Genomic DNA, 230,686 nt, shown 5'->3' on the forward strand with positions numbered 1-230,686 from the left:
AAATGAAAATTAAAGTTCATAATTTGACAAAAAGTAAGTTATAATTAACAATAGGATGAAAGTAAAAGAGTTATTTAAAATAAATCTTAAGAAGAGAAAATAAGTTATAATGAATAAGAGGACGTGATAAGATGGCAAATATATTAGCAATTGATGATGAAGAAGGAATTCTGGAACTGATAAAAACAGCATTGTCAAGAGAAGGACATCAAATCACCACGGTAAGTAACTGCTCTACATTTCCTGTGGAGCAGTGTTCACATTATGATTTAATCCTATTGGATGTTATGATGCCTGATATAGATGGATTTACCCTATGCCGAAATATACGTGGCCTAGTAGATTGCCCTATTCTGTTTTTAACGGCCAAAACCATGGAAGAGGACATTATTAAGGGCCTTGGTATGGGTGGTGATGATTATATTACAAAACCCTTTGGACTGGGGGAGTTACGTTCAAGGGTGGCAGCCCATTTAAGAAGGGAGCAGAGAGAAAAACATCACAATTTCATTATATCTGGACTTAAGTTCAAGCTATCAGCAAAAGAGGTCTTCGCAGGAGAGGAGCTGATTCCTTTTACAAAGAGTGAATATGAAATTAGTGAATTTCTTGCTCTACATCATGGACAGGTATTTTCAAAAGAAAAAATATATGAGGCAGTGTTTGGTTTTGATAGAGAAAGTGACAGCTCAGCTATTGTGGAACATATAAAAAACATCAGGGCAAAGCTCGCAAAAGTAAATTGCTCGGCCATTGAAACGGTTTGGGGGATTGGGTATAAATGGATTTAAAAGGTAAAAGAAGTCTTAGCAGCATATTTATCAGGTATATACTATATTTCATATTGGGAACAGTTCTGCTGCTATTTTTGGATATAATGATATTTTCACTTATGCTCAATAGCAAGATAGTGCTGCCTGCCAATTATTTTGAACAGAAGATTGAAAACAGTCGTGATACTATCTTGAAAGCAGACATGGTAACAAAGGATATGATACCAGGGGGATGCAGCTATGGAGTCTATAATGAATCAGGTAAGATGCTTTATGGCAATTTCGATAGTAAAGCATCACAAAATGCCTGGACTGCCATGGAGGGCAACCAAAAGAGCGCAGGGGGAAAAAACTATTATAAGGTATTTCATAGAGAGAATCAGATTTGCATTGTTGAATATTCTTTGATGGCACAGTTTAATCATCCATTATTAAGAAAATATTTTGTAAATCCAGAATTATTCATGGGCATTTTATTGATTTGCCTTTTTATAGGAGAAGTATTATTGTTGTCCGCTAGATTTGGCAGATATTTTTATAAAGAAATGAAGATTCTAATGAAGGCAACAGAGCAGATAAAAAATCAGAATCTAGACTTTCAACCTGAGCATTCCAACATTCGTGAAATTGAAGAAGTTATTGATTCTTTAAACCAAATGAAAAGCGCATTGAAGGATTCTTTAGAAAAACAATGGGGAATGGAAAAATCAAGGAAGAATCAAATCTCTGCACTAGCACATGATATTAAAACCCCTTTGACCATTATTAAAGGAAATGCAGAGTTAATTAAGGAAACCTGTAAGGATGCAGATCAGGTAAAATACAATGATTATATTCTAAAAAGCGCAGATGAAATTCAACACTATTTAAAAATGCTTATGGATATGATAAAGTCAGAAGATACATTGATCCTAAAGCAAGTTAGGATAGAAACTAAAGCATTTTTTCAAAAGCTTGTAGAGCAGGAAAAAGCTTTAGCCTCTGAAAAAAATCTTGAGCTTATAAATGAACAGGATAAAATACCGGAATTTTTCTATGGAGATGAGGAGCTTTTATATCGAGCTATCATGAATGTAATTGTAAATGCAGTTGAGTATTCTCCTAAAAATGGAAGGTTGCTTTTTAAAGTTGAAGGAACTGAAAAAAGTCTGCAGTTTTTGATTGCAGACAGTGGAAATGGATTTTCAAAAGAAGAATTAGAATCTGCAACAGAACAGTTTTATCGAGGAGATAAGAGTAGAAATTCTAGAAATCACTATGGAATAGGACTATCTATTACAAAATCATTTATAAAATTGCACCAGGGAGAAATAGAATTATCTAATTCTACAAAAATGGGAGGTGCGCAGGTGGTATTAAAAATCCCATTAGACGCAAGAATATAATAGATAGAATTCGAAGGCGGAATATGGAACTAATATAATAATCTAAGAGGGGAAATTATGATAAATATAGATAATGAAAAAATATTAGATGTTCTTAAAAGACAAAAAGAATACTTCTATGAAGGGGAAACAAAAGATATTGATTTCAGGATAAGACAGCTTCAAAAACTTAAGGGAGCAGTTAAAGACAATGAAAAGCTTATAATGGAGGCATTATACAAAGATCTTCATAAGCCAGAGTTTGAAGCTTATGCCACTGAAATAGGATATATATATGATAGTATAGGCTACTTTATAAAAAACTTAAAAAAATGGGCAAAGGTAAGAAGAGTAAAAACTCCAACGGTACACTTTGGTTCAAGAAGTTATATATATGCGGAACCCTATGGATCGGTTTTGATAGTGGGGCCTTTTAATTATCCATTTCAATTAATATTAGAACCTTTAATTGGAGCTATTTCTGCAGGGAACTGTGTAGTGATAAAACCATCTGAATATACAACAAATGTTTCGAAGATAGTATGCAAAATAATAAAGGAAAACTTTAATGAAAAATATATAGAAGTTATAGAAGGGGGAAAAGAAGAAACTTCGATCTTAATTAATTCTCCCTTTGACTATATATTTTTTACAGGAAGTGTTGCCGTGGGAAAAGTAGTTATGGAAGCAGCAGCTAAAAATCTGGTGCCTGTTACTCTTGAACTAGGCGGTAAAAGTCCCACTATTGTCCATAAGGATGCAAATATAGAAAGTGCTTCAGAAAGAATAATTTGGGGAAAGTTTATGAATGTGGGGCAGACTTGTGTTGCTCCAGACTATCTGCTTGTTCATAAAGAAATTAAAGATCAATTAGCCTCTAAACTTGTAGAAAAAATAAAAATATTCTATGGAAATAATCCTAAGACAAGTAAGGATTACGGGAGAATAGTCAATGAAAAGCAGCTCTCTAGAATTAAAGGATTAATTAATGAAGATAAGGTTATATTTGGTGGAGATTATGATGTAGAAGGATTATATATAGCTCCTACAATTATGAATAACGTAGCCTGGGAAGATAAAGTTATGGAAGAGGAAATCTTTGGACCAGTGCTGCCTATTTTAGAGTATGAAGATTTAAATGAAATTATAAATAAAATAAATAGCAGACCAAAGCCATTAGCCCTATATCTATTTACTGAAAGTAGAGAAGTTGAGAGAAAGGTTGTAGAAAACATTTCTTATGGCGGTGGATGTATTAATGATACAATGACACATTTAGCAAGTCCATTTTTACCCTTTGGAGGAGTTGGAACTGCAGGGGTAGGTTCCTACCATGGACAAAGAAGCTTTAAAACTTTTTCTCATATGAAGAGTGTATTAAAGAAGAGTACCAGATTTAATTTGAAGTTTATTTTCCCTCCCTATACTAAGAAGAAGATGGCTATGCTTAGAAGAGTTATGAAATAGCAGAAAAGAAACAAGCACTATCACTACATTTGTATTGGTAGTGTTTTATTTTTGATAAAGGTAAAAATAAGCTATAATATATATATACAGCATGAGTATTCTGGAGGGAAAAATAAATGAGCATAGACAATTTAATTAAAAGGTTACAAAACATTATGAGACAAGATGCAGGAGTAGATGGAGATGCACAAAGAATAGGGCAGATAGTGTGGATACTTTTTCTGAAAGTATATGATACTAAAGAAAAACTTTGGGAACTGCATGATGATTATGTTTCTATAATTCCAGAAGAGCTTAGATGGAGGAACTGGGCAGCCTGCAATAAAGATGGTGAAGCTATGACAGGAGATACGCTATTAGATTTTGTAAATGAACAGCTATTTCCTGTATTGAAGTCTTTAGAGGTAAATGAAACAACGGAAAAGAGAAGTGCAATAGTAAAGAATGTATTTGAAGGCGCTTATAATTATATGAAAAATGGAGTTCTTTTAAGACAGATTATAAATGCAGTAGATAAAATTGATTTTACAGAATATGAAGAAAGACATGCTTTTAATGATATTTATGAAACAATACTTAAAGACTTACAATCTGCAGGAAAATCAGGAGAATTTTATACACCACGTGCTGTTACCGACTTTATAGCAGAAGTTCTTAAACCACAAATTGGAGAAAAGATAGCTGACTTTGCCTGTGGTACCGGTGGATTTTTGACTTCTGCATTACGTATACTAGAGAAACAAATAAAGACACCGCAAGATAGAGAACTAGTACAAAAAATATATATGGAATAGAAAAAAAGTCTCTTCCACATTTACTTTGTATGACAAATCTTCTGCTGCATGATATAGATGAGCCCAACATTGAACACAAGAACTCTTTGGAAAAAAACGTGAGAGATTATAAAGAAGAAGATAAAGCAGATGTGATTATAATGAATCCTCCCTATGGAGGAACAGAAGAGGATGCAATAAAAATCAATTTTCCAGTGGAAATGCAGTCCTCTGAGACAGCAGATTTATTCATAGCATTAATACTATATAGGCTTAAAGAAAGTGGCAGAGCTGGAGTTGTATTGCCAGATAGTTTCTTATTTAGTGATGATAGCACATCGATAAATATTAAAAGAAAGTTACTAGAGGAGTGTAATCTTCATACCATAGTAAGACTTCCAAAAGGAGTTTTTGCTCCTTATACAGATATAGCAACGAATTTATTATTTTTTAATAAGACTGGTTCAACTAATGAAGTTTGGTACTATGAACATAAGCTGCCTGAAGGGTATAAAAATTATAGCAAAACTAAGCCAATAAACAATGAAGAATTTGAAGCGGAATTAAAATGGTGGAATGAAAGAGCAGAAAATAAATATGCATGGAAAGTACCTTTAAGTCAGATTATAGAAAATAATTATAATTTAGACATAAAAAATCCTAAGAGCAACGTAAATTCCTATTTACAAATGAGTAATGATATGATATGTGAACACTTTGATAAATCCAGTACCTCTATTATAAATTATTTGGGAGAGGTAAGAAATCAACTGACAGAGCTAACTAGGAATAAAAATGAGATTGACTGTAATACTTACAAAATTGCTGATTTGTTAACAAGAGTTAAAGAAGCAGTTAATATAGAGGATGAGCCTTACTACAACAGAGTAACAATAAAAATAAATAATCAAGGAATAATATTAAGAGATACTAAGCAGGGTAAGGAAATAGGAACCAAGAGACAGTTTAGAGTTAGAAAAGGTCAATTTTTATTATCTAAAATAGATGCAAGGAATGGAGCATTTGGAATAATATCAGAGGAAATTGATAGAGCAATAATTACAGGGAACTTCTGGACCTATGAAGTAAACCATAAACTTTTAAATATTGAATGGTTTAATTTATATGTATCCCTTCCTGAATTTATGGAAATTTGTGAAAAAACCAGTTCCGGTTCAACAAATAGAAAATACTTAAAGGAAGAAAAGTTTTTAGATTTTGAGATCGCTCTGCCGTCCATAGAAGAACAGAATGAAATGATATGCAAGTATAATAGAATAAAAGAGAGTATGGAATGGATTATATCAGAATTACAGGATAGTAAGGAATTAATACTAGCTAACTTGCTTAGTTCTTTTAAATAATTAGATTAATAATATAATAAAGGCTTATGAAATAGCATTAAAGTCGCCAGTAGCATGTTTTGCGAGGAATGCTGCTGGTAATTTTTGATGAAGTAGAGTTGAACAATAGTATAAAATATTATGGAATTAATTCAATATAAAACCATATGACGTATATATTGACAAAGCAATTTTAAGTATATATAATTGTTTTGTTAATAGAAAGTTAATAAAATTAGCTTCACTGGCACTATATGCACACCTTCATTAAATGAATATTACGCTCAGGTGTTGCATCAGAAGGCATTAACACAGATGGACAAGTATATCTTTATCATATATTTTCATCATTAGTGACTCAGAAACCTCAAGTATTAGAAGTAAAATACATAAACAATAAATTACAATGTGAGGTGAGTAAAATTATGCCTATTGATCCACGCGAACTTGCTAAACATAATTTAGAAGTAATAACAGAGGAAAAGCAGCGTACTGATAAGAAGGCATATAAGATACTATGGACTGCTGTAAGCGTTAATTCATGTCTGGGTTTTGTTCCTGTGGGAATAAATATCTGGCTATTTGCTGGAGCTTCTATTGTTATGATAGTGTTTTTAGGAAAAAACTATGGTCTGGATTTAAATAGTAAGAGTGATGAAAGAATAATTAAACAAACCTTTTCTAAAATTGGTGGAATCCTATTTATGGGAATATTAGGTGTGAAATTTTTTATTGAAGCTTTAAAAAATGCAGGCATAATGAAGATGGGACATACCACCTTGGTTGGTGGAACATTAAATGCAGTTTTATGTGGAGTTGTTACATATGCCTTAGGTTCTACTGCAAAAGTAATGTTTAAGCGTGAGCGTGAAATAAGCAATTTTGAGGCAAAAAAAGACTTAAAGGAAACCACTACCAAGGCAAAGGAAGAGTGGAAAAGAATAAGAATAAATTTAAATAAAATTGCGTATAAAGAATAATCCTGCAAATTGTTATGGAACAAAGTGTGAAAAGCTTATGATATATCAGGTAAAGCCCTAAGAGATTGCTTCTCTTAGGGCTACTTTTAAAAGTAGGCATATAAAGTGAAACTTGAATCAGATGGGGTTTTAACCCCATCTGATTCTTAGCTGAACGAATCCAGGGATGTAGCCGCTCTTTACTCCCTCTTTTAGAAAAGCAGATATCCCAAATCTGTGATTTGGTGATAGTCGCTTTCACAGAGTGCGAGGGAGTATTAGAGCGGGTAGTCATCGGATAAATTATAGTAGAAGTAGGTGTTTTTATTGATAATTGACTCGCATATACATATTGCTCAAAGTGCTTTATTTAATAAAAAAGACTGGAGCAATTCTACAATTGATTTAAAAGTAAATTGGATTACTGAGATTATAAAGAGATATAAAAGTAATAATATAATTGCTTTAAGGGATGGCGGTGATGGCATATTCGCTTCCTGCCTTGCACGAGAAATAGCAGAGAAGGAAGGTATAATATATAGAACTCCTATATTTGCAATATGTAAAAAGGGTCACTATGGATCATTTTTAGGAAGATCAATTTATGATATAGAAGACTTTAAAAGAGAGTTTGTTGTTTTACAAGATAACAAATTAGATCACCTTAAAATTATATTAACTGGAATGGTGAACTTTGATAAATTCGGTGATGTTGGAGAAGTTGCATTCACAGATGAGGAACTACAGCATATGGTGAAAAGTGCAAAGGAATACGGTGTTCCAGTAATGGTACATGCTAATGGGCGAGAGGGGGTATCTGCTGCAATAAAAGCAGGAGTGGATACTATAGAACATGGTTTTCTTATTTCTGATAAAGAACTGTATGGCATGGCGGAAAAAGGGATAGCATGGGTTCCTACTCTTGCTCCACTTGGTAATATTCTTGATGCAGAGGACCCAAAGTTCAAAAATCAAATGGATATAATAAGAGAGGTATACACTTTACAGGTTAACAACATAACAAAGGCTTATAAAATAGGAGTGGAAATTGCTCTTGGAAGTGATGCAGGGGCATATAGAGTGGGACATGTCACTGGAATTTTTGATGAAATAAAGCATTTTACTAATATTGGATTTAGTAAAAACACAGTTTTAAAAATGTGTCTCGAAAATGGGGCTAAAATATTAAAAATATAATTTTGTTATATAAAGTGGTAATAATAGAATATAATAAAGAAAATTACCATTAAATTATAGATTATTGAGGAATAAAATGAAAAAGAAGTTTAAGCTATCCTTTTTTCTATCATTAGTTATCTCACTGCTTTTAAGTTTTACTACTGGTTGTAGTAAAACAAATGAACCTTCCACTCATTGGAATGGTGCATGGAATGGGAGTGCAACAGATTTTACTTTTTTTCAGTTGAATTATAAAAACCAAACTTTACGTACAGTAGTAACTTCAACCTTTGGGGGGCAAAAGAGAAAATAAAGATTTCAAACGAATTTGGAAAGGAGCCAATTAAAATTGGTGCAGTTAGTTTTGCTATAGTTAACTCCGATGGCACTATTAATAATGATTTACAAAAGGCACTTACATTCAATGGTGAATCGACTGTAACTATTGAAAAAGGGACTTTTGTATGGAGTGATCCTTTTGAAGTTAATATAAAAGCATTAGACAAGGTAGCTGTAAGTATTTATCTTCCAAATGAGGTGAAAAATATAACTGGTACTTGTGGAGGTGCAGAATCCTATTACTCACAAGTAGGGAATTTTACGAATTCAGTTGATACACAAAAAGATTTTAAACCCATTGGTATAAATGGAGTTCCAAAAGTATCTCCGTTTTTTACATCAATAGAAGTGATGACATCTGAAAAGAATGGGTCGATTATTGCTTTTGGAGATTCAATAACTACACTTTCCTGGCCAGACTACCTTGCAAAGGAATTGAATGATGCAAATATAAAAAACTTATCTGTAATTAGAGAGGCAATCGGCGGCAACAGAATATTGCATAATAGTGAAAGTAAACTTCATGGTTTGTTTGGACCCTCAGGAATTTCAAGATTTGAAAAAGCTATTATAGATCATCAAGGGGCAAAGTATATAATTGTTTTAGAGGGAGTCAATGATATAATGCATACAGGGCCGGGAGGGCTAGCTCCCGCTTCCGAAACTGTAAGTAAAGATGAAATAATTACTGGACTTGAAAAATATATTGAATTGGCACATAAACACAACTTAAAGATATACGGAGCAACAATCATGCCCTTTAAAGGATATGAAGTATATACTGATGAGCTTGATATTAAGCGTAAAGAGATTAATGAATGGATCAGAACTAGCGGGAAATTTGATGGAGTAATTGATTTTGATAAGGCAACCCTTGATCCTGACAATCCTTCAAAGTTGTTACCAAGATATGATAGCGGAGATCATCTTCATCCAAGTGACGCTGGTGGTGAGGCTATGGCAAAAGCCATTGATTTAAAATTCTTCTCTGGAAATTGAAATTATTGATTTTAAATACTTTTTAGAGCTGATGACCTTTAATTACGAAAAAACGCTGCTCAGGGTATAAAGAATGTTGAAAGTGAAAATATTATTAGAATCAATGATTAAAAATATTAAATTTTTTCAAGTATGTAGTTAGCCTGATAAGGAGTGAAACTAATGCTGCATATCTTTTTTAAAGGAATAATTATTGGATTAATAACGGGTATGCCTTTAGGGCCTATTGGTGCAATATGTTTACGAACCACACTTACCAATGGAGCTTTATTTGGGTTTGTAGCAGGATTAGGTTCCTGTATAGCAGATTCTATTTATGCAAGTATTGCTGCACTTGGTTTAACCTTCATTGCTAGGTTTCTTGCTAGATATCAGCATTATCTTCGCTTATTTGGCGGTATAATACTATTAATATTTGGTATTCATGTTATTTTATCAAAAAAGAAAATAAGCAGGAGATTTCAAATAGTAAAACTCTCGCAAAGGCTTTCCTAACAACCTTTATGTTTGCGCTGGCAAATCCCGCAACGATTTTTTCATTCCTATTTGTATTTGCTAGCTATGGCTCGAAAAATATTGGCCATGGTGTAATTGCAAGAGCTATTTTGATAGCCGGTGTATTTTGTGGAAGTTTTTGTTGGTGGCTTATCCTTGTTTTGGTTGCTGATAGATTTCATAACCACTTAAATCCTAAAAAAATCTCTATTATAAATAAGGTCATAGGCTCTATAATAGTTTTTTCTGGTATAGTTTTTATAGTCAGCATAGGAAACTATAAAAGATACATCAGCCCATCTTATTTGCATTCAAAACTTTTTGAAATAATACTACATTTAAAGCCTCACCATCTCCATAAATTTTAAAAGGAACTTGATAGCAAATAGGAATATATCCAATGGTAAAAGTTATTCTGATAATATCATTGGATAAGCAATTAATCAGAGCTTTTGCTTTGTTTAAAAAAGCACTATATAATATGTATAGGATAATAGGAAGAGAACAGGAAGTGAAAGCTATGGATAATGAAAAGCAGCAATTAAGTGTGGAAGTGGCAAGACTATATTATCAATCAGATTATAGCCAACAGCAGATTGCAACACAACTTGGTATATCAAGACCAACTATATCAAGACTTCTTCAGTATGCCAAAGAAAAGGGTTATGTCAAAATTAGTATTATTGATCCTTTTGCTGATTTAGATAATTTAGCTAGCCAATTAAAAGAAAAATATAGATTGGATGATGTTCGTGTTGTTTTCTCACCAAAGGATGATTATGTTTCTATTAGAGAATATATAAGTAAGGAAGCGGCAGAATACTTACAGGAAACCATAAAGAATGGAGATATTCTTGGAGTAAGTTGGGGAACAACCATGTATGAAATTGCTAAAAGGCTTGTTCCCAAGAGTGTTAAAGGTGTGGAGGTAGTTCAACTAAAAGGGGGAATAAGTCACTCAGAAGTAAATACATATTCTTCAGAAACAATTGCCCTTTTTGCTGAGGCTTTTCAGACAGTGCCAAGATACTTGCCCCTGCCTGTAATTTTTGATAATGCTGTTGTAAAACAAATGGTAGAAGAAGATCGTCATATTAAGAACACTATTGAAATGGGCATTCAAGCTAATGTAGCTATTTTTACAGTTGGTACTGTTCGAGATGGAGCATTACTTTTCCGTTTAGGTTACTTAAGCGAAGATGAGAAAGAGCTTTTAAAGAAGAAAAGCGTAGGAGATATCTGCTCACGTTTTTTTGATGAAAATGGCGAGATTTATGATGAACAAATTAATAATCGCACTATAGGTATATCTTTAGATGCTCTTAAGCAAAAAGAAAAATCTATTCTAGTTGCAGGTGGTAAGTATAAGATAAAGGCAATTAAAGGGGCCTTAAATGGAAAATGTGCTAATATTTTAATTACCGATCAATATACCGCAAAAAAACTTTTAGAATAACACTTGAACAAAATTTCATAATAAACTTTACAAATGTTCGAAAAGGTTTTATTATAAATATATAATAAATGATTAAGGGGAGATTTATAATGAATATCGCTAAAATGATTGATCATACAGCATTAAAACCAGATACAAAAAGAGAACAAATTCTACAATTAATAGAAGAAGCAAAAAAATATCAATTTGCATCAGTTTGCGTAAACCCATACTGGGTTAAAACAGCAAGTGATGGACTAAAGGATAGTGGAGTAGATGTATGTACTGTTATAGGATTTCCACTTGGAGCTAATACAACTGAAACAAAAGTATTTGAAACAAAGGATGCCATTAAAAATGGAGCAACTGAAGTAGACATGGTTATTAATGTTGGCGAGCTAAAAGACAAAAATGATGTTTACGTAGAACAAGACATTAAAGCTGTTGTAGAAGCAGCAAAAGGAAAAGCATTAGTAAAAGTTATTATTGAAACTTGTCTTTTAACAGATGAAGAAAAAATAAGAGCTTGTAAGTTAGCTAAAAAAGCAGGCACGGATTTTGTAAAAACATCAACAGGATTTTCAAAAGGTGGAGCTACAGTAGAAGATATTGAATTAATGCGTAAAACAGTAGGAAAAGAGATGGGCGTTAAGGCTTCCGGTGGCATCCATAACAAAGAACAAGCGATGAATATGATAGAAGCAGGTGCAAGTCGTATAGGTGCAAGTGCAGGTATCGCAATTATTTCTGAAAAATAAAGAATAGCAATTACTTATTTAGAAGTACTAACACATCAATCTGAAATTTTAAATTATGTATAAAGCACTGCCACTACAGTTGTAATGGCAGTGCTTTAATAATTACACTTTAAACAATTCTTTTATAGATTCAAAGTCCCCCATACCATTTATTAATATTTTCCCTTGAGAATCCATTCTTACTTCAATCTGATTTTTTATTTCATATAGGTTATTTTTTATGTGATTATATCTATCTGTTAAAAAATGATATCTTTGATTAGAAGAGCCCACCCAAGGTCTGCTTAAGTCTTTTTTTTCTTTAATATAGGGTCCGTCTATTAAAATATCTGTTATACCTAGCAAATTCTTAATATCATCATTTGAAGACTCTTGTAATTCCTCTAATAAATAGCCTGTAAAGGTAACAATAGATAAGTTTTCTTTTTTTAATATTGCTCCAAGTTTACTTAGGGCTTGAGCTTGTTCAAAGGGTTCTCCGCCAACAAAGGTAACACCCTCTATTTCAGGACCATTCAATATTTTTTGTGCCAATTCTTCTACAGTTACTTCATAACCTTTATCCTTATCCCATGTAGATGGTGCCGCACAGCCAGGGCAGTGCCTAGAGCAGCCCTGTACCCAGATGCAAGCTCTTTTTCCTGGTCCCTCTACATTGGTTACAGATAAAAATCTGTGAATTCTAAGCTTCATTTAAATATATATCCTTTCTCAATTAACCACTTTAATAATCAACAATTCTTCCCTTAAGCGGGTTATTTATATTGTCATTAATAATTTCTTCACTCTTTTTAATAACTTCATGTTTAGCAGAATTTTTCTTAAGGCCGCTAGTTTCGAAGGATAAATATTCTTTTAAATTCTCTGCTTCATGAGGTTTCAAGTTAAGTACATCTATAATATCATCTAAGGATGTAAATATTACATTATTTTTTCTTTCTGATAATATCCTTTCTGATCTTTCTAAAGTAAAGTAGGGAAGAGTTAGTAATTGATCTAAAGGTACATTATTGATATTAATTAATTTATTTTTAGGTTGATTATTCTCTAGTATGCCTATGCTAGCTTTACTGCTCGTGGATTTTGGTGTATTCTTATCCGATTTATTCTTTATCTGTTTTGTCTTATTTGGCTCCAAAATTCTTTTTTTAGAAGTTTTTTGTGAGATGATTTTTGAGATATAAGTTTGATTTAAATAATCATTAATTTCTAAAAATAAATTTGATAATACTTTAAAATCGTTTCTAGAACAATATATATTATAATATTTATTCAAAACTATAGCAGTACTATCATAATCAATATCCATTGTAAGGATATCTTCCCAGCTAATTAAGATCGTATTTCTTGAATTCTTTAAATATATACCATCATGGCAAATTGCAAATCCTTCTTTAAAATCTGCTGTGCTCATATTATATAAAGCAATTAATTTTTTATAGTTGGTTATGCCCAGAGATGCCCTTAATTTATTTAATGTCGTAAGTGGTATGTCATTGGTAAGGTATGTATCCATAGCCATGTATTTTTCGCATATTTCTTTTAGGATGTTGACGGATATTTCCACATTTTCCACGCTTTTTAGAACAATTTCTTTTGGAGCAGAATCCTTATATATATGATCTTTAATATCTAAAAGAAATTCAGCTAACATTTTACTACGATAGTCACCATAAATATCAATATTATAAAAGTTATTTAGTATTAAATAATGATCTTTTGTGTTAAAACAAACAGAATCAAGATCATCCCACAAAATTACATTGCTACAATTTGAAGCATGTCTCCAATATAAGCCATCACTACAAATTGCTAAACCATCTTTACAGCTTCCAAATATAGTGTTATCGTAAAGCGCAATGATTGCCGAAGTTTTAGGTATTTTAAAGCTTTCTCTGGCATTTCTTAATTTTTTAGGTGGTATATTTTCGTAAAAATATAAATCGTCGCATTCATGTCGTTTATATATTTCTTTTATAGTTTCAAATGAAATTATCATAGCGTTAACCTTCCTGTTAGATATTAATGGTTATAACAATAGAGTTATCTTCCATAATCTCTTCGCTTTCGATTTTATATCCTTTTTCTTCAACCTTAGTCTTTAGATTTTCATAGGTTTTGTTTTGAACATTACGTCTATAATCCTCATCTAAATTATTTAAGTTCATGATTATATCTTTTAAGTCTTTTTCATTTTCTATCTCTATCATATAAGATGAGTTTTCATTAAGTTTAAATTTAAAAGTATGATTATCAATCCTACAATTTATAATTCCATTGATTTGTGTTGAATAATTAACTCCATAATCATCTAAAGTTTTCATTAGTATACTTTTGTCTTTAAAGTTTGTTGGATATGATTTAGGTATAACTGTATTTGTATTCTCATTTAAATTTGTAACGAATACTTTTCTGCCTGAGGTCTTTTCTATTTTCTGCATAAACATAGCTATGCTTTCTTTTAGATCATATTTTGAAAATACTGCTGTCCACTTTCCGTCTATAAACTCCCAAAAGAAAAATTCTTTTCACCATTAATATGAGTTTTTATACTATCTCCCCACTGCACAGCATCAAATCCAGCTTTTCTTACAGTACTAACCAATTCCTTCTCATCTTTAAAATTTGTTTTAACTTTAACCTGTAAGGATTCAACCATTTCCTCAAATCTCTTTTTTCCCATAACACCGCGCACAACTAATGCTAATGGTATTAGTGCTAATGATATTGACATTTAAAAATCCTCCTACATACTATTATTTTAATAAAGTTTTTAAAAATCTATTGCTCTTCCACCTCTACTGGATTTAATATCTTCAGAATTGTTAGAATTTCCTTCAGATCTATTTTCTTCTCTAATTTCTATTGCTTCATAATTGGTACGATCTTCTCTAGGGGTTGCTGCTACTGCACGTACATTAGCCCATTCACGTATAGCTCTGATTTGTTCTGCCTGAGTCACAACAAGAGGCACTGTATTCTTTATGGTTTTTTCAAAGTCTTCAAAAGTAATGCTTCTATCTTCAGAATAAGCTTCAAATAAAGCTGATATTACTGATTGTTCTATTTCTGATCCAACAAAACCTTCGGTTATTTGGGAAAGCTTATTTAAAACCTCATCAGTTAGAGTAAAATCTCCCTTTACAAAGTCATCTTTGATTCTTTTATTTATATGAACATTAAATATATCTTTTCTTTCAGTAAAAGTAGGTAAATCTACAAAAAATATCTCATCGAAACGTCCTTTACGCAATAATTCAGCAGGGAGCTGACTTATATTGTTTGCAGTTGCTACTACAAATACTGGCTCTGTTTTTTCCTGCATCCAGGTTAAAAAGGTTCCAAATATTCTTGTGGTTGTTCCACTATCTCCAGAGCCTTGACCACTTAGCCCTTTTTCAATTTCATCTATCCAAAGTATTGATGGTGAAACTGCTTCTGCAGTCTTTATAGCTTTTCTCATATTTTCTTCACTACTTCCAACAATGCCGCTAAAGATTCTACCCATATCGAGACGTAAAAGTGGAAGCTGCCACATAGCACTTATAGATTTTGCAATTAAACTTTTACCACAACCAGGCACACCAGTTATCAAAACTCCCTTAGGAGCAGGTAATCCATATTTTTTCGCAGAATCAAGCCAGGACTTATTACGTTTCATAAGCCATCTCTTTAGATTTTGTAATCCTCCAACATCATCGATATTTAGATCACTTTTTATAAATTCCAAAATACCAGTTTTTTTAATAACTTGGCACTTTTCATCTAAAATTAATTCTATATCGTTACCATCCAAGCTTCCATCTTGAGCCATTGCACGAGCAAAGGAGTTTTCAGCTTCCTGAAAGGTCAAACCTAATGCAGCTTTTGATAATCTTTCTTTCTCATCCTCATTAAGATTTATATTAATTCTTCCAGTAGCTCCGTTTACATTAATCATTTCGTTCAGTAAGGATTTTATCTCCTCAGCAGTAGGTAGATTGAAGTCCAATATACTTATATCCTTTTGTAAATCCATAGGTAGTACTAAACTTGGAGAAACAAATATTACATTTTTAGGTCTAGGGCTTTGTTTTATATTTGATGCAATATCTCTTATCTTTCTTACTATTTCATTATCTTGATTTCTTCCGTTAACTCCAAAGAATACATGAAAATCCTTCAGTATAAATACTGCTGCCTCCGAATATTTTTCTATAAACTCTAAGGCTTTAATAGGTGATTTTGTTTCCTGTGAGCCTTTTTCTGATTGTCCGATTATTCCAGAGGTTAAACTCCAGGTAAATATCTGCCTAGGAGTCCTTATAGTATCTTTATTGCTAGCTACATCTTTTATTACCGATAAAACCCTGTCTTCTTCCCATGTAGGAATATATATGTATGGGAATCTAGCTTTTAATAAACTGCATAAATCCCTTTTAAATTTGTGTGTAGTGTTTTTCTCCATTTGTATCTCTCCTTGTATGCCAAATTATTAAAATCATACTTATATTAAATTTATAAATAAGGTATAGATAACATAAAAACTATCTATACCTGCATTTATTAAAAGTCGACTATTCTTCCAATTTTACTAGAAAACTCATTAGTTTTAGACTCAGTTTCAATTTTATTCACTATAATTAAAGGCTTAATTCTCTCCAATACATGAGGTTTTAAGGATAATATTTCTGCAAATTCAGCTATTGAATTGAAAGATCCTTTAGTTTCCCTATGATTTATTGCTTTTTTAGCAAGTATTAAACCTATACCAGGTAGGGAAGCTAGTTCGCCTTCAGAGGCTGTATTAATATTTATTGCTTCTTTTTTACCTTTAATTAATATATTGTCTGTTTTATCCCTAGAATTATTAACTTGATTTATTTTAATTTCTTTTGTACTTTGTAGGTTATCTTTAGTCTTTGGAATTTTTTTATCTTTAGTTAACAAACTTTCTGATTCCCTTGTAGTAGCAGTAAACTCATTTACTATAGATTCTTTTATATTTTCTTGTGAATCTTTAACCTCTGAAACTTTTTTATCTGAATTTATTAATTTATTTTTTTCTATAATTGCTTTTACTTCATCTTTGGTTAATATTTTTCCTTCTCGAATTGCTTCTAGCCTAATTAAGTATTCCTTTCTTATCCAAAATGCTTGGATTATTGCCATAATTTGGAGTAAGTTGCAATATTTTTCTAAAGCTTCATAATCTCCTGGGTGACCGCCTGAAAAATAAAGCAAACAAATAGATATAATCAGAGGAGTAGCATAAAATATACCCCAATAAATCCATCGTTTAACATTTGTTGTTAAGCCAACATACAAAATAGCCATCCAATTCATCATAGGAATAAATGCAACTATTATATAACAAGATTCACTTATTTCCCATTTAGAACCTTTAGATGTAACCGCCATATTAATCATCAACCTTTACAATAATTTAAATAGAATAGCTAAAAATCCACTATTCGTCCATTTTTATTAGAAATATTGCTATTTTTATGTTCATGTTCTAAGCACTTAACTGTTATTAAAGGTTTAATTCTTTCCAACACATGAGGTTTCAAAGATAGTACTTCTGCCAATTCATCTACTGAATTAAAATATCCTTTAGTTTCTCTATGATTTATTGCCTTTTTAGCAAGTATTGAACCTATACCTGGTAGGGAAGCTAGTTCACTTTCAGAAGCTATATTAATATCTATGAATTTATTTTTATAATCTTCTTTATCAGATTCTTCTGATTCTATAGGTGATTCTTTAACTTCAATCTTTGCACTTTTTTCAACGCTGAAGTTAGGTTCTACAACGCCATTTCCGCTAACAGATTGTGGATATCCAATGTCTTCTAAATTCATTTTTGAAAGTTTTATTGTGGTTATAATTTTTTTTACCTCAGAATCAGATAAAACTTTACCTCTTTTAATGGCATCCAATCTAATAAGATATTCTGTTCTTATCATAAAGGCATGAACTATTCCAATTATGCCCAAAATAATAGTTAAACCAGCCGTAAAACTATTATTGATTCCTGCTGCTATAGCTAATATGAAAGGTATTGAATATATTAGTCCGCTAAATATCCATTTTTTACATTTTGTCTTATATCCAATATAAAAAAAACCTATCCAATTAAAAAAAGCTAAAGTAAAAGTAAAAAGAATCCATAAAGAATTTAATATTTCCCACTTTTTCCCTCGTGATGTAATATTCATTATCATACCAACTTTCATAAAATATTAGAAATCTACTATTCTTCCTCTATCTTTTGTTTCATTATCTTTAATACTACTTTCTTTATTTTCTGAGATATCTTCATTTGAAATTATATTTTTAGATTCTTGTGTCAATGTTATATTTCTATTATCTGCATAAAAAGACTCCTTTTCAGCATAGGTACTTTGAGAATTTATTCTAGTTTCATTAATAAACCCGTCTATATCAACGTCATCTAAATACTTACTTTTTATAAATCTACCACCACTCTTTAGCATTCTATCATATCTAATAAGGTATTCTTCTCTTATCTTAAAGACATGGACTATACTTATTATTCCCGAGATTATTACTCCATAGAAGGTTAAGTCTGTAAATTTTCCCATTATTATAGTTAAAATTAAGGGCAATGCATAAAGCATACCATAATACATCCACTTTTTACACTTTACTAACCAACCGCAATATAAAAAAGTAAACCAGTTGAAGAAGCCTAAAAAGAAAGTAGGTAATACAATAATAGAATTAATAATTTCCCACCTCTTACCTCTATCTGTAACCGCCAATTTATTCACCAGCCTTTAATTCTTGATGTTCAACCTCATCTAACATTACTTTTTCTGTTTCATAATATTCTTTTGTATAATCAGAATCCACCGTCTCAGCTTGTAAAATATCTTCTAATATTTTAATGTAATCAGTGCATTTTTTACCTTTTACTCCTTGAACTTCAGCTTGTACAGTTCCATCTTCAAAAATCTGGACTTTAATTCGTTTTGTCAATTTTACTCCCCCTCAGTAAGTGTAATTTTTGTAGAGTTGTACCATTATATGAATTTAATAGTATACAGATTAATTATATATTTTTAGAGGGTTTTTTTCAACATTTGCCAATATGTTAATATAATTCCAAGTGTAATTTGTGCAGAACTATAAAATAAAATTTTAAAACTATTTTTAAACTTATTACGAATATATAAATAGATGGAAAAAACTACATAAGAATGTGAGAAAAATATGGACAAGAAACTTATAAAACAGATAAGAAAAGGAAATAGATCAGCTGCAAATGACCTTATTTCTAGATACTATAAAGAAATATATACATATGTATACAAGCAAACTATTGATAAAGAGCTGTCTATGGATTTAACTCAAGATATATTCATAAGCATGTTAAAGTCCATAGATAACTTTGATGACAAGAAAGCCTCCTTTAGAACATGGTTATATAAGATAACAACTTATAGAATTGTAGATTACTATCGATCCAGATACTATAAATACACTAAGATTTCTGTACCTATTGAAGATACAAAAATCTATGATGACAAGGACATTATAACTGCAATAGAGTACAAGCAAGATGCAGAAGGAATAATAGCAATAGTAAATACCTTTGATTCCATATGTCAGCAGATAGTTAGATTAAAGTTATTTGGTGAATATACTTTTAAAGAAATATCTACTATCCTTCAGATATCAGAATCTACAGTAAAAACCAAATATTATTCTACAATAAATAAAATAAGAAGTTTGTGCAAGGAGTAATAAGATGAAAAAGGACAAGTTGTATATAGATATGCCAGATGAAATTACTATACAAAATGAGATAAATTCCATATTAGAAAAAGGTATTAAAAAAGAAGAGCCTTTCTATTTGTATATGAAAAACATGTACAGAAAGATAGGAGTTAAATATCTATTTCATGATGTAGGAGAAATCATATTTACTGTAACTTTGATTTTAACTTTATTAATTCTAGTTGCTGCAAATATAACTTCCGTGATAAATATAAAATCTGAAAGATTATATGTTTTTATAATGATAGTGTCGCCAATCCTATATTTAGTTATGTCCTTGCTAGCTTTTGTAATTGCAAAGGATAGAGGAACCTATGAAATAATGATGACTTGCAAGCACAATTTATACGAGTTGGCAGCCTTTAGAATGTTTGTATTTAGTATTATATGCATTTTATCTAATGTAGTACTTATATGTATAATCACAGCTAGGTATGATGAAATAAACTTTTGGAGAGCTTTTGTAATTTCTGTTACTTCTCTATTTTTATTCTCTACCACTTTTTTATATACCATGTTTATTACAGGTTGGAAATTTGTAAAGTACATTGTAATAATAGGGTGGATATTTATTAATCTTGCTTTAAGTATATTAAATAGGAATATTTACATTGAGTTTCTTACATCAATGCCTATTTTTGTATATTTAATTGTAACAGCATTCTGCATATATACTTACTTAAAAAATCTAAAAAAACTTATTAATTTTTCAAGTATGAAAGGGGCTATTTAAAATGTTATCAGTTAACAATGTCAGTAAAAGTTATGGTGATTTTTTAGTGCTTAAAGATATTAATCTAGAATTATCAAAGGGAGTATATGGCTTACTTGCACCAAATGGAGCAGGCAAAACTACTCTTATAAAAATGCTAACTACATTACTTTATCCAGCAGAAGGAGAAATTTTATATGATGGCAAGGATATAGTTAAAATGGATGAAGATTACCGTGATATATTGGGATATTTACCTCAAAACTTTGGATATTACAAAAACTATAGTCCTACAAAATATCTCCTCTATTTAGCTGTGCTAAAAGGCATAGAGAAAAAAACAGCAAAAAACAAAGTTGAAGAGGTTTTAAAATCAGTAGGACTTGAAGAGGTAAAAGATAAGAAAATGAAGAAATTTTCTGGTGGAATGATTCAAAGGGTAGGTATAGCTCAGGCAATACTAAATGATCCTAAAGTTCTTATTTTAGATGAGCCAACTGCAGGACTAGATCCTAAAGAAAGAGTACGTTTTAGAAATTTAATCAGTGAATTATCAATGAATAGAATAGTTATTCTTTCCACACATATAGTATCTGATTTAGAATCAATAGCTAATGAAATAATTATGATAAAGGATGGAGCAATTGCTTATAAAGATAATATTGAAGGTATATGTAAAATGCTTCAAGGCAAAATCTATGAAATAGAGGTGAACTTTAAAGATATAGAAGGGTTTAGAGAGCAGTATTTTTCATTATCTGAAAGGCAGGAAAATGAGAAAATTAGAGTAAGATTTATATGTGATGGAAAGGTAGAGGGTCAATGGGAAGCTGTTTATCCAAATTTAGAAGATGTATTTTTATATGTTTATAAAGATGAGCAGATATAAGAGGGGAAACGTATGAATGTTAAGTTAAATGAGTTTAAAAAGATTATAACCTCTCCTGTAATATTAAGTCTTTTAATTATATTCATATTTTTTAACTTCTTTATAATATTTGAAAATTCATTTTGTAGAGCCGAGCTTAAGGTTTTAAATAATATTGTAAGTAAATTTGGATACAAAATAGATAAGGAAACTTTGGAAAATTTTAAGAATTATTATGATGAAAGATTGAAAGAGATGAATGAGATTACCTATAAGAAGACTTCAAGAACCTATGAAAGTGCTTCTGAATTTTTTCAATATAAAAATCATGAAAGTAATGTATACAGTAAAGATGATATGGAGTTTTTTAAGAATTTATCTATTGAAGAAGGTTATTATTTTACGGCCAGAAATATTGATTCTATTTATAATAAAATTGACATCATACAAATAGCTGAAGGCGAAATAAAGAAGTATAATTTTAGCGGAAAGGCTGCCGAAATTGTAAGAAGTGAGTATAAAAGCTTTAATAAGAGATTTAATGAATTAATAAAAAATGAAGAACATAAAAATCTATTTTTCATGGGAAATACATATAGAATGCATTCTTTGCTGTTTAAGGACTTATTTAGGAGTTTTATATTTGAAATAATTATATTATCTGTACTTGTTACAGGGTATTCGGTAAATTATGAATTTGATAATAGTACTCAGCTTTTAGCATACTCTACTAAAAGAGGGAGGAACTTAATTAAAGATAAACTTTTATCTTCTATATTTGCAAATTTAATAACTGCTACATTAATTATAAGTACAGGAATTATGGCATACTTTACTACATTTAATTATTCAGGATTATGGAATATACCTATAAGCAGCTATTTTAATGCTGAATATAATCATCCGTATATGAGTAAGTGGAATATGACCTTCATTCAATACCTTATTTGTGGAATAGTTATTATCTATATCTTAACTTTTCTTTTTACAGGTATTACTTTTGTAATTAGCAGATATATGAAAAATAGTTATATTGTATTTTTTATTTTTGCCACAGTATTTTCTGGAGCTTTAGTACTTTCTAGTTTTTTACCTACAAATAGCAGTGCGGTTTTTATAGGAGGATTTACGCCTTTTATGTTAAGTATGAATTCTTCTTTCTGGTTTATGGAATCTGGGGCCTTTGCTACTTTTAAATACTATGAATTAATTATAGTGTTAATGTGGACAACCATTATGATTATTTCAAATATTTTGTCCATAAAAAGCTTTAAAAAAATCGATATATCTTAAGGAGGATTTAAATGGGTATAGTCATTAATGAAATCAAGAAAATATTTAATACTAAAATGGTGATTTTACTTATAATAATTAATATAATTATGTATTTTTTGCTTATTGAATTTGACATTAAGCATTTTCCTAATGGCAGACCAGCAGGAGATAACTATAGAATAGCGGTTCAAATGCAAAAGGACTATGGAACAAATATGGATGAGGAAGAGTTCGAAAACTTTAAAAGTATATATAATGAAAAACTGAAAGAGGCAGATAAGTATATTCAAGGAGATAAAGAGTTTAGGGAACTGGGTATAAAAAATTATAAGGAATTCATTGAAAAAAAAGAAGAAAATTTGTATAAAGATAAAGAAAGTGAAAGTAAACTTGACAAACTGTACAGTAGGATAATGTTTAAAGAGATGGTAGATTTATTTTGGGAAATACCACAAAGAGAAGATATAATTAAACGATATGAAAACAAAGATAAATTTATGTTTATGAACTATAGGAATCTTACAAAACAGCAGGAGACAAGGATTAAAGAAATTTTGAATAATAAAAGTGATACATCCGTATTTCATGAGGTTATTATCGAAAATTATAATTTTCTTATCTTTCATGTTTCTTTAGCTATACTTATTAGCACAATATTTATGATTTCTCCAGTATATTTAAGGGATAACAAAAATAATATAAATTTTTTGCAGTATACATCTAAAAAGGGAAGAAAAATATTTAAAAGTAAGGCTATAGCTGCAATTATATCCTCTTTTATAATAACAACAATTCAATTTATATGCTTCTTTGCGCTGTATTCTCAGAATAAGGTAGGTATGTTTTTTCACTCTAATATAAACTCTCTTTTAAATTTTAGACATTCATGGTACGACATTACTTTTATTCAGTACATAGCAATTACAGTAGCAGCTGTATATATACTGGTATTGGCATTTACAATGATGTCTATACTTGTTTCTAGTACTGCACATAATTATATAGCTTTGGTAGGTGTACAGCTTCCTATTGCTCTTTTAATCTTTAAAGTGTTTTTAAGAACTGCTGTAACAGATTTAGTAGATATTAGATTTAAGGAGGGGATTGTCCCTTTATGTTATGCTGTTGTTGTTATATTGCTTATAGCATTAATTATTAAAAGATGGAGAAGGGAAAGAGTAGCAGATATTTAAAGACACGCACAGGTTATTTACTTTAGAGATAAATTTATTTGACTATATTTTAAGTCAATGTTGAAAATCAAAAACTTTATGACTTAATGTGATATAATCCATGCTTATATAAAAATAACTGATTTAAAAAAAGAAGCGATATTTGTTTGGAAAATTTATTTACAATTAATATATAACTAAAAGTTAAAATATTTTCAAAAATTATTCTTATCATAATAATTATATTTTATCTTAGAAACCTTTAACTTGCAAGAAAATATAAGTATATTTAAGTGTAGGTGTACATATTTATCAACAGTTTATAAGTTTATACCAAGACAACATTTATCATCATTTATGACATTTAGAGTTGCTGAAAAATAATGCTATAATATTTTCAATATAAGAACGTTTTTATATTATTTTATAATATATTTTTGGAGGAATTTTTATGCAACAAGTTTATGAAACAAAACGCCTTGTATTGAAAATATTAGATAAAACTTATGTGGAATTAGTTTTAGATTATTACTTAAGAAATAAGTTGTTTTTAGAAGAATGGGAGCCTAAAAGGAGTGAAGAATTTTATACAAAGTGGTATCGAGAAGAACAATTGGATAAAGAGTTAGTTAATATTGAAAATGGTAATTCCTTTAGAGTATGGCTTTTTATCTATGGTTATGATATCATGAACCCGTTAATTCATATAATCAATAATTTCTACAATAGGAGATGGACAATATGGATATGAGACAATTAAAAACATTTATAACCATTGCAAGACTGAATAGTTTTACTCAAGCAGCAAATCAGTTGGGATATGCACAGTCATCCATTACTTCTCAGATTCAGTTATTAGAAAAGGAATTAGGCACTCGGCTATTTGAAAGGTTTGGTAAAAATATATCCCTTACTTCAGAAGGAAAAGAATTCCTTTTATATGCCAAACAATTACTTGATCTTTGGGAAAAGGCTAAAGGCGTAGTAGCTTTTTCGGAAATTCCTAAAGGCACTCTTACTATAGGTGTGGTGGAATCTATCTGCGCTGTCAAACTACCTAAATTTTTAAAAGAGTATAATAAATGTTATCCTGATGTAGAAATTGTCTTGAAAATTGGTACTTCATGTGAACTTCAGTCATTACTTAGGGAAAACCAAATTGATGTAGCGATTTTACTTGATCAAAAATTTCTTCTCCTGAATTTATTATAGAATTTCAGCAACAAGAACCAGTAATGTTACTAGCTGCTCCTGACCATACTTTAGCAGGAGAAGAGAGCCTTTATCCTGAAGACGTATCCAAATATTCATTGATACTTACAGGACAGGACTGTATTTGTCGAAATCTCTTCGAAAAATTTTTAAAAGATGCAAATGTAACTCCAAAATTAACTATTGATACAAGCAATGTTCAAACGATTAAAGAGCTTGTTATTTCAGGCTTCGGTATAACACTTCTACCTCGATTTGCAGCTATTGATGAAGTGGAAAGTAACCAGTTAACAGAGCTTTGCTGGCGTGGTACAGCTCTTGATATCATGACACAAGTTATTCGTCATAAGGATAAATGGATTTCTTCCGCCTTAAGAGAATTTATAAGAATGATACAAAAACTGAATTTTAATCGATTCAGTTTTTTGTGGCAGTGGAATTTTTAAGTTAGATCAATCGATTTTTTCGAATTATGCGATTAAAACTATCAATTTTACTAATAACAAAGTGCATGATATTATAATAAGCATAGGAGGAATTAATTATATTAGGTGATATTTATAAACAAATATAATTAACCTTAAGAGATATTGTAGTGTATAGGATTATGATTATATGGAGGGGTTATATGGACAAGCAGGACATAATAAAAATAGCGACACATTTTGTAGAAAACTCAGAAGAAAACATTATAACAAAGCAAATTGCGCTTTCAGAAAATGTTGTAGGAATGAAGATTTTTGATGCTCCCATTTTTGCCTTTGGTGATGCAAATGATGAGTATTTCAAATTATTGAAAGAACCATCTGCAGTAGGTAATCATTTTTGGCTTCCACAAGAGTGGTTACCGCAGTCCAAAACAGTTATATCATTCTTTTTGCCATATACAGAAGCAGTAAAGCGCGGCAATAGAAAAGATATGTCATGGCCATCTGAAGAATGGTTACATGGACGTATTGAAGGTGAAGTTTTGTCAAATAAGCTATGTGAGTATTTGAACTCTAAATTGATAGATAATGGATATAAAAGTATTATACCGTCTTTGGATGAAAGGTTCTGGTATAAAGCAGGATATAATAACGCTACGCCTCATCCTGATGTATCATTTACAAGTAATTGGTCTGAAAGACATGTAGCTTTTGTTTGCGGACTTGGAACATTTGGCCTTTCTAAAGGACTTATAACTAAAAAAGGTATTGCAGGCAGCTTTGGCAGCATTATAACTGAATTATATTTACCTCCAGATAAAAGAGAATATGAAAGCACTTATGAATATTGTTCTATGTGTGGTGCATGTATAAGAAATTGCCCTGCAAATGCCATATCCATAGATAAAGGGAAGAACCACATTCTATGTTCTAATTTCTTAGACAAAACAGAAGAAAAACACAAACCAAGATATGGTTGCGGAAAATGCCAAGTAGGGGTGCCCTGCCAGAGTTGCATCCCTAAATAGAAAAACTGTAAGCAGATTTTTTAATTAATTAATCTGCTTACAGTCTTTTTATTTGCTTTGTAAATGATCGAAATGAAGTGAATTATAATAATATAATTCTATGTAAATACTACAATTTGTACAAGTATCTACTTTTTAGTATAATACTATACAAAAGCTAAATATAAAGAAGGGACGGTACAAATGACTAGATATAAATGGTGTGTATGCGACATGGATGGGACATTACTAAATTCTCAAAGTGCCATATCAGAGGAAAATGAAGCAGCATTAAAAAGACTACAGGAAAAAGGAATAGAAGTTATTATTGCCTCTGGAAGAACAGATCTTATGGTTAAATCCTATATAAAGCAGTTAGGATTGACAGGTCCTGTTATATCCAGTAATGGAGGATTAATTAGAAACATAAAAACGGGAGAAATACTTTATTTAAAGCTAATTGAAAAGTCAGTAGTAAAAGAAGTCTTAGATTTTTGCAGTGAAAATAATATAGACTTTTTAATATATACTATTGATAGGGTGTATGGAAATAAAGGAAATCCTCTTATGCTTAAGTATGGAAAACTCAATAAAAATCTTCCAGAAAGTATAAATGTGCCTTTAGAATATTTACACAATGTAAATGAAACCATTGATAACATAGATGTACTTAAGATTTTACTTGTTTGTGGTGACCATGAAAGAATTATAGAGCTGGAAGAGTACTTTTCCAAGAATGAGAAGATTACTGCTGTAAGCTCAGCAAAGGGACTTTTAGACATAATGGCACCGAACATATCCAAGGGTAATGCACTGAAAATTTTAGCAGAAAAGATGGATGTAGATTTAAATGATGTAATTGCTTTTGGAGATAACTACAATGACGCAGAAATGTTAAAATCTGTTGGGATGCCTATAGCGGTAGAAAATGCTGTAGAAGATATCAAACTCCAGGCAAAATATATAACTAAATCTAATAATGAATCCGGAATAGCTCATGCAATCAATAACTTCATTTTAGCAAAGAATTAGGACCTTTTTAAAAATAAGTATTAGCAATAGCGCTGATGCTTATTTTTTCTGTTTATCCGATGACTTACCCGCTCTAATACTCCCAGAGTAAAGAGCGGCTATGCCCCTGGATAACGACTTCTAAGCTTCAGATGGAGGATAAATGCCTGAATGGTATTTAATTAGCAAAATTGCTCGGTGGTTGTAGACAAACTCCACCTGAAGCTAAAAATTCTGTTTATAGCTTGAAAGGTTGTCACTAAAAAGTGTAAAATTTAGAAGAAGTTAATTATATAAAAAATGTAATATCTTATTAGTGATAAGGAGTTGATGGTAATGAGTACAACTATTTACTATTTCACTGGTACAGGAAATTCCCTTAAAATAGCTAAGGATTTAAAAGATGAGTTAGAAAATGCTAATACTATACAGATATGCAAGAATAATATGAATATAAAGGCTGATATACAGTCAGAAAGGATAGGTTTTGTTTTTCCAGTTTATCTTAGAGGGTTGCCTCACATGGTAAAAAGCTTTGTAGAAAACCTTACTATTAATACTAATGCGTACTTTTTTGCAGTTGCAAGTTATGGAAGCTATGCAGCTTTATCCTTTGAACAGTTACATGGTTTACTTCAAGATAAAGGAGCTGTGTTATCTGGAGCATTTGGAATGCCTATGCCTGGAACTATGTGGTCGATGTATTACCCACATCCAAAGGAAGATTATATTAGTAGAATTGAAGCTCAAAAAGAAAAAACTATAAATATTGCTAAAGAAATCAATAATAAAACTGTAGTTAAACTTCAAAATATATCTATGAGAGCTTCTGAAGAAAAAATGTACAAAGCTTTTCAGCCTGCTGGTGAAGATAAAGACTTTTGGACAGATGAAAAATGCGATGGATGTGGAATTTGTTCTAAAATATGTGCTGCTAATAATATAAAGATAATTGATAAAAAGCCTACTTGGCAGCATCAATGTGAGCAGTGCTTAGCTTGTCTTCATTGGTGTCCGAAAGAAGCTATTCAGTATAAGAAGGATTCTTTAAACAAAGAACGATATCATAATCCATATATTAAAGTACAGGAGCTATTTCAGAAAATCTAAATACATGAAAATATATAAATTTCAATGACTTTTCCACAATATTATATTTTCTTACAGAGTATTTCAATAGATTATTACATATGGAGGTAATGAGTTATGACAGAAAAAGAAAAAATGTTAAATGGGAAACCATATAAATCCTTTGGAAAAGAATTATTTGATGAACGCCAATATGCAAAAGAACTGTTATTTGAATATAATAACTTACGTCCAAATGAAATTGATAAGAGAAATGAAATCATAAAAAAATTATTTGGCAAGGCTGATGATAATTTCTTTATAGAACCACCATTCAGATGTGATTATGGATATAATATTTCTATTGGGAAAAACTTTTATTCTAATTACAATTGCATTATTTTAGATTGTGCCAAGGTTACTATTGGGGATAATGTTATGTTTGCTCCAAATGTCAGTCTTTTTACAGCAGGCCATCCAGTTCATTTTGCGCCACGTAACGAAGGGCTTGAGTATGCATTTCCAATTACTATAGGTGATAATGTTTGGATAGGAGGCGGCGTTATTATAAATCCAGATATCACTATTGGCGACAATGTAGTAATTGGTTCTGGAAGCGTGGTAACAAAGGATATTCCATCTAATTCTATAGCAGCAGGCAACCCATGTAGGGTAATACGAGAAATTACCGATATAGATAAACAGTACTACTTTAAAAATCTTAAAATTGAATGATTTTATATATTAATTCACAATTAAAGTTTTGCTAATTAAAAGTAGCTTCATGGAGTTTGACAACCATGAAGCTACTTCAATTTAAGGAAAACAATAATTTAAGTTCTGCTATATATAAGAAGATCTTTTATTTATCCAGGAGAGACCAATGCTTCTAGTTCCTGTATGCACGCTTATTACAGGAGATAGTTCTTCAATCGTAATTTCAAGTTCAGGGTAGATATTCAGCAGCCTTTCCTTTAAATCCGATGCATAATCATATCCATTTGCATGTGCTAGAATAATTTTTGAATCTCCAGAAAGCTTTGCATTTTCAATTTGCTCAACTAAATTATCGTATACTTTTCTCATTGTTCTTACTTTCTGATTTACTAATATTTTACCTTCTTCAAAAGATAAGATTGGTTTTATGTTAAACATTTTACCAAAGGAGGCCGCGGACAATGATATTCTTCCAGTACGATGTAAATGGCCTAAATCATCTACTACCAATAATATTCTTGAATTTGCTCTAATATATTCAAGATTTTTAATGATATCTTCAATGCCAGCTCCATTTTTTATCAATTCCAAGGTTTCAATCGCCATTTGTTTTTGAATAGTAGATGTAAATAAGGAATCAAAAACAGTTATTTTATCTTCCGAAATTTGAGCTCTAGCTAACATTCCTGTTTGAAATGTACCGCTTAGCTTAGAACTAATGGTAATATATATTATGTGATCGTATTTTTCTACTAATTCTTCTAGAAGTTTAAAAACATCTCCAGCAGCTGGCTGTGAAGTAGTTGGCAGATCTAAAGATTCGTCCATCTTTTCACAGAATTCACTTGGAGTTATATCTAAACCATCCCTGAAATCTTTACCATCAATCATTAGATGTAATGGTATTGAGTATAAGTTGCTATTATTTTCAATTATTTCTTTATCAATTACAGCAGTGCTATCAACAACTACAGCTATTTTATGCATATAATCCACCTCAAAAAAATGTTATAAATGTTACAAGTTATACACTTGTAACACTTGTATACTTATAATATAATACTATAAAGTGTGAAGTCAATTAAATACAATAAGTTATACAAATAAGGAGAAAAGTTACACATGAATCAAATTAAAGAAAAAGTTAATCCTATAACTTTAAGGTCTAAAAGTTTGATTGTAAAATCACTAATTGAATTAATGGATAAAAAACCTTATAGTGAAATAACTTTAAAAGAAATTGCTGAAAATGCAGATTTAACCAGGCAAACAGTTTATAGAAACTTTGCTAAAAAAGAAGCCATATTAGAGTACTATGTAGATGGATTTTATAATGATTTTATAAGTGCAATTTCAGCTAAAAGTGATATAACGTTATATGACCTTCTCATTACATACTTTGAATATTGGTATAAAAATAGAGAATTTCTTAAAAAACTTGTAGACAACAATGTATATCAAATATTACTGGATTTACATTTAAAATACTTAAGTTCCATGGCAACAGATGAAAATTTTAAAGATTTAACTTTTGTATCAGATAATAGTTATTTTAATCATTTTTCAGCAGGCGGATTATGGTTTGCGCTTAAAAAGTGGGTTGAAGATGGTACAGAAAAGACTCCAAAGGAAATGACAAATATTATTTTAAACTTTTATCAAGTGAAGGGCCTAAATGTGAAAGATATGAAGAGAGAATAAAGTTGGAAACCTTATTTTTATGTACATAATATTATCTAGATTCGTAGAAATTAAAGTATAGATAATATTATTGTAATGAGAGGAGCAGAGCTTAAAAGCTCTGAAGTATAGATATGTTTATTCCTAAGAGAGTAATATTTGAAAAAGGTTCTTTAGATTATGAAATAGGTAAAAATATATACAATAAATTCAAGGATAACTCTGATGTGGAAACAATAAAGCTAACTTCTAATAAAGTTAAAGAAAATATTCCTGGTGAAGGGCTATTTAATTTTTATAGAGAAGGTAAAAAGACATTGGTGGTTGGAGTGAAGAAGGGGTTTAAGTTTCAGTCCTGTAAGCCTTCAGCTCATTATCAATTACCAATAGTGTCGGGTTGCATAGGACAATGCCAGTATTGTTACTTAAATACTAATTTAGGTGATAGGCCTTATATAAAAATTAATGCTAATTTAGATGATATTCTAGAACAAGCACAAAAATATATAGATGAAAGATTGCCCGAAGAAACAATATTCGAGGGTTCTGCAACATCGGATCCAGTACCAATAGAACCATATACTAATGCTTTAAAGAGGACTATTGAATACTTCGGTAAAAGTGAAAAAGGAAGATTTAGATTTGTTACTAAGTATAGTGATATAGACACATTACTTGATGCTAAACATAATGGACGTACAGAGATAAGATTTACACTGAATACAGATAAGGTAATTAAGGAATATGAAAATAGAACTGCATCAGCTGCCAAAAGGATAGAGGCCTGTGTAAAGGTAGCAAAAGTAGGATATCCTATTGGATTTATAATAGCTCCGGTATTCTTGTATGATAACTGGAAAGAGGACTATAGAGAGCTGTTATTAGAGTTACATAAGCAGTTGCCAAATGATTTAGACTATCCTTTGATGTTTGAGGTTATATCTCATAGATATACAACGAGAGCTAAAAATATAATATTAGAGGTATTCCCCGATACTACACTACCTATGAATGATGAAGACAGAAAATATAAGTATGGGCAGTTTGGATATGGCAAGTTTGTTTACACAAAAGAGCAGCTGGAGGAAATGAAAGAGTTCTTTAAAAATGAGATAGAATCGATATTTGAGAATAATATTATAAAATATATAATATGAAGTAACCTCGTTATCCAGGGACATAAAAATCATAGTTACTATGCCAGTAACTATGATTTTTTTACTGCAGTTTTTATTCCAAAAGCAATTAATACTAGTCCCACAATTATATTCAATGAATTAAGAACAGATGATTCTAAAAAATTATTTATAAAACTACCTGAAATTGAAATAGCTGTTAGAAAAAATAGAGTTGATAACACTGCACCAAGCCCAAAGGAATACATATTCTTTTGCTGCATGTTTTCTTCAGAAATTTTTGTGGAGAAAACGCCTGCCCAAAACAGTATCGTTAGTGGATTAGATAGAGTTAATATAAGAGTTTTTAGAAAAACACCTTCCATACTTTGTTTTGACAGAAAGTTTAAGCTCGGTATTAGAGAAATCCCCCAAACTCCAACTACATTACTTGTACCAAAAATAATAAGTATAAAAGCTCCAAAGTATTTTATCATTTCCTTTGCTTTTTCATGTTTATTAAGTATGGTTCCAATACCAAAGATTGCTGCCAGTATATATAAACCATCAATAATTGTTACACCTAATACCCCTGTCTCTGCGGTTAAAAAGCCTGAAGAAGCTGCAGTTTGAAAAATAAATAAGCAAATCGGTCCTACTGCAATCTGTAATAACATTCCAAATCGAAAGCCTTTAAAAATCATATAGAAACCTCCTGTTAAGTACTAGTTCTCTTAGTGCGGATAAAAAAATTAAGACATTTAATTTTATATGAAACTCCTCTTCCTTACGTTGGAGGAGTAAGCGATTCACACAAAATCACAGATTTTGGTTCTCTGCTTAAAACTAAGGTTAGAGCAGTACCAATTCCTAATGTGCTCTCTATAGAAATAGAAGCTTCATGAATATCTATTATCTGTTTTGCTATAGCCATACCCAAGCCAGAGCCTTCTGTCGAAGATGAGGTATTTGTTCCTCTATAATACCTTTCGAATATGTGATTTAAATCTTCAGAAGATATACCAGTTCCGTTATCTTTTATTTCTATATAAATATCCTCTTTTTTATAAATATAAATATCAATTTTAACATTTTCATCATTATGGATTATTGAGTTAAAAATCAAGTTAACTAAACATCTTTTAAATAAAGCTTCATCTACATAGGCAGATATGTTTTCTTCTGAAGCATTAAAATTTATCTTCCTATTTGAGTATAAGGGGTGATTTAATATTTCTATAATTATATTTTGAAGTAGAATAACTAAATTTACTTCTTTTTTATTTAAAGGAAAGGCTTTACTTTTTATCTTATAAGTTAAGTTTAAATCACCGATCAAGCTCTCAATATATAAAGCTTTATCATATATTATATTTGAATAATCTAAAATCTCTTCTTGAGAAAAGCTGTATTCACTATCTTTCATAAGCTCTGAATATCCTTTAATAGAAGATAAAGGAGTTTTTATATCATGAGATATAGAAGAAATCCAGGTATCCCTCATCTTATCTAGTTGATCACGCTTATTTTTATTTTCTCTAAGAGTTATTCCTAAATTATTTAGATTACTAAGCACATTTTTATATATGCCTTTCTCTTTAAAGTTAATATCGTAGATTCCTTTAGAAAGCTGGTTTATGCCATTTATAATATTTTCTAGAGGCTTACCCATTCTCATACCAAATAAAAAATAGGATAAGATTATCGCCACAAAGATATTTATACACATTAAAATAATAAGCCCATTCCAAGCAAAGCTTTTTACTGCAGAAGGATTAAAGATAAGAGTATACTTTGCAATAGTACTAGTTGGAAAACCTATAATATAAGTAAAACTCTTATTATTAAGAACTTTTTCACTTACAAATACAGAGGAATTTGCAATATCATATTTATAAATATGTGCAAAATTTATTGGAGTATATTTTATAGGAACTTCCTTTGGTTTATCAAAGGAATAGACTTCCTTAAAGTCATTATCTATTATTTGAAGCCATGCAGAATTTTTTTTAAGCTGTTCTTTACCATCAGTAGTTAAATAAGGTGTATTGTCATTTATACCTATGTGATCAGAAAAATTTAAAGTGAATCTTTGAGGGCTAAAATAGGACAGATCTTTAGTATACACAATTACCTCAAAATAGATAACTAAATTTAATATAAACTCTACAATAACTATAATTATAAGTGTAACTAAAAATTTTCTTGTTATTGATAGATTGGTTTTCAGCTTATTTATAATCTTCATTTTATACTTCCTTTATCAATTTGTATCCTAATCCTTTAATAGTTATTATATGTTTAGGGTTAGAAGGATCAGCTTCTATCTTTTCTCTTAGCTTTCTTATATGCACCATTATGGTGTTGTCATATCCTTCAAAATCGTCTCCCCATACTGCATCGCACAACATTTGTTTACTCAATATCTGATTTGAGTTTTTAGCCATATAAGATAATAGCGTGTATTCTCTTGGAGTAAGGGAAAGCAGTTCAGTATCTTTTACAACCTCTCCTTTATGTAAATCAATAATTACATTTCCAAAGCTTATTTTTTCTTCTTTTAAAGATAACTCATTTTTTATGTATATGTTTCTTCTTAAATGAGCCTTAATTCTAAAAGCCACTTCCTTTGGACTGAAAGGTTTGGTAACATAATCGTCAGCACCTAGTCCTAGAGCTAAAATTTTATCTACATCTTCAGATTTGGCCGATAAGAAAACAATTGGAACAAAGGAGAATTCCCGTATTTGTTTGCATACCTCAAAACCATCTATGTGAGGCATCATTATATCTAAAACAATTAAATCTGGTTTTTCGATTTTGCATAAGCTAATGCCTTCTAGGCCATTAGTAGCTTTAATTATTCTTCTAAAGCCTTCCTTTTTTAGAACAGTTTCTATAAGTTTTAAAAGTTCAATTTCATCATCAATTAAAAGGATTTTTCTATCTAAAATTTCATCATACACGATTATAGACCTCCTGGATATATATAAATAACATTAAAACATGCTTAACTTCAGTATTAAAATAGATAGATATTCTAAACTGTTAACAATTTCTGATTATCTATAAGTTTAACATATTGAATTTAAAAAGCATTTGGCATTTTTAATTATAGCATCTAATCTTATATATTTAGCAAGATATTGAAATTTTAAGGTTCTCTTAAGGTTCTAATAAAGATCTGTTAAGCTTGGCAGCTTAGTATTTTATTGTGTGTAGATGCTTGAAATTCAATAGAACAGAATTTTGAAAGATGTCAAAAATTTAAAAATTAGGGAGGACTAAAAATGTCACAACTTATTATCCAAACAAAAAATTTAAATAAAAGCTTTGAAGGTTTTAAGGCAGTAAATGAATTAAATTTACAGGTGAAAAAGGGAAGAATATATGGATTTCTAGGCCCTAATGGCGCTGGGAAATCTACAACTATCCGTATGCTTTTAGGACTTATGAAACCAACAAGCGGAGAAATAAAAATCTTTCAGAAGAATTTAAGTGAAAATAAAATGGAGATTTTAAGGAAAATAGGATCTATTGTAGAAGCACCCTCATATTACGGAAATCTAACTGCATATGAAAATTTACAGGTAACAGCAAAGCTTTTAGATATAAGCTACAAAACTATTGATGAAGTGCTTGAAATAGTAAGACTTACTGAGTGGAAAAATAAGCAAGTTAAAAAATTTTCTCTTGGAATGAAGCAGAGACTAGGTATTGCCCAGGCATTAATTTCAAAACCAGAACTGTTGATACTAGACGAGCCAACAAACGGTCTTGATCCTGCAGGAATACATGAGATAAGAGAACTTATAAAAAGCCTTCCTAAAATATCAAATATTACAGTAATAATATCCAGCCATATTTTAAGTGAGATAGAACTTATGGTAGATGATATTGGAATCATAAATAAAGGTAAGCTTTTATTTCAAGGAACCCTTGAAGAACTGCACAGTAGAAGTAAAGGGGAAATATGTATAGCTTCCCGTAACTTAGATGAAACAGTGAAAACTTTAAATGATTATGGGTATAGAACAACAGTAAAAAATAACAGCATATTTATAAAACCTACAGAAATTAGTGCGGATGAATTACTTAAAGAATTGATACTAAAAGGCAATAAAATATTTAAATTTGTAGAAGTTGAAAAAAGTCTTGAACAAATATTCATGGATGTTACTGAAGGGGGAAAGGCTATATGAGCTTAGCATCAATTTTAAGATCTGAATTTATGAAGTATAAAAGAAGCGCTTTATATAAAGTAGCATTTGCCATTCCTATACTTTCTGTTGTTCTATTTTTTATAAACTTACATTTAAGATTTGATTGGTTAACTTCTGGTAAAAAACTTGAACAAGCAATAAAAATGGGGATAGGCGATAAATTAGGTATATTAATTTATACAAATCATCTAGGGACATTATGGTTTTTCTTTTTACTCACACTAATCGTTCTGCTGTCTGTTATAGTAAATTATGCTGAATACAGTGAAAATACTTGGAAGCAGATACTATCAAGGCCAGTAGATAGGTGGAAGATATATTTTTCAAAATGGGTAGTGATTTTTACATTTACCACTATAGCTATAATCATAAATACTTTGGGATTAATAGCTATGAAAAACATCTTTAAGGTAGATGGAAGTTATATATTAATAGTAAAATATTTTGTATTTCAATTTGCTACTGCTTCAGGAGTTATAAGTATTCAACAGTTTATTAGCTGTTATATTAAAAATTCTTTGATGGCAGCAGGAGTAGGATTTGCAGGTGTAATGAGTGCCTACATGATGGCTCAAAGCAAAACTTTTGGAAATATTTTTCCTTATTCATGTTTTTTAAGAGCAATGCCTTTCGAAGGTGGAAGTGATTCACAAATAGCAGCGATTTTTGGAGTTGTTTCTTGTGTTATATGGTTATCTATAGGGATTTTAGAGTTTAAAAATAGAGAGGTTTAGGAGGTTATTATGAAGAAGTTATTAGAAGCAGAGTTATTAAAGCTAAAACATTCTAACATTCTTGCTTTGATAATGTTTTTGCCACTGTTTTTTGTAGCATTAGGATTTACGAACTTTATAAGGTATAAGGAGTTATTTACCTCAAAAGGACAAAATATATGGCAGCAGGTCTATACTCAAAGTGCAATGTTTTATGGATTATTCATACTTTCTTTATTCGTTACTATAGTAATGGCTATAATAGTTAGAATAGAAAATAGCGAAAATAATTTTAGAAGAATTTTAACTCTTTCGGTAAAAAGAAAAGAAATTTATTTAGCAAAGTTTTTGGTGGGAGCTGGTATTGTATTTCTAAATTTACTTGGGTTTATGCTTATGGTTATAGCAGCAGGAAGTATTTTAGCAGGAACTAGTAAAATGCCTTTGGGTATAGTGTATGGTCCGTTATTAGCCTTTGTTGCACTTATTCCAGTTATGGCAATACAATATTATTTTAGCATGAGGTTTTCTAATATAGGAGTCGCATTAGGTATAGGAGCGGTATTTTCTATTCCTTCAGTATTAATATCTAATACTAGATTTTGGATTTTTTTCCCTTGGACATATTCAGGAAGAGCTATTTTGAGTGGAGCAAATACGCAGCCTTTTGAAACGGGATGGTATATGTATGCTATTGGTATAGTTATAGCTTTATTGTTTACTCTTAGAGGTATGTATGAATTTAGTGAAAAGGATATTGTGTAACAATGATGGAGCATAGTTTTATGCTTCATTTTTTTATAATGCAAATAATAATATGATATATAGATAAGTTAATAGGTCATTCGCAGCAATTTAGATTGAGGAATTATAAAAATTTTATTTACAACGTAACAATGTTATGTTACACTTAATTCATAGAAAGTAAGTCAATACTTTAGCATAATAAGTAGCATATTTTAACCAAAGCTATAAAGCATTAGAGAGGTGTTTATTATATGGAGCAGGATTTAATATCTAAAAAGGATCTACTTGAGCTTACGGGTATCTCATATGGTCAACTATATAGGTGGAAAAGGAAAAATTTAATCCCTGAAGATTGGTTTATTAGGAAATCTACCTTTACGGGGCAAGAGACATTTTTCCCAAAAGATAAGATTCTAACAAGGATTGATAAAATAATAAATATGAAGGATGATCTATCATTAGATGATTTGGCAGATATGTTTTCTCCGAATCCTACTGAAACTATGTTGAATAAAGATGAAGTAGTGAAACGTAACATTGTTTCGAAGGTGACGCTTAACTTTTTTATAGAACAGCAGGGATATTCCGAGGAGTTTTCTTTTGAAAAGATACTCTATGCTTATATACTGGAAAAGCTGCTTCAAACAGGTGAAATCAGTCTGGATGAAGGGAAAACCCTTCTTCAAGTGTTATCAGATAGCTATAAAAAATTTGAAGGCAAAAACTGTGAATTAATTTTTATTCGTAAATTTGGAATTTCTACATGCTTCTTAGTTTCAATTCCTAGTGAAATCTACTTCGAAAGCGGTGTGAAGGTTGTTGCTAGATTTAACTTAGCAAATTGTATTGAAGAATTAAAAATTAAAATGAATGATTAATGGAGGTATATATTATGGAGAATATAGTAAGACATAACCTTAAAATCGCTGGAGAAGGTACTGCATCTGGAGGATTTTATGATAAGATAGCAGTTAGTGGAAAAGCTGATATAAATGGTGATTTTGATTGCATTGATTTCAAGATAAGTGGAGCCTGTGATGTTAACGGGAATTTAAAATCAAAAACTGGAAAAATCAGTGGAGAAGTTAAGATAAAAGGAAATCTGGAATCAGAAGAATTCAAAATAAGTGGCAATTCCAATATACAAGGAGATGTTGCAGTAAAAAGAATTAAAGTTCAAGGTGGAACTAACATTGGAGGCAATATATCATCAGAAGAAGTTAACCTTTTTGGTGAAATGAAGGTTGAGGGTGATTGCAATGCGGAAGTTTTTCTTTCAAGGGGTGCCTTTACTATAGGCGGCCTATTAAATGCTGGTGAGCTTAACATTGTATTGTACTCAAAATCTAAGGTAACTGAGATAGGCGGAGAAAAAATTACTATTAAAAAGGGTATAACTTCTAAAATAAAGAAAATCATTAAATCTATTTTTCCACCATCAGACTTATTTGATGTAAAATTATATGCCGAGTCTATAGAAGGCGATGATATATATTTAGAAGATACTAAAGCTAAAGTTGTACGAGGAAATAATGTTACTATAGGAGAAGGCTGTGAGATCGAGCTTGTAGAGTATAGAAACAACTTCGAACAGCTTGGTAATTGCAAAGTTTTAGAAAATAGGAAGGTATAAGGCATTAGTAATTTGTAGTCTTATATGACACTCAAATTATATGAGTGTATGAATTATTGGAGGTTAAAGTCCTAAATTGACTTTAACAGGTAATTTTACTATTGGAAACAAGCAAAATTACCCAGTGTGACCACTGAAAGGAGGAATTAAAATGGAAAATAGACATGATTTAAAGATATCTGGTATGACAACTTCATCTGGAGGATTTTATAAGGATGTAGTGGTTAGTGGAACTGCACGAATAAATGGCGATTTGGATTGTATGAATATTAATATTGATGGGCTTTGCAAAATAATCGGTAATGTAAAAGCAAAAGATATAGATATAAATGGGGAAAGTAGACTTGATGGAAACTTAGAATGTGAAAAAATTAAAGTTAATGGTCATTCAAAGATTAGCGGCAATGCAGTAGTTAAGGATATGGACATTTCTGGCGCTGTTAATATTGATGGAAGCATTTCAGCGGAGAATATGTCTATTCAAGGCGTTGTAAAAGTTAATGGTAATTGTGATTCTGAAAACTTTGTCTCAAAGGGAGGATTTAATATATCCGGGCTTTTAAATTCAGGAAATGTTGAAGTAGAGTTATACACTAAGTGCAAAGTAAAAGAAATTGGTGGAGAAAAAATTAATGTAAGAAAGGGTACAGCTTCAATATTCAATAAGCTTATGAAACCTCTTTTTACTATGATGGACATTTATGATGGTCTTACTGTTGAAACCATTGAAGGTGATGATATCTATTTAGAGAATACTAAAGCTAAAGTAGTAAGAGGAAATAATATAAGAATAGGATCTAACTGCGAAATTGACCTTATAGAGTATAAGAATAGCTTTGAGAAATCTCAAGATACTAATGTTAAAGAAAGTAGAAAAATGTAAAAATATAAAAATATTTTCATCAAATTGAACTCAATAGATTTTAATGTTATGATATAAGATATTGCAAATTACTGTGCAATATCTTAATTGTTTTATTTTAACTTAGGAGGAAAACAAATGGAGAAAATTACAAGCTTCACTATAAACCATTTAGAACTATACCCTGGTGTTTACGTTTCAAGAAAAGATAATGTTGGACAGTCAGTTGTTACAACTTTCGATATTAGAATGACTAGACCAAATGCAGAGCCTGTTATGAACACTGCAGAGATGCATGCTATAGAACATTTAGCTGCAACTTTTTTAAGAAATCATAGTGAGTATGGTTCAAAAATAGTTTACTTTGGACCTATGGGATGTAGAACAGGCTTTTATTTACTTTTAAGTGGAGATTATGAGTCAAAGGATATAATTGATCTATTATCAGAAATGTTTCGTTTTATTGCAAACTTTGAAGGAGAAGTACCTGGTGCTTCTGCAAGAGATTGCGGTAATTACTTAGATATGAATCTGCCTATGGCAAAATACTTAGCTAATAAATTTTTAAACGAAGTTTTATTAAATATAACTGATAAAAACTTATATTATCCAGATTAATAAGCAGATATCTCAAATCTTAAGTAGATATCCAAAATCTCTGATTTTGAGATGATCACTTACACAGAGTGCAGATTTTGATATGGTCGCTTACAAAGATAATAATTAACCCCATGTTGTAGAGAAACAACATGGGGTTTTGTTTTATTGAGGGAGCTTTTAAAAGTAAGTTGCGGAAGAAGAAGGCGTTGTGTGCGGCGGAATTATAATGAAATAAAGATAAAAATATAATTAGAATAAAGTAGACTTAATTTAACAAAGTAAGAAGGAAATTCACAATTAATATCGAATAATACAATATATAGAAAAAAAGTTAAAGTATATGATGAAAGTTATATATTTGTAAAAATAATTATTTATTTCCTGTGAAAAATCATAAAATTATGAAGAAAGGTTATGAAAAATATGATGAAGCTCAATTATATAGAATTTTTTTTAAGATGTATTCCTGAAGCTTTATTGATAATTTGGGGAATATGCATAGTAGCTAGAAAGTCAATTAATATAAAAATTTATATATTTTCCAGTACAATAATGGGGTTAGTGGTTTTTTTTGTAAGAATGCTTCCTATTTATTTTGGAGTACATACGTTCATTGGTGTTGTTTTGATTATATGCACCATGGCTATTATTGGTATGCCGATAGTAAAGTCAATATATGGTACTCTACTTATGTTTTTAATACTCAGCTTAAGTGAATATTTAAATATGACAATATTAAATTTACTAAATGTCAATACAAATATTGAATTTACAAACCCCGTTATGAAATCTGTATTTGGTATTCCATCATTAATTATTACAGGTTTATTTATTATAGTAATTCAACATTTTACAAATAAGGGAAAAAAGTTAAAAAATGTAATCGACTAAAAGAATCACAGTTACCATAAGAAGAAAGGATAGATTAGTTTTAGCTACTTATAAACATAAAAAACAAATTATTTTATTATTTAATCATATCAACTGTAGTATTAATAATGATGCTGTTTATATTACATAAAATATATATTAGTTTCTATTATATTAAAGCTATATTGTTGAAAGGAGGAAGCATCGTGAAAAATAAGGCTATAAAGTTGTTTGCTAGTTTTGCTACGCTAATATGTACATTAGCGGCTTTATCAACTTCAGCTTCAGCTTGTACATGGGCTCTGTATCAGCCAAAAGAGCCTAAGTGTCTTAGGGAATAAAGCATGAAAAATTATAATAAACATTTTTAAGGTAAAGATTACTGATTTTTTAATTGGTGATTTTTACTTTTTATAGATATTTATAGATATGGAAGGGAGACTTATTTATGAAACAGGATATAAATGAAAATGAAAATAATATATTTATGATATTATCTATTATGAAGCTTGCGATAATAGTATTCATTAGTATAATTATATATATTAACATACCAAATAATTGGACATTTTTTAAGATAAAAAATAAAAGTTATTTTAATTCATATAGCACAGAACTACTTCTTTGTTTTTCAGTATTGACTTTTGCAACTTGGGTAATAATTAATTCAAAATTAAAATTAGTAACTAAGGGCTCATGGTTGATTGAAAATATTTTTTTTATATTAATTATATCTTTACCCATATATTTATTTAATGTATATGATAATGAATATAAATATTTATTTTTATTATTAATAATATGTTCAGTTATTAAATATGGATTACGATATGGAATTCTCACCTCACTTTTTTCCTCTATATTTATTCTTGGAGCAGATTTATTATATGCTTCAACAGTTAATGGTATTAATATGAGTTTTCAAAAAGATTTAATAATGGTGGGCATTTTTATTTTTGTTGCATGGATTCTTGGATATTATGTGGAACTAGAAAATGAAAATAAAAGGAAAAAGGACAATCAGCTTAAATTATTAAGTACTAAACTGGAGAAACAGAATACAGAGAGGCGTATTATTGAAGAGTTATTATTGAAAAATAAAATATGCTACGATATATTGTTCGAAAATTCACAAAACGCTATCGTTGTTCATGCTGATGGCAAAATTTTGTATGCAAATAAGAGTGCAGCTAGATTGCTGGGATATGAAGATCCTCTACAATTAAATGATGAATTAGTCTATAAGTATTATTCACAAAATAATATAATGTCTACAAAAGAAAAGTATTTAAATATAGTTAGCGATAAGCTTTCTAAAGTTACATATGAAGAAAACATACTAAACTGCAAAGGTAAATCAATTGCAGTGCGTAATACATCTTCTTTTTTTATATATGAAGGCAAGGCTTCAGTATTGACTTTTTTACTTGATATAACATCAGAAAAAGAAATAGAAACATTAAAGCATGATGTAGAAAAAAAATTAAAACTATTGAATAAATCTAGAGAATTTAATACCCTTATAACAGAGTTTTTTACTAATATCTCTCATGAATTTAAAACGCCAGTTAATGTCATTTCTATTGCTATTCAAACAATGAATGTGTATTTTGAAAATTTTAATATTGATAATATAGATAAATGCAAATCATATTTAAAAATAATGAAACAAAACTGTTTTAGAATGACTAGATTAATAAATAATCTTATGGATATCACTAAAGTTGATTCTGGATTTGTTAAGATGAACAAAAGAAACGATAACATAGTGAGCGTTATTGAAGATATTACTCAGTCCGTAGCAGCTTATGTAAAAAGCAAGGATATAGAACTTATATTTGACACTAATGTTGAAGAAAAAATTATGGCTTTTGACCATGATAAAATAGAGCGGGTAATATTGAATTTACTATCTAACGCTTTTAAATATACTAGTTCTAATGGACATATATATGTAAGTTTAGAAGATAGAGGAGAAAGTGTTATTATTAAAGTTAAAGATGATGGACAAGGTATTCCTCAGGACATGGCTAATGTCATATTTGAACGTTTTGGGCAAGCAAATCGGTCACTTTCAAGACAATGTGAAGGAACTGGAATAGGATTGTATCTTGTTAAATCCTTTGTTGAAATACATGGTGGCAAAATAAGTGTCACTAGCGAAGAAGGAGAAGGCTGTGAATTTACAATAGTATTGCCTGTAGAATTCGTTACTAATGAAAATTATGAAGATAAGGCTTTTTGCGAAAGTAAGGTAGAGAGGATAAATATAGAATTTTCCGATGTATATTCAATATCAACTTAATAGCAGGTATTTGATTACGGTTTGTCTTCATTATTAAAACCTAGGAATACACATGACTGTATTAGGGAAATCTGATACGGTTTTTATATGTTCAGCATGAATTAAGAATACTTTTAGAGTTTTGTAACAAATCTAATAGTTTATGCATACTCTGCTAGTAGATAGAAAGTTAGTAGGAGAGTTATATGGGTAAGCCAAAATTGAAGACAAAACGCTTTACTGTTAATTTAGATGATTATGTTATAGATGCAGCCAAACAAAAAGCGGAAACTATGTTCAGAGGGAATTTGAATAATTATATCAATTGGCTTATATGCAGCAACAATAAGCAGGTAATTAAGAAAAGGATAAAGGAATTAGACCAGGAAGCAGAGAAGAAAAAGCCTAAAGCTATTTCAGATACAGATAAAACAGCGATGTACAATAATATCTGTGATTACTGCAGTGAGCCTATTTATCAGGGAGACGATATCTGCAAAGCTGAGGGTTATGAAAACTATATCCATAAAAAATGCTGTAGGAAAGAGGAATAATTTTTATAGAAGTTAAATAAAAGAACTGTAGGTAGATTTTTAATTAATCTGCTGCAGTTTTTTTGTTTATATACATTTGAATGTGGGTAGTTGGTTAGGAATAAATTTAAGAAATTATAAAAAATATCGAAAATAGTAAATATATAACTAAATATAAAATGAGTAATTAAATTAACTATATATTACATTTGGGGGATTGAAATGAAAAATTTAAATGCTTTAAAACCACCAGTAGAAATTTTTTATGAGGAAGAGCTTAGAGCTTTAGAAGAAAATGATAATGAGCCTAAACCTAAAAATTGGAGGTTGTCTCCAAAGGCTGTAAAGACTTTTATATTAGGAAGCAGCAGAGCTATTGAATATAATGACAAAAAGATTAAGATAAAGAAAAAGTTTTATGGAGATGATAGTCTTATAGAAAGATGCATAATAACTTTAGCAGGAAATAGAGGACTTATGCTGGTAGGAGAGCCTGGAACTGCAAAGACTATGCTTAGCGAGCTTTTAAGTGCAGCTATTAGTGGTACAAGCACTAATACAGTACAGGGAACAGCAGGAACTACAGAGGACATGATTAAGTATAGTTGGAATTATGCCATGCTTTTAGGTAAAGGACCTACCGAGGAGGCATTAGTACCTTCACCTCTTTATGTAGGTATGAGCAAAGGTATAATAACTAGATTTGAGGAAATAACCAGATGCCCTTCAGAGGTACAAGATAGTCTAATAAGTATAGTTAGTGATAAGGTTTTAAATATACCAGAATTAGGTGATGAAGGATTACTATTTGCACAACCAGGTTTTAATATTATTGCTACAGCTAATATAAGAGATAAGGGCGTAAATGAAATGAGTAGTGCCCTTAAAAGAAGATTTAACTTTGAAACTATATTTCCTATAAATGATGTCTCTTTAGAAGCTAAAATTATTGAACAAGAAGTGCAAAAGTTAGTAGAAGAGTCAGATGTTAAGGTGAAAATAGATAGGGATGTGGTCAATCTATTAGCAACTACTTTCCACGAGTTAAGAGAAGGAGTTACAGCAGAAGGAAGTAGAATAGATAAACCAGCTGCAGTTATGAGTACTGCTGAAGCTGTATCTGTGTGCTATCAAACAGCAATGAGTGCTTATTACTATGACAAGTCAAAAATGAAGGTAGATTCAATGGTACAAAATATATTAGGAACTGTAGTTAAAGAAAGCAGAGAAGATATAGACAAACTAAAAAATTACTTCAATATAATTGTAAAATCTAAAAGCTTAAAAGAAGGTGGATTATGGAAGGAATTTTACGAGGCAAGGAAATGGATAAAATAGATGAGATATACAAAAGAGCTTATGATTTATCAAGTAATGTAGTATATTTTCCTGTTAGACACCACAGTCCTGCTTGTTCTTTTCATTTAAAAAAAGTAATAGATGTTTATAAGCCACAGGTTATCTTGATAGAAGGACCTTCAGATGCTAATTCTGTAATACCTTATATTGGTGATGAGGACACAGAGGCACCTGTATGTATTTACTATAGTTATACAGATGAAAAGAAAATGGTGACAGAAGGAGGAGAAAAGTATAAATGCTATTATCCTTTTTTAGACTATTCTCCAGAGCTTTTGGCTATAAGAGAGAGTAAAAAAAGAAATATTTTAGCTGAATTCATAGACTTACCTTATGCAGAAATATTAATAAATAGTGAGGAAGGAAAAGGTCTTAGAAAAACTGAAGAAAAGAATTCTTATAATGATGATTATTTATTTCAAAAAGTAAGTTCATAAATTCTCTTTGTGAAAAACAAGGCTGTAGAAGCTTTAATGAACTATGGGAAATGTTATTTGAAATAGATGGACTAAAAATAGAAACAGAGAGTTTTATGAAAAATATGATTGCCTTTTGTTATCTTTCTAGATGCTTTGAAAGTGAAGAAATGCTTAAGGAAGATGGATGTATTGCTAGAGAAAAATACATGGCTTCAAAAGTAAAAGAATTTACTTCAAAGTATAATAAAATTTTAGTAGTAACAGGAGGATTCCATACCTCAGGACTTATACAGCTCTCAAGTGAAAATATAGAGATTAAGTTACATAACATTAGTGAAAAAAATGTAGGAGCTTATGCTATGATATATTCCTTTGAGGAAAGTGATCAGTTAAATGGTTATGCTAGTGGAATGCCTTATCCAGCTTTTTATCAAAGAATATGGAATAACTTATGTGAGGAGATTGAAAATCCATATGAAAAGGCTGTATTGCATTTTATAGTAAGGTGTGGAAGAAACATAAGAAACTCAGTAGGTGGTTTGTCTACTGCAGATGAAATTGAAGCACTAAGTATGGCAAAAGGGCTTCAAAAGCTTAGAAGTAAATCAGAATGTGGAGTTTATGAACTGCAAGACGCAATAAGAGCTACTTATATAAAAGGTGAGCTGAACATGGCATCGGATGCTCCACTATTAGATTTGCTTAAGCTCTTAAGAGGTAGAGGTATGGGACGTCTTTGCAACAATGCAAAAGTACCTCCTATTGTTTTAGATTTTAGAGAGCTTTGCAGCAGATATAAGATAAAAGTTAACAGTACTTTGAAGCAGGAACTAGTGCTAGATCTTTATAAAAGCAATAAGCATAAAGAAATAAGTGAATTTCTTCATAGAATGAAATTTTTAAATGCAGGTTTTTGTTTAAATGTTAAAGGACCAGATTTTATAAATAAAAAAGATGTAAATCTTATAAGAGAAACTTGGAATTACAAATGGAGCGTTAACTTAGAAAGTAGCCTCATTGAAAATTCAGTCTATGGTGGAACAGTAAAAGAAGCAGTAGAATCCTTACTCTTGAAGAAGCTGTCTAGTAATTCAAGTGATAGTGGCGCTATGTCTGAGGGGCTTATAGAAGCTTTTATGATGGGATACAAAGATATTATTTTAAATGCTTTATCCACTATAAAAGATATAGTTATAAATGACAACAATTTCTATTCTGTAGCTGAATGTACGTATAATATATATTTTTTACACAGCGGTAATATATTATTTTCAGCTTCACAGGATGAAAATATAAGTAAGCTTTTAGTTCAATGTTATAACAAAGCTGTGACTTTAGTTCCAGAGCTTTATGCAGTACCAGAAGAAGAGGAAAATAAGATTATAGATAAGCTTAAAAATTTATATCATATATGTTTAGAACCAGAATTTGAAGCTCATATAGATATCTTTAAAGAGGCTCTATGGACTATTATAAATAAAAGTTCTCCCAATGCAGCATTAGAGGGGGCAGCTTTAGGCTTACTGCTTGGATTTAATGAAGTGGACACTTCCTACATATTAAAAAAGGCAGAAGGATATCTCTATGGTACTGGAGAGAAATTTTTAAATTCTGCTGCTTTCTTAAAAGGATTATTTTCTACTGCAAGAGATGTAGTTTTAAGTGAAGAAAAAATGATTATAGGAATAGACAATGTCTTAAGGAATCTTAATGAAGAGGATTTTTTAAGACTTTTACCTGAACTTAGACTTTCTTTTAGTTTCTTTGCACCTAATGAAATAAATCAAATAGGTAAGAGCATAAGCGAACATTATGATATAAGTGAAAGAAAGCTATTTAATGTAGAGGCAGTAGATCCTGAAGAATTAAATTTAGCTTTAGAACTTGATAAGTTTGGCAAAGAAGCTTTAAGGGAGTTGGGATTATTAAATGAGTAAGGATATAAGCACTATTAACAGGTGGAGACTGGTTTTGGGCAAGTATTCTAGCAATCACTTAACTTTTTCTGAAGATAATATAAACTATGCGGATATGGATACTTTACTGGAATTTTTATATGAAAGAGAGTATGGAGAAGAAAGAGGAGTAAGAAGTGATAAAAGAGCTGGTTCTTTGGATCCATCTAACCTTACGGTGCCTCAGTGGATCACAAAGATAAAAGAATTATTCCCAAAAGAAACGGTAGAAATATTAGAAAAACATGCTTTAGATAAATATAACTTAAAGGAATTGCTTACAGATAAAACTGTCCTTGAAAAGTTAGAACCAAATCCAGAGCTTTTAAAAAGTATTCTTCAAATGAAACATCTTATGAAGGGCGAAGTTTTAGAAACAGCAAAGAAAATAGTAAAAGCTACAGCAGAAGAAATAGCTAAAAAGCTAGAACAAGATGTAAAAACAGCTATTAATGGTAGACTAGATAGAAATAAATATGGTGGGATAAAGTCTTCTCGAAACATAGACTTCAAAAGAACCATAAAACACAATTTGAAAAATTTTGATAGAGAGTTAAACACTCTTGTGGTGGATAGAGTTTATTTTAATAAGAGAGTAAAACCTTCTAATCCATGGAATGTAATAATTGCAGTAGATGAAAGCGGCAGTATGTTAGATTCAGTTATTCATAGTGCCATTATGGCTGGAATATTTTCTAAATTGCCTATGTTAAAAACAAATCTAGTTATATTTGATACAGAAATAGTTGATCTTACAGAGTATGTAGAGGATGTTGTACAAACTCTAATGAGTATTCAATTAGGAGGAGGAACTAATATATCTAGAGCACTTCAATATTGTAATGGATTGATGGAAAATCCTCATAAAACTATAGTGATATTGGTGACAGACCTTTATGAAGGCGGAAGTTATGGAACTATGTATGCTAGAGCAAAGGATATAGTTGAGTCTGGAGCAAGACTTATAATACTTCCTGCTTTAGGTATAGATGCAGAGCCTATATATGATAGAGGTGCTGCAGAAAAAATGGCAGCTCTAGGTGCTAAGGTGGCTGCGGTAACTCCAGGAGGGCTTGCAAAATGGATAGCACAGATAATTTCTTGAAGAAAATAGGAGAGTTTTTATTAGCTATAGATGATGAATTCTTAATAGGAATAAGTAATAAAGGTATATTTAATAGAGCTAAAAAGGATTTGGAAAAATCAGGAGAAATAAAAGTAGTAGTAGAAGGCACAACATTAAAATGTATTTTAGAAGATGGAACAGAGTGTATCATAAATGAGGACATTAAAGCTTATAAATGTTCCTGTCCTTCAAGGACTATATGTAAGCACGTAATTATGTGCTATTTGTATATAAGCAGAGAGCCAAAATCTATGATTTTGTGCGAGTCGCTTACTCATTCGACGGAGGAGAAGGAGTTTCATTTATTAAATAAGAAGGAAGAGGGCACAAAGTTTAATTTTGGTAAACTTTTAAATATAGATATCGAAAGTCTATCAAAACTGCTAGGAGAAAAGGATTTCGATGAAATAGTAAAAAGAATAAATTTTGGTGTACAGGTAGAAATAGAAGAAACTTCTCTGCTTACTATAAGGTTCAAAGATGAAGAGTATAAGGTTAAGTTAATTCCAAATACTAAAGAAACAATCTCGCCTAAAGAAATTTTAGAAGAAGCTATATGTTCCTGCAAAAGTAAAGATATATGTAGGCATAAGGTAGAAGCTGTAATTCATTATGAAATTTTTAGAGGTTTTATAAAAAAAGAAGATTTAGCTATTTTAAATAAAAAATCTAAAGTTGAAAAAACACTTTTGATTGAAGGTGTACTTCTGGTTAAAAAACTTATGGAAGAGATTTTATTTATAGGAGTATCTAGGCTTCCAGAAAATATTATAGATAAAGTAGAGAGTACGGCGGTATTATGCCACAATTACAATATACCTAATTTAGAAAAAATGCTTAGAAGCGTTAAAAGCGAAATAGAACTTTATATGAATAAAAACGCCTCCTTTTCAATAGCTTCCTTAAGAAAAAGGATAGGTTATATATACACTACTGCTTTAGCTATAGAAAATTGTAAGGACGAAAATAAGCTTTATAAATTATGTGGAGAACATAAATCCGCTTATTATGATATACCACCAATTATCTTATATGGTATAGGAGCAGAAGCTTGGAGTTCTAAATCAGGATACGAGGGAGTTACATATTACTATTTTGAAGAAACTAGAGGAAAACTACTTACTTATACGAACTCAAGACCAACCTATTATGATACAAAAAAGAAGCTATGGAATTGCTTACAGTGAAGTCCCAAGCTGGGGTATAGAAGGTAGTTTAGAGGAAATATCTCAATATGCAATAAAGCTTACTAAGGGCAAAATTAATGATGAGGGAAGAATCTCCTCCAGTGAACAAAGTAAAGGGGAGCTTTTAGAAAAAAATGACATATATAAGTTGAATTTTAAAGAGTTATTTATAGATAACTGGCAGAAGCTTTTAAAAGTTTACTCTAAAGAAAATAGAAATATGTATATTATTAAGATTGCAAGCTATGAAAAAAGTTATTTTGACAACATAAATCAAAGATTTATATTGCCTATTTATGATGAAGAAAAAAATATGCTTTATATAGAGATAGATTATTCTAAAGAGAAAAAAAGAATGATACAAAAGTTTGAAAGAATGGAAAGACTGAAAAAATATTCTGATAGAATTCTTGTACATGCTTACTTAAAGGAAGGTCAGATTAGAGTGACACCTATTGTAGCCTATTATGAAGATGGAAATATGGTGAACTTAACCATGAATTAAAGGCTAGTTATCATGCACTATACGCTAACCAAGGATGTTTTTTTATACTTAAAGACATTCTATCTAACTAATAAATGTTGTAAGGAGAGCTTTTATGGGAAAATACGATAATTTATACTTGCTTATTCAAGATGTTGAAGGACTAATGGATAGTATGCTCATAAGTGGTTTTAATGTAGTAAATACAGGATTATTAGATACTATGACTGAGATTTATGAAAACTGTGAAAGAGTTGGATTAAGTTTTGCAGCTGAAACCCTTAAAGAAATTATACAAGCTCAAGAGAAAAAAAGACATGATATGAACTATAACTATAAAGAAATTATAAGTAATTACTTTTTGTTAAGTAATTATATAGAGATTATTAAAAGCAAACTAGAGTTAGAAAAAGCAAAAAGAGATATGGAGTTAAGTAAATAAGGCAACTGCCTCAAGAACAGAAATGAATGAAAATTGGGGAGGGTAGCATGGATAACAATAGAGAAATATTAAAAAATTTGATGTCAATTGATAACATAGAGAAAATGTCAGCAGCAGATATAATAGATGATATTGCATCTAATTTATATAATGAGGAAAATTTTCATATTAAAAAACCAGATGTGTTTAATAGAATTCCTTTAATTATAAAAGATATTATTTTATTAATAGATTTTGATATTGAAGTAAATATGAATGGCATATTAGGGTTTTTAGAAAATTCTACAGGGTTATTTTTAAATGAAACTATAGATGCATTGGAGCGAATTGATGCATATGAGGATATGAAAATATTGAAAAATATAGCAGCTATAATGAAAAGATATAATACTAGCACCTATGATTTAAGAGAGAATGTTAATAATGGAAGTTTATATGAAATAACAAGCTTTATTGAAACCCATGGTGATGACTATGATGAAATGGCAGATGAAATAATAATGGAAGCAGATAAACTGTATATTGGAAATCCCGATAGAAATATATTTGATAATTTAGAAATTTACATAGAAAAGTATAAGAAGGAATTGGTTGCAGAAATTCTAAGGTAAATTTATGATTTGAAAGGATTTAATTAAATCATAAAATAATGATAAAAATTAATTTTATTGGAAGGTAAATGATATATTATGGACAAGCATAAAATAATTATAAATAAAATACAAAATTATTTAATTAAAAATGGATTTGATGAGGATAAAATAAACAATGCATTCTCACCTTGTTTAGATAAGGAAAAACTAAAGCCTCTAACAGATTTACATAATTTTTTTAGTTACTGGTCATCTATATTTTATGAAGAAGATGGTGAGCTTTTAGCATTGAAGAATTATAATATGCCTAATAATGTGATTAGTTTTTATGAAAGCTTTGAACCAGGAGAAATTCCTCAATTAGGTGGTGGGGTAGACTTACTAGATCTTAATGGTATTAAGGAAGAGAATTGCAATCTTTCACCAGGAGCCTATCTTATTCAATATGGGCTTATTACGTTTGCTACTACAGTTGGTGGGAATGTAATTTGTATGGACTTAAATACAATAAATAATGGTGAACCAAGAATAATCTATGCAGATAAGTCATGGTTTTTATTTAATGAACAAGAACGTAAGTTAGAGTTTAGTTTTTATCCTTTTGAAATACAAGAGGAAGATGAATTTTTAACACAAAGCATTATAAAAAAGTATATGCCGGAAATTAGTAGTACATTTACTGAATTTCTTGAAATGTTGTGTTCAGAAGATGAGTGGGATGCTGAAGATTATTATGAAAAGGTTGGAAATAAGGTTGAAAAATAGAGAGTGGTTACAAATGAACAATTGGATTTCAATTAATTTAGTTTAATACACTTGAGAAATAACATTAATAAAAGGAAAAGGTGATTATTGTTGAGATACAAAGAAGAAATTAGTTTTTTAGAAAAGGTTGAAGATAAAAAGAAAGCTGAAATGAATGAGCGTAAAAAGTGGACAGATGAAGAAACAACGGAATTAAGCCTGCAGTATCCAGGTATTCCAGAAGATTATTTAGACTATCTTAAGGAAATAGGAACAGGATCATTTAGGGAATGTCAATTTATAGTTCATGGAGCTTTAGAAACTATAGAGGATCTTACAGGGTATGATTTGTATGATTTGTATGATTTGGAAGATAAGAAATTTTTAGTTTTTGGAGATAACTATAGTGGTGATTTTTCAGGATTTCTTATTGAAGATGAATGGAAGGTTGCTGAATTTTGGCATGAAAGTGAAGAGCTGCATATTACTGGACAAACCTTTCAACAATACATAAGAAATCAGATGTTGATGGACGAAAGTGGTGGAGATAGAAGAATAAAAGTCACTAGTATATAGGAATTAAACCTAGATAAAGAGGAGAGGAATAAATGAACAATGAATTAAAAGTAATATTAGATGACTTTTCTAGTTTTATGAAAACACCTTTTAAAAATATTAGTGATGTAAAGGATAAAAATAAGTTTTTTTATAAAGATGAGATTATAAATTTAGTTAAGTATTGTAATGAAAACAAACATAAAATAGATGAAGTGTTAACAAAAGTATCAGATGAATTTAATGAATATGATAGTTTAAAAGCAAATCTTCTTTGTCATGTATGTGGTGCTTTGGTAGAGTTTGGTGGTAATCAGGATATAGTAATTTCACATGTAATTCAAAAGCTTAAAGAAGCGTTAATGTGGATAGTATCAGCTCAAATTAATCATGAAATTGATAATAGAAAAAAGGTATACATATATGTAAGTTTTGCATCTATAGATTATTTAATAATGACAGCTATGACAATGCTCTCAAGAAACTCTTTAGAAAGAGAAAAATTTAAGAATGATAAAGATATTCAGATTTTAATAGATACGATTAGTTCAGAGATTGGAGAAAACATATACTATCTTAAGAAGATAATGGAACTTACAGATAACCTAGAAATTATTGTAATACATCCGAATAAAAAGAAAGGATATAAAGTTAAAGTAGACGGGGTACAAAACTATTTTCACTTCTTTACTTTACTTCAAGGTGAACTCATAGAAAAAGTTAGTTATGAGTTAGGAGTGGATAAAGCTTTATTAAATAAAAATGCAGTAGATGTGGCAAGAGCAGCAAAAGTTCCTGATAGCTCTGAAAAAGCAGAAGACAAGGCCATATTTAGCTATTATATATGGACTGCTCTTAGCTCTGACAAAACACTAAGTCAAAATGTGCCACCTGAACAGTGGATTTATGGGGAATTATTTCCTAAACATACACCAACAATTCTTGGTGAAAAGGTAGTATTAATTGGAGATAATGTATTAGCAGAGCGTAGCTGGGATAGATCATTTTTTTCTCCACTGCATGATGCACTAAAATCACAGGTTTCAATCTTATCACATTTAACTGAGCCTGAAGTTGAAGAGTGGCTGCATAAGATAGTTTTGGAAAAAGGTAAAATAAAACAAACTAGTACAAGTAATGAAAGTGCTAAAGAAATAAAAGACGATGAAGAAGTAGAAATAGAAACTAAGGTTGAAAATAATGAAAAAGGTTTTAAGAAATTTTTTAAAAAGTTATTTAATAAATAGTTGTTAAAAGTACGAGTTATGTTAAAAAGAAAGGAAGTGTCTTAAATGGGACTATTTTTAGCAATGTCAGGAGTAATTGGTAAGGATACAAGAGAAGTAACGAAAGCCTTAAAGGAATATACCAATCTGAAAAAAGGCACTATAGAAGAAGTATCGCCAGAGAATGAAGCTTTTAATTTGTGTGTTATTGGTGGAAATGGTAAAAATACTACTATAGTTTATCCAGATGACTTTATTGAGTGGGATGAGGCATCAGAATATTTATCCAGAGTATTGAATACAAGTGTATTTTCATTTCATATTCATGATGGCGATCTTTGGATGTATGTTTTTTATAACTGTGGTAATGTTGAGGATCGGTTTAACCCTGTTCCAGACTATTGGCAGGAGTTATCCTCAGAGGAAATAGAGGAATGGAGGGGTGATCCAGAAATTATTTGCAATTTTGTAAAGGGCACTTCAGTACAGAATATTAAAAATTATTATAAGTTTTGGGATGAGTATGATGAAAGTGAGGAAAAAGCTTACGAAGAAGATGAGTTTTGCTTTGGAGAAGACTGGCAAATTATAGACTTTATGAATAAGGTTAATATTATATATCCCTTTGAGAATGATACTGGATTTCCAATAGGAAAAACTTATAAATTTGTGATTCCAGATGAATTATAAAGGAGATATAAAAATGAAATATGAAGAACTTAACAGCATATATAAAACTCATATACCTTTAGAGATTTTAGAAGTGCTAGAGAATCATAGTCACAAACAAGAGCAAAGTGAATTTTTTATCAGATTAATGGAAATAGACGAAATATTAGAAATGAAAGATTTTTTAGATAAGCTTAAGGTATTTAGAAACTTAATACCAATATGGGCAGATGATAACTCTAACTATATTTGTATGTATTATTCGGGACCATTAAAGTATAGAATTTGTTATTTAAATCATGAAGAAACTGATATTTCACCTCAATATAGAACTATACAAGCATTTGTTACTGAACTTGAAAAAGATGAGGAGTGTGACTGGGAAGAATTAATAAAAGATTATCCTGATAGAGATAAAATGAATAGAAATGACGTAGAGGCAGATTTAAGTTCAATTAAGGAGTTAAATTCAGTGCTGGATAATAATGATTTGGATGAGGATTTGAGAACTCAAATAATATATTCTATATTAGCGTTAACTCCGTATGATCATTTAAATAGTATAGTTAAATACTTAGATGATGAAGATGACTATGTACAAGAAAGAGCATGTGACATAGTTGGATTCCACAGGTATAGTCCAGCTATCAATAAGCTAAGAGAACTTTGTATAAGTGGAATGGTTAATGTGCCAGGAGCAGCGGAAAGGGCATTGAGAAAAATGGGAAATAGTAAAGAGGAACTGTAGTATAAGTTAGACAACTGGTATAGCTCTCTATTAGATAGATTTGATAAAAAAGTAATAAATGAAGTAATAAATATTAAAGGTGATAATGTATGTAAAAAATCATTTTTGGATTTTTCAAGAAAAAAATAAGCAGCCAGTACAGAAAGGTCTTAGTGATAAGAAGGGGAGAAGTAGAGTGTTATCTAATAATTTAAAATTAAAATTAAAAGATGTTATAGAAAAAAATAATTTAAATGACATTGAATCTTTAATGTTTAAAGATTCGGAGACGTGTTTTAGTATATGTATTGAAGAAAAAGAAGATTACATAGCAACCGGAAATAGTAGAATTGCTGGTTATCCAGATTTGCCTCCATCTATACAATGGCCAGTTGAAGATGACAACTATTATACATTTATCGCTCAAATAAATTTATCGGAACTTCCAGAAAACAATATCACTTTTTTACCTAATAAAGGTATAATATATTTTTTTCTTGGATTTGATGATATGGCATCAGATGTAGAGCATAAAGTGCTTTATTATAATGGAGATTTATCCATGCTAAAAAAGACTATGCCACCTGAAGGCAAAGAGGAAGTAGACTTTGAAAACCGTGATTTTACAGCATATAAAATTTCATTTGAAGAAGATATATCAATATCCACTGATAGTGAAACTGCTGATTTATTATTTGAAAATAATGAAGATATTTATGATATGTTTTGTGCCGGACGGGATATGCTGTGGGGACATCCTGAAACTATTTATGGCGGTAATCCTTGTGAAGAACTTGATGAAAATGGAGATAAAAGATGGCACTTACTTCTTAAGCTTACATCCATAGATGAAGTAGGAATGTGTTGGTGGGATGCAGGTTATTTAGAGTTTTTAATTGATACTAAGTATTTGAGCAAATTAGATTTTTCTGAAACCCAAGCTTGCATAGAAACTAGTTAGGATGAATTAATATGAAATAATAGAAAGAGGAAGAATTAATGGGAAATAAGCAATATAACTTAAGTCCATATACATTATTAAGTAAATTATATAATAACAATATTGAAGGCTTTTCAGAAGAAGAAATATCCAAAGCTGAAAAACGTTTAAACATAAAATTGCCGAAGCTATTAAGAGATTATTATTTATATTATGGAAAACTAAATATTAATAGTAGTCTACATAGAATTTTTTCGCCAGATGAGCTTGATTTTTCGTATAGTTACTTAATGAAAGAAGTAGAAGATAATGAGATAGAAACTACTATGGAAGACTTAGAACAAACAAAAAATTATTTATTGTTCTGGGTAGAGAATCAGGGTTGTTGGTATCAAGGAATAGATATTGAAGATATAGAAGATGATAATCCAAAGGTTTATATAACAACTAATGATGATTTATTTAAATGGGCTCTTTGCTCAAATTCTTTCTATTCTCACATATTAAGTATGATAGATGAACAACTGCAGGATAGTGATTTAGAATATAAAGATGTATCTAAAGAAGATATTCCACTAATTTTAAAACAAAATGAAATTGATACAAAAAAATTAATATCTACTATAAATCATCATAATAGTGTACATGTTGTTACGTGTTGGGATGCAGAGAAGAAAAGACTATTTTATTTTATAAGGGAAAAAGAAGAATTAGAAAGTTTAAGGATTATATCAGCTCAAAATTAATTACTAATAATGTTGGATATAGATTAATATAACTGTATATTTATTTCGCTATATTCTTAGTATGTTTATTAACTTTAAAATAGCGATAATTAGACAATAGTAAATGAACAAGACATATGAAAGATATAAAACAACTCAATAAATAGTAATTTATCGAGTATATTGTAGAACTACACATTGAAATTTGGAGGTAAATAATGAATGAAATAATTAGCATAGATAAAATTCTATATAGTAAGGTTTCTTTAGAAAAGGATTATCGGGAAGAAACAAATAAATTAGGGTGGGGGGATTATACTGATGTTTTATATTCTTTTCTTGGAGTTTTTGTTGTGGGTCTAAAGGTATATTGTGGTTCAAATGAATATGCTAATTTAAAAAAAATATTGGATAAAGAAATACAAATTAATGGGCATCAAAGAGAATATAGTTGGAATTTTATTAGGACCTTTGTTAAGCATTATTCTGAACAAGATAAGGATAATAAAATTAAGATTGCTGTCGATGAATTAAAAAATCTTAAAGAAATGAAAGAATTTATTAATGTCTATAATTCAATAGGAAATGTTTTTCCTATATGGCCAGGAGGTAATATACATAGAGGTACAAATGGATGTTATGATATTCCCGATATCTATTTTAACAAAGGAGATATCCGTAACTATTCCGAGCACTTTTTTAATACATTTTGTACAAGTAATTTTATGGAAAAAATTATAGATGGAGATTATTGTACTTTTACTCCTAACTCAATACTGAATTTTGACAGAGAAGAGTATAGGAAATTCTTAATTCATATTCATGATACGATATGCGAAAGAGAAGAAAAAATAAATATCACATTAAAATTATTGGAATAATTCTTTATACTCATAAATTTCAATTTGTCTGATTTAAAAAAATTAGTGGTTTACTTAATGCATATCTTTTTCATTATACGACTTAACTATTGAAAAAAGATAAGAATAATCTTTATTGAATAAGGAGCAATTAAAAAATGAGACTAAGTAAAGAAGAAATAGAAAAGTGTAATGACCCTAGTGAACTTGGAAATATGTTAAGACAAGCAGCAAAGGAAGGGGAGCTAGATTTAGTTAAACTGATTATAAGTAAAGGCTCAGCAGATATAAATTACAATGGCAAGGATAAGGCATTTGTATGTAATTCTACCCCACTGCAGTGGGCTGTAATTAGTGGAAATTTAAATGTTGTTAAACTTTTATTAGAAAATGGTGCAAATGTATCAATAACTGATAAATGGGGATATAGACCTTTTAATGAAGCAGTAGAGGCAGCTAATGATAGATGGGGGTATAGAGCTCTTGATGAATCCATAGGAAAATATGATAAGGAAATACTGGAGATTATTAAAATTCACGAGCCCAAAGAATGGCATCAGCGTGAATGGTGTATACAAAGCTTGAAAAGCTTTGAGTTACCTGATGAGGTTATTGAATTTTTAGGCTCTGAAAATAGGAAAATAGATTTAAAAGAATCTGAGTGGACAAATTATGTTGAATTTTATGCTCTTGATGAGGTAAGAGTATTTAAATGGAATGACATGACATTTGTTGATTTGGTATACGATGTAGATGATTATGACAATATAGGAGTAATGTCCTGGATACCAGAACATAAAAGTTTTGCATGTCTAGATATGGAACATGCAAAGTTTGGTTTTATTCCAGGGCTGACATGGAGCGAATTTATGGCAAGTCCTGCTAGGTATATCGATGGATCATTATCATGGGAATTTTGTGAAGATGATGATGAGTAGCTTTATATAATGGGAGGGAGTGGAGCTATGAAAATCAGAAAAGCAGAACTTGGAGATTTAAAAGAAATTATGGACATCTTTAGTAATGCAATTAGTACAATGAATAATAACAATATACACCAATGGGACGGAATATATCCTACCGAGGATATTATTAAGCAAGATATATTAAAAAGGCAAATGCATGTTGGAATTAAAGATAATACTATTGCTTCTGTTGTAGTTGTTAATGATGAATTTGACGAACAGTACAAAAATGGTAATTGGAAATATAGCAATGAAAGATTTGCTGTAATACATCGATTATGTGTTAATCCAATTTATCAAAATCAAAAAATAGGAAAAAATACAATGCTTATGATTGAAGATTTATTAAAGAAAGAAGGAATAGACTGTATTAGATTAGATGCTTTTTCTCTAAATCCATATGCATTAAAAATGTATGAAAAGCTTGGATATGAAAAGGTTGGAGAAACAAACTGGAGAAAAGGATTGTTTTATTTGTTTGAGAAGAAACTATAGTATGTTTTTTAAAATCTAGGGAGGTTATTTATGAGTATAAACGAAAATATTTGCCAACAAAAATTATTAGTCTCAAAGTTATCTATTGCTTCATTCATTTTAGCAGTGTTGGCATATGCTATATTAATTTTTATATTAATATTTAAGATATCTCTTAAAGCACTTTTGGCATTTGCACCTTTAATAATGCTTTTTTCATTAACAACTAGTTTAATATTATCAATCATAGATTTAAGAAGAAAAAATAGAAAGAAAATCCTTTCTATTATAGCAACCGTTCTTTCAGGTTTATATTTTTTATTTATAATTGGTGGAATAGCTGTTACTTTATTAATGCATAAATGATGTAGAAGTATTTATTACAGAGGAGTCAAAAGGAGCCACAACTTGTTTTAATCATGATGAAGCTATTGGAGATCATTGGATTGAAATGGTTATTGATGAAAAAGAAATTGAAAGCTTTGTAGTGAATGGATAATAATACAGGAAGTGATAAGTATTATGAGATATGAAAAAGAAATTGAATTTTTAAAATCTATAGAGCGATTAGACACGCCTCTAACTTTAGATCAAAACAAAAGAGAACTGTATTCTAAAAAGCAGATAGAAGAATTGAGAAAAGAACATCCTCAAATACCTGAAGATTATCTTGAGTATCTTTCAGAAATAGGTGCAGGCAGTTTTAGAGAAGAGTTTTGTACTATTTTTGGAGAACTATGTGAAATTGAGGATTTTTATGATGAGAGCCTTTTAGAATTTTTGGATTTCGAGGAGAGGGTAGTACAATTTGGGTGCGATCCTTCTGGTAAAGCTTTAGTTTTTTTAATTGATGAGAATTGGGAAGTAGGAGAAATTTGGGATGATGATTTGGGTAGTGTAGATCGAACTGGAAAAGCATTTTATGATTATATTTGTGAAGTAATAAATACACTCTGATAGTCAAAATTAATTGGTATGATGTAGAAGAATATGGACATGAACCAGCTTCAAGAGAGATTGCAGAAAAAGTATTTAAAATGAGAAAAGTAAATGATTTATAGGAGAAGAATACATGATAAAAAAATACTCAATAGATTTTATTGAAGAAAAGAAAAAAGTAGAAATGCCAGTAACTAAATTTGGGGGACAACCAATTTGGATAGATAAAGCTCAATGGCCTATTGATGAGGAAAATGGCAAACCAATGAGATTCATATGTCAAATAGAACTTTATCCTGAAATTTTTGGTGAGAGTAAATTTAAAATGGCTTATTTATTTGTTTCAAAAGAATGGAATAATTATGTTGTTATATGTCAGCCATCAAATACAAAAATAGTGACAAATGATATAGTTAAAGGTCCAACAATTTATAAAATGGTAGAAAAGAAGAATAGCTCATTTTTAGTTCCACAAGGTTGTGAGTTTACAGTTAACCTTATTTTAGGAGAAGATTATAATTTTGTTCATCAAAGTCCTTATTTTAAAGGTGATGAACTTGTTTTTGAAGAGAGTCCAGAAGATTACAATGAAATATTGGATGGAAATAAAATAGGTGGAACACCTCTTTTTCTAAACTGTGATGAGCTTCCGGAAGGAGATATGTGGAAGTTGTTATTACAATTAGATGCTACTAAACTACCATTTGAACTTAACTTTGGTGATGCTGGAATGGGATTTTTCCTTATAAATATGAAAGACAATAATTTGAAGTTTATTATAGAAAGTTGCTAATAAAAAATTAAAGAAATATAGAAAGGAAATAAATTATGAAAGATATTATTATGAATTTAAACTTTTCACAAGAAACAAAGGATTTTTTATGTAAAACAAAAATTGAAGTGGATGAATTTGAAGATATAAATATTAAATTTTTTAATAAGGAACGTGGATTTTTATGTGATGTGGTAGAGTGGACAAAGATAAATGATCATACACTAAATAATTTTAATAAGAAATTTGTATCAGAGTTCTTAGGAGAACTTGAAAAATTCAGAGCATATTATGTTATTGCTGACAACTTAGATAGTGGTAATTTGATAGCTATACAGGAATCCACAGGAGAAATTTATGAACTTGAACATGAAGTTATTGAAGAAGTTGTAGCATCTTTTGTGAATTCTTCTTTTGTCAAAATGTATGAAAGTATGAAATATTTTAAGGAAATGAAAAGTAAAATTATTGAATTTAGAGAACAGGAAAATATTGAGGAGATTGAGATGTTGCTTGAAAAAGCCAAAAAAGATCTTGTTTTAATAGATAATAAAGTAGTTATTAATGATGATGAGTATAATTGTCAGTTTTGGAATGGAATGATAGAAAGTTATAGAGAATGGTGTTTAGATTAAAAAAGATAGAATATAAAAATAAAGAGAGGGGTTAAGAATCATGGGGTTACAGCAACACTTAATAGAAAAAATAAGTAATGTGCTATTAGAACTCGGATTATCCAATGAAGTTATTGATAGTTTTGAAGCGTACATAGAAGGAACCTTAGAAGAACAGGGGTTTTTCAAAAGTCTTCCTAATATAGATATGGATAATTTAAATGCCGATGTAGCAGAACAAATGGTCAGTACCTATAAATCCTTAGATAAACATAAAGCTTATGATTATCTTTCAAAGTATATAAAAATATTATTTCAAATGGGAAAAGTATCTGTATTTTCAATTATAGATAAGACAACCTATTATTATGGAGATGAATATTGCAAAAGGTTTTTAAAATATAATATAAGTCCCTCATTTGTCATAGCATATTATGCTAAGTGCATTACTAGACAAGAACGTACCTTAGAACGAGGATTTATTAAGTTTTACGATAGTCTTTATGAGGAATACAAAAATGCATTTAAAGAAGCCTTTGCTATTAGTAAGATAAATGAACAAGCAATTATAGCAACTTATTTAATTCAGAAAGAAAAGGATAAAGAACTTTGCAGGTGGCTAGAAGAAGATATGGTTAATTCCATAGGAGCTCTATTCAATGATAAAATACCTTCTCAGGAAACAGACATTTTAGCGAAATACTTAAAAGTTGAGACTTCAGATTTAGAAGAAACAATAGAACTATTAAAAAGTAATAATAGCTTAGCTTCAAATATTAATACATATACTTTAAAATTCCTTATAGGAATCAGCTCTACTATATCTAATGAATCAGATATAGCAAATAGATTTATTAAATTTGCTATATTATTCGATTATGAGAAATCCTTTGATGGCTTATATAACTATCTTAAATATAATAGATATAACAAAATTACAAAATTTATGGACAAACTTCAAATTAAAAAAGAATTATATATTGCATGGATGGGAAATGCCAATTCTCTTAGATACCATGATTATACCTTTGAAAAGGAGTTAAAAGAAGAATTAGATAAAAATAAAGAAGAGTTCATAAAGGCTATTACAATGTGTAGTGGTATTAATAAAGCTTATATGGCTTCACTTCTTTGGCAAAAGGGAGAAGGGTTAGAATTCGTAGGTGAAGGAGAAGATGTTTTTATTCATGAATTTTCTGCGCTTATGGATAAAGTAAATATTGAAATAGATATTTATGAAAACTTTATTGAATATTTAAGAGGTAATATTTCTTTTGACAATATAAGCAAAGCATTACAAGGACTATTAGGAAAAAAAGATATGTATATATATAATTCTAATTTTTGTAAGGTCCTGTTTTGGTTAAAAGATGTATCTCCTATGTTTGAAAAAGCTATGAAGATATTCATTACTATAGGAAATCCGGACATATTAAGACACATATATGATGACTATAAAAAATTTAAAGGTATGAAAATTGGAGATGAAGATTTAAATTCTTTTATAGAATTATTGGATAGTTATGGAGCTTCAATAATGAATTATACCTCTTTCTTAGGAAACTATGCCTTTGGTAATTATGTTAAAGAAGTATTACGTAATCAATCAACAAGTATTATTGCGAAACTAATTGAAAAGGATGAAGAGCAGTTTATAGAAAATATACCTTATTGTCAGGCTGAAACAAGAGCAGGCTTTTTAGAAATATTATTTCAATATTGTGATGGGTCCAAAGGTGCAAAAGTTCTTATAGAGTATTTAGGAGATTCTTCAAAGATTGTAAGGGAGAAAGTCATAGAACTTTTAACTTTAAGTGAAAAAAGCCATGAGATGGTAATACCTAGTTTAAGTGCAAAAAAACAAGCAGTTAGGGAAGCAGCGGTAAGGATACTTTCCAAAAGCAGTAATGAAAAAGTAATTGAAGCATTAAATAAAGCCTTAGAAGTAGAAAAAAGTGAAAAAATAAAGGCACTTTTAAGAGAAGCTTTAAATGTAGAAAGTGATTTAGAAGAAAATAATGATGAACTAGGTATTTTAGAATACTGTAAAAAAGCTTTAAAGGGTAATAAAGCAGCAGGTTTGAAGTGGTTAGATTGCGATACCTTATCAAAAGTAAGATTTAAGGATAGTGAAAAGTTTGCAGAGGATGAAATTATAAAATATATGCTTATATGTTATTCTTCCTGCATTGAAATAGGTTTAAGTAGTGAAGCGAAAATGGTAAGTGAACTTTTAGATGCAAAAGATTTAGCAAAATTAGCTTTAGAAGTTTTTGAAAGATGGCTTAATAGCGGAGCAGAAAGCAAGAAAAAATGGGTGCTCCCTTTTGCAGCGGTTTATGGAGATTATGATGTGATTAGCGCATTGAAAAAGAATATAGAAGAGTGGGCAAAGAATTCAAGAGGGGCTATTGCTAGTGAGGCTGTAAAGGCTCTTGCGCTTAATGGAAGTAATGAAGCTCTTATAATAGTGGACAATATAGCAAGAAAGTTTAAATTTAAGCAGGTTAAAAATGCTGCAGCTACTGCACTTCAATTTGCATCCGAACAAATGGATATAGATATGGAAGAACTTTCAGATAGAATAGTTCCAGACTTAGGTTTTGACATAAAAGGAGAAAGAGTTTTTGACTACGGAGATAGAAAGTTTATTGTAACCCTTACTCCTGAGCTTACTTTAGATGTACAAGATGAAAGTGGCAAAAACTTTAAAAACCTTCCAGCACCAAATAAAAAAGATGATGAAACTAAAGCAGCAGAAGCTTCATTAGAATTTAAGAACTTAAAGAAACAGTTAAAAACAGTAGCAAATATACAAGCTATTCGTTTAGAGTTGGCGCTATCTAGCAATAGAAAGTGGACAAAAGAAGCATGGGTAAAGCTCTTTGTTGAAAATCCTATTATGCATCAATTTTCCATAGGTCTCGTATGGGGTATTTATGAAGACAATATTTTAACTGATAGTTTCAGATATATGGAGGATGGCAGCTTTAATACTAAAGATGAAGATGAATATGAATTAAAGAATGGAGTAGTAATAGGAATTGTTCATCCAATAGAATTAAGTAAAGAAGATATGGAATTGTGGAAAGAACAGTTTGAAAACTATGAAATTAAACAGCCCCTTGAACAGTTAAATAGAGAGATATTTACGGTTACTGAAGAAGAAAAAACTAATAAGAAGGTAGAACGCTTTGGAGGAATCATGTTAAATGGTTTATCTCTATTAGGTAAGTTAACTAGCTTTGGATGGAGTAGAGGGCCAATTGGAGATGGCGGCGGTTACTATACTTTTTACAAGGAAGATAGTACTTTTAAAATAGATGTTGAATTAAGTTTTAGTGGTGTAAGTGTAGGCTATGAAAATGAAGAAGTAACAGTATATGACTTAAGTTTTTATAAAGAAGGAACAGCATCAAAATATAGTTATATAAATGACAAAATGTATGAGCATAATGTTGTATCACCAGAGACACTGCCTAAAAGATTTCTTAGTGAGATTCTATATCAAATAAATAAGGCAACGGCTTCAAAAACAGGAACTAATGAGAATTGGAAGGAAGAGAAGTAGAGATTTTTAATGTGGAGGAATAAATGTCAAAGGATATTATCGAATGTAAGATTGACGAATTTTTAAAAGAGTTTGAAGGGATTAATTGGTTAAAATGTGCTGGTGATGAAAGTGATAGATATAGAGTTGTACGTTCTTTTACCGAAGCATGGGATGGTTGGAATGATAAAATGCTTAAAGTATGGCTCAAGGAAAGTGAAAATATAGAAAAAGTTGCAATGGACTCTATTGGGGATGAAGCTATTGATTTAATATTTGGCAGAATCGCTGAGGCAATGGGACCCAAAATTGCCGAGGGATTAGTAAAATTTAAAGATAGAATTGAAAACGCTGTGTTGGATAACGATACATGTGGATTAGATTATGAAATAATCGATTTTATAAAGCGAGATATGGCTTGGGCTTGTGTTGAGAGGATTACTGATAATATAGGATTTTTCAACAAAGTATTAGGAGTTTTGGTCGAAGGTCGCTGGGCATGTGCCTGGGAAGGAAACTATCCATCAGGGCGATTTGTAATAATGTGATAAGGAAGTCTTTTAATCCTAAAATGCTTAAAATCAATCCGTGTAGTATATGCTGCAGGATATATTTAAAGGAGAAACTTATATGGGAAGTATTGCTATAAAATTAGATCCATCAAAAATGGACAATCCAGATTTAGATTTAAGATATATAATACCAGATAAAAGTGAAGAGTTGACAAAAGGAGCAGTTAAAGATGATGGATATGACTATTCGTCTGATGGAACAAATTCTATTATTATTTTTCTAAGTAGTGAAGATCCTAAAAAATATGTAAATGAAGTTTTAGATATTTTAAGAAATGAAGATTTTTGGACAATAATATTTATGAAGTTGGTGTAATAGCTATTGATGATGGAGATGGATTTAAAGTAATTCATCCTAGTAATTATGAGGGTAATTTTGATTTATAGAAGAATAAGAGTAAGTAAAGATTATTTAAGAAGGAGTAGAGAAAATGGGAAAATATATAGATAAAATGGGCATCTTTGAAGATTTCAATTTTAAATTGGTAGTGCTTGATGCTTTGTTAGATAAAAGCCCATCTTTTCAAAAAGAGTTAGGATCACTGATTGAAAAGTATACGCAAAATTATGAGTGGTATACAGGAGCAGGACCTATTAAAGAGATGCTGGAATTTTTTTCTGAGTTATATATTGAGCAAAAGGATTTAGATAAGATTACAGAATTGTGCTTTGATGGTGGTAATGAAATCTACAGTTATATACAACCTGATTGGGATGGGGAAGATTTTTTCTTTGATATTCAATCCATAAAGGGATTTGAACATATTAAAAATTTAAAATCTGTAGAGTATATCAGTATGGTGGATGAAGAAGTTTTAGAACCAATGAAAGAACGAGGGATTTCTATAAAATAATGAATGTAGAGATAGTTATTAGAAAGTTATAAAGAGTGGTGTTAAGAGTGAAAAAAGATCTTTTAGAAAAGATTGAAAAGCAAGGAGGATTTAGGCCTCCATATAATAGAGATATTTTAGTTTCTGTAGAAGATTTTTTTGAAGATAATAATGTAATAGTTGGTTTAATTGAAAATTCAAGATAAGAGCATAATACACACTAGATACTAGAAGGATGTGGAAACTATATGATAAGTAAACGAGATATGAAATTTAGTAAATTTATAAGCTTAGTATTAAGACATAAACCTGAAATAATAGATTTACATATGGATGAAGAAGGATATGTAAGAGTAAATAAACTTATTGAAGGCATGAATAAAAATGGTATGGATATTACAAAACGGGACTTAGATAGAATAGTTGCTGAAGACAATAAGCAAAGATATTCTTATAATTTATCTAATGATGAACCCAGAATTAGGGCTAATCAAGGTCATTCTATTCAAGTAAATCTTAATTTGAAGCCAGTGGTTCCTCCTGCAGAATTATACCATGGAACAGCTAAGAGATTTCTTAATAGTATTCTTAAAGATGGCATAAAAAAGGGCAGTAGACAATATGTGCATTTATCAAAAGATATTAAAACAGCTACAAAAGTTGGTGCTAGGCATGGTGAAGTAGCAGTATTAAGAATAGATTCTTATAACATGATTAAGGATGGTTATGGGTTTTATTGTTCAGAAAATGGTGTTTATTTAACAGACAATGTACCAACCCAATATATAATAAACAATGAAAATTAATAATTTAAATTAAGTAAAAGAAGAAACTTAGTGAATATAGTAAATGATTTGATGTTTTCAAAAATTAATGAAAAATGTGTAGCTAGATCTAGGGGGAGGTCAAGAGATGAATTTAAAAGTAAGTAATTTAATGCTGGATTTAGAAAAATTAGATAATAGATATAAGTGTTATACAACTTTTTATATTAAAATTATAGGACAAACTATATATTAAGCGAGGTAGAAATATATGAATACAAGACAACTTATCAATATAATGTCTGTTGCAGAAAAATTAAAAAATAATACTCGTCATTCATGGACATCATCTCATCGTCACGAAAGTGTTGCAGAACATAGTTGGCGTTTGTCTTTGATGGCGTACTTGATAAAAGATGAGTTTCCAAACGTTGATATAAACAAAGTTATTCTAATGTGCATATTTCATGACTTAGGTGAAGCTATTACAGGGGATATTCCCGCTTTTAACAAATCGAAATGTGATGAAATTGTTGAGAGCGATGCAGTTTCTCAACTACTGTGTAGTTTACCGCAGCCATATAAGGCAGAATTATCTGATCTGTTCGTAGAAATGAACGAACAACAAACGATAGAAGCTAAAATTTATAAGGCACTTGATAAGATGGAGACACTAATTCAACATAATGAAGCGGAGATATCAACATGGATTCCGCTTGAATATGAGATGAATCTGTCATACGGAACAAAGGAAGTTGATTTTTCAGATTATATGAAAGAATTAAAGCAAACCATATATAAGGATTCCATACAAAAAATAAAGACTGCAAAAGAATCCAAAGATTTTTAAAGGAACAAAAACTAATTTAATAAGTAATTATTATGGCACATTTTTCTTAAGTCGTGTATACATAACACATGAAGGAAGAGCGTTGCAATTTGGATGCGATCCTTCTGGTAAAGCTTTAGTTTTTTTAATTGATGAAAACTGGGAAGTAGGAGAAATTTGGGATGATGATTTGAGCACCATAGAGAGAACCGGAAAAACATTCTACGATTATATTTGCGAAGTAATAAATGCGTTTTGAGAGCTAAATATATGAGGAGGTAGCAACAGTTATGTTAAGAAAAGAATTACAACCACCCTCAATTAATAATGAGTTATATGAACCCATGGACTTTCATGATTATATGGCAGCCGTATCACTTGAGGATTTGGCCAAAGAGGTATCCTTACCTAACCCTCTAATAGTTAGAGATATAACTGTTGAAGAGGCAGCTAAAATAATAGATATGATTGCTGAACTTAAATCACCAGAAGGAATGGAAGAAGTTGAAGAAGTATACCCATATATAAATTATTACATAGAGCTATTGGAGAAAAGTATACCACACAATAATATTTCAGATTTAATTTATTGGTATGATGTTGAGGAATATGGACATGAACCAACAGCAAGAGAAATCGCAGAAAAGGCATTTAAGGATAAAAACGAAATCATAATGTAGACAAGTATAATTGAAAGTATTCAGTAGTAAAAATAATACGGGTAAAGTAAAATACGAAACCTTAATAAATATTTACAACGGTAATCCTGTGTATAAAGAAGAGGTGAATTATAAAAACATGCAAAAGCTATTGGAAATTTTAGATAAACATTTGAAGCTATCAAGACCGGATTTTTATTCAAAGCTTAATGTGCCATTGAAAGAAAATGAAATACAGGCTTTAGAAGAACAATTTAGTATTACATTACCTGCTGACCTAAAAGCTTTATATCAATGGAAAAATGGACAAAATGCTCAGTGTTATGATTCTTTTGTAAATAATTCAATGTTTATGACCTTAGAAGAGGCATTGGATGATGCTAAAGAGATGACTGAAATGATTGGTTTTGATTTTGAAATTGATAATTGGTGGAATGAAAACTGGATACCTTTATTCCATAATGGCGGTGGAGATCATATTTGTTATGACATGGGTGGTACTTTTACTGGTCAGAAGGGACAATTAATTGAGTTCTGGCATGCAGACAATGATAGAAATGTTATTGCACCAGATTTGAAATCTTTCATTGAAGCTATAAATCAGTTTTATGGAACAAAACCAGTAATGGAGTTTGATGAATATTTTGAAGTAGATAATATAAAAGATTTTCCTAAAAGATTTTATCTTGAATAGGAAGTACTATATTTAATTGTAGGAAGTTTTTAAAATATAATTTAAGCCCAGCTTTTGTTGATGATGGACAGAAAGAATTATAAACAAATTTGTATTATATGAGAAAAAGTAAACTGGTTGGAGGAAGAAGAATAATTGGATTGAAGGGAGATAAACTTAATGCAATCAGAATTTAATTTCCAAAAATTCAAAGAGGAAGTCATTTTAGCTACAAAGAAAGCTTTTTTAGAAATTATGGATGAATACAAAGATTCTATAGTATATGCATTCTCACTAACTTGTGATTCATCTGTTAGATCTATAGGGGTTGTAGCAAATACAAAAGAAGCATTAGAGGAACAAATAGAAGATGAAGAAGATAGGTATTATTATAAATTTTGTGAGCAAGAATGGGAAATATGGGATGCTGCAGATAATGAATTTCAAGAGATTAGAAATACTTTAGTAGAATTCCAAGAAAATAATAAAGATAAAATAAGTGACTCAGAAACATGCATATATACAGAATTTTTTGATGAATTTAGAGAAAAGATTTTTGATATATGTGTACAAGCTTTAATAGAAATAAAAGAAGAGAAATTCTTTGAAGATAAGTGTAAGAAAAGTATTGCCATTAATTTTATGGTACCAGAGTATTTAGATGAAGACTATTCTATAGAAGTTTTCAGTAAACTGAATAATGGGATAGTAGTGGAAGAATATAAAGAGCATATTGAAGATTTTATGTAGTATATAAGAAGAATGAAAAGATTAAAAGTTAGGTAAATTAACACTTATAAAATTATTTAAGTGGGTATTATACTAAGTTTAGGAGATGATTTTTTATGCTTAAAATTAGTAAGGATGGAGAAGAGGTTTATTGGGATAAGGTTGTTAACTTAGGTGTTATGGGTAGGTTTGATAGTATCTGTATAGATTTATATGGATGTGAAATTGCGGGAGTGCAAGATGATATGTCAGAAGAAGAGAAATTCTCGAGAATTTCAAAATACTATGGAGATAGATTTAAAGAATTAGAAGCAGATGTAAACTACATAAATGAGCAATTTTTAATGTGGATTATAACTCATCTATGTGATATAGAATATCCTTTTTGGGAGTTTGGATTTAAAGATAAAGATAGTAAAAAGTATCCAGATTACATAGTTGAAGAAGAAATGGAAAAGTTTGAAGATGAAAATGGACAAGTAATGCACGATTTGCAGAATCCAAGTTCCATTTATAAAAAAATACAGGAATATAATGTGTATACCAATAAAGATAATTTAACCAGCTATGAAATAGTAGCTAAATATTTGCCAATGCTTGATTTTAAAAAACTTGTAGATACAATTGAAGCTGACAGTCTTGATACATACGAAGAGGAAATACATTTTCAAGTTAGCAGTGAGGTCTGCGGTGGTCTGCTGCTTTGTGCTACCTATGGAACTATATATGAAAACAATAAGTTAGAAGTTACACATAATTGTTAAGTGAAGGTAAGAATGAATATGGAAATAGGAAGCGTGAAATATAGAAAAGTATTTACTAGCTTGGAAAGTTTATATATAATTATGTGCTTTTTATACTAATTAACATTAATTTCTATTAAGGAGATACTTATTATGAACATATTTGAAACAATAAAAAATAAATCTATAAAACAATTAAGAGAAGTAATTGCAAGTGATAATATAAATAGTAAAGATCAATATGGGCGTACACCGTTACATTATGCTATAGTACAAAAAGTCCCTATCGAGTTGTTTCAAGAATTAATAGATTTTGGTGCAGATATTAGTATTGAAGATAAATTACATGAAACAGTAATTCATAAGGCAATTAAGTTTAAAAATAAACAAGCTATACAAATATTAATAGATAGTGGAGTGAAGTTAAATCATCCTTTAGGTATAAAATATACTCCTTGGTTTAGTGCTAGACATTTGCCAGAAATAGCAGATTTAATGTTAAAAACTGAAGAGGCTATTCGTTTGACACTAACGAAGGAAGAAGAAAATATTATTGAGGAGTTATTAGATTTAGACGCTTCAGAGTTAGAGTGGAATTTCCAAAGATTAAATACTCCAGAATTGCTTCATGGGTTTGTATTAAACTTTAATTGGGATGATGATATCGAACCAATTGAAAAAATATTACACAACCCACTTTGTAAGGAAATTACTGCAATTGAAATGTTTGAATTAGCAGATGGACGTTATTGGTTAGAACATAAAATTGTTAAAAATAAATATGACAAACAATTTATTAAATTTATAGATGATATTTTGAAAAAATTTCCACAAATAAAATAATTTTGAGACGGGTTTAGGAAAGAGGTAATATAAAATGATCTTAATTGATGAGATAAAAGAAAAGCTAGAAATACTTAAAAAGGAAACCGAAAAGATTGAAGAATTTATTAATTTTAGGATTTTTAGTTTACATGAATTAAAAGAAGGTCAAGTAGGATATAGTATTGATTCAAGTGGTAATTCTTTAGTTTCAAATGAAGAGGGTTCATGGAAGGGTGAATGGATTGTAATAGGTTATGAAGTATTGTGCGGAGACCCTATTATTATTGATACTAAGGAAGTTGGATTCCCAATATTTACATTAATGCATGGAATGGGTGAGTGGAATCCAGGAAGTTATTTGTCTGAGTCAATAGATAAATTTATAGATGAAATTAATAAAATAAATAAATTTATTTCTGAAAGGACTATGTTAAATACTACTCCAAGAGTTACATGTAAGAGTTTAGATAATTTAATAGATGAAATAATTGAAGAAGATGAAGATGGTGATGTTGACAACTGGAAATCTATGCTTTATCCGATTTACAAGTCTACCAAAGAGTATGAAGATGCTATTACTAAAAAAGTAAAAATGATGTATGAAAATAATATGAAAATTAAAGATATATCAGCTGCATTAAATATGTCGATACAAGATACTTATATATATTTAAAAAGAAAAATAGAAGAATAAAAAATACAAGAGGAGAAAATATATGGACGAACTATTAAACTTACTAAAAGTTAACCTTTGCAATTGTTCTTTAAAGGATGGAGAAGTTCAGAAAATTAAAGAATATATTGAAAACGGAGGGGCATTGGAGTATAGCAATAACTACCAATACAATATAAGCCCTCGTGGAGGTCAGTATAAGATACAAGAGAAGTTATGGGAACTAATGGATAGTTTTATGAGTGATAAAGATATTTTTAAAAGGCTTTTAAATGTATTTTTTATTATAGGTGAAGATAGCCTTTTTAAAATGTTATATAGCAGATTTTATTCTATCAGTAAAATTTTAAATTACTTAAAATCCATGGATAACAAAGAAAGATTTTTATTATGGATTATAAAAGATAATTCAAATTACTCCATTTATTCAGATTATGTGAGAGAAATAATTGCAGTTTCTGAAGAATTAATAAAGGAAGATAGGTCGATACTTTCAAAAGCTTTTTTGCTATCAGAAGATGATTTTATAAAAGTGGTATTCGCTATTATAGCGGTTAAAAATTCTTGTGATTTACCTGAGGATGGAGAAAGTTTTGTAAAAGCCTATCTTGGTGATATTAATAATATAAATAAATACTTAAAAGATAAGCAAATAGCTTTAGTTAAGTTCTTGTACTATGCTCACAGTGAAAGTGAAGAATTTGTACATATTGTCACTAATATAGTTAACAACAGTCATAACAAGAGAAATATATTTGATGAATGGATAAGATTCATTAATGCATATGATTCTAAAGCTAATGCTTATGATATTGCAAAAGCTTTTGATATTGACAAGAGATTATATGTGATTAGATTAATAAATCTATATATTAAAGATGAAAATAAGAAGGTACTTAAAGAGATAAATGAAAGAATAAAAGAAATACCATTAGTTTTCAGAGAAAGTTTAGAGTTTATTAATAAGAGCAATCTTGAAGATGTGGAAAGACTTACACTTGCTTCTTTTATTTACAATCATTCAAAAGAAGATAAGGATTTAAAAAAGCTTAATCAATATATTGGACAAGTTTTAAGTGGATACATATATTTCTGTAGAGATTCTGCTGAAGTATCTCTATTAGAAAAAACTAAGGCTTTACAATATGTATTAGAAGGAAAAAATAAAGATTGTATAAATGAATATACTGCTAAAGCTGAAAATGTAGAAGGTGCAGGGCGTTTATGGAGTTTTCATGCTCTTTGCTTTAAATTAATTTATTCTATAAATGAAACTAGAGAAATTATGTATAGGTTTTTAGAGTTTACTCTTAAAGCTGGAAGATATTCTTTATCAGCATCTATTATAGATAAATTAATAGAAAGTCAATCTATAAGTTATATAAGTTTTGCTAAAGAACTTACAACTAAAGATATAAGTGAAAAACATTTGATTTTAGCAGCGGATAGAGCTCTAAATGAATATAATTTTAGAAGTCAATCAAAGGTTATAGAATATTTAAGTAAGTTGTGTTCAGAGGAAAATACAGAGCTTATAAATAATATTGATACATTAAATATCAATGTGAAAGAAATAGTACTTGAAAAACTATTTAATGTAAATAATGAAAAGTATGCTCCTATTCTTATTAAATATCTATCTGATAATTCTAAAATTATAAGAGATAAGATGGTAACCCTTCTCAGCTCTTATGAAGGCTGTAAAAAAGAAGTATTAAATGAGTTAAAGAGTAAAAAGTTAGCAGTGAGAGAAGCAGTTACTAGGATTCTCACAAACTTTGACATGAGAGATTCAGTTAAAGAGCTTCAAAAGTTTGCAGACTCAGAAAAGAATGAAAAGGTTAAAGTATTATTATTAAATATTATAAATGCGGATTATTTAGATAATGAAATACTTGAAACAGCTGAAAGTATAAGTAGGTATTGTACTGAAAGGCTGAAGAAGACCGCCTATACTGCGCCAGAATGGATTCCTGTAAGTGTACTTCAAGATATAAGATATGAGGATGGAAAAGTAGTATCAAAAGATGTAATAACTTATTTAATAAGCAAATACTCTTTAGAAAATATTGTGGAAAGAAATCTAACAGCAGAAAAGGTAATTAAAAAATGTAATAAGCATGATTTAGATCAGCTTGGAAATGAGATTTTAAACCTTTGGATTAATAATGGTGCAGATACAAAGCAAAAATGGATTTTAGGATTAGTTTCAGCAGTAGGCGGCTTCAATGTTATTAATGAATTGAAAGCTCAAATAGATATATGGTCTAAAAATTCAAGAGGAGCTATTGCTTGTGATGCTATAAAAGCTTTGGCGCTAAATGGAAGTGATCATTGTTTAATAGTAATAGATACAATAGCAAGGAAATTTAAGCACAAACAGATTAAAAAAGCGGCGGAAGAGGCTTTTGTCTTTGCAGCCCAAATGTTTAATTTAACAGAGGAAGAACTGGAGGATAAAATAGTACCGGGTTTAGACTTTAATAAAAGAGGAGAAAGGGTATTTGATTTTGGCAGCAGAAGCTTTACAGTAACTTTAAATTTGGATTTTTCTTTAAAAATTGTAGATAGTAGTGGCAAGACAATTAAAACCTTACCAAAACCAAACAAATCTGATGATGAGTTAAAAGCTAAAGAAGCATCAGATGAATTTAAAGATCTTAAAAAGCAAATTAAAACTGTAGTTTCTACTCAAACTTTAAGACTGGAAATGGCTCTTTCAGCAAATAGAATCTGGAAGAAAAAAGATTGGGAAAATTTATTTGTAGAAAATCCTATTATGCATAATTTCTCTCTTGGATTAGTGTGGGGAGTGTACGTTGAAGGAGAATTAAAGAATACTTTTAGATACATGGAAGATGGTACTTTTAATACAAAGGATGAAGACGAATATGAACTTACAGAAGATTCTCTTATAGGACTTGTACATCCTTTGGAGATGAATCAAGAGACATTAAACACTTGGATACAGCAATTTGAGGATTATGAAATAGAACAACCTTTCCTTCAGCTTCACAGAAAGGTTTATAAGGTAAATGAAAAAGAGAAGGAAATGAAGTCAGTAGAACGTTTTGGAGGCACAAAAATTAATGGACTTTCATTAGTGGGTAAACTTACTAAAATGGGTTGGTATAGAGGCTCTGTGCAAGATGGTGGGGGATACTATCAGTTCTATAAAGAAGATGAAAAAATAGGCATTGGTGCAGAACTTTCTTTTGAGTGGCTTTCTGTTGGTTACGAAAATGAAGAAACCATTATTTATGAGTTGACTTTCTATAAGGCTAATACAGTTGAAAGAGGAAGTTATGTTTATGATGAAATAAGTGAGGAAAATATTATTATTCCATCAAAAGTACCAGAAAGACTTTTTAGTGAAATACTTTATGATGTAGATAGAACTTTAGAAGCTAAAACTGGTTTCATTGCTAATTGGAAGCTAAACAGATAGAAGGATTTGAAAAGATAGTTTAGCTGAGCATAAATTTATTAAGAAGGAGCTAATTTTAGTGAAGGTAAATTATATTCATGATTTTAATCAAAAGACAGAAGAAGAATTTTTAAATATACAAAATAGTTTAAAAGAGAAAATTAATATTATAAATAAAATAGATTTAGAAAACATAAGAGTGTGTGCAGGAATAGATATTGCCTATTGGGAAAAAAACAATGAAACCTTTGGAGCTTGCAGTATAGTAATTATTGATTTTCAAACTAAAGAGGTGCTAGAAAAAGTTTATAGTGTTGGGAAAATATCTGTTCCTTATGTTGCAGGATTCTTAGCTTTTAGGGAATTACCTTTAATATTAGAAGCTGTAGAGAAAATTACGGTTGAGCCAGATGTTTTTATATTTGATGGCAACGGATATCTTCATCATAACAATATGGGTATAGCTACACATGCAGGCTTATTCTTAAATAAGCCCACTATGGGAGTAGCAAAGACATATTTAAAAATAAATAAAGTAGATTTTATTATGCCAGAAAATGAAGTAGGAGCATATACAGATATAATTGTAAATCAAAAGGTTTATGGACAGGCTGTAAGAACTAGTAAAAATGTAAAGCCTATATTTGTTTCTTGTGGTAATAACATAGACATAAATAGCTGCTATGAAATAGCAATGAAATTATTATCTAAAGACAGCAGGATACCTGTTCCAACAAGACTTGCTGATTTAGAAACGCATGTTTTGAGAAATAAGTTTTGTGATGAAAATATAAGATGAATAACTTATGTTGTTTGAGCAATTAAAAAGTAAAAGATGTTTTATTAAGGAGAAGCTATATAAAATGAGTGAACATATAGAAATAAATTTAGATGATATACAATGGAAAGAAAAATTAACAACATTAATTAGCCAAGAAGAGGAGGTCATTTTTCCTATTAAATGTAGTGGTAAATTTATTAATCAAACATTAACACCAACTTTAATTGTAAGTGATTTTAATAAGGAAAAAGAACAAATAGTAGAGGATACCCTTAGGTTTATTTCAGAAAACTTTAACGCAATTTATGAAAATATGTTAAAGTCTTTAGTTAAAAGCTTTAAAAATTGGGATATATACGATGCTAATAACAAAAAAGATTACTATGTAAGCACAGAAGAAGACTTAGATAAAATGCGTTATGAGGGTAATTTTATTAGTCAAATAATAGTTAATTGTAATGAATTAGAAGATGGTTTTGCATATTATTCTTTTAAGCTTGAATTTAATTATTGCAGGTTTGGTTTTGAAGATGGAATAGAAGCGGTTATGTATAAAGATAAGGTTATATTCTGGGCTGATGGAAATAGTATGGAATACATATATTCTTTTAAGGAAATATTGGAATCAGGTAATCATTATCCAGTTTAGTAGATTATTTATGGCTTTTATACTTAATGAAAAAGAACATTAATTGCATTAGTGTTTTTTTTAGTAAAGTGAATTGGAGGATTAATTTGTAAGTGGAAAGATTTAAATTAAATCAATATTTAAGAACGGTAAAGCTTTGTAGAGAAAATATAAGTTCATTTTCTGCATATCCATTTTCGTTGGAAGCAGTACGGAATTTATCCACTTTAGATTTTCATCCCAAAGTAACATTTATTGTAGGGGAGAATGGTACAGGAAAATCGACCATACTTGAAGCAATTGCTATAGCATATGGATTCAATCCTGAAGGTGGAACAAAGAATTTTAACTTTTCAACTATGAATACTCATTCAGAGCTATGTAACTATTTAAAATTGATAAAAGGTGTTAAAATGCCGGAGGATGGCTTTTTTCTAAGAGCAGAAAGTTTCTATAATGTTGCAACTAAAATCGACGAATTAGGAGTTGTAGGATCCTATGGAGGTATTTCGCTGCATGACCAGTCACATGGAGAATCCTTCATATCATTATTTATTAATAAATTTAAAGGAAATAGCTTGTATATTTTAGATGAGCCAGAAGCTGCTTTATCACCATCAAGACAAATGACCATGCTTGCAAGAATGCATGAATTAGTTGAGGAAGGTTCTCAGTTTATAATTGCTACACATTCGCCTATTATAATGTCTTATCCAGATGCTGTAGTGTATGAATTAAAAGATGGATTTAAAGAAGTAGCATATAAAGATACTGAACATTTTCAAGTTATGAAGCAATTTGTAAATAATACCGAAAAAATATTGGAGATACTTATGAATTCATATTGAAATGTTGTGTTCAAAGGATGAATGGGATACCTAAGATTATTATGCAAATAAGAAATAACAATAGGTAAGTTATTTTTATATAAATTTAAGGGGGAATTGTTATGTGTAAAGAAGATAAAGATGAAGTACAAGCTATAGGATGGCAAGCAATTGATGATGCGTTAAAAAATATATATGAAAATCAAGAGCCTAAACATTATGGTACAATGATACCTTACTTCTTAGGTGGGAATGACCCTTTACAAGGAATAAGTGCTTATGAAAGGAAGGAGCCTATTCCACATTGGCATATTGTTACATATGGATTTTCAGAGCTTTATGAGAAAGAATGGGAAGATCCAGATTACAGCGGGTATGGATTTGAACTTACTTTTAGAGTTAAAAAACAAGACTCAGATACTGAACCACCAAACTGGGCGTTAAACTTTCTTCAGAATATTGCAAGATACGTATTTTCAACAGGAAATTATTTTAAAGCAGGACACTATCTAAATGCAAATGGACCAATTGCTGCTGGAACAGATTCGTTAATAGGAGCTATAGCTTTTGTTGAAGATTCAGAATTACCAGCTATGAATACACAAAATGGAAGAGTTGAATTTTTACAGATAGTAGGAATAACTGTAGATGAGGAAGATGCAATAAAGTGTTGGAATAGTACTGAAGTTTTAAGGGTATTTTCTAAATATATGCCTCTATACATAACTGATTTGAACAGGGATTCTTTATTAAATAATGAAGAGATAAAGATATTAATAGAAAAAGGTGCTGAAAAAGACGGATCAAGTACAGCAACATTATTTAACGATAAGCTTTTTGGAAAGAGAGCAAAGGATTATTTACCGGGAAAAGTTATGAAATTACTATAGGGGCACACCAAGCTGAAACAATAGGAAAAGTTTTAAAAGGCCGCATTCTAAAGGACAGATCCTTAACGCTTATTGGCAAGGAAAGCAATATAATTATTACTTATTCTAAAAAGCCAGCGGTGAAGGTTGATGAAAATGATTTAGAACTTATGATAAGCAAAGAAACAGCACTTGAAATAGCTTCGGAATTAATTCCAAAGGAAAAAAGTTTTACTTTAAATACAATGAAAAAGGTAAAGTTTAATATAGAGAAAACAGAAATAAGGGATCAAGAAGGCAAAGTAGTACAAGTTATTGGTTAAAATTAATGCATTTATCCGATGACTACCCGCTCTAATACTCCCGCGCACTCTGTGAAAGCAACTGTCACCAAATCGGAGAATTTGGGACATCTGCTTTTCTCCAAGCGGGAGTAAAGAGCGGCTACGTCACTGGATAACGATTTCTAAGCATCAGGTGGAGTTAAAACTCCATCTGATGCCAAGAACTCTGTTTATGGAAGGGTATAACTTTATTTAATAGGTGGTGGTAAAATGTATTTTTTGAGGTTTACTAAGAAGGACCAAGAATACATTCATAATTTAAATCAGTGGATATTGGAAGGGTATAAAGAAGATTTTTCTTCTATAGAAGAAAAAATTGAAAAAAGCTATTGTAAGCCACTTAGTTTAGCAATTGAAGAATTCAAGGCTAGAAAAGAAAACGTTGAAAGGTTTAAATCTAGGTTAATGCATATATTATATTTTGCTGGAAGTGATATTAAAGCTCAAGGAATGCTTGACAGAATGTTATTAGGAGCCATCGATAGGCAAATTTCTGGTATATATACAAGAGGAAGATTGGCATACATTAAAACTAATATAAAAGATTTTGAATATGATTATGCTGATTGTTTGCATTGTTATGATATTATTGATGCACTTGCTGTAAGAGATTTTAAAGTTATTGAAAAATATATTTTAAGCATACCAGGACCAGCAAAAGAGGGACATAAATTTTCAATACTGCTTTGTAATTCTTTATATAGCATTTTAAAGAAAGATGACAAGGAGATGAGTATAGCCGCAGAAAATATTAAAAAATTTAATGAAAAATCGGTTTTTGATAAGGCTTTAATAAGTTCTATGTTGGCTATAATTTATGAAGACTTTGCTGAATTAGAAGCCAATATAAATATAATGTTAAAAAACAATAAGAAAAAGTTTAGTAGTGATGGGGAACAAAAATATATTTGTCTCACTGCTCATGGAGTTATAAATTTAGCAGAATATTTACATGGGGATTCAAATTTGAATTTTGTAAATGATATAAAAAGCCAATATTGGGATTTAGAGTTTTACAATGCTGTAAAAAATAATAATGATAATTTAAAAGATTTTTATGATTTTACATATATGAATTCAATTTTACAAAATTGGATTGCAGATTTACCTATAAAAATAAAATTAGAAGATTTGATGTAGAAAACAATATTTTTAATGTATTTGTAAAAGAATATAACTCTATTTAACAGGTGGTGAAATAGGTGCAAGAGCTATCAAATTTATTTAAGCCAATAACTGCTAACATATTAAATAAATCAAATACCTATATCGAAATTATGCCTTGTAATGAGTTAAGACCTTATATTAGGTGTTTTTGGGGCAGTCCTGAACCTTACAGAAATAAAGAATCAATTGTAAGTGATTTGAGCGGAAATTTAGTGATTCCAGATTGCTGTATGGACATTATCTTCGATATAGATTACTGTAATAACAAATTAGACAATCTGTTTTGCAGTATAAACGATGCTCCTTTCTATACAGCAGAAGTGAAAAAATCATCTATAGTTTCTACTTTTGGTATTCGCTTTAATTTTTGGGCTGTCCACTTGTTTTCAGATAAAGATTTACCTAAAACTTGCAATGAATTTTCAGAGGTAGATAAATATTTTAGAAGTTTAAAAAAGGATATAGAGAACATAGTTATTAAATACCATAGCATCAAAGAAAGAGTATATCATGTAGAAAAGTTACTACTTAGAAAGCTTTATAACAAGTCTTTTAGTAACAGTAACTTATTAAATGGAGTATATCATATTTTACAAGCCAAAGGTGCAACAACAATCTTTAATATTAGCCAGTATACCTGTGTCAGCTCACGCCAATTAGAACGTATCTTTAGAGGATACATAGGGATAACTCCTAAAAAATGCTGCAGCTTAGTTAGGTATCAAAATATATGGAAGGACTTAGTCTATAAAAGAAACTTAAGTTTTAGTGATATTACCTACAATTATGGCTATTCAGATCAAGCTCATATGATTAATGATTTTAAAAAATATCATGGCAGCACTCCATCAAAATCTATTGAGGAGTTAGATAAAGAAATGTCGCATTTTTACAATACCAAAATAGATTAAGTAAGTAAACTAAATTCATAGTACAAAATAGAATTTGTGAGGTGCGCTATGGAAAAGTTACAAAAAACTCAAATGGAAAGTATACAGAAGCATATATTTAGTAATGCTAGAGCTATTGAAAAAGCAAAATGGAATTACCTTTTTAATAATGGAAGTAAGAAAGCCATAGTATCAGAGTTAGTTAAATATCAAAATAGTGATGGTGGTTTTGGAAATGGACTAGAAGCAGATATTTTGTTACCAGCATCATCAAGCATAGCATCTACAGAAGCGATTCTTATTGCATATGCTTGTGACCTTAACTGTGGAGAGCCTTGGTTTAAAAACTTGCTAAGTTACTTTGAAAGGACCATTAAAAAAACACCGTCCTTTTGGGAGAAGGTGCCAAAGGAAGTGGATAACTTTCCACATGCGCCTTGGTGGGCTTATGCAGTTGACACTAAGTTTAGTCCTAATCCTTGTGCTGTTATCGCTTCAGCTTTTATTAAATATGGAAATGATGGACAAAAGTCTTTGGGTTATGAAATAGCAGCTAGATGTATAGAGTTTTTAAATAGCAATGAACCTTGTGATGAACATGATTGCTATTGTATGCAGGAATTGTTTATAGTACTCAAAGAATTAAACTCTACTTTAATTGATGATATAGCTATAAAATCTATGGAAAGAAGAATACTAAATTGTCTTTGTACTGATGAGAGTAAATGGACAGAGTATGTGCCACAGCCTTTGAATTTAGTAGATTCACCTGAATCACAATGGTATAAGCTAGTCGAGCCTTTTGTGGAAAAAAACTTGTCCTTTTGGTTTAATACCTTGAAGGAAGATGGCTTTTGGAGTCCTAACTTTTCCTGGGGAGTAGATAGTGAAACAGCTAGGAATGTTACAAAAATTTGGATTTGTTACATAGCTGTAGAGAGAGTGAAGATTTTAAAAGCTTTTGAACTTATAAAATAAATTGTAAAAGTTACCAGTATATAATAAACATAATGAGGTTACTATAATAGCATAGGGTATGTAGCAGTTGAGCGAAGATTCATATATGCTTTGAAAGAGGTATATATGAATCGACCAAAGATTATATGTAGGTTATTTTATAATAGCTTATATATAGTCAGAGGGAAGATTCTATATTGTGGGGAAAAGCTTTTATATAGTCTATATTAGACTATATAAAGGTTCCAACTTATAATACAGAGTCGAGCTAAGATTATATGGAGTGTTGAGATGATTACATATAGCCGAGAGGTTATATATAGTTGTGTAAATATTTTATATAGTCGAAGAAACCATTATTATAGGTAATAAACTGCTTTATTATGATGGGAACATCATAGTATGGTAATAGATGTTATCTATAGTGGTGCAACTTAGATTATTACGTGCTCTATTATGAAAGAACTGTAAGTGGATTTTTAACCATTAATCTGCTTATGGTTCTTTTTATTTAGGCTCTGTTAAAGAATGATGTAGAGAACATATGCATATTTTGGCACATAGGTAAGATAGAACGAAATAGTTTACATTGTATATATTAAAGGAACATATTAGTATGTAGGATAAATGGACGATAGAACAAACACAAGAAATTATATAAGTTTAAATCATGGGTAAAATTAAGATGAAATTAAGATCATTTTAAATTCAGCTTAATACCATACATATACAATCTAACTGAAGTTAAATTTAATAATCTTGCAAACAGGAGGCTATTAACATGAATATAATGGAAGTTAGAGATGTAAAAAAAGTGTATGGTTCAAAACAGGGTGGAAGTGAATCAAAAGCCCTGAATGGAGTGAGTTTCTCCGTTCACAATGGAGAATTCTTAGGCATTATGGGACCTTCAGGATCAGGTAAATCAACATTGCTAAATGTAATATCAACTATTGATAGTCCAACCTCTGGTACAATTTCATTAAGAGGGAAAAGTTTTTTAAATCTTAATGAAGATGAGCTATCAATATTTAGGAGAAAACAGCTTGGATTTATTTTTCAGGATTATAATCTTCTTGATACTCTAACCTTAAAAGAAAACATTATTCTACCACTCTCTTTATCAAAGGTAGATGTTGGATCTATGGAAGCAAAATTAGAAAAAATCAGTTCTATTTTAAGTATTGAGAATATCTTAGAAAAATATCCTTATGAGGTTTCAGGAGGTCAAAAGCAGAGGGCAGCAGCTGCAAGAGCCATAATAACGGAGCCAGAAATAGTTTTTGCAGATGAGCCTACAGGAGCACTAGATTCAAAATCTTCAACAGAACTTTTAGACAATCTTTCCTTATTAAATAGGAATAATAAAGCAACAATTGTCATGGTAACTCATGATGCTTTTGCAGCAAGCTATTGTGATAGAATAATATTTATAAAAGATGGAGTACTTCATACTGAGATTGAAAAAACAAAGGGCAGAAAAGATTTCTACAATGAAATACTCAGCACTCTTTCTGTAATAGGAGGTGTTGAAAGTGACATTATTTAATCTTGGAGCAACCAACGTAAAACACAATTTTAAAAGCTATCTTTCCTATTTTGTAAGCACATTAACCTCAATTTTTATTCTTATGATATTTTATTCTATGTATTACAGTCATCAAATACAATTATTTAGTTCAAGTAGGATTAAGGTAGGTGCAATTTTTAAAGCATCAGCTTTTGTAGTTATAATATTTTCAGCTATTTTTACATGGTATTCAAACAGCTTTTTTATAAAAAATAAAAAGAAAGAAGTTGCCATATACTCACTGCTTGGTATGAAAAAAAAGGAAATAGGTATGCTAATGTTCTTCGAGAATATTTTTCTAGGTATACTTGCATTAATTGTTGGTGTGCCTTTAGGAGCTATTACTTCTAAGTTCTTTTTAAAAATACTTGCTATGTGTATGAAATCAAATAAACCTATACAGTATAACTTTGATATTAGAGCTGTAGGTATGACAATCTTTATTTTTATGATTATATTCTTAATAAATTCTATAAAAGCCTATGGAATAATATACAAGTTTAGGCTTATAGAACTTCTACATGCAGCTAAGGAAGGAGAGAAGAAGCCTAAATTTTCTAGAGTTTTAGCATTATTATCATTAATAATGATGCTCAGCGGATATATTGGTATGTTAAAAATAAATCTGGAGTCTGGTGGAGTCCAAATGTTGTACAAGGGCTTTTTTATAACACTGCTTGTTGTTGCAGGAACATACATATTGTTTAACAACCTAATAATTTATATCTTCAAGCTAGTTCAGAAAAATAAAAAAGTGTATTATAAGGGAGAAAATCTAATAGGAGCATCTCAAATAATCTACAGAATTAAAGGGAATTCTAATCTTCTGGCAACCATAGCTGTTATTTCCGCTGTTGCTATTACTGCATTGTGCTTTGCCTTTAGTCTTAATATGTCCCTTGATAAAATTGCACCAAGTGGATGTCCGTTTTCAATAATGTATCAAAGCGGAAGTGAAGAATTAAATAAAAAAGTTGAAGTTGTTATTAATAATCATAAAGAGATTAAAACAACTTGTAAAACAGATATTGTAATGATAAATGGAAGTGGGCTTACACAAAAATATAAGGGTCCTTTTGAAAAAGATTTAAAGGCTCCTTTTGATATGTTTGTAATATCAGCCTCTGAATACAAAAATATTTTAAATGATTCAGGTTTTAATGATGGTACAGATGTTGTAGATAGAGCTAAGGATATTAAAATTGATAAAGAAAATCAGTGTTTCTTTATTGAAGTAAGCACTTTAGCTAAAGGAAGAGGAAGATTAACTGGTGATGAGCTTAATGCAACTATTGGTGGAAAAGCCTATAAATTTGATATATCGGATTCAGATATAAAATGCGTTTTGGGAGCTAAATTTCAAAAAGCAACTATAGTAGTACCAGATACATCTTTTAAAAAGCTTTTAGCTGAGAATAGAAATAATTTAACTGTCATAAGGGCTTATAATTTTGATAATCCACTAAAAAGTGAAAATGTTGTTAAAGAACTTACTAAAATGATGCCAAAGGACAGGATTTTTTCTTCTTATTATGATATGTATACAGAAATGCACACTCTATATGGAAGCTATGTATTTATAGGTGCATTCTTAGGAATTCTCTTTGTTGTTTCTACTGGAAGTATAATGTATTATAAACAATTAACAGAAGCTTATGAAGATAAAAATAGATACTCTGTACTTTCAAAAATAGGGTTAACTAAAAAAGAAACTTTAAGGATTGTATCAAAGCAATTGGGATTTATTTTTATAATGCCACTTTTATTTGGTATCCTTCATAGTATATTTCCACTTATGGCCTATATGAAATATCTCTGCGGCTTTTCAATATCACAGATGGAATGGATGGGGATGACAATGGGAGTATATGCAGCAATTTATTTATGCTTTTATCTTCTTTCTGTTAAATCTTATATGAAGGTCATAACAAAAAATGATGTGTATTAATTACAAGGTATAAAATTGACTTGATGAGGAAAAGTACAATTATTTTTTTGAGAAATGAGTTTGCAAAAGAATAGAAACCAGAGTGCCTAATTTAATATTATAAGTAATCTGGTTTCTGTTCTGTTATTTTATTACTAACTATTATTTGTTTTTATGATTATTATTTTTACCAGTGGTGCTACTGACAGTATCTAAGGAATGTATACTAGTACTATTGCCCATATTCTCTATAGCTTTATTTACCTTAACGTTTTTATCTTTTTTATTTTTATTCATAAATTTAGACTCCTTCCAATAATAAAAGTTACTAATGTGTATTCATTATAGTTATAGGATTCACATATTATTTATGAATATGTATGGTGTTTTTTGTATTACTTTAATGGATAGTATTTTAATTCGATTTTCGGCTCATGCTTTCTTGTTATTGATATTTACATTCCAATAAACGTATAATAAATATATTAAATTAGTACTGATTTTTAATTATGATATATCACTAATGTGGAAAACACTACAATTGGATATGATAATAAAAGAGGTGTTTTGAAATGAATTTAGTAAATGATGCAGATAAAAAAGTATTACTTATAGATGATGAAAAAGATATAACTGATCTAATAGAGGATGTTTTATTAAAAGAAGGCTTTAAGAATATTAGAAAGGCTCATTGTGGTTTAGATGGTATAACAATATGTAAGAATGAAAAGCCTGATGTAATAGTACTTGATATAATGCTTCCAGATATTGATGGTATAGAGGTATGCAAAAGAATAAGGCAATTTTCTTACTGTCCTATTTTATTTTTATCTGCAAAAAATAGTGATATTGATAAAATTGTTGGATTAAGTATGGGAGGAGACGACTATGTTACTAAACCTTTCAGTCCAAGGGAAATTGCTTTTCGTATTAAGGCGCAGCTAAGAAGACAACAGTATGCCAGCATAAAAGAGGTTAGTGATAGTAAAAATGAAGTTATAAAGCTTGGCAGTATTACTATTGACAGGGTACATAGCCAGGTATACAGAGAGGATGTAGAAGTAAAACTTACAGCAAAGGAATATCAGCTTCTTTTATATTTAGCAGAAAATTCAAATAAAATAGTAAATAAGGAAAGATTATGTGAAGTAGTATGGGGAGAAGATTATATGGGATATGATAATACAATATCTGTTCATATAAGACATTTAAGAGAAAAGCTTGAGGAAAATCCTTCCAAACCTGGAATTATAGTTACTGTAATAGGGCTTGGGTACAAGCTTGTAAAAGGGAATGAGTAGAATGGAGAAATCAGGATACAAAATAGTATTCAATTTATATTATAAATTTTTTATTGCTTTTCTTATTTTAATCTTAATTTTTAATGCAATAGCATTTTATTTGCTAAATGTTAGTATTAGTAGTGAAAATAGTTATGCTAATTGGAGCAGCTGGCCTGCAAGCTTTACATCAAATTTCTATAAAAAAATTAATTTCCAAGGTGGTAAACCGCAGTTAACAGATGAAGCAATAAGTGACTTAAAAAAGTACAAACTTTCTTTTCAAATTATTGATAAAGATGGATATGTAATTTTAGGATATAATGAACCTCAAGAGGCTTTAAAGCATTATACTCCAATAGATGTAGTTCAGTTATATAAAACTGGAGGTAGCGCTAGAAATTATACTATGTTTGTTGGAAGTGTTAATAACAATGGAGAAAAGTGGACATATATTATAGGCTTTCCTGCAAAAATATCAAAAGTAGTTATGTATTTCAATTATAACAATTTTTTAAAGATCAAGCTTGTTATGCTTGGATTATTTGTACTCATTATTCTTCTTGTTGCAGTTTATGGAATATGGATGAATCATATATTATCAAATATAATATCAGGTATAAGAAGACTTGCTTCAAATGCCTATGTTCCTATGAAAGAAAAAGGAATGTATAAGGATGTATTTTATAGTCTTAATCTTTTGGATAATAAGCTTAAAGTTAGTGAAGATGAAAGAAAAAGGAATGAAACTTTAAGAGAGGAATGGGTAGCTAATATTTCCCATGATTTAAAAACTCCACTATCGCCAATAAAAGGGTATGCGGAAATATTAACGGATTATGAATATGATGTTATGCCTCAAGACGTAAAAAAGTATGGAGAGATAATACTTAGAAATGCAAAAAATGTGGAAACTATAGTTGAAAATTTGAATTTTACCTATCAATTAAAAAATGGTATGCTTCCTACAAATCGTAAAGAAGGAAATATAGTGCGTCTATTAAAGGAAGTAATTATAAATATACTAAACCATCCAGAATATAAGGAAAGAAATATTATTTTTAACTGCACAGAGAATAGGGTAAACTTTAATTTTGATAATACACTTCTTAATAGAGCTTTTACCAATTTGCTTTATAATTCAGTAATTCATAATGCGACCGATACCATAATAAAAGTTTCTATAAAAGAAGAAGATAAAATATATATAAGAATTGAAGACAACGGAAAAGGTATGGCAGAAAAAGAGTTAAAAAAGCTTTTCGAGAGATATTACAGAGGTACTAATAGCTCGGTAAGTGTTAAAGGTTCAGGACTTGGAATGGCAATTGCAAAGCAAATAATAGAAGCACATGAAGGGGAAATCAATGTGAAAAGTGTGCCGAATATTGGTACAAGCATATATATTGAGTTACCAAAGTACACTTAATTTGAAAGAATAGAATCTATTTATGTTTCAAATATGTCACAACTTTATTATATAACGAACTAAAGGCAACCTTGAGGGTTGCCTTTACAATTTCAACATTATTCTTAAAAACAGCCTTTATTTAATACAATAATTATTATTTTTAAGGAGATACAAAAATTTAAAGTTTTAGTTGCCAAAGCTAACAATATAAGTATTTATAGGAGCAGTGCTTGTGTTGTTAGCAAAAACGGAGTCTCCATAAGTAAAGGATAGAGCTGTACCTGTGCTATCCCAACGTATATTTGAAAAGTATTGAGGCACAATTATCCTTCTTTCTTCAATGCTGCCATCTTGTTTTGCTTTTTTAACTATAGCATAGTTATCTGGAGCATTCTTATCTTTTAAGCTGGAAAGCTTGACTATTTCTTTTATAGCTCCACTGTGAGTATCTATAACTTTAATAGAATCATCAGGGTTATTATTATTGTTGGAACCTATACAGGAAGCAGTTTCAATATAGGCAGCCTTACTGCCATCAGGAGATAGTATATACTCAGATTTTAATGATCCCTTGGTAGTTATACCTTTAGGCAGTTTAATCTCTTGAGTGGTTTTACCTGATTCATTTAAAATAAGAGCTCCAAAGGTTCTATTTACAAAAACTCCATCAGAAGATTTCTCACCGTTATTATTAAAATTATCAATTATAATGGTTTTACCTTTTTTATCTGCACATAGAGAATACTGATTTGAGAAAATAGTGTTTATTTCTTTAGTCTTAATATCTACAGTGCGTAATTTAACTCCTTCTTTTCCATTTTCACCTTGGGTATAATAAAACTTTCCTTCCACACTGTTTCCTAAATCTTTAATATCATCAGTACCGGATATCCAGGCAGCATCCAGTTCACCAGCCTTATAACTTCCATCAGCATATACTTTACCTGTAGTATCAATAATTGCCCATTTTCGAAAATAATTTGCTAAAATTTTATTGTTACCTACCCATATAAATTCTGCATCACTATTAAGCTTTTCTGTATTTACGGCTGTAATTTCTCCTGTAGATAAATTTAATAGCTTTACATTTTTATGAAGCAAATCTCCTGAATCAAGAGCCTTTTTCCATTCTTCACCGCCAATTTTAGGAATAGTTCTCGCCTCTGCATAAAGAACATATTTTTTATCAGGAGATACACCTAAAAATTCATCTATGTCCACATTTTTAAAGTCTTTAGAAGCCTTGGTGCTTAAATTATAAATACTACAGTATCGTATAGGTATAGTAGAATCTGGATTTTTAAATTCACTCTTTTTAGTTAAAGTCAAAACCTCATTGTCATTGAGCCATGCTACACTTTCAATATTTGCGTATTTATCAATTTGAAATCCGTTTTCGTTGGCTTTAGCAGATGACTTGTATGCCATTACTTTTATATCTTTTCTAGATGAAGCAGAAGTATTATGGGTAATTACAAATTGACTTATACTACCTATAATTCCTACTGTTAAAATTAGTGATATGATCTTTTTTCTACTCATTGAATTTTCCTCCTTTAATCTTTCTGAGATTATAATAGCAAAAAATATTCACAAAAGTATCAATAAATGTCACAAATTTGTAAACTTTATATAGAAAATTCAATATAGAATTTAGAACCTTCCTTTAACTTAGAAGCTACTTTTATTGTACCTCTTTGTTTTTCTACCAATTTTTTTACCAAGGCTAATCCTAAACCTGCTCCACCAGTTTCTCTGCTTCGATGGCTTTCAACTCTATAAAAAGGCTCAAAAATTTTATCTAAAGCATCCTCAGCTATGCCTATACCAGTGTCTTCCACTGTTAAAATTATTTTATCTTCATTTCTATGGCAGGAAATATGTATGCTTCCATTAGGTTTATTATATTTTATGGCATTATCAATCAAGTTAATGACAATATGTCGCAAGTTTTCTTCATCTGTAATAGTAATAATATCTTCAATATCACACTCTAATGTTAAGTTATTTTTCTTAATTTTCCCCATCATTCTACTACAAATTTGATCTAATATTTCTTTTAGATTTACTTCATTTTTATGTATTTCAAAATCATACTTTTCTAAAGCAGATAAATTCAAAACACTGTCTACCATAGTTGTTAAGCGATCACATTCTTTTGATATATTTGAGGTCCCTTCTTCAATCAAATCTAAATCTTTATTATAGATTTCAATCAAATCTGCATAGGCTTTTATAGTAGTAATTGGAGTCTTAAATTCATGAGTCACATTGCCTATAAATTCCTTCTGCTGTTTATCCATTTTTTCTAACTTGTCTACAGCAACACTTAAAGTATCTCTTTCAATTTTTAGTTCTTCAATGTTTTTCTCTATAGTATCGCTCATAAAGATTAAGCCTTTGCTTAATTCTCCTAATTCATCATTACGATTAATTTGCTCTATTTTATCAAAATGACCTTTTTGAATATTTTCCACTGAATTTTTCATCTTATATATGTCTCTAGTAAGCGTTAAAAAATAAAAAATTCCAAGAGTTATACCAAGTGTAAGAGCAAAAAAACCTGTGATTAGAAACATTTTTTTTATGTTATTATAAAACAAGCTATTTTCCTTAACTGAATATTCAAGTTCTAAAATTGCTACTATGTTATTTTTATATTTAATTGGTGAATAAAAATATATTACATCATTGACTTTCACATAAGATACTTTACCATCAATAGCGTATTGTATCATAGATTCTTTATCTTTATTTTCATTTAATTTTCCGTCGGTTTTAAATCCTGAAAGAAGTTCCCCTTTTGTATTATAGACACTGGCAGGTACATTTCTAAGCCAGGGTTTATTGAATATACTTCCTCTTGCAAGTTGAATGCTATTGTCAGTAGAGTTATTGTTGCTTGAGCTGGAACGTTCACTAAAATACTGCTCAAACATGTCCTTTTGTTTAAATAAAGCTGCTTCAACTTCTTTATTTTGATAACTTTTTATACCATTAAGTACTAAAATACTCAAAAACAATATAACTGTTAACAAAAGCGAGGCTGTAAAGGCAATGAGCTTAAATTTAATTCCTATCTTCAAGAAGTTCATCAACTCCTTTATAACCTATGCCGTGGATGGTATGTATTAAATTTTGATAGTTATCACCTAATTTGCGTCTTATTCTCTGTATGTGTGTATCAACAGTTCGGGTGCCTCCAATATAATCCATGCCCCAAACTGTATCTAAAAGCTGCTCCCTAGAATACACTATATTTGGATTTGAAAGAAGCAGATGCAATAGATCAAATTCCATTGGAGTAAAGTCAAGCTGTAGATTTTTTAGACTTACAGTTCTTTGTTTTTGATTAATATGAAGATCTGCAATGTCAATTATATTGTTATCATTTTTTTCATTTACAGTTTTTTTAAATCTTCTCGATAGAGACTTCACTCTTGCAATTACTTCTCTTATGTCAAAAGGCTTGGTCAAATAATCATCTGCACCTAATTCCAGGCCTAATATTTTGTCCACAATGTCATTTTTAGCTGTAAGCATAATAATGCCAATATTTTCTCCTTCGAGTTTTTTGCATACATCATAACCATTGATTACAGGAAGCATTAAATCTAAAATTACTATATGTGGGCTAAAGCTTTTTACTTTATCGAGTGCTTCCTGACCATCATAGGCTCTTTCTATATGGTAACCTTCTTTTTTTAATGCATAGGTTAATACATCTAAAATGCTCTTTTCATCATCTACTATAAGTATTTTTTCGTTCAAATTTTATCCCCCCAGATTTTATTATTATCTAAGATTTACAGAAAAAGTATTAATCTTACTGTAAGCCAATTTTATAATTTAAAGCAGAACTTTAATAAATAAAAATGCCCCGTGTTAAATTATAACAAAATTTATAAGCTATATACAAATATTGAAATAGTTATCAGTAGATGTATCTTTTACATGAATTTTATTCAATGACTTCATAATTTTGATAAAAAGGTGAAAATACGTTATAATATGTATAGAAAATACCGAACGACATTACTCTGTATATGTTATATAATAAGTATAAGGACAATTGCCTAATGGTTGTAGTGGGGATTACATACTGTGGTGGCAACAGTAAAGCACTCGGACAAATCTGAGTGCTTATTTTTTAAAATATACAAAAATGTAACAATTTGGTTATACTTGCGTAATAATTGAAAGCTATAATAAAAATTGTCCTAAGTCATTATAAGCTTGTAGGATGAATTCCCTAGTCCTATAAATAATATATTCGATCAAGCACTGGTGTAAAAGCCGGTGCTTATTTAATATTAAGAACAAATAGAATAGTAGCAAAATATGGAACGTTAAATGTTAGTTTTAGGTAAGTTATACTTTTAAATAAAATTTTTACTCAAATTTCAACATATGTAGACATTTACAATAATTTGTATTACGGTTTTCGTTGCAAGCATAGCTAAGGGCATTTAAAATAATTGTTGGACATGTTCAAAAAATGTTAAAAATTATTTTAAATGGAGGAATATACATATGAATAGATTTTATAAAAGATTAGGCATAGTTTTTATAATGGCTTTTGCTATTATGTTAGGATGCTTTACTAATGTTTTGGCTGCAGATAATGCTGAGATTGGAGTTGCCAATTTAAATAATACACCAGAAAATAGTGCTAAAGTAGGAGACGAAATAATTCATCCAGAAAAAGGATGGAAAAGATATGATGACACTGATGGTAATATAAAATATATTGGTAATGGGTGGCAAGTAGGAGGAAATGTAGATCCAATACATTTTATTGTATCAAATGAGGGTGAAATTAGATTTAATTTTGTTGGAACAAAATTAAGAATAGTAGGGCCTATATCCGTAGCAGGACTTTCTTCAAATATAAAAATTATTATTGATAATAATTTGGAACAATTCTCTGAAAAAGGTGAAAAAAGTAGTTTGCATTCTAGAGCAATTTCATATGAAAAGCTTAATTTGTCAAACAAAGAACATAGTGTAAAAATTATATGTAATAACGATGGTAATTATGCTGAATTCAATTATTTTGATATAGATTCAACAGGAGAACTAAAACCATATAACGAAAACCCTCCAGCTATTATATCAAATATAACACTCAACAAGTCTACAGACAACTTACAAGTAGGAAAAACCGATACTTTAACAGCAACAATTACACCAGATAATGTAACAAATAAAATTGTAAAGTGGGAAAGTAGTAATAAGGATATAGCAACAGTAGATGAAAATGGTGTAGTAACAGCAAAAAATGAAGGTAAAACAACAATAACAGCCACAACAACTGATGGAAGTAATTTAAGTGCAAAATGTATTGTAACTGTAACAACACAAGTACCACCAGTGTCACAGGGAGTTGTATTAAATGTAGAACCAGAAAAAACTAAAATAAAGAAAAATGAAACAGTATCTGCTAATTTAGTTATTGATAATATAAAAGAAATAGCAGCAGAAGATGTAAGAATAAAATATGATAATACTAAATTACAATTTTTGGGAATGGGTGAAACTGATGGAATAAAATTAGTAAAAAGTGATACTCAACCTGGTGAACTAAGAGTTATAGTTGCAAGCAAAGGCTCAGCTAATGTAGTTAATGCTAAAAAGACATTATTAAAGTTAAACTTTAAGGGAATAGCAGCAGGTGAAGCTTTAGTTGATGTAACTAAAGGTAGGATTTCTGATGGTATCACAATGGAGAAAGATTTAACAGATGCAGAGTGTGGACAGGCTACAATAACTATAGAAGATTTAAAGGATGTAAATAACAGTGGAGAATTCACACTTTTGGACTTAGCTATAGATGCAAGACACTTAGGGGAAGATCCTAAAACACTTGCTCAGTATAATACAGACATAGTTGAAAATAATGCTATCGATGATGATGACTTATTAAAGATAGGAGAGTACATGTTAGCAAACCCTAATTATAAGTTTTAGTAAAAGTAAATGAATCTGAAGGAGAAATAATATGAGTAAAATTTATAAAAAAATAAGTATTATATTTGTAATGGCTTTCGCTATTGTGTTAGGATGTTTTAATAATGCTTTAGCTGCGGATTCAACGAATTATGTACCAAAAAAGATTATTCGGCTAATTTATTAGCAAATTATAAATTTGATGAAACAATTGGAACAACATGTGTCGATTCAAAAGGTGCTTATAATGGAATTTATAATGGAACAACTAGTGTTACTGATATATCTCAAGGGACAAGTAATACTTATAGAAGATTTAATATTAATCAAAACAATTATATTGAGTTTAATAATCCTGTTATTCCCAAGGGGAAAAAAAGTATTAAGTTTAAAATAAGAACAACAACTAAACCTACAAATGCAAGTGATTTTATGGAAGTATTTGATAACTGCAAAACTGATATAGCTAAAAATGGTATGTACTGTACTATTGATTTAAAAGGAACTTTAGGAATTGGAGGTGTAGATTCTTCAGGTGACTGGAATAATATGAATTATATAATTGGAGTACCTAATGTAGCAGATGGAGATTGGCATACCATACTGTTTACATGGGATGGTACAACTAATGCCAATTCTATTAAAATGTACAAGGATAATTTAATTCAACCTGTTGCTCAAGTTACACCTAAACGAGAAGATAAAGATCCTACTGAAAAATTAGCATTTGGTAAAAAGGTTGCTCCAAACACACCATATTTTAATGGGGATTTAGATGAAATAGAAATATATAATGATGTAGTAGAGTATGGAGTTAAAAGCACTGGAATCTCGCTAGATAAGACATCAACAAATTTAACAGTAGGGCAAACAGATAGTTTAACAGCAACAATAACACCAGATAATGCAACAAATAAAAATATGAAATGGGTATCAAGTGATCCCAATATAGTAACAGTAGATGAAAATGGAAAAGTTACAGCAGTAAAAGAGGGAACAACAACAGTTTCAGCGATTACAATGGATGGAAGTAACTTAAATGCATCATGTATTGTAACTGTAAAAAAGGTTGATACACCAGAACCGCCAACTAATAATAACGGCAATGCAATACTAACTCTAACAATGACTAATGGAAACATAAAATTATATACAGTAAGTATGACTAAAGTAAATGACTTTATAAGCTGGTATAACAATAGAGCAAGTGGTAGCTCAGGAAATGCTTATTATTCATTTGACAAAACAGATAGCTTACAACCATTTACAAAGAAAACTGAATATGTAGTATTTGATAAAATATCATCTTTTGAAGTAGATGAATATAGTAAATAGAACTAAATGATATAGAAGATGTAAGGCACTTGGTTAACTCCAGGTGCTTATTATTTTACAAGTTGTTAAAGAAGTATATGGTTATTTTACAATAATGACACAAGTATGTAACAATTGACATTTATAATAATAATTGTCCTAAGCTAGTAAAGCTTAGAGGAGAAAATAATGCTTTCAATTCATAATAGTTCCCTTTATGTTATATAAAAAATAAGCACTGGTAGAAATACTGGTGCTTATTTATTTTTAAATGTAACATTATAATAAATTAACCATATAATGAAATTAATTAGGATAGGATACATTAATTACCTCCATATCGTAGTACTGGCAGAGATGTCAGTACTTATTATTTTTAAAGAAATTAGATAAAAATAAACTGCAGCCTAAGCCGCAGTTATGTTTAATTAATCTAGGTATATAGTTATTATTAATTTTCTTTATGCTACATCCACCATGGTCTGTGATGGAAATGAGGTCTATGATGGAAGAAAAATGGTCTGTGATGGAAGAAGAATGGTCTATGATGGAAGAAAAATGGTCTCTCATGGAAAAATGGTCGACGAGGATCAGGATCATCAAATCCACTACTAGGCATCATTTGAGTAGGCATCATTTGCTGTCCATGCATCATTGGGAAGCAGCATATCATAGGGCAGCAGCACATCATAGGACAACTCATTCCAGAATGATAATGCCCATGGTGATGGTGATGTCCATGATGGTGATGACGACGAGTATCATCTAAATTTTGATTAAGTTCTTGGTCAATATTCTGATTTTCGTTTCTATACATTAATAAGCCTCCATAAGATTTTTACACACAATACATAATATGCAGGATATAAAATAAGGTTACAAAAGTTTAAAAAGAAGGTGAGAGGCAGTAATACCACTAGAGCCTGCATCTATAAAAATGCAGGCTTATTTTTGATATAATAAAATCTTAGACGGATAAGCAGTAATAGAGATTATAGACTAATTTTATCAGCATGGTAGAAAACAATTAATGGATCATTTACCGCTTGAAGTTGCAATTTCCTCTATTTTATTTTCAAATTCTGTGAGTGCATTTGAATCCAATGTATCACCTAAGTAATGATTTATTTTTTTAGTATGCCCATTAGTATATTCTACAGAAGTTATAACGCTTGGAAAATCAGTTTTAGAAGGTCCAGAAGGATTATACACATATTCAGCGTATCCAAATTGATCTATTAGATCATTTAATTCATTCACTGCTTCAGGGGATATAGTCCACTCATGTTCTCCCAGTTTGGAAACATTCCGAATACCAGTCCATTTAACTTTTCCCGTATTATCTATTTCAATTATATATTCAGGACAAGCACCAAAACAGGCCGTTCTTTCAAGAGTAATTTTTTTAAACATTCATTTTTCTCTACAGTCACATTCCCCATATTCGTATTCATAAGGATTTCCATTTCTCGCTCTTCTTCGTAAACATCTAAGTCTGCTTATTGTTTGATAGTCAAATACTTCATCATCTCCAGTACTTACATTTGTTCCGACTAAACTATCTTCTCCTGCTCTAAAATTTCTTAATGTAATTACTTGACCATTATTCAAGGTTACCTCAAGCCTAGGTCTTCTTCTTTCCTCGCAGCGCCTAGCAACTCTTCTCGCAAAACTAGGGTCTACAGCTAAGAAAGTACCTGGTGCTGCTGGAGGTGGATATTCTTCCTCAACTTCCAAAACTCCTTCTTCTTGCCTGTCATAAAAATTTTCATAGTAAGGACAATGGTATCTTGGAAAATTAAAAGTTCCTCTTGCCATATAAGGGCACTGATAAAACCATTGATAACAACAATTCATTCTTTTTCCTTCCTTTATAATTGATATCAATTTTATCAATAATATGCTTTAAAGCATATTATTCCTCATCTGGTGGATAATCATCTTCGTCTATTCTCATTGTTTCTATACATTATTTGTAAACCCATTATTTCATCGTTACCCCAATAGGCTCTATTGATGTTATTGGTATAAGGAATTTTGTAAAAAATGCTTACAAATTATAATATGATATTTAACAAATAGATGTTACTATTTGTTTTGAATTTATGAGTATGTACTCAAAATCAAGAAATTTTACATTGATAATGATAAATAAGGATATTAGATATAAGGTTTTGTTGTATAATTTTTATATTTTAAAGATAGTAACACTTGATTCTTTAATATCATAAAATATTTTAAAGTACATTTTTATAGTAATGATTAAAAGGAGAATATCTTATGCATTGTTACAACTGTCAATATTTTAATCAGTGTTCATACAGAAATCAATTGATTCCTATGCCCTATTACTATAGCAGAGGCTACAGAAGAATAGGACCTGGTATGGAAGAACCACCAGTAGAAATGTCTGGATCTGAAGAAGAACCTAATTACATTCCTGCGGAACCACCGGGTGGTGCTATGGATAAAGATCGAATAATAAAGGAAATAGAGTCTTGTAAAAGTGGGTGGTTTTATATCTGGACTGAAATGGATACTGAATTTTGGGACAAGATAGTAAGCCATGATAGAGATTCGGTTACGACTAACAAGCATGGAAAAATTTTATATGATAGAATAAGAAAAATAAAATGTCACGAAGCAACGAAAAAAACTCAAGTCCCTGAAGAAAATCAGGAGCCTTTAGAAGAAGGCGAAGAAGAGTTTGTTATGGCTAAACGCTTCTATGATAATAACTGTAAAAATTGTTACTATTACCATGTATGCCCAGTTAAAATGAAAATACCTCATTCTCCATATTACAGAGCTTCCAGATAACTATTTTATCATAGGTAGCAGTCAATAGGCCCATCACCAATAACTGGAGGACCAATATCAAATTACGCTGTTTTAGATTGTAACATAAATGTAAAAAGGTATGCTAATAAATTTATTAACATACCTTTTATGTTTATTAATACCGCTAATAAGTCAAACATTTTTGGGCACAAATTGAGAGGACAATAGAGTTATTTTTAAGTATACTTTAATTGAAGGAGATGATGGAATGGAGTGGTTGGACAACCTAAACCAATCTATAAGTTATATAGAAGATAACTTAACAGGTGAGATAGATTATGATCATGCGGCTAAAATTGCCTGTTGTTCAGTTTTTCATTTTCAGCGAATGTTTTCGTATATTGCAAATATACCACTGGCTGAATATATTAGACGCAGGCGTATGACCTTAGCAGCTTTTGAATTGCAAAATAGCGATATAAGAATTATTGATCTGGCACTAAAGTATGGTTATGAATCGCCTACTTCCTTTTCACGTGCATTTCAAAACATTCATGGCATAGCACCTTCTGTTGCAAAAACTGACGGTGTTAAGCTTAAGGCCTACCCACGCATTACATTCTCAATTTCAATTAAAGGAGATGAAGAAATGAATTACAAAATTGTGAAAAAAGAAGCATTTAGAATTGTAGGTGCAAAGGAACACATGGAATTGAATGTAGAAGAAAACTTTGTTAGAGTGCCGCAATTTTGGGCAGAAACCTTCCAAAATGGTATGTTTGAAAGGGTATGTCAATTATCTAATAAAGAGCCCTATGGAGTACTTGGTGTTAGCACTTGTATGAATGGAAAAGATTTTGATTATTATATTGCATGTTCCACTGATAAAGCAATACCAGAGAATATGTACGAGTATGAAGTACCTGCTGCAACATGGGCAATTTTTGAATGCGTAGGACCTATGCCTAATGCCATTCAAGAACTGCAAAAACGTATTGTTACCGAATGGCTGCCAACATCAGGATATGAATATGCTGATGCTCCAGACATAGAAGTATATCCTGAAGGAGATACAACATCTGAGAATTATAAAACTGAAGTATGGTTACCAGTAGTTAAGAAACAGTAAAGTGTAAATGTTATCTATGGTAGTACAACTTAGATTATTACGTTCTCTATTATGAAAGAACTGTAAGTGGATTTTTAATTATTAATCTACTTATAGTTTTTTTATTTTTGACATTAACAATTTATGAATATAAACATTTTATAATATTCAAACTATTAAGAATATGATATAATATGATATATAGAAGGGGGTATGTTTTATGGAACAATATAGAGGATATGAAATAATGGTTATAGAAAATCATGAAAAAGAGTACCCATATAAGGCAATTGCCAGAAAAGGAGATCAGGAAGTTAAACATAAGGGACAGAGTAAGATTCAAGCAGTCGATTTTGTCAAAGCAAGCATTAATGTCATTGTAGATAAGATAGAAACAAAAAATACACTATAACAAAAGCAAAATCCTAAAGATTTATCACTGTAATCTTATCTAAATAAAATTACATAGGATATGGAAAATGAATTAAAAAGTAAAACATAAGAACTGTAAGTGGATTTTATAAAATTATCTGCTTACAGTTCTTTTAAGTATTTATAATTTTTCTGAAGATGAGGTTGTTATTTTTTCGTATAAATGTTATGGTAAAATTTATAGAACATTACAAGGGATTGGGATTCTGCAATATGAAAAACTTGAAAAAATTATTTTTGATATTATTTGCAATTATTTTTATTATTTTATTTTTTCTGTCTGAAAGAAAAGCGAATATTGATATTAAGGCTTATGATGGTATTTTAAATCTTTCACAGTGGAATTTTAGGGAAAATGGAGAGGTTAAACTTAAAGGTAAGTGGGATTTATACTATGACGAGCTGCTGAAGCCTGAAGATATAAAAACAAGAACTGCAAACAACTATTATAATATTCCAGGAAGATTGAGCGATCAGATATTTGGAAAGAAACAGGGATATATGACACTTCATTTAAAAATATATGTTCCTAAAGATGAAATTTATGGTGCTTATTTCAATGACTTATTTACATCATCTGATATATGGGTAAATGGCGTATATTTAGATGGACACGGTAAAGTTGGAACAAATATTTCCGATGAAAGGCCAATATATAGACCTCAATACATATTTTTTCCTTCTGTAGATAAGGTAGTAGATATTGTAATTCATACGAGCACCTATGTAGATTTAGAACCATCACTTAAAGCATCCACTTTCGGAACAAAACAACAAATAATGAAGCTTAATTATAAAAATGTAGCACTTGACGGGGTTACAATTGGTATTATGTTCATCATGGGAATTTTAAGTTTTGGTTTTTATTTTACCAAAACAAAGCAAAAAAGAAATATTTACTTCTCAAGCATTTGTTTTTTTATGATTTTAAGATGTTTAGTATATAACAGTAGATTATTGGTGCAAATGTATCCTAATATGCCCTATGAAGTTTTAAGTAAGATAGCTGCTATCACATTTTATCTTTCTACAACTTTTTATATTTTATTTTTAAATGATATATTTGACAATAAGATTATTATAAAAAATATGGCAATAGCTTACGGAGTGAGCTTCACAATATTATGTATTCTTACTGGCAACAGGATATATGACAGAGTTGGAATGTATGGACAAGTTATATTTCTATTTTTTGTTTTATATCTATTTATATTTTTTATTAAAGAAATTCATAATAAAAATTTGAATGCTGAAAAAAATTTCTTTCCCTTCATTGTAATATGTATAACTGGATTGAATGATATACTGGTAAATAATTCAGTTTTATATAATTCTTATGTTGTTACTTACGGAGCCATTGTATTTATTATTATGGAATCAATATTTATAGTAAATGATTATTTAGAAAAACATAGAAAACTTGAATATTTAAATAGGGATGGCCTTACAGCTTTATACAACAATAAGTATATTAAAGAATTACTATCTATACAGTTAAATAACTATGTTCAAAAAAATGAAAAGTTTTCATTACTAATGATAGACATTGATGATTTTAAAGAAATAAATGATACTTTGGGACATATGTTTGGAGATACAGTTATAACTGATGTGGCAAGCATATTATGCGATATTATAGGTAATAAAGGATACATAGGAAGATTTGGAGGAGATGAATTTATTATAATACTACCTAAAACTACAGAGAATGATGCTGCAATACTAGCTGAAGAAATAATGAAAAAACTTGAAACTTTAAATGAAAAATATAATATTAATAAGAAAATAACTCTAAGTATAGGAGTATATGAAAATGATGCAAATGATTTAGCACAATGTATAAATAATGTGGACTCCTCCATGTACAAAGCAAAAACATCAGGAAAAAATCGTATTAATAGTATACTCATACATCCGCAGAAAAAATATTAAGAAAAATGACAAAAGATGAGCTACAAAAAGGTAGCTATCGCTATTAACCTTAAAAAACTGTAATTAGATTTTTAATTATTTATCTATTTATAGTTTTTTTATTTTGATAAAAAAGTAAAAATAAGTTATAATATGGATACATCACTCTAAAATGGTAGTGTTATCTAGGGAAATCATACCTTAAAAAACTCCCAAAATATTAGTTGATTAAATAAAAGTTATAATTGTGAGGTGAAATATGAAAAAAAAGCAAATTATTGTTACTATTGTAATTTTATCAGCAAGTATTTTTACTGGTAACTTTATATATAAAAATTATAGTATAGATACTAGCTCAGGAGAAATAGTTATAAGTAAAAAAAGTAATTATGATGCATCAGATGAAATTAAAAAGGCATTAAGTTCATTAAATAGTAACAAAAAATCGGATTTTATAACAAATATTGATACATCATCAAATATAATAGCATTATCCTTTGAGGGCCTCAGTAATAAAGATACCATGGATAAAATAATAGCTATGTTAGATAAACATGGAATTAAGGCAACATTTTTTATTCCAGGAGTTAAAGCAGCTGAGGACCCTAGTATAGTGAAAATGCTTCAAAAAGATGGACATGATATAGGAAGTGGAACTCTTTCTTGGAATAAGAGTATGGAAAAGGTATCCTCAAAAGAGTTAGTTACTGATTTCTGTAGAACCAATAAAATTTTGAAATCTATAACTGGAAAAGATCCTATTTTACTTAAGTGTAATTCTACTGCTTATAACGATAGTATCCTAACAGCAGCTTATGCATCAGGGAATAAATATGTTATAAATAGTAATCATTATTTAAGTTATCAAAGCTTTAAAAATTATGAACAAGCATATGGATATGTAAAGAACTTAGAAAAAGGAACAATAATCTCTATAAAGTTAGAAGGTGTTCTTGATAGTTCTGAATATGGAGAAAAAAGAGGAGAAGAGAAGCCTGCAATAGATAAGCAAGCTGGTATAAATGAGAAAAAGAATAAAGAGGAAAAAGAAGTTGCTATTACACAAATAGTAGAATGGATCTTAAAATCAATAGATGAACAGAATAAAACTGTTGTTAAAGTAGCTGAGTTTTCAGGTTCTCCAAAATACAATAAACCACAAAAAATAAAAAACGTATCGAATAATAAATACACTAAAAATACCGCATTAAATAGTAAACCTATTGCAAAAAATACACTAGGAAATAAAGAAGAAAAGAAAGAAGAAAAAAAGGAAGAAAAGAAAGAAGTTAATAAGGATATAGATTTGATAAATTATAAAGAGTTAGTAGAAAAAAATAATAATAAGCAAGCACCTATTATTTCAGGATTTTATACTACTCAAAAATCTTTAGCATATACCTTTAGAGGCCTAAGCAATGAAGCTAGTTTAGATAAAGTATTGGAAACACTTGAAAGACTTAATGCTAAAGGAACATTTTTTGTGACAAAAGAGGAAATATTAAAACATCCTGATAGAATAAATAAAATCTTAAGTAAGGGTCACGAAATTGGAAACGGCGGCATAACAACTAATTTGACTTTACTAAATAAATCAACAGAAGAAATTTGTAAAGAAATATATGAAGTAGATAAACTATTAAAAGAAAAAGGAATAAATACAAGTGCATATATGGCTGGGTATGGGTATGTAGATCCTCAAATTCAAGAAGCCTTATCAGCAATAACTAATATCCCATCTCTTAAAGATTACGAGTTATTTACCTACACAAAGGCACCGGTTGTTAACAAATATAAAGGTATGAGTGCTGAGGACATTGTATCCGATTATTTCAACATAAATTCGTATGTATCACTTCGAAAGGGAGAAATAGTTTACTTTAGATTAGACTCAAGCTTATTTAAAGACAATGATGTTATTGCAAATATGATTGATATATTAACTAAAAATTATGTTCAAAATGGCTATGCTAGTAGGTACAATGAAAAATCAAAAGATTATGATTTAGTTCAAAAGCCATTAGGTTATTCTATAGTAACTTTAGGAAACATACAAAAAACTATTGAGACCCCATCACAGTTTGGTAGATACAATATTATAAAGAATCCAATTCCTATGAAGAAAAGAACCTATAAAGAAGCACTAAAAATGATGAAAACTAATTATATAGGCAATGAGTATATAGATTTAAGTGACTTTAGTGAAGAGGAAAAGCTATCTATTGATAAAAGTGGAACCATTGATACAAAGGGTGAAAATGTTATATTCTTTAGCTTCGATGATTGGGGAGGAGACCCAGAAATAAATGAAATACTTGATGTATTAAATAAACATAATGTAAAGGCAACATTTTTTGTAATATCGAAATATGCAGATATTAATAGCGGTATATCAAATGCTAACCCGAACCTACTTAGAACAATTGCTTTAAATGGTCATGATATTGGAAGTCATAATTATAACCATGAGCTTTTAGGAGCTAATAGGCAAGAACTCGAAGTTTCCCTAATTAAATCTTATGACGTTATGGAAAGTGTAATAGGTGATTTAAATTCCCTTAAACCATATTTTAGACCACCTACCTTGCTTTTGAAAAAAGAAGGGTTAGCGGCTGTATATGAAAGTGGCTATAAATATACTGTTAGTGGAAATATTACAACTCATGACTATGAAAGGCCTTCTGCACAGGATATTGTTGATTACATAAGAGATGGACTAGTTAAAAATAGGGGAAACGTAATAGTAATGCATATGAACGACCAGGCTTATTATACCGCTGAAGCTTTAGATATATTCCTAACTAACAATGAAAAAGGATTATATGGAGAAAAATATAAAATTGCAAAGTTAAGTGATTATTTAGAAAAATAATGCTATAAATTAGGAGTTTAAAGAATGAAGGTTAAATACAAGAAATTAAAAAAAGATCAAGGTAAAGCCGAGGATATTCTTTTAAATCCACGCAGAGATAGGAGATTACTCGCAAATGTTCCTGATAAAGAAGCTATAAGAAGTAGTATTGATCGTAGAGGGAAAAAGGCACTAGAGGATTATAATGGTGATCCCAGTTTATTTATAAAAAGCAAAAAAGCTGGAATAAGGTACGTAATGCAAACTGACGTTGAAGTAATATGTAAAAGCAAAAAAGGCGACAGCACATTTAAAGTTAAATCCTTAGATGTTTCTACTACAGGAATTTTATTAGAATTAAGAGATCAAGAGCAATTAAATATAATTAGCGATACTGATAGTATTAAGTTAAAATTTAAAGTATTACCTGGTTCTATGCCAGAGGGATATGAAATGAATATTAAAATTAATGGGAAAAAGGTTCGAGATGCTGTTACAGCAGATGGAAAAATAATGTGCGGCATGGAGTTTATTGAGAGCTTATCACAATATTCCGGTAGAAAGAAGGATAGATATGTATTAGCTGCTTCTAGCTTATTACTATTATTTATAAGTATGTTCATTATATTAATGCGGGCAGAAAGTGTTATATACTTTAGATTTAATAAGTGGATATATCTATATAGTATTATTGCAGCTGTATTTTTATTAAGCAGATATTTATTTGGTGTTTTATACAAGCCTATGCCAATGGATGTTAATTATACACCAGGTGTAACAATTATTATTCCTTGTTTTAATGAAGAGCAGTGGATAGAAAACACAATTTTAAGCTGCATTAACCAAGACTATCCTATTGATAAATTAGAAGTTATAGTTGTAGACGATTGTTCTAATGATAATTCTGTAGGTAAAATTAAAGAGACTATAGAGAAATTAAATAAGGAAGCAGAAAGATTTGATGCTCCAAACAGGGTAAAGTATTTTGTTCAAGAAAAAAACGCAGGAAAAGAGATGCTCTTTCCAGAGGAGTTTTAAGTGCAAAGCATGATTTAGTTGTATTTGTTGATTCAGACAGCTTCTTAGATCCTTTTGCAATAAGAAATCTAGTTCAACCTTTTAAAGATCCTAAAATGGGGGGAGTATCAGGTAGGACAGATGTTGCCAATACTTATACAAACAATTTAACTAAAATGCAGTCTGTTAGATATTATATTGCTTTTAGAATTATGAAAGCAGCAGAGGCTTACTTTGATGCAGTTACATGTTTATCAGGACCGCTGGCCTGCTACAGAAAACAAATAGTTATGGATAATATGAATGAATGGATAAATCAAAAGTTTTTAGGTCAAAAGGCAACCTTTGGAGATGATAGAGCTATGACTAATTTTGTATTGAATGGACATAGAACTAGTTATCAAGATACGGCAATCTGCTCCACTGTTGTACCTAATAAATATAGTGTATTTCTTAGACAGCAAATGAGATGGAAAAGGTCATGGCTTAGAGAATCAATTATTGCAGGAAAGTTTATGTGGAAAAAAGAACCTTTTATGGCCGCCTTCTTTTACATGGGGGTATTTGTTCCTGTTGCTGCACCTATAATATTCACTTATAACCTAATTTATGTACCAATTGTACACAGGATATTTCCAACAACATTTCTTATTGGACTATTAATGATGGCATTAATGATGAGCTTTGCCCAGATGTTTTTTAGAAGAAGCACAACTTGGATTTTTGGAATGTTATTTTGCGTTTATTATGAAGCGGTATTGCTTTGGCAAATGCCTATAGCATGGGTAACATTTTGGAAATCAACATGGGGAACAAGAATGACTCCAAGTGATATAGAAGCTCAAAGAAAAAGAGAGCAAAAGAAACGGTCCAGTATATTAATAAAAAAGGAGGAAAGTGTATATGAAGAATAAAAATTTTTCTCCTGAAAAAAAAGATAGAGTTAAGATAATAAGAAGTATATTTCAAGGAATAATTTTATGTGTAATATTAATAATTATTATAAAAGCTCTATATACCTTTTCAGTATATGAGCCCTACAGTGCATATGCTGCATCTAAGGAGAGGAAGAATGGTTTTATTGCGGTATCCTATTTTGGTGTAGATAGAACTGGAGATGCTACACTAATAAGCACTGAAGCATTAGAGAAACAAATAAAAGCATTAAAAGATAATGGGTATGTAACAATAACTCAGCAAGATATATTAGATTACTATAAAAAAGGAAGGACATTACCAGAAAAATCAGTATTTTTATTATTTGAAGATGGAAGAAGAGATACGGCAATATTTTCTCAAAAAATTCTAGAACAATATAACTATAAAGCCACGATACTGACTTATGCAGATAAATTTGCAAAGAAAGATCCTAAGTTTTTAACGCCTAAAGATTTACTACAGCTAAAAGATACCTCCTATTGGGAATTGGGAACTAATGGATACAGACTGGAGTACATCAATGTTTTTGATAAAGACTCAAATTACTTAGGAAAATTAAATTCCGTTGAGTTCTCAAAGGCAGCCCCTAAAATCCATAGACAATATAATCATTATCTTATGGATTACATCAGGGATGAACATGGCATTCCTATGGAAAGTTATGAGGAGATGAAAGAACGTATTAATAATGATTATGGAATGCTATCAAATATATATAATAAAGAGCTTGGATACATACCATCTTTATATGTGCTTATGCATTCAAATACAGGAAAGTTTGGTACAAATGATAAAGCTAGTGAAGTAAATAGTAAATGGATTAAAGAACTGTTTAGCATGAACTTTAATAGAGAGGGATACTCATTAAATTTACAAAGCAACTCTATTTATGATTTAACAAGGGTTCAACCACAGGCATATTGGAGCACCAATCATTTATTAATGAGAATTGGGGATGATACTAAAAGAAACACTGAATTTGTTGTAGGAGATAAAGAAAAAGCTAAAAAGTTCCAAAAAATAAAAGGACAGGCAGAGTTTGTAGATGATAAAATTATATTAACATCTCTGCCAAAAGAAAAAGGCCTTATTAAATTGGTAAATAGCAAAAGTTATAAGGATATTAAAGTATCAACAATACTAAATGGTAATATCATAGGTTCTCAATCTATATACTTAAGATCCAATGAAGACGGAAGCAATAGCATATGTGTTCAACTTATTAATAATAAAGTTAATGTTATTGAAAATTCAAAGGTCAATAAAAAAATCCTATATTCTTTAGACTTAGGTGATAAGAATAAAGAATTTGATATAAAAGAGCCTGGAAGCAAAAAAGTTGATATAACATTAATTGATAAAAAGTTGACCTTATCCATTGATGACAAGAAGATAGTAGAAGATTTAAAAGTAAGTAACGGAAATGAAGGCAGTATTCTTCTTGAATCTGCATGGGGACAATATGGATATAGCCAAAGAAATATTGCAGATGACGTATATGATGGAGTATTTAAAAGTTTTAAAGTAACTAATATAAATAACGAAGTTTTATATGATTCTTCATTAAAAGGGATGGAAGCTATAACTTATAAGATTAAAAGTTCTTCCAATAAACTTGTGAACTGGTTTATTAAGAATTTATAGTTTGAGAGGTACTAAATGATTAATAATTTAAGAAAAAGCTTGTTTTTTACTGGATTGATAATATTAATAGTATTATCAATACCAGTCATATTTATAAATGTCAATTCAAAAGAAGCTCATTCTAAGAATAAAGCTAATAATGTAGACTTGGATAAAGATGCAAAAATATTTGATAATAATATAAATAATTTATCAGCTTGGGTTGTATATTGGGATTTAAATTCTGATAAAGAAATTAAATCTTTAGATAAGAAATTGAAAAATATTTGTTATTTTGCAGCTAATTTTAACTCAAATAACGAATTAAGGATGTCAGAAGAATTAATTGACTACTATAACAAAACAAAGGATTATAAGTACAATAAGTATATGACTGTTGTCAATGATAAAGTAAATGATGATGGGAGTTATTTATTAAAAGATACAAATTTATTAAAAGACCTATTAAATAATTCAGATTCAAGAAGCAAGCATATTGAAGATATTATAAACTTAGCAGTTAAACATGGCTTTGATGGTATAGAAATTGATTATGAACAAATAAAAAATGATATGGAATTATGGGATAATTACATATTATTTATAAATGAACTATATCAAAAAGCTGAAAATAAAGGTTTAAGGCTTAGAGTTGTGTTAGAAACTAATACACCTTTTGATAAATTGAGTTTTGCTGAAGGTCCAACCTATGTATTAATGTGCTACAATTTGCATGGAGGGTTCAGTGAACCGGGAGGAAAAGCAGATCTTAGATTTATCAGAAACTCAATAGAAAGCATGAGCAAAGTTCCAGGAAAAAAGGATTTTGCAATTGCTACGGGAGGCTTTGATTGGGCATCTAATGGAAAAACTACTTCTATTACAGAAGCTGAAGCTAGCGATATGCTAAAAAAATATAATGCTAAAGTAGAGCGTGATAATAAAAGCCGGTGCCTGTTTTTCAGTTATAAAGATGAAAATAATATAAAACATGAAGTATGGTATGCTGATAAAACTACCTTAAAGTCTTGGATGAAGGTTATAACAGAAAAGGGATATGATATTAGCATTTGGAGACTAGGTGGTAATTTGTTTTAATACTAGGTAGGAAAGTAAGAAAAATGACAAGCATTTTTCTTACTTTCCATATTTTTGAGTATTCCCTCTAATATTCTAGCATGTCTACCTTCATCCTTAGCGGCAGTATTAAAGAATTCTTTAGCAGATTCTATATTTAGGGAATCTGCCTTTAGTGCATCTTGTCTTTTAGCATCGTTAGCAAAGATTTCTCCCTCAAGCATTTGTTTTATATCTTGAAAACAATCCTCTGTTATCATGCCGTTCAATTCAGCACAAGTTGCCGCATGTTCTACTTCTTCAAGAGCTAAAACTTTTAATATTTCAGCAATATCACCATAGCCTTGTCTCTGAGCTTGGCGAGCTATAGCAAGGTAAAGACCTGCTTCCTTAGTTTCACCATTGAAGGTTTGTTTTACTGCTCTATCAAGTTCAGTTCCTTTAGTTTCACCTAAAGTAGTCTCAATTGTCAATTTGATATTTTCCATTATTACATGCCTCCTCTTTCTTGTTTATTTCTTTTAAAGGATTCATATATACCTATAGATATTTCTGGATTAATATCCTTTACTTCATCTATATATAAAAGAACACTACCATTATAATCTATTGGATTGCCTAGCAATATTACTTCACAGGCGCTTCTGAGCATATTTATAATACACTCTTCATCATGATATGCATTACAGTTTTTACATTGATTTAATATAAAACCTATGGTGTCTATTACAGATTTTTGGTCAAAAACCTTTGTATCAAAGACAGGAATATTATTTATTTCATCTTCTATAAACTGCTCTCCTGTTTTTAAACAGGTTAAAAGATTTTGCTTACAGTATCCTATAAGACAATTTTCTTTATCACAGGAGTCACAGTAACTAGGACCTAGGCAACAGTTACTAATAGAAGTTATTAATGAGTTAAAATCTATATCCGTTACCAAATAAATCAGCTCCCTTCTATAAAGAATCAATTATGTAGTACTTATTATTATATAATTGAAACTGTTAAAATGCAAATATATCCATTTATATTATCATGAAAAAGTGATATGGAATTTTAGGACTTGCCTTTTTGTACATAAGTCTGATACTTTACTAATATATGGCTTTTTATTTTAAATAACAAGCATAACTATTATGTAAGGTTTTATCATAATACATTAAGAATTCGTGTAAGAGAAGTGATTTTATTAGTTGCTACATATTTGAAAACTTCATAGATACATACAGAAAGGAGATAAATAAATGTCAATAGATCAAAACAAATGCAATTTAAAAATAAAAAATATAGATAATCATAAACATAGTGGTGATATGGATAATCTACAAAAAGAAATGAAGTGTCTGGCTTTGTATAATCCTTTAACCAATATTCCTAATATCATATACGCTAAAGAGAACCTTTCTAAAATAATTAGTTTAGTAGAGCAAAGCGAATTTGCTGCTATTGTATATGTTAATATTAACGATTTCAAAAATGTGAATTATGATTTAGGTTACAAATTTGGAGATAAATTAATTGTAAAAGTTATGTCTATAATAAAGGAATATATAAAAGATGAGGATATGATTTGTCATGTAGCTATCGATAGATTCGCAATATTAGTGAGAAGTGTTAAAGATGAATTGGATCTGGCAGGACTTGTGTATTCATTATCAAAATCCCTAGAGAAAAGTGTCACTATTGAAAATAGCAATATATACATATCAGCAAGTTTAGGCATTGCCATATATCCAAAAGACGGAAGAGATTTAGAAGAATTGTTCAGAAATGCAGATACGGCTATGAGTTTTGCTAAAATTTCTGGAAAAAGTAATTATAAATTTTTCGAAAGCAATATGAGGAAAGAAGTATTAGAAAGAGTAGAACTAGAAAAGGAGCTTAGAGAAGCAGTTGAAAATAATGAATTTACTGTGTTATATCAACCAAAAATAAATATTAGAACAGGAGAGTTAGAGGGAGCAGAAGCTTTAGTAAGATGGATTCATCCTACAAAGGGAATAATATCTCCAATAGTTTTTATTAACTTAGCAGAGGAAATAGGTTTAATAGAAAAGATTGGAGAAATTGTGATGAAGACTGTGTGTTCACAGAATAAAAAATGGCAGGAGGCAGGCTACAAGAAGGCAGCTATAGCTGTTAATCTTTCTGTAAATCAATTAAAGAGTAATAGAATTTTAAATTTAATCAAAAAAACCTTGAATGATACAAAATTAGAAGCTAAGTGGTTAGAAATTGAGATAACGGAAAGCATCATTATGGAGGACTTTAGGTATTTCAAAAAGATGTTAAATAAAATTAGAGATTTAGGTATTAAGGTGTATCTTGATGACTTTGGTACAGGCTATTCCTCTCTAAGCTATCTAAAAACCATTCCTGTAGACTATATAAAAATAGATAAATCCTTTATAGATGATATTGCCAAAGATAAAAAACAAAGCGCCATAGTTTCTGCACTAATACAGTTAGCTCATGGAATAGATTTTAAGGTAGTAGCAGAAGGGGTAGAGGATATGGTGCAGTTAAAAATACTTCAAGAATATAACTGCGATATGGTACAAGGTTATATATTTAGTAAGCCTGTATCGAAGGAAGAATTTGAAGAAATGCTGAAAAAGGAATCAATAAGTAATTCATAAAATAAGTTAATGATATTAAAGGTATCCTTAATAAGCAGGGTAAAACCTGAATATATTGAAGTATGATTATTAAAAGGAGGTATGAGGAATGAAAAGTATAGTTATATATAAATCACAAACAGGTTTTACTAAAAAATATGCAGAGTGGATTGCTGAAGAGCTAGGAGCGGATATTTTTCATGTTTCAGAGGCTAATGTAGACATGCTGAAAAATTATGATACTGTAACTTACGGCGGTGGATTATATGCCAGTGGAATAAATGGCGTAAAGTTTATAACTGAAAACAGTGACAGCCTTAAGGGTAAAAAGGTTATAGTTTTTGCAACAGGAGCCTCAGTAGGAAGAGCTGAGGAAATTGAAGGAGTGAGAAATAAAAACTTTACTGCTGAGCAGCAAGGATATATAAAGTTCTTTTATTTGCGCGGCGGCTTTAATTATAAAAAGCTTAGTCCTCTTAACAAAATACTCATGACATTTCTAAAGTGGAAATTAAAAACGAAAAAAGATTTAACAGCAGATGAAAAAGGAATGCTAGCTGCTTATGATCATCCTATGGATTTTGTAAAAAAGAAAAATATACAAGAGTTAGTTACTTATGCAGTTTCATAATGAAGTGCAAAACTAATATAGAAGAACTTTAGGCGGATTTAATTATTAATCTGCCTATGGTTCTTTTTTGTAACTTTTATGTAATCATTTTTAATAAATATATAACTTTTTAAATAGCAAGAAAAGGTATAATCATAAATGTAATCAAGTTACTTGAATTTATAATTATATAGGGAGTGTTAAGCTATGAAAAAAATAGGATTATGTTTATTAAGTGCAGTTTGTCTGTTAAGTACATCTTGTGGGAGTTTTTCTACACCTCAAGCCTTAATTAAATCTCCTACTGTAAATAAAGTTATGGCTAGCAGCGTAGATGTAAAATCAATAGCGCAAAGTTATCTTCCACAGGGAGCAAAGCTACTGGGTACTAATGAAATAGTAACAGGAAAGTCTGTATATCATATGGACTTAGACGGAGATAACCAGAATGAAATATTAGCTTTTTTTAAGATTGAGGATAAGTTTGAAAAAGGATTCATTATTTTAAAGGAAAAAAATAATAAATGGGAAAAGATAGAAGAGAAAAAAACTGAGTGCAATTCTATAGCAAGGGTAGAGTTTACTAATGTAACAAGTAAAGATAAAAAGAGTCTTATAGTTGGTTCCTTGATAAGCAGTCATGCTGGAGCTGTATATAAAGCTTATACTTTTGAAAATGGCAAGTTTGAAGAAACTTATTTAGGTATATGGAATAAATTCGAAATATTAAATGCACCATCAGATAAGGATAACAGCTTTGTTTTCAGTGGTTGGACAAATTGTATTGGGAACGTACAAAAAGCAGAGATATTTAAGCTTAAAGATAAGAAAATGTATTATGGAGAAGACTTTAATTCTTATTATAAAAACTTTATAGAATATTACAATGGTTTAATAAAGGAAAAGTCTAATAATGAGTTAGCTTGGTATCTGCTAGCTGATGCACAATTAAAAGCAGGCATGACAAAGGATGCTTTAAAATCTATGGGGACTGCATCACAAATAGAAGCTTCTAAAAAATATTTCCCTGTAGATTCTAGTTATTTTGAACTATTAAATGTTGAAGCTTTGAGAATTGAAAAGCATTATGACGGGGCTCTTGAAATATTAGACAAAGTATATAAAAGTATTGAAATTAAGCTTACTTCAAAAGATGTTTTAATAGATACAGAGTATTTTATAGCTAATATATATGTACAATATGGTAAAATATATTTAGATAAGAATGATAAAGAAAAAGCAAGAGAATATTTTACTAAAGCTTTAAATGCTTTTGAAGAGTTAAATAAAAAAGGCCATTATGGTACTGATGGGTATATAGATATACACAGAGATGCGGATATAAATACTGTTAAAGCTTATTTAGAAAAAGTAAAATAATTTTGGAGTTGATTGCATGAAGGAAAAGATACTAGTAGTAGAAGATGAAGCTAATATAAGAAGCTTTTTGGTAGTAAATTTAAGTATAAGTGATTTTCATGTGATAGAAGCCTCTTCGGGAGAAGAGGCTTTGAAGATATGTAAAACAGATATGCCAGATGTAGCAATTTTAGATATAATGCTGCCTGGTATAGATGGTTATGAGCTTTGTCAGAAGCTTAGAGAGAGGTCTGAAAACATGGCTATAATAATGCTTACGGCCAAAGGACAAGATATGGACAAGATAGTGGGGTTAGATTTAGGCGCTGATGATTATATGGTAAAACCCTTTAACCCTATGGAGCTCATTTCAAGAATAAGAGCTATTTTAAGAAGGGTAAAGGCAACTTCAAAGACTAAGAATGAAGATGTGATAAGTATAAAAAATTTAAAGTTAAATAAATACTCGCAAAAATTGTACAAAGATGATATAGAACTAAATTTAACTAACAGGGAAAGTGCACTTATGATAGTATTTATGGAAAATCTAGATAAAGCTTTTACAAGGGATGAACTTTTAAATTTAGCTTGGGGTGAAGATTTTTTTGGAGATTATAAAACTGTAGATGTACATGTAAGAAGATTGAGAGAGAAGATAGAAGAAGATCCATCTAATCCTGAATTCATAAAAACTGTATGGGGACATGGTTATAGGTTTACTAAATTTTAGGAAGTGATTTTGTTGCAAAGCATTAAGAAAAGGCTTTTTGGAAGCCACTTTATAGCGATTTTTTTAACAGTAGTAGTTTTAGAGGTTATCAGTTTTGTAACAATAAAGAATTATTACTATAGGACAATAGAGGAAAACTTAAGAAAGCAAGCTAAAATGTCTATAGTTTTTTATAATAGATATCTTTTAAGAGATGATCCTAAAAAGTCTTCAGAGGATCTTATTGAAAATTTATCTTCATCTACAAATGCACAGGTTCAAATAATATCCGCTGAAGAAAAAATAATAGCAGATTCCTTGGGAATTAAAGAGGGAGAAAAAATGGAATCTGAGGATGTGAAAAAAGCTTTAAAGGGAACTCCCTCTGTATGGATAGGCATACCGAATTATACCAATGAAAAATCTTTATGTGTATCTTATCTTTTAACAGAACCAGGAGAGAATGCCAGAGTTATAAGGCTTGTATCTTCTTTAGCTGAAGTGGATAAGCTTTTAAACAAAATCTTTGGAATTTTTAACCTCATAGGTTTTTTTGTAATACTAATCATATCTACAGTAAGTTTGGCTATATCAAACAGCATTATCAAACCATTAAACAAAGTAACAGAAGCTGCTAAAGACATGGCTTTAGGGAAATTCTCTACTAGAGCAGAAAAAAAATATAATGATGAAGTAGGCAGCCTGGCAGATACTTTAAACTTTATGGCTGAAGAAATAACCAAAAATGAAAGGTTAAAAAATGACTTTATATCCTCCATATCTCATGAAATTAGAACACCACTTACCTCCATAAAAGGTTGGGCTTTAACCTTAAAGAGAAAAGAACTTACAGATGCTATAAGAAGAGAAGAGGGGTTAAATATTATAATAGAAGAAAGCGAAAGACTTTCAGCTATGGTAGAAGAATTACTGGATTTTTCTAAGTTTGAAGCTAACAGAATTGTACTTAATATAGATGATGTAGATATTAAAGAGCTATTATTTAGCATACTAAGTCAGCTAGAACCAAGAGCTTCAAGAAATAATATAGATTTAGAAGCTCATATAGAAGATATACCTACAATAAAAGCAGATAGAAATAGATTAAAACAGGTATTTATAAATATAATAGATAACGCTTTGAAGTTTACTCCTGAGGGTGGATGTATAAAAGTATTTGCATGTATGACTAACGATAAAATTACAGTGTCAATTGAAGATAACGGATGTGGAATAGAGAAAGAACATCTTCCTAATATATTAAAAAAGTTTTATAAAGCTGATGTGAAAAAGCCAGGCAGTGGAATTGGCTTAGCGATTTGTGATGAAATAGTCAGGCTGCATGGAGGTACTTTATCTATTGATAGCACTGAGAAAGAAGGAACAAAGGTACAGATTGAGTTTATAAAGAAATAAAGGTAAGGTAAGAGAAATATAGACATTCCCTTGCCTTATTTGTAACTACCTACATCCCTAAAAACAGCAATTGGATTTTGCAGTATTTCAAGCACCAATTTTTTAGTAAATCCTTTATATTATCATATGTTTGGGATTTGCCAATCAATAGGAGCTTCGCCAATAGACTCTAAAAATTTATTAGTTTTTGAGAAGGGTTTGCTCCCGAAAAAACCTCTATGAGCAGAAAGTGGACTTGGATGTGGGGCTTTTATTATGTAATGAATTTTATTTGTTACAAGTTTTTCCTTTGAAATAGCATTACTTCCCCATAAAATAAAGACCATAGGCTTTTCCCTTTTATTAAGTATAGAAATAATTGCATCAGTGAATATTTCCCAACCTCTATTCCTATGAGAATTTGCTTCTCTTGCTCTTACCGTAAGGGCTGTATTAAGGAGCAGCACACCCTGATCAGTCCATTTTTTTAAATATCCATTGTTTGGAATAAAGCAGCCAAGGTCATCCTGTAATTCTTTATAAATATTAACTAGAGAAGGAGGTGCAGGTACCTCAGGCTTTACAGAGAAGCTAAGCCCATGTGCTTGATTAGGACCATGATAGGGATCTTGACCTAGGATAACTACTTTTACATCCTTATATGCAGTATAATTCAAGGCATTAAATATATCATATTTATCTGGATATATAGCTCTAGAGCCATATTCATGTATTAAGAAGGTTCTCAATTCTTTATAATATTCCATTTGGAATTGATTTTCTAATAATCCCATCCAATCGTTTTTTATGTTAACAGCCATAGTTATCACTCTCCAATTCTAAAATTTGTGTATGTAAGGTTCTAAATAATAATACCATATTTATGCCAAAAATATAAAGGCATAAGCTATTTATACAATAAAATTGATTTTTTTGAGAATAATTGATAAAATTAGCACATGATTTTAATAAAATTTATTAGTAAAGGTTGTGATGAATATGATAAAAAGTATGATGGTGAGAGAAGATTAAATAAGAATTTACTAGATCATATTATAGTAATTGCTTAAAAATTAGTTATTCTCTCAATAAGAACACTATTTTATTTATAAGGAGAGAATATTATAATATGCATAAAATTATATACACGGAAAAATCATGGATGGAAAGCAAAGGTATAGAACAGGTAAAAAAACTATCAACCTTAAAAGGTGTAATTTTAGCTGTGGGCTATCCAGACCTACATCCTGGGAAAACACCAGTGGGAGCAGCTTTTGTTACAGAGGGTATAATTTATCCTCACTTAATAGGAAACGACATAGGATGTTCTATAAGTTTGTTTCAAACTTCTACCTATAAAAAGAAGTTTAAAATAGATAAGGTAATGAAGAATTTAAATAATATTGAGTTTGAAAAAACTTCAGAAAAAGATGAGTTTAATATTGGTACTATAGGCAAAGGCAATCATTTTGCAGAATTCACTGTTATTGATGAGGTGTTAGATAAAGAGGAGTTTGATAGTTTAAAGCTAGATAAAAATAAAGTACATTTATTAGTTCACAGCGGCAGCAGAGGGCTTGGAGAGCATGTTTTGAGAAAGCACATTGAACAATATAGCTGTCAAAATGGTCTGATAGAAGGCAGTGAAGGTTTTGAAAGCTACTTAAAAGATTATGAACATGCAATAGCTTTTGCTGAAAGAAATAGACAATTAATAGCTGAAAAATTATGTACTGGTATAAATAGCTCAGTAGAACATCTTGTAATCGAAGCAGTTCATAATGGTATAGAATGCAAAGATAATTATTATGTTCACAGAAAAGGAGCAGCTCTTTCTGATAAGGGATACGTTGTTATAGCAGGTTCTAGAGGTACCAATTCATATATTGTTAGACCTATTAATGGGAGCATAGATACAGGATTCTCAATTGCCCATGGAGCTGGACGTAAGTGGGACAGAAATGGTTGCAAGGAAAGACTTTTAGGTAAGTTTTCTAAAAAAGATATTAAAAGTGGAAACTTTAGTTATAACCTTGTATGTAAAGACAAAAGTCTAATCTATGAGGAAGCACCAGAAGCGTATAAAAACATAGATAGAGTAATCCAAGATCTTATTGAATTTGACATGATTAAAGTAATAGCAAAGCTAAAACCTCTTATTACCTATAAGGATTAAAAAGGTAGATAAAATGCAAATAAGATTATAGCAAGTATTAATTAAATTATTACCTTTATGTAATGTAAGCGTTGAGTAGAAGAGAACGACATTCTTTAATTAGGATGTCGTTCTTTCATTGTTCGTTGAATGTTAATGTGAAGGACACAGGAAGGACACATGAGAAAAATATAATAATCTTGTAACAAACAATAACAAATGGAGGGAACAAATTATGAAAAAAATATTTTTAACATCACTACTTATAGCTGCAACGGTGACTACACTACATGTTAAAACTTTTGCTGCTGATAACAAGGTAGATGATTCAGCAGCGAAAGTTATTCAAAGGGTTTCTACTGCGCCTATGTTAACAGAACTAACTGGTACTATTGAAAAAACAGGAGAAAATGAAATTGACGTAAAAGCAAAAGATGGTAAAACTTATACTGTACCTATTGATGAATTTTCTAAATTAGATGGATTTAAGGATTTAAATTTGAAGGTTGGTACAGAGGTATCTTTAAAAGCCATGGATTTTTCTAGAGATTTCATCAGCATAAAAGCTACTAAGATTGCTGAAAGTTCTGATTCGAAAGACATTAAAGCTGGCAAAGCAGTTATTTTTGCTAAAAAAATTTCTGATTCAAAAAATATACAATTAACTAACAATAGAGATAGCCTTTCTACTACGGTTACCATAGCTAGTAAAGATGGAGAACAAGGTAAACTATTCTTTATTGCAAGTGAACTAACTGCAAACGGAAAGACTTTAAAACTAGATAAAACTAGTATTACTCAAGCGATTTCTACTACACCTGAACTAAAAGAACTAAGTGGTGCCATTGAAAAGACAGGAGAAAATGAAATCAACGTAAAAGCAAAGGATGGTAAAACTTATACTGTACCTATTGATGAATTTTCTAAATTAGATGGATTTAAGGGTTTAAATTTAAAAGTTGGTACAGAGGTATCTTTAAAAGCAATGGAATTTTCTAAAGCTATAAAAGTTGATGCAGAGGCATCTCCAGAAACTTATATCAACAAAGCAACTGGTTTAGATGCTGAGAACTCAGAACTTAAAGATGTTAATATGGGTATAGGTGCTACTCTTAATTTAGGAGATACAATAACTTACAATACAGTTAGTCCTTCTGGATCTGCTGAGGTAATTAGTGTAACTGCTAAAGATGGAGAACAAAATAAATTATACTTTATTGCAAGTGAACTAACTGCAAATGGAAAGACTTTAAAATTAGCTAACTCTAAATAATATATTGTCAATATAATTTGACACCTGCTTATAGTATAATATAGGCAGGTATTCTTGTGCTTGTGGTGTAATTATTTTGTGCCTAGAGATGATCTATTAAATTAAAAGCGAGGTTTTAGTATTATGAGCAGAAACATCCTGTTAGTTGAAGATGATGAAAGAATGCGAGAAATTGTTGCAGACTATTTTGCAAGAGAAGACTTTCATATCTTCGAAGCGGAAAATGGTAGACAAGCTATGGATATTTTTGAAAAAGAGGAAATTAACTTGATTATTTTGGACATTATGATTCCTAAGTTAGATGGGTGGTCAGTTTGTAAAAGGCTGAGAAAAATATCAGATGTACCTATTATCATGCTTACGGCAAGGTCTGATGAAGAAGATAAATTAATGGGGTATGATTTAGGTGCTGATGACTATGTAACAAAACCCTTCAGTCCAAGAGTATTGGTTGCTAAGTCAAAAATGTTATTAAAAAGAGTGGAAGGTTCCGTAGGTAAAGATGATGGAATTTTAACTTTCAATGGTGTAGAAATAAATAGACTATCTCGAACTGTTAAAATAGATGAAAGATCAGTAGACTTTGCTCCAAAAGAGTTTGAACTTCTGCTTTATATGATGGAAAATAAGGATATTGTTTTGTCAAGAGAGGCTATTTTAAGCAAAGTTTGGGGTTACGATTATTATGGAGACTTAAGAACTGTTGATACTCATATAAAAAAGATTAGAAATAAACTTGGAGATAAAGCTGCTTGTATTTCAACCATTATTGGTTCTGGATATAAATTTGAGGTATCCAAATGAATAAGAGAGGTATTACATTTAAGTTATTTATTATCACCTTGTTATTTTTCACTGTCTTTTTATCGCTTTTTATAACAGCGCAAACTATGTTTTTTAAGAAATTCTATTTAACTACCAAGGTCTCCAAGCTTCAAAAAAACTTAAATAATTTCAGCTTGCAATACCAAAATGAAAATTGGGACAGCTCCACTATTACTAAATATATGAATCGATTTACGGACCAAAATAATGCCCAAATTGCAGTATTAGATGCAAATGGAAATATAAAATATACTCCTAATTTTGAAATTATTATAGAATCTTCTTCAAAAGGCAAAATTAAAATACCATTAAACAGCATAGCATATTTAGATGGATTTCAAAACTTAAAGCTTACAAAAGGCGATGAGATTGAAGTTAAAGGGTATTTTGGTGATGATTTTAGCCAAGTTCTATCTTTAATAAGTATAAAAAATGGAAATGAAAAGTGGGAGAATTCAAATCTTAGATTTGCGGTTAACCAAGGAGTGGCAGTTGCAGATAAAGAAGTTGGCAATGCAGACAATTTTGGAATTAGTGTTTCAAAAACTGTAGAACTTCCCAGCATGACTATTTCAACTTATCCAGCGGATGCATCCGTAGAAGCGGTTAAGCCGATAATCAATTTTAAATTAGAAAATATTGTTGGGAAAATTATAGAATTAAATGTTCCATCTCAAATCGAACAAATATCAAATTATAATACAGATTTACTCTGGACCTCTATTGACTATTGGAACTTGATTTTAAAACCCAAAAAAATTGGCTTGGAGCCAAATAAAATAAGCAACTTCCATTATTCAGGCCGATCTAATGGTATGGATAATATAGCGCTTGTAAAGCCGATCATTAAAAATAATAAAATTTCTGAGTTTATATTTGTTATTACGTCCCTGCAACCAGTGGGTGAGGCCATAGATACCATGAAACTCTACTATGTTTATGCTTTTTTATTTGCTCTTTTAGTAATAATTGGGATGGCTCTTCTTTTTTCAAATATTCTATCTAAGCCGTTACTTAAAATGAATCGAGTGGCTGCAAAAATGGCAGATTTGGACTTCTCTGAGGAATGTGAAATATACTCTAAAGACGAACTGGGTAGTCTTTCAACAAGTTTGAATCGCTTATCTAAAAACCTTAGTAACAGTTTAAGTGAGTTAAAAATTGCAAATGAAGAGCTTCAAAAGGACATAGAGAAAGAAAGAAGCCTTGAAAAAATGCGCAAAGAATTTATCTCCAGTGTCTCTCATGAATTTAAGACACCTTTAGGGATTATGAAGGGCTTTGCTGAAGGGGTTAAAGATAATATTGCAGAAGAAAAAAAAGAATATTATATTGATGTTATCTTAGATGAAATTGGAAAAATGGATGAACTGGTATTGGATTTGCTCGATCTTTCAAAACTTGAATCAAAAGCCTATAAATTAAAACTAGAAAACTTCCTTATTTTAAACCTCATAGATGAAGTGAAAAGCAGGCTATTGATTCGTGCAAATGAAAAAGATATTCTTATTGAGCTTCAGTGTGGACAGACTGATCTTCAAGTTTATGCGGATAGGCGAGGAATTGAACAAGTTATTACAAATATTTTAAGTAATGCCATAAGACATACCAATGTTAATGGAAATATACAAATAAGTGTTGTCAAAAAGAATACATGTGTCTATGTTTCTATTGAAAATAGTGGTGAGCATATCTCAGAAGAGGATTTAATCAGAATTTGGGATAGGTTCTATAGAGTTGAAAAATCTAGAGACAGAAAAACTGGAGGCACTGGGCTTGGTTTACCTATAGTGAAAAATATTCTTTTATTACATGAAAGTAATTTTGGAGCAGAAAATACAGAGAGTGGAGTTCGATTTTATTTTACTTTGAAGCTTTAGCTCGAAGAAAGAAATTTTCTTTATAAATGGAATCGTTAGACTTTCTTATGAATCTAAAGAAGAAAAAATTGATTTATTTAAAACATCTTCTAACCACTCTTGCTGAGGGCTAAGGATGCCATAAAGATTTATATTTACGTTTGGCTAAAAACAATAAAAACCTCTGTTCTATAGAAATAGAACAGAGGTTTTTATTGTTAAAAGGAAAGAGATAATCAGTGATATTTATTAATAAATAGTTTAAAAGCTAATCAAATTGGACTTTGTTAAAGTCACTCGACCTCTAGTTCCAGGACTGTTAAGCATATGCCATGCTGTATATTGTTCAGCATAAGGATCATTAGCAGACATGCCATCAACAGGAACAATAACATTATAATCACGAAAAGCAGCAGCAGTAGCTGTATGAAGGACTGCACCATTGGCTGCATAACCAGTAACGATGACAGTTTTAATGCCTTTTTTCTGTAATATTTTTTCTAAATTCGTTTTATAGAACTTATCTACAGTTGATTTCACAATAGGATCACCGCGCAAAGGAGTTAGTTGTTTGAAGATATCCGATGGATTTCCCATAGGAATAAGACTATAGACAACTAACATATTATTTTTACGGGCTCTGACCAGTAGATTATTAATATTAGGGATAGAGGCTATACAGCGAGGGCTTTTGCATATAGAAGTTTCCATATCTAATATTAGTAGTGCGGTGGTCTTTGGATCAATTGTTACCGGTTTTAGTTCAGGTGCTGGAGGAACGGGTACGGTATTCCACTTATCGATGATTGTTTGATCTGCTGCATCAGCCTGTATGTTTGAAGAAGATTGGTTTCCACCATAACTAGAATCATCGCTGAAATAGTCAAAGGATTTACCATATATAGGGCAAAAATATTTCACATTAATCCTCCTTAGATTATTCATGTCGTTATATATTATGTAAATTGATAAGAAATGGTGACTTTAAATAGATAAATTACAATATTAGAAATTTTAAAGAATACTATAATGACTTAAAGAAATGCATAGTTAGACAAGTCGAATAATAATATAGTTATAGTAGTTAATAGACTTAAAGCTTTAGTACCTGAATTTGTCCGTAGATCAATTTAGATTAAAAGGGAGGTATTATGAGTAAAAAAGAAGAAATAATTAAATTATTTAATAATGGTGTCGAGGATAAAGAGATTGCAGATAGAATAGAGACTAGCTTAAAATATGTTAGGCAAGTGTTAAAAGATAAAAGAAAAGCAACTGTAAGCAAGGAAACAAATGGGGAAAATAATCACGAGTCAGAAATAGATTGTATTAATAAAGAGATAAATGAACTGAAGTTTAAAATAGAAGAACAAGAAAGAATAATTCAATATATACTTAATGATAAAGAGGGAAAAGCCACTGATAAAGAGGAAGATGTTATAGTGAAAATAGAGGAAGTTGAAAGTTTTATTAAAAATATTAGAAAAAATTATAGGTATATAAAAGATTTTAGAGTTAAGTTTACTATAGATTGGGATAACTCTTTTCATGAAAAGGATGAAAATACTATAGATAATAAGCCCTCTTTCAATCCAATTGCATTTTATAGGAAAGAAGGAGAAAAAAAGCTAAAAGAAAAACTTAGCTATTTATCAAGTGAAGAGTTGATACAAATAATAAAGGATTATGTCTCAGATCATAAAGGGGACGCTTGCAGGTGGAAAAATAAAGATAAATTAGTGCAGTACATTTTAGATAGAGTTAAAAACTTTGCAGAGAGTAGTAAGGTGCTTTACACTTAGTGAAGCTGCACATAAAATTATAATTTGATGTAAAAGGCCATTGCTTAATTATTAGGCAGTGGCTTGAATTTTATTTTTGAACAAATATATATAATATTGTGATATATTTTATGCAATGATATAATTTTTACTGAAATCCTAATGGAAGATACTATTTTTAGGAGGTGTTTTTTATGGAAGCAAAGATATTTATGTCGGTATCGCAGTTAGTTAGGTCCCTTTTAGGTGTTTTTGTACTTGGAATCATATTTGGTGGCTTAATAGGAGGATTTGTAGTTTCAAAGTTTAAAAAGCGTTTGAGATAGAATAGTACTAGCGAGTCAAAAATTAGAAAAGAAGTTAATACTATAAAGTATTATAAAATGCTAGGGAATTACATCCATATAATGCAAATAAGATATACAAATTTTTGTATATCTTATTTGCATTATATGGATGTATAATAAGAAAGGGTGAAAAATGATATTAATTTTTAAGAATGGGGGTACAAGAGCATTAATATGAAAATACAGGTTATAGGTGCCTCAGGCACAGGGAAAAGTACATTATGCAAATACATAAGTGAAAAAACTGGTGCTTACTGGATTGATACAGACAAATATTTATGGAAAGACAGTTTTTTCACTGAAAATCATCCGGTTGAAGAACGTTTTAAGATGTATAACGACGATATTGCTAATCATCAAGATTATGTTGTTTCAGGTTCTGTGCATTCTTGGAACCCTGAAGGGTTCAATGACAGGGAGTTGCTGGTATTGCTGATACTTGATGAGGAGATTCGCATGAAGAGAATTTATGACAGAGAGTTTGAAAGATTCGGAGAAAGAATGCTTCCCGGTGGAGATCACTATCACTTGACCTGCGAGTTTCTTGACTGGTGTAGAACTTATCTGACTGAAGATGAAAATGCGGTTAATTCATTAGCAAGCCATATGCTTCGTTTGAAGGAAGCACCTTGTAAAACATTAGTTTTAGACGGAAATCAGCCAGAATATGTACTTTATGCACATATCCTAAATGCGTATTGGCAGGCTAGATGAATAATAACATAAAACGAATTGTATTTTAGATAGATTTGAATTTAAACAAATCTATCTACGTTCTCTTTTGTATGTAACTTTAAAGTAGATATTATCCTTCAATAACCTTTATATAAACCTTTCTATTTCTAGGGCCATCAAATTCACAGAAATAAATACCCTGCCAGGTTCCTGTAAGAAGCTCACCAGCTTCTACTATGACAGTAGCACTAGAGCCCATGTAGGAAGCTTTAAGATGAGCATGGGAATTTCCTTCTAAATGCTTATAATCGCCTTTAATAGGTATAAGTTTATCCAAAGTAGCAATTATATCTCTAGTTACGTCAGGATCAGCATTTTCGTTTATTGTTATACCACCAGTGGTATGAGGACAAAAAATTACTGCTATTCCATTCTTAATAGCACTTTCTTTAACAGACTTTTCAACAAGATGGCTTATATTAATAAATTGCTCTTCTTTTGTAGTTTTAATATCATATTTGAATGTATTACTCATGGCTAAAACTCCTTTTACAAAAAATAAAGGTATAATACTGTTTTTATTATATTTCATCACAATTAATTAAATATGTAAAGTCTTATATTTTTTAGTACTTTTTCTTATTTCTGTTTACTAAATATATAACATATTGTATAATTGATAAAACATTATGGAAGGTGATGTTGTCAATTACTCACCGCCTATAGAGGCGGGAGCTTGTAACTCTACTACACATAGTACTAGCGATATTTAATATCTCCCATCTCAAACGTAGGTTACGATACGGTGATTGACAGCACCGCAACATAGCAAGTTTACTCACTATGTTCTTTAGAGTTATTCTCAACATACTCAAGACCTTTTCTCCAAAGATTTATTGCTCCAATCCTATCATCATTAGATTGATAGTTGCAATTTTTACATTTAAAGATATGCTTCTTTTTATCTCTATTAGCTTTTTCAACATGCCCACATTTAGGGCAAGTTTGACTTGTATATTTAGGACTAACTATTATAGCAATTGAATTATTCATTTTAGCCTTATATTCAAGTAATTGCCTAAATTGATAGAAAGCCCAAGATATAGAAACATATCTATTATTAATATTAATTTTTTCAGTAACAGTTCTAACGTTAGTTAAATCTTCAAGAACAAATAATGTATTTGTTCCATATTTGTCAACGAGTGCCTTCGTAATGGTATGGTTAATAGCACTAATATAACGGTTTTCTCTTGAACCAATAGATTTAATTCTACGTTTTGCTGACTTGCTACCACACTCTTGTAGTTGTTTTCTTAGTATTTTATAGTGTCCTCTTTTAGCTTTTATATGTCTACCATTATAGAAAGTGGTTTTACCATAACTATCATAGGTAGTTGCTAAAAAGTTGATACCGAGGTCAACACCTACAATTTTATTAACTTCAAAAGGTGTGGTTTGAGGATAATCTTTAGTCATTGGTATATGCAAAAAGTATTTATTAAATTTATATACCAATTTAGCAGTACCAAAACTATAAGAGCCATCAAAATACTTTTCCATACCTTTAGTTTCATAAGGTATTTTGAGTCTACCTTGTAGGCTATTAATAGAGAATATATCTTTAGTTAAGGAATAATCTCTATTCCAAACAAGGTCATACTCTAAATTTTTAAACTGTATTAAGGTAAAATCACGCCAATTGGACTTATTGGTTTTATATTTAGCAATAGCAGTTTTCATACAACTTTGAGCCATTTGAGATTTTAAATTATATGTGTCTCTTAAATAATAATAAGTATCTTCATTAATCTTTTTTTGATTAAGACAATTATTATCAAAGATATATTTAGATATATAATTTAGTGCCCTTTTTATTTGAAACATTGTAATATTTAAAATTTCTATTTGCTCATTAGTAGGATATATTTGTATTTTAGATGTTATAGTAATTTCTATAATATCAACTCCTTTCACTAATCATAATAATTATATCATATTAGTGAAGAGTTTATAATAAGAAAGCGAGGTGTGTAAGTGGTAAGTTATGGAGTTGCCTATCGGCAAATGGCAATTCCTCCCCACTTGTAGAAGTGAGCGTATCCTTGCCACGATTAAATGAAAAAGCTAACAGTAGTTATACTATCTCTATTTATGGTTACGTTAACAGCATGTAATAAACTGGCAAATTCAACAACAGAAACCAAACCTACAGATACACAAAATCAGAATCAAACCAAAATAGAAAGTGAATCAAAACAATATATGATAAATGACTTTTTCCCAATGAAGGAAAACGTCAGAATGAAATATGCTGGGTCAGGAAACGAATATGCAGCAAAGGATGTATATGTTGACTATTTAAGAGACAATAAAGTTCAGCTGCGAATTATAACTGGAGGTACAACAGTAGGGCAAGTACTTGAAAATAAAAATGGAGAACTAAAAACAATATTTTCTAGAGGAGAGTTTTACTATAGAGACGACTTGACAAAGGAAAATTCAAATACAAATGATATTTTAATTAAGGAGCCAATAGTAAAAGGAACTGCATGGACTTTAGCTGATGGCAGAAAAAGAACAATAACAGCTGTTGGAGATATTATAGCTACTCCAGCAGGAAAGTTTAAATCTATAGAGGTTACCACAGAAGGAAAAGACTCCACCACAAAAGATTATTATGGATTAGGAGTAGGGCTAATAAAAACTGTTTTTCAATCTAATGGATTAGTTGTTACTACTACCTTAGAGAAGCTTGATAAAGATGCAGCTGTCACACAGACTGTTAAATTCTATTATCCTATGCCTGAAGATAGTAAGATTGGGAAAAAGAAAATAGTAGCAAGTTTTAAAACCAACGATGAAACAAAGGCATTTTTTGAAAATAACTTTAAAAAAGCTCCAAGTTCATCTACAATACCTTTAATGACTGCTAATACTAAGATAAATAAACTTTATTTAAAGGAAGCTGAAAAGAAAGTTTATGTAGATTTTTCAAAGGAATTTGTTTCTCAAATGAATGCAGGGACATATAAGGAGCTGGCGGTACTAACTTCTGTAACAGATACTTTAGGAAACTATTATAATGTGGATAAAGTATATATTACAGTAGAGGGTAAGCCTTATGCTTCAGGTCATATAATAAAGAAGGTTGGAGAACCATTTAAGGTAAATTATGAAAATATAGTGTCCTTAGATTAGTATAAATAGCAGAGTTACTGGCTTTAAAGTTTAAAAAGCCTTTTAGATAAAACAACATCAAGATGTTAAAGATAAATTAGACAGAAATTAAATCCATATAAATAAATTAAGGCATTATAAAGGGGCAGTCTCAGAATGCGTACATATGCATTTTGAGATTGCCCTTTTAAATGATCTAATATGAAAATAGTTTCATAATTTACAAGACGAATGTTAAAATATTTATTTGCTAATATAGTTCGGAAATAAGCGATAAAATATAAGGATTAATTAAAAATTTAAAAAAAGATAAAAAAATTTATCTAAAAAAGAGGAATATTAAAAAATATAGCGAATAATAAGAATGTGAAAAGATTTTCTTAAAATAATATGAAAAGATTTTCTTAAGGGAGGAATAACATGGCTAGTATAAAAGAAGTTGCAAAATTAGCAAATACATCCATAACAACAGTATCAAGGGTTATAAATAATACTGGATACGTAAAAGATGAAACAAAAGAAAGAATATTAGATGCAATAAAAGAACTAGACTATAAGCCGCTTGAAAGGACTGACAGCAGAAGGGAGACAAAGGCAATTGGTCTAATTGTTCCTAATATAGAAAATCCTTTCTTTGGGAAAATGGCTAGGCATATCGGCAAGCTTGCTAACTCATATAACTATAATTTACTTCTTTTTGATTTAGAAGGAATTGAAAATCATAAAGATGATTTTCTTATTGACTTAATAGAAAATAGGGTGGACGGGATTATTTATGTCTCTTCCCATAGATGTGTAGAAGCAGTGAATGCAGCAAAGAAAAGAAGTATTCCCTTTGTAATTCTTGATAGAGAAATACAGAAGGAAGAAATAAATACAGTTATAGTTAACAATAACTATGGGGCATTTGTTGCTGCAGAGCATCTTATAAAATTAGGACACAAAAACATTGCCTTTATTGGTGGAGCTGAGGATATGGAAATATCAATAAAGAGAAAAGAGGGATATATAGAAGCTCTAACTGAAAATGGAATAGAGGTTAATAAGGATTATATTTGCTATGGAGATTATAAAATGCAAAGCGGTTATGACTGTATGAAAAAACTGTACTCAAAGCATAAGGAAATAACAGGAGTAATTGCAGCAAATGACCTTATGGCGATTGGAGCATTAAATTATTTAATTAGAGAAGGAGTAAATGTTCCAAGGGATGTTTCCATTGTTGGATTTGATAACATTGAAATTTCTGAAAGTATAACACCATCCTTAACCACTATCGAATACCCTATGGAGAGGATAAGTGAGATAATTATTGATCTAATATTAAGACAAATAAAAGATAAGGATAAAAATGTTGAGGTTGTATCCTTATATCCTAAGCTAATTATAAGAGAAAGTTGCAGTTCTGTAATAGAAAAATAATAGGAGGGGATATCGTGAGAAAAAAGGGAATTTATTTTTTACTAATACCAGGGATTATTCTTATAGTATTTTCCTTGATTTTGCCGCTGTTTTCAACAATTTATAAAACCATTGATACCGGCAGTGGTTTTTCTTTATCAAGGTACGCCGCATTTTTTAAAGATCCCTATTCAATGAGTGTTTATTATAGGACACTAAAGCTTTCTTTGATTGCAACTGTAATTTCGGTAGTATTAGGATTTCCAACTTCATACTACATATCTAGAGCAAACAAAAATGTTAAGGGATTATTTATAATATTTGCGGTTTTTCCACTTCTAACAAGTGCTGTTGTAAGAAGCTTCAGCTGGATAGTTATATTGGGAAAAAAGGGGATTGTAAATACCTTACTTATGAACGCAGGAATAATAGGTAAACCTCTTGAGTTGATTTACAATGAATTTTCAATTGTAATTGGTTTTATTTATTTATTCTTACCACTTATGATAATGTCACTTATAGGTGTTATGGACAATATTGATTCGGATCTAATTGAAGCTGCGGAAAGTCTTGGAGCATCAAGATTTGAAGCCTTTATAAAGGTTATTTTTCCATTAAGTGTTCCAGGAATTATAGTTGGCTCGATACTAGTTTTTACAGGGAGTTTCACAGCCTATACAACACCACAGCTTTTAGGCGGTAACAAGTCAAGGGTACTTGCTACTTTGATATATCAAAAAGCAATGGCTCTGTCTGATTGGAATTCAGCTTCAGTCATCGCAACAATAATGATAATAACAACTATTGTAATAAGTGCAGTTATAAATAAGTTAGCATCTAAGCTCCAGGGAAGAGGTGAGGCATAATGAAAAGAAAAAATGGTTTTTTAACCTTAATTACAACTTTTGTTTATATTTTTCTTTTAGCTCCTTTAGTAATTATTAGTGTCACAGCCTTTGGAACTAATGAATATTTAAAGTTTCCACCAGATGGATTTTCTTTAAGATGGGTAGAGAATATTTTTAAGGTTGAAATGTTTATGAAGACCTTCAAAATAAGTATGGAAGTTGCAGTTATAGGAACCTTTTTAGCACTTTTAATTGGTATCCCGGCAGCTTATGTGCTGAGCAGATACAACTTCAAGGGAAAGGGAGTATTACAGAGTCTATTTCTATCACCAGTTATTGTTCCAGGAATAGTTTTAGGTTTTTCATTGCTTGAATTTCTAATAGTTGTAAACAAGCTTCCCTTATATCCTAGCTTACTTTTAGGACATACTGTCACAATTCTTCCTTATGTAATAAGGGTTGTTTCATCAAGTCTTGAGAGCTTTGATTATTCAATTGAAGAAGCGGCAATTAGTCTTGGAGCAAGCAGACTTAGAACTTTTTTTATTGTTGTTATGCCAAATGTGACATCAGGTATAATAGCTGCATTTATTCTTGCTTTTATTAACTCATTTAATAATGTTCCTATATCAGTATTTTTAACTGGGCCTGGAATAAGTACGCTGCCAATACAAATGATGAGTTATGTTGAATATTATTTTGATCCTACTGTAGCGGCACTTTCAGTAATACTTATGGTAATGACTGCTGTTCTTATGTTTGTAGTAGAAAAGACACTAGGCTTAAGCTTCTTTGCCAAGTAATTTTAGGAGGATGAAAAATGAGTTTATTAAGTTTAAATAATATAAAAGTAGCATACGATTCAAATGTAATATTAAAAAACTTAAATTTGTCAGTTGAAAAAGGAGAATTAGTATCATTATTAGGTCCAAGTGGATGTGGAAAGACAACAACCTTAAGAACTATAGCTGGATTTAATGATATTAAAGAAGGAAGTTTCATATTTAACGGCAAGGATTATACAAAGGTTCCAGTACATAAGAGAAATTTTGGTTTTGTTTTTCAAAGCTATGCATTGTTTCCGCATCTGAGTGTATTTGATAATGTAGCCTTTGGGCTTAAGCTTAGAAAAATTAGTAAGGATGAAATAACAAAAAGGGTTAACGAAATCATAGATGTAGTTGGTCTTAAAGATCTTGCAAATAGACTGCCAAGAGAGCTTTCTGGTGGTCAAAGGCAAAGAGTTGCACTCGCAAGATCCCTTGTTATAAAACCGGATTTATTATTATTTGATGAACCTTTAAGTAATTTAGATGCAAAACTTAGAGTTAATATGAGAGTTGAGATAAGAAGAATTCAACAAGAACTTGGAATTACCAGTGTATATGTAACCCATGATCAAGAGGAGTGTTTCTCTATTTCAGATAAAGTAGCTGTAATGAATGGTGGAGTCATAGAACAACTTGATTCTCCACAAAACATATATAAAAATCCTTTAACAGAATTTGTTGCAAGGTTTGTTGGATATGAGAACTTTATCGAGCTTGACATAAAAGGACAAGAAGCAGATAAAAAATTGTTTGAATCTAAATCAGGAAATAGCTTTGAGGTAGAAAATGAAAGCGTAAAAAAGGATATAAAGAACTATAAGGGAGCTATAAGACCTGAGGATATAGAAATAATCATGGAGGGAGATGAAAGAAAAACTAATGTTTTATCTGGAACAGTTAAAATAAGTACTTTTCTAGGTAAAGAATATCAGTATGTGGTTGAGACAGAAGAGGGAACTCTGCTTGTAAACCACAATACTAACAAGCGTTATGAAAATGGGGAAAAAATTAAAATGTATTTTCCGAAGGAAAGAATAGTATTAGTTTAAACTTGGAGGGATTATTATGAAAAAATTGAGCTATCTTTTAGCAAGTGTTTTAACTTTATCTTTTGCATTAACAGGCTGTGGAAACAGCAAAACATCAGAGCAAACCAGCACAAGTAAAGAGCCTACTAAGTTAGTTGTATCAACTTGGGGGTATAATGAGGACAAGCTTAGAAAAAATGTTTTCGAGCCCTTTGAAAAAGCAAACAATTGCAAAATTGTACTTGAGGTTGGAAATAACGATGAAAGATTAAATAAGGCTAAATCCATGCCAGGATCAGTGGATGTAATATATCTTGCTGATTCATATACAATACAAGGAATTGAACAGGGACTATTTGAAAAAATAAACAAAGACAACATACCTAACATAAAGAATATATATGACGTTGCTAAATCAGCAATGGGAGATGGATATGGACCAGCATATACAATCAATAGAACAGGTATAGTTTATGATACTAAGACTGTAACTACACCAATAACATCATGGAATGACCTTTGGAGAGCTGACTTAAAGAAAAAGATTTCTGTATCTGAAATAAATTCAACAGCAGGTCCAGCACTAATGCAAGTAGCTGCTAATAAGGCTGGAGTTAAATTAAGTGATAATGTGGATGGTGCATTTAAAGAAATATCTACTTTAAAGCCAAATATAGTTAAAACATATAGTAAGTCATCAGACTTTGTTAATATGTTTTCACAGGGAGAAATAAATGTTGGTGTTGCACAGGATTTCGTATTTGCAAAAATAAAGGAAGCAGTACCAACAGCTGAGTGGGCAGAGCTTAAAGAAGGCAACTATGCAAATCTTAATACTATAAACATTGTTAAGGGTTCAAAAAATAAGGAGCTTGCTGAAAAGTTTATAGACTGGTGCCTAAGTGAACAGGTTCAAAAGGCAGATGCACTAGATAAAGTTGACTCACCTGTAAATGTAAAAGTTACTTTAACAGCAGAACAAGCTAAAGGTTTAACATATGGCAAGGATGTTATTAATAACTTAAAGGTTATTGACTGGAAGCAATATAATAGTGCTAAAGCAGGCATAATTGACAAATGGAATGCTGAATTGTCAAAGTAAAGTAGATTCTTAGTATAGGGTAAATAAACCGAAAGTCAACTTATACTCCGGGCTATGTTTCAAAGCTTCAGTACGTTAAAAACTTTTAGTCAGTCTAAAGCTTGTGTTTTAGACGACCTAAGACTTAGATAAACTCGCTATGCTCAGACAGTATCTAAGTTCTAAGGTTGTCTTAAAACCCTTCACTAAGACTGACACAAAGTTTTTAAATCTACCTTCAGCTTTTGAAACATATCCCTACGTATAAGTTAACTTTCTAGTTAGTTTCCCTACAAATATGTAATTATATAAATTTCTTAAGTAAAGTAGAAAGAGTTGATAGTAGATGAAGGTGGATTTATTAGTTAAGGGTGGAACGGTTTATAATTCATATTTTAAAAAATTCTTTTATGGAGATGTTGCTGTAATAGGAGATAGATTTATATATATTGGTTGCTTTGAAAAATTGAATATTGAGAGTGAAAAGATTGTTGATGCTGAAGGAATGTATATAATTCCGGGATTAATAGATATACATATGCATATTGAAAGTTCAATGGCAACACCCATTGCATTTTCAAAGGAAATTATTAAAAATGGCGTAACTACAATAGTTTCAGAACCCCATGAAATAGCTAATGTTTTTGGTATAGAAGGTATTTTGGAGATGATAAAGTCAGGAGAAGGTGCTAGAGTAGATATTTTCTATGGAGTACCAAGTTCAGTTCCAGCTACATCTAGCGAATATGAAACAACTGGTGGAGAAATTGGAATTGATGAAGTTAAGGAATTAATGAATAATGAAAAAGTTATATGTCTTGGGGAAGTTATGAACTATTTTGATGTAATAAATAGTGAAGATAAAAAAATAAATAAGATTATTAAGTATTTTAAAGAAAAACATCCGTTGTTTCCAATCGAAGGTCACTGTCCGAGAATTAAAGGCTTAGAGCTTTCTAAATTGATTTTCTCTGGAGTTACCTCAGACCATACACAACAGACGGTTGAAGGTATGGAGGATAGAATAAGAAATGGTATGTTTGTTCAGATACAAGAAAAATCAATGATTCAGCCAGTTATAGATTACTTGATTGAAAATAACTTATATGAGCATTTTGCTTTTGTTACAGACGATTGTATGGCAGATGTATTGATTAATGAAGGGCATTTAAATAGACATGTAAAAAAGGCAATAGATATGGGGATGAGTCCTGAGAATGCAATTTACTGTGCTACCTATACACCGGCGAAAAGAATGAATCTCTTTGATAGAGGAAGCGTTGCACCAGGAAAATTAGCTGATTTTATTATGTTAGAGGATTTAAATAATTTTAAAATAAATAAAGTATTTAAAAATGGTAGACAAGTATACAGCAGCGATGATAAAGCTATAGAGGATAAAATACCAAGAACCTTTCCAGAAAGATTTTATAACTCAATTAAGTTAAATAAAATAAATGAAGATATGTTAAAGGTTAAGACTAAAATCCAAAATGAAAGTGTTAAGTGTAGAGTTATAAAGATCCAGGACGGAAGCACATTTACGGATGAAATAATTTCAGAAGTAAGTGTTAAGAATGGTTATCTTGATTGGGAAAACTCAGAGTATTGTCTTATGGCTGTAATCGAGAGATATGGAAAAAATCAAAACATAGCTTTTGGGTTGGCGGCAGGAGATACAATTAAAAAAGGTGCTGTTGCATCATCCTATGCTCATGATCATCACAACATTATTGTGGTTGGTAAAAATACTGAGGATATAGTATGTGTGGTAAATTCAATAATAGACAGCCAAGGTGGTTACTGTGCTGCTTTAGATGGTAAAGTGCTGGCTAAAATTGACCTACCAATAGGTGGAATACTTTCAGATAAAAATATGAAATGTATAGGAAAAGAGTTAAAAGAGGTTACAGAGGCAATGAGGTATTTAGGATACAAACATTACAATCCTATTATGTCGCTCAGCACCAATAGTCTACCAGTAAGCCCACTTTTAAAGATAACTGATAAAGGATTAATTAAATTAAATGAAAATAGAATTGTAGATATATTTGTGGAGGGATAAAAATGGTATACGATGAAACACTGCAAAAGCATATAAGATGTAAAATTGGAGATGTAGCAGAATATGTTTTAATTCCTGGCGACCCTGCAAGGGCAAAAAGAATAGCAGAAAGATTTGATAGCTATGAAAAGATAGCTGAAAATAGAGAATATGTTATATATACAGGAATTAAGGATGGAGTTAAATTAAGTGTATGTTCAACAGGAATTGGAGGGGCTTCAACAGCAATTGCTATGGAGGAACTTTCAAGACTAGGTGCACATACATTTATAAGGGTAGGCTCAGCAGGAGGCAGAAGGGAAAACATCCCTGTTGGAGGTGTAGTAGTTGTAAATGCAGCAGTTAGGGGAGAGGGTACAAGCAAGGAATATCTCCCAGATATATACCCAGCAGTTGCAGATTTAGATATAACAAATTCACTCTTAGAAGCGGGAAGGGAATATCTAAAGGAAGAAGAATGTCATGTTGGAATGAGCCTTACAAGGGATGCATATTACATGCAAAACCAAGGGCTAAATGAACAATTAATGAATACACAAGTAGCTGTTTCAGAAATGGAATGCGCCACTGTATTTATTGTTGCTGCTAAAAGAGGACTTAAGGCAGGAGCAATAGTTGGTACAGATTCAAATATTATTAAGAAACACCAGTTTACACTTGAGGAAAAGGATAGATTATACTGGGAAGCTGAAAAGAAAACAATTAATATTGCTGTAAACGCAATAGTTAAGTTGGCAAAATCTCAAAAGTAAAGGAGAATTATGCGGAAAGTTAGTTTTCTAGTTAGTTTCCCTATAGATTAGCATATATAATAGTTATTTATAGCGGTGTAATTTAGATTATTACATGCTCTATGACAAAAGAACTATAAGTGGATTTTTAATTTGCTTATGGTTCTATTTATTTAGTAAAAGAATTTATTTCTTTTAGGCATCCTCTTCTTATAGGACATTCAGAACAATTGGGATTCGTCGGTCTACACCAATTACGGCCAATATTCCAAAAGGGTGAAGTTAAAATACCTGGATATTCAGGGTTTAAAATTCTACCTATATTTATTAACTCATTTAAATCATCTTTATTAACAAGTCCGGAACGTAAAAAAACCCTTTTAATATGAACATCAAAGGCTATGTCTACATTATTTTTATCTTCAACCTCTATCATGAAATCTCTTATTAATAACATTGCGCCTAATGCGGCTTTTTTCTGACTAATGCCTTTGAATTCATTTAATCTAGCTATTATTTCATTGGCAGTAGAGGGATATTTCCAAATATTATTTGCTGAGCCGCTATACTTTTCAATAAGGATTTTACATGCTGATAAAATATATTTCGATATTGCACCTGGATACCTGTGTAATGCAGGTTTTGTCTTAAAAAACACTTCAAATTCTTCCTCGCTATAATTAGCAATTTTATATATATCAAAATGACCTAATCTTTCTTTTAACTTATAGGGTAAGCTCCAAGCAACTTCTGTTTTAACGGATTGTTCTGCTATTAAGGCAAATAAAAAAGCGTTAGGATTTTCTAGTATGAATTTCTTTGCACTTCCTTCCAAAAATGTTCCCTTTGTTATGCTATGCTCATTACTAAGGATATCATAATATGATAAAATATCTTCTCTAATTAATTCAAAGGAATTCTTTTTTTTATCAATGGGGTTGTTTAACGACAGATTCTTTTTGAGCATATTAAAGTCCTCCTCATACTTCATTAATAATGTGGTAAAGTATATCCTTATTACATTAAAATATTCACTAAAAATCTTTTTTATAATATACAATAAACTTATTCGTGTATCAAAAATTGTGTATCAAAAACTTCGGCATGATACAGATCAAATGAAAACAATTACTATAGAAGGAGTTTACGATATTGGCATGATTATTGCTTAGTAATTTAATATAAAAACAAATGTGAGGAGGAACTTATATATGAAAGTTTTAATGGTTTGTTCAGGAGGAATGTCTAGTGCAATAGTGGTTAAAGCTATAAAGACTGAAGCTGATAAACAAAATTTTCCACTAGAAATTAAGGCTGTGGGCACTTATGAATTTGAAGATGAAATTAAATTAGGATATGACATGGCATTAGTTGCCCCACAAGTAAAACACAGATTAGAAGTTTTTAAAACACAGGCAGAAGGACTTAATATACCTGTTGAATTAATAGTTCCAATGGGATATACACCAATAGGTGCTCCAAAAGTATTAGAACAAATAAAAAGACATTCAAAATAATATTAAGGGGGGACTTAAAATGAAATTAATTTTTGAGCTTTTAGAGAAATATCTTTTGCCGCCTATGACAAAATTGGCAGAACAAAGACATCTTAGAGCTATACGTGATGGTATCGTTTCAACTATACCACTTATAATTGTAGGCAGTTTTTTCTTAGTTATTGCCTTTCCACCTGTAAATTCATGGGCGGAAATGGTGAAGCCTTATATAGGAAGGATATTATATCCTTATAGATTAACTATGGGAATTATGGCCTTATATGCATCCTTTGGGATAGGATATAGTCTTGCCAAATCTTATAAGCTAGATTCATTAGCTGGAGGTAGTTTATCCGTAGCAGCATTTTTATTGACAAGCTTACCAGTAGCAGTTAAAGAAAACGATTTAGGTTGGGTCTTACCTTTAGGCAATCTTGGCGGTGCAGGAATGTTCGTAGCTATATTAATGGCTATTTTTGCTGTAGAAACTCTAAGATTTACAAAGGAAAAGAATTTAACAATTAAAATGCCAGAAGGAGTACCGGAATCTGTTGCAAACTCCTTTGCAGCATTAATACCAGCAACAATTATTATAGTTGTATTATGGATAGTTAGAGACTTATTAAACTTTGATATACAACAGTTTATAATGAGTATATTTGAGCCTCTTGTAGTTGCAGGAGATACTTTAGGCGGAGTATTAGTCCCTACCTTCCTTATTACTTTACTTTGGGCATGTGGTATTCATGGAGACTCTATTGTTGGTACAGTAGCAAGACCTATATGGCTTGTTTTATTAGATGAAAATACAAAGGCATTAGCAGCAGGCACAGCAATACCACACATAGCTCCAGAACCATTCTTTCAATGGTTTGTATGGATAGGAGGTTCAGGTGCTACTATAGGTTTAGTTCTTTTAATGATGAGGTCTAAATCACAATATTTAAAAGATATAGGTAGAGTATCCTTAATTCCAGGTATTTGCAACATTAATGAACCAGTAATATTTGGTGCACCAATAATGCTAAACCCATTATTCCTTATACCATTTATTTTAGGACCAATATTATCGGCATTTATATCATATTTTGCAATGTATTTTAATATAGTAGCCAGACCGGTAATACAAGCGCCATGGACACTTCCAGCACCAATAGGTGCATACCTTGCTACAAAAGGAGATTGGAAGGCTATAGTTCTTGTTTTAGTTAATATAGCAATTACAACAGTAATATACTACCCATTCTTCAAAGCTTACGAGAAAAAATTACTTCAAGAGCAAGGAATAAGTGAAGAAGATAATACATTAAATGCTTAATAATATAAGGAAAATTATAGTTAGGTGAATTAAAATTCATCTAACTATTAATTTAACTCGTTGTGCTAGCAACTAGCACAACAGGTTAATTTAAAGTTAAGAGAGCAATTATGCAGTAAGTAATAACAGCCTATAAATTTGGAGGTGTCGGATTATGAAGGAACTTAAAGTAGTTGTAATAGGAGGGGGAAGTAGTTATACCCCAGAAATAATAGAAGGATTTTTAAAGAGAATATCAGAATTATCTATTAAAGAGATACATTTAGTGGACATAAAAGAGGGAGAAGAAAAATTAAGTATAGTAGGCAGCCTAGCAAGAAGAATGATAGAAAAAGCAGGACTAAATATAAAATTAGTTCAAACCTTAAATAGAAGAGAAGCCCTTAAGGATGCGGATTTTGTAGTTACACAATTTAGAGTAGGCGGATTAGATGCGAGAGCAAGGGATGAAAGATTTCCTTTAAAATATAAAGTATTGGGTCAAGAAACAACAGGACCAGGCGGTTTTGCTAAAGCCCTTAGAACTATACCTGTAATGCTTGATATATGCAAGGATATAAAAGAAGTATGTCCAGATGCTTGGCTTATAAATTTTACGAATCCATCAGGATTAGTTACAGAGGCTGTATTAAAATATACTGATATAAAGTGCATAGGTTTATGTAATGTACCTATACACATGGCAATGGATGTAGCAAATATGCTGGAAGTACCTTATATAGATATTTTTATAGAGTTTGCTGGCTTAAACCATTTGGTATGGGGTAAAAAAGTCTGGTATAAGGATAAGGACGTAACTAAGGAAGTTATTGAAAAACTTCTTGATGGTGCAGTGCTTAATATGAAAAATATATCTAACTTAAAATGGGACGGGGATTTTTTAAGAGCCTTAGGAATGATTCCTTGTCCATATCACAGATATTTTTATATGACAGATAAAATGGTTGAGGAAGAAATAGAAGCTGCTGAGGATTGTAACAAGGGTACAAGGGCAGAACAGGTAAAGGCAGTAGAAAAAACGCTATTTGAGCTTTATAAATCACCTGAACTTAATGTTAAGCCTAAAGAATTAGAAAAAAGAGGAGGGGCTTATTACTCAGATGCAGCAGTATCACTTATAAGTGCAATTTACAATGACAAAAGAGAAATTCATACAGTTAACACCTTAAACAATGGAATAATTAAAGGAATACCTGATAATTCTGTTATAGAAACAAACTGTATAATAGACAGCAGAGGAGCAACTCCACTTAGCTTAAAAGGAGATTTACCAATAGAAGTAAAGGGATTAATTCAAGCTGTAAAAAGCTATGAAGTACTTGCTGTAGAGGCGGCAGTTAAGGGAGATAAGGAAAAGGCACTGTTAGCTTTAGCAAGTCATCCTTTAGTTCCATCCGTAACTGTAGCAAAAGATTTGTTAGATGACTTACTTATGATAAATAAAGAATATTTACCACAATTTAAATTAGATTAGTTAACAATAAGAAAATAATTTGACTTTGGAGGTTTTATCAATGGAAGAGCATATTTTCAATATAATTTCTCATAGCGGAGATGCAAGAGGCTATGCTTATGAAGCATTAAAAGCAGCAAAAGCAGGAGATATGGAAAAAGCAGAGGAAAGATTAAAAAAAGCACAGGAAGAGTTAGATTTAGCTCACAACACCCAAACAAAGTTAATTCAAGCAGAATTAAACGGAGATTCATTTAAGGCTTCTCTTTTGATGATACATGCACAAGATCAGCTTATGACTGCTATATCAGAAAAAAATCTAATTGAAGAGATGGTTGATATGTATAGAGAACTAAGAAAATAATTTTAGGGGGAAATAATTATGAAGTTATTTTACGGCATAGCATTTATAGCTTTAATGCTAGTTGGTGTTAAGCTATCTAATATTATAACCAAAAGATTTAAGATTAATAGATGGCTTTTAGCCTTGAGTGCCCCTTTGGTTATAATGGTACCTATGATAGTTTTTGATATAAAAAATCCTTGGATATTGAATTTATTAATAGTTATATTCTCCATTATGTGTATAATGTTCTTTGAAATATCCAAGGGGATTATAGAACAAAGAGAAAAAGAATTAAAAAAATACAGAAAATAGTGATTAGTAGTTTAATATCCATTATATTATTTATATAGAGTGATATAAATAAGGCGGTTATAGAAATGAAAAATCAGGAGATAGTATACGAATCATTGAGGAAAATTTGCGTAGAACAAATTAAAAAAGAAGCTATAAATATTGGAGTAAGTACAGAAAAATTGTCCTTATATTTAAATATGCGAAGGGCAAATGTGTCTAGAGAACTAAATAAATTAGTTGCTGAAGGTAAAGTTAAAAAAGAAAAGGGAAAGCCTGTACTTTATTATGTTGAGCTTAATGAAAAGGATTATATATGTGAAGATAAAGCTGAGGCACCATCTATTTTTGACACTATAATAGGAAGAGATGCAAGTCTAAAAAATCAAATATCCTTAGCAAAGGCAGCGATAGTATATCCTCCGAGTGGTCTTCATAGTCTTATAATTGGAGAAACTGGAGTTGGAAAATCATATTTTGCAAAATGCATGTTTAAATATGCTTTGGAAATTGGAAGAATAAAAGAAAAGGATAGATTTGCAGTTTTTAATTGCGCTGATTATGCTAATAATCCTCAACTTCTAATAGGACATTTATTTGGAGTAAAGAAGGGAACATACACTGGTGCAAGTGAGGATAGAGAAGGCATTATAGAAAGGGGAAGAGATGGTATATTATTTTTAGATGAGGTTCACAGACTTCCGCCAGAAGGACAGGAAATGCTTTTTACCTTGATAGATGAAGGAAAATATATGCCACTGGGAGGAACAGAGGGAATACCTATAAATGTGATGATTATAAGTGCAACTACAGAAAATATAGGCTCCACTCTTTTAAAGACTTTTACAAGAAGAATTCCGGTAACTATAGCACTTCCTGCCTTAAGAGATAGAAGGGCAACAGAACGGTTAGAATTAATACAAAGATTTTTGCAGATGAATCTAAAAGAATATCTAAAAAAATAAACATAGATGAAGAAGTAATTACTGCATTATTAAATTACGATTGTTTAAATAATATAGGACAACTAAAAAGTGATATTCAGATAGCATCAGCTAAAGCCTTTTTAAGAAACATTTTTAATGAGGAGGATATCCATATTAAAGTAGAGGATTTTTCCTATGAGGTTAAAGGTGGACTTTTAGCTTCAAAGAAAATAAACCCAAGAGGGTTAAAGATGAGTTTTAGTGATGAACTAAGAAAGGGCATCAATTATGATATAGAGGATAAATACAGTGTTTCTAGAGATATATATGAATTCATAGAGGAAAGGACAAAAATATTAACTGCTAAGGGCTTAGATCAGGAGGAAATAAAAAGTAAACTTACTAGTGATGTTGAAGAATTTATAAACACATATATTCTAAGTATTAGAGAAGAAAATGATAAAGATGATATAAAAAGGATAGTAAATAATGAATTATATGAGTTTTTAAAAAGCTTTATGCATTTAGCTGAATATAAACTTAAAAGGAAAATTCCACAGAATATATTCTTAGGTCTATTGTTACACATAGATACTTTTCTAGCTAGAATAAAAGAAAATAGAGGAATTGAAAATACAAAAATAGATGAAATAAGAAAAAAATATCCTGAAGAATTTAAATTAGCATTAAGTTTAGCTTATAAACTAGAAGAAAAGTATGAAATTACAATACCAATAGGAGAGATTGGTTTTATAACTATGTTTTTTGCCGCTGAAAATAAAAAAGTAAGAAGTAAGGTAGCGGTAGTAGTGGCTATGCATGGAAACACAACAGCGACTTCAATAGCTGAAGTTGCAAATCAGCTGCTTAACATCAATCATGTAGCAGGCTTTGATATGCCATTATCCATGAAGCCAGAAGAAGCTTTAATAAAAATTCAAGAATTGATAAAAGAAAAGGATCAAGGTAGAGGAGCGGTACTTTTAGTTGATATGGGATCCTTAAAATTCTTTGGGAAAATTATAAATGAAAATACAGGTATATATGTTGAAACTATAGATATGATAACTACTGCTACTGTAATAGAAGCTGCAAGAAAAGCAATACTATATGAAAATATAGATGAAATAGTTAAGTGTGTAAAGAGAGAAAGCAGATATATAGGAGATTTTATAGAGAAAAAGGTTAAGGCAGATAAAAAAGCAATAGTTACAGCTTGCTCAACGGGGGAAGGTACTGCTATAAAATTAAAAGAACTTGCTTCAATTAATTTTGAAAGCGATAAATACGAAATAATAAATCTCAGCATTAAGGACAGAGAAGAATTTTATAATGCCATTGATAACATAAGAAAAAAATACACAATTGCATATGTTATAAGTGCTTTTGACCCTCAGCTTGAGGGTGTGGAATATATTCCTATAGATAGATTTTTTAAAGAATTTGTTGGAGAGGATTTTGAAGAAAAGGTTAATGATGAAGATATGATAAGCATAATAAATAAGGTTTACAAAGATCATCTTAACATAAATAACTGTGATTTTATAATAAGAAAATTTATAAAAACTCTTTCAAATATGAAATACTCCCATGGAATTCATGTAGATGAAGATAAATTGATGGGTTTACTAATGCATTTTGGATGTGTTTTAGAAAAATTGATAAATAAAGAAGAAACGACAAGTTGTAAAAATTTATCTTTAATTAAAGCTAGATATGGTGACTTGTTCAAAGATTTAAAAACAAGTATAAAAGATATAGAAGAAAATCTTAATATTGAAATACCAGAAGATGAACTAGCTAATATCATAGAGATATTAGTTAACATATAATTTAGGTATTTGATTGGAGGAATTAGATGAGATATATAATAGGTGTAGATGGAGGAGGAACTAAAACAGAAGCTATAGCCTATAATATGGAGGGTAAAGAAATATGTAGGGCAGTCACAGGATATGGAAGTTTAATAATAGATAAAAAGACAGCTGTAAATAATATTATTCAAGCTATAGAAATCTGTGTGAACACATTAAAAGAAAATGAACTCATAGGAATTTATTTAGGACTTGCTGGTATAGAGGCTGGAGAAAATAAAAAAATAGTAGAGAAGGCAGTAAAAAGTAAATTTAATACACATGTAGAGATTTACAATGACGCAGAACTAGCTTTTTATGCATTACTAAAAGGAGAAGAAGGAATTTTAGCTATTTCAGGCACTGGCTCTATAGCTTTAGGAATTTCAAAAGGTAAAAAGATAACCTCTGGAGGCTGGGGGCATCTTTTAGGCGATGAGGGAAGCGGATATAATATAGCTATAAATGCCTATAAAAGGATGATATACGAAGAAGAATTAGGCCTTGAAAAAAGCAAGCTGACAAAGACCTTATTAAAAGAGTTATCGATACAAAGTGTACAAGATATAAAAGGGATAGTTTATTATTCTACTAAAGATGAAATTGCCTCTATTATTCCAACCATAGTAAAATTAGCAGAAGAACAAGAGGAAAATGCATTGAGAATTCTTAAAGAAGCAGGAATGGAAATAGCTTTAATGGTACACAGGCTATGGAAAAAACTTAAGCTTCAGGGAACCATTAAAGTTGCCTTAAAGGGAAGCATTATAACAAAAATTAAGTTTGTAAGGGAAGCTTTTAATGCTCATTTATTAACCCTTATTGAAAGTGTAGAAATTATAGATGAGGATGTGTCTTCCTGTAAGGGCGCTTATTATTTAGCTGGGAGGAGACGATAGAATATGAAAAGATTAGGTATTTCAGTTTATCCAATGCATGCAAGCTTGGAAGACAACCTTAAATATATAGAATTGGCAAGCAAGTATGGCTTTAAAAGGATATTTACCTGCCTTTTGTCTGTAGAGGGAGATAAGGAAAATATACTTAAGGAGTTTAAAGAAACTATAGCCTTTGCAAATACAAAGGGTATGGAAGTTATTGCAGATGTAAGTCCTAGAATTTTCGAAGAGCTTAATATAAGTTATGATAATTTAAGTTTTTTTAAAGAAATAGGAGCTTATGGTATAAGATTAGATATGGGATTTTCAGGTTTGGAAGAATCTATGATGACTTATAACCCTGAGGGATTATTTATAGAATTGAATATGAGTAATGGTACAAGATATATAGAAAACATAATGAGCTACAAGCCTAATATAGAAAAAATTCTAGGGTGTCATAATTTTTACCCACATAGATACAGCGGTTTAAGCTATGAACATTTCATAAAATGCAGCAAGCAATTTAAAGATTTAGGTATAAGAACTGCAGCCTTTATATCATCTCAAGCAGCAAATTTTGGTCCATGGCCTGTAAATGAAGGCTTATGTACCTTAGAAAAACATAGAGAAATGAATATAGTAACACAGGCAAAGCATTTATTTGCTATAGATCTTATTGATGATGTTATCATAGCTAATGCTTTTGCCTCAGAAGAAGAGCTTAAAGCTTTAAGTGAAATAAATAAAGATATGCTGACAATGAAGGTAGAGCTTTCAGAAGGAATTCCAGAGGTAGAAAGAAAAATTGTATTAGAGGAGCTTCATTTCAATAGAGGAGACCTTTCGGAATATCTTATAAGATCAACTCAAAGCAGAGTTAAGTATAAAGGTCATAAATTTATACCTTTTAATACACCAGATATAAAAAGAGGAGACATTTTGATAGACACATCCTTATATGGACATTATGCAGGGGAACTACAGATAGCTTTAAAGGATATGAAAAATTCCGGGAAAACCAATGTGGTAGGCAGAATTGTAAAAGAAGAGGAGTTCCTTATTGATTATATAGACGGATGGCAGAAATTCAAATTTGAATTGGATTATGTTAAGTAGTTATGAAAAGTTAGCTTGATTAATCATACAATTTCTTCAAATTATATTAATTTAGAAATTACGCTTTGGATATCCTAATATATGAACTTGCAGATAGAACTGCAAGTTTAATTTTTTATTCTAACATGGAATTATATACGTCAGAAGGAAAGTTGCTTATATCTTTTGAGTTAAATAAAAGCTGCTGTTTTGATTATAGATATAGAGAAACATCTTAGAACTTTAACTTAGATTTGGTATCCTTACATGAATTTATTACGTATTTTGATAATTTTATTCAAAATATACATAATTTGCTTGATTTGTATTATACAATATGTTAACCTTTCAAAGGGGGGTGACAGCAATGTACGAATTGATAAAATACGGTTCTCTTATAATATGTGTGATAGCAATAGTATTTTGTATATATCAAATCGCAACAGGAAAAGCTAAGTTTCAACAAAAGAAAAAATAAAAAACTTCCTTATACAAAATAGAGGGTAGATTTTACCCTGCCCTTTTCCCAATAAAATATACATACCAAACTCTTCATATCTTGTATTTTGTAGAGTATCTAGTTATTTCGTTTTTAGGCTGCATGCGCCTTTTTAGTTGCTCTTTCATTTATTGATAATCCAATAATCTTTTGTTCACATAAATCCATGATTCCAGCTTAGATTTATTTTAATAATATCAAAAAGACATTTCTCATTTTTATATAAATTGTATCTAACGGCTTTACATTTTGATAAAAGAGTAAAAACACGCTATAATATGTACATATCACACTAATTTTGTAATATTGTTTAACATTTTATGAAGCTGGACAAGTATATAAGGTTTGGGAGAGATAATTTATGAGTATGTTTACTTTTATAGCTTCTGATATTCAGCTACCAGAAGTTGATCTTATGAGAATAGGCTCACATCAAATGTGTATTTGTATTACGGAATAATTGAATTTTAAATTAATTTTTTATTTAATATGTACATATTAAGAATGAGTAAACTAACAATATGAGGTGATATATTAAGTATTGATTAGTGTAAGAAAATGGAGTGATTATTTTGAAAGACGTAGTAGCTGGGATTGTTGTTAAGGAAGGTAAAATATTAATTGCCAAAAGAGCTGAAGGACAAAAGATGGAAGGCAAGTGGGAGTTTCCAGGAGGAAAGATTGAAGAGGGTGAAACACCAGAGAAAGCATTGATAAGAGAATTTAAGGAAGAATTAAATGCAGATATAGAGGTAGGAGGCTTTTTCTGTGAAAGCATTTATAAATATGAATTCGGAGCAATAAGATTATTAGCCTATAAATGCAAATGCAATGATAAGGCTTTTAAATTAAGTGTACATAGCGAAATAAGCTGGGTGGAACCTGAAGGTATTTTGGAATATGATCTTGCACCAGCGGATATTCCTATTGGAGAGAAGATAAGAAATCATTTGATAGGGAAAGGAATATAGATATCCAACTTGGGTGTTTGACTTATTAGCGGTATTCATAGGGGTGCCTCTTCTGTACTGTTAATAATTTTAGTTATCTCTAGAGCTTGCTGCTAAGAACCTCAACAATCTTAAATAAACTCGCTGTGCTCAAACAGTATTTAAGATTGTAGATGTTCTAAAGCAGCTTCGCCAAGAGCTAACATAAAATCATTAAATGTACTGCCAGATGTACCCCTATGAATACCTTGATTAAGTCAATTATCGAAGTTGGATATCTATATAGATGTGTTTTTTATAATATTAAGGTAAGAGGAGGAGTAAGATGTCAGATTGTATATTTTGTAACTACAACAAATCAGAAATAATAGTAGAGAATAAACTTGCCTTCGCTATAATGGATAAATTTCCTGTAAATGAAGGCCATGCATTAATAATACCAAAAAGGCATTTCCCATTTTTATTTGAAGCTTCAGAGGAAGAAATAAAAGCTATATATAGTCTTATGCATGAAGTTAAGGAGATGCTAGATATTCAGTATGAACCAGCAGGATACAACGTAGGAGTTAATGTAGGTTACTATGCTGGACAGACAATAAAGCATTTGCATGTTCATTTAATTCCAAGATATAAGGGTGATGTAGAAAACCCTAGAGGTGGAGTTAGAAATTTAAAACAAGCCTTAGTTGAATATGATGGATAAATAAATTGAACCTCTTTATGTTTGGTTTCACTACAAAACCAAACACAAAGAGGTTTATTTATTTACGCGTATTTTTTCATAATAGCTTTGATATTTTCATTCTGACAAGCTTCTAAAGGAGTTAGTCCTAAGGAATTTTTTGAATTAATATCGAAGCCAAGACTTATAAGGGCTTTTAAAAACTCTTCAAAATTTTCGTCAGGACAGCCGATATAATCATCATGAAGAAGTGTGTTTTTATATTTGTCTCTTATATTTATATCAGCTCCATATTTTACAAGAAGATTCAGAAGCTCTACAGAATAGCTAAAGGTGCAGTAAAATATAGGAGTCTTACCGGATATGTTGAGTCCATTAACTTCCACTCCTTTTTCTAATAGCATAGCTATTACGTCCATGCGAGGTTTACTCCGTGCACAAAGCCTATGAAGAGGAGTTTCTGAGAGATTGCCATGATGGCTGTTAATATCGGCACCGTTATTTATTAGGATTTCAATTACTTCAAAATAATTATTTTCACAATTATCAATAGCGAAAAAAAGCATCTTCTCAAGCTCTGAATTATAATTTAAATCTTTAGCGTCTTTAAAATAATCTCTTACTTCATTAAGGTTTCCTTCTTGAATGAATGTATAAATTGATTTAGGTTTTGAAGAAAATATATTACCAAATATTTTCATGCTAGTTCCCTCCGGTTAATTACACATTTTATCATACTGAAATAGTAAATACTTAAAGCATTTATGCAAAGTTTTTACATTATAAATGGGTTTTATCTATTTATAATAATATCCTATACCAGCACCTATGACTAGTGTTAAAACAATGATTATAATGAAATTTTAGATTGAAAGCTAATTAAGATTACCTACGCTTATTAGCACCCTCGGGGGACGTAAACAAATTGTTAATAATTTGTTTTGCTATAGTTTCAATTCAACATGTTTATCATTCAACATTACCATTCTTTTTTCTTATTTTCAATGGATACGAAAAAAGCCGCAGCAAATTCTCCGTATATCATCATGTTCTCACAGTTTGCTAGCTTACTGGAAACACTTATTGGCGGTACCATTCCATCAGTAAGTGTGATGATTTTGGCATTGATGGTAGCTGCGGGCATTGTCGGTGGAATGATAGGCGGCCGAATCGATAAGAAAATTTCTGACCATGTTGTGGATCGATTGTTTATAGGATTGATGTGTGTTGGAATTAATATTTATAATATGATAAAATTTATAATATTGTAGTCAAAAGTATTTTGCTGTAATTATTAACAATAGGCATTTAAGAGAGGAGAAAAAGTATGAATTACAGTTTAGAAAACGATCTTTTAGAAATTACTTTATGTGATGATGGCGCAGAACTCTATAATATTAAAGGGAGAAAAGAAGACATCGAATTCTTATGGAATGGTAATAAGGAATATTGGAAATACCATGCTCCTGCTTTGTTTCCCATAGTAGGTAAGGTGGTTAATAATAAATATATTGTAGATGGAATTACTTACTCACTCCCTCAACATGGACTTGCAAGAGTATCAAAATTTAGAAAAACAGCTCACTCTGAATCAAGTATAATCTTTAAGTTAGATTATTCTGAAGATACTCTAAAAGTATATCCATTCAAATTTTCTTTTGAAATAAAGTATACTTTAGATAATGATTCAATAATTACTGAGTATAAAGTTATAAATATAGATACTAAAAATATACTATTTTCAGTAGGAGCACATCCTGGTTTTATGTGCCCTATATTCTCTAATGAAAGCTTTGATGATTATTATTTTGAATTTAACGAAAGAGAAACAGCTTCAATTATGAAACTTTCTCACCTAGGATATTTTACTCATAATGAAATTCCTTACTTAAATAACGAAAATATAATATCTCTATCAAAAGAAGTATTCAAAGATGATGCTTTAGTTTTTCATAATCTAAACTCACATATAATATCTCTAAAATCCAAGAATCATAATAAATTCATAGAATTTGATTTTACTAATTTTCCATATTTAGCTTTATGGTCAAAACAAACAGGTGCACCATTCGTATGTATAGAACCGTGGTTTGGTCATGCTGATTTTGAGGATTTCAATGGTGAATTAAAGGATAAAGCAGGTATAATTTCACTTGAAGAAAATAATGCTTTTACTTGTTCATATAGAGTGAAAATACATCAGTAAGCATTAGATGTTCAGTATGAACCAGAAGGGTATAACTTAGTAGTTAATGTAGGTCATTATGCTGGACAGACAATAGCATTTGCATGTCCATTTAATTCCAAGATATAAGGGTGATTTAGAAAATCCTAAAGATGGAGTTAGGATTTTAAAAAGGGCTCTAGTTGAGTATTATGGGGAAAATAAAAGACTTTGCTTCTGATGAAGAGTTATTTATGCAACTTTACAATTTTACTAAGGATTAAATATTATAATTGTTAAAAAAGTGATGATAGTGAGATCGTCACTTTTTTTATGCATTTCATTGAAATGCCTTTACTTTTGATAAAAAAGTAAAAATAAGTTACAATGATGGATGTATAAGGAATATTATAAAAGCCTGCAGTAGGTAGGAGGCATCAACTATGATAAAAAATGGAGTTTATGAACAGGTTATATATGAAGATCTTAAAAATAAACTAAAGGAATTAGATTTAGATAAATATATCTTAGAAAAAGAAACTATAGATGTAGAAGAAGCGAAAACTATACTGACAAGCTATATATCCTCTGTAGTTAAAAAGTGTTTAAGATTTATAAGATTATAAAAATTAACGGGTGAATATTATTCACTCGTTAAAACGTTTTACAAGAAAAATGCATTTATATTATTCCGTTTCGATGTAGGCAATACCAAATATTAATTACTAATGCGATACATGTGACTACTATAATTCCAACTGCTATAGGCAATGTTATTTTCTGAGAACGTTTACCAATTATATAAAATATAATCGCATCATTTAACGTAACAACTAATACACTTCTAATAATAAGTTCTTTTAAAATATTCATAGTAGCAACTCCTTTTTATAAAATATCATTTTTATGTCTCCAAAAGAAACTTGTTGCAATATTAATATCTACAATTTCAGCACTCTTTCTAATAGAATATCCTGCAATCATACATTTAGCATATTTAAGCCATCTTTCCAATGGTTTCTTACTCTTGTAAGTAGCGGAGTTTGTGAAGTCAGTAAAAGTCTTATTACAAGATTTACAGATATATCGTTGTTTTCCTTCGAGTCTTTTATATGGCTCAATTATAGCATTTCTACATAATTCTATCAATTTTCAACACTTATTTAAAACATAGCCTTTCTTTAAAAAGAAAAAATGGTGGTAAGTACAGACCAATAATATAAATGCAATGGGTATTTTTATATTATCAATTTGGATGATATAAAAATACCTTTTTTATTTTAAATGCAGTTATTCCTTATTGTAATACCTCGGTTTACCCTTTGATTTATTCTTATATTCGATGGCTTCACTTGGACATCCACAGATACAGGCCATACAATGAGTACAGCTTTGACCCCAATGTGGCTTTCTATCAGCAATCGCTATATTGTTCAAGGGGCACAACTTTGCGCATTTCCCACAGCTGGTGCAGTCATTGGTAGAATAGAAGCCTTTAGCACTGACGGAGGTCAAATAGAACAGGGGATTTACTATGGTGCTTCTTAATCTGTCTACGGGCGTGATTTTTTCATCCGGAAGAGATTGACCGTTTTTGATGCGTTCCGCTATGTTAAGGATTTGCGGATCGGCTTTTCTCATAATTTCATCTGCTTTGGCTTTGTCAGGGGTAGGGAACATGACAATATAGTTTCCTGGCATAATTACCGTGGAAAATCCGCAAAAATCAAGGCCCTTTTCGTTACAGAGTTTCTTTACATAATGCACTGCATTGCCTGCTTCGGAGCCGCAGGTCAAAACAAAATACGCTTTATTGCTTCCAGAAAAGTGAGTATTCTTGATAAAATCTTCAACTATTTTAGGTATCCTCCATGCATAAACTGGACAGACAAATATAAAGGGTTTATCGGATTTGAGTGTATCTTTGCTTCCGTTTTTCATAAGCTCATTGATTGAAACGATTTGGTCGTCTGTTATCCGCCCTATTGTATTTGCCGCATAGCGACTGTTACCTGTTCCGGTGAAATATAAAATCATTTTCTTTCTCCTTCCATATATCCAGATTTATAATATCTCTTTTTCCTCTTAGTCTGTTTCTGTTCTGTTATAAGTTTTTTTGTTTTCATCAGACATATGATTGATGACTTCATTGACATGCTGCATGAAAAGCAGGATTTTACCCCATTGCGTTTCACTGGCACTCATAAAGTAGTAATTCATTGTACCTTCACGACGCATACTAATGATATTTGCATCTTTCAGTATCTGTAAATGATGGGACACTGCAGGTCTTGAAAGATGAGTCTTTTTTGTAATTTCTCCGACCCGGATGCCCTGACAATCGCTTTCCAGCAAAGCAATGATAATTTGCTGTCTTGTTTCATCTCCAATTGCAGTAAATGCTTTCTGACAGTCTTTGAATTCTTTTGCCAAATGAAGCATGTGTACTTTACATTCACTCATACAAATCTTATCCTTTCGTTCGGTCAATGGTTTAATCTTTTGAACCATTGTACCATATTTACTTGAAAAAGGTTCAATGGTAAAGAAAATCGAGACGATAAAATTCTATTAAGCTTCTGATATAACGTAAGACTCTGATTTTTAGACATATATATGAAAATTACTATGGAAGCAGTTGAACTGTTTAGTAAGGTCTTAAATAGGTAAAGTAGTATTATTGTAGATAGAGTTGTAGTGCTTTATTTTTGATAAAAAGGTAAAAATAAGTTATAATATGGATATATGGCTCTAAATTGGTAGTTTTATTTGGTGAAATATCCTACCTTAGAAAAGGTGAAATTATGATAAAAGATATAGAAGCAAAGAAGGATTATATAGCTGTAGATTCGATAGCAGCTAAAGAAATAGAAAATTATAATTGCATTACAGGTAATACTAATTATTTATTGCCCAAGCTTAAGGAATCATTTAAAAAGGCTGTAAGTATCGATATAATAGTAGCATTTTTAATGGAGTCGGGAGTAAAGCTTTTAAAAGAAGAGCTTAAAGAGGTAGTAAATAAAAATACACCTATAAGAATACTTACAGGAAACTATTTAAACATAACTCAACCTCAAGCTTTATATATGCTTAAAGATATCATGGGAGATAAGGTTGATTTAAGATTTTATAATGTTCCTAATAAATTCTTTCATCCAAAGGCATATATATTTGAGTATGAAAAGGGTGGAGAATTATATGTAGGTTCTTCTAATATATCGAGGTCTGCCTTAACCAGCGGAATCGAGTGGAATTATAGATTAGATAAAGATAAGAATATAGAGGATTATAACAACTTTAAAAATACCTTTGAGGATTTATTTTTAAATCATTCAACAATAATAGATGAAGAAGAAATGAAAAAGTATTCGGAAAGCTGGATAAAACCGAAAGTATATAAGCATATAGATAGAGAAGATGAGATTAATAACGATTGTGAAAGTGATTTATTGAAGAAAGATAATATAATAGAACTTTATGAGCCGCGTGGAGCTCAGATAGAAGTCTTATATGAATTAAAGAAAAAAAGAGAAGAAGGTTATGACAAAGGATTGGTAGTAGCGGCAACAGGTGTGGGAAAGACCTATTTAGCTGCCTTTGATTCAAGAGAATATAACAGAATTCTTTTTGTAGCTCATAGAGAAGAAATAATAAATCAAGCATCAGTTTCCTTTAAAAATGTAAGGCCGGATAAATCTATAGGCTTTTTTTATGGGGATAACAAAGATAATACCAGTGACTTTATATTCGCTACCGTTCAAACCCTTGGAAAGCCTGAGTATTTAAGTGATGAATATTTTACAAGAGAGGCTTTCGATTATATTGTAATAGATGAATTCCATCATGCTGCAGCAGGAAACTATAAAAACATAATAGAGTATTTTAAGCCTAAATTTATGTTAGGCTTAACAGCTACGCCAGAAAGGTTAGACAATAAGGATGTATTTGCATTGTGTGATAACAATGTAGCCTATGAGGTTAGGTTAAAATCTGCTATCAATAGAGGAATGTTAGTACCTTTCAGATATTATGGAATATATGATGAACTTGTTAACTATGAAGCTATAGATTATAAGAACGGTAAGTACGATGACAAGCAGCTGGAAGAAGCTTTAATGATAAATAAAAGAGCGGATTTAATAATTGCACATTATAGCAAATATAGAAGTGAAAGAGCTCTAGGATTTTGCTCTTCAAGAAAACATGCAGAGTATATGGCTGAATACTTTTGTAATAAAGGCATAAAAGCCTGTGCCGTAGTCAGTGATGGAAGTTCTTCCTGTCATATGGATAGAGGAGAAGCAGTAAATAAACTAAGTAAGGGTGATATAAAGGTAATATTTTCAGTGGATATGTTTAATGAAGGTTTAGATATTCCTTCAGTAGATCTTGTAATGTTTTTAAGACCAACGCAATCACCAACGGTATTTCTGCAACAGCTGGGAAGAGGTCTGCGCAAGTATAAGGGAAAGAACTATTTAAATGTACTTGATTTTATAGGCAATTATAAAAAAGCAAATCTTGTACCTTTATTTCTTACTGGTGAAGCAAAGATCACTGAAGGGTCTAGGGCAATACCAAATGAAGAAGAATATCCTGAGGATTGTTTTGTAGATTTTGATTTTAGGCTTGTAGATATATTTAAGAAAATGGAGCAGCAGGGAAAGAAGCTTCAGGACATAGTAAGAGAGGAGTATTATAGAATAAAGGTAGAGTTAGGACACAGACCTACAAGAGTAGAGTTAATTACTTATATTGAGAATGATATATATTTTAGAATTAAAAATATAGCAGACAAGAATCCTTTTAGAAACTACTTAGGATTTTTAAAAGAAATAGAAGAACTGCAGGAAGAGGAGAATGCTCTTATAGGTACAAAAGCAGAGGAATTTATAAATATGATAGAAAAAACTTCAATGTCTAAAACCTATAAGATGCCTGTGCTTTTAGCTTTCTATAATGAGGGAAATTTAAAAATAAGAATAAATGAAGAGGATATCTACAACAGCTTTAAAAACTTTTATAATAAAGGTTCCAATGCCGTAGATTTGTTGAATCAAAAGTCTACAGAAGGTTTTAAAGAATGGAGAAAGAAACAGTGGTATAAGCTGGCGAAGGATAATCCGCTGAAGTTTTTAGCTAAGACTGAAAATGAGTTTTTCTATTTTGATAAAGATGAGTACTGCTTGAATGAAGCTTTAGAAGAATTCAACAACAATGAAGCTTTTATGAGAAACTTTAAGGATGCAGTGGACTTGAGAATAAGAGAGTATTATAAAAACAGAGTAGAAAATAAGAAAAAATAAAATATGCAAAGGAAGAGGAGTAAGATGAAAGTTTATAATAAATTAGTGCGTGATAAAATACCACAGGTAATAGAGACTGCTGGTAAGAAGTTTGATATAAGAAAAGCGGATAAGGAAGAGCATTATAAGTTATTGGAAGTGAAGCTAGAGGAAGAGGTTAAGGAATTCTTAGAGGATAAGAATTTAGAGGAATTGGCCGATATTATGGAAGTGTTGTTTGGATTGGCTGAGAATATGGGGTATAGTGAGGAAGAAGCTTTTGAATAAGAGGCTGGAGAAAAAAGAGGAACGTGGGGGGTTTGGAGAAGGTATTGTATTGGAGAAGGTTTGGGAGGAATAAAATTCATGAGTACGTTCAATTTTATAGCGTCAGTTACTCAACAGCCAGAAGTTGACTTAACAAATGTAAAAAGAATGACGGTTAAAGAATTGAAAAAGTTAAATCCACAAGCAAGAAGTCCTGTACCTTCAGATAAACTTTATGAAAATTTAGAAGTACTTTATTGCGAATCAGAAGAAGATATGAAGGGGTTAACAGTAAGCTTTTGTAATAACCCAACATATAACTTAGACTATCATATAAAGAAAAAAATGATAGAGATTGCAGCTGCAGTAGGTGCTACCTATGAACAAGCTTTTGTGTTGAAAAATGGAGAGAGAATTCAGATTAAAAGCGAATAAACGGTAGTGTTGATATATGAATAAACTTAAAAAGTGTGCGTTGTACGATGGAGAAAGGAGGGAGAAATTCATGTCAAAAAGTAGGCGAGCAAACGCTGTCATGTTTGGTTTTGATTTTCAGGTAAATGCAGCAGTCGTACTTATGCTTGAAAATATTGAGGACTTAAAATCACTGCGTCTAGAGGGTAACTATGAGGATATAGAGTTGGAATTAGAGAATGGACAATATATTTTAGCGCAGGCAAAAGCAGTTGAACAAAGTAGTTCAGATTTCAGAAACGTTCGGAAAAACCTTGAGAAATCGCTTATTTCCTTATCTGAAGGCAACCAAAAGGTTAATGCCCAACAGCTCATATTAATTACTAATTCACCTAATCCTTTAAATGAAGATGCTTCAATGAGCGTATTTTTAGGAGCTGCACACCGTGACTTTTCGTCATTGCCTGCGTCTTCACAGAAATTGATAGAGGGTTACCTGAATGGAATGAGCCAGCCACTGGATTTAGCTAAATTCATGATTCAAGTGTTGCCGTTTGAAACTGATAATGACTTTGAGCGATATAAAATTGTTAAGCAAGTAGTAGATGATTTCATTGGCGATTTAAATTTAAATATTCCTGGGTTTGGAAAGAAACTTCTAAATATTTGGCACGAAGAAGTTTTCAAAAATGGTACAAAGAAGAATGCATCTATTCAGCTGAAGAAAAAAGATGTAGTTTGGCCTATAATAGTTATTGCTACTGATGTTGAACGTTGTGATGACTCTTTTGCAGAGATATTTGATTCGAGTGCTTACGATGAAATTGTTCACCAATATAAGGATACAATAGAATCTTGTTGCGAACGCTGCGAATTTTTCATTAAAGTCCTCTGCGACTACAACGGATACCAAACCAATAAGAAACCTGCTGAGAAGTGTATGGATTTTGCCATAAATAAATGGCCTGATTATCTTTCGGAATTTGAACTTGATACTATTGATGAAGAAACTAAGAAGGGACTAATCCAGATTATTCTTTACAATATTGTACGGAATCGAATTGCAATTGATAAAATCAAAAGGGGGCGAAACTGTGATTTTTAAATCTATCCGACTCAAAGAGGGATTTATTGAACGTAAAATTTTATTTACAGAGGGTGTCAATTTAATTCACAGTATAAAAAACAGTCGTGGAAAAACTACCCTTCTGCGCTTTATGTTATATGCTCTTGGATATAACATTCCCAATACCAAAAAAATTAAGTTCAATAACTGTGAAGTAGAGTTAGTGATTGACTGTGAAACAAGTGGAATAATATCTTTGCTACGTTGCAGTGATATTGCAATCGAAGTAACTATGGGTTCTGAAAAGCAAACCTTTGTGCTACCGGAACAGCAAAATGAATTGCATAAAATTGTTTTTGGAACAGAAAATGCTGATATTTTAAGAAATCTGCTTGGGGCTTTTTATGTTGACCAAGAAAAAGGTTGGACGCTGCTTAATCGTGGTGTTGTAATTGGAAGTATTCACTTTAATATTGAAGAATTAATTCGTGGACTTTCTGGGCGTGATTGTTCAGAATTAATTCAAAAGGAAGCACGATTATCAAGGGAACTGACAAAATACCGTCAGATGTTTAGCATTGCACAATATAAGGAGACGTTGGAGGCAGGGGAACTTGTCACGGATAGCTATGAAGAAGAATCAGATATTGCTATTAACCAACTCATTTTGCACCAAAAGAGGTTAAAGGCTGAACTGCGTAGAATTGACAGTACCATGGCTAATAATAAACGCTTTAAACAGTTTGTTGCTGATATGAAATTGCTTGTTCAGTCACCTGACGGATCAACTTTTCCAGTAACGGAAAATAACATCGTTGGACTAAATGATGCAATAGATTTATTGATTGCAAAGAGAAAAATGGTTTCTGCTGAATTTGCTACTGTTACCGGTCAACTTGAGCGGCTTGAAAAAGAAAAGGATAGTGAATATGAACAGTTGGTGTTTTATAAGTCTGCTAGTCTGTTGGAAGTGTTTGATAAAAGAATTGCAAAAATGCCAATGAATCCTATTGCTATTAAGCAGGAAATGAATCGCTTAGAGAAGGAACTTAAATCTATTAGAAGCGATATCAGTAACGTGACCAAAAGTAACAATAGTGTTGTTTCATCTATTTCTAAAGACATAGTTAAATATGCAACGGAGCTTGGTTTAGGTGATAAGGATTCAATACCCATAACGTACCTTTTTACATCTAATCTTAAAGAACTTTCAGGTGCGGTTCTACACAAAACTGCTTTTGCGTTCAGACTCGCATACATAATTGCAATTGAAAATGCTCTTAAAATCAAATTACCAATTGTCCTTGATTCACCGAGCGGAAAAGAAGTAGACCAAGCCAATGTTAAACTCATGATGGAAATTCTAAAAAGAGATTTTGCTGATCATCAGATTATTATAGCATCAATCTTTAATTATGATTTTGATGAAGTGAATATTATAGAAATTAAAGAACATTTGATTGAGGAGTGCGAGATTGAGTAAAGGAGGCGGCCTAATATGATGATTAGCCCTAAAGTATACTATGAAGAGTATCTCAAAGGAAAAACTAAAGAACAGATTATGACCGCTATGCGTGGGCTTAAGCAAGAAATAGGTCGTCTTAAAAATACAATGGAAAGCCTGGACTATGGCGTAGGGCCAATTATGCATCCGAGCGAAGATACGCGCATTCACTGGACTCGTGAATACTTGGAAAGAGCTAAGCTAGCTTACGCTGAAGTTGGTGGAACTTATACCTTATCGAAGTCAGAAGAAAAGTTTGCTGACTTTGATGCAAATATAGATGCCATCTGCAAGATTACATTTAGCATTGGCGGGTTCTTTGGTGGCTACCGCAGTTATGTTGTAGAACTATCAGATGGATTGAAAGCCTATACAAAATTATGGGAAGATGAAGAACCGCTCTTATTGTTTGATGATGATAACAAGGAGCCCTTCACAAAGGATACTTTTATAGCCGCACTTAAGGATCTTCACATCGGTGAATGGCGCAGACGATATTCAACTAAGCGCTTCGGATATACGGTGTGTGATGGTACACAGTGGGAGCTAGAATTTGAGTATAACAATGGCCATAAACCAGTAAGATTTGATGGTGATAACTCATACCCGTATAACTTCGATAAGTTCAAGATGTTATTTGGCATTGACGATGCTGAGGAGGATGAGGATGAGTAAATTTGATATTTTGACAAAATACATACCTATTATCCAGTCGGATAGCGTTGGTGAATGGGTTATTGATAAAGAAAACGATGGAACGCCGGATCATCCGATACAGATGCCTTTTGTGGGGTATTCCGAAATGGTGCTTAACTTCATCAACGATGTTTACACCTTTGAAGAAAGAAATACAGATAAGGAGCTTACCCGCTATGGAGATATTCTTAAAGATAACGGCCTTGAATGGGGTACGGAATCTATGAAGAATGCTGACGTTTCAAATTTGAGTGCACAGTGTGTGCTTGCACTTATTATGTGTGTTGTTAGAGCTGAGCGCTTTTGCGATGGAGCACTAATAGATTTCTTTAAGAGTGGCTTCATATTGAAGTGGCTTGAAAGATTAAACAGTATTGAGTAAAGGGGAGGTTGAAATTGGATATAAACAAAATGAAAGCTCTATCGTATGATGAGCTACGTGCCTTATATAGGAACTTCCTACATAGCCAGAACATTTCAAAATTAACAATCAATACTGCTTATGTGGACACCTTCTACCTCTGGAGGAAAGGGAGCAAAGACCTGTTTTGGAATGCGGTGACTGCTACTGATTTTGAGAATGCGGCAAAAGAAGCATTAATTAAGGCTCTTTCTGAGAACTCGACCGGTAATGTTAAATCACTTGTTAATAGTTACTTGTCTCATCTAAGAAGGTTCCGTTTATTCTTAGCTTCTGATGGAACTGTCGAGCCATCAACGCTAAGGCAGGAGAATACTGTTAATCGTACATATACTCGTAAGAAGAAAATGGATGTTGATGTTCCAGATCCATCAATTGAGCAGGTTGAGTTTTATCTTGCAAAGTGGGATGGCCTTGAGAACTACCACCTGCAGGAGGATGCACTTAATAAACTGTTCTTTGAGCTATGCCCGAAGAATACAGACATTATCGATGTTCTTTTGAAGGCATCAACGCTTAACGATTTTTATAGTACGAACATTTTCTCAATCTATCCAGTAGCTAAGCACATATGCGCTCTGGGTATTGATGCGAGACTTAAAGCTGGTGATGTTACCCTGGTTGGTGATATCCAGCACATAACTATCGGTGATACAGAAAAGAACTTTTACTCTTTTGCCTCAAAGTATTGTAGCCATCACAATCCGCTCGATTATCCGATTTATGATAGCTACGTCGATGAGGTACTTCGCTATTTTAGAAATCGTGATGGTTTCTCAGATTTCCAAGATGGTGATTTGAAGGACTATGTAAAATTCAAAGGCATACTGATTGATTTCCGTGCCTTCTATGGCTTTGATAAATATAACCTGAAGCAAATCGACCAGTATGTCTGGCTGCTTGGGAAGGATTACTTCCCGAAGAAATACGGAAAGAAAAAACAAGGAGATAAGTAGGAGGGAGCGTTTTGACAAACAAAGAAAAGAATCAGGTAGTGTATCGTTTGGCCTACAACTATCTTCTTGACATTTTACCAAATCAATTAGATTCTGATGATCTACATAAATATTTTATTGGCGATAGACGAGATTTCAGTTCGTTAGCTGATGTATTCGAACAACTAATTCAATCTGCACAGAATTATCAGCGTATGCCAAATGTAATAAAGTTTACAGAACGAAAAGAAAAGATTAAGACCATCTTATGTGAATATGACTTTACTGAAATTGCTACATATAACATTGAGGATTTGTATCGGATATTCAGAAAAGAATTCAACGTTACCAGTGAGGATAGCAACCGCAATAGTTGGCATAAATGGAGTAAGTCAATAATTGATGCAGCAAAATTTATGTGTGATTTTGAAAACATAAAAGATTTCAAAACCTTTGTAAATCAGTTTGACTACAATCTGCCTACAAGAATGGCTCTGCCGTTGCTTATTTCTACAAAAATCAGTGGCATTGGATTCACATTGGCTTGCGATTGCTTAAAAGAGTTAGGGTATGTCAACTACCCTAAGCCCGATGTGCATTTAATAGATGTGTTTAGCGGGTTAGGATTGTCGGAAGAAAATCCAATTTCAGTTTTTGAAGCCATTGTTAGAATGTCAGATGACTGTAAGGCAATAGATGAATCCATCACGCCATATAAAATCGACAAAATAATTTGGCTGATTTGTTCCGGTAGATTCTATCAGGACGAGATAACGATTGGGCGGCACAAAGATGATTTTATAATGATGGCTGTTCAACATTTATAGTTTAAATAAGGAGGTCAACTATGGGCCAGCGTAGACAAAGTGGAGATTTATATAGACCTGTTTATAAAGAAGGAACTCATCTTGCACCATCCAAGGATACAGAAGGGGCAGTTCGAGGTTCGCTTTTGGATAACGAGACAAATCAGATTGCAGGCCAAGCTGAGTGGGTTAAAGTCGATGAAAGCGAATATGGATATGATGAGCACTATGACTACCAAGAACCCCGACGGGAGAAAGAATTATCTCCTGAAGCACAGGAACTTGCACAGTTGGTAGGTGAGGCTATCGCTGCTGGCACCATATGGGTGTTGAGCGAAGTTGTCGCCCCTCGTGTAAAATTCTGGTGGCAAGAAAAGGCTGCACCAGCAATAAGAGAGAAGTGGGACGATGTCAAGAGCAAGAAGAAGTTTAAGAAGACCAGAAAAGTAAGGCCTGTACAAAGTAGCGAAATTGCTGCTACTAGCAAAACTGTTTCGGGAATGGTTTCACAAGAACTTGATGAGGCGTATGAAAAGTATGCGCACGATATGACTAGCGAAGAAGCACAACGTGAACTTATGGATATATTTATTCTGTCGGTTATGCTCACTGCTAAAATACGAAAGTTATCTAATGCTCGTATAATAAAGAACGGCGGCGCACATGGAGAATATATTGAAGGACAAGAAATAATACAAAAACTCTCTGCGCCTGAATATGTAGCCAGCATTAATCAGATACTGGAAAACAATCCATTGTTGCTGGAAGAAAAATCAGCTACTCTGTCAGAAATATTAGGGCGTAGCATTGTTTTAAATGGTCAGTATGTACCTATTGAAAGCACCCAGATCAGAGAAAAACTGATGGTTTTATAAATCAAATTTATGGAGGAGCAATCTATGGCCGAGACACAGGCAAAATACATCATCTTGTTCCACAAACATGATGGTGTTTTATCAGATGGGCTGCGGCAGTTTTTAAATAGAAAACATTACTGGAAAGGCGGCAAAAAATAACAGCGCCGTGCTTCGTGGACATGTTCCCGCGCACGAGTAATTCTTGTGGACATTATCCAGACATGTTCGAAGCGCTTTCGGGAAACTATCTAAAATTAATGGAGGTATAAAATAATGAGTGGAGAAGCTTTGTGGAACAGAATTATAGAAGTGCTTACTGTTTCAGGGGAAGAAATACAAACTACCACTGGGCTATGGTACAAGGCATCATCAATTGACGGTCGATTGTATGTTGATAAGGCTATCGAACATGTGCCATCCAGTGAATTATCGATGCAAAGGTCTATCTCAAAGAAAGATTTCTTGCTCGTTTATTCCTATTATGATCGTTGGGTTAACGGAGAAGTAGGAGTAAGGCATGAGGCTAGTAGAAAGTCGAGAAATACAGCATATATTTTTGCTTTGATAGACAAATACGTTAAATGAAGGTGATGGGATGGCCTATAAAAGATATAAAAGTGAAATAGCTTTATCAAAACCAGAAAAAGTGAATTTGATGTCCGAATACATTGATTATTATGAGAGCTTGATAAATGAGCAAGGTCTCGATATTCTTAATGTCAAAATACCACGTGATGTATTTGCAAATATATTGGATGAAATAGGTAGTGTTTTAAACCAAAAGGCAATCGAAATGGCTAGTGAAGATGGCCCGGTAAAGGAGTTTCTTGAAGCCAATCCACTGCCACCACATATGAAGGAATTATTACCAGATGATTTTCGGGTGTTTTCACTTCTATTAAATGCGCTTAAACAATGGGTTTCCGCAGAATCACAATCAACAGATAGATACCTTCTTGGTGGCACCTCTCGGACAACTTGCAGAAAGGCTGTGAATAAATGCATTGTTACAGGTGAAGAACTTGGTGAAAATCCTGAGTTGCATCATCCGCTTAGAGATGGCAGACCTCCAATTCTGTTAAGTAAAAAGGACATAACTTGGTCGAACAGAACAACCAGATTAATAGTTCTGCAAATTCTGATGATGATAGCGACAATGATGTCTGGAATACTGTAAAACAAATAAGAACTAAGAAAAGCCAGTCGTGGGCACAGCTTAGAGAAGGTTGTAATGCTATATTAACTGGAAGTTACAATTGCCGATTGGGAGCTAAATCTTTTGTAAATGTTGTAATTAGGGATACAGGCTTATCAGCAAGTGATATTCTCGAAATGCTCGATAATAAGGGCTTATAAAGTATACAAGAACTTGTTCAAGCTGATTTTTGAGGCCTTGGAACAGGAGTAGCACTACAAAATGATGATGGACGAGGATACGAAATTATATAGTATTTAATTCTAAAAGGAGTCGATTATATGACCACTTGCTTAAAACTCGCAATAACCAAAATCGGTGACTTATTGTTGCACGATAAAATAACCCAGGATAAAGACGGTAACCCCATTACTGACATTAATTTGGTAATACCGAATTATCAGCGTCCCTATAAATGGACAGCAAAAAATGCAATTCAACTGCTGGACGACATTATTGATGCTAAAAACGAAAACAAAGAAACCTACCGAGTAGGGACACTCATCCTCCACCAAGAGGGAGAATCAACATATAACATCGTCGACGGGCAACAGCGAACTATTACCTTTTCGTTGCTACTTAAGGCTCTTGGTGCTGATTCAATAAGTTTTTTGGAGCAGCCCCTCGCAAATAATCCACATAATACTCGTAATATACCCAACAACTTCCGCACACTGGAAAGACGTGCAAATAATATAATCGACGACAGGGATAGAAGAGAACTGCTGGATTACATCGAAAACAACTGCGAACTCATCGTTGTCATTACAAAAAACATATCCGAAGCCTTCCAGTTCTTTGATTCACAAAATGCTCGTGGCAAAAAGCTTTACCCCCATGATCTGCTGAAGGCTTATCATCTTCGTGAGATGAACGATTTGGATGTAGCGGAAACCGAGAAGGTTGTAAAAGGTTGGGAGGATTTAGACCAAAAAGAACTCTCGGCACTGTTCAGTGATTATCTCTATCGTGTGAAAGAATGGACAAAAGGCAACAAGGCTTGGGAACTCACCGAGCATAATATACATAAATTCAAGGGCATCACCCGGCAGGACAACTTCCCTTACGCTCAATTCTACAAAGGGGCATTTGCCTATGCCGATACGGTCAACCATTCCGCAATGCCTTTTGTCTCAGGCATACGGAATCTTAAACCGTTTCAGTTGGACACGCCAATTGTGGCAGGCAAGCCGTTTTTTGATTATGCAAAACACTACTTTGAAATACTTAAAGACATTCAGAACAACGACAAATATGAGGGCTATTTTATCAATGATAACGACATTATAAAAACACTTGACCTGAGAACATACAAAAATGGTGTTGGCAACCGAATCACACGATTGCTGTTTGACACTGCTATTTTGCTCTATGTTGATAGGTTCTGCCCCGAACGACCTGAAAAAATGGACTTGGAAATGTTAGACCAATTTGTAGTGTTTGCTTTTGTCTGGGCTTATTCACTTAGGGCACAGTATTATAATATCGGTTGGCTGTCGGCGCAAAACTACATTATGGGCAACGATGTTAAGAATTCTTTCAACATATATAAAATCATAACCGAAGCAGATTCACCGGTTTCGCTTTTAAGCGCACTTTCCGACAGAATGAATCCGTTACCGATTGGCTACATAGTGGCGAAAAAAGATAATGTGGATGAGCAGGACGAAGAAGGCATTTATCAAAACTATCTCCACTATTTCAAAACAAACAAATTCTTGGAGGACGAAAATGAAAACTAAAACTCTGCCGCTCAAAGAACTGTCCATCGCCGAAATTTATAACGGCGACAAAGCAACTTATGAAGTTCCGATATACCAGAGAAACTATGCGTGGGAAAAAGATGAGATTTCCGCGCTGATTCAGGATGTCTATGATGCGTACACCGCCAAAAATCAGACGTATTTTATCGGGACGTTGGTGTCCTTCCATAAAGGAGACCAAGTCTATGAAGTGATTGACGGCCAACAGCGGCTAACCACAATTAATCTCGTGCTGGGTGCATTGGGAATTTCCCTTCAAAACAAACTGACTTATCGGGCACGCAAAAAATCGAACGACACCATTCAAAGCATCCCTTGTTTTGAGATTGACGAAAAAGACTATGGAATCGTAAAAGGCTTTAAATATGCCAAGGACGCCATTAATGAGATAGTTCAGAAAACATGCCAAGATGGGTTCAAAACCTATTTTCAGCACAGCGTTCACTTAATTCACTACCAAGTGCCGAAAGACATAGACTTAAACCACTACTTTGAAATTATGAACTCCAGAGGCGAGCAACTGGAAAAGCATGAAATTATTAAGGCGCGCCTTATCGAAAAACTGAATAACGCGAACAAGGCAAAGTTTAATCGCCTCTGGGAATTTTGCAGCGAGATGAATGTCTATATACAACAAAAATATCGTGAACCCGCAATTTTTGGGAAATATCTATGTGATTTTAAGGTTTCAAACTTTGATGATTTACCGAAGGTGGATGATAACACCAATACGTTGAAGATCAGCGACCTTATCAATTACAAAGGCGCAGATAAACAGCAGGACGAAGAGAACAAAATCGATACGTTCCAGCCAATTATGGACTTTACAAACTTCTTGCTTATTGTGTTGAAACTCACCCGTATTGAAGAGAGCAGCTTTGACCCTACGAGTTTTAATCTCGACGATAAAGAATTGATTCATGAATTTGATAAGGTGCAGGTTGATGAGGAGTTTGTAAAGACGTTCGGCTCCAACTTGTTGAGGGCAAAATTTCTTCTGGACAACTATATCGTTCATCATTCAAATGAAGATGACACTATTGAGAACAACCCATGGAAGCTGCAATATTGGCAAAAAGACGGCAAAAAAGAGTATCTGAAAAATCTTGACGGTGAAAGCGATGTGCAGCATAAATTGGTGCAGATACTTTCTATGTTTGAGGTATCATTTACGGCAAGGCAAAGGAAGAATTACCTCTTCTATTGCTTGCTGTACCTGTTCCGTTCTGACGACAGAGATATTAACAAGTATTGCGAATTCTTATCGGGGTTGGCGGATAAATACTTCAAAGATGTGTATTTGGTGGCTGAGAACCTTAACGAAATCAATACGCCGAAACCCGGTAGCTTTGATAACACTGTACTATGTGACAATGCACTCGATATTACGCCACACAATGACGATTTTGATTTTACTGCTATCTATGGAGATGGGACGGTAAAATCAAAGGGTATTCCGTTGTTTGTTTTCAACTATCTTGATTATAAGCTGTGGGAGAAATATGCTAATGAGCTTCGCGGCGAAAGAACAAAAGAAGGCGGTAAAGAACGAACTGAATTTTTTGCCACGCTTGGATGTGGTGATTTTGGGCTGAAAGTATTCGAACAGTTTTATTTTTCGAGAACGCGTAGGAGTTTAGAGCATTACTACCCGCAAGCCAACGCTAATGGAGAAAATGGTGCGCCGAATGAAGAGCAAATAAACTGCTTGGGTAACTACGCCATGATTGGTAGCGAGGCGAATAGTTCTGGTTCAAATTGGAGCCCGAAAACCAAGCTCGACCATTACTTAGATGCTTCCGGAAAAATTAAGCAGGTCAGTGTGGCATCAATCAAGTTTATGATCATGATGCAAAAATGCAAAGACAATCAAAACGCTCGCGGAGCGGGGCAGGAATGGAATTTTGATGACATAAAAGCGCATCAAGAAAAAATGTCAGAAGTATTTAGCCATAAGAGAGAATACAATTTATGAAACATGCATTAAAGCATGGTGGGAAGGTATAGTCAATGTGATAAGATTCACATTAAATAAAGTCTATTGATATGTTCCCGAGAACAGTAAAATGGTTGATATGTTTCCACATATCGTGAAAGAGCTAAAAAACGGTTGACCTGTTCCCGAGGACTCTGACATCAATAATGAAAACTCGGGCCACCCAGTACAAGGTAACATATCAGTATAGGTGAGTGCACCTTTTAGCGATAACCTATACAATTTAGCGTTAATCAAACTCAAGCGTTACCTTGAAAAAGTCGCTAAATTGTATCAAAATTATAGTTATTAGACAAATAAGAACTATAATTTTGATACATATAGAAAGTCCTTGATTTTGAACTGCCCCCTGTCAAGTAGACAGGGAAAAAACAACAGTTTTGGAAATGGTATAATAAAGTAGACACCAAGATAAGAGAAAAATGTGAAAAGGTGGTCTGCTTTATGAGAAGAAGTTATGATAAACAATTTAAAATTGCAGCGGTTAAGTTAGTACAAGAAGATGAGATGTCTGTTGCTGATGCAGCAAAAGCATTATCTATTCATTATAATTCCTTATATCGGTGGATAAGTGAATACGAAGAATACGGAGAGAGTGCATTCCCAGGTCATGGAACTGCGCTCTATTCGTGCCAGTATGAAATAAAAAAACTGAGGCAGGAAAATAATGAGTTAAAAAAGGAGTTAGAACTACTAAAAAAATACCAAGCCTTCTTGAAGCGAAAGAACAAGTAAGATTTCAGTACCTGAAAGAAAACCATGATAAGCATAACATCAAGAAGGCTTGCAAGGCATTAAATGTATCACGGGCTGGATATTATAAATATTTAAATCATAAACCTTCAAGCAGAGATATACAAAATGAAGTGTTAAGTAAAGAAATAAAACAAATTTTTGAGGAAAACAAAGGTAGATATGGTTCAATAAGAATTGCTAAAGTTTTAGAACAGAGAGGAATTCCTGTTAATAGAAAAAGAGTATCTCGTCTAATGAGAAATATGAAACTTTTCCCTAAAGGAAGTCGCTATCGCTATAAACATTATAATCAAAAAGTAAATGCTGTTGAAAGACCAAATTTATTAAACCAAATCTTTGAATCCGATGGCAGAAATAAAATCTGGGTTGGTGACATTACTTATATCCCAACGAAAAAAGGTACTTTATATCTTGCAGTGTTTATAGATATATATTCAAGGAAAGTTGTTGGATGGTCTATGGATAATCGAATGAAAGACACTCTTGTAATGGGTGCATTTATGCAGGCATATGGAAAAGAGCATCCTGAAAATCGCCTAATTGTACATACAGATCAGGGTTCCCAGTTTACAGGGGGACGGTTTCAAGCATTATTGAAGAAATATGGTGCTGTTCATAGTCAAAGTAGAAAAGGAAATCCTTATGACAACGCAGTAATGGAATCCTTCTATAGAACTATAAAGAGAGAGCTTATTCAGGATGCTCATTACGAATCACCTGAACAAGCCAAAAAAGAAATCTTTAAATATATTGAGATATATTATAATACTAAGAGAATGCATTCTTCATTGGGATATCTCTCTCCATCCCAATTCGAAGAATTGAATTCATAAAATTTACTTAACTTTGTGTCTACAAAACCTGGACAGTTCCAAAATTATTTCATTAAAAGTAATATTAAATAATAAAAAATGCACCGGGGGGTGCAAAAGTGGGTAAGGGGGTGTGCATTTTTGAGTTGGGGGGTGCACTTTTTAGCGGAAATACTTTAAAGTTAAGGCTTTATTTCTGATTGAAAAATAACTTGTTTGTAGGCTTGAAATGACTTGTTATTTGTGGAATTCAGAGCGAATATAACAGTACCGAAACTATAGATAGAAAGGAGAATTCGTCTTGAAGCCAAAACAAGTAACTATTATACTAGCTATAAATCCAAATCAACCGAGTCGATACTTTGGAACGCCGGGAAAAATTCATGTTGTAGGATATGCCCATGTTACTAAAGGAACCCGTGCTGGTGTACAGATTCGAAAAAATATCAGACGAATCATTGCGGATCAACCAGAATGGGAATTGACAGTTTAATTATTCATTCTGCAAATGACCTAGAAGAAGCTTTCTATATTTCAGAATTACTACTTCCGATTTGTAAGGAGTATGGTGTTGTAGTATATGTAGCCCATAATGACTTACTTATTAGGATGCTGAGAGAAAAAGGAATAGCAGTCTATTTTGAAAACATAAACACTGATATGGTACGATAGGCTAAACTAGGGCATCTTCAAGGGGTGTGTAAAACATTTGGTGTTTGTTTGAAAGAAATAAAAATATGTCATGTGAGAAATGTAGCAGCAAGAAAACGGCTACGTTTTTTTATTTGCCATGATATTCATATGTAAATTGAATTATTCACGTATTCGTGATAACATATTGTATAGAATGTAATAAAAGGAGGATTCAGCAATGGCTGTCAGCTACAATAAACTGTTCAAATTGCTTATAGATAAGGAAATGACAAATGCTGAACTTGCTGAAAAGGCGGATTTTAGTGCAAACATTATTACACGCTTAAAAAGAAATAGATATGTTTCACTTGAAAGTATAGAGAAAATCTGTAATGTACTTAATTGTGGAGTGGATGAAATATTAGAATTTATGACAGAAGACATAAACAACAGGAGGTTGTAAGTAAATGGTAAAATCAATAGAACCCAATATTGCAGATTTAGCGAACAGTTGGCTTAAATCTTACAAATTAGATTATAAATTAGAACAGGAATCTTTAAATACTGAAATAGACAAAGCACTTTCTGATTACTTTACTAAAAATGGTGGAGCAGGTGCAAATCGTCCAGATGCAAAATTACTATTACAAGACAAAAATTTAGATTTTTATCCTGTTCTTATTGAGTATAAGGGCTACGAAGATAAACTTGTAAAACTTGATGATAATGGACAAGTTGAAAATAGAACCAAAAAAAATGAGCCACATTTTAAAAATATAAATTCTTTTGCAGTAAACGGAGCAGTGCATTATGCAAATGCTTTGCTACATCATACTAGTTATACTGATATTATTGCCATTGGTATGACGGGACACAAAGATGAAACTGGAAAAATCAGACACGAAATAGGAGTTTACTATGTTTCAAAGAGTAATTTTGGTGTAGGGCAAAAAGTTGGAAAATTTACAGATTTTTCTTTTTTAGAACCTAAGTATTTTGATAAGTTTATTGAAAAAGTAAAAACTTTACATTTATCACAAGAGGAAATTGACAAACTAAAAGAACAACGTGAAAAAGAGATTGATGCTAGTTTAGTAAAGCTCAATAACGATATTTATCAAAATGAAAAAGGTTTAGGTGAAAATGACCGTGTTTATCTCGTTGCTGCTTCTATTATTGCAACAATTGGAATACCCGGAAATGTTAAACCACTCGAAAAATCTGACCTAAAATCTTCTACTGAAAAAGGAAGTACTGACGGCGAAATAATAGTAAGAAAAATAGAAGCTTTTTTGGATAAAAAAGAACTACCAAAACAAAAAAAGAACTGATTGTAAGAACTTTACAAAATACACTTTTAACTGATAATATCAACAAAGTTGAAAATGGTGAAAGCCAACTAAAAAGGGTTTTTACTAAAATTGTAGATGATTTGGGAATATATTATAAAATAGGTTTAACAACTGATTTCACAGGGAAACTTTTTAATGAAATGTATGGATGGCTCGGTTTTTCGCAAGACAAACTTAACGATGTAGTGCTTACCCCATCTTATGTTGCTACTCTTTTGGTGAAATTAGCACGAGTAAACAAAGATTCTTATGTGTGGGATTTTGCTACAGGATCTGCTGGATTGTTGGTTGCTGCTATGAATGAAATGCTCATTGATGCCAAAAACACAATTACTTCACCTGAAGAACTTACTCAAAAAGAGATTAGAATAAAAGCTGAACAATTGCTAGGTTTAGAGTTGCTTTCAAGCGTGTATATGTTGGCAATTCTAAATATGATTTTGATGGGTGATGGAAGCTCGAATATTTTAAATAAAGACTCTTTAAAAGATTTTGATGGAAATTACGGTTTTGGTAAAATAGACAGCAAATTCCCTGCTGATGCTTTTGTTCTAAACCCTCCGTATTCTGCTAATGGCAATGGTATGAACTTTGTAGAAAAAGCCCTTGGAATGATGAATAAAGGCTATGCTGCTATTATTATCCAAAACTCAGCAGGTTCAGGAAAAGCCAAAGAATACAACAAGAGAATTTTAGAAAAACACACACTTTTAGCAAGTATTAAAATGCCGGTGGATATCTTTATCGGTAAATCAAGCGTACAAACTAATATATATGTTTTTAAAGTAAACGAAAAACATCATAAAGATGAAATGGTGAAGTTTATTGATTTTTCTAATGATGGATATACTAGAACTAATCGTAAAAAATCAAGTAATAATCTAAAAGATACAGACCATGCAAAAGAACGATATGAAGAATTAGTAAACTTAGTACGTTTTGGGAAAAGTAAACTCAATATTTTTACTGATAAAGAATATTATGAAAACACCATAGACCCCCAAAATGGAACTGACTGGAATCAAACAGTACCTATAGACACTAGACCAACATTGCAAGATTTTAAAAAAACTGTAAGTGACTATTTGGCTTGGGAGGTTTCTAATATCTTGAAACAGCAAAACAAAGAGGATCAAAGCCTGGGAAAATAGATGCCCCACTTAACAAGAAACTGCAAAATGTTGAGTGGGGCGAGTATAGAATTGAAGACGTATTACAATGGCAATCACAAAAAGAAATTGACCCTCTAAAACTTGAAGAATTAAAAGATGATACAGAAAGCCTATATCCTTTTTACGGGCAAGCCACCATAAATAATGGAATAATTTCATATCATCAGTTAACAAATAAGGTTTTGAATAATAAAAATGGAAAGCCAACAATTTTAATACATTCAAACAATCAAAATATTGTATATCTAGAAACACCTTTTTATTTAAAAGATGGACACGGTGCAACAAGTGTATTGCAAAGTGAAAAATTAAATAAAATAAATCAAATGTTTATTATTGCTTCAATTGATAAAGTTATTAAAAGCAAATATTCTTATAATAAAAAAGCGACAAAAATTGAATTAAAAAATGCAGTTATAACCCTCCCTACAAAAAATAGTAAAATAGATTTTGAATTTATGGAGAGTTTTATAGTGGAGCTAGAAGCGGAGCGTATAGCGGAGCTGGAAGCGTATTTATCAGCTACTGGACTAAAAGATTATTCTTTAACAGCTGAAGAACAAAAGGTTTTAGATGATTTTGAAAATGTGAAATTTGAAAAGTTTAACGTTGTAGATTTGTTTAATGTAAAAAACTCTGGAAATATTTTATCTAGAGATATTGTTGAAAATAGTGGAGAAACTCCTTACTTGTGTGCAAGTAGTGAAAATAATGCAGTAAGTTCATATATTTCTTATGATGAAACATATCTTGATAAAGGAAATTGTATTTTTATTGGTGGAAAAACTTTTGTTGTTACATACCAAGAAAAAGATTTTTATTCAAACGACAGTCATAATTTGATTTTATCTTTAAAAAATGAAAAAGAAAAAAGTAAATTAAATCAATTATACTTAGTAACTTGTATTAATAAAAGTTTGGGACATAAATATTCTTGGGGTGATAGTATAAGTAATAAAAAAATACAAACAGACAAAGTTTTACTACCCGCAAAAACAAACAACCATATTATGCAATAATGGAAACCTTTATCTCTGCTATTCAAAAACTCGTTATAAAAGATGTTGTTTTGTATGCCAATAAAAAATTAGATGCTACAAAAAGTATTGTAAACAAAAAAGCATAGAAAAAGTAAAAGAAGTTATTAAAAGTAGCCGTCAGCTCCTTTCTGAAGGTTGAGATGTCCCAACTTTTAAACCTTAGCAAGGGGCACCCAAGGGTCCGCCAAGGACCCCAGAGGTGTAAAAAATGGAAATTATATTATTGGAAATAGTGCTAGATGTTTATTCATCTAGCACTTTAAGTTACTCAAAAATAAAAAAGGGAAACACCATAAAAATCTAGAATAAATATATTTTAGAATATAACTATATCAGTATGAAAATATTTCCAAAGGTTATAATCATAAATATAAAAAACAATTAGTTAGGTAAATCATATGTTAATTCCAGTAAAAATAAAAGATTCTATAGAAATTGAAGACATTGAAATAGAAAATATAAACTTTAAATCCTTAAACTTAAGAGAGGAGCATATAGAAGAATTTTTAAGAAGAAACATAGAAGTTATATTTGAAGATGAAACTCTTCTTGTAGTTGGAAAGCAAGTTGTAAACAAAGAAAATGGTAGAAGTGATTTAACTGCAGTAGACGAAAGTGGCAATATTGTATTAATTGAAATTAAAAGAGATGTTGCAGATATTATACAAAGAAAAGAAGCTTTTGAGTTTCAAGCTATAAGGTATGTTGCAAGTTATGCTAAAATTAAAACTCCTGATGATCTAGTTGATAAAATATTTGTCTCATATATTGAAAAATATAAGGATGAATTTGAGATTGGAGAATTAACTGCTTATGAAAAAGCATCAAGGATTTTAAATAATTTTCTTGAAAAGAAGAATGCTTTAGAAAATTCAACCTCTAAGAATTGCTTTACATATTTAAAGGAGCTTGCAAGTAATATTGATTTTGAAAATGATAATGATTTTATTAATAAACAGTTTGAAGCTATGACTACCATTAGTCCAACCAGTGTTTTAGCTAACTATTTGAATCCAAAAACAATAAGACATTTTAAAAATAATAGACAAATAATATTTCCTTTTGGATTTAATATAAGTCAAAAAGAAGCTGCAGAAAAAGCTTTGAATAATCAAATTAGTATTATTGAAGGGCCACCGGGAACTGGAAAAACTCAGACCATACTAAACATTATTGCAAATGCCATTATAGATAATAAAACAGTGGCAGTTGTTTCAAATAATAATTCTGCTACTTTGAATGTTTTTGAAAAACTTAAGAAATATAATGTTGACTTTATAGCAGCATATTTAGGTAATAAGGATAATAGAAAAGATTTCTTTCAATCTCAAAATAATCAATATCCTAATATGGGCAGTTATAGATTAGATAGCGAAGAATTAGAAAAAATACGCTCTTTTCGTAAATATTGTGGGTGATTATTCTATGTGATATAATAGACCTACTATATTTGTGAGGAGAGTGTTTTTGTGGATATAACTGCCTTATTTGATGAATTTCAAAAGATGTCACCCGTTGGTCAAAATATATTTTTTAATCTGATATATCCTCTTGTTAAAAATAGTTCTGATAAGGTTAGTGACTACATAGAAACCATCAGAGAAACTCGTTTCTCAAAAGGCACATTCTGTCCTCATTGTAAAAGTGAACATATTATAGGTCATGGAAAATACCGTAGCAGACAACGGTATAAATGTAAAGATTGTGGTAAAACCTTTAATGATATTTCTTGTAGTCCAATGGCAGGAACTCACCACCCTCAAAAATGGGCAAAATACATTCAATTTGTAGCCGAAGGAACAACTCTGACCAAAACAGCAAAGGCTCTTAATATTAGTCTTTCAACAGCATTTTACTGGCGACATAAAGTGCTTAATTCATTGCGTTCAATGGACATAGAACAATTATCAGGCATTATTGAGTCGGATGAAACCTTCTTTATTGAGTCCAATAAATGGAAAAACCAATGTAAAACTCGTAAAGCAAATAAAAGAGGTGGAAAGTCTAAATATAGAGGTATAAGCCATGAACAGGTTTGTATTTTAGTTGCTATGGATAGAAATGGTCACTTAATTAGCAGAAATGCAGGTATGGTGCGTATTAATGCTACTCAAATAGATGATGTTATGGGGAACTACATATCTCCTAAATCGTTATTAGTTAGTGATTCTGCTAAAAATTATATAGCATTTGCAAAATTGAAGGGATTAGAGCATATAACGCTCACAAGAAAAAATATGTCATTGAAAAACTATACCATATACAACACGTTAATGCTTATCATAAGAAACTGAAAGAATGGATTAACCTTCACTTTAATGGCGTATCCACTAAATTCATGGATAACTATTTATTTTGGCATAGGTTTCTTGAATTAAATAAATCTCTTGACAAAGTTGAGTTAAAGAAATCCTTACTTACAAATGTACTTGCTATGAATAAATCAACAATAATAAGAGATTTACGCCCTGTTAAAGCAATATAATTTGCAAACAAAAGACACCTCGGTGAAAGGTGTCTTTAAGCTGGTATCAATTTTCAAATTTACTAACTTCATTATTGATTAATTTTTTTCAATTCATCATGTAACTCTGTCATCATTTCTAAACAAGATTCCATATCTTCATACAAACCTTTCATATCATATGGTGCTCCGTTTGTTCCATGCCCTGTATTATCCAACCATAAATACGTTTCTTCTGAACAATCAAAATTATCACATCTTTCTTGGATTTTCTCAACTGCTTCTTCTAAATTATCTGCTGTTATTTCTATGTTGAAATCCTGATTTGCTGGTGAAAATTTGCTGAAAGTAAGGTAATTTCCGTCTATTTTTACCGACCAACCTAACTTTTCAGATACTTCAATCATTTTTTTTATATCTTTTTTCATTTAATATGCCTCCTTAAAATCTGCAATATATTCAATATTGCGACTTTCTAATTATATTTACATAAAATACCTTTTGTATTGCAATTTCTATATTATATACAGTTTGAGTTAAAAAAATCAAATCTTTTACCCACAATATTTACGAAAAGAGCCAAAAAATAAAAGCGGATTTGATGAATTCTCAAAAAATGTTGGAAGATATGCTAGAGAAAAAGAATAAATTAGCTGCTTTAAAAATAGAAAAATCAAATTTAATTACTGAAAGAGAGTATTTTAAAATCTACAGTAATGAAGATAAAATTCAATTATCACGTTCGCTACTAAGATTGAGTTCAGAAAAAATAATATCACTATTACTGCAATATAATATGATTTTAGAAAAGCATCAGTATGTAAAACTTATATATAAAATTAAACTTTTATTTACCCATAGGATTTGGAATTTTAGGTTTTATGACAATTCCCCAGAAATTATAGAAAAATATCTTAAAAAATTGTATTATAAATTAAAATTAGAAGAATTAAATAAAGAAATTCAAACCTTAGAAAGCGTATTAGATAAATATAGCTTTGATGATGAAATGAAAAAATATAGTGAAAATTCTATGGCTCTGCTAAAGCATACATTATATAAAAGATTTAATAAAAGTAAAAATAGAACGATTTTTGATGAAAATGCATTATGGAAGAATTTTGGTGATTTCATTAACGAATATCCTATAATACTTAGTACAACTCATTCTTTAAGAAAATGTGCAAGTAAGAATTATTTGTTTGACTATGTTATCATAGATGAAGCTTCCCAGGTTGATATTGTTACTGGGGCTTTGGCTTTTTCCTGTGCTAAAAATGTTGTTATTGTAGGAGATTTAAAACAGTTGCCTAATGTAGTTACTAAAGAAAATAAAAATATTAGTAATAGTATTTATGATAGATATAAGTTAAATGAAGCCTATAAATATTCAGAGAATAGTCTGTTATCTTCAATAAGCACGCTATATAGTGAGGTACCCAAGACATTACTTAGGGAGCACTATAGATGTCATCCTAAAATAATAGATTTTTGCAATAAGAAATTTTATGATGATCAACTGATTATTTTAACGGATGAAAGTTCCTGTGATAAACCTTTAGAAGCGTATAAAACAGTAAAAGGTAATCATGAAAGAAATCACTATAATCAAAGACAAATAGATGTAATATTAAAAGAAATAATTCCAAAATTAAAAGAAAATAAATCTGTAGGAATAGCGTCACCTTATAGAAATCAGATAAAGGAATTAAAAGATGTGATTAGTAATGAAAATATTGAAATTGATACAGTACATAAATATCAAGGAAGGGAAAAAGAAATTATGATCCTTTCAACGGTTTCAAATGAAGCAAATGATTTTATGAATAATGCTAATCTTTTAAATGTAGCTATATCAAGAGCGGAGAATAAATTAATTATCGTTGTTTCTGATAATGAGAAATTATTAAATAGCAGCAATATTGGAGATTTAATTAGATATATACAATATAACAACCTGGAAATCATAAATAGTAGTATATATTCTATATTTGACTTGCTATATAGTTCATATTCAGAGCAATTGTTGGAGTTTATTAAAAAGAATAAAAAGGTTTCTAAGTATAATTCTGAAAATTTAATGAATTCGTTAATAGAAAAAGTATTAACTTATGAAGAATTCAAGTCATTAGGTAAGGTTTTACACTACCAACTTAATATGCTTATTCGTGATACTTCGAAATTAGATGAAAAAGAATTAAAATATGTAACAAATCCATTAACTCATGCTGATTTTTTTATATTTAGAAATATAGACAAAATGCCTGTTTTAGTAGTAGAGGTAGATGGATACTCCTTTCATTTGAATAATCCAGAGCAATTAAAACGAGATAAGATGAAAGATAGAATTTTAGCGAAATACAATATACCAATATTAAGATTACCTACCAATGGAAGTGAGGAAGAAAAGAAGCTTAAAGAGAAACTAATTGAGGTGTTGAATATTTAATTATAGTAGTTTCATATCAGTCCCTTCAGTATAAATATAATCTGGAGGGACTTTTATTCTCATCTAGCTATATATAAAAGCTCTTTAACATTAAAAATAATCGATTAGAAGGTAGGAGAATATGAACTTTTTTCACATATTAGGAAAAAATATTTTAGAGATTCCAGATGAAATAATATGAGATATACTGGATTTGCAGATAAATAGGAGTGCTAAATCAGGTTCTAAGTAAAATAGTTAAGGATCAAAAGACCATATGAAATAGTGTTGTTTAGCTACCTAAGTAAAAATATTGTAATGATTTGTAATATTTATGAATAGTATTATATTGATATCAATAATATTAGAGATGATAAAAATAAGTAATAATTTAATTTCTATGGAGCCATATAAAGACATTTTCATTAACATACTGACAAGAGATATCGATTTTAAAGATGCAATTTTAGATTTAGTGGATAACTCAATTGATGCAGCTAAGAAAACTAGAAAAACAAATGATTTAACAAATTTTGAAATTAAAATAACAATTGATAAAAGCAAATTTGTAATAAATGATAACTGTGGAGGCATTAGTATAGATACTGCTACAGAGTCTGCATTTAGATTTGGCAATGATAAGACAAGCAGTCATGATGATCAATCGGTAGGAAGATTCGGCATTGGTATGAAAAGAGCTACTTTTAAAATAGGAAATATGATAACAGTTGAGTCAGCAACAGAAAAGGAATATTTTAAGGTAATAATTGATGTGTTTGATTGGCAAAAACAGAAAGATTGGGATATTAAGTTCAAGCAGGTAACAGAGAATAAAAACAAAACAGTTGGGACAACCATTAAAGTAACCAATCTTAAAGAGGATACAATAAGGAAATTTACCCAAGGTACTTTTATAGTAGCGCTTGAAGAATCAATAAGAGAAAAACATAGTGATGCTTTAGAGAATGGCATAAGAATTACGTTAAATAACTCAGTTATTGATCCGTTGCCAAAAGAAAAACAGGTAAAAGTTGCTGAACTAAAAATAAAGGAGAAGGGATTTACAGGTTCCATTTCTGTATATAAAGCTGAATGTAATAAAAAATTAGCTGGATGGTATATAAAATTTAACAATCGTGTAATTATAAAAGCTGATAAGTCACAGCTAACAGGTTGGGGGCTTTCGAAGATAAGAGATAAAATGAAGACTGAGGAATTTGAGGAAAGGTTCTCTTCTTTTAGAGGATATGTAGACTTAATAGATACTAAGGCTAGAATGTTACCTTTTAATACAACAAAGAACTCAGTTAACAAAGATTCCGAGGAGTATGAGAAAATACTAGATTATATGGTTGAGGCTATGAATAAATCTATACCACATTTTCGTGATTTAGGATTAAAATGTATTTCATATAAGAGACCTGTTGAGCAGGTGACAAAACTTATGAAGCTATTGGATTTAAAATATGCTAAGGATGTTGGTGAGTATACTTATGATCAATATATAAAAAACAATAACATTAAATAAGAACAAATGTTTGCATAATTACTGGTAAAGTAAACCATACTATATCTATAAGTATTGGAGGGATATAGTATGGTTTATTCATATGTTGAAAAGGATTATTCTATAGCTTTAATAAAAGAAGAAAATAATAATTATGGAAAGAAAAAGAGAAAAAATCATATTCAAATGGATAAGATTTTAAAGCGTTTATTTACATTAAAAAACACTACACCAATTATAGATTTTCTTAACGCTGCCTATAATGACGATATATCTTATGAAGCTAAACTATATTATGGGGATAAGGAAATTAATAATTTTGAAAAGAAAAGTAACCGATACATAAGCTATTATGCTGATATGTATATAAATGTTATAGATAAGAAAAACGTTTATGAATATGAAATAGAATTTCAAACAATTTATGAAAATAGTATGGTTATAAGAATGTTTAGATATGGTTTCGAGAGAGCAGTAAATATCTCAGACTATAATAGTATAAAGGAAGGTAGATTAAGAATAAAATTACCAGAACCATATCTTATAGTGTTAGAAGAAGATAAGAATGTACCTAACAGCATATACTTAGAAATAGAGATTCCAAAGCAAGACATAATTACATATAGCTGTAAAGTATTGAAGTATTTTAATTATGATATTGATAAACTATTAAAGGAAAATATGTATCTATTGCTGCCACTGCAAGTATTTAGATTAAGAAAGAAAATGTATCAAATAAGTATTAGTAATTTACCCTTTGAAAAAAAGAAAAGCAAAATGATCGATGTGTATAATGAATTGAAAATAGTTATAGAAGATACTTTAAAAGCTATAGATTTATCGTATAATAGTAATAAGATAACATTGGAAGATTATGATGAAATGACATCTGCAATAGAAAATATTAACTCATATTTTTTAAGTATGTACGGAAAATATACAGATTTTGATGAGGAGGTTAGGGAAATGGTAAGGAGCTTTTATGATCCTAAGGTTGAAGAAAGAGGAATAGAAAAAGGAATAGAAAAAGGAATAGAGAGAGGAAAGATACAAGGTAAGATTGAGGAAAAAATTGAAACAGCAACAGAGATGATTAAAGATGGAGAGCCTATGGAAAAAATTAAGAAATATACAAAGTTAGATGAAAATAAAATTTTAGAATTAATGAAACAAATAGGAACTGAAAAAGTTCAGTGACAAGAAAAAAGATATGTAGACTAAGGGGGAAATAAAATGGATGATACACAAATGACAATAGATGAGATAAGGAAGAAAATTGTTTCATTTTCAAAAGAGCGTGGCTGGGACAAAGGAGAAAATGCTAAAGATTTAGTTATGGCTTTATCAATTGAAGCCTCTGAACTTATGGAAATTTTTCAGTGGTTACATTCAGATAAAGCCGATAACGTAAAAGATAATGCTAATGAATTTCAACATTTAAAAGAAGAAATTGCAGATGTGTTTTGGTATTTGATAAGAATTTGTGAACATTTTCAAATTGATTTAACCAAGGCTGTTGAAGATAAAACTGTGAAAAATGCAATAAAATATCCCATTGATTAAGAAGGTGTGAAAAGGTATGAAAAATAATTTTATGCAAAAAATTTGTTTTGTTTTTCTTTCCTTGTTTATTACAATAAGTTTATTAGGATGTTCATCAACAAATAAAAATATTGTGAAAGAAAAACAAAATATAAAAACAGAAAATGTAAAAACAGATTCTACAAAAAATGAAGCTGTAAAAAATAAAAAAATAATTAACGATTTTCAAGGGGTAGCTGATTATATTCATAAAAATGGACGCCTTCCTGATAACTTTATAACCAAAGAACAGGCAGCAAAGCTTGGATGGACTCCCGGTAAAGACCTTGACCAAGTGGCACCTGGTAAAAGCATAGGTGGAGATATTTTTACGAATGCAGAAAAATCATTACCAGATGCTCCTAAAAGAGTTTGGCGTGAGTGTGATATCAATTATAATGGAGGGAAAAGAGGAGCTGACAGAATACTTTATTCTAATGATGGATTGATTTATTCAACTTCAGACCATTATAAGACATTCAAGCTCTTATATAATGGAAAATAATTTTTAAAATGAGGTGGATACTTTGAATAAAGTAATTTTGGAAGGAAGTAAATTTACAGATAAAGAGACTTTACATGAAAATTTGAAGAGAGAGCTAAAGCTTCCTGCTTATTATGGAGAAAACTTAGATGCGCTCTGGGATTGCTTAACTACAGATGTAAAACTACCGATTACAATTGAATGGGTAGATTTCCAAATTAGTAGAAAGCTTTTGGAGGACTATGCAGAAAGCACATTAGAGGTTTTTCGTGATGCTGAAAAGTATACAGAAGGAAGGTTGCAAATACATATAAAATAGGTATAAAGCCAATGCTTAACAACTAAGCATTGGCTTGAAATTTCTAACGTAAAATGCCTAAGAAGTTTTTTCAATTCTCAGCTGCATCTCTTGCATACATATCACAAAGAGAGTTTTCAAAATGATTGGAGTGTCCTTTTACCCATTGAAATTCAATATATTTCCCATTACAGACGGTATCAAAGAGAAGCCAGTTCTCAATATTTTTAACAGACTCGCCATTTATGGTTTTAAAATCATTTAATTTCCAGCAAGGAATCCATTCTGTTAGGCCTTTTCTTACATATTGGCTATCAGTTACTATTCTTATTTTTTCGATATTCTTTAGTAATTGAATAGCTTTTATAACTGCTATAAGTTCAGCTTGGCTGCTGCCTGTTTCCTGAACTTTTTCTGTGTATAGCTTATAATTTCCTTCTAAATCCTCTATTATAAAAGCAAAACCACCATACTTTTTATTTTCAAAATAGCAAGCATCTGAAAATATCTTATAAGTTTTTTCTTCGCCTTTATCTTCATCTATAACATAACTATCATTATTATTGTTTCGTTTGTCTAAAACTACTATCTTACTTCTATCATTAAAAGCTGCTACATCTTTATGATATCTTAAAATAAGTTTGACATTGAAACCCACATAATAAGTATCTATACGCTTATTGTGAAGCATTTTTCTAAGTTGATATTCGTTAGCCTTAAGACAATCAGTTAAGTTACTATTATGAATAAAATTCAGCTCTTTTTTATAAGGGTCAAATTCTATAAACGTATCCTCTATATCATTACTTATCTTGATTTTATAATTATTATTTAGAGCATCTATTATTTCCATTTTAAATAGTAGCATTTTCATGAGGGGCACTCCTTTGGATATCTAGTGTATATCTCTATACACCCATTTATTTTACTTACTTTATACATAGACTACATATAATCTATGTTGATGTAGTTATACACAGAAAAATTGCTGTGTATAACTTATTAATACTTCACAAAATAAGAATATTCCGTATTAATAATATTGATATATTAGAACACATATTTTGATTAACTACAAATAACTTAATTCTATTACTATCTAACTAATCGTCCTTCAATTATTGTAATCAATAAAACATAGTCCAAAATTAATTGGCATTTATGATGCTATTCACCGTAATGGGTATAACGAAGACTCTTAGATTATCATTTTTCTAATAGCTATATTGCTTGATTATTGTTTTTATGAATTTTCAATAGTTATTCCCGTATACATTATATAGTTTTATCGCTGCGGAAAGCTGTTCATAAAAGCTTCCCTCTAGATCTTTCATACCAAGTATTTCTTTGATTTTATTTATCCTATAACGTACAGTATTTTCATGAATAAAAAGCGAATCTGCAGTAGCCTTTTTAATTCCGTCATTTTCGATATACTTTACTGCAGTATGGAACATTTCTGTATGATATCTCTCATCATATTTTTTTATAGGCAAAATTATTTCGTCATAGAAATTCTGAAGCCAAGAATCTTGAGTATATGGAAGCAGAATCTTATAAATGCCTATATCCTTATAAAAATGCAAAGTTACCGGTGCTATGCTGCTAACCTCTGCCGCAAAAATGCTTTCGTTTATACCTTTATCCATTTCCTCTAAAGTATGATGATGGTCGCTTATACCAATAAAATAGTCGGTTCTATTTAATCCAATAAGGTTAATAAAATTATAAACAGTGTCTTTTAGATTGCTTTCTTCGAGTCGTTCATAGGTAGATATAATTAGAAGGCCGCCTTTATATTTAAGGAAAGATGTATCATTTTTTATATATCTATTAAACTTAAGTTTGTCCAGTATTGAAATGAGTCTATCGTCACCAAGATACTTTTTTTCCTTGCAATATATCACAAAAAAATATTCTTTAAAATAATTGTTTATTTCAAGTGAAAGTTCCCTTATTGTTGCCTTACTTATATTCTTTTTTATAATAAATCCTATCTTTGATTCCATCAACTCGTAGTTTTGGGCAAATCGTACTCTGTCCATTATCTCAGTAATAATATCTTCAAAGAATACGCTATTGTCGAAGATAAAAATAGGAAATGAATTATCATTTGCAAACTCAATTACTTCTTGAGGTAGGTTATCATAGTATATATTCTTAATTGCAAGACCACTAACTCCATCCTGTACTAAATACTTTAAAGCTATAAGAATTCTGTCCGGATTATTCTTTGCAAAAAGAAGGCTTGATATAACGAATTGGTCTTTTAAAAATTGTCCCTTATAGAACTGTTCCTCTTTTTCTGCATCGAATTCATAATCTAATATACCAGCTACAGTTATCCTGTTTTCTAGACCTTTTTGACCTGCAACGAGCTTGAATTTTATAAAGGTATTTAGCTTCATTGCTTCAAAAATAGTAATGGACATATTAATCCCTCCTTTAAAAAGTCTAATTGTAGTATAAGCTATTATAATTATATAAAAATTAATGATTTGTGGAAACTACAAAACAAATCCATTTTGATTTAATTTATTACAAATATAAATGTCTTATAATTACATTAGATAGAGTAATAAGGGCATTTTATAAGGGATTATATTTCAAATTAATTATGTAGAACTGTATAAGCAAAAACACCTATAATATTAAAAATCAGGAGGAGTGAAACTGTTTAAAGTTAAAGCTCTAAATCAGAAGGATACTGAACAAGTATATTTAATTTGTAGTAGAAAGGAGAATGTGATATGAAAAATTTTACAGGATTAATATTGCTAATTATAACGGCTATTATCTGGGGAACTTCCTTTGTATCGCAAAAACTTGGAATGAATTATGTTGAACCACTTACTTTTGGTGCATCAAGATTTTTATTGGGAGCAGTTATTTTAATTCCTGTAATATTAATCTTTGATAGAGTAAATAAAAGAACTGATGAAAATTTGGATAAGAAAAAGGAAACAACCTATAACAATAAGGAGTTGATTATAGGAGGAATCCTATGTGGTGCATCACTTTTTCTAGGTGCATGGTTACAACAATGGGGTATTGTTTATACAACAGCAGGAAAAGCAGGTTTCATTACTGCTTTATACATAGTATTGGTTCCAGTTTTCGGACTGTTTTTGCATAAGAAAGTGAGTAAAGTGGTATGGTTTGGCGTTGCTATTGCAACAGTAGGTTTATACTTATTATGTATTAAAGAGGGATTCATTATACAAAAAGGGGATGCTATTGTACTGACAGGAACTATTTTCTGGGCAGCACAAATATTAGTGGTAGATGCTTATGTAGATAAAACAGATGGATTGAAATTATCTTTTGTTCAGTTTTTAACAGCAGGTGTTTTTTCAGCTATAGCAGCTTTAATATTTGAAACTCCTAAACTTGAAACCATAATTGCATGCGCAGGACCAATATTATATACTGCAATTATGGTAGTTGGTGTAGCCTATACATTTCAAATTATTGGACAAAAATCAACTGACCCTACAATAGCTGCCATTATATTGAGCATGGAATCATTATTTGCTGTTATCAGTGGAACTATTTTCTTAGGAGAAACAATGACTATGAAAGAAATTATCGGATGTGTCCTAATGCTTGTGGCTGTAATAATAACTCAAATTAAAAGCGAAGATAATATACAAAATATTAGTCTTCAAAATAGTCATAAATTTAATTAACATTTTAAAAGAGACTGTTATGTTGGCAGTCTCTTTTATTAATTCAAAAAATACTCTTATAATTAAGCATTCTTTATAATGCAAATTTAGCAGATTTAAATACTGGAGTCTTTAATAACACAAGAAAAGTGCTTCCCAAAATACAAAAGAGTAGTTCACTACCGTTAGTTAAATAGATTTGATGTATGTTTTTATTGAGAGTCTTCGTCGCTTTTGTACTCCAAAATATCACCTGGCTGACAATCCAAAGTCTTACATATCGCTTCTAATGTTGAAAAACGAACCGCTTTTGCTTTCCCATTTTTCAGAATAGAAAGATTCGCCATAGTAATTCCAACTCTCTCCGAAAGCTCCGTTACGCTCATTTTTCGTTTTGCTAACATCACATCAATATTAATAATAATTGACATATCCTACACCTCAGACCGTCAAATCATTTTCTGATTTTATGTTAATCGCTTCTTGTAGAAGCCGTTGGAGGATAGCAGCAAAAACGGCGATAACCAACGAAGCAAAAATGATGATGAGTCCCATTAATGCAATAGGAGGGTCAACTTTCTTCGCTATAAAACGAAAGAGTGGCAAACCTAATACATACAAACCACTGATTGTAATCGCACAGCACTTTATGTTCTTTAACGCCTTTACAGATAATTCCGAAAACGCTGTGTTCTCGTCAATGTACCGTAAAAGATTGAAAGCCTGATAGAGAGCAAAGTAAAAAGGCACAGCCGCTCCATACATCACGATGAAAACGAGATATTTCATTGGGGCAATATTTGGATACAATTTTGCTGCGAAATTCGCCATATGGGGCACTAAAAATATACATAAAGCAAGTACTGCAATTCCAGCCAGAAAAATACTTACCTTTAAGAAGGTGGTTGAACCTCGTTTAACATTCATTTAAAACACCTCACTTATTTAATGACAACATGATTTTATCACATGATTTATCGTTTTACAATAAATTTATATTGTTTTTTATTATATTATTATTGTTATTATTATATTCTGTTAATTTAAAAAAATAAAATTCTTAAGTTAGCTCTAACAAATAAATCTAAGTAGCAATATACCAGCATAGGTCATATTATAAAATAACATGACCTATATTTGTCTTAATATAGGTAAAATATTTTTATGAAAGGAGTTAAGATGAATAAGGAAATATATGAAAAGTATATTAAAAACTTTGATATTAATCTATTAGACTGCAAATTTCTTGGTAAAGGTCATAATGGTGTAGTTTATCTCCTTCCTGATGGAAAAGTAATTAAAATTTGCTTTGACCCTGAAAGCTGTAGAAAAGAGTACTTAATACTTAAGAAAATAAGCAAGAATAAATATTTTCCTCGAGTTTATTGTATGCTAGGAAACTATATGATAAGAGACTATGTTGATGGAATAACGCTAACTAATTATATAAAATTAAATGGTCTGAATAGAGAAGTATCAATCAAAATACTTAATTTGTTTGAAGAGTTTAACAAGTTGAATTTTTTAAAAGAAGATATAAGATGTAAAGATATTATGATTCAACCGGATGGTTCTATAATGGCAATAGACCCTAAAAAATTTTATTCTAAAGAAAGAGATTTTCCTAGACATTTATCTAAGGGTCTTAACAAACTTGGTGTACTTGATTCTTTTTTATCTGTAGTTAAAGAGGAAAAACCTGATTTATATAGAAAGTGGAATAAAAAAATAAATAATTATTTAGCAGAAAGACAACTAGAATATGTTCGCAAGTAATTATTTATAGAAAATGCTTGAAAAACTCCGTTGTTTATCTCGGAGGATGAAAGGACATTAATTTTTGAAGAAAATAGGGAATAAAAAAGTTCAGTAATATGTGGTGAATTTCACCACATTTTTGTTTTATAGAAAATTTCAAAATTCCACTGCCTACATCCCCAAAAATTGTATATATATTTTGAACTTGTTAACCCAACCAAAATCCTATTTGGAAAAGGACAGGTAAAAAATCTCTCTAAGGAAATACCAGTAGGTTCAAAAGTGCTAATATTATATGGTGGAGGGAGTATAAAAAAGATTGGTCTCCTTGATGAAGTAAAAAATGTTTTGAAAGATTACGAAATTAGCGAATTTGCTGGAATTGAACCGAATCCTACTTATGAAACGTTGATGAAGGCTGTAGCGAAAATTAAAAAAGAAAAATATGATTTCTTGCTTGCGGTTGGTGGAGGATCAGTTATTGATGGAACAAAATTTGTAGCGGCTGCAACGCTATTTAATAGGGGAGAACCATACGATATATTAATTAAACAATTACCTGTAACAACAGCTCTTCCTATTGGAACCATACTAACATTGTCTGGAACAGGTTCTGAAATGGATGGTGAAGCTGTCATTTCAATTAAGTCTGAAGGAGCTAAAATTCCTTTCCGTAGTTCAGCAATTTTTCCGAAATTTTCTGTGCTTGATCCCCTTTATACATACAGTGTTCCAGTGAAACAAGTCAGCAACGGCATCATTGATACTTTTGTGCATGTGATGGAACAATACCTGACGTATCCAGTTAACGCCAAAATTCAGGATCGACTTGCGGAAGGACTCTTGCTAACTTTAATTGAAGAAGGCCCAAAGGCTTTTGAAAATCCTAATGATTATGACCTTCGTTCAAATCTAATGTGGGCTTCAACAATGGCAATGAATGGTCTGATTGGTTCTGGCGTTCCACAGGATTGGTCTACACATATGGTTGGTCATGGAATTACAGCATTATATGGCTTAGATCATGGACAAACTTTAGCGATTGTTCTTCCAGCAATGCTTGAAGTGCAGAAAATGGAGAAGCGTGATAAACTGTTACAATATGCTGAACGTGTATGGGGAATCAAGGGTGAATCAGAAGATGAGATGATTTCTATTGCGATCAACAAAACCAGAGATTTTTTTGAAAGGGTTGGTGTGCCAACTCGCCTTTCGAGCTATGGATTAGGTAAAGAAAATGTCCCTAAAGTGATTGAAACTCTAGAACCATTAGAAGCTCTTCAAATCAAGCTAGGGGAAAATGGAACACTTACGCTAGATAGGGTTAAAAGAGTTCTTGAATTGGCTCTCTGATTATGTTTTTTTTATATAATCATATTGAAAGAGCAGAAAATGGCGATACTGCTGTTATAGAAAATATGGAAGATAAGAAAATAAAAACAAAAGTTTTAGGCTCTGTTAGACTAAATTGTTGATATATATACATAAAGCAGGTAGTCCAATTGGATTACCTGCTAATGAATAAATCTAAAAAAACTGTGACCAATAAGTATGATTATTTTATAAGGTCAACCTCATAAATCTTTGCTCGTTCACCATTATCTTTGCACTTCATGATGCTCCCTCTATCCCCTAATATTACTTTCAATTATAGAGAGTGGACTTTTAAGTACAGTACAACTTATTAAGTCGGCCAGTTCATCTGGAGATAGATTAATATCTGATTGAATCCAGTGTATTATCATGGCAAGATTACCATTAATAAGACTCTCAATAACATATTCCTTTTTTAACAATTCTTTATTTTTTGCTGTCATAAGTACAGAATGGAATCTCTGAGCAAAATTATTTCTCATCATCTTTTTGAAAGACTCTCTAAAATAGAGATGACTATGGGGGCTAGTGAGAATTTTAAACAATTTTTTGTTTTCAACTATATAATTAAGTATAGGTTTGAAAAATTGAGCAAATTCGTTGGTTTTTTCTGAATAATAAAAATGATGAAATTCTTTACTAAGTTTAGCAATTGCGTCTAATTGCTCATTTTCAATTGATGTAAGAAGATCATTTAAATCAATATAGTGAAGATAAAAGGTGCCACGATTTATTACAGCAGATTCAGTCAAAGTTTTTATATAAATCTGTCCAAGTGGTTTTATAGCATATAAATCCAGAAAGGCCTTTATAATTTTTTGACGAGTTCGACGTATTTTTGTAGAATCGATATTAGTATTCATTTTTACCTCCATTAATATTTTTTTCGCAAATTCAACATATTCAGAATTTGTGTTCATTGATTATGAAAACTTTCGTAATATAATATAAGCATAAAACAACACGGTGTTGTTATCAATTTAATTTATAATAAATGGAGGTAAAAAGTTATGGATACAACAAAAAATTCATCCTATTCAGTTACAGCTTATATTGGGGAGGAATGCCTGACTGATCAAGATATTCAGAAAATGGAATTAGTGAGATCTCGAAGAGCACTTACTTTTTTGAAGAACAAAATTGGCAGTGAAAAGATTATAAACTTAATAGAGGAAGAACTCAACGAAGCTACTATTCAAATGGAAAAATGGGCTGATGAATCAAATGGAGAATGGAGGTCTGGATTTGTCCTACTAGAAATGCCTAAAGTGAGGGCAGAACAATTCCATAAATGGTTCATGTGTTTGGTGAAAAACGAGAGTAAATTACTAGGTACCGCTCATCCTGATCACTATCGTAATCGCGTTTTGCCGGATGGACGAGCAGAGGTAATTGAGAACCTTGGAGAATTCGAATATCCATGGCATATTTTCCTAAATCTAACTGAAATTGATTCAACAATACCAATTCCAGCTGATAAAGACTACCCATTTGGTTTTGTTGCAATTATAAAAAGTAAAAACGGAAAATTAGTTAGCTATGCATTACATGAATTACGCGACTACAAAGACGGAATGCAGGCAAAATTAACTATAATTTTACCAAAAGCTGCACCAGATACTCTTATACATGGGCATTTGAATCACTTCTCTATTGAATTTAGAAATTGGTATATTGCCATGTCCGAAGAATAGAGGATATTATGATTTTTGTTATAATAAGGTGACCTCTGATTTAGTAGTTAAAAGACTAAAACAAGAACTTATGTATTTGCAAGGGAAAATTTATGATAAAAGTTAGCCTCCAAATATAAAGCTTGGAGGCACTTTAAATACTACGTTGAGTACATACAAACAACGTTGAAGAGCTTAATTTGAGCTATTCTTTAAGTCTTAGTATAGATAATGTGTCAAATGTTGGCGGTACCCCTATTAGAAGAGAGTTATATTTACTTATAAGAAGCAAGGTGCTGCAGTCTTCATAGTTTAAATAAGGAAGGCTGTGAGCTTATAGATATTTTGGCCTGCGATTTTAATATAGAAGAAGATAGCGTAAAAAAGGCCCTTGTAAAGTTAAAGAAATATTTAAAGGAGATGAATTTTTTTTGATTCAAAACAAATAATTAGTAAGCTATTCAAATTTATGCATGGCTTCCTAATTATTTATTATTCTATCATAAAATCCACATCTATATTATTTTCCTTCAGCTTGTCCACAACTAGAACTGCAGCCCTAAAGGTCTTTTTGGTACCATTAAAAGTATTAGCAACATGAAAACAGGTAGGCTTGTTATAAAACTTACAGTAGCTCATCTTGCTTATCTGCTTTTTAAAGCTTCCAAGGGTCAGAACTTCTATGTCCAGATTGTGATCTTTGCAGTACTTTAGAAATCTATCATAGAAAACAGTGTAGTTTAATCTAAGTACCTTGTCACCATCAGAATCCTTTGTGCAGTCATAATCAGCGCCACGTACTAGATCACTATTTGCAGCCATTCTATTGAAGGCTTCAAGGCTGATATCCACCACACTTTTACTCTTGGTATTGTCTTCTAAAAGTTCTTTTATTACAGAAGCTTTAAGTGCAGTTTCTATATCTTTAGAGGAGTAACCAGAAGCTTCTTTAAAGTTAAGTCCTAAATTTTCAAATATTTCTAAAAGAAGAGCTAATCCTAAAAGAGCATTTGTTATAGATTGTTTTATTCTCTCATTATGTATATTGTTCCCAGAGAATTTCTTGAAAAACATATCATAAGTAGCTTTTAGATTTTCTTCACTCATTTTTAATCCTCCCATCAATAAGCTGTTTCCAAGTTTGGATAATAACAGGCTGTTTTCTTTAAGATTAGTGAAGTGATTTTTAGTATTTTTGTTTAGGTTAGAGGTGGATAAAAATATTTTAAGACTTCTTTCAATATTAGCGGTTTCTGTAATACCCATTTCACCGCAGAGTATTACAGAAGAACGGGGTGTGAATTCAATATTTTTACCAAGGTTTTGAGTTCCCTTGATAGTTTTGTGTGCATCATAAGAGTTTCTCATTATATTTGAAATGAGATTAACTCTGTAAGTTCCAATCTTCTTGGGCTTATATTCATCAATAATCAAAGGAAGAAAGTTGCTGCTGCTTGCAAGCTTGGTAAAGGCAAAGTTGGTGCAGGTGCTGGCATCTAGAATGTTTCCTCTATATCCAAGAAGAGGAGCTGCTATATTCTCTAGAGTCTGGCTCTTTCCACTGCCGCTTTGACCTTCTATTAAAAGATGGTTGTATTTTATTCCAATATGTTCAAGCTTACCCTTTAAAAATAAGCCGCAAAGATATGGAATTAAAGTAGCAGTTACAGATAAATCATTAAAGCTAAAAAGAGAAGGAGCTAGAATTTGCAATTCTTCTTTTGTAATACAGGAAAATTCTAATAAATTACTGTGGGCTTCCATGAAATCTTCAAGAACTATGGCTGAAGAATTATGATAAAGCTCCTCACTTACAGCATTATCATTGTCAACAAAAAACCACTGTTTGCTTATTTTATGAAAGCCTTCATAGGACACTCCATTTATAATATGAGTTATATCCGCTGATATCTTTGCTTTTATATGCTGCAAATCTGAATTGGAACCATTGAAAACTAAGGCAAAACTATTAACTGCTTTTTTAAAGGACAGTGCATCATTAAAATCCTGTGGAGTAAAAGTCCTTTCTACAACATGATTGCTGTTACACAGTTTTAGTTCACATTTTATCAGTTCTTCATAAGGAGATATAATTATGTATTTAGCTTCTATTATAAAGTTTGTAATAAAGATTTTTCTGCCTTTGTAGTTCTTGTAATAGCAGCCATCTTCTACATGAATAGGAGAGTTGTAATTTGTATTTTTTTCAATTACATCTGCTCCTGTTAATAGATTCTCTATAAGTTCTGGTGTTACACCATTATTAATCCACTCTGAAATACTCATATTTTCCTCTAAATCAGGCAAATTAATAATTCCAATGCTTTTGCAGCAGCTTTTAAAACTGTTATATACAGTTTTGGAATATTGTTTGCTGTGATTGCTATTATGGGGGAAGATTATAAGGTTAGCTCTTTTTATTTGCTGAGCATAGTCTTTGCTGAATTTATTAAAACTTTTAAGGCCACCAAAGGTTGTAGTTGCAGTAAAGCCCATGTTCTTTAGTGCATCTGCAGACTTCTCATCTTCCACATATATAATAGTTTCATTGTTTTTCATACTTTTTATTACAGATGGGAGCATATAAAGAACTGGCTCTATGCTTTTAAAATCATTGACCCATTCGCCTTTCTTATCTTTGATATAGCATCGAAAGCTTTTCTTTAGGTTTCCGTCTTGTAACCACTTACAGCTTTCGATTTTGTAAACTACAATGCCATCCTCATTTCTGTAATAGTATTGTGATATATTCTTGTTATTTACCATGGTAATTCACCGACCTTAGCCTTAGTTTAGATTACACTTAATATATATGGAAAGTTAAAGAAAATGGGAAATAAAAAAGTGTTAATGAATTGTAAACATTACAGTATTACAACTTTTATAAAATAGGTAGAGTAGTAATTTTTACTTTTGAAACCTTTATTTTTTATTATAAACAGAATTCTTGGCTTCAGGTGGAGTTTGTCTGCGACCACTGGGCAATTCTGCCCGTTAAATGCCATTTAGGCATTTAACCTCCATCTGAAGCTTAGAAGTCGTTATCCAGGGACATAGCCGCTCTTTACTCCCACTCGAAGAAAAGCAGAGAGCCCAAATCTTTGATTTGGTGCGAATCGCTTTCACAGAGTGCGATGGGAGTATTAGAGCGGGTAAGTCATCGGATAAAATATACATTTTTGTTTTTTTGTAATAGTTGTATTTAGTTAATGGAAAGGCTTTATTTTGAAGGGGTAAGAGGATTACAGGCTGTTGTAAGTGTGGAGTAATTGATGTAATGGTTTGATTATAATTAAAATGAGAACAAGTGTTTGTATAAAAGCTGAAAATTATACCAATACTATAGTTAAGTAAAATTTGGTATAATTAAAGGAGATTTATTATGGATTATCAAAAAATTGAGGATTCAGTTTTAAAAAGTGCTATGGATTTTTTTAGACAAAGTGCAGTTAATTTTTTCGGAATAAACACTAGAATAACTGCACCAGCAGAAACTGAAATAAAAGATATAAAAATAAATACAAATATTATGGATTATACTTTTCATACGGAGGATGGTAGTTATCTTCATTTTGAATTTCAAACTACAAATAGAGATGAGGATATAAGAAGATTCTTATTGTATGATGCATCGCTATATTGTAAAAGCAATAGAAAAATAAAAACTATAGTTGTATATTCAGCAGATATAGAAAATGCTAAAACTTATGTAGATGCAGGTAACATAAAATATAACATTGAAGCATTTTATATGAGTAGTATAAATGGCGATGAAAAATATGATGTTTTCAAGCGTAAAATTGAAAATAATGAAGAACTTACTGATGAGGAAATATTAAGTCTTACATTTATACCATTAATGAAAGGAAAGCTAACTAGAGCGGAAAGAACGTTAAAGAGTATAGAGTTAGCAGATAAAATAGAAGCAGGTGAAAAAAAGATAAAGTGCCTTACAATGTTATATGCGCTTTTAGAGAAATTTGGAGATGAAGAAAGTAAGAAAAAATTCAAGGAGGTATTCAATATGACTGAGATAGGTAAAATGATATTGGAAGATGGAATGGCAAAAGGAATGGCCAAAGGAATGGAAAAAGGAATGGAAAAAGGAAGGGCAGAAGGAAGAGCTGAAGGAAAAGCAGAACTTTTACTTAAACAATTAACTAAAAAATTTAAAAAGATACCAGAAGAATATAAAATAAGAATAAAAGAATTGTCAGATGAAACACTTGAAATAATAGGATTAGAGATATTTGATATGGAAGATATTAAAGAGTTAGAGAAATACTTTTAAAAAATAAGACCGTATCTATTTCAAGTTGTTATTGTTGATTTTGATGAATTATGTATTGCAGATATCATTTCATATCTGCAATGGAAATATTTTCAACTCTTGTATAATTAAACTAAAGGAATATGAGATTTAATGATGTGAGGAAATAATGAGTTTAATAATTAAGTATAATAGTTATTTATTTAAGCATGGATATAGTGATAATACTCAAAACTTATATATATACTATCTTAAGAAATTTATGTATTGGCATCAGAAAGAAATGAAAAGGTCTTTGGATAATATTAAGCTAGAGAAAAGTACAGTGACACAATATATACAATATTTATCATCAAAGTATAGTACAAGCTCTGTGAATAGCCATATTAAATTTATAGTATCCTATAATAAGTTTCTTATAAATGAAGGAATACAAGAAACTATGGCTGCTACTAATAATCTAATAATAAAAATTCCTAAGAAAAAGATTGAAAAGATAAAAATAAATGAAAGAGATGTTGAAGCTTTACTTATGGAAGTTTGTTCAAATGACAGTATTAAAAATTCTACAATTCTCTGTCTTATAGCTTACGCAGGCTTAAGAACTAGCGAAGTAGTTGAACTTCAGTTAAAACATATAGATTTTGGTAATAGAAAAATTCATATCAGTGGCAAATATACAAGAGATATACCAATGAATTCATCAGTAGAAAATTCTTTGAAATTATATTTAAAAGATGAAGATATAATAAAAGATTATTTATTTATAAATGAAAGAAATATAAAATACACTAGTGCAGGAATACACTGGATACTTAGAAAGAATCTTTCTGACTTTAATATAACCATAAATACTTTGAGAAACTTTTATATGTCAAAGCTTAAATCTCAAGGATACAGCGAAAAAGAAATAGATGAGATAAGTGGTTACTCAACTAAAAAGAAGGACTATACAAATAAAAAAATAAAAGAAATGCTTACAGTTAAACAATTTGCAGAATTAGTTGAAGTAACCCCTGCAACTATAGTTAAATGGTGTAATGATAATAAAATTAAAAGTTATAAAGACTATTGGGGACACAGACGAATACCTAGCTTAGAAGCGGAAAGATTGAAAAATGAAAATAAATGTCTAGTAGATAAAAAATACATAGAGAATTTTTTAGAAGATTTATTATCAAAAGGAAAGATTAAAGTCTCAATAATTCTAATGCTTATAGCTTATGCTGGATTTAATGAAATTGAAATCTTGGATATTAAAAGAGAAAATGTAAACATAGATAAAAAAGTTATTATAATTGAAGACAGCAAAGAAGTATGTATACCTCAACCTATAATTGAACCTTTAATTCAATATTTAAGGGAAATTCCTAGTAATCAAAAATATTTATTTGTAAATAAATTCGGGAAAAAACATGTAAAACATAATATTAAAGATTTATTAAGAGGAAACTGTAAGGATACTAATATAACTTTATTAGTTTTAAAGAAGTTTTATCGCTTAAAAAGATAGCATAGCAGATTGTCGAAGGTGGCATCTGCTATGCTATCTTTATTGGGCATGAAAATTTTTTATTGTTTACAATATCAATATTATGTCAACTAAATTCTAAAGTAAACTAGCTAGATGAAAAAATCTTAAAAAGTGCGTTCCACATGATATTTATGTATGTATTGATGGAGAAATAGTAGACATTAATGATTTGATACATTATTATAGACAATATAAGATGTAAGTATTGGTAGGTCTATACTTGAGCTGAAAATAGTTGCTAATATCCTTAGAAGAAGCAATGGAGCAGAATGTAGTATGACAAATATACAATAAAGTGAGTGGAAGATATGGACGAATTAAAGAAAGCAATTAACGAAATAATACAAGAAGAAATTATAAAAGTAGTTATCAGCAATAAAGAGAATAAAGACGTTAAATATAACAAAATAACCTTTATTGTCAAGGATAACAAGGGTAAACAATATTATCAGATAGAAAAATTCACTGATAAACAAGTTTTTCATGAAAATATTGAGGTAGGTATATTAGAAGAAAAACTAATTGAGTATTTACAGGGGAACTTCAAGCAGCTTTCTGCTTGGTCTAATATACATATATTTGATTTGAAAATATCTAAAAAAGGAAAAGTTTTCTTAGGAAAAAATAAAAGTGACAATACAAAGGTGGCAAATAAAAGTCATAATAAAGAAAAAAACTACATCCTTAAAGAGGGAATGATTATAGAACCTCTTATAGATTTAGGTGTTTTTACAAAAGAGGGGAAAGTAGTTAATTCAAAGTATGATAAATATAAACAAATAAATAGATTTATAGAAATTATAGATGATGAAGTTAAGAAAAGCGACTTTAAGGAACTTACGATTTTAGATTTCGGATGTGGAAAATCCTACTTAACCTTTATAATGTATTATTATTTTGTTGAGATTAAAAAAATTGATGTAAAAATGATAGGACTAGATCTTAAAGAGGATGTCATTAGAAACTGTAATGAGATAGCTAAAAAATATAATTATGAAAATTTACATTTTGAAATTGGCGATATAAATGGATTCAAGTATAATAACAAAGTTGATATGGTAATTACACTACATGCCTGTGATACAGCAACGGATTATGCTTTATATAATGCAATAAAGTGGAATAGTAAAATGATTTTCTCTGTTCCTTGCTGTCAGCACGAGTTCAATGACCAAATGAAAACAGAAGCATTTTCTATATTGACAAGGTATGGAATAGTACAGGAAAGAGTAGCAGCACTTATGACTGATGCTGTTAGAGCTAATTTACTAGAAGCTTTAGGTTACAAAACTCAACTTCTAGAATTTATTGATATATCACATTCACCTAAGAATATATTAATTAGAGCGGCAAAAGGTAATGTATCTAAGGATAAGAGAGAGAAAGCTTTAGTTGAGGTAAAAGCTTTAATTGAAGAATTTAACTTTAACCCAACACTGTTTAATTTATTAAAAAAAGATAAGTTAATATAAAATTTACATAAAAAAGGAGTTGTTATCATATAAAATATAGGGATATTATGATTCTGAGTTAGGAGAATTGTTTTAATAATGAGGGTGGAAAATTATTTTAATGGAGTAGATGATATTAATAAGAGTACACTAAATTATATAATTAACCTTAAGATTCATAAATATAGTGATGTTTTTGATAACCTGGATGACTCTCCACTAAAACTAAGGAGTATTAATAAAAATATACAGTTATATTTAAAGGATAGTTTTGTTAATATTCCAAGTAAAAATTGTACAGGTATAAGTTTTCATATTACCGGAGAAAAAAAGAATAAAGTAATGGAAGAATCCATAATGCATGCTCTACAAAGGTGCTGCTTAAGGAGGCTCAAATTTAAGAGATCTGAATTAAAGTCTTCTAATATAGATACAGTTATATATGTGCTGACATCTGTCTTGCTGCTTAGCGTAGGCTTTGATTTAGAAACTGTATTTATTAAAAAAAGCGTGTTATTAAGTACAGTTTTAGAAGGAGTAAACATAGGGGGATGGATTTTTCTATGGGAAGCAATATCCATGTTACTTTTTAAATCCAAAGATATTAACAGTGAAATTCAGGAGATACATCGTATTTTGAGTTCTAATATAAGTTTTACATATGAATTTATAACTGGAAAACATTAGACCTCAATGTGATACAAATAAAAAGTTAGCACTACCATATAAGTAACGGTGGTGCTATATTTTTGGTTAGATCTTACACAAAAAAGTTTGCTAAAAATTAATATAAAAATTATTGTAGATACATACTCTATATGCTAACCTGTATTCATAGAAATTTAGCAATATAAATTAATTCTCAGCAATGACAAAGGGAGGAGCATTTAATTGAACTTTAGAAATTATTTATACAAAATTGCATACTATTTAAGAGATTCAAATGGATTTGATAGGCTTTCTAAGTACTTGATTATTACTGGATGCATATTTTCTATTAGTAGATATACTATTATGTTAGGATATGCTCTAATTATTTATGGAACTTGGAGAATCTTTTCAAAGAATAAATATAAAAGGCATAGGGAGTTAGTAGTATTTGAGAACTATCTCTTTGCTATAAAACAAAAATTCTATAGATATAAATATTCAGTTTCGGGATTTCGTGATTATAAAATATTTAAATGTCCAAAATGTTCCCAAAAGCTTAGAGTTCCTAGAAAAAAGGGGAAGATGGTTGTTACTTGTAAAAAATGCGGTACTGAATTTAGAGGAAAGTCTTAGTAATTCCATAAAGTCTATATTCTACATTACGAATTTAATAAAGATAAAAGTAATTTTTTAAGGAGAAAAGGCTATGAAAGTGGTATTTCAATATAAAGATGCAAGTGGAAAAGTACTTACAGATAATGATCTGGAAAAGGAATTAACTAATGATGAAATACTTGTAATACTGAATAGCAAACAAGTAGATTATCCTGTTAACAATGGATTTTTGTTTACTGTTAAACATTGTATAATTGAGAATTCTACATACGATATGTTTACAGAACCTTATAAGTTAAAAATAAGTCTTATAGAAAAGCCAGAATAGCTGAGTACAGCATTATGGACATATTTTTGGCAGTTTGTTAGAATAGAAAGAAGCATACTTCTTCCAATATTCAAATATGAGGATTATAGAAGTCTAGCATAAGACAAGCTGTAAATGAGATAACTGTTCACAGCTTGTTTTTAGGTCTAAGTCCTCTAATCAAATATGTTTTTATTATTTAAAATCCAAGATGTGCTACGAATTAATAAAGCTTTGAAGTGCCATATAAGCCTTAATATCCATCTTCACATCTTTCCTTAGCAATTTCTCTGCCTCACTACGGGAAACCAGAAGGGCCTCAATGTCTTCATCCTCTTCTAGATATCTATTTGATATTTTACCTGTACAGGTACAGTATACTAGAGCCGCAGATTCATCTGTCATTCCCGGTGAGAGATAAACTCCTTTTTTGTCTTTTCATTGTCAATTTCTAAAAGGGAGAGACCAGTTTCCTCTTTTAATTCCCTGGCAACAGCAGCTTCAATACTTTCATTACCATCTATAAGGCCTGCTGGAAGTTCATAGATATAATCATTTAAAGGAACTCTAAATTGTTTTACTAGCGTAAGTTTTCCAGTCTCTTTATGAGTAGCGGCTATAACAACTGCATCCATACTTTCTTTCCCGTCTTGGAAATATTGTTCTCTTAAAGTTTCGTAGTTCTTTCTTGAAGCAATTATCCAGTGTTTTGTTGTTCCTTTTTTATTTTTGTATTCAGCGTCAAAAAGATTTAAAAATTTAGTTTCTTTTAATGCTGTGAATTTTGTTATTCCTTTATTTTTCACTAATATCACCTTCTGTAATTAATTTTGATGTAATCTGTAACCAAGACTGTCTATTTAATAATTATACATACTGTTGTTAGTTAGTAGCAAATTTATTTTTATTATATAAAAGTATTTTGAAATGAGATAAATATAAAGAAACTGATGTACAGGCAAAGGAGTATTTTCAAAGAAGAATAGATATTGAAAAGGAAAAAAATAAGGTAATAGGATTTAGAAATAGCTGATTTTAGATAACAAATATTATTTGAACAAACAAAGGGTAAAAATGATATAATAAACACAATCGAAGAATTTTAAAGTGATCTGATTTATATAGTGAGGAGAACAAATGAATTATTTAGCGCATATATATCTCTCAGACAACAATGACGAAAGTATGCTTGGTAATTTTCTTGGTGATTTTGTAAACAAATCTTTGGAAAATAACTTTGAGTATTCTATAAAAAGTGGTATTTTTATGCATAGAAAACTTGATAGCTTTACTGACTCAAATCCAATTTTTCTAGAGAGTAAAAAAAGAATTTCAAGCTTGAACAGGAGATTTGCAGGGGTATTAATTGATATGTTCTATGATCACTTCTTAGCTAAGAACTGGTCTGAGTATTCTTCAATATCCTTAGAAGAATATGCTGATAATTTTTATAGTATACTTAAAAGATTTTCTTATTGTTTACCAGATAAGTTAACAACAAGGATGCCTTTCATGATAGAAGAAAACTGGCTTGTTTCGTATAGGGAGATAAATGGTATAAAAAAATCATTAGAGAGAATTTCATGGAGATTTTCTAAATCAAAGCACCCTCTATTGAACCCAATAGATGAGTTGATTAGGAATTATGAAAGTTTAGAACTTGATTTTAAAAGCTTTTTTCCTTATGCAATTGAGTATGTAGATAAACTTAAAGGCGTTGACCAAATGGGTATTCATTAGAAGTATATGTATTCTTAATAGTTTTATTTTATATTCACAAATAATTTAATGAAAAGCGGTGATTATTGTGTGTGGACGTTTTTATATTGAAAATGATATAGAAGATATAATGGTAAGGTACGGAATAAAGAATACAAAAAACATAACTTATTCAAAGGGTGAAATATTTCCTGGCACCAATATCCCTATAATTTTTAATAATGAAGAAAGAAAATTAGACTTTTTTAGATGGGGATATCAGATTAGAGGCCTAAATAAAGAAATAATAAATGCAAGGATTGAAACAGTAGCAGAAAAACAAAATTTCAGAAAAGCTTTTTTGAATAACAGATGCATCATTCCAGCTAATGCTTTTTTTGAATGGCATAATAGAGAGAAGGGCAAGGATAAATATAAAATTTCTTTGAAGGATATTAAACTTTTTTCTATGGCAGGAATATATGACAATTTCATTGATAAAAATAATAATCCTTATTTTGGAGTTGTTATTTTAACTCGTGCAGCCAATGAACATATGAGTAAAGTTCATAACCGAATGCCTGTGTTTATAAAAAAAGAAGAGGAAGAAGAGTGGCTGCTAGAATCTCCAAACAATGCATTAAAACTTAAAGAAAAATTAGAAAATAGTAATTGTTTTAATTTAAACATAACTCCAGTAGACGGAAGTAAGCAGCTCTCAATGTATGATTTAATTTAAAAACTAAAATGGAAATAGAAAAATTAGAACAATTAGAACAATTAGAACAATAGTTGTGTATTCATCAAATAGGAAGTGAAAAAGTACAGTAAAACTTTCAGATCAAGACAAGGAAAATTTAAAGAGTCAAATGGGGGAAATGATGTAATGCAAATTAGAAAAATAAAAAACAGGGGAGTCTTATTTACACATAGTAATCCAGGGTGGGATTTAAATGTTTATTTAATTATTGGAAGAAAATATAATTATATTATTGATACAGGGTTAGGGTCCTTAAGCATTGAACCAATTAAGGAATACATAAGAAATGACAATAAAAAAACTATTGTGATAAATACACATTATCACTGGGACCATGTTTGGGGAAATGGTTCATTAAGAGATTGTATAATTGTATCTCACAAATTATGTAGAGAAATGATTCAATCAAAATGGGAAGAGATGATACAGAAGAATAAACAGTATTTTTATGGTGAAGTTGAAATGTACCTTCCAGATTTGGTTTTTGAAAAAGAACTATATTTTGTAGAAGACAAAATTAAATTATTTTATACACCTGGACATACAATAGATTCTATAAGTGTTTTAGATGAAGAAGAAGATGTGCTTTTAGTTGGAGATGATGTTGGTGACAGTATGGAGGATATTATACCAAGTATTTATTGTGAGAAGGATGTTTATATTAATACTATGAAAAAATATGAGGAAATGGATTTTGACACATGTATATCAGGACATAATACAATTCTAAAAAAAGAAGTGATAGGAAAGATATTAAGAATGTTGTAAATAGAGTTGGACTCATTCACAACATTCTTGTTTTATAAAGTTTTGGGAAGGAGTTTCAGGTTATGGAAATCATAGAAGGTGAGTATATATTTACGGATAATACTACTCGAATTAAATTAGATGAGGTTTGTAGTTTGCTTAGGCAGTCCCATTGGGCTAAAAATCGACCTACTGAAATTATTATTAAAACAATTGAAACTTCTCTTTGTTTTTCTATTTATCATACTGATATGCAAATTGGATTTGCGAGAGTTGTAAGCGATTATGCTGTTTATAGTTTAATATTAGATGTAATCATTGATGAGAAATATAGAGGTAAAGGCTTGGGAAAAAAACTAATTGATTTTATAAATAATCATCCAAGTATAAAAGATACAAGTAAGGTTCTCTGGACAAAATATGCTCAAGAATTGTATTTAGAGTGTGGATTTAAAGAAGAGGATTGTTATAAATTTATGTTTAATAGACCTTAATCAATATATCTTTAAGACAGAATAGTAAATTTTTACGAATCTAAGGGAGCTTCAAATGAAGTTCCCTTAATATTATTTAAAATAAAACTTATTATTCCACTGCCTACATCTCCCCTGACTGTATATATATTAAGTGAAGGGAGATGATAAATATGGCTGCAACAGCAACAAAATTGCAGACTGCACTATTACTAAAGTATAAGGATGGTGTAGATGCCAAGGGAAAAGAAATAATAAAATCACAGAGGTTCTCAAAGGTGAAAACCACAGCAACAGAGCAGGACATATATGACGTGTCCGTAGAGATTGGCAAGCTTCTTGGAAAGCCTTTAGATGAAGTCATAAGAGAAGACCAAAGTGGAATAATGAATGCGTAGATTAGTTAAAAGTTAAAGTGAGGGGGATATGCGTATGAGTAAAACATTAGTTATGAATTTTTTAAACGAGTCTGGCAAAAAGACTGCTATAAGAGTGAATAATGTAAAGGAAGATGTTACTGAGGCAGAAGTAAAGGCTGCTATGGATGTAATATTAGCCAAGAACATATTTGCAACTACTGGAGGAGATCTGAAGGTAAAGGACTCAGCACAAATTGATGATAAAAACAGCACTGAATTAGTAGTTAAATAAATTTAATGCATCTTAAAAAAGTGGGTATAAGAATCAAACGATTCTTGTATCCACTTTTTTGTTTAAATTTCCTGCAAAAATCGTATGACAAAAGAGAAATTATACCGGTGAAAAAAATAAAGAAAAAAATAGTTTTAATTGTAATTATAGGCTAATTTGTAGACTTAAATAGGTGGTTTTTAATGAAATGGTACAAAATTAGAAACTAATATCGCAAAATGTATAATCATAAAAGAATTTGTTTTTCATATCATGTCCGAATTTTATTAAAAAATGTGCTCTGTATAAGTAGAGAGGTTTTTAAAAAACAACAACTATAAAGCATTTTCTTCTTAAAAAATATATAAAGAAGGAACTTCAAGCAAAACTTAAAATGTAGATGATTGTGTTTTAACTTGATTTAATAATGAGGGGGTTTTTAAAATTAATAGTAACAAAATAATTGAATTGCTTATAAAGGCAAAACAGGGTGACAGAGAAGCTATGGAAGAAATAATGAAACGGTATACACCTTTTGTAATTAAAACTGCCAGAAGTATCTATGTAAAAGGTTATGCTATAGAAGATCTGGTGCAAGAGGGACAAGCTTCTATAATTAAGGCTGTAAATATGTATGATACTGAAAGGGGCAATGCATTTACAACCTATGTATTCAATACGATAAAAAGGACTTTATATTTACTTATAAGAGCAGGTGTAAAAGAAGCGAATTGCTGCAGTCTTCACAGTTTAAATAAAGAAGGCTGTGAATTTATAGATGTTTTAGTCAGCACTGAAAATATAGAAGAGGATACAGTAAAGAAAGAGGAAAAAACCATGCTTTCTAAAGCTTTGAAAAAACTCGATGAAGGGGAAAAAGAGATTATTTACTGGTACTACCTTGAAAATAAAACCTTAAATGAATATGCAAATTTTAAAGAAGTATGTTATAGAACTGCAATAGCTAGAAAGAAAAAGTCACTTTTGAAGCTTAAAAAATATTTAGAGGAGATGAACTATCATGGCATTATATAGACAGGTTCAAACAAATTTTTGGCAGGATGACTTTGTACTGGAGATGGGACCAATATAAATAATAGATAGAGTGCTTCAATGCACACAGATGTTCCTTTGGTCATAATGAAAATGAGTTCTAGTTAAGGTTCTAACTAAAACTTTTGATAGATATAATAAATTTGAAGGCTAATATATACATTAAATCAATATATTTAAAAATGTATTGATCAAAAGGAGGGAAATATATGTCTTTTAAGACTACGGTAGAACATGAAAATTTGCGGACGAAAATCAGAGAGTTTGCTGAAGAGGAAGTTAAACCTATTACATTTATGTTGGATCAGGAAAATAAATTCCCATCAGAAGCCATTCATAAGTTAGCTGATATGGGGATGATGGGTATACCATATACGAAAGAGTACGGCGGAGCAGGTCTGGATATAATTAGCTATGCAATCGCCGTTGAGGAATTATCGAGAGTGGACGGTGGTACAGGCGTAATTCTTTCCGCACATACATCTTTAGGTTCATATCCAATTGCTGCCTACGGAACAGAAGAGCAAAAACAGAAATACTTAATTCCACTGGCAAAGGGAGAGAAAATTGGCGCCTTCGGTCTCACCGAAGAAAATGCCGGTAGTGACGCTGGCGGTACGGAGACCACTGCTGTCTTGGAAGGTGATTATTATATTTTGAATGGTGAAAAGATATTCATAACTAACGCAGGTGAGGCTGATATTTATATTATTTTTGCAGTTACCACACCTAATATAGGAACTCGGGGCATCAGTACCTTCATTGTGGAGAAGGGCTGGGAAGGCTTTAGCTTCGGCAAGCATTACGACAAGATGGGTATTCGTTCTTCTGCCACTGCACAGCTAATTTTCAACGATGTGAAAGTCCCTAAAGAAAACCTTTTGGGTAAGGAGGGTGAAGGCTTCAAGATTGCTATGTCTACTTTGGATGGTGGTCGTATTGGTATTGCAGCTCAGGCTCTTGGCATCGCACAAGGTGCTTATGAACATGCACTGGAGTATTCAAAGGAAAGAGTTCAATTTGGCAAGCCTATCTGTCAGCAGCAGATTATAGCCTTTAAATTGGCTGATATGGCCACAAAGCTCAGAGCAGCTAGATTGCTTGTTTATAGTGCCGCAGAGCTGAAAGAAAATCATGAGCGCTATAGTATGGAATCAGCTATGGCGAAACAATATGCATCTGACGTTTGCCTTGAGGTTGTCAATGACGCTCTTCAAATATTCGGTGGAAGTGGTTATCTGAAAGGTATGGAAGTTGAGCGTGCTTACAGAGATGCTAAAATTTGTACAATATATGAGGGAACTAATGAAATTCAGCGTGTCGTTATTTCTTCTCACATTATCGGTAAGATGCCAAAAACCGAGGGTGCAGGGAAAGTTTCTAAGGGTGAACCTGCTACAGGTTATCGTAAGAAAGTGATTTTCAAGGATGGAACTGTTGAAGAAAGAGTTAGTGCTCTTGTAGAAGCTCTTAAGGTGGATGGTTATGATTTCACCGTTGGAATTCCTATAGATACTCCTATTAGTAAGGCTGAAAGAGTAGTCAGCGTAGGTCTAGGCATAGGTGAAAAGAAAAATATGAAGCTTATAGAAGACCTGGCAGTTCAAGCCGGTGCAGCTATAGGTTCTTCTCGTCCAGTAGCTGAAACCCTTAAATATGTACCACTGAATCGTTATGTTGGTATGTCTGGTCAAAAATTCAGCGGAAACCTCTACATTGCCTGTGGTATTTCAGGTGCAGGTCAGCATTTGAAAGGTATAAAGGATGCTTCCACAATTGTTGCTATAAATATCGATCCTAATGCGAAAATTTTCAAGAACGCAGACTACGGCATAGTTGGAGATTTAATGGAAATCCTGCCAATACTAACTGCCGCTTTAGATAATGGAGAAGCAAAGAAGGAGGCTCCACCAATGAAGAAGATGAAGAGAGCTCTTCCAAAGAAAGTTGTTCCAACTTGGAAACATTATGTATGTAATGGATGCGGTTATGAATACGATCCTGGCCTGGGTGATCCTGAAGGCGAAATAGCAACCGGTACTCTCTTTGAAAATATACCTGAGGAATGGACCTGCCCTGATTGTGGTGAAGAAAAAGATATGTTTATAGAAGTATGATTCCTATAATAATGTATATTTAGCGTAAAGGAGGATTGAAATCATGTATTGTGTTAGAGAGATAACAGAAGATCTTTATTGGGTTGGTGGCAACGATCGTCGCCTTGCTCTCTTTGAAAATATTCATCCCATTCCACGAGGTGTTTCCTATAACTCTTATCTACTTTTAGATGAGAAGACTGTACTCTTTGATACGGTGGACTGGTCAGGTTGCCGCCAGTTCCTTGAGAATGTTCAAGGGCTTATAGAGGACAGATCTTTAGATTATATGGTAATCAACCATGTGGAGCCGGATCATGCAGCCTGCATTGAAGAGATTATTCTTCGTTATCCGGATGTAAAGATTGTATGCACAGAAAAAGCTTCTATGTTTATACGTCAGTTTGGTTTCCATATTGATGACAAAGTAATAGAAGTCAAAGAAGGCGATACTATGTCCTTCGGAAAGCATGAAGTTATGTTTGTAGCTGCTCCAATGGTACATTGGCCAGAAGCTATGGTAACCTATGATACTGTAAGTGGAGTACTATTTTCCGCTGATGCTTTCGGATCTTTCGGTGCCTTAGATGGTAAGCTGTTTAATGACGAGGTGAACTTTGACAGGGACTGGATCGACGATGCCAGAAGGTATTATACAAATATTGTAGGCAAGTATGGTCCTCATGTTCAGGCTTTGCTGAAAAAGGCAAGCAGTATCGATATCAAGGTTATCTGTCCGCTGCATGGACCGGTATGGCGTAATGATTTTGGCTACTTGCTAGATAAGTACGACAAGTGGAGTCGTTATGAGCCTGAGGAAAAGGGCGTAGTTATTGTTTATGGAACAATGTACGGCAATACTGAGGCTGCTGCTAACGATCTGGCAACAAGATTAGTGAAAAAGGGAATGACGAATGTGGTTATGTATGACGTTTCAAAAACTCATGTATCATATTTGATTTCCGAGACCTTCAAATATAGTCATGTGGTTCTTGCATCTGTAACCTATAACTTAAAGATTTACCCACCGATGCTTGATTATATAATGGACATGAAGGCATTAAACCTTCAAAAACGTACTTTCGCACTCATAGAAAATGGCTCCTGGGCTCCTCAATCCGGTAAATTAATGCGTAAACTTTTAGATGAGATGAAGGACGTGACTATTTTAGACAATGAGGTGTCATTGAACTCTGTCATGAAAGAAGATGATGGAAATTCAATGAATGACCTCGCTGACATCATTATTGAGTCAATGAAGTAATTTTAGAAAAAATATAATTTTGGACCGACTCATGAACAAATGCGTGAGCCGATCCTTTTTGGTGTACGTTTATTAAAAATGAATACTTTAACTAACGTTTTTACCCGACAATTTAACTCAGAATAAAAAGAATTATTTGTGATCATAATCGTTGAAATCTCTAAGCAGTTCAATAAACTTTTCAAGTCTTGAATCATCCCACCTTGAAATACGCTCATAGAAAGCAGATTCTTTTTCTCTTAAAGCATTCATGATCTTTTGCTGTCCAAGCTCTGTTAATGACAACAGTACACCACGGCGGTCATTTGGAGAAGGTTCACTTTTTACGTAATTCAAGGTTTTAAGTTGATTTATAAGTCTGCTGACAGAACTACGATCCATAGCTGTAGATTCCGCCAAAACCGTTGCACTTGTTGGGCCAAATGAGAATAGCCAGCGAACAATGAGAAAAGCAGCAGGCTGTAAAGTGGAATCAAAACATGCTGCAGTCCTTACATTGAGTGCATGTGATGCACTGATAAGTGCATTTAGCTGTTCACCTAATTGCAGTTCCAAATTATTTCTAGAAGTATTTTTAGAATTAGTATTACTCTCCATAGTTCACCTCAATTTTATGAATTTGTGAAAATAAAATAGTTGACATATGTCAAATAAATAAATATACTTGATATATATCAAGTATATTTATTGTGTTAAATTATGTCAAGCAAAAGATGCACAGCATTTCAATAATTTAAAATGTAAATTATAGGCATAAAATGTACACTTACTATAAGGAGGTAAAATATGAACACATGTCCAACTGTTGTAATTACTGGTGGAACTAGCGGACTTGGTCAATTAGTGGCAATCGAGTTAGCAAAACAAGGTGCTCATCTTGTTTTGATAGCGAGAAGCAAGACTCGAGCAGAAACAACTAGGAAAATATTAGAGAGTATTGCACCAAAAACTAAAGTGAACTTTTTTTTCGGAGACCTGTCCTTGATGAAGGATGTGGAAAGAATTGGACAGGAAATTAAAGTTGCATATCCTAAAATTGATGTACTTGTAAACAATGCAGGATTGCATGCATTTGAGCAGCGTATAACCTCAGAGGGTTTTTCAGAAATGATAGCAGTGAACTACTTGGCTCCATGGCTATTGACACATACTTTACTACAATCTTTAATGAAATCAGAAAATGCTCGAATTGTAAACGTGGCATCTGAAGCATCACGTAATCATGGTGAACTTAAGCTTCCAGAGGATTTAACAGATACAACTAAATTTACAGCTAGAGGTTCATCTATGCTTTATGGAAAAACTAAACTATTTAATATCATGTTTACTGCTGAGCTATCACGTCAACTCTCTGGAACAGGGGTTACAGTTAATGCACTTAATCCAGGGTTTAATGTTACTGGTCTTGGACGTGAGCTCCGATTTGCTTCAGTGCTTGAACGCATATTAAAATTTTTTCATATTGGAGATCCACGTAAAGGAGCTGATATAATTGTTCGTCTGGCTGTTGGGCATCAATATCACGGTGTAACTGGAGGATATTTCAATGTTGGGACTGGTAAGTCTATTACTCCTATATATCCTGGTGCTGATATGATTATGCAAAATAGATTGTGGAATGATACTAAGGAATTGTTACAGCGAAGAGGTTTTATATAGATAGAATTAGAAAGCAAACTAAATAGCAGCATTTATAATGAAAATGCTGCTATCAATCAAGAAAAATAATTGTTCAACGGGTACACCCAAAAACTTTGCTATTTTAATTGCTAACTTAATCCTAAACCTTTTCTTTTTTGATAATATGAGCTTCTATATTATTGGCTACTTCAACAGGGTCATCGCCTAATGCAATTTTTCCACCTGTTACATCTTCTGCTTTGTTAGTTAAAAGCTCTACTAGCTGAGGAGCTCCTGTCATGAAAGGAGTAGGAGATAGATGAGTATAAGCTCCATAAGCTAATGCGAAAATGCCGTCTATAGTTGCCTTTTGTTCCATCCACTCTGGTGCTGTAACAGCTATTGGAAGGTCAGATACATCAACATCCAAGTGATCTGCAAGGGCAGTAACAAGCATAGATATTCTTCCTGTATCTGTACAAGTTCCAAAGCTTAGTACTGGAGGAATTTTTAGCATATTACATACTTCTTTTAATCCTTCACCAGCTAACTCGTTAGCTGCTTCTACTGTACACAGTCCAGCAACCTCAAGAGCGTGGTTTCCACAGCCTCCGCTGACAACTAATATATCTTTCTTTATAAGTTCTTTTGTAAGATTTATTGTTACCCAATCTTGAGGACCATTTCTTAGGGTAGAACAGTTTGCAAGAGCCACAACTCCTTTAATCTTTCCAGCAGCTATTACATCTACTAATGGATCGAGCTTATTACCAAGGGCACCTAAAACAGCTTCAGTAGAGAAACCAGCTATAGCTTTTTGAACTTTTTTAGGAACCATCGGTTGAATTTTTCTTTCTTTTCTCTTCTTAAAGTTTTCTATACCAAGTTCAATTAATCTATCTGCCATGGTACCAACTTGTGAAGGATCGTAAGGAATTTTTTCACTAATTCCTGGCAAGTCAATGATAGTACTTACAGATACCAAGGTTATTTGATATTTCTCAGCATACATATCGATAGCTGGAGGTGAGCAGTTTTCTTCCATTGCAAAGACATCTACAGAACCAGTAGCTAGTAATGGTTCTATAGTAAGCCAGTTTCCCATGTGACCTACAAATACATCATCCATTTCGAATCTCTGTAATAACTCTTGACCTGTTTCTATGGAACCTACTATTCTAAGGCCTTTAGCTCCAGCAGCTTTTGCTTTTTCCTGAACTTCTTGTGTTCTTGCTTTTAATATGGTAGCAACTCCAGGCCAAGGTTGATGGCCATTAAACACTATATTTATATACTCAGGATCCATGACTCCTAAATCCATATTAACTTCATGTGGCTTTGGGGTTCCGAACAATATATCTTGAACCATTTCTAGCCCTATCTGAGTATTATATATGGTAGCTATACCTAGTCTAAGAGCTTTCATTGCTAAAGAAACATGGCTTCCATCTACATTTGTAAGACAACTGGCAACACAATTTTGTTCTTCATGTACTGTTCCTCCAGGATATATGTCTAGTTTCTTCCATAGTTCCTTTCTCTTTTTGGAGCAAAGGCTTCAACCATAATATTATTATCTTCCACACCAATCCTTTGTTGATCCTCAAGTAGAATAGCTAATTCTATAGCCATATCATTAATTTCCTGATTTGTGTTTATGCCTACCTTTTCACACATCCATTTAAGCTTATCAACATCTGTAATCTTAAATGGAGTCTTTCCTTCAGCTGTAGCTTTTAATGTTCTGAATGCCTCATAGGCATGATGACTATATGTACCTGCTCCCATTATGTTTTTGAGAAGAAAATTTCTCATTGCCATTGCATCAGCAGCTATTCCGCAGACTCCTTTAGTCTGACCTGTTTTTTCACTTATTCTGCAAGGACCATTTGAGCATAGTTGGCAACTTAAACCTTCAAGACAAAACTTGCATCTGATTTTCTCCTGCTGTGCATATCTGTCAAATGCATTAGACATTCCATCTTCTCTAATTCTTTTAAGCATTTCTTCTACTGAATCATGATAGCTTACTCTACCTTCTGATTTTTCTAATATAGTTTCACTCATAAGACATTTACTCCTTTAACTATTTATATTAGTACTAGTAGTAAATTTTCCTATAATGGATTTAATTATACATGATTAATTTTTGTATGGTTTAGACATAACTTAATTTTACAATTAGGCTTGCACCTTACGTGGGGTAATGATTTACAATTTAAATATACGTCATTGGGATGTATTTAAAAATTATCTATAATATAATAAGGAGAACATCAACTATGATATACACTGAAGAGCAAATCAATATTTACTTACGTAAGATTGGGTACAATAAGAAGATTGAATTGAACGGAAAGACACTTCAACAATTACAAATTGCTCATTTAAAGAATATTCCATATGAAAACTTAGATATTTTAAATCAAGTTCCGCTGTCTCTTAATGCAGAAGACTTATTCAAAAAAATGATATTAAAACATAGGGGTGGGTATTGCTTTGAACTAAATGGATTATATAGCAATTTGTTAAAAAGCCTTGGATTTAATGTTACAAACTTGGCAGGGCGTTTTGCGAATGATGAGACTACTATTAAGATGCGAAGCCATCGCATACTTAAAGTTACAACGAATGATGGCATCTATATATGTGACGTGGGTGTGAGAAGTGAATCACCTAGAATGGCACTTAAATTGATAGATGGATTAATACAAAATGACGGTGTAAGTGAATATAAATTTGGGCATGACGACTTTTATGGACATACTCTTTGGCAGAAGGAGCAAAGTAAAAGTTGGAAAAGAATTTATGGCTTTACAGAAGAACCCCAACTGGATATTGATTATGTTATGCCGTCTTTCTTCTGTGAAAAACATCCACAATCGCTTTTTATTGGTTATAAAAAGATATCAATTTTTACTGACACATCTAATATTACACTTATAGGCGACACTTTAAAATTTTATGAAAATGCAAAAGTAATAAAAAAAGTCGAGTTAAAAAATAAAGAGGAAATAGATGACATACTTGAAAAGTATTTTAGGATAAAAATAAATGATTAGTAAAATTATAGGACTAATAGCAGTTGTAATTGTGTCACATTTTTCGTATAAGCCGAACTAACAACAAGTTATTAATAAGTTATGCACAGTAGTTTTCTGTGTATAACTACATCTACATAGATTACATGTAGTTTATGTATAAAACAAATAAAGTCAATTAGTGTATATGAATAAACACTAGATATAAAACGGAGGTTAAATTTAGTTATGAACGATTTTCAAAGTATACTTAACTATTATAAGAATGAAATGAAATGGAATCCACCTTTTGCTGAAGTACTCTCTAAATATTCTCCAGATGGATTAAAAGGATTTTTAGTAATGCGTGAATCTATTCAAAATGGACATTTGCCTAAAAAGACAAGAGAATTAATTTTCACGATATTAGATAGTTTAGATGATGAAGTAAGTGGTGCTAAGGCACATGCTGTTGCTGCTATAGAAGCAGGCTTAACCATGGAAGAATTAGTAGAAGCATTTGTAATTGTAACAATTGTGAAAGGTATCAATGTATTGACTAAAACAGGCGCTGAAGCAATTAAAGCAGCAGAGAAAAGATTACAAGAAATGAATTTAACTAACGAAAATCGATAATAGCAAATTAAGATATTCTTATAAGTTTCAGCAATCGTTAGATAATGTATAGGGGGGAATCTTTATGGAGATTTGCTTAGTTGAGAAAAATATAACAGAAGTTAACCTTATAAAGCCATTATGGGAAAAACTTAATTCAATTCATTTTGATAAATCAGTTTATTTTAAGAGTAAATATGAGAAATTTACCTTTGATAAAAGAATAGAATCTATTTATAGAAAGGCAGAGAAAGGTATAATAAAAATTGATATGCTTTTAGACAGTTACACTGGGAATTATGTAGGGTATTGTTTAAGTTCAATTGAAGATAATTTAGGAGAAATAGAATCTATATATATCGAAAAGCAGTATCGTAAGTTTAAATTAGGAGACAAACTTATGAAGAATGCTTTAAAATGGTTTGAATCTAATTCAATAACAAACATTGAAATTAATGTAGTCTATGCAAATGATGAAGCATTATCTTTTTATGAACGCTATGGTTTTCATGTTGGGAATTATATCTTAAAAAGAACTTAATATTTAAGACGCATTCTTCGTATGTGTCAACATAGTGGGGACTCAAAGGGGTCTCCATTTTTTATTTTGAGGAAAATTATAATAAAGTTTTTGGTTCAGATTTTGCCAGAGCTGCTGTCAAAAAATCAATGTATAACAAAAGCTCTTCTGATAAAAATACATCCTTTCGCTTCACAAAGCCAACTTGAATCAGATTGCTTCCTTCCAAAGGGATAGAAATAATATTGGGGTTTATGTAATTATCCGCAATACAGCCGGTTCCCAGGTTATAGCCATCTGTATTTGATAGGAGATCATTCATGGTGCCTCGATCCTTAAGATAGACCAGTTTCCCGATATTGTCCACATTGATGGCTTCTTCCGCAAAATGAAGCAGTACATCGCCCTGCTGGTAAGTTAGATACGGATAGTTCTTTAACTGTTCCAAGGTAATGGATCTGAGATTAGCTAGAGGATGTTCTTTTCGAAGAAAGACGTGTTGCTTCAGCGAAGCGAGGGGAGTAAAGACTAATGAGTTTGAGGTAAAATAACGTTCAAAAAAGCCCTTATTTAAATCAGTTAGAGATAAAATTCCAAGGATACTTCTGCTAGCACACACGTCTTCAATCACCTCGGTTGTCTTTCCTTCCCGAATCGTCAACTCATATTTCCGTTCTGCAAAATAATTCATCAGATTTGCAACAGCCTCTATAGCAAAGCCATAATGTTGAGAAGAGATAGAAAACTTTGTTAAATCCATTATCTTCTGCTTATTAAAATGATAGGCGACGGACTCTGCTTGTTCTAGAAGCATTTTAGCGTAGAATAATAATTCCGTGCCTTCCTTTGTGAAAACAACTCCTTTGTTTGTTCTATCTAGAATAGTAATTCCTAAATCATTTTCCATTTCCCGTACTGCTTTGCTGATACTGGGCTGAGTCACGTAAAGTGCAGAGGCTGCTTTACTAATAGAATTATGCTTGGAAATCTCTACTATATACCGAAATTGTTGCAGTGTCATGTCATCACCTTTCATTATCCCATTCTGCCGAATGTTTTGCTATAACTTTATTCTATAGCAGACGATTAATAAAGTCAATTTTACGGTTTGCATTGGAAGATGCTAAAATATAAAAAAGCGAATTTATTGTAAAAGGGGTAAAAAAATGATAAGGGAAGCAAGTGAAGAAGATCTAAAGGATATTTTAGAAATTTATAACGATGCTATATTAAACACAACAGCGATCTATGCTTATAAAATTCAGACTCTTGAAGAGAGAAAACAATGGTATGAAAAAAAGAAGCAAGATGGGTATCCAGTGTTAGTATTTGAAGAAAATGATAAGGTTATTGGATTTGCTACATTTGGCCCTTTTAGAGAATGGCCAGCATATAAATATACAATAGAGCATTCCATATATGTTCATAAGGATTATAGGAATCAGGGTATTGCAACAAAATTAATGAAAGAGATAATAAAAATTGCTGATAAAAGAGAATATGCAACACTTGTCGCTGGAATTGATGCAGCAAATGAAGGTAGTATAAAAATGCATGAGAAAATAGGATTTAAGTATTCCGGTACAGTAACAAAAGCAGGCCTCAAATTTGGTAAATGGCTGGACCTTGCTTTTTATCAGTTGAATTTAACAGGACCTAAAATGCCTTTAGAAGGATAAGTCAATAAATGAAAGAAGAGATTATAATTGGATTTATTTATAAAATGTATTGTAGCTGTTATTATTATGATTGCTGTTCATTATATATCAAAAACACATAATTATTATATTGCTGGATTAGTATTAAGTTTTCCTGGCCTAAGCATTCTTGCGTATTATTTCATGTATATAGAACAAGGAGTTTCAAAAGTTCGAGTAACAACATATTTTGCTATGTTATCGGCTATACCCTTTGTAATTTTTCTTTTAGTATTAAATTTTACTTTAAAAAAATATAATATATTTAATTCTATTTTAGTATCAAGTATAGTTTGGGTAATTTTTTCATCAATAGTGATTATAATATGGAAAAATTTCAATATAATTTAGCATTTATTTTTAAATTTATCAGCTTACATTAAGAGCATTAAATATCTATGGTACTTCTTAGTGTATAATATTTTTATGCTGTGTAGTACAGAATCTAGTCCCTAAAAATTGCGTGATAGTTTTGTCTAATTTTTTAGGGTCAGTTCAAAATGCTCTTTTTATTTGGTAGGAATTTTAAACTAAATAACAGCACTTACAATGGAAATGCTGTTATCAATCAAGAAAAAATAATTGTTCAACAGGTACACCCAAAAACTTTGCCATTTTAATTGCTAATTCAAGTGTAGGGTTGTATTTGTTGTTTTCAATTGCATTAATTGTTTGTCTTGTTACATCAAGTTTTTGTGCTAATTCGTCTTGAGTTAATTTGAGTTGCTTTCTAAACTCTTTAACTTTATTCCTCATTTCCTTCACATAATTTCCTTCTATAATATCGGTCAAAAAATACAAGTAATAAATTTTGAAAGCAAAATAATGCTAAAGCCACACTATGTCTATTGCCTCTTACAAGGTCTATAATACCCCATATCAATAAGAACAATACTGTAAGCCAATATGAAATTTTTAGGCTTTTTAAGGCAATATATTTATCCATTTCATCTTCTTGTCTAAAGAAACCCATAGAGTATACCTCCCCCTAAAATGTAAAAAGTTCTTTACATTAGTTGTATATTCATAATACTAAATTGTTAACTAAAATGTCAAGATGTTTTTACATTTTGAATTTTGCATACAAACAAGAGTAGAAATGCTCTTGTTTTATTTTGGGGAAAATTATAATAAAATAGTTCTTGATTTAAAGTTATTTCTAAATATGTGGGAGATTTTGAAATATTAAACAGTATTATTAATATGAGAAGCAGTTAACAGTTCTAAATGACAAAAATTATAATCGAGGTGATTAAAAAATTGAAGATTACTGAAAATAACTTAACAGAGGAAATTGGGAATGGTAATCCTGCAGCTTTAGAATACGCAATTGATACTTATGGTAAATTAGTCTATAAGGTAGTTAATAGTGTATTAAATTTATCTGAAGATAAAGATTCTATTCAAGAGTGCGTAAGCGATATATTTACAGCGATTTGGTACAATATTAAAACTTATGATAAGGAAAAAGCTGCATTTAAATCTTGGATTATTGCTATTTCAAAATATAAGGCAATAGATTATAGAAAAAAGTTAATAAAAAATTCTAATATGGAAGATATAAATGAATATGACATAAAAGCAGATAATGATACAGAGGAGTACATAATAAGTTTGGAGAGAAAAAGTGAAATTATTAAAGTTATTAAAGAGCTTGGTGAAGTTGACTGTGAGATTTTTATAAGAAGGTATTTTTTAGAGGAACCAATTGATGATATAGCTAAGAGTTTAGGATTAACTAGACAAGCTGTAGACAATAGACTATGGAGAGGTAGAAAACGTCTAAAGGAAAAAATGTTATTTAAGGTAGAGGAGGGCTTGATATAATGAAAGAAGTAAGAGATTCTTATACTCAGGAGTCAATTAATGAAGAAGAATTATTTGATATCTTAAATAATGTGAAAATTTCAGAAGAAGAGCTTAACTTAGATAATATTGAAGTAACGGAAAAAGATATAAAAGAGATTAAAACTAGAGTTTTTAAGAATATTAAAGTGAATAGAGAAAGGAAGATATCTGTTAAAGGTGTCGCTATAGCAGCGTCAATAGCTGCAATCTTTATGCTGTCTTTAATAATGTACAATCCAACAGCATTGGCAAATATAAAGGGAAAATTGCAATTTATACAAGGCATGGGGGTTGTAGAGTCAGTCGAAGATAATGGAGAAAAATATATGCTTACAAAAAGAGCAGAAGCACAATATGGTAACGGAAAGATTGTTATAAATGCTATAGCTTTAGATAGCAAAAGCGCGTCAATAATAGTTGAAGGAGAAAATATGCCTGAGCTATGGACCATAGTGTTGCAAAATGATAAAGGCGAAAGGTATAGAATATGGAGAAAAGGAAGTGTTGCACATTTTGATAAAACTGCTTGGTGTGTAGTATATAAATATAATGGGAAAATATCAATTAGTAAAAACTGGAGTGTTATATTACCTAAAAATTTAAAAGTTCCTGTTTCTCTTGAAAAAGTTAATGATATTAAAAATGTTTCAGATCTAGGACCTACTGCTACTGCTAATGATGTAAGTGTAACAGCCATTCCTTCCTTAGAAGATGATAAGCTAAGGATAGGCGTTTTTAGCCCTAAATATGATTTAAAGAAAGTATTACAATACGCAGTATTTGTCTTACCTTTAGATTTTAAATTTACTTCTAAAGAACACGAAAAGCATTATATTGACCATAGTCAAATATATCTTAAAGATAGTGCTGGAAATAAATATATGGGATTTGAAACAAGAAATGTAACATTATTGGATCATGAGTATTATTTTAAGGTTGGAAAAAATCTAGAAAAAGAATATACGTTAACTATTCCTAGAATTTTAATGGAGTATAACTCAAAAACAGAATGTACTATTGATCTTCCTAAAGTTGGTGAGGCACCTTTAAATAAGGTTGTTAATTTATCAGGATTCCCTGTGAATTTACTGATAGAAAGAACTAGTGATGCTAAACTAAAGATTGGAGTAGATGTGAACTATAACAAGGAATTGCCAGAAACTCTTGTAAGTTTTAAACTTGACGCAGATGGTATTGGGGAAGAGATTGGCTCAGGAAAGCAAAGAGAGTTTTATAGTTCTCCTGGAGATTATGAAATTAATGTTTATAAAGATGAAAAACAGCTAAAGTTAGTTTTAAAAAATCCAATAACTGAAAAGAAAGGCCCTTGGAACATTCCGATTAAGTTTAATTAAGTAATGAAAAGAAGATAAACAACTTTTGTAATTCAAACGAGCCTGCATCTACTTTTAGGTACAGGCTCTTTTCCTTTAATAAAATTCCTTTATTTGTATTGGTAAAGACTATATAGTTATGGAAATACGAACGATGTTCTTTGAAAATTAAACAATGCAGTGTATAGAAAAAGAAGTATTTATTCTTTATAGTAAACTATTATGTAATAGTATTACAAATGTGCTATAATTTTCATGTGTACAGATCAGAGTTGTAATTAATAGCGAATTTGGAGGTGAGATAAGAAATGAATTATTTTAAAAAATTAATAGGCAAACGGGTTTATTTATCACCTATGAATGTTGAAGATGCAGAAACTTATGTTAAATGGCTTAATGATTTTAGTGTTACAGATGGGTTAGGAACTTCGTGCAGAATTACATCTTTGGAAAACGATAAGGTTTGAACGAATTTCTATTAATTTGCTATATAGTTACTATTTTTTTAGCGGTTATATTTAACATGACAGGTTTTCAAATAATTAATACTATCATTAGCAATGTTCTTAAAGTTTTATATTTTATTAGTTTGATATGTGCTATTTTATCATTTTATAAAAGTAAAGATAAAAACAATAAATTATTATTATTTATCTTTTTACCAATTCTTCTTTTGTTCACTGGAATACCCTTTAAGGTAATTACTATGGTTGTAGTATTTCCTTTATTTTTCTTTAAGGGAATAAAGGAAGGGAAAAGAGCAATAGGAATTTTAATTTACTCAATCTGTATTACTTTTGGGGTATTTGGTTTATTGATTGGAGAATTTGGCTGCAATACAGTTATTAGCCAACAATACTCACCTGATAAAATCTATAAGGCAATTACTATAGATAGCGATCAAGGTGCATTGGGTGGAGATACATATGTAGACTTAGAAAGAGTATATTTTGGGATTATTAAAAAAGATATAAAAACCTTATATCATGGTCAATGGGGTGAAAAGCCAAAGGTCATATGGGTAGACAATAATATTGTAAATATTAATGGAAGAGATATAAATATACATACAAGTGAAACTTGGCAGAATAAGAAATAATTTTTGAAAAGTTAAATTAAATATCAATTTAACTAATTGACTCACATCATTCTCAAACTGCGAAGTAAAAATTATTTATAAAATCCGTAGACAAATAATAATTTGTATTAGATAGAAAAATAGTAATTTATGGTGGGGTTTATATGATAGAGATTAAATTGGATAAAGAAAAAGAGCATATTTTCGAACTTATCTATAATTTAAAAGAATACATACCACAGGCATATTTTAATAAATATGAACAATATGTTGAAGTGAATTTTTTTAAAGATTTGTTTGCCATGAACCCTAAAATTAAATTTTTAGGAAAGCAAAAGATGATATGGACAATACATTTTTATTATGAATATCAAGATAAAAAATTTGGTTTGGTATTAGATGAGGATTATGATATTGTCAGTTTTTTTACAGAAAAAATAGATGATAGAGAAGTAATAGCAGAATTCTTAGTATTACTTATTCAAAATCAAAAAAACATAAGAGAAAGTTAGAATAAAAAAATAATACAAATTCCAATTTTAATTTGAGTATTATAAATAGTAATTTGAAACATAGATTAAAAAATATTATTTCACAAGAATATCTTGTGTTTATATATCTTATTGTTAAGGAAGGAGATGTAATATAAAATTATATATCTTAAAAACATGAGGAGGGTGACTATATTCTAACCTTCCTAAAGACAGGAGGATATGATGAATAATATTAAAAATGGAGTACTAATTGTATTGACAGAACGATGGAATGATTGGGAAGCAAGTTATGCCATTTCAGTTATCAATTCTTTTTCAGATTATGAGGTTAAAACAATTGCAGTTGATGATGTTCCGAAGACATCAATGGGCGGCATCAATGCGTCTATTGACTACAATATAAATGATTATCAGAATTTTAATAACCTTGCCATGGTTATTCTTCCAGGTGGTCTTTCATGGGAAGAAAATGATCATAGGGAAATTGCAGAATTTATTAAGAAGCTCATGGAATTACACATTCCTGTAGCCGCTATTTGTGGAGCAGCTACTTTCTTATGCAAGCATGGGGTACTTGACAATGTAAAGCATACAGGAGACAGCCTAGAGTTATTTCAAAAACAAAAAGGATATAGGGGAGAAGCGTTTTATATCCCTGCACAGGTAGTTGTTGACAATAAAGTTATTACTGCAAATGAAACTGCTGCTGTTCAATTCGCTTATGAAATTTTTAAAATATTAGAGATTGACAGTGACGAAGAAATGGCACAATGGTATGATAACTTTAAAAATGGTGCAATTCGATAGAATGTGAGTAAAATTATATCGACAAATTCCAAGTTTGTAGAGTTGAGGTAACATAATTTTAGATTCAGTTCTGTCGGAACTTTCTTGATGAGCGTCACAAGTGTAATTAAACGTGAAGTAATTTAAAAAACAAAAATTTAAATTACTTTCTATATTGGAGGCTAGTTTAGTGATAAAAATACTCATATTAGGTGCAAGTGGATTTTTAGGTGGAAAGGTTTATCTTAAATTAAAGAAACAAGCCAACTTTAAAGTTGTAGGAACATGTCATAAAGCGTATGAAAATGATAATTTAAAACGAATGAATGTAAAGAACGTAAACGATGTAAAAGAAATATTTAATGAATATAAACCTGATGTTGTTGTGTGGTGCTTATTGGACAGGAATAATGAGAAGGAACTTACTGATATTGGATTGATTAATATAATGCGAAACATTGATAATACCACAAAATTCATATACATATCTACGGATGCTTTTGTTGAAGGAAAGGGTAATTATTCAGAAGAATTATTGTTAAACCATTACAATTGCGGTAATCCAGTGGCTGGATACGTTAATGCAAAAGTAAAGGGTGAAGAAATCGTTAAAAATCATAAAAACCACATAATCATAAGAACTGGGCCCTTATATGGACAAGATATAGAGGGTAATTGGGATAAAAGAATATCAAATTTAATAGACTCGTTATCTCAAAATCAGACAATACATAGAAGTAGTAATTTATATAAAACATTTGTATATGTTGATGATTTAGCAGACTTAATTTATGAAATGATTGAAATGGACTTTAAGGGTCTTATTCATGTAGGTCCAGAACAAAAGGAGAGCTATTATACTTTTAATAGAAAAATGGCAAGAAAGTTAGGATTAGATGAAAATTTAGTTATCGAAGATACAATTAGTATTGAAAATGCGATAGCAAATGGAATACCTTTAGATACTTCGATGAACACTTCCAAATGTAAAATGATTTTTAAAACAAGTTTTAGAAATGTGTGAGATAAATATTATGGGTAGTTGGAAAAATGATAGGATTGGTTCTGCAGAAAGAAGAGAAAATCCTACAGTAATGGTAAAAATGAAAAGTGGATTTGCTGTTATAGGAGATAATCAATTTCTGCCTGGATATTGTGTTCTTCTTGGATACCCGAAAGCGAGTTCACTTAATGAATTATCTCTAGCTGAAAGAACTCAATATTTAACTGATATGACATTAATAGGAGATGCTATTATAAAAACATGTAATCCATTAAGAATTAATTATTCTATCTTGATGAATTTAGACCATTATTTGCATGCACATATTGAAGCTCGTTATGATTGGGAGCCTGACGAGAATAAGTGCAGACCATCTTATTTTTATCCCAAGGAACAAAGATATGATAGTCAATATGAATATTCAGATGAAAAATATGGTGATTTAAAAAGAACTATAACTCAAAATTTATTAGAATTAATGAAAAATGCTGGTTACTAAAAACTACGAGTATAATATTAAGACTGACTGATGAACAATTTTCTTATCTAGTGTTACAACGGTAATTTATTATGATGCAAAGATTATTTTTATTATGTAATAAAGGAGAGAATTATTGTGCAAACAGAAATATATTTTATCAGACATGCTGAACCAAATTATGATAATCATGATGATTTGGCACGTGAACTAACTCCAAAAGGATTGGTTGACCGTGAACTTGTTACAAATTATCTTTCTGACAAAAATATAGAAATAGTTTTGTCGAGTCCATATAAAAGAGCCATAGATACTATTAAACATTTTGCTGATAAATATAATATGGTTATAGAACAAGTAGAAGACTTTAGAGAACGTAAAATTGATAGTTGTTGGATTGAAGATTTTGAAGCATTTTCAAAATCTCAATGGAGCGATTTCAAATATAAACTTAGTGATGGTGAATGTCTAAATGAAGTTCAAAACAGAAATATATCGGCTTTACAAAATGTGCTGAAAACACATACTGGCAAGAAAATTATAATCGGTAGCCATGGTACAGCACTCGGTACGATAATAAATTACTATGATAATTCTTTTGGTTATGACGATTTTGTTTCTATTAAAAATTTAATGCCTTGGATTGTAAAATTTATTTTTGAAGGTGATGTTTGTATTAAAATTAAAAAAATAGATTTATTTATATTTTAAGAATTATCTAAAATAAGATGTTTCACAACATTCTTAAACTGCGAAGTAAAAATTATTTATAAAATCCGTATACAAATAATAATTTGTCAAATTTCAATTTGTCTGACTGAACAAAATGAACATAATGTATGTTTGTTCTTGCTGTACCAAAGGAAACTTGTTAAAAGGAAGTGAACTCCATGAAGAGAATAAAGCGAATTAATTACTCGGTGCAGTTGATATAATCTGATAGTAGATTGTACCGAGATATAATAATTTGTTATCAGTCAACTGCACTGCTTTTCATCAATATAGATTATGAAAAGAGGGCGATTGTATGGACAATATCAAATTAAAGGAATACTGGTTATCAGAAGAACAACATAGTTTTAAGGGGTGGGATTTCTCATACATTAATAATAGAACATCAGAAGAATCTTTACCTTGGAACTATAACAAAATAGTTCGACAATACTTAAATGCTAATTCTATATTGTTAGATATGGGGACAGGTGGTGGAGAATACTTGTTAACTCTCAACCATCCTTATTGTAATACATTTGCTACAGAAGCATATCCTCCTAATTTTGAACTTTGCCAAAAGACACTTAAGCCATTAGGAATTGATGTTAAACAAGTTTTTAATGATAACCATTTACCATTTGAAAGCGAAATGTTTGATATAATAATAAATAGACATGAATATTTTGACATAAATGAAGTTTATCGATTATTAAAGCCTGATGGTTTGTTTATTACACAGCAGGTTGGTGGATTAAACAATAGTTAATAAATTGCATCATTGTAGAATATATGGTATTATTTTCATATTACCTAAAGAAAGGAAGTGTTTTCGTGATGAACAAAAAGAGCAGTGTATCAAGGGTGGTTTTTGAATAACACGCTAAAGATACTATTGGAACATATATTATAACTTTGCGTGTTATTCTTTTATCACCATAAACAGAGTTCTTGGCATCAGATGGAGTTTTAACTCCACCTGATGCTTAGAAATCGTTATCCAGGGACGTAGCGGCTCTTTACTCCCACTTTGGGAAGGGGGAGTATTAGAGCGGATAGTCATCGGATAAAATTGGTTAAGTAAAAAGATAACATATCAAAGGAGTGTATTAAAAATGAATATATCAATTAGATTAGAAAATGAAAATGATTTTAGAAATGTAGAGAATATAATTAGAGAGGCCTTTTGGGATGTATATAAACCAGGATGTGTTGAACATTTAATTGTTCATAAAATTAGAAAAGTAAGTGCATTTATTCGAGAGTTGGATTTTATTGCGTGTGATGGAGAAGTAACTATTGGTAATATTATTTACTCAAAAGCAAAGATAATTAATGAAGGTAATGAAGAGTTCCAAGTTTTATGCATGGGGCCTATTGGAGTATTGCCTTCTTATCAAGGTAAAGGTATTGGAACTTTACTTATAAAGCATTCTATTAATGTTGCTAGAACATTAGGCTATAACGCAATTATTATTTTTGGTAATCCAAACTATTATCATCGCTTTGGTTTTGAAAATGCCGAGGAGTATAATATTCAAACATCTTGGGGTGCTAATTTTGAAGAATTCATGGCATTGGAGTTGTATGAAGATTCTCTTAAAGGAATTTCAGGTAAGTACTATGAGGATTCTGTTTTTGAAGTAGATGATGAAGAATTAAATATTTTCGAAAAACAGTTTCCGTATAAGGAAAAACATGTTACCGATACTCAATTACGATAGATGGCATAAAATAATTAGATACTTAATTCACATTTTTCTTATTTAACGGTACAACTGAAAAGACGAACAATTTACCTGAACACCGCATTATTCAAACTTGAATTTTGCGGTGTTTTATAGTGAAATTATTTCTAATTTCCCTTGAACATTACCTGACGTAATGTTTTATACTAAAGTTATAAATATTACTTATGAGTTGTTAGATGCTTATGCAAAATATCCATTTCAGTCAAAGTATCTTGAAGATTAGATTCTGCGTAGTTTCCTTAATTAATTTTATTAATATGCTATAAAATATAACAAAAAGATCTTAACAATTAATTTAAATATAGATAAATATTACCACTTAGATTATAATGGATTTGTTGGAAAATTTTTAATTATATATTAATGATAAATCATGAATGCTATCATTTTGTTTAAGTGGGGGATATATTTATGTTAAATTTAAAATACGCAATAATAGGCTTACTTTTAGCCAGTAATACTACTGCTTTTTACACTTATAATAATTCTACTAAGATGCAGTCAAAAGTAACTACAGAACCAGTAAATTTTTCAGAAAGTGCTGAAAAAATTAAAAAGACTTCAGATAATAGTTTAGTTTATGAATATAATAAGGATATAAACTATAGTATGTATACAAATCGTATGATTGATACTTGTCTTATAGCAGGTGCATTATATCAAGATTTTAAGAGCAATACAATAATGCCAAATACAGATAAATATGATTTATATATTAAGGCAAAACAACATTTTTTACCTTATAGAGATCATGAGTTTATTAAACAATTTGGAAAATATATCGATGGTGATGATGTACGGGGAGATGTAATAGGAATTTTACTTAGCTGCTCTAATTCGCCAGAACTTAAGCCAATATATAAATTTCAAGAAACATATATGAATGATATCTTTACTAGTCAAAAAGATATAGATGAATTTTTAAATGGGTTAAGAAAATTTTATACAGATACAAAGGCAGAAGAGTTTTTCAATGAAAATTCTGAGGCATATACACATATGGGTAAATATATACAGGATAATATTAAAAATACTAATATAGTAGATTTAATTAAGAATAGTGAAAAGTATGTAGGAAATAAGAATAAATATTATCCAAATGTTAATATAGGATATCAAACCATAATGACTCTTTTTAGACCTTTTATGGCCTCATTCTTTAGTATTAAATCTGATGATTCTATTATATTTATTACATTCCAATCACCTAACGATTATTCAAGAGATCCTGAAAAATTTGATATAAGGCAAACTGTAAGCACTTCAATACATGAGATTTTACATAATTTCATAAATGCTCCTGTAGCAAATAACAATACTTTAATAATGAAATTAGCTAGTTCTAAAGATAAAAATGATTATGCTTCTAAAATGTATCAAGATATGCCTTGGAATAGAATAGTAGATGAGAACTTTGTCAGAGCTGTACAAGGAAGAATCTATAAGAATAGGTTTGGTGAAGAAAGGGCAATGGGAGAAGTAATGACAAAAGAAATAAAGTTTGGAGGATTTAAACACTTAAAACCAGTATATAATAAATTGGAGGAATATGAGAATAAAAGAGATAAATATCCAACTATGGATGACTTCACACCTGAACTTATTAAAGAGTTATTAAAATACTAAATATACAAGGAAAGTAAATTAATTTATTTGTTGTATTATTAAAGTTAGTATGATATAATTTGAACAAATATGATGATTGGAGTTGAAAAGATGATTAATTTTTCTTGCTAGTTTTACCAAGTATAACAAAATTGTGGGTTCGAATAATACTGCTTTTTTTGTTGTACCTATGCAAGAAATTAATTGTTTTTTCGCTCAGAAAATATATACCGGTGACGCCCCTAGTAGGGGTTTGTCTTTGCTGTATTTATGAGCTGCAAGAATAATAATTTCTTGCAGCTCTTATTTTTTACGAATCATGAGTATAAGCAGGAGGGAGTGTAAATAATGAATAATAAAGATACTTTGCTAACGCATGATAATCTTCATATAAAGCCGGATACTTCGGGCGACATTTATATGGAGTAATACCAGTCGCCTATGTTCCGACTTTGTTATTGGTACTTTTAATTACAAAGGAGGATAAAAATATGTCTTTAATAAATGTAACAAACCTGACCTTCGCTTATGAAGGCAGTTATGATAATATTTTTGAAAATGTAAACTTTCAAATTGATACTGATTGGAAATTGGGTTTTACCGGAAGAAATGGACGAGGAAAGACTACCTTTCTGAATCTTTTACTTGGTAAATATGAGTATACTGGAAATATTTCATCCAATGTAACCTTTGAATATTTTCCTTATGAGGTCCAGGAACAAGAATATTTCACTATAGATATCATAAGAGAAATCAGTCCAAATTCAATGGATTGGGAAATAATGAAAGAGTTATCGCTTTTAGATATAGACGATGATGTTTTATATAGGCAGTTTTGTACGCTATCAAAAGGAGAACAGACCAAGGCATTGCTCGCTGCTATGTTTTTGAAGGAGAACTCCTTCTTGCTTATTGATGAACCTACAAATCATTTGGACGCTGAAGCTAGAAAAAAACTAAGTAATTACCTTAGAAAAAAGAAGGGATTTATTCTAATTTCACATGATAGGTATTTTTTAGATAACTGTATTGATCATGTTCTTTCAATAAATAAGACAAATATCGAAATCCAAAAAGGTAATTTTTCCGGCTGGTGGGAAAATAAACAAAGGCAGGACAACTTTGAGCTTGCAGAAAACGAGAAGCTTAGAAAAGATATTAATCGCTTATCGGAGTCTGCTAAACGAACAAATAATTGGTCCAATGAAGTAGAAAAATCAAAAAAGGAACAACAAACTCTGGCTCTAAGCTGGATAAAGGTTATGTGGGTCACAAGGCTGCTAAAATGATGAAACGCTCTAAATCAATTGAAAGCAGACAGCAATCTGCTATTGAAGAAAAGTCTAAGCTTCTCAAAAATATTGAAAGCTCCGACAGCTTGAAGATTTCTCAACTTAATTATCATAAAAACAAACTGGTGGAACTTGAGAATGTTTCGATTTTTTACGACGATACCATGGTTTGTAAAGATGTTAGCTTTAGTATTGAGAAAGGTGACAGAATTGCACTTAAAGGTAAAAATGGCTCAGGAAAATCAAGCCTTATCAAGCTTATTTGTGGTGATGATATAAACTATACAGGTAGTTTCAACAAAGGAAGTCAGCTTAAAATATCCTATGTGTCCCAGGATACATCGCATCTTAAGGGTAACTTAACTGATTATGCTTCAAATAATGATATTGATGAAAGTCTTTTTAAAGCTATTTTAAGAAAACTTGATTTTTCCAGAGAGCAATTTGAAAAAGATATGTCATCCTTTAGCGGCGGCCAAAAGAAAAAAGTGCTCATTGCAAAAAGTCTTTGCGAAAAAGCTCATTTGCATATATGGGATGAACCTCTTAATTTTATTGATGTTATCTCACGTATGCAAATAGAAGAGTTACTGCTTGAATACTCACCAACTTTATTGTTTGTGGAACATGACAGTGAATTCTGCAAAAATATTGCAACAAAGATTTTTGAACTTTAGCTTTATGAATCAGATTATGTTAAAGGGGTAGTGACAGGACTACCCTCTTTATTTGTCTAAAGTGAATGGCAATGAAGGTCGGAGGTTTTATGGAACAAAAACAAAGAGCAATAATTGTAGGCTGTAATCTTAAGAATGATAAGGAATTTTTAAATATGATGAGTGAGCTGTGCAGTCTAGCTGATGCATGTGATATTGAGGTAGTTGGTAAAATTACTCAAAAATTAGAGCGAGTGTATTCCTCTCATTATCTAGGTAAGGGAAAAATCCAAGAATTGTCTACATTAATTCATGAGAAAGATGTGGACATGGTTATTTTTAATGATGAGTTGTCGCCTTCGCAAATTCGTAATCTTCATACAGATTTAAAATGCAAGGTAATAGATAGAACGGTTCTGATTTTGGACATTTTGGCTAAGAGAGCTAAAAGCAAAGAAGCACAGCTGCAAGTAGAAATAGCAAAATTACAATATATTCTGCCCAGAGTAACTGGACTTGAAGAATCATTGGCTGGTCAGGAAGGAAGTGTCAGGTTTATAAACAGAGGTACAGGAGAATCAAAACTTGAACTTCATCACAGAAAGATTAAGGATAGAATCAGCGGACTGAAGGCAGAACTGGAAACACTGGTAGTTCAACGTCAGAACCAAAGGAAACAGCGCAAAAAATCAGGAATACCTGCAGTTGCTTTAGTAGGATATACAAACGCAGGTAAGTCAAGCATTATGAATTCCATGATTGATTTGTACGGGTCTTCAATTGATAAGAAGGTATTTGAAAAGGATATGTTATTTGCTACCTTAGAAACTTATGTAAGAAACATTAAACTGCCCAATAATAAATCCTTCCTGTTAAGTGATACAGTAGGATTTATCAGTAAGCTGCCTCACCAGCTTGTAAACGCATTTCGCTCAACTTTGGAGGAAATTACTGAAGCTGATATGTTAGTTCATGTAGTTGACTATTCAAACCCTAACTATAAACAGCATATTGAAGTTACAAAGGACACATTAAAAGAATTAGGTGCAGATACTATCCCTATTATTTATGCTTATAATAAGACAGATTTAGCAGCGGGCGAAATCACAAAAGATGAGAAAGATTGCGTATATATTTCCGCCAAAAGTAAAGCTGGAATAGATGAGCTAGTAAATGAAATTTGCAAAAGGGCCTTCCCACAGCAGGTTTGCTGCCAGATGTTAATCCCCTATGAAAAAGGAAATATCTTGTCATACTTTAAGGAGAATGCCAATATCAAATCAACTGAGTATAACGGCAATGGAGTGCTGATATCCATGGAATGTAAAGAGTCAGACTATAGAAGATATAAACAATTTGAAAACCTGATAAATTAATAGTGTCGTCAATGTAGGAAACCACGACAGCTCTGTCGTGGTTTTTTAATGATTTTAAAAAATATGGCTCTAATATAAATGCATACAAAATACTAATAACTGATACCGATGAATTTATTGCTATAATAAAATTCCTTTATTTGTATTGGTAAAAATTATATAATTAGATTATTAACTAGCGTTAAATTAGTTGTATATTGTGACTTAAATAAAA

At 30.8% G+C, this 230,686-nt stretch carries 236 protein-coding genes and 9 pseudogenes (1 of these 245 only partly in view); 200 read left to right on the plus strand and 45 right to left on the minus strand.

Annotated features, from left to right (window positions below; translation table 11 throughout):
* From RCG18_RS18085 to deoC, 13 genes and pseudogenes are all read left to right on the plus strand, one after another.
* Positions 1–13, plus strand: partial view of a lantibiotic immunity ABC transporter MutG family permease subunit gene (locus RCG18_RS18085; protein ID WP_308037420.1) — the 3' portion only. 653 nt of this gene lie to the left of the window's left edge; 13 of the gene's 666 nt are visible here — the last part of the coding sequence; its start codon lies beyond the left edge, outside the window; the stop codon is at positions 11–13.
* 118 nt (positions 14–131) lie between these two features.
* Positions 132–791 (plus strand): response regulator transcription factor, encoded by a 660-nt coding sequence (locus RCG18_RS18090; protein WP_308037421.1) that lies wholly within the window; start codon positions 132–134, stop codon positions 789–791.
* A complete protein-coding gene (locus tag RCG18_RS18095; RefSeq protein WP_308037422.1) occupies positions 782–2,158 on the plus strand; it encodes a HAMP domain-containing sensor histidine kinase in 1,377 nt (458 codons plus the stop codon). Before RCG18_RS18090 ends, RCG18_RS18095 begins: the two co-directional genes overlap by 10 nt.
* A gap of 57 nt (positions 2,159–2,215) precedes the next feature.
* Positions 2,216–3,604 carry an aldehyde dehydrogenase gene (locus tag RCG18_RS18100; protein WP_308037423.1) on the plus strand — a complete coding sequence of 463 codons (1,389 nt, stop codon included), beginning with the start codon at positions 2,216–2,218 and terminating at the stop codon, positions 3,602–3,604.
* Positions 3,605–3,720: 116 nt separating this feature from the next.
* On the plus strand, positions 3,721–4,398 hold the full coding sequence (locus RCG18_RS18105) for an N-6 DNA methylase (protein ID WP_308037424.1): 678 nt from the start codon (positions 3,721–3,723) through the stop codon (positions 4,396–4,398).
* Positions 4,399–4,427: 29 nt separating this feature from the next.
* Complete coding sequence (locus tag RCG18_RS18110; RefSeq protein ID WP_308037425.1) at positions 4,428–5,741, plus strand: N-6 DNA methylase; 1,314 nt, start codon at positions 4,428–4,430, stop codon at positions 5,739–5,741.
* Between the two features lie 404 nt (positions 5,742–6,145).
* Positions 6,146–6,700, plus strand: a complete 555-nt coding sequence (locus tag RCG18_RS18115; RefSeq protein WP_308037426.1) for a DUF697 domain-containing protein — start codon at positions 6,146–6,148, stop codon at positions 6,698–6,700.
* Positions 6,701–6,997: 297 nt separating this feature from the next.
* On the plus strand, positions 6,998–7,876 hold the full coding sequence (locus RCG18_RS18120; RefSeq protein WP_308037427.1) for an amidohydrolase family protein: 879 nt from the start codon (positions 6,998–7,000) through the stop codon (positions 7,874–7,876).
* A 76-nt stretch (positions 7,877–7,952) separates the two neighbouring features.
* Positions 7,953–8,171 (plus strand): hypothetical protein, encoded by a 219-nt coding sequence (locus tag RCG18_RS18125; RefSeq protein WP_308037428.1) that lies wholly within the window; start codon positions 7,953–7,955, stop codon positions 8,169–8,171.
* Between the two features lie 224 nt (positions 8,172–8,395).
* Positions 8,396–9,196: an SGNH/GDSL hydrolase family protein gene (locus RCG18_RS18130; RefSeq protein ID WP_308037429.1), complete on the plus strand. Its 801-nt coding sequence runs from the start codon at positions 8,396–8,398 to the stop codon at positions 9,194–9,196.
* A gap of 210 nt (positions 9,197–9,406) precedes the next feature.
* A pseudogene (locus tag RCG18_RS29135) lies at positions 9,407–10,059 on the plus strand (LysE family translocator).
* 152 nt (positions 10,060–10,211) lie between these two features.
* A complete protein-coding gene (locus tag RCG18_RS18145) occupies positions 10,212–11,147 on the plus strand; it encodes a sugar-binding transcriptional regulator (RefSeq protein WP_374119150.1) in 936 nt (311 codons plus the stop codon).
* Positions 11,148–11,236: 89 nt separating this feature from the next.
* Positions 11,237–11,884 carry a deoxyribose-phosphate aldolase gene (gene deoC / locus RCG18_RS18150; RefSeq protein ID WP_308037433.1) on the plus strand — a complete coding sequence of 216 codons (648 nt, stop codon included), beginning with the start codon at positions 11,237–11,239 and terminating at the stop codon, positions 11,882–11,884.
* 102 nt (positions 11,885–11,986) lie between these two features.
* Here the strand turns inward: deoC and RCG18_RS18155 are convergent, their stop codons facing one another.
* The 9 genes from RCG18_RS18155 to RCG18_RS18195 all read right to left on the minus strand — a co-directional run bounded on the left by RCG18_RS18155 (position 11,987) and on the right by RCG18_RS18195 (position 18,868).
* Positions 11,987–12,577, minus strand: a complete 591-nt coding sequence (locus RCG18_RS18155; protein WP_308037434.1) for a 4Fe-4S single cluster domain-containing protein — start codon at positions 12,575–12,577, stop codon at positions 11,987–11,989.
* Positions 12,578–12,608: 31 nt separating this feature from the next.
* A complete protein-coding gene (locus RCG18_RS18160; RefSeq protein WP_308037435.1) occupies positions 12,609–13,883 on the minus strand; it encodes a helix-hairpin-helix domain-containing protein in 1,275 nt (424 codons plus the stop codon).
* 16 nt (positions 13,884–13,899) lie between these two features.
* The gene (locus tag RCG18_RS18165) at positions 13,900–14,325 is read right to left on the minus strand and encodes a hypothetical protein (protein ID WP_308037436.1); all 426 of its coding nucleotides are present in this window, start codon (positions 14,323–14,325) and stop codon (positions 13,900–13,902) included.
* 59 nt (positions 14,326–14,384) lie between these two features.
* Positions 14,385–14,618 carry a hypothetical protein gene (locus tag RCG18_RS18170; protein ID WP_308037437.1) on the minus strand — a complete coding sequence of 78 codons (234 nt, stop codon included), beginning with the start codon at positions 14,616–14,618 and terminating at the stop codon, positions 14,385–14,387.
* A gap of 39 nt (positions 14,619–14,657) precedes the next feature.
* Positions 14,658–16,331 carry an AAA family ATPase gene (locus RCG18_RS18175; protein WP_374118932.1) on the minus strand — a complete coding sequence of 558 codons (1,674 nt, stop codon included), beginning with the start codon at positions 16,329–16,331 and terminating at the stop codon, positions 14,658–14,660.
* A gap of 98 nt (positions 16,332–16,429) precedes the next feature.
* Positions 16,430–17,284, minus strand: a complete 855-nt coding sequence (locus RCG18_RS18180; RefSeq protein ID WP_308037438.1) for a helix-hairpin-helix domain-containing protein — start codon at positions 17,282–17,284, stop codon at positions 16,430–16,432.
* 38 nt (positions 17,285–17,322) lie between these two features.
* On the minus strand, positions 17,323–18,102 hold the full coding sequence (locus RCG18_RS18185) for a helix-hairpin-helix domain-containing protein (protein ID WP_308037439.1): 780 nt from the start codon (positions 18,100–18,102) through the stop codon (positions 17,323–17,325).
* A 6-nt stretch (positions 18,103–18,108) separates the two neighbouring features.
* Positions 18,109–18,651 (minus strand): hypothetical protein, encoded by a 543-nt coding sequence (locus RCG18_RS18190; protein ID WP_308037440.1) that lies wholly within the window; start codon positions 18,649–18,651, stop codon positions 18,109–18,111.
* Position 18,652: 1 nt separating this feature from the next.
* Complete coding sequence (locus RCG18_RS18195) at positions 18,653–18,868, minus strand: DUF2997 domain-containing protein (RefSeq protein ID WP_308037441.1); 216 nt, start codon at positions 18,866–18,868, stop codon at positions 18,653–18,655.
* 234 nt (positions 18,869–19,102) lie between these two features.
* On the opposite strand from RCG18_RS18195, the gene RCG18_RS18200 reads away from it, so the two are divergent.
* From RCG18_RS18200 to RCG18_RS18255, 12 genes are all read left to right on the plus strand, one after another.
* Positions 19,103–19,636 (plus strand): RNA polymerase sigma factor, encoded by a 534-nt coding sequence (locus RCG18_RS18200; RefSeq protein ID WP_308037442.1) that lies wholly within the window; start codon positions 19,103–19,105, stop codon positions 19,634–19,636.
* A gap of 4 nt (positions 19,637–19,640) precedes the next feature.
* Positions 19,641–20,402 (plus strand): hypothetical protein, encoded by a 762-nt coding sequence (locus tag RCG18_RS18205; protein ID WP_308037443.1) that lies wholly within the window; start codon positions 19,641–19,643, stop codon positions 20,400–20,402.
* 1 nt (position 20,403) lies between these two features.
* Complete coding sequence (locus RCG18_RS18210) at positions 20,404–21,270, plus strand: ABC transporter ATP-binding protein (protein ID WP_308037444.1); 867 nt, start codon at positions 20,404–20,406, stop codon at positions 21,268–21,270.
* Between the two features lie 12 nt (positions 21,271–21,282).
* Positions 21,283–22,542 carry a hypothetical protein gene (locus RCG18_RS18215; protein WP_308037445.1) on the plus strand — a complete coding sequence of 420 codons (1,260 nt, stop codon included), beginning with the start codon at positions 21,283–21,285 and terminating at the stop codon, positions 22,540–22,542.
* Between the two features lie 11 nt (positions 22,543–22,553).
* A complete protein-coding gene (locus tag RCG18_RS18220) occupies positions 22,554–23,717 on the plus strand; it encodes a hypothetical protein (protein WP_308037446.1) in 1,164 nt (387 codons plus the stop codon).
* Positions 23,718–24,147: 430 nt separating this feature from the next.
* A complete protein-coding gene (locus RCG18_RS18225) occupies positions 24,148–24,447 on the plus strand; it encodes a hypothetical protein (RefSeq protein WP_308037447.1) in 300 nt (99 codons plus the stop codon).
* Entirely contained in the window at positions 24,438–24,908 is a 471-nt protein-coding gene (locus tag RCG18_RS18230) for a LysR family transcriptional regulator (RefSeq protein WP_308037448.1), read from the plus strand. Before RCG18_RS18225 ends, RCG18_RS18230 begins: the two co-directional genes overlap by 10 nt.
* A 23-nt stretch (positions 24,909–24,931) precedes the next feature.
* A complete protein-coding gene (locus RCG18_RS18235; RefSeq protein WP_308037449.1) occupies positions 24,932–25,354 on the plus strand; it encodes a substrate-binding domain-containing protein in 423 nt (140 codons plus the stop codon).
* A gap of 182 nt (positions 25,355–25,536) precedes the next feature.
* A complete protein-coding gene (locus tag RCG18_RS18240; protein ID WP_308037450.1) occupies positions 25,537–26,364 on the plus strand; it encodes a 4Fe-4S binding protein in 828 nt (275 codons plus the stop codon).
* Between the two features lie 183 nt (positions 26,365–26,547).
* Entirely contained in the window at positions 26,548–27,375 is an 828-nt protein-coding gene (locus tag RCG18_RS18245) for a Cof-type HAD-IIB family hydrolase (protein WP_308037451.1), read from the plus strand.
* Positions 27,376–27,690: 315 nt separating this feature from the next.
* Positions 27,691–28,464 carry an EFR1 family ferrodoxin gene (locus RCG18_RS18250; RefSeq protein ID WP_308037452.1) on the plus strand — a complete coding sequence of 258 codons (774 nt, stop codon included), beginning with the start codon at positions 27,691–27,693 and terminating at the stop codon, positions 28,462–28,464.
* A gap of 96 nt (positions 28,465–28,560) precedes the next feature.
* Positions 28,561–29,157 (plus strand): sugar O-acetyltransferase, encoded by a 597-nt coding sequence (locus RCG18_RS18255; protein ID WP_308037453.1) that lies wholly within the window; start codon positions 28,561–28,563, stop codon positions 29,155–29,157.
* Positions 29,158–29,265: 108 nt separating this feature from the next.
* Here the strand turns inward: RCG18_RS18255 and RCG18_RS18260 are convergent, their stop codons facing one another.
* Positions 29,266–30,126, minus strand: a complete 861-nt coding sequence (locus tag RCG18_RS18260) for a DegV family protein (RefSeq protein ID WP_308037454.1) — start codon at positions 30,124–30,126, stop codon at positions 29,266–29,268.
* Between the two features lie 135 nt (positions 30,127–30,261).
* On the opposite strand from RCG18_RS18260, the gene RCG18_RS18265 reads away from it, so the two are divergent.
* Positions 30,262–30,840 carry a TetR/AcrR family transcriptional regulator gene (locus RCG18_RS18265; RefSeq protein ID WP_308037455.1) on the plus strand — a complete coding sequence of 193 codons (579 nt, stop codon included), beginning with the start codon at positions 30,262–30,264 and terminating at the stop codon, positions 30,838–30,840.
* Positions 30,841–30,953: 113 nt separating this feature from the next.
* Positions 30,954–31,976, plus strand: a complete 1,023-nt coding sequence (gene splB / locus RCG18_RS18270) for a spore photoproduct lyase (RefSeq protein ID WP_308037456.1) — start codon at positions 30,954–30,956, stop codon at positions 31,974–31,976.
* A gap of 50 nt (positions 31,977–32,026) precedes the next feature.
* On the opposite strand, the gene RCG18_RS18275 is transcribed toward splB, so the two are convergent.
* From RCG18_RS18275 to RCG18_RS18285, 3 genes are all read right to left on the minus strand, one after another.
* Positions 32,027–32,638 carry a LysE family transporter gene (locus tag RCG18_RS18275; RefSeq protein WP_308037457.1) on the minus strand — a complete coding sequence of 204 codons (612 nt, stop codon included), beginning with the start codon at positions 32,636–32,638 and terminating at the stop codon, positions 32,027–32,029.
* Between the two features lie 83 nt (positions 32,639–32,721).
* Positions 32,722–34,182, minus strand: coding sequence for a HAMP domain-containing sensor histidine kinase (locus tag RCG18_RS18280; protein ID WP_308037458.1), 1,461 nt, complete (start codon positions 34,180–34,182; stop codon positions 32,722–32,724).
* Position 34,183: 1 nt separating this feature from the next.
* Positions 34,184–34,900 (minus strand): response regulator transcription factor, encoded by a 717-nt coding sequence (locus tag RCG18_RS18285; protein WP_308037459.1) that lies wholly within the window; start codon positions 34,898–34,900, stop codon positions 34,184–34,186.
* Positions 34,901–35,224: 324 nt separating this feature from the next.
* Between RCG18_RS18285 and RCG18_RS18290 the strand changes: the two genes are divergently transcribed.
* From RCG18_RS18290 to RCG18_RS18575, 58 genes are all read left to right on the plus strand, one after another.
* Entirely contained in the window at positions 35,225–36,136 is a 912-nt protein-coding gene (locus tag RCG18_RS18290) for an ATP-binding cassette domain-containing protein (RefSeq protein ID WP_308037460.1), read from the plus strand.
* The gene (locus tag RCG18_RS18295) at positions 36,133–36,891 is read left to right on the plus strand and encodes an ABC transporter permease (protein ID WP_308037461.1); all 759 of its coding nucleotides are present in this window, start codon (positions 36,133–36,135) and stop codon (positions 36,889–36,891) included. The genes RCG18_RS18290 and RCG18_RS18295 overlap by 4 nt, the downstream gene beginning before the upstream one ends.
* 9 nt (positions 36,892–36,900) lie before the next feature.
* On the plus strand, positions 36,901–37,635 hold the full coding sequence (locus RCG18_RS18300) for an ABC transporter permease (protein WP_308037462.1): 735 nt from the start codon (positions 36,901–36,903) through the stop codon (positions 37,633–37,635).
* Between the two features lie 233 nt (positions 37,636–37,868).
* A complete protein-coding gene (locus tag RCG18_RS18305) occupies positions 37,869–38,495 on the plus strand; it encodes a YhbD family protein (protein WP_308037463.1) in 627 nt (208 codons plus the stop codon).
* Positions 38,496–38,509: 14 nt separating this feature from the next.
* Entirely contained in the window at positions 38,510–39,250 is a 741-nt protein-coding gene (locus RCG18_RS18310; RefSeq protein ID WP_308037464.1) for a polymer-forming cytoskeletal protein, read from the plus strand.
* A gap of 151 nt (positions 39,251–39,401) precedes the next feature.
* On the plus strand, positions 39,402–40,133 hold the full coding sequence (locus tag RCG18_RS18315; RefSeq protein WP_308037465.1) for a polymer-forming cytoskeletal protein: 732 nt from the start codon (positions 39,402–39,404) through the stop codon (positions 40,131–40,133).
* A 117-nt stretch (positions 40,134–40,250) separates the two neighbouring features.
* Positions 40,251–40,730, plus strand: a complete 480-nt coding sequence (locus RCG18_RS18320) for an S-ribosylhomocysteine lyase (protein ID WP_308037466.1) — start codon at positions 40,251–40,253, stop codon at positions 40,728–40,730.
* 396 nt (positions 40,731–41,126) lie between these two features.
* A complete protein-coding gene (locus RCG18_RS18325; protein WP_308037467.1) occupies positions 41,127–41,603 on the plus strand; it encodes a hypothetical protein in 477 nt (158 codons plus the stop codon).
* Between the two features lie 185 nt (positions 41,604–41,788).
* The gene (locus RCG18_RS18330) at positions 41,789–41,923 is read left to right on the plus strand and encodes a cyclic lactone autoinducer peptide (protein WP_308037468.1); all 135 of its coding nucleotides are present in this window, start codon (positions 41,789–41,791) and stop codon (positions 41,921–41,923) included.
* 107 nt (positions 41,924–42,030) lie between these two features.
* Positions 42,031–43,887 carry a PAS domain-containing sensor histidine kinase gene (locus RCG18_RS18335; protein ID WP_308037469.1) on the plus strand — a complete coding sequence of 619 codons (1,857 nt, stop codon included), beginning with the start codon at positions 42,031–42,033 and terminating at the stop codon, positions 43,885–43,887.
* A gap of 185 nt (positions 43,888–44,072) precedes the next feature.
* The gene (locus RCG18_RS18340) at positions 44,073–44,420 is read left to right on the plus strand and encodes a hypothetical protein (protein ID WP_308037470.1); all 348 of its coding nucleotides are present in this window, start codon (positions 44,073–44,075) and stop codon (positions 44,418–44,420) included.
* A gap of 201 nt (positions 44,421–44,621) precedes the next feature.
* Positions 44,622–45,737: an AAA family ATPase gene (locus tag RCG18_RS18345; RefSeq protein WP_308037471.1), complete on the plus strand. Its 1,116-nt coding sequence runs from the start codon at positions 44,622–44,624 to the stop codon at positions 45,735–45,737.
* On the plus strand, positions 45,725–46,195 hold the full coding sequence (locus RCG18_RS18350) for a DUF5682 family protein (RefSeq protein ID WP_308037472.1): 471 nt from the start codon (positions 45,725–45,727) through the stop codon (positions 46,193–46,195). Before RCG18_RS18345 ends, RCG18_RS18350 begins: the two co-directional genes overlap by 13 nt.
* A 50-nt stretch (positions 46,196–46,245) precedes the next feature.
* Positions 46,246–48,114 (plus strand): DUF5682 family protein, encoded by a 1,869-nt coding sequence (locus tag RCG18_RS18355; RefSeq protein WP_374118933.1) that lies wholly within the window; start codon positions 46,246–46,248, stop codon positions 48,112–48,114.
* Positions 48,115–48,148: 34 nt separating this feature from the next.
* On the plus strand, positions 48,149–49,237 hold the full coding sequence (locus tag RCG18_RS18360) for a VWA domain-containing protein (protein ID WP_374118934.1): 1,089 nt from the start codon (positions 48,149–48,151) through the stop codon (positions 49,235–49,237).
* Positions 49,213–50,445 (plus strand): SWIM zinc finger family protein, encoded by a 1,233-nt coding sequence (locus tag RCG18_RS18365; protein WP_308037474.1) that lies wholly within the window; start codon positions 49,213–49,215, stop codon positions 50,443–50,445. Before RCG18_RS18360 ends, RCG18_RS18365 begins: the two co-directional genes overlap by 25 nt.
* Entirely contained in the window at positions 50,408–50,950 is a 543-nt protein-coding gene (locus RCG18_RS18370) for a hypothetical protein (RefSeq protein WP_308037475.1), read from the plus strand. Before RCG18_RS18365 ends, RCG18_RS18370 begins: the two co-directional genes overlap by 38 nt.
* Positions 50,951–51,044: 94 nt before the next feature.
* The gene (locus tag RCG18_RS18375; protein WP_308037476.1) at positions 51,045–51,371 is read left to right on the plus strand and encodes a hypothetical protein; all 327 of its coding nucleotides are present in this window, start codon (positions 51,045–51,047) and stop codon (positions 51,369–51,371) included.
* 47 nt (positions 51,372–51,418) lie between these two features.
* The gene (locus RCG18_RS18380) at positions 51,419–51,982 is read left to right on the plus strand and encodes a DUF4375 domain-containing protein (protein WP_308037477.1); all 564 of its coding nucleotides are present in this window, start codon (positions 51,419–51,421) and stop codon (positions 51,980–51,982) included.
* Between the two features lie 78 nt (positions 51,983–52,060).
* Positions 52,061–52,729, plus strand: coding sequence for an SMI1/KNR4 family protein (locus RCG18_RS18385; protein ID WP_308037478.1), 669 nt, complete (start codon positions 52,061–52,063; stop codon positions 52,727–52,729).
* A gap of 90 nt (positions 52,730–52,819) precedes the next feature.
* Positions 52,820–53,284, plus strand: coding sequence for an SMI1/KNR4 family protein (locus RCG18_RS18390; protein ID WP_308037479.1), 465 nt, complete (start codon positions 52,820–52,822; stop codon positions 53,282–53,284).
* Between the two features lie 32 nt (positions 53,285–53,316).
* Positions 53,317–54,510 (plus strand): hypothetical protein, encoded by a 1,194-nt coding sequence (locus RCG18_RS18395; protein ID WP_308037480.1) that lies wholly within the window; start codon positions 53,317–53,319, stop codon positions 54,508–54,510.
* 45 nt (positions 54,511–54,555) lie between these two features.
* The gene (locus RCG18_RS18400) at positions 54,556–55,179 is read left to right on the plus strand and encodes a hypothetical protein (RefSeq protein ID WP_308037481.1); all 624 of its coding nucleotides are present in this window, start codon (positions 54,556–54,558) and stop codon (positions 55,177–55,179) included.
* A 13-nt stretch (positions 55,180–55,192) separates the two neighbouring features.
* On the plus strand, positions 55,193–55,906 hold the full coding sequence (locus RCG18_RS18405; RefSeq protein WP_308037482.1) for a hypothetical protein: 714 nt from the start codon (positions 55,193–55,195) through the stop codon (positions 55,904–55,906).
* A gap of 85 nt (positions 55,907–55,991) precedes the next feature.
* Complete coding sequence (locus RCG18_RS18410) at positions 55,992–56,846, plus strand: YwqG family protein (RefSeq protein ID WP_308037483.1); 855 nt, start codon at positions 55,992–55,994, stop codon at positions 56,844–56,846.
* Between the two features lie 38 nt (positions 56,847–56,884).
* Positions 56,885–57,571, plus strand: coding sequence for an SMI1/KNR4 family protein (locus tag RCG18_RS18415; protein ID WP_308037484.1), 687 nt, complete (start codon positions 56,885–56,887; stop codon positions 57,569–57,571).
* A gap of 197 nt (positions 57,572–57,768) precedes the next feature.
* Complete coding sequence (locus RCG18_RS18420; RefSeq protein ID WP_308037485.1) at positions 57,769–58,431, plus strand: hypothetical protein; 663 nt, start codon at positions 57,769–57,771, stop codon at positions 58,429–58,431.
* 137 nt (positions 58,432–58,568) lie between these two features.
* Positions 58,569–59,348 carry an ankyrin repeat domain-containing protein gene (locus RCG18_RS18425; RefSeq protein WP_308037486.1) on the plus strand — a complete coding sequence of 260 codons (780 nt, stop codon included), beginning with the start codon at positions 58,569–58,571 and terminating at the stop codon, positions 59,346–59,348.
* A gap of 27 nt (positions 59,349–59,375) precedes the next feature.
* Positions 59,376–59,870 (plus strand): GNAT family N-acetyltransferase, encoded by a 495-nt coding sequence (locus RCG18_RS18430; protein ID WP_308037487.1) that lies wholly within the window; start codon positions 59,376–59,378, stop codon positions 59,868–59,870.
* A gap of 30 nt (positions 59,871–59,900) precedes the next feature.
* Entirely contained in the window at positions 59,901–60,215 is a 315-nt protein-coding gene (locus RCG18_RS18435; RefSeq protein ID WP_308037488.1) for a hypothetical protein, read from the plus strand.
* 156 nt (positions 60,216–60,371) lie between these two features.
* The gene (locus RCG18_RS18440; protein ID WP_308037489.1) at positions 60,372–60,806 is read left to right on the plus strand and encodes a hypothetical protein; all 435 of its coding nucleotides are present in this window, start codon (positions 60,372–60,374) and stop codon (positions 60,804–60,806) included.
* 115 nt (positions 60,807–60,921) lie between these two features.
* The gene (locus tag RCG18_RS18445; protein WP_308037490.1) at positions 60,922–61,581 is read left to right on the plus strand and encodes a DUF1963 domain-containing protein; all 660 of its coding nucleotides are present in this window, start codon (positions 60,922–60,924) and stop codon (positions 61,579–61,581) included.
* A 35-nt stretch (positions 61,582–61,616) separates the two neighbouring features.
* Entirely contained in the window at positions 61,617–62,195 is a 579-nt protein-coding gene (locus tag RCG18_RS18450; protein ID WP_308037491.1) for a hypothetical protein, read from the plus strand.
* 40 nt (positions 62,196–62,235) lie between these two features.
* Positions 62,236–65,745 carry a DUF4132 domain-containing protein gene (locus RCG18_RS18455; protein WP_308037492.1) on the plus strand — a complete coding sequence of 1,170 codons (3,510 nt, stop codon included), beginning with the start codon at positions 62,236–62,238 and terminating at the stop codon, positions 65,743–65,745.
* A gap of 23 nt (positions 65,746–65,768) precedes the next feature.
* On the plus strand, positions 65,769–66,272 hold the full coding sequence (locus tag RCG18_RS18460) for a hypothetical protein (RefSeq protein WP_308037493.1): 504 nt from the start codon (positions 65,769–65,771) through the stop codon (positions 66,270–66,272).
* 82 nt (positions 66,273–66,354) lie between these two features.
* A complete protein-coding gene (locus RCG18_RS18465) occupies positions 66,355–66,612 on the plus strand; it encodes a hypothetical protein (protein WP_308037494.1) in 258 nt (85 codons plus the stop codon).
* A gap of 115 nt (positions 66,613–66,727) precedes the next feature.
* The gene (locus RCG18_RS18470; RefSeq protein WP_308037495.1) at positions 66,728–67,150 is read left to right on the plus strand and encodes a hypothetical protein; all 423 of its coding nucleotides are present in this window, start codon (positions 66,728–66,730) and stop codon (positions 67,148–67,150) included.
* 47 nt (positions 67,151–67,197) lie between these two features.
* Positions 67,198–67,335 (plus strand): hypothetical protein, encoded by a 138-nt coding sequence (locus RCG18_RS18475; protein ID WP_308037496.1) that lies wholly within the window; start codon positions 67,198–67,200, stop codon positions 67,333–67,335.
* 42 nt (positions 67,336–67,377) lie between these two features.
* Positions 67,378–67,935 (plus strand): RNA 2'-phosphotransferase, encoded by a 558-nt coding sequence (locus RCG18_RS18480; protein WP_308037497.1) that lies wholly within the window; start codon positions 67,378–67,380, stop codon positions 67,933–67,935.
* Positions 67,936–68,164: 229 nt separating this feature from the next.
* Positions 68,165–68,743, plus strand: a complete 579-nt coding sequence (locus tag RCG18_RS18485; protein ID WP_308037498.1) for an HD domain-containing protein — start codon at positions 68,165–68,167, stop codon at positions 68,741–68,743.
* Positions 68,744–68,825: 82 nt separating this feature from the next.
* On the plus strand, positions 68,826–68,981 hold the full coding sequence (locus RCG18_RS18490) for a hypothetical protein (protein ID WP_308037499.1): 156 nt from the start codon (positions 68,826–68,828) through the stop codon (positions 68,979–68,981).
* 31 nt (positions 68,982–69,012) lie between these two features.
* Positions 69,013–69,402 carry a hypothetical protein gene (locus RCG18_RS18495; protein WP_308037500.1) on the plus strand — a complete coding sequence of 130 codons (390 nt, stop codon included), beginning with the start codon at positions 69,013–69,015 and terminating at the stop codon, positions 69,400–69,402.
* A gap of 10 nt (positions 69,403–69,412) precedes the next feature.
* Positions 69,413–70,075: an SMI1/KNR4 family protein gene (locus RCG18_RS18500; RefSeq protein ID WP_308037501.1), complete on the plus strand. Its 663-nt coding sequence runs from the start codon at positions 69,413–69,415 to the stop codon at positions 70,073–70,075.
* Positions 70,076–70,234: 159 nt separating this feature from the next.
* Positions 70,235–70,804 (plus strand): DUF4303 domain-containing protein, encoded by a 570-nt coding sequence (locus RCG18_RS18505; protein WP_308037502.1) that lies wholly within the window; start codon positions 70,235–70,237, stop codon positions 70,802–70,804.
* A 95-nt stretch (positions 70,805–70,899) separates the two neighbouring features.
* Entirely contained in the window at positions 70,900–71,547 is a 648-nt protein-coding gene (locus tag RCG18_RS18510; protein WP_308037503.1) for a hypothetical protein, read from the plus strand.
* Positions 71,548–71,679: 132 nt separating this feature from the next.
* Positions 71,680–72,369, plus strand: coding sequence for a DUF4274 domain-containing protein (locus RCG18_RS18515; RefSeq protein ID WP_308037504.1), 690 nt, complete (start codon positions 71,680–71,682; stop codon positions 72,367–72,369).
* 34 nt (positions 72,370–72,403) lie between these two features.
* Complete coding sequence (locus tag RCG18_RS18520; protein ID WP_308037505.1) at positions 72,404–73,045, plus strand: hypothetical protein; 642 nt, start codon at positions 72,404–72,406, stop codon at positions 73,043–73,045.
* A gap of 22 nt (positions 73,046–73,067) precedes the next feature.
* Positions 73,068–76,472, plus strand: coding sequence for a DUF4132 domain-containing protein (locus tag RCG18_RS18525; protein WP_308037506.1), 3,405 nt, complete (start codon positions 73,068–73,070; stop codon positions 76,470–76,472).
* Between the two features lie 58 nt (positions 76,473–76,530).
* Positions 76,531–77,250 (plus strand): endonuclease V, encoded by a 720-nt coding sequence (locus RCG18_RS18530; RefSeq protein WP_308037507.1) that lies wholly within the window; start codon positions 76,531–76,533, stop codon positions 77,248–77,250.
* Between the two features lie 64 nt (positions 77,251–77,314).
* The gene (locus RCG18_RS18535) at positions 77,315–77,881 is read left to right on the plus strand and encodes a hypothetical protein (protein WP_308037508.1); all 567 of its coding nucleotides are present in this window, start codon (positions 77,315–77,317) and stop codon (positions 77,879–77,881) included.
* A gap of 92 nt (positions 77,882–77,973) precedes the next feature.
* Positions 77,974–78,708, plus strand: a complete 735-nt coding sequence (locus RCG18_RS18540) for an AAA family ATPase (protein WP_308037509.1) — start codon at positions 77,974–77,976, stop codon at positions 78,706–78,708.
* A 101-nt stretch (positions 78,709–78,809) separates the two neighbouring features.
* Positions 78,810–79,577, plus strand: a complete 768-nt coding sequence (locus tag RCG18_RS18545) for a suppressor of fused domain protein (protein WP_308037510.1) — start codon at positions 78,810–78,812, stop codon at positions 79,575–79,577.
* 119 nt (positions 79,578–79,696) lie between these two features.
* Positions 79,697–79,879, plus strand: coding sequence for a hypothetical protein (locus tag RCG18_RS18550; RefSeq protein WP_308037511.1), 183 nt, complete (start codon positions 79,697–79,699; stop codon positions 79,877–79,879).
* A 231-nt stretch (positions 79,880–80,110) separates the two neighbouring features.
* A complete protein-coding gene (locus RCG18_RS18555; protein ID WP_308037512.1) occupies positions 80,111–81,040 on the plus strand; it encodes a hypothetical protein in 930 nt (309 codons plus the stop codon).
* Between the two features lie 62 nt (positions 81,041–81,102).
* A complete protein-coding gene (locus RCG18_RS18560; protein WP_308037513.1) occupies positions 81,103–81,978 on the plus strand; it encodes a helix-turn-helix domain-containing protein in 876 nt (291 codons plus the stop codon).
* A gap of 48 nt (positions 81,979–82,026) precedes the next feature.
* Entirely contained in the window at positions 82,027–82,935 is a 909-nt protein-coding gene (locus RCG18_RS18565) for a hypothetical protein (protein ID WP_308037514.1), read from the plus strand.
* Positions 82,936–83,695: 760 nt separating this feature from the next.
* A complete protein-coding gene (locus tag RCG18_RS18570; protein ID WP_308037515.1) occupies positions 83,696–84,463 on the plus strand; it encodes an ABC transporter ATP-binding protein in 768 nt (255 codons plus the stop codon).
* Positions 84,450–86,432: an ABC transporter permease gene (locus RCG18_RS18575; RefSeq protein WP_308037516.1), complete on the plus strand. Its 1,983-nt coding sequence runs from the start codon at positions 84,450–84,452 to the stop codon at positions 86,430–86,432. Before RCG18_RS18570 ends, RCG18_RS18575 begins: the two co-directional genes overlap by 14 nt.
* A gap of 141 nt (positions 86,433–86,573) precedes the next feature.
* On the opposite strand, the gene RCG18_RS18580 is transcribed toward RCG18_RS18575, so the two are convergent.
* Positions 86,574–86,708, minus strand: coding sequence for a hypothetical protein (locus RCG18_RS18580; RefSeq protein ID WP_308037517.1), 135 nt, complete (start codon positions 86,706–86,708; stop codon positions 86,574–86,576).
* A 275-nt stretch (positions 86,709–86,983) separates the two neighbouring features.
* On the opposite strand from RCG18_RS18580, the gene RCG18_RS18585 reads away from it, so the two are divergent.
* Both RCG18_RS18585 and RCG18_RS18590 read left to right on the plus strand, forming a co-directional pair.
* Complete coding sequence (locus tag RCG18_RS18585) at positions 86,984–87,712, plus strand: response regulator transcription factor (protein WP_308037518.1); 729 nt, start codon at positions 86,984–86,986, stop codon at positions 87,710–87,712.
* A 100-nt stretch (positions 87,713–87,812) separates the two neighbouring features.
* Positions 87,813–89,120: a HAMP domain-containing sensor histidine kinase gene (locus tag RCG18_RS18590; RefSeq protein ID WP_308037519.1), complete on the plus strand. Its 1,308-nt coding sequence runs from the start codon at positions 87,813–87,815 to the stop codon at positions 89,118–89,120.
* A 168-nt stretch (positions 89,121–89,288) separates the two neighbouring features.
* On the opposite strand, the gene RCG18_RS18595 is transcribed toward RCG18_RS18590, so the two are convergent.
* The 3 genes from RCG18_RS18595 to RCG18_RS18605 form a co-directional block, all read right to left on the minus strand.
* Positions 89,289–90,644 (minus strand): hypothetical protein, encoded by a 1,356-nt coding sequence (locus RCG18_RS18595; protein ID WP_308037520.1) that lies wholly within the window; start codon positions 90,642–90,644, stop codon positions 89,289–89,291.
* An 86-nt stretch (positions 90,645–90,730) separates the two neighbouring features.
* Positions 90,731–92,197: an ATP-binding protein gene (locus RCG18_RS18600; RefSeq protein ID WP_374118935.1), complete on the minus strand. Its 1,467-nt coding sequence runs from the start codon at positions 92,195–92,197 to the stop codon at positions 90,731–90,733.
* On the minus strand, positions 92,172–92,873 hold the full coding sequence (locus RCG18_RS18605; protein ID WP_308037522.1) for a response regulator transcription factor: 702 nt from the start codon (positions 92,871–92,873) through the stop codon (positions 92,172–92,174). Before RCG18_RS18605 ends, RCG18_RS18600 begins: the two co-directional genes overlap by 26 nt.
* 762 nt (positions 92,874–93,635) lie before the next feature.
* On the opposite strand from RCG18_RS18605, the gene RCG18_RS18610 reads away from it, so the two are divergent.
* From RCG18_RS18610 to RCG18_RS18620, 3 genes are all read left to right on the plus strand, one after another.
* Positions 93,636–95,072, plus strand: coding sequence for an Ig-like domain-containing protein (locus tag RCG18_RS18610; protein WP_308037523.1), 1,437 nt, complete (start codon positions 93,636–93,638; stop codon positions 95,070–95,072).
* Positions 95,073–95,103: 31 nt separating this feature from the next.
* Positions 95,104–95,238 (plus strand): hypothetical protein, encoded by a 135-nt coding sequence (locus RCG18_RS18615; RefSeq protein ID WP_308037524.1) that lies wholly within the window; start codon positions 95,104–95,106, stop codon positions 95,236–95,238.
* Positions 95,239–95,390: 152 nt separating this feature from the next.
* A complete protein-coding gene (locus tag RCG18_RS18620; RefSeq protein ID WP_308042059.1) occupies positions 95,391–96,386 on the plus strand; it encodes an Ig-like domain-containing protein in 996 nt (331 codons plus the stop codon).
* A 445-nt stretch (positions 96,387–96,831) separates the two neighbouring features.
* Here RCG18_RS18620 and RCG18_RS18625 read toward each other — a convergent pair whose 3' ends face one another.
* The 3 genes from RCG18_RS18625 to RCG18_RS18635 form a co-directional block, all read right to left on the minus strand.
* Positions 96,832–97,182, minus strand: a complete 351-nt coding sequence (locus RCG18_RS18625; protein ID WP_308037525.1) for a hypothetical protein — start codon at positions 97,180–97,182, stop codon at positions 96,832–96,834.
* Between the two features lie 218 nt (positions 97,183–97,400).
* Positions 97,401–97,778, minus strand: a complete 378-nt coding sequence (locus tag RCG18_RS18630; RefSeq protein ID WP_308037526.1) for a DUF6438 domain-containing protein — start codon at positions 97,776–97,778, stop codon at positions 97,401–97,403.
* The gene (locus RCG18_RS18635; RefSeq protein ID WP_308037527.1) at positions 97,779–98,222 is read right to left on the minus strand and encodes a hypothetical protein; all 444 of its coding nucleotides are present in this window, start codon (positions 98,220–98,222) and stop codon (positions 97,779–97,781) included. It lies immediately after the preceding gene.
* Positions 98,223–98,645: 423 nt separating this feature from the next.
* Between RCG18_RS18635 and RCG18_RS18640 the strand changes: the two genes are divergently transcribed.
* The 8 genes and pseudogenes from RCG18_RS18640 (at position 98,646) to RCG18_RS18675 (ending at position 110,125) form a co-directional block, all read left to right on the plus strand.
* Entirely contained in the window at positions 98,646–99,185 is a 540-nt protein-coding gene (locus RCG18_RS18640; protein ID WP_308037528.1) for a hypothetical protein, read from the plus strand.
* Between the two features lie 229 nt (positions 99,186–99,414).
* The gene (locus tag RCG18_RS18645; RefSeq protein ID WP_308037529.1) at positions 99,415–100,275 is read left to right on the plus strand and encodes a GyrI-like domain-containing protein; all 861 of its coding nucleotides are present in this window, start codon (positions 99,415–99,417) and stop codon (positions 100,273–100,275) included.
* A 199-nt stretch (positions 100,276–100,474) separates the two neighbouring features.
* Positions 100,475–100,666: a hypothetical protein gene (locus RCG18_RS18650; RefSeq protein ID WP_308037530.1), complete on the plus strand. Its 192-nt coding sequence runs from the start codon at positions 100,475–100,477 to the stop codon at positions 100,664–100,666.
* Between the two features lie 188 nt (positions 100,667–100,854).
* Positions 100,855–102,618, plus strand: a complete 1,764-nt coding sequence (locus tag RCG18_RS18655) for a diguanylate cyclase (protein WP_308037531.1) — start codon at positions 100,855–100,857, stop codon at positions 102,616–102,618.
* A 238-nt stretch (positions 102,619–102,856) separates the two neighbouring features.
* Entirely contained in the window at positions 102,857–105,469 is a 2,613-nt protein-coding gene (locus RCG18_RS18660; RefSeq protein ID WP_308037532.1) for a polysaccharide deacetylase family protein, read from the plus strand.
* A gap of 729 nt (positions 105,470–106,198) precedes the next feature.
* A pseudogene (locus RCG18_RS18665) lies at positions 106,199–107,379 on the plus strand (glycosyltransferase).
* Positions 107,369–109,048, plus strand: coding sequence for a glycoside hydrolase (locus RCG18_RS18670; protein ID WP_308037533.1), 1,680 nt, complete (start codon positions 107,369–107,371; stop codon positions 109,046–109,048). Before RCG18_RS18665 ends, RCG18_RS18670 begins: the two are co-directional and overlap by 11 nt.
* Before the next feature lie 15 nt (positions 109,049–109,063).
* On the plus strand, positions 109,064–110,125 hold the full coding sequence (locus RCG18_RS18675) for a glycosyl hydrolase family 18 protein (protein ID WP_308037534.1): 1,062 nt from the start codon (positions 109,064–109,066) through the stop codon (positions 110,123–110,125).
* Positions 110,126–110,127: 2 nt separating this feature from the next.
* Here the strand turns inward: RCG18_RS18675 and RCG18_RS18680 are convergent, their stop codons facing one another.
* Positions 110,128–110,592 carry a ferritin family protein gene (locus RCG18_RS18680; RefSeq protein WP_308037535.1) on the minus strand — a complete coding sequence of 155 codons (465 nt, stop codon included), beginning with the start codon at positions 110,590–110,592 and terminating at the stop codon, positions 110,128–110,130.
* A 2-nt stretch (positions 110,593–110,594) separates the two neighbouring features.
* Positions 110,595–111,047, minus strand: coding sequence for a hypothetical protein (locus tag RCG18_RS18685; RefSeq protein WP_308037536.1), 453 nt, complete (start codon positions 111,045–111,047; stop codon positions 110,595–110,597).
* A 304-nt stretch (positions 111,048–111,351) separates the two neighbouring features.
* Here RCG18_RS18685 and RCG18_RS18690 point away from each other — a divergent pair, with 304 nt between their 5' ends.
* From RCG18_RS18690 to RCG18_RS18710, 5 genes are all read left to right on the plus strand, one after another.
* Positions 111,352–112,746 carry a bifunctional diguanylate cyclase/phosphodiesterase gene (locus RCG18_RS18690; protein ID WP_308037537.1) on the plus strand — a complete coding sequence of 465 codons (1,395 nt, stop codon included), beginning with the start codon at positions 111,352–111,354 and terminating at the stop codon, positions 112,744–112,746.
* An 88-nt stretch (positions 112,747–112,834) separates the two neighbouring features.
* Entirely contained in the window at positions 112,835–113,356 is a 522-nt protein-coding gene (locus RCG18_RS18695) for a flavodoxin domain-containing protein (RefSeq protein ID WP_308037539.1), read from the plus strand.
* A gap of 186 nt (positions 113,357–113,542) precedes the next feature.
* Positions 113,543–114,715 carry a tetratricopeptide repeat protein gene (locus RCG18_RS18700; RefSeq protein ID WP_308037540.1) on the plus strand — a complete coding sequence of 391 codons (1,173 nt, stop codon included), beginning with the start codon at positions 113,543–113,545 and terminating at the stop codon, positions 114,713–114,715.
* Between the two features lie 16 nt (positions 114,716–114,731).
* Entirely contained in the window at positions 114,732–115,424 is a 693-nt protein-coding gene (locus RCG18_RS18705; protein WP_308037541.1) for a response regulator transcription factor, read from the plus strand.
* Between the two features lie 12 nt (positions 115,425–115,436).
* Positions 115,437–116,819: a HAMP domain-containing sensor histidine kinase gene (locus RCG18_RS18710; RefSeq protein WP_308037542.1), complete on the plus strand. Its 1,383-nt coding sequence runs from the start codon at positions 115,437–115,439 to the stop codon at positions 116,817–116,819.
* Between the two features lie 122 nt (positions 116,820–116,941).
* On the opposite strand, the gene RCG18_RS18715 is transcribed toward RCG18_RS18710, so the two are convergent.
* Entirely contained in the window at positions 116,942–117,619 is a 678-nt protein-coding gene (locus tag RCG18_RS18715; protein WP_308037543.1) for a uracil-DNA glycosylase, read from the minus strand.
* A gap of 308 nt (positions 117,620–117,927) precedes the next feature.
* Here RCG18_RS18715 and RCG18_RS18720 point away from each other — a divergent pair, with 308 nt between their 5' ends.
* The 4 genes from RCG18_RS18720 (at position 117,928) to RCG18_RS18735 (ending at position 122,931) form a co-directional block, all read left to right on the plus strand.
* On the plus strand, positions 117,928–118,974 hold the full coding sequence (locus RCG18_RS18720; RefSeq protein WP_308037544.1) for an RNA ligase RtcB family protein: 1,047 nt from the start codon (positions 117,928–117,930) through the stop codon (positions 118,972–118,974).
* 214 nt (positions 118,975–119,188) lie between these two features.
* Positions 119,189–120,226 (plus strand): hypothetical protein, encoded by a 1,038-nt coding sequence (locus RCG18_RS18725; protein WP_308037545.1) that lies wholly within the window; start codon positions 119,189–119,191, stop codon positions 120,224–120,226.
* Positions 120,227–120,349: 123 nt separating this feature from the next.
* Complete coding sequence (locus tag RCG18_RS18730) at positions 120,350–121,030, plus strand: response regulator transcription factor (protein WP_308037546.1); 681 nt, start codon at positions 120,350–120,352, stop codon at positions 121,028–121,030.
* The gene (locus tag RCG18_RS18735) at positions 121,027–122,931 is read left to right on the plus strand and encodes a HAMP domain-containing sensor histidine kinase (RefSeq protein ID WP_308037547.1); all 1,905 of its coding nucleotides are present in this window, start codon (positions 121,027–121,029) and stop codon (positions 122,929–122,931) included. Before RCG18_RS18730 ends, RCG18_RS18735 begins: the two co-directional genes overlap by 4 nt.
* 240 nt (positions 122,932–123,171) lie before the next feature.
* Here the strand turns inward: RCG18_RS18735 and RCG18_RS18740 are convergent, their stop codons facing one another.
* Positions 123,172–123,831: a cysteine hydrolase gene (locus tag RCG18_RS18740; protein ID WP_308037548.1), complete on the minus strand. Its 660-nt coding sequence runs from the start codon at positions 123,829–123,831 to the stop codon at positions 123,172–123,174.
* Between the two features lie 230 nt (positions 123,832–124,061).
* Here RCG18_RS18740 and RCG18_RS18745 point away from each other — a divergent pair, with 230 nt between their 5' ends.
* The 3 genes from RCG18_RS18745 to RCG18_RS18755 all read left to right on the plus strand — a co-directional run bounded on the left by RCG18_RS18745 (position 124,062) and on the right by RCG18_RS18755 (position 125,752).
* A complete protein-coding gene (locus tag RCG18_RS18745) occupies positions 124,062–124,712 on the plus strand; it encodes a hypothetical protein (RefSeq protein WP_308037549.1) in 651 nt (216 codons plus the stop codon).
* Positions 124,713–124,885: 173 nt separating this feature from the next.
* Complete coding sequence (locus RCG18_RS18750) at positions 124,886–125,017, plus strand: hypothetical protein (protein WP_308037550.1); 132 nt, start codon at positions 124,886–124,888, stop codon at positions 125,015–125,017.
* 195 nt (positions 125,018–125,212) lie between these two features.
* The gene (locus tag RCG18_RS18755; RefSeq protein WP_308037551.1) at positions 125,213–125,752 is read left to right on the plus strand and encodes an AAA family ATPase; all 540 of its coding nucleotides are present in this window, start codon (positions 125,213–125,215) and stop codon (positions 125,750–125,752) included.
* Positions 125,753–125,843: 91 nt separating this feature from the next.
* On the opposite strand, the gene RCG18_RS18760 is transcribed toward RCG18_RS18755, so the two are convergent.
* Together RCG18_RS18760 and RCG18_RS18765 are read right to left on the minus strand one after the other, a co-directional pair.
* Complete coding sequence (locus tag RCG18_RS18760) at positions 125,844–126,248, minus strand: secondary thiamine-phosphate synthase enzyme YjbQ (protein WP_308037552.1); 405 nt, start codon at positions 126,246–126,248, stop codon at positions 125,844–125,846.
* Between the two features lie 299 nt (positions 126,249–126,547).
* Positions 126,548–127,690, minus strand: coding sequence for a transposase (locus tag RCG18_RS18765; protein WP_308037553.1), 1,143 nt, complete (start codon positions 127,688–127,690; stop codon positions 126,548–126,550).
* A 141-nt stretch (positions 127,691–127,831) separates the two neighbouring features.
* On the opposite strand from RCG18_RS18765, the gene RCG18_RS18770 reads away from it, so the two are divergent.
* The 8 genes from RCG18_RS18770 (at position 127,832) to RCG18_RS18805 (ending at position 136,898) form a co-directional block, all read left to right on the plus strand.
* A complete protein-coding gene (locus RCG18_RS18770; RefSeq protein WP_308037554.1) occupies positions 127,832–128,914 on the plus strand; it encodes a GerMN domain-containing protein in 1,083 nt (360 codons plus the stop codon).
* A gap of 399 nt (positions 128,915–129,313) precedes the next feature.
* Positions 129,314–130,315, plus strand: a complete 1,002-nt coding sequence (locus RCG18_RS18775; protein WP_308037555.1) for a LacI family DNA-binding transcriptional regulator — start codon at positions 129,314–129,316, stop codon at positions 130,313–130,315.
* A 14-nt stretch (positions 130,316–130,329) separates the two neighbouring features.
* On the plus strand, positions 130,330–131,160 hold the full coding sequence (locus tag RCG18_RS18780; protein WP_308037556.1) for an ABC transporter permease: 831 nt from the start codon (positions 130,330–130,332) through the stop codon (positions 131,158–131,160).
* Positions 131,160–131,945, plus strand: a complete 786-nt coding sequence (locus RCG18_RS18785; protein ID WP_308037557.1) for an ABC transporter permease — start codon at positions 131,160–131,162, stop codon at positions 131,943–131,945. Before RCG18_RS18780 ends, RCG18_RS18785 begins: the two co-directional genes overlap by 1 nt.
* A 17-nt stretch (positions 131,946–131,962) precedes the next feature.
* Positions 131,963–133,021: an ABC transporter ATP-binding protein gene (locus RCG18_RS18790; RefSeq protein ID WP_308037558.1), complete on the plus strand. Its 1,059-nt coding sequence runs from the start codon at positions 131,963–131,965 to the stop codon at positions 133,019–133,021.
* A gap of 16 nt (positions 133,022–133,037) precedes the next feature.
* Positions 133,038–134,102 carry an ABC transporter substrate-binding protein gene (locus RCG18_RS18795; RefSeq protein WP_308037559.1) on the plus strand — a complete coding sequence of 355 codons (1,065 nt, stop codon included), beginning with the start codon at positions 133,038–133,040 and terminating at the stop codon, positions 134,100–134,102.
* Between the two features lie 325 nt (positions 134,103–134,427).
* Entirely contained in the window at positions 134,428–136,146 is a 1,719-nt protein-coding gene (locus RCG18_RS18800) for an adenine deaminase C-terminal domain-containing protein (protein ID WP_308037560.1), read from the plus strand.
* 2 nt (positions 136,147–136,148) lie between these two features.
* On the plus strand, positions 136,149–136,898 hold the full coding sequence (locus RCG18_RS18805; RefSeq protein WP_308037561.1) for a nucleoside phosphorylase: 750 nt from the start codon (positions 136,149–136,151) through the stop codon (positions 136,896–136,898).
* A gap of 148 nt (positions 136,899–137,046) precedes the next feature.
* On the opposite strand, the gene nth is transcribed toward RCG18_RS18805, so the two are convergent.
* Positions 137,047–137,844 (minus strand): endonuclease III, encoded by a 798-nt coding sequence (gene nth, locus RCG18_RS18810; RefSeq protein WP_308037562.1) that lies wholly within the window; start codon positions 137,842–137,844, stop codon positions 137,047–137,049.
* A gap of 244 nt (positions 137,845–138,088) precedes the next feature.
* Between nth and RCG18_RS18815 the strand changes: the two genes are divergently transcribed.
* The 11 genes from RCG18_RS18815 to RCG18_RS18865 all read left to right on the plus strand — a co-directional run bounded on the left by RCG18_RS18815 (position 138,089) and on the right by RCG18_RS18865 (position 148,688).
* Complete coding sequence (locus RCG18_RS18815) at positions 138,089–138,394, plus strand: PTS sugar transporter subunit IIB (RefSeq protein WP_308037563.1); 306 nt, start codon at positions 138,089–138,091, stop codon at positions 138,392–138,394.
* 19 nt (positions 138,395–138,413) lie between these two features.
* The gene (locus tag RCG18_RS18820; RefSeq protein WP_308037564.1) at positions 138,414–139,691 is read left to right on the plus strand and encodes a PTS sugar transporter subunit IIC; all 1,278 of its coding nucleotides are present in this window, start codon (positions 138,414–138,416) and stop codon (positions 139,689–139,691) included.
* 154 nt (positions 139,692–139,845) lie between these two features.
* On the plus strand, positions 139,846–141,165 hold the full coding sequence (locus RCG18_RS18825) for a 6-phospho-beta-glucosidase (protein WP_308037565.1): 1,320 nt from the start codon (positions 139,846–139,848) through the stop codon (positions 141,163–141,165).
* Between the two features lie 40 nt (positions 141,166–141,205).
* Complete coding sequence (locus RCG18_RS18830; RefSeq protein WP_308037566.1) at positions 141,206–141,508, plus strand: PTS lactose/cellobiose transporter subunit IIA; 303 nt, start codon at positions 141,206–141,208, stop codon at positions 141,506–141,508.
* Between the two features lie 18 nt (positions 141,509–141,526).
* The gene (locus RCG18_RS18835) at positions 141,527–141,802 is read left to right on the plus strand and encodes a hypothetical protein (RefSeq protein WP_308037567.1); all 276 of its coding nucleotides are present in this window, start codon (positions 141,527–141,529) and stop codon (positions 141,800–141,802) included.
* A 65-nt stretch (positions 141,803–141,867) separates the two neighbouring features.
* Positions 141,868–142,746: a sigma 54-interacting transcriptional regulator gene (locus tag RCG18_RS18840; RefSeq protein ID WP_308037568.1), complete on the plus strand. Its 879-nt coding sequence runs from the start codon at positions 141,868–141,870 to the stop codon at positions 142,744–142,746.
* A 212-nt stretch (positions 142,747–142,958) separates the two neighbouring features.
* Entirely contained in the window at positions 142,959–144,539 is a 1,581-nt protein-coding gene (locus RCG18_RS18845; protein ID WP_308037569.1) for a PRD domain-containing protein, read from the plus strand.
* 26 nt (positions 144,540–144,565) lie between these two features.
* Positions 144,566–145,459, plus strand: a complete 894-nt coding sequence (locus tag RCG18_RS18850; RefSeq protein ID WP_308037570.1) for a BadF/BadG/BcrA/BcrD ATPase family protein — start codon at positions 144,566–144,568, stop codon at positions 145,457–145,459.
* A 3-nt stretch (positions 145,460–145,462) separates the two neighbouring features.
* Positions 145,463–146,557, plus strand: coding sequence for a DUF871 domain-containing protein (locus tag RCG18_RS18855; protein WP_308037571.1), 1,095 nt, complete (start codon positions 145,463–145,465; stop codon positions 146,555–146,557).
* 1,041 nt (positions 146,558–147,598) lie between these two features.
* Positions 147,599–148,006: a (deoxy)nucleoside triphosphate pyrophosphohydrolase gene (locus RCG18_RS18860; protein WP_374118936.1), complete on the plus strand. Its 408-nt coding sequence runs from the start codon at positions 147,599–147,601 to the stop codon at positions 148,004–148,006.
* A gap of 304 nt (positions 148,007–148,310) precedes the next feature.
* Positions 148,311–148,688 (plus strand): HIT family protein, encoded by a 378-nt coding sequence (locus RCG18_RS18865; protein ID WP_308037573.1) that lies wholly within the window; start codon positions 148,311–148,313, stop codon positions 148,686–148,688.
* Between the two features lie 62 nt (positions 148,689–148,750).
* Here RCG18_RS18865 and RCG18_RS18870 read toward each other — a convergent pair whose 3' ends face one another.
* A complete protein-coding gene (locus tag RCG18_RS18870; RefSeq protein ID WP_308037574.1) occupies positions 148,751–149,368 on the minus strand; it encodes an ankyrin repeat domain-containing protein in 618 nt (205 codons plus the stop codon).
* 345 nt (positions 149,369–149,713) lie between these two features.
* On the opposite strand from RCG18_RS18870, the gene RCG18_RS18875 reads away from it, so the two are divergent.
* The 4 genes and pseudogenes from RCG18_RS18875 (at position 149,714) to RCG18_RS18890 (ending at position 151,457) form a co-directional block, all read left to right on the plus strand.
* Positions 149,714–149,938 carry a hypothetical protein gene (locus RCG18_RS18875; protein WP_308042060.1) on the plus strand — a complete coding sequence of 75 codons (225 nt, stop codon included), beginning with the start codon at positions 149,714–149,716 and terminating at the stop codon, positions 149,936–149,938.
* A 56-nt stretch (positions 149,939–149,994) separates the two neighbouring features.
* Positions 149,995–150,873, plus strand: coding sequence for an aldose 1-epimerase family protein (locus RCG18_RS18880; protein ID WP_308037575.1), 879 nt, complete (start codon positions 149,995–149,997; stop codon positions 150,871–150,873).
* A 3-nt stretch (positions 150,874–150,876) separates the two neighbouring features.
* A pseudogene (locus RCG18_RS18885) lies at positions 150,877–151,072 on the plus strand (HIT family protein); the annotation flags it as partial.
* Between the two features lie 202 nt (positions 151,073–151,274).
* A complete protein-coding gene (locus RCG18_RS18890; RefSeq protein WP_308037576.1) occupies positions 151,275–151,457 on the plus strand; it encodes a hypothetical protein in 183 nt (60 codons plus the stop codon).
* 55 nt (positions 151,458–151,512) lie between these two features.
* Here RCG18_RS18890 and RCG18_RS18895 read toward each other — a convergent pair whose 3' ends face one another.
* The 4 genes and pseudogenes from RCG18_RS18895 to RCG18_RS18910 all read right to left on the minus strand — a co-directional run bounded on the left by RCG18_RS18895 (position 151,513) and on the right by RCG18_RS18910 (position 153,294).
* Complete coding sequence (locus RCG18_RS18895) at positions 151,513–151,704, minus strand: hypothetical protein (RefSeq protein WP_308037577.1); 192 nt, start codon at positions 151,702–151,704, stop codon at positions 151,513–151,515.
* A gap of 30 nt (positions 151,705–151,734) precedes the next feature.
* Positions 151,735–151,932, minus strand: a pseudogene (locus tag RCG18_RS18900) (IS1595 family transposase); the annotation flags it as partial.
* A gap of 189 nt (positions 151,933–152,121) precedes the next feature.
* Positions 152,122–152,868 (minus strand): EFR1 family ferrodoxin, encoded by a 747-nt coding sequence (locus RCG18_RS18905; protein ID WP_308037578.1) that lies wholly within the window; start codon positions 152,866–152,868, stop codon positions 152,122–152,124.
* A 48-nt stretch (positions 152,869–152,916) separates the two neighbouring features.
* Complete coding sequence (locus RCG18_RS18910; RefSeq protein ID WP_308037579.1) at positions 152,917–153,294, minus strand: metalloregulator ArsR/SmtB family transcription factor; 378 nt, start codon at positions 153,292–153,294, stop codon at positions 152,917–152,919.
* A 341-nt stretch (positions 153,295–153,635) separates the two neighbouring features.
* Between RCG18_RS18910 and RCG18_RS18915 the strand changes: the two genes are divergently transcribed.
* From RCG18_RS18915 to RCG18_RS19025, 23 genes and pseudogenes are all read left to right on the plus strand, one after another.
* Complete coding sequence (locus RCG18_RS18915) at positions 153,636–156,140, plus strand: DEAD/DEAH box helicase family protein (protein ID WP_308037580.1); 2,505 nt, start codon at positions 153,636–153,638, stop codon at positions 156,138–156,140.
* A 24-nt stretch (positions 156,141–156,164) separates the two neighbouring features.
* Positions 156,165–156,480 (plus strand): annotated as a pseudogene (locus tag RCG18_RS18920) (phosphoribosyl-ATP pyrophosphohydrolase).
* 5 nt (positions 156,481–156,485) lie between these two features.
* Positions 156,486–156,821: a hypothetical protein gene (locus RCG18_RS18925; protein ID WP_308037581.1), complete on the plus strand. Its 336-nt coding sequence runs from the start codon at positions 156,486–156,488 to the stop codon at positions 156,819–156,821.
* 70 nt (positions 156,822–156,891) lie between these two features.
* Positions 156,892–157,905, plus strand: coding sequence for a hypothetical protein (locus RCG18_RS18930; RefSeq protein ID WP_308037583.1), 1,014 nt, complete (start codon positions 156,892–156,894; stop codon positions 157,903–157,905).
* A complete protein-coding gene (locus RCG18_RS18935) occupies positions 157,895–159,349 on the plus strand; it encodes an AAA family ATPase (protein ID WP_308037585.1) in 1,455 nt (484 codons plus the stop codon). The genes RCG18_RS18930 and RCG18_RS18935 overlap by 11 nt, the downstream gene beginning before the upstream one ends.
* Before the next feature lie 15 nt (positions 159,350–159,364).
* Complete coding sequence (locus tag RCG18_RS18940; protein ID WP_308037586.1) at positions 159,365–160,045, plus strand: hypothetical protein; 681 nt, start codon at positions 159,365–159,367, stop codon at positions 160,043–160,045.
* Positions 160,038–160,448, plus strand: a complete 411-nt coding sequence (locus RCG18_RS18945; protein ID WP_308037587.1) for a DUF6508 domain-containing protein — start codon at positions 160,038–160,040, stop codon at positions 160,446–160,448. The genes RCG18_RS18940 and RCG18_RS18945 overlap by 8 nt, the downstream gene beginning before the upstream one ends.
* 14 nt (positions 160,449–160,462) lie before the next feature.
* Entirely contained in the window at positions 160,463–161,443 is a 981-nt protein-coding gene (locus RCG18_RS18950; RefSeq protein ID WP_308037588.1) for a PD-(D/E)XK nuclease family protein, read from the plus strand.
* Positions 161,444–161,454: 11 nt separating this feature from the next.
* Positions 161,455–162,249 (plus strand): hypothetical protein, encoded by a 795-nt coding sequence (locus RCG18_RS18955; RefSeq protein ID WP_308037589.1) that lies wholly within the window; start codon positions 161,455–161,457, stop codon positions 162,247–162,249.
* A 20-nt stretch (positions 162,250–162,269) separates the two neighbouring features.
* Positions 162,270–163,103: a hypothetical protein gene (locus RCG18_RS18960; protein ID WP_308037590.1), complete on the plus strand. Its 834-nt coding sequence runs from the start codon at positions 162,270–162,272 to the stop codon at positions 163,101–163,103.
* Between the two features lie 255 nt (positions 163,104–163,358).
* Complete coding sequence (locus RCG18_RS18965) at positions 163,359–163,670, plus strand: hypothetical protein (protein WP_308037591.1); 312 nt, start codon at positions 163,359–163,361, stop codon at positions 163,668–163,670.
* A gap of 61 nt (positions 163,671–163,731) precedes the next feature.
* Positions 163,732–164,262: a hypothetical protein gene (locus tag RCG18_RS18970; RefSeq protein WP_308037592.1), complete on the plus strand. Its 531-nt coding sequence runs from the start codon at positions 163,732–163,734 to the stop codon at positions 164,260–164,262.
* Between the two features lie 299 nt (positions 164,263–164,561).
* The gene (locus RCG18_RS18975; protein ID WP_308037593.1) at positions 164,562–166,022 is read left to right on the plus strand and encodes a DUF262 domain-containing protein; all 1,461 of its coding nucleotides are present in this window, start codon (positions 164,562–164,564) and stop codon (positions 166,020–166,022) included.
* Entirely contained in the window at positions 166,012–168,018 is a 2,007-nt protein-coding gene (locus tag RCG18_RS18980) for a DUF262 domain-containing protein (RefSeq protein ID WP_308037594.1), read from the plus strand. The genes RCG18_RS18975 and RCG18_RS18980 overlap by 11 nt, the downstream gene beginning before the upstream one ends.
* Positions 168,019–168,483: 465 nt before the next feature.
* Positions 168,484–169,628, plus strand: a protein-coding gene (locus tag RCG18_RS18985; RefSeq protein WP_308037595.1) for an IS3 family transposase whose coding sequence is annotated in 2 segments (ribosomal slippage) — positions 168,484–168,742 and positions 168,742–169,628 — 1,146 coding nt in all. Because the reading frame shifts where the segments join, the coding sequence is not laid out codon by codon here.
* Positions 169,629–169,908: 280 nt separating this feature from the next.
* Positions 169,909–170,100, plus strand: coding sequence for a hypothetical protein (locus RCG18_RS18990; protein WP_308037596.1), 192 nt, complete (start codon positions 169,909–169,911; stop codon positions 170,098–170,100).
* Entirely contained in the window at positions 170,082–170,279 is a 198-nt protein-coding gene (locus RCG18_RS18995) for a hypothetical protein (protein ID WP_308037597.1), read from the plus strand. Before RCG18_RS18990 ends, RCG18_RS18995 begins: the two co-directional genes overlap by 19 nt.
* A 199-nt stretch (positions 170,280–170,478) precedes the next feature.
* On the plus strand, positions 170,479–170,703 hold the full coding sequence (locus RCG18_RS19000) for a helix-turn-helix transcriptional regulator (RefSeq protein WP_308037598.1): 225 nt from the start codon (positions 170,479–170,481) through the stop codon (positions 170,701–170,703).
* A gap of 4 nt (positions 170,704–170,707) precedes the next feature.
* A complete protein-coding gene (locus RCG18_RS19005; RefSeq protein ID WP_308037599.1) occupies positions 170,708–171,571 on the plus strand; it encodes a hypothetical protein in 864 nt (287 codons plus the stop codon).
* 101 nt (positions 171,572–171,672) lie between these two features.
* Positions 171,673–172,743 carry an N-6 DNA methylase gene (locus RCG18_RS19010; RefSeq protein ID WP_308037600.1) on the plus strand — a complete coding sequence of 357 codons (1,071 nt, stop codon included), beginning with the start codon at positions 171,673–171,675 and terminating at the stop codon, positions 172,741–172,743.
* Between the two features lie 20 nt (positions 172,744–172,763).
* Positions 172,764–173,783: a restriction endonuclease subunit S gene (locus RCG18_RS19015; RefSeq protein ID WP_374119152.1), complete on the plus strand. Its 1,020-nt coding sequence runs from the start codon at positions 172,764–172,766 to the stop codon at positions 173,781–173,783.
* 419 nt (positions 173,784–174,202) lie between these two features.
* Positions 174,203–175,222, plus strand: a complete 1,020-nt coding sequence (locus RCG18_RS19020) for an AAA domain-containing protein (RefSeq protein ID WP_308037602.1) — start codon at positions 174,203–174,205, stop codon at positions 175,220–175,222.
* A gap of 87 nt (positions 175,223–175,309) precedes the next feature.
* Positions 175,310–176,289 (plus strand): annotated as a pseudogene (locus tag RCG18_RS19025) (IS1595 family transposase).
* A gap of 71 nt (positions 176,290–176,360) precedes the next feature.
* Here RCG18_RS19025 and RCG18_RS19035 read toward each other — a convergent pair.
* A complete protein-coding gene (locus RCG18_RS19035) occupies positions 176,361–176,696 on the minus strand; it encodes a hypothetical protein (RefSeq protein ID WP_308037605.1) in 336 nt (111 codons plus the stop codon).
* Positions 176,697–176,884: 188 nt separating this feature from the next.
* On the opposite strand from RCG18_RS19035, the gene RCG18_RS19040 reads away from it, so the two are divergent.
* The 6 genes from RCG18_RS19040 (at position 176,885) to RCG18_RS19065 (ending at position 182,587) form a co-directional block, all read left to right on the plus strand.
* Positions 176,885–178,717, plus strand: coding sequence for an AAA domain-containing protein (locus RCG18_RS19040; RefSeq protein ID WP_308037606.1), 1,833 nt, complete (start codon positions 176,885–176,887; stop codon positions 178,715–178,717).
* 313 nt (positions 178,718–179,030) lie between these two features.
* Entirely contained in the window at positions 179,031–180,224 is a 1,194-nt protein-coding gene (locus RCG18_RS19045; protein WP_308037607.1) for an ATP-binding protein, read from the plus strand.
* 69 nt (positions 180,225–180,293) lie between these two features.
* A complete protein-coding gene (locus RCG18_RS19050; protein ID WP_308037608.1) occupies positions 180,294–181,400 on the plus strand; it encodes a hypothetical protein in 1,107 nt (368 codons plus the stop codon).
* Between the two features lie 36 nt (positions 181,401–181,436).
* Positions 181,437–181,766 carry a nucleotide pyrophosphohydrolase gene (locus tag RCG18_RS19055; protein WP_308037609.1) on the plus strand — a complete coding sequence of 110 codons (330 nt, stop codon included), beginning with the start codon at positions 181,437–181,439 and terminating at the stop codon, positions 181,764–181,766.
* A gap of 16 nt (positions 181,767–181,782) precedes the next feature.
* Positions 181,783–182,289, plus strand: a complete 507-nt coding sequence (locus RCG18_RS19060; RefSeq protein WP_308037610.1) for a ribonuclease domain-containing protein — start codon at positions 181,783–181,785, stop codon at positions 182,287–182,289.
* A 22-nt stretch (positions 182,290–182,311) separates the two neighbouring features.
* The gene (locus RCG18_RS19065) at positions 182,312–182,587 is read left to right on the plus strand and encodes a barstar family protein (protein ID WP_308037611.1); all 276 of its coding nucleotides are present in this window, start codon (positions 182,312–182,314) and stop codon (positions 182,585–182,587) included.
* A 70-nt stretch (positions 182,588–182,657) separates the two neighbouring features.
* On the opposite strand, the gene RCG18_RS19070 is transcribed toward RCG18_RS19065, so the two are convergent.
* Positions 182,658–183,440 (minus strand): ribonuclease H, encoded by a 783-nt coding sequence (locus RCG18_RS19070; RefSeq protein ID WP_308037612.1) that lies wholly within the window; start codon positions 183,438–183,440, stop codon positions 182,658–182,660.
* A 379-nt stretch (positions 183,441–183,819) separates the two neighbouring features.
* Entirely contained in the window at positions 183,820–184,998 is a 1,179-nt protein-coding gene (locus tag RCG18_RS19075) for a PucR family transcriptional regulator (RefSeq protein ID WP_308037613.1), read from the minus strand.
* A 318-nt stretch (positions 184,999–185,316) separates the two neighbouring features.
* Between RCG18_RS19075 and RCG18_RS19080 the strand changes: the two genes are divergently transcribed.
* Positions 185,317–186,255 carry a DMT family transporter gene (locus RCG18_RS19080; protein WP_308037614.1) on the plus strand — a complete coding sequence of 313 codons (939 nt, stop codon included), beginning with the start codon at positions 185,317–185,319 and terminating at the stop codon, positions 186,253–186,255.
* A 191-nt stretch (positions 186,256–186,446) separates the two neighbouring features.
* Here RCG18_RS19080 and RCG18_RS19085 read toward each other — a convergent pair whose 3' ends face one another.
* On the minus strand, positions 186,447–186,665 hold the full coding sequence (locus tag RCG18_RS19085; protein WP_308037615.1) for a helix-turn-helix transcriptional regulator: 219 nt from the start codon (positions 186,663–186,665) through the stop codon (positions 186,447–186,449).
* Positions 186,666–186,675: 10 nt separating this feature from the next.
* Positions 186,676–187,161, minus strand: coding sequence for a DUF2975 domain-containing protein (locus RCG18_RS19090; RefSeq protein ID WP_308037616.1), 486 nt, complete (start codon positions 187,159–187,161; stop codon positions 186,676–186,678).
* A gap of 252 nt (positions 187,162–187,413) precedes the next feature.
* Here RCG18_RS19090 and RCG18_RS19095 point away from each other — a divergent pair, with 252 nt between their 5' ends.
* The gene (locus tag RCG18_RS19095; protein ID WP_308037617.1) at positions 187,414–188,010 is read left to right on the plus strand and encodes a serine/threonine-protein kinase; all 597 of its coding nucleotides are present in this window, start codon (positions 187,414–187,416) and stop codon (positions 188,008–188,010) included.
* 168 nt (positions 188,011–188,178) lie between these two features.
* The gene (locus RCG18_RS19100) at positions 188,179–189,345 is read left to right on the plus strand and encodes an iron-containing alcohol dehydrogenase (protein ID WP_308037618.1); all 1,167 of its coding nucleotides are present in this window, start codon (positions 188,179–188,181) and stop codon (positions 189,343–189,345) included.
* 272 nt (positions 189,346–189,617) lie between these two features.
* Here RCG18_RS19100 and RCG18_RS19105 read toward each other — a convergent pair whose 3' ends face one another.
* On the minus strand, positions 189,618–190,229 hold the full coding sequence (locus RCG18_RS19105) for a TetR-like C-terminal domain-containing protein (protein WP_308037619.1): 612 nt from the start codon (positions 190,227–190,229) through the stop codon (positions 189,618–189,620).
* 147 nt (positions 190,230–190,376) lie between these two features.
* On the opposite strand from RCG18_RS19105, the gene RCG18_RS19110 reads away from it, so the two are divergent.
* The gene (locus RCG18_RS19110; RefSeq protein ID WP_308037620.1) at positions 190,377–191,060 is read left to right on the plus strand and encodes a hypothetical protein; all 684 of its coding nucleotides are present in this window, start codon (positions 190,377–190,379) and stop codon (positions 191,058–191,060) included.
* 471 nt (positions 191,061–191,531) lie between these two features.
* Here RCG18_RS19110 and RCG18_RS19115 read toward each other — a convergent pair whose 3' ends face one another.
* Entirely contained in the window at positions 191,532–193,805 is a 2,274-nt protein-coding gene (locus RCG18_RS19115) for a hypothetical protein (RefSeq protein ID WP_308037621.1), read from the minus strand.
* 616 nt (positions 193,806–194,421) lie between these two features.
* Here RCG18_RS19115 and RCG18_RS19120 point away from each other — a divergent pair.
* The 6 genes from RCG18_RS19120 to RCG18_RS19145 all read left to right on the plus strand — a co-directional run bounded on the left by RCG18_RS19120 (position 194,422) and on the right by RCG18_RS19145 (position 199,888).
* The gene (locus tag RCG18_RS19120; RefSeq protein ID WP_308037622.1) at positions 194,422–195,330 is read left to right on the plus strand and encodes a DUF4351 domain-containing protein; all 909 of its coding nucleotides are present in this window, start codon (positions 194,422–194,424) and stop codon (positions 195,328–195,330) included.
* 148 nt (positions 195,331–195,478) lie between these two features.
* The gene (locus RCG18_RS19125) at positions 195,479–196,822 is read left to right on the plus strand and encodes a tyrosine-type recombinase/integrase (RefSeq protein ID WP_308037623.1); all 1,344 of its coding nucleotides are present in this window, start codon (positions 195,479–195,481) and stop codon (positions 196,820–196,822) included.
* 329 nt (positions 196,823–197,151) lie between these two features.
* A complete protein-coding gene (locus tag RCG18_RS19130) occupies positions 197,152–198,315 on the plus strand; it encodes an SAM-dependent methyltransferase (RefSeq protein WP_308037624.1) in 1,164 nt (387 codons plus the stop codon).
* A 78-nt stretch (positions 198,316–198,393) separates the two neighbouring features.
* A complete protein-coding gene (locus tag RCG18_RS19135) occupies positions 198,394–198,981 on the plus strand; it encodes a hypothetical protein (RefSeq protein WP_308037625.1) in 588 nt (195 codons plus the stop codon).
* Positions 198,982–199,185: 204 nt separating this feature from the next.
* Positions 199,186–199,578 (plus strand): hypothetical protein, encoded by a 393-nt coding sequence (locus RCG18_RS19140; RefSeq protein WP_308037626.1) that lies wholly within the window; start codon positions 199,186–199,188, stop codon positions 199,576–199,578.
* Positions 199,579–199,651: 73 nt separating this feature from the next.
* Positions 199,652–199,888: a hypothetical protein gene (locus RCG18_RS19145; RefSeq protein WP_308037627.1), complete on the plus strand. Its 237-nt coding sequence runs from the start codon at positions 199,652–199,654 to the stop codon at positions 199,886–199,888.
* A 195-nt stretch (positions 199,889–200,083) separates the two neighbouring features.
* On the opposite strand, the pseudogene RCG18_RS19150 reads toward RCG18_RS19145, so the two are convergent.
* Positions 200,084–200,673: pseudogene (locus tag RCG18_RS19150) on the minus strand (NUDIX hydrolase).
* 331 nt (positions 200,674–201,004) lie between these two features.
* Between RCG18_RS19150 and RCG18_RS19155 the strand changes: the two are divergent.
* The 9 genes from RCG18_RS19155 (at position 201,005) to RCG18_RS19195 (ending at position 208,588) form a co-directional block, all read left to right on the plus strand.
* The gene (locus tag RCG18_RS19155) at positions 201,005–201,607 is read left to right on the plus strand and encodes an ACP phosphodiesterase (RefSeq protein WP_308037628.1); all 603 of its coding nucleotides are present in this window, start codon (positions 201,005–201,007) and stop codon (positions 201,605–201,607) included.
* A 67-nt stretch (positions 201,608–201,674) separates the two neighbouring features.
* Entirely contained in the window at positions 201,675–202,304 is a 630-nt protein-coding gene (locus tag RCG18_RS19160; RefSeq protein ID WP_308037629.1) for an SOS response-associated peptidase, read from the plus strand.
* Positions 202,305–202,451: 147 nt separating this feature from the next.
* Entirely contained in the window at positions 202,452–203,093 is a 642-nt protein-coding gene (locus RCG18_RS19165) for an MBL fold metallo-hydrolase (protein WP_308037630.1), read from the plus strand.
* 62 nt (positions 203,094–203,155) lie between these two features.
* Positions 203,156–203,566 (plus strand): GNAT family N-acetyltransferase, encoded by a 411-nt coding sequence (locus RCG18_RS19170; RefSeq protein WP_308037631.1) that lies wholly within the window; start codon positions 203,156–203,158, stop codon positions 203,564–203,566.
* A gap of 152 nt (positions 203,567–203,718) precedes the next feature.
* The gene (locus tag RCG18_RS19175) at positions 203,719–203,943 is read left to right on the plus strand and encodes a DUF1659 domain-containing protein (RefSeq protein WP_308037632.1); all 225 of its coding nucleotides are present in this window, start codon (positions 203,719–203,721) and stop codon (positions 203,941–203,943) included.
* A gap of 34 nt (positions 203,944–203,977) precedes the next feature.
* Entirely contained in the window at positions 203,978–204,196 is a 219-nt protein-coding gene (locus RCG18_RS19180) for a DUF2922 domain-containing protein (RefSeq protein WP_308037633.1), read from the plus strand.
* Between the two features lie 447 nt (positions 204,197–204,643).
* Entirely contained in the window at positions 204,644–205,210 is a 567-nt protein-coding gene (locus tag RCG18_RS19185; protein WP_308037634.1) for a sigma-70 family RNA polymerase sigma factor, read from the plus strand.
* Positions 205,211–205,437: 227 nt separating this feature from the next.
* Positions 205,438–207,345 (plus strand): acyl-CoA dehydrogenase family protein, encoded by a 1,908-nt coding sequence (locus RCG18_RS19190; RefSeq protein ID WP_308037635.1) that lies wholly within the window; start codon positions 205,438–205,440, stop codon positions 207,343–207,345.
* 43 nt (positions 207,346–207,388) lie between these two features.
* Positions 207,389–208,588 (plus strand): FprA family A-type flavoprotein, encoded by a 1,200-nt coding sequence (locus tag RCG18_RS19195; protein ID WP_308037636.1) that lies wholly within the window; start codon positions 207,389–207,391, stop codon positions 208,586–208,588.
* A 132-nt stretch (positions 208,589–208,720) separates the two neighbouring features.
* On the opposite strand, the gene RCG18_RS19200 is transcribed toward RCG18_RS19195, so the two are convergent.
* Complete coding sequence (locus tag RCG18_RS19200) at positions 208,721–209,185, minus strand: MarR family transcriptional regulator (protein WP_308037637.1); 465 nt, start codon at positions 209,183–209,185, stop codon at positions 208,721–208,723.
* Positions 209,186–209,374: 189 nt separating this feature from the next.
* On the opposite strand from RCG18_RS19200, the gene RCG18_RS19205 reads away from it, so the two are divergent.
* A complete protein-coding gene (locus RCG18_RS19205; RefSeq protein WP_308037638.1) occupies positions 209,375–210,247 on the plus strand; it encodes an SDR family NAD(P)-dependent oxidoreductase in 873 nt (290 codons plus the stop codon).
* Between the two features lie 110 nt (positions 210,248–210,357).
* Here RCG18_RS19205 and cooS read toward each other — a convergent pair.
* Positions 210,358–212,275, minus strand: a pseudogene (gene cooS, locus RCG18_RS19210) (anaerobic carbon-monoxide dehydrogenase catalytic subunit).
* A 215-nt stretch (positions 212,276–212,490) separates the two neighbouring features.
* Between cooS and RCG18_RS19215 the strand changes: the two are divergent.
* From RCG18_RS19215 to RCG18_RS19225, 3 genes are all read left to right on the plus strand, one after another.
* Positions 212,491–213,270 (plus strand): arylamine N-acetyltransferase, encoded by a 780-nt coding sequence (locus tag RCG18_RS19215; RefSeq protein WP_308037639.1) that lies wholly within the window; start codon positions 212,491–212,493, stop codon positions 213,268–213,270.
* A 207-nt stretch (positions 213,271–213,477) separates the two neighbouring features.
* Positions 213,478–213,864 carry a carboxymuconolactone decarboxylase family protein gene (locus tag RCG18_RS19220; protein WP_308037640.1) on the plus strand — a complete coding sequence of 129 codons (387 nt, stop codon included), beginning with the start codon at positions 213,478–213,480 and terminating at the stop codon, positions 213,862–213,864.
* A 64-nt stretch (positions 213,865–213,928) separates the two neighbouring features.
* On the plus strand, positions 213,929–214,384 hold the full coding sequence (locus tag RCG18_RS19225) for a GNAT family N-acetyltransferase (RefSeq protein WP_308037641.1): 456 nt from the start codon (positions 213,929–213,931) through the stop codon (positions 214,382–214,384).
* Between the two features lie 76 nt (positions 214,385–214,460).
* Here the strand turns inward: RCG18_RS19225 and RCG18_RS19230 are convergent, their stop codons facing one another.
* The gene (locus RCG18_RS19230) at positions 214,461–215,399 is read right to left on the minus strand and encodes a LysR family transcriptional regulator (RefSeq protein WP_308037642.1); all 939 of its coding nucleotides are present in this window, start codon (positions 215,397–215,399) and stop codon (positions 214,461–214,463) included.
* Positions 215,400–215,529: 130 nt separating this feature from the next.
* Here RCG18_RS19230 and RCG18_RS19235 point away from each other — a divergent pair, with 130 nt between their 5' ends.
* Together RCG18_RS19235 and RCG18_RS19240 are read left to right on the plus strand one after the other, a co-directional pair.
* Positions 215,530–216,042, plus strand: coding sequence for an N-acetyltransferase family protein (locus RCG18_RS19235; RefSeq protein WP_308037643.1), 513 nt, complete (start codon positions 215,530–215,532; stop codon positions 216,040–216,042).
* 27 nt (positions 216,043–216,069) lie between these two features.
* Positions 216,070–216,411 (plus strand): GlpM family protein, encoded by a 342-nt coding sequence (locus tag RCG18_RS19240; RefSeq protein ID WP_308037644.1) that lies wholly within the window; start codon positions 216,070–216,072, stop codon positions 216,409–216,411.
* A gap of 213 nt (positions 216,412–216,624) precedes the next feature.
* Here RCG18_RS19240 and RCG18_RS19245 read toward each other — a convergent pair whose 3' ends face one another.
* Both RCG18_RS19245 and RCG18_RS19250 read right to left on the minus strand, forming a co-directional pair.
* Positions 216,625–216,816 carry a helix-turn-helix transcriptional regulator gene (locus RCG18_RS19245; protein ID WP_308037645.1) on the minus strand — a complete coding sequence of 64 codons (192 nt, stop codon included), beginning with the start codon at positions 216,814–216,816 and terminating at the stop codon, positions 216,625–216,627.
* Complete coding sequence (locus tag RCG18_RS19250; protein WP_308037646.1) at positions 216,806–217,033, minus strand: hypothetical protein; 228 nt, start codon at positions 217,031–217,033, stop codon at positions 216,806–216,808. Before RCG18_RS19250 ends, RCG18_RS19245 begins: the two co-directional genes overlap by 11 nt.
* A 287-nt stretch (positions 217,034–217,320) precedes the next feature.
* Between RCG18_RS19250 and RCG18_RS19255 the strand changes: the two genes are divergently transcribed.
* The 13 genes and pseudogenes from RCG18_RS19255 (at position 217,321) to hflX (ending at position 230,472) form a co-directional block, all read left to right on the plus strand.
* On the plus strand, positions 217,321–217,887 hold the full coding sequence (locus RCG18_RS19255; protein ID WP_308037647.1) for a sigma-70 family RNA polymerase sigma factor: 567 nt from the start codon (positions 217,321–217,323) through the stop codon (positions 217,885–217,887).
* Positions 217,887–219,263, plus strand: coding sequence for a hypothetical protein (locus RCG18_RS19260; RefSeq protein WP_308037648.1), 1,377 nt, complete (start codon positions 217,887–217,889; stop codon positions 219,261–219,263). The genes RCG18_RS19255 and RCG18_RS19260 overlap by 1 nt, the downstream gene beginning before the upstream one ends.
* A gap of 685 nt (positions 219,264–219,948) precedes the next feature.
* Positions 219,949–220,341, plus strand: a complete 393-nt coding sequence (locus RCG18_RS19265; protein WP_308037649.1) for a DUF5412 family protein — start codon at positions 219,949–219,951, stop codon at positions 220,339–220,341.
* 143 nt (positions 220,342–220,484) lie between these two features.
* The gene (locus RCG18_RS19270) at positions 220,485–220,832 is read left to right on the plus strand and encodes a hypothetical protein (protein ID WP_308037650.1); all 348 of its coding nucleotides are present in this window, start codon (positions 220,485–220,487) and stop codon (positions 220,830–220,832) included.
* 201 nt (positions 220,833–221,033) lie between these two features.
* Complete coding sequence (locus RCG18_RS19275; RefSeq protein WP_308037651.1) at positions 221,034–221,621, plus strand: type 1 glutamine amidotransferase family protein; 588 nt, start codon at positions 221,034–221,036, stop codon at positions 221,619–221,621.
* A gap of 169 nt (positions 221,622–221,790) precedes the next feature.
* Complete coding sequence (locus RCG18_RS19280; RefSeq protein WP_308037652.1) at positions 221,791–222,624, plus strand: sugar nucleotide-binding protein; 834 nt, start codon at positions 221,791–221,793, stop codon at positions 222,622–222,624.
* Positions 222,625–222,634: 10 nt separating this feature from the next.
* Positions 222,635–223,102: a hypothetical protein gene (locus tag RCG18_RS19285; protein WP_308037653.1), complete on the plus strand. Its 468-nt coding sequence runs from the start codon at positions 222,635–222,637 to the stop codon at positions 223,100–223,102.
* A 117-nt stretch (positions 223,103–223,219) separates the two neighbouring features.
* A complete protein-coding gene (locus RCG18_RS19290; RefSeq protein WP_308037654.1) occupies positions 223,220–223,792 on the plus strand; it encodes a histidine phosphatase family protein in 573 nt (190 codons plus the stop codon).
* A gap of 316 nt (positions 223,793–224,108) precedes the next feature.
* Positions 224,109–224,561, plus strand: coding sequence for a class I SAM-dependent methyltransferase (locus RCG18_RS19295; protein ID WP_308037655.1), 453 nt, complete (start codon positions 224,109–224,111; stop codon positions 224,559–224,561).
* A gap of 346 nt (positions 224,562–224,907) precedes the next feature.
* Positions 224,908–225,516 carry an N-acetyltransferase gene (locus tag RCG18_RS19300; protein WP_308037656.1) on the plus strand — a complete coding sequence of 203 codons (609 nt, stop codon included), beginning with the start codon at positions 224,908–224,910 and terminating at the stop codon, positions 225,514–225,516.
* Positions 225,517–225,954: 438 nt separating this feature from the next.
* Complete coding sequence (locus tag RCG18_RS19305; protein WP_308037657.1) at positions 225,955–227,169, plus strand: DUF4932 domain-containing protein; 1,215 nt, start codon at positions 225,955–225,957, stop codon at positions 227,167–227,169.
* A gap of 470 nt (positions 227,170–227,639) precedes the next feature.
* Positions 227,640–229,117: pseudogene (locus tag RCG18_RS19310) on the plus strand (Lsa family ABC-F type ribosomal protection protein).
* An 89-nt stretch (positions 229,118–229,206) separates the two neighbouring features.
* A complete protein-coding gene (hflX, locus tag RCG18_RS19315) occupies positions 229,207–230,472 on the plus strand; it encodes a GTPase HflX (protein WP_308037658.1) in 1,266 nt (421 codons plus the stop codon).
* The last annotated feature ends 214 nt before the right edge of the window (positions 230,473–230,686 follow it).

It is taken from the genome of Clostridium sp. OS1-26, assembly GCF_030915445.1.
Lineage (GTDB): Bacteria > Bacillota > Clostridia > Clostridiales > Clostridiaceae > Clostridium_AM.

Excerpts from the sequence above, each read along its gene's own strand:
- RCG18_RS18405 (WP_308037482.1), top strand. The coding sequence starts at position 55,193 with ATGAAATATGAAGAACTTAACAGCATATATAAAACTCATATACCTTTA.
- RCG18_RS18915 (WP_308037580.1), top strand. The coding sequence starts at position 153,636 with ATGATAAAAGATATAGAAGCAAAGAAGGATTATATAGCTGTAGATTCG.
- RCG18_RS18255 (WP_308037453.1), top strand. The coding sequence starts at position 28,561 with ATGACAGAAAAAGAAAAAATGTTAAATGGGAAACCATATAAATCCTTT.
- RCG18_RS19105 (WP_308037619.1), bottom strand. The coding sequence starts at position 190,229 with ATGAATACTAATATCGATTCTACAAAAATACGTCGAACTCGTCAAAAA.
- RCG18_RS18380 (WP_308037477.1), top strand. The coding sequence starts at position 51,419 with ATGGATAACAATAGAGAAATATTAAAAAATTTGATGTCAATTGATAAC.
- RCG18_RS18820 (WP_308037564.1), top strand. The coding sequence starts at position 138,414 with ATGAAATTAATTTTTGAGCTTTTAGAGAAATATCTTTTGCCGCCTATG.
- RCG18_RS19245 (WP_308037645.1), bottom strand. The coding sequence starts at position 216,816 with ATGAGGAATAAAGTTAAAGAGTTTAGAAAGCAACTCAAATTAACTCAA.
- RCG18_RS18675 (WP_308037534.1), top strand. The coding sequence starts at position 109,064 with ATGATTAATAATTTAAGAAAAAGCTTGTTTTTTACTGGATTGATAATA.
- RCG18_RS19130 (WP_308037624.1), top strand. The coding sequence starts at position 197,152 with ATGGACGAATTAAAGAAAGCAATTAACGAAATAATACAAGAAGAAATT.
- RCG18_RS18460 (WP_308037493.1), top strand. The coding sequence starts at position 65,769 with ATGTCAAAGGATATTATCGAATGTAAGATTGACGAATTTTTAAAAGAG.
- RCG18_RS18720 (WP_308037544.1), top strand. The coding sequence starts at position 117,928 with ATGCATAAAATTATATACACGGAAAAATCATGGATGGAAAGCAAAGGT.
- RCG18_RS18980 (WP_308037594.1), top strand. The coding sequence starts at position 166,012 with ATGAAAACTAAAACTCTGCCGCTCAAAGAACTGTCCATCGCCGAAATT.
- RCG18_RS18835 (WP_308037567.1), top strand. The coding sequence starts at position 141,527 with ATGAAGTTATTTTACGGCATAGCATTTATAGCTTTAATGCTAGTTGGT.
- RCG18_RS18350 (WP_308037472.1), top strand. The coding sequence starts at position 45,725 with ATGGATAAAATAGATGAGATATACAAAAGAGCTTATGATTTATCAAGT.
- RCG18_RS18845 (WP_308037569.1), top strand. The coding sequence starts at position 142,959 with ATGAGTTTTAGTGATGAACTAAGAAAGGGCATCAATTATGATATAGAG.
- RCG18_RS19230 (WP_308037642.1), bottom strand. The coding sequence starts at position 215,399 with ATGAAAGGTGATGACATGACACTGCAACAATTTCGGTATATAGTAGAG.
- RCG18_RS18185 (WP_308037439.1), bottom strand. The coding sequence starts at position 18,102 with ATGAAAGTTGGTATGATAATGAATATTACATCACGAGGGAAAAAGTGG.
- RCG18_RS18965 (WP_308037591.1), top strand. The coding sequence starts at position 163,359 with ATGAGTGGAGAAGCTTTGTGGAACAGAATTATAGAAGTGCTTACTGTT.
- RCG18_RS18890 (WP_308037576.1), top strand. The coding sequence starts at position 151,275 with ATGATAAAAAATGGAGTTTATGAACAGGTTATATATGAAGATCTTAAA.
- RCG18_RS19115 (WP_308037621.1), bottom strand. The coding sequence starts at position 193,805 with ATGGTAAATAACAAGAATATATCACAATACTATTACAGAAATGAGGAT.
- RCG18_RS18495 (WP_308037500.1), top strand. The coding sequence starts at position 69,013 with ATGTTAAGAAAAGAATTACAACCACCCTCAATTAATAATGAGTTATAT.
- RCG18_RS18825 (WP_308037565.1), top strand. The coding sequence starts at position 139,846 with ATGAAGGAACTTAAAGTAGTTGTAATAGGAGGGGGAAGTAGTTATACC.
- RCG18_RS18245 (WP_308037451.1), top strand. The coding sequence starts at position 26,548 with ATGACTAGATATAAATGGTGTGTATGCGACATGGATGGGACATTACTA.
- RCG18_RS18730 (WP_308037546.1), top strand. The coding sequence starts at position 120,350 with ATGAGCAGAAACATCCTGTTAGTTGAAGATGATGAAAGAATGCGAGAA.
- RCG18_RS18735 (WP_308037547.1), top strand. The coding sequence starts at position 121,027 with ATGAATAAGAGAGGTATTACATTTAAGTTATTTATTATCACCTTGTTA.
- RCG18_RS18125 (WP_308037428.1), top strand. The coding sequence starts at position 7,953 with ATGAAAAAGAAGTTTAAGCTATCCTTTTTTCTATCATTAGTTATCTCA.
- RCG18_RS18310 (WP_308037464.1), top strand. The coding sequence starts at position 38,510 with ATGGAGAATATAGTAAGACATAACCTTAAAATCGCTGGAGAAGGTACT.
- RCG18_RS18095 (WP_308037422.1), top strand. The coding sequence starts at position 782 with ATGGATTTAAAAGGTAAAAGAAGTCTTAGCAGCATATTTATCAGGTAT.
- RCG18_RS18420 (WP_308037485.1), top strand. The coding sequence starts at position 57,769 with ATGAATGAAATAATTAGCATAGATAAAATTCTATATAGTAAGGTTTCT.
- RCG18_RS18105 (WP_308037424.1), top strand. The coding sequence starts at position 3,721 with ATGAGCATAGACAATTTAATTAAAAGGTTACAAAACATTATGAGACAA.
- RCG18_RS19180 (WP_308037633.1), top strand. The coding sequence starts at position 203,978 with ATGAGTAAAACATTAGTTATGAATTTTTTAAACGAGTCTGGCAAAAAG.
- RCG18_RS19275 (WP_308037651.1), top strand. The coding sequence starts at position 221,034 with ATGATGAATAATATTAAAAATGGAGTACTAATTGTATTGACAGAACGA.
- RCG18_RS18945 (WP_308037587.1), top strand. The coding sequence starts at position 160,038 with ATGAGTAAATTTGATATTTTGACAAAATACATACCTATTATCCAGTCG.
- RCG18_RS18650 (WP_308037530.1), top strand. The coding sequence starts at position 100,475 with ATGGAACAATATAGAGGATATGAAATAATGGTTATAGAAAATCATGAA.
- RCG18_RS18335 (WP_308037469.1), top strand. The coding sequence starts at position 42,031 with ATGAAACAGGATATAAATGAAAATGAAAATAATATATTTATGATATTA.
- RCG18_RS19175 (WP_308037632.1), top strand. The coding sequence starts at position 203,719 with ATGGCTGCAACAGCAACAAAATTGCAGACTGCACTATTACTAAAGTAT.
- RCG18_RS19200 (WP_308037637.1), bottom strand. The coding sequence starts at position 209,185 with ATGGAGAGTAATACTAATTCTAAAAATACTTCTAGAAATAATTTGGAA.
- RCG18_RS18440 (WP_308037489.1), top strand. The coding sequence starts at position 60,372 with ATGAGATATGAAAAAGAAATTGAATTTTTAAAATCTATAGAGCGATTA.
- RCG18_RS18775 (WP_308037555.1), top strand. The coding sequence starts at position 129,314 with ATGGCTAGTATAAAAGAAGTTGCAAAATTAGCAAATACATCCATAACA.
- RCG18_RS18960 (WP_308037590.1), top strand. The coding sequence starts at position 162,270 with ATGGGCCAGCGTAGACAAAGTGGAGATTTATATAGACCTGTTTATAAA.
- RCG18_RS19170 (WP_308037631.1), top strand. The coding sequence starts at position 203,156 with ATGGAAATCATAGAAGGTGAGTATATATTTACGGATAATACTACTCGA.
- RCG18_RS18110 (WP_308037425.1), top strand. The coding sequence starts at position 4,428 with ATGACAAATCTTCTGCTGCATGATATAGATGAGCCCAACATTGAACAC.
- RCG18_RS18325 (WP_308037467.1), top strand. The coding sequence starts at position 41,127 with ATGAAAAATATGATGAAGCTCAATTATATAGAATTTTTTTTAAGATGT.
- splB (WP_308037456.1), top strand. The coding sequence starts at position 30,954 with ATGTTTATTCCTAAGAGAGTAATATTTGAAAAAGGTTCTTTAGATTAT.
- RCG18_RS18630 (WP_308037526.1), bottom strand. The coding sequence starts at position 97,778 with ATGTTTAAAAAAATTACTCTTGAAAGAACGGCCTGTTTTGGTGCTTGT.
- RCG18_RS18180 (WP_308037438.1), bottom strand. The coding sequence starts at position 17,284 with ATGGCGGTTACATCTAAAGGTTCTAAATGGGAAATAAGTGAATCTTGT.
- RCG18_RS18745 (WP_308037549.1), top strand. The coding sequence starts at position 124,062 with ATGAGTAAAAAAGAAGAAATAATTAAATTATTTAATAATGGTGTCGAG.
- RCG18_RS18155 (WP_308037434.1), bottom strand. The coding sequence starts at position 12,577 with ATGAAGCTTAGAATTCACAGATTTTTATCTGTAACCAATGTAGAGGGA.
- RCG18_RS18215 (WP_308037445.1), top strand. The coding sequence starts at position 21,283 with ATGAATGTTAAGTTAAATGAGTTTAAAAAGATTATAACCTCTCCTGTA.
- RCG18_RS18690 (WP_308037537.1), top strand. The coding sequence starts at position 111,352 with ATGTCAATAGATCAAAACAAATGCAATTTAAAAATAAAAAATATAGAT.
- RCG18_RS18450 (WP_308037491.1), top strand. The coding sequence starts at position 61,617 with ATGAAAGATATTATTATGAATTTAAACTTTTCACAAGAAACAAAGGAT.
- RCG18_RS18175 (WP_374118932.1), bottom strand. The coding sequence starts at position 16,331 with ATGGAGAAAAACACTACACACAAATTTAAAAGGGATTTATGCAGTTTA.
- RCG18_RS18520 (WP_308037505.1), top strand. The coding sequence starts at position 72,404 with ATGATCTTAATTGATGAGATAAAAGAAAAGCTAGAAATACTTAAAAAG.
- RCG18_RS18395 (WP_308037480.1), top strand. The coding sequence starts at position 53,317 with ATGAACAATGAATTAAAAGTAATATTAGATGACTTTTCTAGTTTTATG.
- RCG18_RS19110 (WP_308037620.1), top strand. The coding sequence starts at position 190,377 with ATGGATACAACAAAAAATTCATCCTATTCAGTTACAGCTTATATTGGG.
- RCG18_RS18535 (WP_308037508.1), top strand. The coding sequence starts at position 77,315 with ATGAGTGAACATATAGAAATAAATTTAGATGATATACAATGGAAAGAA.
- RCG18_RS18570 (WP_308037515.1), top strand. The coding sequence starts at position 83,696 with ATGAATATAATGGAAGTTAGAGATGTAAAAAAAGTGTATGGTTCAAAA.
- RCG18_RS18695 (WP_308037539.1), top strand. The coding sequence starts at position 112,835 with ATGAAAAGTATAGTTATATATAAATCACAAACAGGTTTTACTAAAAAA.
- RCG18_RS19125 (WP_308037623.1), top strand. The coding sequence starts at position 195,479 with ATGAGTTTAATAATTAAGTATAATAGTTATTTATTTAAGCATGGATAT.
- RCG18_RS19265 (WP_308037649.1), top strand. The coding sequence starts at position 219,949 with ATGGTTGTAGTATTTCCTTTATTTTTCTTTAAGGGAATAAAGGAAGGG.
- RCG18_RS19040 (WP_308037606.1), top strand. The coding sequence starts at position 176,885 with ATGTTGGAAGATATGCTAGAGAAAAAGAATAAATTAGCTGCTTTAAAA.
- RCG18_RS18230 (WP_308037448.1), top strand. The coding sequence starts at position 24,438 with ATGGATATGAGACAATTAAAAACATTTATAACCATTGCAAGACTGAAT.
- RCG18_RS18755 (WP_308037551.1), top strand. The coding sequence starts at position 125,213 with ATGAAAATACAGGTTATAGGTGCCTCAGGCACAGGGAAAAGTACATTA.
- RCG18_RS18375 (WP_308037476.1), top strand. The coding sequence starts at position 51,045 with ATGGGAAAATACGATAATTTATACTTGCTTATTCAAGATGTTGAAGGA.
- RCG18_RS19095 (WP_308037617.1), top strand. The coding sequence starts at position 187,414 with ATGAATAAGGAAATATATGAAAAGTATATTAAAAACTTTGATATTAAT.
- RCG18_RS18280 (WP_308037458.1), bottom strand. The coding sequence starts at position 34,182 with ATGAAGATTATAAATAAGCTGAAAACCAATCTATCAATAACAAGAAAA.
- RCG18_RS18645 (WP_308037529.1), top strand. The coding sequence starts at position 99,415 with ATGGAGTGGTTGGACAACCTAAACCAATCTATAAGTTATATAGAAGAT.
- RCG18_RS18305 (WP_308037463.1), top strand. The coding sequence starts at position 37,869 with ATGGAGCAGGATTTAATATCTAAAAAGGATCTACTTGAGCTTACGGGT.
- RCG18_RS18805 (WP_308037561.1), top strand. The coding sequence starts at position 136,149 with ATGGTATACGATGAAACACTGCAAAAGCATATAAGATGTAAAATTGGA.
- RCG18_RS18870 (WP_308037574.1), bottom strand. The coding sequence starts at position 149,368 with ATGAAAATATTTGGTAATATATTTTCTTCAAAACCTAAATCAATTTAT.
- RCG18_RS19055 (WP_308037609.1), top strand. The coding sequence starts at position 181,437 with ATGGATGATACACAAATGACAATAGATGAGATAAGGAAGAAAATTGTT.
- RCG18_RS18515 (WP_308037504.1), top strand. The coding sequence starts at position 71,680 with ATGAACATATTTGAAACAATAAAAAATAAATCTATAAAACAATTAAGA.
- RCG18_RS18100 (WP_308037423.1), top strand. The coding sequence starts at position 2,216 with ATGATAAATATAGATAATGAAAAAATATTAGATGTTCTTAAAAGACAA.
- RCG18_RS18505 (WP_308037502.1), top strand. The coding sequence starts at position 70,235 with ATGCAATCAGAATTTAATTTCCAAAAATTCAAAGAGGAAGTCATTTTA.
- RCG18_RS19250 (WP_308037646.1), bottom strand. The coding sequence starts at position 217,033 with ATGGGTTTCTTTAGACAAGAAGATGAAATGGATAAATATATTGCCTTA.
- RCG18_RS18435 (WP_308037488.1), top strand. The coding sequence starts at position 59,901 with ATGAGTATAAACGAAAATATTTGCCAACAAAAATTATTAGTCTCAAAG.
- RCG18_RS19000 (WP_308037598.1), top strand. The coding sequence starts at position 170,479 with ATGGCTGTCAGCTACAATAAACTGTTCAAATTGCTTATAGATAAGGAA.
- RCG18_RS18625 (WP_308037525.1), bottom strand. The coding sequence starts at position 97,182 with ATGTATAGAAACGAAAATCAGAATATTGACCAAGAACTTAATCAAAAT.
- RCG18_RS19220 (WP_308037640.1), top strand. The coding sequence starts at position 213,478 with ATGAACGATTTTCAAAGTATACTTAACTATTATAAGAATGAAATGAAA.
- RCG18_RS18465 (WP_308037494.1), top strand. The coding sequence starts at position 66,355 with ATGGGAAGTATTGCTATAAAATTAGATCCATCAAAAATGGACAATCCA.
- RCG18_RS18145 (WP_374119150.1), top strand. The coding sequence starts at position 10,212 with ATGGATAATGAAAAGCAGCAATTAAGTGTGGAAGTGGCAAGACTATAT.
- RCG18_RS18525 (WP_308037506.1), top strand. The coding sequence starts at position 73,068 with ATGGACGAACTATTAAACTTACTAAAAGTTAACCTTTGCAATTGTTCT.
- RCG18_RS19235 (WP_308037643.1), top strand. The coding sequence starts at position 215,530 with ATGATAAGGGAAGCAAGTGAAGAAGATCTAAAGGATATTTTAGAAATT.
- RCG18_RS19135 (WP_308037625.1), top strand. The coding sequence starts at position 198,394 with ATGAGGGTGGAAAATTATTTTAATGGAGTAGATGATATTAATAAGAGT.
- RCG18_RS18485 (WP_308037498.1), top strand. The coding sequence starts at position 68,165 with ATGAATACAAGACAACTTATCAATATAATGTCTGTTGCAGAAAAATTA.
- RCG18_RS18615 (WP_308037524.1), top strand. The coding sequence starts at position 95,104 with ATGAGTAAAATTTATAAAAAAATAAGTATTATATTTGTAATGGCTTTC.
- RCG18_RS18830 (WP_308037566.1), top strand. The coding sequence starts at position 141,206 with ATGGAAGAGCATATTTTCAATATAATTTCTCATAGCGGAGATGCAAGA.
- RCG18_RS18235 (WP_308037449.1), top strand. The coding sequence starts at position 24,932 with ATGTTACTAGCTGCTCCTGACCATACTTTAGCAGGAGAAGAGAGCCTT.
- RCG18_RS18260 (WP_308037454.1), bottom strand. The coding sequence starts at position 30,126 with ATGCATAAAATAGCTGTAGTTGTTGATAGCACTGCTGTAATTGATAAA.
- RCG18_RS18680 (WP_308037535.1), bottom strand. The coding sequence starts at position 110,592 with ATGGAAAATATCAAATTGACAATTGAGACTACTTTAGGTGAAACTAAA.
- RCG18_RS18170 (WP_308037437.1), bottom strand. The coding sequence starts at position 14,618 with ATGTCAATATCATTAGCACTAATACCATTAGCATTAGTTGTGCGCGGT.
- RCG18_RS19165 (WP_308037630.1), top strand. The coding sequence starts at position 202,452 with ATGCAAATTAGAAAAATAAAAAACAGGGGAGTCTTATTTACACATAGT.
- RCG18_RS19020 (WP_308037602.1), top strand. The coding sequence starts at position 174,203 with ATGTTAATTCCAGTAAAAATAAAAGATTCTATAGAAATTGAAGACATT.
- RCG18_RS19260 (WP_308037648.1), top strand. The coding sequence starts at position 217,887 with ATGAAAGAAGTAAGAGATTCTTATACTCAGGAGTCAATTAATGAAGAA.
- RCG18_RS19195 (WP_308037636.1), top strand. The coding sequence starts at position 207,389 with ATGTATTGTGTTAGAGAGATAACAGAAGATCTTTATTGGGTTGGTGGC.
- RCG18_RS19050 (WP_308037608.1), top strand. The coding sequence starts at position 180,294 with ATGGTTTATTCATATGTTGAAAAGGATTATTCTATAGCTTTAATAAAA.
- RCG18_RS18425 (WP_308037486.1), top strand. The coding sequence starts at position 58,569 with ATGAGACTAAGTAAAGAAGAAATAGAAAAGTGTAATGACCCTAGTGAA.
- RCG18_RS18580 (WP_308037517.1), bottom strand. The coding sequence starts at position 86,708 with ATGAATAAAAATAAAAAAGATAAAAACGTTAAGGTAAATAAAGCTATA.
- RCG18_RS18815 (WP_308037563.1), top strand. The coding sequence starts at position 138,089 with ATGAAAGTTTTAATGGTTTGTTCAGGAGGAATGTCTAGTGCAATAGTG.
- RCG18_RS18930 (WP_308037583.1), top strand. The coding sequence starts at position 156,892 with ATGTCAAAAAGTAGGCGAGCAAACGCTGTCATGTTTGGTTTTGATTTT.
- RCG18_RS19190 (WP_308037635.1), top strand. The coding sequence starts at position 205,438 with ATGTCTTTTAAGACTACGGTAGAACATGAAAATTTGCGGACGAAAATC.
- RCG18_RS19080 (WP_308037614.1), top strand. The coding sequence starts at position 185,317 with ATGAAAAATTTTACAGGATTAATATTGCTAATTATAACGGCTATTATC.
- RCG18_RS18790 (WP_308037558.1), top strand. The coding sequence starts at position 131,963 with ATGAGTTTATTAAGTTTAAATAATATAAAAGTAGCATACGATTCAAAT.
- RCG18_RS18415 (WP_308037484.1), top strand. The coding sequence starts at position 56,885 with ATGGGAAATAAGCAATATAACTTAAGTCCATATACATTATTAAGTAAA.
- RCG18_RS18595 (WP_308037520.1), bottom strand. The coding sequence starts at position 90,644 with ATGAGTAGAAAAAAGATCATATCACTAATTTTAACAGTAGGAATTATA.
- RCG18_RS18770 (WP_308037554.1), top strand. The coding sequence starts at position 127,832 with ATGAAAAAGCTAACAGTAGTTATACTATCTCTATTTATGGTTACGTTA.
- RCG18_RS18600 (WP_374118935.1), bottom strand. The coding sequence starts at position 92,197 with ATGAACTTCTTGAAGATAGGAATTAAATTTAAGCTCATTGCCTTTACA.
- RCG18_RS18115 (WP_308037426.1), top strand. The coding sequence starts at position 6,146 with ATGCCTATTGATCCACGCGAACTTGCTAAACATAATTTAGAAGTAATA.
- deoC (WP_308037433.1), top strand. The coding sequence starts at position 11,237 with ATGAATATCGCTAAAATGATTGATCATACAGCATTAAAACCAGATACA.
- RCG18_RS18850 (WP_308037570.1), top strand. The coding sequence starts at position 144,566 with ATGAGATATATAATAGGTGTAGATGGAGGAGGAACTAAAACAGAAGCT.
- RCG18_RS19120 (WP_308037622.1), top strand. The coding sequence starts at position 194,422 with ATGGATTATCAAAAAATTGAGGATTCAGTTTTAAAAAGTGCTATGGAT.
- RCG18_RS18655 (WP_308037531.1), top strand. The coding sequence starts at position 100,855 with ATGGTAAAATTTATAGAACATTACAAGGGATTGGGATTCTGCAATATG.
- RCG18_RS18480 (WP_308037497.1), top strand. The coding sequence starts at position 67,378 with ATGATAAGTAAACGAGATATGAAATTTAGTAAATTTATAAGCTTAGTA.
- RCG18_RS18400 (WP_308037481.1), top strand. The coding sequence starts at position 54,556 with ATGGGACTATTTTTAGCAATGTCAGGAGTAATTGGTAAGGATACAAGA.
- RCG18_RS19215 (WP_308037639.1), top strand. The coding sequence starts at position 212,491 with ATGATATACACTGAAGAGCAAATCAATATTTACTTACGTAAGATTGGG.
- RCG18_RS18545 (WP_308037510.1), top strand. The coding sequence starts at position 78,810 with ATGTGTAAAGAAGATAAAGATGAAGTACAAGCTATAGGATGGCAAGCA.
- RCG18_RS18640 (WP_308037528.1), top strand. The coding sequence starts at position 98,646 with ATGCATTGTTACAACTGTCAATATTTTAATCAGTGTTCATACAGAAAT.
- RCG18_RS18905 (WP_308037578.1), bottom strand. The coding sequence starts at position 152,868 with ATGATTTTATATTTCACCGGAACAGGTAACAGTCGCTATGCGGCAAAT.
- RCG18_RS18995 (WP_308037597.1), top strand. The coding sequence starts at position 170,082 with ATGGGAATTGACAGTTTAATTATTCATTCTGCAAATGACCTAGAAGAA.
- RCG18_RS18365 (WP_308037474.1), top strand. The coding sequence starts at position 49,213 with ATGGATAGCACAGATAATTTCTTGAAGAAAATAGGAGAGTTTTTATTA.
- nth (WP_308037562.1), bottom strand. The coding sequence starts at position 137,844 with ATGCTCAAAAAGAATCTGTCGTTAAACAACCCCATTGATAAAAAAAAG.
- RCG18_RS18785 (WP_308037557.1), top strand. The coding sequence starts at position 131,160 with ATGAAAAGAAAAAATGGTTTTTTAACCTTAATTACAACTTTTGTTTAT.
- RCG18_RS18975 (WP_308037593.1), top strand. The coding sequence starts at position 164,562 with ATGACCACTTGCTTAAAACTCGCAATAACCAAAATCGGTGACTTATTG.
- RCG18_RS19005 (WP_308037599.1), top strand. The coding sequence starts at position 170,708 with ATGGTAAAATCAATAGAACCCAATATTGCAGATTTAGCGAACAGTTGG.
- RCG18_RS19225 (WP_308037641.1), top strand. The coding sequence starts at position 213,929 with ATGGAGATTTGCTTAGTTGAGAAAAATATAACAGAAGTTAACCTTATA.
- RCG18_RS18225 (WP_308037447.1), top strand. The coding sequence starts at position 24,148 with ATGCAACAAGTTTATGAAACAAAACGCCTTGTATTGAAAATATTAGAT.
- RCG18_RS19270 (WP_308037650.1), top strand. The coding sequence starts at position 220,485 with ATGATAGAGATTAAATTGGATAAAGAAAAAGAGCATATTTTCGAACTT.
- RCG18_RS18315 (WP_308037465.1), top strand. The coding sequence starts at position 39,402 with ATGGAAAATAGACATGATTTAAAGATATCTGGTATGACAACTTCATCT.
- RCG18_RS18205 (WP_308037443.1), top strand. The coding sequence starts at position 19,641 with ATGAAAAAGGACAAGTTGTATATAGATATGCCAGATGAAATTACTATA.
- RCG18_RS18895 (WP_308037577.1), bottom strand. The coding sequence starts at position 151,704 with ATGAATATTTTAAAAGAACTTATTATTAGAAGTGTATTAGTTGTTACG.
- RCG18_RS19305 (WP_308037657.1), top strand. The coding sequence starts at position 225,955 with ATGTTAAATTTAAAATACGCAATAATAGGCTTACTTTTAGCCAGTAAT.
- RCG18_RS18925 (WP_308037581.1), top strand. The coding sequence starts at position 156,486 with ATGAGTACGTTCAATTTTATAGCGTCAGTTACTCAACAGCCAGAAGTT.
- RCG18_RS19145 (WP_308037627.1), top strand. The coding sequence starts at position 199,652 with ATGAAAGTGGTATTTCAATATAAAGATGCAAGTGGAAAAGTACTTACA.
- RCG18_RS18385 (WP_308037478.1), top strand. The coding sequence starts at position 52,061 with ATGGACAAGCATAAAATAATTATAAATAAAATACAAAATTATTTAATT.
- RCG18_RS18410 (WP_308037483.1), top strand. The coding sequence starts at position 55,992 with ATGTATGTAAAAAATCATTTTTGGATTTTTCAAGAAAAAAATAAGCAG.
- RCG18_RS19090 (WP_308037616.1), bottom strand. The coding sequence starts at position 187,161 with ATGAATGTTAAACGAGGTTCAACCACCTTCTTAAAGGTAAGTATTTTT.
- RCG18_RS18455 (WP_308037492.1), top strand. The coding sequence starts at position 62,236 with ATGGGGTTACAGCAACACTTAATAGAAAAAATAAGTAATGTGCTATTA.
- hflX (WP_308037658.1), top strand. The coding sequence starts at position 229,207 with ATGGAACAAAAACAAAGAGCAATAATTGTAGGCTGTAATCTTAAGAAT.
- RCG18_RS18290 (WP_308037460.1), top strand. The coding sequence starts at position 35,225 with ATGTCACAACTTATTATCCAAACAAAAAATTTAAATAAAAGCTTTGAA.
- RCG18_RS18725 (WP_308037545.1), top strand. The coding sequence starts at position 119,189 with ATGAAAAAAATATTTTTAACATCACTACTTATAGCTGCAACGGTGACT.
- RCG18_RS18430 (WP_308037487.1), top strand. The coding sequence starts at position 59,376 with ATGAAAATCAGAAAAGCAGAACTTGGAGATTTAAAAGAAATTATGGAC.
- RCG18_RS18370 (WP_308037475.1), top strand. The coding sequence starts at position 50,408 with ATGATACAAAAAAGAAGCTATGGAATTGCTTACAGTGAAGTCCCAAGC.
- RCG18_RS19295 (WP_308037655.1), top strand. The coding sequence starts at position 224,109 with ATGGACAATATCAAATTAAAGGAATACTGGTTATCAGAAGAACAACAT.
- RCG18_RS18445 (WP_308037490.1), top strand. The coding sequence starts at position 60,922 with ATGATAAAAAAATACTCAATAGATTTTATTGAAGAAAAGAAAAAAGTA.
- RCG18_RS19205 (WP_308037638.1), top strand. The coding sequence starts at position 209,375 with ATGAACACATGTCCAACTGTTGTAATTACTGGTGGAACTAGCGGACTT.
- RCG18_RS18610 (WP_308037523.1), top strand. The coding sequence starts at position 93,636 with ATGAATAGATTTTATAAAAGATTAGGCATAGTTTTTATAATGGCTTTT.
- RCG18_RS18355 (WP_374118933.1), top strand. The coding sequence starts at position 46,246 with ATGTTATTTGAAATAGATGGACTAAAAATAGAAACAGAGAGTTTTATG.
- RCG18_RS18840 (WP_308037568.1), top strand. The coding sequence starts at position 141,868 with ATGAAAAATCAGGAGATAGTATACGAATCATTGAGGAAAATTTGCGTA.
- RCG18_RS18340 (WP_308037470.1), top strand. The coding sequence starts at position 44,073 with ATGGGTAAGCCAAAATTGAAGACAAAACGCTTTACTGTTAATTTAGAT.
- RCG18_RS18250 (WP_308037452.1), top strand. The coding sequence starts at position 27,691 with ATGAGTACAACTATTTACTATTTCACTGGTACAGGAAATTCCCTTAAA.
- RCG18_RS18160 (WP_308037435.1), bottom strand. The coding sequence starts at position 13,883 with ATGATAATTTCATTTGAAACTATAAAAGAAATATATAAACGACATGAA.
- RCG18_RS18700 (WP_308037540.1), top strand. The coding sequence starts at position 113,543 with ATGAAAAAAATAGGATTATGTTTATTAAGTGCAGTTTGTCTGTTAAGT.
- RCG18_RS18275 (WP_308037457.1), bottom strand. The coding sequence starts at position 32,638 with ATGATTTTTAAAGGCTTTCGATTTGGAATGTTATTACAGATTGCAGTA.
- RCG18_RS19300 (WP_308037656.1), top strand. The coding sequence starts at position 224,908 with ATGAATATATCAATTAGATTAGAAAATGAAAATGATTTTAGAAATGTA.
- RCG18_RS18320 (WP_308037466.1), top strand. The coding sequence starts at position 40,251 with ATGGAGAAAATTACAAGCTTCACTATAAACCATTTAGAACTATACCCT.
- RCG18_RS19045 (WP_308037607.1), top strand. The coding sequence starts at position 179,031 with ATGAATAGTATTATATTGATATCAATAATATTAGAGATGATAAAAATA.
- RCG18_RS19075 (WP_308037613.1), bottom strand. The coding sequence starts at position 184,998 with ATGTCCATTACTATTTTTGAAGCAATGAAGCTAAATACCTTTATAAAA.
- RCG18_RS18760 (WP_308037552.1), bottom strand. The coding sequence starts at position 126,248 with ATGAGTAATACATTCAAATATGATATTAAAACTACAAAAGAAGAGCAA.
- RCG18_RS19085 (WP_308037615.1), bottom strand. The coding sequence starts at position 186,665 with ATGTCAATTATTATTAATATTGATGTGATGTTAGCAAAACGAAAAATG.
- RCG18_RS18240 (WP_308037450.1), top strand. The coding sequence starts at position 25,537 with ATGGACAAGCAGGACATAATAAAAATAGCGACACATTTTGTAGAAAAC.
- RCG18_RS19070 (WP_308037612.1), bottom strand. The coding sequence starts at position 183,440 with ATGAAAATGCTACTATTTAAAATGGAAATAATAGATGCTCTAAATAAT.
- RCG18_RS18875 (WP_308042060.1), top strand. The coding sequence starts at position 149,714 with ATGTTCTCACAGTTTGCTAGCTTACTGGAAACACTTATTGGCGGTACC.
- RCG18_RS18865 (WP_308037573.1), top strand. The coding sequence starts at position 148,311 with ATGTCAGATTGTATATTTTGTAACTACAACAAATCAGAAATAATAGTA.
- RCG18_RS18660 (WP_308037532.1), top strand. The coding sequence starts at position 102,857 with ATGAAAAAAAAGCAAATTATTGTTACTATTGTAATTTTATCAGCAAGT.
- RCG18_RS18565 (WP_308037514.1), top strand. The coding sequence starts at position 82,027 with ATGGAAAAGTTACAAAAAACTCAAATGGAAAGTATACAGAAGCATATA.
- RCG18_RS19285 (WP_308037653.1), top strand. The coding sequence starts at position 222,635 with ATGGGTAGTTGGAAAAATGATAGGATTGGTTCTGCAGAAAGAAGAGAA.
- RCG18_RS18300 (WP_308037462.1), top strand. The coding sequence starts at position 36,901 with ATGAAGAAGTTATTAGAAGCAGAGTTATTAAAGCTAAAACATTCTAAC.
- RCG18_RS18910 (WP_308037579.1), bottom strand. The coding sequence starts at position 153,294 with ATGAGTGAATGTAAAGTACACATGCTTCATTTGGCAAAAGAATTCAAA.
- RCG18_RS18265 (WP_308037455.1), top strand. The coding sequence starts at position 30,262 with ATGAATCAAATTAAAGAAAAAGTTAATCCTATAACTTTAAGGTCTAAA.
- RCG18_RS18200 (WP_308037442.1), top strand. The coding sequence starts at position 19,103 with ATGGACAAGAAACTTATAAAACAGATAAGAAAAGGAAATAGATCAGCT.
- RCG18_RS18220 (WP_308037446.1), top strand. The coding sequence starts at position 22,554 with ATGGGTATAGTCATTAATGAAATCAAGAAAATATTTAATACTAAAATG.
- RCG18_RS18940 (WP_308037586.1), top strand. The coding sequence starts at position 159,365 with ATGATGATTAGCCCTAAAGTATACTATGAAGAGTATCTCAAAGGAAAA.
- RCG18_RS19155 (WP_308037628.1), top strand. The coding sequence starts at position 201,005 with ATGAATTATTTAGCGCATATATATCTCTCAGACAACAATGACGAAAGT.
- RCG18_RS18295 (WP_308037461.1), top strand. The coding sequence starts at position 36,133 with ATGAGCTTAGCATCAATTTTAAGATCTGAATTTATGAAGTATAAAAGA.
- RCG18_RS18165 (WP_308037436.1), bottom strand. The coding sequence starts at position 14,325 with ATGCAGAAAATAGAAAAGACCTCAGGCAGAAAAGTATTCGTTACAAAT.
- RCG18_RS18090 (WP_308037421.1), top strand. The coding sequence starts at position 132 with ATGGCAAATATATTAGCAATTGATGATGAAGAAGGAATTCTGGAACTG.
- RCG18_RS18635 (WP_308037527.1), bottom strand. The coding sequence starts at position 98,222 with ATGAATTGTTGTTATCAATGGTTTTATCAGTGCCCTTATATGGCAAGA.
- RCG18_RS18750 (WP_308037550.1), top strand. The coding sequence starts at position 124,886 with ATGGAAGCAAAGATATTTATGTCGGTATCGCAGTTAGTTAGGTCCCTT.
- RCG18_RS18800 (WP_308037560.1), top strand. The coding sequence starts at position 134,428 with ATGAAGGTGGATTTATTAGTTAAGGGTGGAACGGTTTATAATTCATAT.
- RCG18_RS18555 (WP_308037512.1), top strand. The coding sequence starts at position 80,111 with ATGTATTTTTTGAGGTTTACTAAGAAGGACCAAGAATACATTCATAAT.
- RCG18_RS18210 (WP_308037444.1), top strand. The coding sequence starts at position 20,404 with ATGTTATCAGTTAACAATGTCAGTAAAAGTTATGGTGATTTTTTAGTG.
- RCG18_RS18670 (WP_308037533.1), top strand. The coding sequence starts at position 107,369 with ATGAAGAATAAAAATTTTTCTCCTGAAAAAAAAGATAGAGTTAAGATA.
- RCG18_RS18705 (WP_308037541.1), top strand. The coding sequence starts at position 114,732 with ATGAAGGAAAAGATACTAGTAGTAGAAGATGAAGCTAATATAAGAAGC.
- RCG18_RS18585 (WP_308037518.1), top strand. The coding sequence starts at position 86,984 with ATGAATTTAGTAAATGATGCAGATAAAAAAGTATTACTTATAGATGAT.
- RCG18_RS18855 (WP_308037571.1), top strand. The coding sequence starts at position 145,463 with ATGAAAAGATTAGGTATTTCAGTTTATCCAATGCATGCAAGCTTGGAA.
- RCG18_RS18795 (WP_308037559.1), top strand. The coding sequence starts at position 133,038 with ATGAAAAAATTGAGCTATCTTTTAGCAAGTGTTTTAACTTTATCTTTT.
- RCG18_RS18715 (WP_308037543.1), bottom strand. The coding sequence starts at position 117,619 with ATGGCTGTTAACATAAAAAACGATTGGATGGGATTATTAGAAAATCAA.
- RCG18_RS19060 (WP_308037610.1), top strand. The coding sequence starts at position 181,783 with ATGAAAAATAATTTTATGCAAAAAATTTGTTTTGTTTTTCTTTCCTTG.
- RCG18_RS18880 (WP_308037575.1), top strand. The coding sequence starts at position 149,995 with ATGAATTACAGTTTAGAAAACGATCTTTTAGAAATTACTTTATGTGAT.
- RCG18_RS19035 (WP_308037605.1), bottom strand. The coding sequence starts at position 176,696 with ATGAAAAAAGATATAAAAAAAATGATTGAAGTATCTGAAAAGTTAGGT.
- RCG18_RS18510 (WP_308037503.1), top strand. The coding sequence starts at position 70,900 with ATGCTTAAAATTAGTAAGGATGGAGAAGAGGTTTATTGGGATAAGGTT.
- RCG18_RS18470 (WP_308037495.1), top strand. The coding sequence starts at position 66,728 with ATGGGAAAATATATAGATAAAATGGGCATCTTTGAAGATTTCAATTTT.
- RCG18_RS18345 (WP_308037471.1), top strand. The coding sequence starts at position 44,622 with ATGAAAAATTTAAATGCTTTAAAACCACCAGTAGAAATTTTTTATGAG.